Source organism: Brachybacterium sp. AOP24-D1-21 (assembly GCF_052378665.1).
Classification (GTDB): domain Bacteria; phylum Actinomycetota; class Actinomycetes; order Actinomycetales; family Dermabacteraceae; genus Brachybacterium.
Genome location: NZ_JBQSXX010000002.1, coordinates 115134 through 345819, shown reverse-complemented (window position 1 = coordinate 345819; position 230686 = coordinate 115134). Strand labels below are relative to the sequence as shown.

Genomic DNA, 230686 nt, shown 5'->3' with positions numbered 1-230686 from the left:
AACGGCAGCTCGAAGACCTGTTCGCCAGCACCGCTGATGGTGCGGGACTCCTGGCGCTGCAGGGTGCCGCGAGCGGTCGAGCGCATCACCACGAGATGGCCGGAGCCGGCGGTGCGGATGGTCAGCCGGATCGCCCGCACCGGGGTCCAGCGCCGCCAGTAGCTCGCGGGGAAGGCGTTGAAGTAGGTGCCGAAGGAGCGCATCGACAGTGACGGGATGCGCGCCGAGTGCCGTTCGCTGAGCTCGCTGATGTCCACCGCCGCCTGCGCGGTGCGGTGCGACCCCTGGCCCTCTGCCTCACCCTTCGCAGTCCGGTCCGAGCCGCCGCCGAGCCCGAAGGCTCCTCCGGTGGCCCCGGAGCGGGCATCAGACGCTTCGATGTACAGCGGCACGATGTCCGGGGATGCTTCGAAGGGCAGGATCATGCGCTGCAGCACTCGCTGCGGGGCGCCCTGGCCGGGCTGGTCGGTCTCACGGGGTGCCGCTGTGGCAGTGGTGGCGTTCATGGTGCTCCTCGTCGGCGTTCGGCGGATGCCCCGTGTCAAGCGGCGGGGCGCTCGGGTCACGCCCGCAGCAGGTCGGACAGCTTGTTGTCGGCCATGGACAGGGCCGAGCCGATGGCCATGTGCATGTCCAGGTACTGGTAGGTGCCCAGTCGGCCACCGAACAGGGTGCGCGGCTCGGCCTCGGAGAGCTCGCGGTATGCCAGCACCCGTTCGCGGTCGCTGCCGGAGTTGATCGGGTAGTACGGCTCGTCCCCGGACTCGGCGAAGCGCGAGTACTCGCGCTGGATCACAGTGCGATCCGTGGGGTAGTAGTCGCGCTCGGGGTGGAAGTGGCGCGGTTCGATGATGCGGGTGTACGGAGTCTCGGCGTCGGCGTAGTTCATCACCGAGGTGCCCTGGAAGTCACCGACATCGAGGTGCTCGGTCTCCAGGTCGATGGTGCGCCAGCCCAGCTCTCCGAGCTCGAAGTCGAAGTAGCGGTCCATGGGACCGGTGTAGACCACCGGGATGTTCCCACGCACGGCGTCCTTGTTCAGCGGCTGCGAAGTGTCGAAGAAGTCGGTGTCGAGCTTCACCTCGATGTTCGGGTGATCCGCCATCCGCTCGAGCCACGCGGTGTAGCCCTGCTTCGGCAGGCCCTCGTAGGTGTCGTTGAAGTAGCGGTTGTTGTACGTGTAGCGCACGGGCAGGCGCGAGATGATCGAGGCGGGCAGGTCCTTGGGATCGGTCTGCCACTGCTTGCCCGTGTAGTTCTTGATGAACGCCTCGTACAGCGGGCGCCCGATCAGAGAGATGCCCTTGTCGTTGAGGTTCTCGGGGTCCTTGCCCGCGAACTCCCCGGCCTGCTCGGCGATCAGCGCACGCGCCTCGGACGGCGTATATGCGGACTGGAAGAACTGGTTGACGGTGCCGAGGTTGATCGGCATCGGATACACCACGCCCTGGTGGGTCGTGTACACCTTGTGCTGGTAGCCGGTGAACTCTGTGAAGCGGTTCACGTAGTCCCACACCCGCTGGTTCGAGGTGTGGAAGAGGTGGGCACCGTACTTGTGCACCTCGATGCCGGTCTGCTCGTCGGCCTCGGAATAGGCGTTGCCGCCGACGTGGGGACGCCGGTCGATGATGGTCACCTTCGCGCCGTGCTCGGCGACCGCGCGCTCTGCGACGGTCAGGCCGAACAGGCCGGAGCCGACGATCAGGAGATCAGGAGTCGACACAGGAGGTCCTTTCGATGCGTGCGGAGAGGTCCGCTCGATGCGTGCGGAGGGGTCCGCCGGAGACCCGCTCACAGTATCGGAGCTGGACCGGTGGGAGGAGACCGGACCCCGGCGCGCCGGGGTGTGTGGCCTCCCTCATGGTGTGACCGACATCGAGGAGGGCGTCGCCTGGACGCCCTGCTCGACGAAGCGACGGTATCCGATACGACGGGCCCATCCCGGGGCGAAGCGATAGAGCCCCCGCAGGGTGAGGTTGCGGGCGAACTGTGCCGGTCCGATCACCCTGTCCATCAGCATCCGGCGCTGCAGCTGCAGATCGCTCGAGAACAGCTTCCAGCCCCCGCGCCGAGCAAACAGCTCCTCGTCGACGCGATAGTCGACCAGCACCTCGGGACGGTTCCCCATCCGAGCACCGCCGAGCATCATCCGCTCCCACAGCCAGTAGTCCTCGAGCAGAGGGAGGTCGCGGTAGCCGCCGACGGCAAGCGCCACGGAACGCCGCATCACCACCGTCGGATGATGGAAGGGGCTGTGGTGCGGCAGATAGCGGACGATCTCCTCGTGCTCGAGCGGCCTCGTGCGCAACGGGCCCTGGCCGGGGTCGACCCGGTCGCTGAATTCCCGCATCGCTCCGCCGAGCAGGTCGAGGCCCTGCTCCTGCATGCACGGGATCTGGAGAGCGAACCGCTCCGGCCGGCACAGGTCATCCGCATCAGCGCGCGCGACCAGCTCATAGGGGCTGGCCTCGAGCCCGTCCTGGAGCGCTGCGGCGACGCCACGGTGCACATCGTGCCGGAGCACCTGGGCGGGACCGAACTCCCCGGCGCCGACCCGCTGCACCAGTGCTTCGAGCGCTGCCGGCAGCGGTCCGTCCACGGTGAGGATCAGCAGTTCAGGGCGACGCTGCTGGGCGATGGTCGCCGAGGTGAGGGCGAGCTCGACGCGATCTGGGAGGTCACGCCCCCACAGCGGCATCAGCACCGCGAACGGGGAAGGGTGTCCCGTGGCGGGAGGGTGGTCCGGATGGCTCACCGACCGGCCGCCCTCTCGATCGCACGGATGTCCGCCGCAGCGTCACCATCGGCCTGGAGGACCGTCGTGGAGGGCCGCGGCCCCCGGCGCAGAGCGGAGAGCAGGCCACGCAGCCCCACGCCGAGCAGGTCGCCGCGGTGGCGCAGCAGGAGCCGGAGCCAGCCCAGGGCGGTGGCGCCTCCGTGGATGACCTTCTCGAGCGGCGTGAAGGAGCTGGTGCGCAGCAGGGCCCAGAGCCGATTGCGCACGTCATAGTAGAAACGAGAACCGGGGCCGGTCTGGGCATTGCTGAACCGAGCGGTGCGGTGCTCGACGACGGAGCCGGGGACCTGGAGCCCCCGGCCGTGTCGCAGCAGGCGCCCGGTGTGCTCGAAATCGTCGGACCAGATGAAGTAGTCCGCGTAGGGCAGACCGAGACGGCGCACGTCCTGACCGTTCAGCAGCGCCGAGACGTAGCTCGCGGTGCGGATCGGGCGCCCTCCGGCGCGGGCGGCATCGCGCTTCTCCTGCGCGCTCGCCCCCAGCCGGCTGCGCTGGGTGTTCATGGGGTGGTCGCGCCCGTCGGTCCAGACAGCCCGCGAGCTGAGCACGCTCAGCCGCACCGGGGATGCCTCGAGGGAGCGCAGCAGCTCGCGCAGCGCGCTCGGACGCGGAACCGTGTCGTCATCCATCACCCACACCCAGTCCGCGTCATGACGCACCAGGGCGCGGGCGATTCCTGCCGCGAAGCCTCCCGCCCCACCGACGTTGCGGCGCAGATGGACGACATCCGCGTTCAGGGGATGCTCGTCCGCGACGGTGCCGCTCGCATCGGTCGAGGCGTTGTCGATGATGATCACCGCATCGGGACGGCGGTCCTGGTCCGCGAGTGCATCAAGGCACTCCTGCAGCAGCGTCTCGCGGTTGTAGGTCACCACGACCGCGACCACACGCGCAGAGAGCGCGTCGGGGTGTGCGGTGCTCTGCCGAGGCGTCCGGTCGCCTGCGGGTGCGGAATGTGTCACTGCGCCTCCTGCTGCTGGTTCGTGCCGCCTCGGCGGCGCGTCACCAGTGTACGGAGCACCGGGCGGCCGTTCCCACCTCCTCGATGGCCGTGGTGTGAAGGTTCTCGGGAGGTTCCTGGGAACATCCCTGCGCGATCGTGCCGCTGCGGCGCGGGATGCACCGGTGCGGCTACCCTGACGAACGCCGCATGCACCGAGGGCCACCACCCGCCGGGTCCCGCATGCGCCCGATGCCCCGAATGCACGGCTCTGGCCGGAAGGAGACAGCTGTGAGCGATCAGCCACCGCCACGCTCCCCACGGCCCGGAGGGCCTCGACGTCCCAGGGGGCACCGCGCGAGAACCGGTGGCAGCGCCCGCCCGGTCCCGAGACAGGGACGCCGCCCGGCCTCCCCAGCCGCTGACAGCCCGACGCCCACCCGTCCGCTGCCCCGCACCGAAGCCGGCGAGCCGGGTCCCGGCTACAGCGTCCCCGCGGCGCGCGCCGGCGTTCCTCCGCAGGGGCCGCGGCGCGATGCCACCGGCGACGGTCGGCATGACCATGGACGACACGACGCGGAGGCACCCGGACCGGCCGCCACGCCGCCCGGCGGTACTCCGCTCCCCCGCACCTCCCGCAGCCGCCACGCTCCCCGACCGGTGCGCCTGGGGGCCACGCTGCTGGTCCTGGTGCTCGTGGTGGTGCTGGGCTGGGGCGCCGGGCTGCTGCTGTGGACGCAGAGCCGGATCGAGCATGTCGATGCGCTGTCCGAGGCGGCGAACACTCCGGGGACCACCTATCTCATCGCGGGCTCCGACAGCCGCGGTGGGGAGACCGTCGACTCCGACGGCACCGAAGGTGCCCGCACCGACACGATCATGCTCCTGCATAAGGCTCCGGGCGGGAACAGCTACCTGATCTCGTTGCCTCGAGACACCCTGGTCGACATCCCCGGCAAGGGCGGCTACAAGCTCAATGCGGCTTACGCCTTCGGCGGGGCTCCGCTGCTGGTCGAGACCGTCGAGCAGTTCACCGGGCTCACGGTGGACCACTACGTCGAGGTCGGCTTCGACGGCGTCGCGCAGGTGGTGGATGCGGTGGGTCACGTGAACCTGTGCATCGACCAGGACGTCGACGACAGGCGATCCGGCCTGGTCATGACCGAGGGCTGCCACGACGTCGGCGGTGAGCAGGCACTGGCCTTCGTGCGCGCCCGTTACTTCGATCCCACCGCGGACATCGGACGCCAGCAGCGTCAGCAGCAGTTCGTGGGAGCTCTGATGGATCGCGTCACCTCACCGTCGGTGCTGCTGAACCCGATCAAGCAGCTGCGGCTGGCCGGAGCCGGTTCGGGGGCGCTGACCACGAGCGAGGGCACCGGGATCATCGATGTGGGACGGATGGCCCTGACCGCCCGCAGCGCCATGAACTCGGGAGGGACGCTCAGCATCCCGATCGAGGACCCCGAGTACCAGACGAAGCATTCCGGGGTCGCGCTGCTCACCGATGAGGACGACGTCGCCGCCTTCTTCGCCTCGGTGGCGGACGGCTCCGCGGAACCTGCCCCCACGAAGTAGGCGGCACGGCAGCCCCTGCGCCCCTGCCCCGCTGGTGCGGCAACCGCAGTCGGTGCCGCTGGGGCAGACTCAGCGGAACAGCATGTCGATGACGATGTTCACCGAGTTCAGGACCGACTGGCCCTTCGAGCGGGAGTAGTCGGTGTAGAGGATGTGCACCGGGTGCTCGGCCACGGTGAACTTGTGGCGCCCGATCTCCTCGACGATCTCGGAGGCATGCGCCATCCGGTTCTGCTCGATGGCCATCTTCTCGCAGACCTCGCGTCCCAGCACCCGCAGCCCGTTGTGCGCATCAGTGAGCTTCACGCCGGTGGTGAAATTCGTGTACCAGATGGCGCCGCGCAGCACGACGCGCTTGAGCAGCCCGGGCTTGGTGCGGGAGTCCAGGAAGCGGGAGCCGAGCACGATGTCCACACCCTCGGCCTCGCGCTGGGCGATCATCGCGGCGGCGTCGTCGACCTGATGCTGACCGTCCGAGTCGAAGGTCACGATCTGCCGCATGTTCGGGTCACGCAGCGCGTAGTCGATGCCCGTCTTGAGTGCGGCGCCCTGCCCCATGTTGTACGGGTGGCGGACGACCACCGCACCGGCCTCTTCGGCGATCCTGCCGGAGTCGTCATGGCTGCCGTCATCCACGCACACCACGAGCGGGTAGCGGGTGCGCAGGTCACGCAGGACGTCCGCGACGACCTGGCCCTCGTTGAACAGGGGGACCACGAACCAGGTGCTGTCAGCACCGGGCGACTCTGAGGTGGCGGGCACCTCGGGTGCGGGATCGGACGTGCTCAAGTGCTCTCCTTCTGGGGTGCCGGACGGACGTGAGAACACCGACGATTCGGCGGCACGGGATGCAGGATCCCGAACGGCCGTTGAGGATACCCTGTCACGGTGGACTGCCCCTGGTGGTCATCGACGCGCACGTGGCATCCGAGAGGTGCCCCACGAGGAGGAATCGACATGAAGACAGCTGTTGTCGCTCTGGGCAAGATCGGGCTGCCGCTCGCGGTGCAGTTCGCCGATTCCGGCCACGAGGTGGTCGGGGTCGATGTGAACCCGCGCCAGGTCGAGCTGATCAATGCCGCGACCGAGCCGTTCCCGGGTGAGGCGCATCTGCAGGAGAAGCTCTCCGAGCTGGTTCCGGCCGGGAAGCTGAGGGCCACCACCGACTACGCCGAGGCGATCCCTGGCGCGGATGCGGTCGTGATCGTGGTGCCGCTGTTCGTGAACGACACCACCTGGGAGCCCGACTTCGCGTGGATGGATGCCGCGACGCGGTCCCTGGCCGAGCACCTCACCCCCGACACCCTCGTCTCCTACGAGACGACCCTGCCGGTCGGCACGCTGCGCACCCGCTTCGTGCCGATGATCGAGGAGATCTCCGGGCTGAAGGAGTCTGTGGACTTCTTCGCCGTGTTCTCCCCCGAGCGGGTCCTGACCGGGCGCGTGTTCGAGGACCTGCGCAAGTACCCCAAGCTGATCGGCGCGATCAGCGAGGCCGGCACGCAGCGGGCCCGCGAGTTCTACGAGTCCGCGCTCCAGTTCGATGAGCGCCCCGACCTGAACAAGCCCAACGGCGTGTGGGACCTCGGCTCCCCCGAGGCCAGCGAGCTGGCGAAGCTCGCCGAGACCACCTACCGGGATGTGAACATCGGGCTCGCCAACGAGTTCGCGCTGTTCGCGCAGGACAACGGCATCGATGTCTACAAGGTCATCGAGGCGTCGAACTCACAGCCCTACTCCCACATCCACCAGCCCGGCATCGCCGTGGGCGGGCACTGCATCCCGGTCTATCCGCGGCTGTACCTGTCGACCGATCCGCTGGCGGAGACGGTCCGCACCGCCCGCACGCTGAACGCATCGGTCCCGGCGAAGCTCGTGGAGCGGGCCGCGAACCTGCTCGGCTCGCTCACGGGGATGAAGGCCGTGGTGCTCGGCGCGTCGTACCGCACCGGGGTGAAGGAGACCGCGTTCTCCGGTGTGTTCCCCGTGGTCGAGGCGCTGCGTGAGCATGGCGCCGAGGTCGCGGTCCACGACACCTACTACGACGACACCGAGATCGAGGGCTTCGGCTGGGCGCCGTACCACCTCGGCGACGCCGCGGATCTGGTGATCGTCCAGACCAACCACGCCGAGTACAAGGACCTCACCGCAGCGGACGTGCCCGGGATCAAGCTGATCGTGGACGGCCGCAACATCACCACCGCCGAGAACTGGCAGGGCACCCCCCGCCTCGTCCTCGGCGACGGCTCCGCCTCCACCCACCAGCGGACCGACCAGGCCTGAGCCGATGGATGCCACCGACATGATCCTGGCCCTCGGCCCCGGCCTCGGGGTGGGCAGCCGGACCTTCATCATCCAGCTCCTCCTGGTGCTGGGCATCGTGGCGATCGTCGCCTGGCTGTTCATCAAGCGTGGCGCCAAGCAGCTCGCGGTGCGCCGCCTGCTGATCCTCGCCTTCGCCGCATTCGCCGTGGTGACAGTGCTGTTCCCGGGAGCGCTCAGCCGGGTCGCGAATATCGTCGGGGTGGGCCGCGGCGCTGACCTGCTCCTCTATGCGACGGTGCTGGTGCTGCTGGGCTTCCTCGCTCTGCAGGAGGCCCGCACCAAGGCCGCGGAGAAGCGCACCACGCACCTGGCGCGCCGGCTCGCGCTGGACGAGGCTGAGCAGCCCTGGCAGTACCGCGAGCGCGAGCTCCGCACCCCCCGCTCGGAATGAACGGAGAAGAGCGCACCTACCTGCCTTTTCTCGACGTCACCCGGATCCTCGCCGTCCTCGGCGTCGTGGTGATCCATGTCGTCGGCGGAGGGGTCGGGGCCGGTGAGGCGGGCCTCGGGATCGTCGCGCTCGACATGGCGTTCAAGTGCGCCGTGCCGATCTTCTTCATGATGTCCGGGGCGCTGAGCCTCGACCCTCGAGCACATCGCCACGGCCCCGCAGAGTTCCTGCGCCGCCGGATGACACGCGTCGTCCCGGCGCTGGTCGTCTGGTCGGCCTTCTACCTGGTGGTGATCCGCGGGCTGGTGTCGGGGAGCCCGGTCGGCTCCTTCGCGGAGCTGGTCGACCTGATCATCACGGGCGAGACGTACACGCACCTGTACTTCCTCTTCGCGATCGCAGGCCTGTACCTCATCACCCCGTTGCTGGCGTCGTTCCTCGCGGACGATGAGGGTCGGCGAAGCTGGATCGTGGGGCTGTTCGCAGCGAGCTGGACCGTCCTGGTGACGGTCGCCGGGCAGGCGGGAGGACGCGGGTCGATCTCGATGGTCCCGGTCGCCGCCGGCAGCCTCACGTTCTTCCTGCTGTACACCGGGTACTTCGTGCTCGGCCGCGCAGTCCTGGTAAAACCGATCCCCCGCTGGGCGGGGGCCCTCGGCCTGGTGACGGTCCCTGGCTTCATCGCCCTGATCACCTGGCTGTTCGTCGCCAGTCGAGGAGCTGCCCCGACGTGGGTCGCGGTCCTCGCCCCCGTCTACGGGTCGCTGCCCGTCGTCGCCTACTCCGTCGTGCTGATGGCGTCCGTCTCCAGCCTGTGCGCTGGCTGGCGGGTCTCCGAACGCACCGAGCGGAGGCTCCGCACCCTCGGGAACGCGACCTTCGGCATCTTCCTGGTGCACTTCGCGGTGCTCGTCGTGCTGCGCGAGGTGTTCCCGGTGCTCGATGTCTACGATGTCGGCCCGATGGCTCTCACCTGGACGCTCACCGTGCTGCTCTCGACCGTCATCGCGCTGATCGGTCAGCGGACTCCGCTGTTGAGGCGGATCTTCTGATCCTCCGCCCGGCAGATACGCTGGCTTCGTCCCACCACTGCCCAGTGGTGGGGCCTCCAGGTCCGCGCCCCGAGTCCTACTCCAGGAGGAAGCCCGTGCTCTCCATTCGTCGTGGCTTCTCGGTCACCGGGGTCCTCCCCCTTCGCGCATGATCGATCTGCTCTGGTTCTCCTGGGCGGCCGCCTTCGCCCTGGTTCTCGCCTACCTGCCGGGCGTCGTCCTCGCTCGCGCGCTCGGCATCGCGTGGCGCGCCGCCGCAGCCGTCGCACCAGCGGTGACCGCCTGCGTCTTCGGCAGCGGCGCGATCGTCGTCGCATTGATCGGGATGCCGTGGAATCTGGTGTCCGCGCTCCTGATGACGGTGCTCGCCGGCCTCGTGCTCTGGGGACTGCGGCTCGCCATCGAACGATGGCTGCGCTCTGCACGAGCCCGTCACGGCCAGGGGTCGGACCTGCACACCGCACCGGCGGGCACCTCCCGTCCGCTGCTGGTTCGAGGGCCTGTCTCTCTGCTGGTCCTGGCCGCTGCGACGGCTCTCGCCGTGGTCCCGATCCTGGCCTCCTTCGGCTCACCGGGGCAGCCGCTGCAGAGATGGGATGCGCTGTTCCATCTCAGCGCGCTGCAATGGATCCGGGAGACCGGCTACGGCTCGACCCTGAGGTTCGCCTCACTCTCGACGACCGACGGCTCAGGCGGGGTCTACCCCGCGGCGTTCCATGACATCGCGGCACTGGTGCCGCTCGCCCCGACGCCCATCGTCCTGAACGCCGCGACCCTGATGCTCGCCCTGGTGCCCTGGGTCTACGGCATCATGTTCCTGACCCGTATGCTGTGGCCACGACTGAGCTGGGGACCGCTGGCTGCGGGCACGGCCGCCGCGATCGCCCCCGCGGTGCCGCTGAGCGAATGGATCCATCTCGCGGCCATCCCCAACCTCGTCGCCTCCGCCTTCCTGCCGGGCGTGCTCGGGGTGACCGTCGCCGGGTTCCGCGCCCTGCGCTTCCGTCTCTCCGGGCACCACGGAGAGACGGTGCTCCCGCTCGTGGTCGCGGTCGTCCTGGGCGCTGTGGGACTGGGCCTGATGCATCCGAACGTCTTCATCGCGCTGTGCCTGCTGATCACTGCTGCGGCCCTGGCCGGAGCCGTCGAGCAGCGCCGTCGACGCCCGCGCCTCGCACGCTTCAGCGCTGTGGTGGTCCTGCTCGGGCTGCTCCCGGTCCTCGTGATCGCCGTGCTCCCCGCCTCCGGGGTCGCCGGCGACTTCGTCGGGGGGCTGGTGATCTCCCCCCTCCGCGCGGTGGGCGAGATGTCTTCCGGACTGCTGACGGTGTGGGCGATGGCGACCGGGCCGCTGCTGTGGCTGCTCGGTTACCTGGGGGTCTGGGCACATCTGCGGCGAGGCAGCGCGGTGCTGCCGGTGGTGCTGCTGGTGCCGCTGGTGCTGTACATGGACGCCGCGATCGACTCCTCGCTGCGCCTCTCGGCGCTCTGGTACAGCGGTCAGGACCGCATCTCGATGCTGTTCACCCTGGTGGTGTGCCTGCTGGTGGTCCCGGGGCTGGCCCACCTCGACCGTCAAGTGCGCAGGATCGAACGACCTGCCCAGCAGTTCCTGAGGATCCTGGGCCTGGCCGCCTGCGTGCTGCTGGCCGCCTCGACCATCGGGCCGCGCCTGGAGTACGCCGGGCGGAACCTGGATCTGGATATGACCGGGAGAGCCCGCTACTTCGACGCCGAGGAGTACGCGATGCTCCAGGAGGTCGGGGCCATGATGGACACCGACAAGGTGCTGCTGGCCAGTCCCTTCTCCGGCGGCGCTCACCTCTACGGGATGACAGGCCAGACCGTGCGTTTTCCCGCGGCGGGGATGCGCCCCAGTTCGACGGATGAGCAGCGGATGGACGATGTGCTCGCCGCTCCCGAGGATCCAGCCGCCTGTGCGCGGCTCGAAGACGCGAACATCGGCTACGTGTACGCAGATCAGCGACCGTACAACGTGGGCGGCAGGTTCACCCGCCTGGACCAGGCGAGCCCGGCGCTGGGGACGGTGATCGGCCGCACCGACCACTCGATCATGATCGAGATCGACTGCGCGGCCGACTAGTCGTCTAGAAGACCAGTCGTTCGGAAAACCAGTCGTTCGGAAGACCAGTCGTTCGGAAGGCCAGTCGTTCGGAAAACCAGTCGTTCGGAAGGCCAGTCGTTCGGAAGACCAGTCGGTCAGAAGAGCGGCGCGAGCGCCGTGACCGCGCGGTCCCCGCTCGCGTCGAGGCTTGCGTCCTGCTCGGTCCAGCGACGCAGCAGTGCGGGATCCGGGCGGTCCTCGCCCGAGAGCGCGGCCCGCATCGCCGCGGCGACCGACTCCGCGTCGTAGGGGGTCGACCAGCCCAGGCCGTTCTCCTCGACCAGGCGGTTGCCGTAGCCGTCACCGGACTGGATCACCGGGATCCCGCAGGCCGTGGCAGCGAACATCTTGGTGGCGACCGCGAAGTCGTAGCCCTGGCCCGGGGTGACCGAGCTCAGGGAGGCGACGGAGCCTCGGATATAGGCGGAGATCTCCTGGGCGGGCAGGCGACGACGGAACTCGACCCCGTCGAGCCCTCGGTCCCGGGCCCGCTGCTCGAGCTCGTCCCGGTGCGCACCCTCGGAGAAGAACAGCATCCGCAGGCCAGGATGATCAGCCCGCACTCGCTCGTACGCGTCCAGGAAGATCCCTGCGCCGTGCCACTCGGACACGGTCCCGGTGTACACGAAGTACGGACCGGGCTCCTCCGCGCTCGGCCCCTCCGGCGTGAAGTCGTCGATGTTGATGCCGTTGCCGACGACTGCCACCGAAGCCCGCGGCCCGATCAGCTCGATGATCCGATCGTGGACGCCCTGCGAGGTGGCCAGCAGCACGCTCGCGCGGCGCCAGACCAGCTTCTCCATGACGCGGACCGCCTTCCGCACGATCCACGGGACACCCTCGACGGTGCCGGTCGCATCCGCCCACACATCGGCGGCGTAGTACGCATAGGGCACCCGTCGCAGCGCGGCTGCGGCCATCACGGCCAGTCCCGTGGTGGGAGGCGGCTCGGAGACGACGCCGGCGAGGTCACGCTGGGCCAGCAGACGGAAGAACAGCGGGATATCGAAGCTCAGGTAGGAGACGTACCCCTTGACATGCCCCTGGCGGTCCCGCTTGACGGGCCAGCGGGAGACCTCGGAGACCCGGTCAGGGATCTGCTTGAGCCCTGGCGCGGTGGTGGTCATCACGCGCACGGTGTGCCCTGCGCGCTCCATCGCCCGCACCAGCGCCTCGTTGCGGGATGCCGCGGGAGTCGGTTCAGGGGCGAACAGCCGGGTGGCGACGACGAACGTGCCTCGCTTCCGACGGGAGTGCTTCGCCACGCAGTGACCCTCCATCTTCCTCATAGCTTCGGGACCGATTCACGGTAGCACCGACCAGATTGCTGTTCGGCACCAGTCTCAGGCGTGATCGCGCAAGGCATCGATACCGCGGAGGGCCGCGTTGCCGTCGCCGTAGTGGGCGGGACGGTCCGCGGTGGGGCGGGAGCGCATCACGGAGGCGGTGAGGTCGGCAGGATCGAGGATGAGGCGGTTCCAGTCGTTCTCGAGGGTCTCGACCCACTCGGTCTCGGTGCGGATCGTCGAACCGGGGGTGCCCAGCAGATACGCCTCCTTCTGCAGGCCCCCGGAATCGGTGACCACGGCGCGTGCATGCTGGACGGCGTTGATGAGGTCGGGATAGGCAACGGGCTCGCCGACGTGGACCGCACCGCCGGCCAGCTGGATCCCGGCGTCCTTAGCCTTGGCGACCAGACGGGGGTGGGCGAACAGCGCCAGCGGGATCTCGAGCGCCTGCAATGCCTTGATGATCGCGCGGAGCTTCTCGGGGTCGTCGGTGTTGTCGGCGCGGTGGATGGTCGCGACGGCGTACTCGCCGGTGGGGTCGATCCCCTCGGGCAGGGCGACCGGAGCGCCCTTGACGGAGGCGGCGACCCGCAGGCACACATCGGTCATCACGTCGCCGGTGACCAGGGTCCGCTCGGCGAGGCCCTCGGCGGCGAGGTGCTGACGGGCGACCTCGGTGGGGGCGAGGAGGAGGTCTGCGGCGTGGTCGGTGAGCACGCGGTTGTGCTCCTCGGGCATGCGGCGGTTGAAGGACCGCAGCCCGGCTTCGAGATGGGCGACCTTGATGTGCATCTTCACGGCGGAGAGGGTCCCGGCGAGGGTGGAGTTGGTGTCGCCGTAGACGAGGGTCCAGTCGGGCTGGTGCTCCTCGAGGACCTCGTCCATCCCGCTCAGCATCGCGCCGGTCTGGCGACCGTGGGAACCGGAACCGACGGCGAGGTTCACATCCGGCGCGGGGATCCGCAGGTCCGCGAAGAAGACATCGCTCATCGCGGCGTCGTAGTGCTGTCCGGTGTGGACGATGACGTGCTCGACGTCGTCCCGCTGCGCGGCGGCATCCGCGACCGCGGCGAGCTTGACGAACTGCGGGCGTGCGCCCACGACGGACAGGATCTTCATACGGGCCTTCTCCTCCAGCGATCAATCGCGACTCCCGCAGTGTACGGACTCCGATGGCTCCCCAGCGCGGAACCTGTGCGAATCCCCGCCGCCCTGCCTAGCCGCATGTTCCCTGGCATGTGCTCCTATACTGAACCCCGTGCCTCGACCGTCTCTCCTCGTGATCAGCCTCTCCCCCATCCACCGCGATGCGCGGGTGCTTCGCCAGCTCTCGGTGGTCGCCGAGTTCGGAAACGTGACCACTGTCGGTTACGGACCAAAGCCCGAGGGTGCCGACGAGCATCTGCAAGTGCCCGACGGACTGAGCACGCTCCCCCAGACTCCGCTCGGCATCGCGAAGCTCGGCTTACGTCGGCTACGCGCCGCGGAGCTCGACGCCCCCGCCTCGCGGTGGGTGCTGCAGGCACTGTCAGGCCGTCGCTTCGACGTGGTCGTCGCAAATGAGGCGCGCATTCTCGCGCTCGCGGACCGCGTGGCGGACGGCGCCCCTATCTGGGCGGACATGCACGAATGGGCACCCGAGGAGCGGACACACATCCTGTCCTGGCGGTTGCTGGTTGCCCCGCTCATGGACCACCTCTGCCGCACCTATCTGCCACGCTGTGCAGCCATCACCACGGTCGGCGACAGAATCGGTGAGCTCTACCTCTCGCGCTATGGCGTCGAAGCTCGCACGATGCGAAACTCCTCTCCCTACCGCGACCTTCCTGTAGGTGACGTCACAGACGATGTAGTGCGCTTGGTGCATTCGGGCGCTGCCGTCCAGGGCCGAAACCTCGAACTCACCATCGACGTCGTCAGTGCTCTGCCGGAGCGCTTCTCCCTGGACCTCTATCTGGTTCCGGCCAACGACGGAGGGAAGTACCTCCGCAGCCTCACCGAGCGTGCACCGGTGGATGGCCGCGTCCGATTCCTGGATCCGGTTCCTCCGATGGCGCTGCCCGACACGCTAAACTCCTACGATCTCGGGGTTTTCTGGCTCCCGCCCGTCCACACGAACGGTCGCCTCACGCTTCCCAATAAGTACTTCGACTACGTGCAGGCCCGGCTCGGCATCGCCGTGGGCCCGTCGCCGGAGATGGCTGATCTCACCGAGCGTCATGCACTGGGAGTGGTGGCCGACGACTTCCGTCCGGAAACCATCACCGCTTCGCTGCGCGACGTCACGTCGGAAGAGATCCGCACCTGGAAGCAGCATGCGGACCATGCCGCTCACGAACTCTCCTTCGAATCCGACGCGCAGGTAGCCCGCGACATCCTCGGTGCTCTCCTCACGGCCTGACCGCACACCCGGCACTATCGCGGGAACCGTCAGTTCCCAGAGCTCGCGGCTCAGCCGCCGTGCGGCGTCGAGTCGTCCGTCTACGTCGGCGCTTCTCCGTCTTCGTCGGTCGTGCCGGTTACGGTAGTACCGCGCCACCTCTCGGTCCACCAGTTCTCCCGAGAGTCGATCTCTCCACACGCATCGATTCGCCAGAGCGTCGCGTCTCCGACCGAGGCGACCTCGGTGAATCCTGCGGACGTGTCGACATCGTAAAGTCCGGGTAACGTGGAATCCCGCAGGTCCCCTTCGTAGCGCACCGGGTCATCCTCGTAGTAATACATGATCCCGTAGTGCCGCAGGACGTCGCAGACTTGAGGATCTGATTGGATGTCTGCGAAGTGCTGGGCGAGATAGACCCCGTCTTCGTCCAAAGAGCGGATGGAGACTTGGGTGAAGACCGAGTCCACATCGCTGAGGGCGGGCGCGTAGCCGATTCCGGTGAGCGAGTCACCGAGCACCACCGCTCCCTCGGGAACCAGCCCATCAAGGCTTTCCAGCAATTCCAGCTCTGCCTCCGAGCCGATGATCGCCCGTTCGCCAACCGACGGTGCTGCGGGAGAATATGCCGCCTGCCATGACAGGAACGCCCCCAGGCCCAGATGCGCGACGAGGAACACCGCGACAGCCGCACGCACGGGGAGTCTGCCTCCGAGTCGTTGCAACGGACGTAGCCGCCCGGGCCACGTGACGACGGCCTCATCGTCCCCGTTCTCAGCCTCCGGTCCCTCCCACAGCATCGACAGCGCCATCGGGAGGAGCAGCGCGAGGAAGACGACCTGGATCGCGAACAGGCGGTAGACGTCGGAATACCAGATCCCCGACAGATTTGAGAGGAACGGGATCGGGAAGTACACCCCGAGGACCAGAAGCGTCTGCATCCCCCAGGCCGCGAGCACCCACCGGGAGCGGCGTGTGCGGGTAGCTGCCGCAATCCCCAGCAGTGTGACACTCCCATAGAACAGTGCTAGAAGAGTGAGCACGAAGGGGTTCGGTGTCGTCGGCCAGAGCACCAAGGTACTGGTCAGTCGGGCGAGAAAGCCACTCCACTCCCCGATCACGGGCCGTGAGAGCGACGCCTGAACCTGGGGATGGGAGAGGACACCCACGAGCACGATCGTGACGATCGCGGTCGAGAGTAGCGCCACCACCACGACACGCCATCGCGGCCAAACCCGCCACAGCCTGCGCACCAGTCGGACGGTCAGCACGACAACCCCGGGGGCGCAGACCCACAGCGGGGTGAAGATAAAGGTGGAGTGGGAGAGCACCATCCCCGCCGTTCCAGCGAGCAGGACGAGGACGCTCCCCACGTAGCGCACCCAGTTCCGTGACAGGCCTCCCCGCGCCAGATCGAAGACCGCTGCGGCACCCATCGCCAACACACCGGGGAAGAGTGCGAGGGCGAGCGCATTGGGCCAGAAGCCCTTGCCCACAGCCATAAAGTCCGGGAAGGCCACGAAACCGGCAGCGACCAACGGGGTCAATACGATCATCAGGCGACGTCGCGGGAAGACCTCTGCGCCGAGGCTGGCCATCCCGATGAGAAAGATCACCGGGGTGACGAGATAGCTGAGGACATGGGCTACCTCGACGACCGCTCCGGGCGCGGCGACGAGCGATGCCAGTGCGTGCCATACAGCGGGATACGTAACGTCTAGGACACGCAGCCCGTGGTTCCAGTTCATTCCCCCGAACATCGAGGCATTCCCAGTGTTCATCACGGCGTTGATGCCGTTGTAGTGGAACATCGGATCGGTGAGCGAACTAGGGAAGTACGGGTCCACGAGCAACAGCACCGGAACCCAGTGGAAGAGCACCGCGATCGCGACTGCGGCTGCAACCACCAGTCGTCGACGCACCGTCCACGACGAACCCGGCACCACGCCACCGAGGGCACGGCCCTCCTGACCGGACCTATGCAGGACCATCCGGTACGCCACGACGAGGAGCGCGGAGGCACCGATCACGGCGAGGAAAGACCAGATACCCCAGGCAACGTGCAGGAGGTCAAGGACAATGCCTCCTACCCCAATCAACCCGCAAGTAATGGCTGGCGCGAACCCCAGCGAGAGGTTCCACCGAACATCGGCGAGCCGGAGGATGAGCATCCCGGGCAGGTAGAGGAGCGCAAGCAGTGCCACTAGGAGCGGGGCGGTGCTCATCCAAGCCTGAAGATGCTCCATGCACTGCCCTCCCATGGTCGGGGCACCGAAGGACGGTGACCTAGAATCGAGCTATATCCAGGAGTCAGACTATGCGGTGCGCCGTTCTTCCCCGCACAGGATCTCCCACACCGCATCTACTGTTGCTACCCCGTTACCCTGGGCGTGGCCACCGCCACCGCACACCAGGCCGCGAGATGGAGTGGAGGTCCCACGATGTCCGATCCCGACTATTCCAGCGTCCTGCATCTCAGCGATCCGGCATTTACCGCGACGCTCCTGAGCCGTGCCGCCGACGAGACCGGGCGACACTGGCGTGTCCTTGCCCTCGCGATCGCTCCGCCCGGCAGCGGTCCAGCAGCGATCGCGGCGAAGGCCCTCCGCGGCCTGCGCTGGGAATCCCAGCTGGCCGTCGCACGCGCCCAGTCGCAGCGGGTCCATGTGCACAGCGTCCTGGCCCAGCGCCATGCCGGGTGGGCCTTCGGACGCCGATTCGCTCTGCACCTTCACGGGACGGACATCCGCACCAACCAGTATCTAGACCAACATCGCGATCTAGTGCGTGAGACTGTCCGCCGCGCTCAGACGGTCTTCTACTCCACCCCCGATCTGCGGGAACACGTGTCGCCGCTCCGGGATGACGCCCGTCTGGTGCCTGTGCCGGTACCGGTCCCCCTCGAATTCACACAGGTGCGGCCGACAAAAATTTCCGAGATGATCGGTTCCCGTGACTACATCTTCTTCCCCTCAAGGTGGGAGGAGGTCAAAGGCGGTCAGCGGCAGATCGAGGTAGCACGGGCGTTGTCACGTGCTCTCTCGGATGCGTCCTCACCAGTGCTCGTAGGCCTAGATTGGGGACCTCTCGCTCAGGAAGCCTCGGCCGCTGGCGTGCGCCTGGTACCGAAGATGCCCCATAGAGAGTTCCGGGCTGCAGTTGCCGGGGCTCGGCTCTGCGTCGGCCAGTTCGCCGGCATCCTCAGCGCCTCAGAGCTCGACGCTCTGGCAGCGGATGTCCCACTGGTGGCTCCTCTGAACCCCGGATGGTACGACGGAAGCCACTCCTCGCTCGTGACTCCACCGGTGATGGGAGGCGTTGACCTGGGGATGACAGGAGGTCCTGCGGATGTCGTCGACCTCGTCATCGAGGAGCTCAACGATCCTGCGCTGCGACTCACGGCCTCCTGGGTGGAGGAGCATCATTCACCGCAGGCAGCTCTGTCCGAGGTGCTCTCCGGATATCGCGAGACCGGCTGGTGATCTCGGTCAGGGAATCCGTCCGCTGAGTCGCATAGCCGCTTGCTCAGCCCGTGCCCTCCAGGTCAGCGCATGTCGTGAGCGTCGAGCGGCCTCTGCGTAACCCCGCAGGCGCTCGGGATCCGCCTGGAGTTCGATCAGCTCCGCCCGCAGGGCGTCAGCGGAATAGTCGACGACGGGCCCCACCCCGAGCCGTTCGCCGAGCTCCCCGGCATAGGTACCACGGCTCAACAGCACGGGCTTGCCGTGACCCACGTACTCAAAGAACTTCACGGGCGCGGCAAAGGTACGGTACTCCCCTGGCTCGACGAAGAGTACGCATGCAGATGCGGCATCATAAAGCGGTTCCAGCTCAGCTCCCGAGCCGTGCACGACACGGATTCGCGAGCCGAGGTACGCCTCATAGCGAGAACGGTTCTTGGCCCAATCCGCCGGGGGAACGCACATGGTGAGAGTAGTTTCCTCAGTCTCCGCAACAGCCTCGAGACACGCATCGAGCCCGTACTCGGCTCCGAGTCCTCCGACGTACAGCAGGTGCAGGCCGTCCGGCGTCGAGGAGTCGACGACCGTGGCTCCCGGAGGCAGCGCGCTGCTCGACGTATCCGAGATCGGGACGATCGGCGCCATCCGCTCGGATGGGAGGAAGAGGTGCACGCGGGCCAGCCGGAGTACGGCGAGGTCAAGGCGATATAGAAGGTTCATCACCGCCGCGCGCGGGGTGCGGACGTTGCGCAAGGAAGTCGAGAAACGCCAGTACACATCACGGTAGAACTCTCCGGCGGGGACATTGCGCCGACGTGCCCAACACAGGATCCTGGCGTCCAGCAGCGGTGCGAGGCCATCATGGACGCTGGTGGCCAGGAGGTTCGGCTGTGTGGAGTTCTCCGAATACAGGAGCTCCAGTTGCTGCCCAGAGCGCAGGCGACGGCGCGCGGCACGGAAGGCGACAGCACGCTGGCGGGGGGCACCGACGACGGGATGTACGCGATAGCCGACCTCCCGGAACGCCTCGAGCATGCGCAGGGGCCGTAGTCGACTCGCGCCCCTGGGTCGAGGGTCGATAGGGAATGGAGCGTGGAAGAGCATCTGCGGGCGGGCTTCTGCCGCAGCAGCCCGACGGTATGCGTCGACCTGGTGCGCCACGAAAGACTCGCTCGAGAAGATCCCGAGCGCCATCTTCCGGATGGCGTCTCTGAAGTCGGGCTCCGCCGCCCGGGCCTCTTGCGCCATGGCCGTTATCGCAGCGCTCAGGGCTTCGGAGTCGTCGGTGGGGACGACGACACCGCTGGTTGGGTCCACCCATGCGCGTCCCGCCCAGGTCGCCGTCGCAATCACTGAGAGTCCTGCGGCCCGTGCCTCGCCGAGAACCGTCCCACCGGCCTCGACCGCGCTGGCGAGCACAAGACAGTCACTGCTCGCCATCAGATCCGGGAGCCGGTCGCGGTCTACCCGTCCAAGCACCTCCACGCAGTCTTCGACCCCGAGCCGTGCCGCATGACCTCGCAGCTCCTCGGCGCGTTCCGCCGTCCCCCCGGCGATGAGCAGCCGCGCCTCGACGTGCGCCACTGCGTGAGCGAACGCCTCGATCGTCTCTTCAGGACGTTTGTTCCGCACGAGATTCGAGACGTGCAGGAAGGTATATGGCCCGGTGGCATCTCGGCGGTTGGACGAAGACCTGAAAAAGCTCTCGGGAACCGGCAACGGGATCACCTCCGGTCGGGCGACGTCATAGTGCTCGGCGATTGCTTCGGCAAAAGGCTCGCTCACGGTCATGACCACGGCTGCATCAGCCAGGGCATGGAGGAGGTGCGCTTGGCGGGTGGGGGAACGAACAGCGCTCAGGCTCGAGGGCCGATGCTCGGTGACGACGACTCCGCGTCCCCAGCGCACCGCGAGGTCCTGGGCGATGAGCAGGCCGGGCATCACGGAGTGCGCGTGAAGGACGTCTGGCAGCTCGGGCACCGCGGAGCGGTACGCCGATTCTGCGAGACGGCCCATCAGCTGCTGCTCGAAGCGCTGAAGCGGTCGTGGCAACGCGGGCATCGTCACGCGGATCACCTTGAGCTCGCCGTCGTGCTCGATCGTGGCCGCCGGTCCGCGCCAGCGGGCGAGCGGGACCAGCCGCGGCACCAGGAGCGCTACCTCATGACCGGCTCCTGCCACCATCTCGGCCTGCTCGCGGAAGAAGGACCCGTTCAGCGGCTCCTCCGCGCTCGGATACCAGGACGGGACGACGAGGACTCTCATGCACGAACTCCAGGTTTGGCTCGGTCGGGTACGGACTTCGGCGGTTGCTTGCTCAGGCCGCAGGCTCCGTCGGCTCGGGGTCGGAGCCACCTTCGGACTCAGCCGCGCCCGCCGCCCGTCTGCGATCGTATCCACGCGCTGCCAGCAGCGACATCGCCAGCATAATCATCAGCATGCCGGCCATCAGCAGCCCCAGCCAGAAGACGGTGTCCAGCAGCTGGAGCGGGGAGAAGTAGAGGAGGGACAACGGCGCGGCGCAGAACACGATCGAGAAGGCGAGCATCCACTGCTGGTTGTCGGTGACCACGAAGACAGTCGAGATCGGGGAGGTCACCAGCTGCATCGCGAGCCACGGGGTGAGCGCCCGGGCGAAGTCCCCGGCCATGTCCCACTGCTGACCGAAGACAAGGATGAACATCCACGGCGCCACCAGGTAGATCAGTCCGAACGGGACGATGGAGATCAACAACGAGCGGATGATGGTGAAGCGCACCAGCGGGAACATCTCTCCTGGCCGCACGCGGGCCAACTTCTGGAAGAACACTTGGGAGATGGCGCTGTTGATGAGCCCGATGGGCACCTGGAGGATTCTCCATGCCAGGTTGAACTGGCCCACCGCGCCCAGCGCTACGGTGCCGATCAGCAGCGTGATCCCGTTGATTCGCACCGAATCCACCAGAGCGTTGGGCATGTTCAGCAGCGGCATCTTCTTGTAGCGCTTGACCAGGTCCAATCCGCTAGTGGTCCCTTCCGGAATCGGTCGGAAGAGATCCCTGGCCCGTAGCCGCAGATTGACGAAGGCGTAGGCCTGGCCGATCAGGGTGCCGAAGATCAGTCCGGGAAGAGTGCGCAGCCCGATCAAGCCGAATCCGAGCTGTCCGCCGGCGGCACCGATCGCCTGCTGCACACGGTTCAACGAGATCGTCCGATAGTCGGTCTTGCGGTTGAACCAGAACTGCATCATCGTGGCCTGCGCGACGAAGAAGACCGTGAACCCGCCCACCACCAGCCATGAGGCCAGCGCGGGGTCCCCATACTGGGCGATAATGAGATCCCTCAGGACCAGAGCTGCGAGAGTGAACAGGCTCGCGACGACCAGATTGCTGTACGTGGCGATGCGTGCGATCCGGCGGGCCTCGTCATCGTCCTCGGGGAGCATGATCGTCATATCCAGTCGGAGCGATGCGACGGTGGTGGCGATCGCTGTCAGCGAGCCGAAGATCGCGAACTGGCCGAAGGCCTCAGGCGTGAACAGGCGGGCGGTGATCACCGAGACGCCCATCACGACGATCTGCGCCACGGCAGTGCCCGTCAGGAGCACCAGCACATGGCGCAGTGTGGGGTACTTCGTGACCAGCTTCTGAACACGATCGCGGATCCCGGAGGACGACATCAACTCCGGACCACCTCACGATCGGTATGAGTACGATGAACTCGCGGGTCACGCGGACTCGCGTCCCGGCGCGCCGCCTACGAGGAGCCCATGCTGACCGTCGTCCCGCATCTTAGTACACAGTGGACCGCAGTCGATCGAGGGCAGTTCCTGCGCAGACTCCCTGGAGCCTCGACCCCTATAAGCCTCTCCCCTGACGCACTTCGGCGCAGCGGCGAACTGTTCGCTGCGGTGTTGATCACCAACGACGAGATCGTCCTCATGACAGATCATCTGCGCTCCTGGCCGATCTTCTGGGCAATCCGTGCCGATGAAGTGCATGTCGGTGATGACGCCTACACCGTCGCGGAGGCTGTCGGCGGCCGGGTTCTGGAGGCCGGTGCTGCGGCTGAGTTCCTTCACACCGGCTTCGTGCTCGGGGCCCGCTCGCTCCTGCAAGGCGTCTTCCAGGTCCCGTCCGGCACCTCCGTACGCATTGATCGTCGCACCGGCGCCGTGGACCAACAGCTTGAGCGTCGGCTAGGTCTGCGGGAGCCCGAGCACCAGGAGATTAGCACCTTCACCTCGGCATTCTCCACCGCTCTGGATACTGCAATGGCCCGCCTCTACAAGCGTGCTGACGGGCGCGTGATCGCACTTCCGCTGTCTGCCGGACTCGATTCCCGGTTGCTGGCGGCGCTGCTCGCCCGGGATGGCTACCCGAATGTGCTCACCTTCACCTACGGCCTCCCCAAGAATGCGGAGGCGCAGGCTTCCGCGAAGATCGCCGAGAGCCTGGGCCTCCCCTGGCGTCAGGTGTCGCACACCCCGGAGCAGTTGCGAAGCGCCTGGACCGACACCTCCACCGAGCCCTTCCTGCGGGAGGCGTCAGGCGGGGCGTCACTCCCCCACATCCAGGACTGGTACGCGATACGAGCGCTCACCGCGGACGGCACACTGCCGCCGGGGAGCATCGTGATCCCCGGCCACACCGTGGTCAGCTCCGCGAAGGATGAGCCGCTGCGCCATGGTCGCGTGTTGACCCCGGCAGCGATCGTCGACTCTCTCCGTCCTTGGCATTTCGCGCTCCGGTCCCGGTCACGGCGCGCTGTGAGGCTCCCCTCGGTGGTCCATGAGCTGCAGGCCTTCTTCACGGAGGTCAACCTGGACGGGGACCGTCGCGCCACGATGGATGCAGTGCGCTGGTTCTGGCAGCGCGAGCGGCAGGCGAAGTACATCTTGAACTCGGTGCGAGGCTACGAGCATGCGGGCCTCGAGTGGGCGTTGCCGATGCACGAGCTTTCTGTGTGGGAGGTGTACGAAGCGGCGCCCGATGCCGCTATCGCCTCGCGCGAGTGGTACCGGGCGATGACGGAGAAGATCTACGCGTCCGTCAGCGGTGAGCCTGCACCCACAGTCGCACCACGCTTCACGGAGCGTTCCCTCCCCCGACGCATTGCGGTCGCGGCTGCAAAGAGCACGGGACTGCCGCAGCTGCGCTCCCGCGTACGCACGGTGCGGGCGGTGGTCGATCATCCCTTGGGGTTCGACGCGCTGATCACCGGCGCGTCCCGGCGCGACGTCGCAGTGCGGACCGCAATGGGGATGACACCCGTGGGGGAATTCGCCGAGCAGTTCCTAGATGATGAGTGGGTGCCGGGCAGCTCCCTGTTCACCTCTCACGGAAGCTGACGGCGTTCGCCACCGCCGGAGCGGTGGCGAACGCCGTCAGAGCGTCGGGTGGATCAGTTGAGTGTGACCACTCGACCGTTCTCCGCGCTCTCGAGCACGGCTTCGACGGTGCGGACGGTGTGCAGGCCCTCGCGCATGGTGACGATGTTCGAGGGGTCCCCGTTGATCGCGTCGCGGAAGGCCCGGTGCTCGGTCGCGAGCGGCTCGTGACGCTGCAGCGCGTAGGTGATCGAGTCACCCTCGCTGACACCCCGGAACGACGCCATCGACTCCCACAGGTTCGTCGCCGCATCAGCATTCGCGTGGAAGGTGAGATCCGCGTTCAGGGTGTCGCCCACCAGAGCGCCCTTCTCCCCCGTGACCACCGTGACCCGCTCCTTGAACGGCGTCAGCCAGTTCACCAGATGATTGGTGATCGTGCCATCCTCCAACCGGCCCGCGACGGAGACCATGTCCTCGTCCTCCCGGCCGGAGCGACGGGTCGACGTCGCCGCGACCGAGGCATAGGGCGACTGCGCGACCCACGCCGTCAGATCCAGATCATGCGTGGCGAGGTCCTTCACGACCCCGACATCCGCGATCCGGGCCGGGAATCCGCCCTGCCGACGAGTGACGATCTGGTAGATCTCCCCCAGCTGGCCCTCGGCGATCCGGCGACGCATCTCCTGCAGCGCAGGGTTGTACCGCTCGATATACCCCACCGCCCCGACCAGGCCAGCCTTCTCGAACGCGGCGGTGATCTCCTCCGCCTCCCCGATGTCAAAGGCCAGCGGCTTCTCCACCAGGGTGTGCACCCCGGCCTCCGCCAGCGCGATCGCGACATCACGATGGAACTGCGTCGGCACCGCGACCACCGCATAGTCGATCCCCGCCGCGATCAGCGCCTCCACATCCGGGAGCACCTCCAGCCCAGGAGCCGCACCATGGGGATCGCCGTGGGCATCCGCCGCTGCAACCAGCTCCACGCCCTCCAGCGCGCGAAGGTTCCGCGCGTGATGGCGCCCCATCATCCCCAGCCCGATCAGCCCGGCTCGCAGCGTCTTCTTCCTGCCCAGCATGCTCATGCCCCCGCCTTCGCCACAGTGTTCACAGCCGCCACGATCCGCTCCCGATCCAGCTCCGAGATGCTCGGATGCACCGGCAACGACAGCACCTCCTCCGCCAACATCTCCGTCACCGGCAGATCGACCTCAGTCTTGAACGTCTCCAGGCGATGCACCGGGGTCGGGTAGTACACCCCGCAGCCCACCTTGTGCTCCTCCCGCAGAGCAGCCGCGAAGGCATCCCGCTCCGCCGCCGTCGCGCCCTCGATCCGGATCGTGTACTGGTGATACACATGCGTCGCACCCTCACGCACCACCGGCGTCACCACACCGGTCAGATTCGCATCGAAGAACCGTGCGTTCTCCTGCCGCGTCGCCGTCCACGCCGGGAGCTTGCCCAGCTGGACCCGCCCGATGGCCGCATGGATATCCGTCATCCGGTTGTTGAACCCGGCGACCTCGTTCGCGTACTGCTTCTCCATCCCCTGGTTGCGCAGCAGCCTCACCTGACGCGCGATCTCCGGCGTGGCGCAGGAGACCATCCCACCCTCCCCCGAGGTCATGTTCTTCGTGGGATACAGCGAGTACATCCCACCCTGCCCGAAGGTGCCCACCTGGGCACCCTGCCAGGTCGCGCCATGGGCCTGCGCCGCATCCTCGAACACCCACAGACCATGCTTCGCCGCGATCGCCAGGATCTGGTCCATCGGCGCGGGATGCCCATACAGGTGCACCGGCTGGATCCCGACCGTCCGCTCCGTGACCGCCGCCTCGATCGCCGCGGGATCCACCGTGAACGTCTCCGGATCCACATCCACGAACACCGGGACACCGCCCGACACAGCCACCGTGTTCGCCGTCGCCGCGAAGGTGAACGACGGCACGATCACCTCATCACCGGGCTTCAGGCCCAGCGCCAGCATCCCCAGATGCTGACCCGAGGTGCCCGAGTTCACCGCCACCACCTCACGGCCACCCGCCAGCGCGGCGGAGAACTCCTGCTCGAACGCCGCGACCTCCGGTCCCTGCGCCACCATGCCCGAGGCCAGCACGCGATCCACTGCGTCCCGCTCCTCCTGGCCGATGATCGGCTTCGCCGGCGGGATCATCGTGAGTTCGCTGTTCATGCGGGGAGTCCATCCTGTCCATCGGGGTCGGTGAGGGTGGCCGGGCGCGGCGCGTCGGCCAAGGGTGAGGAGGCGAGCAGCAGCCCGCCGGTGGAGTCATCGTGGATGTACCACTCGCCCGTGGTGGGGCATATCCAGGCATCGGTCCCGTCGGAGGAAGGGATCAGCTTCTCGCCGGAGCGGCCCACCCAGCCGAGGCGCCGGGCCGGAACGCCCGCCACCAGCGCGTGCGGGGGGACGTCCTTGACCACGGTGGCGCCCGCGGCGACCATCGCCCAGGCACCGATGGTCACCGGAGCCACGCAGACGGCGCGGGCTCCGATCGAGGCGCCGGTCTCGCAGGTCACGCCGACGGGCTCCCAGTCGGAGGCGGACTTCGGGGTGAGATCCGGGTTGACCGCTCGCGGGAAGTGGTCGTTGGTGAACACTGCGGCGGGGCCGACGAAGACGCCGTCGGCGAGCTTCGCGGGCTCGTACACCAGCGCATAGTTCTGGACCTTGCAGCCGTTGCCCATCTGCACCCCGGAGCCGATGTAGGCACCGCGGCCGATCACGCAGTCCGTCCCGAGCCGGGCGCCCTCGCGCACCTGGGCAAGATGCCAGACGGAGCTGCCGTCGCCGATGGTCGCGTCGTCCGAGATGTCGGCCCCCGGGGCGACCCGGTAGGCAGGGGTATCGCTCATGGAGCCGACGATACCGCGAGCACTGGCCGATGATCGGGAGGAACGCCCTGCGATGCAGCGTGATGGGAGAACGTGCACACGATCCTCACCGCGTTCTCACCTGGCGGGCTGAGTCACCGCGAGGCGCGCAGCTTCTCCCCCTTGGCGAGCGCGACCTCTCGCAGCTCCGCCTGGAAGGCGATCATCCGCTCCCGGAGGCGCTCCGCTTCCTGATCAGCGCCGGCGGCGAGGATCCGGGCCGCGAGCAGTCCGGCGTTGCGCGCTCCGCCGATGGAGACGGTCGCGACCGGCACCCCGGCGGGCATCTGCACGATCGACAGCAGGGAGTCCATGCCGTCGAGATGCTTCAGCGGCACTGGCACCCCGATCACGGGCAGGGGGGTGAGGGAGGCGAGCATGCCGGGCAGGTGGGCGGCGCCGCCTGCTCCGGCGATCACCACCCGCAGCCCGCGCTCGGCGGCGCTGCGGCCCCAGGTGACCATGTCCTCGGGCATCCGGTGGGCGGAGATCACCTCGACGGTGGCTCCGATCTCGAACTCGGCGAGCGCCTCCTCCGCGGCTTTCATCACCGGGTAGTCGGAGTCGGAGCCCATCACGATGCCGACCAGCGGGCGGAGGGTGTTCTCGGTCATCGGGTCTCTCCTGAGGTCTCGACAGTGAGGGGCGCGCCGGTGGCGGGCACTGCGGTGGCGGGCGCGCCTGTGGCAGGCGCTGCGGTGACGGGCGCGGGCCCGTCGATGATCAGTCGTTCGGCCCGGTGGGCGCGCTCGAGCAGCTCGTCCGCGTCCGTGCCGGTGAGGGTGACGTGCCCGATCTTGCGACCGGGTCGCACGGACTTGCCGTAGAGGTGGATCTTCAGCTCCGGATCGGCGGCGAGCGCGGCGTGTGCGCCGGGGGCGAGGTCCTCGGCAGCACCGGCGAGCAGGTTCACCATCACCGAGACCGGTGCGACCGGGGTGGTGGCGCCGAGGGGCAGATCGGCGACCGCTCGCAGGTGCTGCTCGAACTGGCCGGTGATGGCACCGTCCATGGACCAGTGGCCGGTGTTGTGGGGACGCATGGCGAGTTCGTTGACCAGCACCTGCCCGTCGGACGTCTCGAACAGCTCGACAGCGAGCATGCCGGTGACCTGGAGATCTTCCGCGATGGCGAGCGCGAGGGCCTGGATCCGCTGCTGGCCGGCCGCGTCGAGGCCGGGCGCGGGCGCGACCACCTCGTAGCAGACACCGTCCTTCTGCACCGACTGGACCACGGGGTAGGCCACGGCCTCTCCTCCGGGGCGCCGTGCGACCTGGGCGGAGAGCTCGCGGGTGAAGGGCACCAGCACCTCGGCGAGCAGCTCGCCGTGCTCGGCGAGCCAGTCCTGGGCCTGGTCGGCGCTCTCGATGATCCGCACGCCATGGGCGTCGTAGCCGCCGCGGGGGGTCTTGATCACGATCCGGCCATCGCTCTCGGCGAGCGCGTTCTCCAGGTCCGCCACGGAGCTGATCCGCCACCAGCGCGGGCAGGGGTGGCCCAGCGCGGTGAGACGCTCGCGCATCACCAGCTTGTCCTGGGCGTGGACGAGAGCCGCGGGGCCGGGCCGGACCGCGGCGAGCCCGGCACCCTCGATGCGTTCGAGGATCTGTGTGGGCACGTGCTCGTGGTCGAAGGTGATCACGTCGACCTCGGCGGCCAGGTCACTGACCGCCTGCTCGTCGTCATGCCGACCGATCCGGACCTCGGCGGCGACGGCCGCAGCGCTCTCCGCAGGGTCAGTGGCCAGCACCGGCGTGGTGAGGCCCAGCTCGATCGCGGGGCCGATCATCATCCGGGCCAGCTGCCCGGCGCCGATGAGGCCGACGCTGCGGGCACCCGTCGGGCTCTCGGGGGTGGCCGCGGCATCGGGGGCGGCTGCCGTAGTGGGAGCAGTGGTCTGCTCTGGGCGGGGCGGGGTGATCGGCACGGCGGCCAGTGTACGAGGTCAGCTGCGTGAGCGCGGGCGGCGCCGGACCACGGACCCCTGGGGGAGGGAATCGAGGTCGTCCCCACCGGAGCGCTGCCGCTGTGCGGCGCTGGGCGTCATGTCGGCGCGGACCCCGCGGGCGGCCTTCGCGAGCCGTCCGCCGCGATGCTCGCGAGGGGCTCTCGCGCCCCGGCCGCTGCGCTTCTCCTCGACGTCGTCCTCGCCGCCATCGTCACCGGGTGCGGAGATCAGGAACACGCCGAAGGTGGTGGGGCTCTCGGTGAGCAGCTCGAGGCGCCCGCCGTCGTCCTCGACCAGGGTGCGTGCGAGCGCGAGCCCCACGCCGGTGCCGCTCGAGCTCCGCCCGGAGACGGCGCGCTCGAAGATCCGGGCGCCGAGCTCGGGATCGATGCCACCACCCTCGTCGGAGACCTCGACCACGGTCGAGTGATCGTTGCGGCGCACCTTCACGGTGGTGCGCCCGGCGCCGTGGGCGAGTGCGTTCTCCACCAGGGTGGCGATCACCTGGGTGAGCGGACCGGTCGATCCCCAGACTGCGGCGCTGCGCGGGACCTGCACCCGCAGCTCCCGGTGGGCACGCCGGTACGCCGGGGACCACTCCTCGCTCTGCTGGGTGAGCACGTTGCGCAGCTCGACCACGCCGGGGGTGCGGCGTTGGGAGGAGCGCGGGGCGTTGATGAGGTCGTGCACCACCTCGGTGAGGCGGTCGATCTGCTCGAGGGAGATGCGGGCCTCCTCGCGCACCCACTCCTCGGAGCTGGTCGCGAGGATCTCGTCCAGGCGCATCGACAGCGCGGTCAGCGGGGTGCGCAGCTGATGGGAGGCGTCGGAGGCCAGCCGGCTCTCCGCCTCGAGGCGTTCGTTGAGCATCGCGCCGGAGCGGGCGAGCTCCTCGGCGACGTCGTCGATCTCGGCGATCCCGGAGGCGTGCCAGGGGCCGCGGGAGCGACCGGAGCCCATCTCTTCGGCGCGCTGGCTCAGCCGGGCCAGCGGCATCGAGATCCGTTGCGCCTGCCACAGCGCCACGGAGACGCCGATGGAGAGCGCTGCGAGTCCGGCGACGGTGATCAGCACCCAGGCGCTGGCGGTGTGCGCGCGCACGTCGGACTCCGGGATGTACACGGCGACCGACTGTCCGGAGGCGCCGTTGGTGGTGACCCTCTTCGACTTGCCCTCCGGGGGGTCACCGGCGGTGTAGGTGGTGCCGTCGTGGGTCACCGTGATCGCGATGTTGAGGTCCGTCTGCGCGTCGACATGGCGCTGGAGCAGCGCATCGTCGATCTCGAGGCCCTCCTGGAGCCGTGCCTCGGTGTCGATGCGCACGAGGTCGACGATCTGGTTAGCCTGGTTGGTGAGGCTCTGCCGTGCCAGCGTCAGCCACGAGTAACCCAGCGGGATGCCGAGCATGAGCACGGCCAGGAGCACGGTGATGATGGTGGCCTGCAGCACTCGCTGCCGCACCGGTCAGCTCTCCGCGCCGGTCTCGAAGCGGAAGCCCACTCCCCTCACCGTGGTGATCCGGCGGGGATCGGTGGCGTCGTCGCCGAGCTTGCGACGCAGCCAGGAGACGTGCATGTCCAGAGTCTTGGTGGAGCCCCACCATTCGGCGCCCCACACCTCGCGCATCAGATCGTCGCGGGTGACGACGCTGCCGGACTCCCGCACCAGCACGGTCAGCAGGTCGTACTCCTTGGCGGAGAGGCTCAGCTCCTCGCCGTCGGCGTAGGCGCGGCGGGCGGAGACATCGAGCATCACCCCGTTGACATCGAAGCTGTCACCGGAGTCCTCCATCGCCTGGGAGCGCCGCATGAGGGCCCGGATACGGGCCTGGAGCTCGCCGAGGCGGAAGGGTTTGGTGACGTAGTCGTCGGCGCCGGCGTCGAGGCCCACCACCGCGTCGACCTCGTCGGCGCGGGCGGTGAGGATCAGGATCGGAGACTCGAGCCCGCCCTTCCGCAGTCGACGGGCGACCTCGAGACCGTCGAGGTCCGGCAGCCCGAGATCGAGGATGACCAGGTCGATCGGCTCGGGTCCCGCCGCGATCGCGAGCGCGTCCATCCCCCGTGATGCGCGGGTCACGGTGTAGCCCTCCCGGTCCAGTGCGCGGGAGAGTGGTTCGGCGATGGCCGAGTCGTCCTCGACGAGTAGCAGTCGTGTCACGCGTTCCATCCTACGACGATGCCGGCAGGGGCCGCCCGACCCGGGGTGCGGGCCGGGCGCCTGGCCATCATCCCAGCTCCCCTCACAGCGCTGTCGCGAGCACGGCGGGCCCGGGTTCCCGCGCCGACCAGGGGCGGCGGCTCACAGGCCCATGTCCAAGGGCGTCGAGCGGTCGCGTCGCATCTCCTGGACGTGCACGTTGCCGATCCCGTGGAGCTCGACCTCTTCACCGTCGGAGAGCGCGAACCCGCCGGGCAGTGCCTGGCTCACCGCCGCGGCGGTGTCCGCATCGACCAGCACGGATCCCGGCCGCGCCACGGACTCCATGCGTGCGGCGAGGTTGACGGTGGGGCCGAACACGTCCCCGTATCGGGAGAACATCGATCCCCAGGCCAGTCCCACCCGCACCGGCGGAAGGTCGGGCGAGGCGGTGATGGTCTCGGCGAGGCTGACTGCGATCTGGGCGCCGTCCTCGGGCGTGTCGGCGAGGAACATGATCTCGTCGCCCACCGTCTTGACCACCCTGCCACCGCCTACAGAGATGAGGTCCCGGCTCACCGACTCGAAGCGGCCGACCATGTCGGCCAGCTCGGCACCGGGCAGATCCTGGGCGAGGCGGGTGAACTGGACCAGGTCCGCGAAGCCGATGGCTCGGTGGAGCGGGAACAGCTCATCGGTGTCGCGGTGCAGGACCTCGCTGCCGGCACGGGCCGCATAGGCGGCGAGCTGCCGCCGGAAGGTGAACATCACCTGAGATTCGAAGACTTCCAGCAGCTCCGGGATCGAGTCGAGCATCTGCTGACGGGCCTGGGCGTCGTCGAGGCCGTCGGCATACTTCGCCTCGTCCACGAGGGCCTCGGTGATCCACATCGCCAGTCGGCCCATGTGGAAGCCCAGTCCGCGGGAGATGCTCGCGAAGGCTCTCTCCGTGATCACCCCCTCCTCGACGATCGCGGCGAGATCACCGATCGCGTAGGCGTCCTCCTCGGTGAAGACGACGGTGTCCTCGTCCACCGGGGTGAAGCCCAGCGAGCGCCAGTACACGGAGGTGAGGCGTTCGGGGATGTCCTGCTGATCGGCGAGATCCCGGCGCGAGTACTTGCGCGGGCCCTGCAGCAGCACCTTCTCGAGGGCGCCGACGCTGCGGCGCACAGCGGCGAAGCGCTTGTTGAGGTCGAGGATCTCCCGATCATCCAGCGAGGCCTGTCCCGAGCCGGACTCCGAGAGGTCCGGCAGCTCCGCAGTCTCCACCGGGACGCTCTCCACGGGGATGTCCTCCAGAGGGATCTTCTCGACCGGCATGTTCTCGACAGGCATGTTCTCCACGGGGGCGCTCTCCACAGGCTGGTTCTCCACGGGCTGGTTCTCCACCGGGATGGCTCCTTGCGGCACCGACGAAGGCTCACGGGGAGCGGCGCTCCGCTCCTGTCCCGCGATGCGCTTCAGGTCTTCCATCCCTCCGGTCACGTGACGTGCTCCTCCTGCTCGATGTCCTTCAAGTTCTGACTGTGGTCACGGGGACTGCCCGGGCCTCAGATGCCTCACATCACCGACATCCACGGCCACCTGCCCGACGCCTTTGCGATCGACGACCAGCCTGCCGGAGCCGTCCACCTTCGTGGCGAGGCCGTGCCAGGAGCTCGATCGATCTCCCCCTGTGTCAAGATCCCCCAACGGATCGATGCGCACATGACGCCCCAATGTGAGGCACGTCATAGTGTAGCGGTCGTGGGTCCCTGAGCGGACGCCGTCTCCCCCTGTGGACTCGAGGCGAGCGAGCTCCTGAGCGAGCGCCGTCACCAGCGATCTCTCGAGCCGCTCCCGCAGCTCCTCATCATGCAGGCCATCCGGCAGGTCTTCCGGCAGGTCTTCCGGCAGGACAGTGCTGCCTGACACCCTCGTCGGGCGCAGACCGCCCGCTCCCCGCAGCCAGGCCGCGCCGGGCACGACGGTGCCGTCCTGCTGACGCACCGGCCCGCGCAGGTTCAGACCGATGCCGACCAGCACCGATTGCGCCCCGCGCCCTTCGACCAGGATCCCCCCGAGCTTCCGACCATCCGCCGTGTGCAGGTCATTGGGCCACTTGAGGCCGATCTCCTCAGTCGCCCGCAGGCCGAGCACCTCGCTGAGGGCGGAGACCGCGGCCAGCCCGGCTGCCAGTGGGAACCACCCGCGGGCGGCGGGTGCCAGGTCGCTGCGGTGGGCGTAGGTGAGGGACAGGCTGGACCCCTCGGGGCTCGCGAAGGCTCGGCCGAGACGCCCCCGGCCGGCCGTCTGCCGGCGGGCGGTGAGCGCGAAGGGCGGCGCCAGCCCCTCGGTCAGGCGGCGCGCCGCCTCGTCCTGGGTCGAGGTGACCGTGCCCTCCCGCAGGATGGCGGGCTGCGCCTCTGCGGGCGGCCGCGCGGCTGCGGGCGGCTGCGCGACTGCGGGCGTTTGCGCAGCGGGCGTTTGCGTAGCTGCGGCGGGCTCCGCGCCTGCAGGGGGCTGCGCGGCTGCGGGGGGCTGCGCGGCTGCCGGGGTCTGCGCTGCCGCCGGGTCTCGCGACCCGGAGCTGCCGGGCCCCGCTGCGCCGGCTGTGCTCGTCATACCGCTCCTCGTCGTGCCGCTCATCCTGCCCCCTGGTGTGCACCTCGCTGATCTCCGAGCCGCCGCGCACGCAGGTGCCGTCTGCAGGCGTGAGCGACCGCCGTCGGACCTCCGTAGCGTAGTATCCCGATGTCCATCCGCCGGATCACTACGCGGCCTTGCAGGCCGCAGCAGGAGGCTCCGTGACCGACGCTCCGCGGCCGCTCACCACCGCCCAGCGACTCGAGGACCTGCGCGAGCGTGACGCCGCTGCGGTCTCCGCCGCCGATGAGCTCGCGGTCCAGAAGCAGCATGCCCGGGGCAAGAAGACCGCCCGGGAACGGATCTCAGACCTGCTGGATGACGGCTCCTTCGTGGAGACTGACCGCTTCGTGCGCCATCAGGCCCGCAGCTTCGGGATCGATGCCAAGCGACCTGCCGGGGACGGCATCGTCACGGGCTACGGCACGATCGATGGCCGCCAGGTGTGCGTGTACTCACAGGACTTCACCGTCTTCGGTGGCTCCCTCGGCGAGGCCCATGGTCGCAAGATCCAGAAGATCCAGGACCTCGCGCTGAGCACCGGCGTGCCGATCATCGGCATCCTCGACGGCGGCGGCGCCCGCATCCAGGAGGGTGTGGCCTCGCTCGCGATGTTCGCCGGGATCTTCAAGCGCAACACCCGCGCCTCCGGAGTGATCCCTCAGATCTCGCTGATCATGGGCCCGGCCGCCGGCGGCGCCGTGTACTCCCCGGCGCTGACGGACATCATCGTGATGGTCGAGAAGACCTCCCACATGTTCATCACCGGCCCCGACGTGATCCGCACGGTCACCGGGGAGGACGTCGGCTTCGAGGAGCTCGGCGGCGCGCGCACCCACTCCTCCCGCTCGGGAGTCGCCCACTACATGGCGCCCGACGAGGCCGAGGCCATCGAGTACGTCAAGGACCTGCTCAGCTACCTCCCGGCCAACACACTGAGCCCCGCTCCCTCCTTCCCGGTGCGCTTCGAGCAGGACCACACCCCGGCGGACACCGCCCTGGACGCCCTGGTGCCGGATTCGCCGAACCAGCCGTACGACATGCTCACGGTGCTGCGGGCAGTGCTCGACGACGAGGAGTTCCTCGAGGTCCAGCCGCTGTTCGCTCGCAACATCCTGGTGGGCTTCGGCCGCGTCGAGGGACACAGCGTGGGCATCATCGCCAACCAGCCCTCGCACCTGGCAGGCACCCTGGACATCGACGCCTCCGAGAAGGCGGCGCGCTTCGTGCGGCTGTGCGATGCGAACAACATCCCGGTGCTGACCTTCGTGGACGTGCCCGGGTTCCTCCCCGGCACCGATCAGGAGTACGGCGGGATCATCCGCCGCGGCGCGAAGCTGCTGTACGCCTATGCCGAGGCGACGGTCCCGCTGATCACCGTGATCACCCGCAAGGCCTACGGCGGCGCGTACATCGTGATGGGTTCGAAGGAGCTCGGCGCGGACATCAACCTCGCCTGGCCCACCGCACAGATCGCTGTGATGGGCTCCCAGGGCGCGGTGAACATCCTCCACCGGGGCGATCTGCGCCAGGTGGCCGAGCAGGGCGGGGACGTCGAGTCCGAGCGTAAGCGCTTCGAGGCCGAGTACGACGAGCAGTTCGCCAACCCGTACACCGCCGCCGAGCGCGGCTGGATCGACGGCGTGATCCGTCCCGCCGACACCCGGCTGGAGGTGGCCCGGGCGCTGCGCGCGCTGCGCACCAAGCGGGACACCCTGCCCACCAAGAAGCACGGGAACATCCCGCTGTGACAGCCCCGCAGACCACGACGGACCCTGCCGGCAACCAGCAGGGAGGCCCCACCGGCACCAGCCCGGTGCGTCCCTCGGATGTCCGACTCGTGCAGGGATACCTACGCGACGACGAGCTCGCCGCGATCGCGGTGGTGATCTCCGCAATGAGCGTCACCAGCCGCCTGGAGGCTGAGGAGCGCACCCTCGCCGAAGGCCAGGGCGCGGGCGCCGGCGCGTGGGCCGACCCCGTGCACGGCCATCCCCGTGCCCACGGTCTGAGGGGTCTGCCCTCCCCCGCAGCCTGGCAGTTCTCGGATCGCTGAACCGGCTGAACCGGTCGCGCTCCGCACTAGACTGCGGCGCATGCCTGAGCCTGCTTCCGCCGCCCCCGTGCGCACTGCCTCCGCCCTGGACCGACTGGCCGACGAGTACGTCGAGCTGAGCGCCCGTCTGGACCCTTTCCTCGCCACCTCGCTCGGCATCTCCGGGTACGACACCGAGGTCACCGACTACTCCCCGGCCGCTGTCGATGAGCGCACGGAGGCCGCGCGGACCCTGTTATCGCGAGTCGCGGAGATCCCCGACCAGGACGCGGTGGACACCGTCACCCGCGCCGCACTCAACGAGCGGCTGGGCCTCGAGATCGAGCGCGCCGAGCAGCGGCTGGACATCTCGGCCGTCAACAACCTCGCCTCCCCGCTGCAGTCCCGCGATGTGCTCGATCAGATGCCCACCGAGACTGCCGCCGACTGGCATGACATCGCCCAGCGCATGCAGGCGATGCCGCACACGCTGAGCACCTGGGTCCAGTCGCTGCAGGAGGCCGCGAGCCACGGCGTCGTCTCCTCCCGCCGCCAGCTCCTGCTCGGAGCGGAGCAGGCGCGCGGCTACGCCGCCGAGGACGGCTTCTTCGCCGGCTTCGCCCGGGATGCCGTGGGCGACGACACCCAGCGCGCACGGGTCGCGGAGGCGGCGGGCACCGCCGCCCGCGGCTATCTCGACCTCGCGGACCAGCTGGAGGCGCTCGCCCCGCGCGCCCCCGAGCGCGACGCCGTCGGGCGAGACGCCTACGCCCTGGCCTCCCGTACCTTCCTGGGGACCGACATCGACATCGACGAGACCTACGCCTGGGGCATCGAGGAGCTGCGCTCCGTGGTCGCCGAACAGGAGGAGGTCGCCGAGCGCATCAACGCCCGTGCCGGCACCGGCGGAGGTCGCTCAGTGGCCGCGGCCAAAGCCGCTCTGAACGCCGACCCGAGCCGGATCCTCCACGGCACCGAGGAGCTGCGCAGCTGGATGCAGGACCTCAGCGACCGCGCGATCGAGGACCTCGCCGGTACCCACTTCGACATCCCTGAGCCCCTGCGCCGGCTCGAATGCAGAATCGCCCGCACCGGCTCCGGCGGCATCTACTACACCGGCCCCAGCGAGGACCTCACCCGCCCCGGCCGAATGTGGTGGGACGTCCCGACCGGAACCACCGAGTTCCACACCTGGCTGGAGACCACGACCGTCTACCACGAGGGGGTCCCAGGGCATCACCTGCAGGTCGGCACACAGACCCTCCAGGCGAGCACGCTGAACCGGTGGCGCGCCCTGATGTGCTGGGTCTCCGGCCACGGCGAGGGCTGGGCCCTCTATGCGGAGCGGCTGATGGACCAGCTCGGACATCTCTCCGACGACGGCGACCGACTGGGGATGCTCGATGCGCAGCGTCTGCGCGCAGGCCGGGTGGTGCTGGACATCGGCCTGCACTGCGGGCTGTCGATGCCGGACGGGCTCGCCGGCTCCGCGGGAGGTGCCTGGAGCTTCGAGAAGGCCTGGGACTTCATGAGCGCCCACTGGGGCGTGACCGAGGCCGAGCAGCGCTTCGAGCTCAACCGCTACCTGGGATGGCCCGGTCAGGCCCCCTCCTACAAGATCGGGCAACGGGTCTGGGAGCAGCTGCGGGCCGCGACGAGCGAGCCCGCCCGAGATTTCCACCGACGTGCCCTGCAGCTGGGCAGCCTGCCCCTGTCCGTCCTCGAGGAGGCCCTGCGATGACCCACTCCGATCCCCAGCCCGAGAACGACGTGCTCTCGCCGTCCGATCACGATCCGCTGCTGCTGCTCGCCTCCGCCTCGGCGGGACGGCGCGCCACCCTCCGCGCCGCCCGCATCGAGCACACTGCGATGCCGGTCGACCTCGATGAGGAGGCGATCCTCGCCGGCGTTCGCGAACGGGCTGCCGCATCCGGCGATCCGGAGGATCAGCTCACCGCGGAGGAGGAGGTGCTGCTGCTGGCTCGGGAGAAGGCCCTCGCGGCAACCGCCCGCAGCGAGGGCGGCTATGTGGTGCTGGGCTGCGACTCGATGCTCGAGCTGGACGGCGAGGTGATCGGCAAGCCGTTGACCGCGGAGCGCGCGCGGGAGCGCTGGCAGGCCATGCGCGGGCGCTCCGCGGTGCTCCACTCCGGGCATTGGATGGTCGACGACCGCGACGAGGAGGACGGCGGCACCGGCGCGACCTTCGGCGCGACGGCGAGCTGCCAGATCAGCTTCGCCGCGCTCAGCGACGAGGAGATCGACGCCTACATCGCCACCGGTGAGCCGCTCGGGGTGGCCGGCGGCTTCACCCTCGACGGTGTGGGAGGCCCCTTCATCGAGCGCGTCGACGGCGACCCGCACGCCGTCGTCGGCCTCTCCCTGCCGCTGCTGCGCAGGATGCTGGACGAGATCGGCCTGGGCGTGCACCAGCTGTGGGGCGAGATCCCCGTCGGCGGCCCTGCGGGCCCTGGCGCCGTCTGAACGCCCGCGGTACTAGACTCGGCCACTGCTGACTCCCGGAAGGAACCCTCCCCAATGCCCGCACGCTCCTCCAAGCCCCGCCCCCTGTCCACGGTGCTCATCGCCAACCGTGGAGAGATCGCGGTGCGGGTCGCACGGGCCTGCCGGGACGCCGGGCTCCGCTCCGTCGCCGTCTATGCCGATCCCGACCGTGACGCTCTGCACACGCAGATCGCTGACGAGGCCTACGCGCTGGGCGGCAGCACCGCCGCCAGCTCCTACCTGGTCGTCGACAAGATCCTGGACATCGCGAAGCGCTCCGGCGCCGACGCGGTCCATCCCGGCTACGGCTTCCTCTCCGAGCGCGCCGATTTCGCGCAGGCGGTGATCGACGCCGGGCTGACCTGGATCGGCCCGCCCCCCTCCGCCATCGAGAAGCTCGGCGACAAGGTCTCCGCCCGGCACATCGCGCAGAAGGCCGGGGCTCCGCTGGTCGCCGGTACCAAGGACCCGGTGCAGAACTCCGACGAAGTCGTCGACTTCGCCCGCGAGCACGGCCTGCCGATCGCGATCAAAGCAGCATTCGGCGGCGGCGGGCGCGGGCTGAAGGTGGCGCGCGAGGAGTCCGAGGTGCGCGAGCTGTTCGACTCGGCAGTGCGTGAGGCCGTCTCCGCCTTCGGCCGCGGGGAGTGCTTCGTCGAGCGCTTCCTGGACTCCCCCCGCCACGTCGAGACCCAGTGCCTGGCGGACATGCACGGCAACGTCCAGGTGGTCTCCACCCGTGACTGCTCGCTGCAGCGCCGCCACCAGAAGCTGGTCGAGGAAGCACCTGCGCCGTTCCTCAGCGACCAGCAGAATGCCCAGCTGATCTCCTCCTCGAAGGCGATCATGCGGGAGGCGGGCTATGTCGGTGCCGGCACCTGCGAGTTCCTGGTCGGCAAGGACGGCACCATCTCCTTCCTCGAGGTCAACACCCGGCTCCAGGTCGAGCATCCGGTGACCGAGGAGATCGCAGGCGTGGATCTGGTGCGCGAGCAGCTGCGCATCGCCGCGGGCGAGCGCATCAGCGACCAGGATCCTGTGGTGCGCGGGCACTCCTTCGAGTTCCGGATCAACGGCGAGGACCCGGGCCGCGGCTTCATGCCGGCTCCCGGCAGGATCCAGCGCTTCGACGCGCCCTCGGGCCCGGGCGTCCGGGTCGAGACGGGGGTCCGTACCGGGGACGAGGTCTCCGGTGCCTTCGACTCGATGCTGGCCAAGCTCATCGTCACCGGAGCCACCCGCCAGGAGGCGCTCGAGCGCTCCCGCCGCGCGCTCGCGGAGTTCACGATCGAAGGGATTCCGACGGTCCTCCCCTTCCACCGCAAGGTGGTCGAGGACCCGGCCTTCGCTCCCGAGGATCCCGAGCAGGCCTTCACCGTGCACACCACCTGGATCGAGTCCGCCTTCGACAACGATCTGCCGGCCGCACCGCTGCCCACTCAGCCTGAGGAGGCGGAGGATCGCGAGGCCGTGGTGGTCGAGGTCGACGGGCGCCGGGTCGAAATCAGCCTTCCCGCTTCGCTGCGTGCACCGCAGGCAGCGGTGCGCCAGCGTCGCAAGCGTCAGCACCGGGCTTCCGGTGACGGCACCGCTGCCAGCGGCAACAGCGTCTCCGCGCCGATGCAGGGGACGATCGTGAAGGTCGTCGCCGAGGAGGGGCAGACGGTCTCCGACGGCGATCTGCTCGTGGTGCTCGAGGCCATGAAGATGGAGCAGCCCATCTCCGCGCACCGCTCCGGCGTCGTCAAGGGTCTGAATGCGGAGATCGGCGCGACCGTCTCAGCCGGCGCCGTGCTCTGCCAGATCGACGACTGACACCCCCACCCCGCGCAGTCCACCGCTGCCCGCGAGTCATGAGCGCCCTGCTTCCGTCGGTGGAAGCAGGGCGCTCGTGACTCTGGGGCAGCTCAGCCTCCGGCTGACTCGGGGACAGATCAGCCCTCGGCGTCGAGCAACCGCTGCCGGGCCACCTCGGCCAGGGAGCCGGTGAGCGAGGGATAGACGGTGAACGTGCCGGCGACCTGTTCGGCGGTGAGCCGGTGGGCGACGGCGAGGGTGTAGGGCAGGATCAGCTCGCTGGCCCGCGGCGCGACGACGACCGCGCCGACCACGGTGTGGGAGCCGGGACGCACGATCAGCTTCACGAACCCCTCCGTGATCCCCTGCATCTTCGCCCGTGGGTTGGTGTCCAGACCCAGCACCAGCACTTCCCCGGCCGTCTCTCCGCTGAGCACCTCCTGCTCGCTGACCCCGACCACCGCGATCTCGGGGCTCGTGAAGATGGCCGAGGAGACCTGGGCCGCGATCAGCGGGGAGACCGCGTCTCCCAGGGCGTGATGCATCGCGATCCGGCCCTGCATCGCGGCGACGGAGGCGAGCGGGTACACGCCGGTGCAGTCCCCGGCGGCGTAGATCCCCCGCACCGAGGTGCGGGAGACGCGGTCGGTCTCGATGTGGCCGGAGTCCTTCACCCGCACCCCAGCCGTCCACAGTCCCAGGTCTGCGGTCCAGGGGATCCCTCCGAGGGCCATCAGCACATGGCTGCCAGAGATCTCCTCGCCGGAGGTGAGGGTGACGAGGACCCCGTCATCCGTGCGCCGCGCGGTGGCGGCTCGCGAGCGGGAACGAACGGTGACGCCGCGACGTGCGAAGGCTCCCTCCAGCACGTCGGCGGCGTCCGCGTCGCTGCCGGGCAGCACCTTCTCTCGGGAGGAGACCAGGGTGACCTTGGTGCCCAGCGCCCGATAGGCGCTGGCGAACTCGGCGCCGGTGACCCCTGAGCCGACCACGATCAGGTGCTCGGGCAGGCAGTCCAGCTCGTACAGCTGGGTCCAGTTCAGGATCCGTTCGCCGTCGCACGGGGCGCTGTCGAGCTCTCGTGGCCGGGCGCCGACGGCCAGCAGGATCACCTCGGCCTCGTGCTGCGCGATCCGCTTCCCGGCGGGGTCGAGGACCTCGATCCGGTCCGGGCCGTCCAGGCGGCCGCGCCCCTCGACGATCGTCACCCCGGCCTCCTGCAGGCTCGCGCGGATGTCGGCGGACTGGGCCGCGGCGAGATCGCGGACGCGCCGGTTGACGGCCGCGAGGTCGACGTTCAGGGTGTGGGCTGTGGGTGCGGCACCGGTGTCGGCATCGCGGATGCCCAGCTGCTGGGAGCCGGCGACCTGGTCGAGGACGTCGGCGGTAGCGATGAGCGTCTTGGACGGCACCACATCGGTGAGGACGGCGGCACCGCCGATGCCTCGCTCCTCCACCAGGAGGGTCTCGGCCCCGTGCCGGGCGGCGGTGAGGGCGGCCTCGTAGCCACCGGGGCCGCCGCCGATGATCACCACCCGGGGCCGCCCCCCGGTGTGGGGAAGACGTCGAGGGTCGGAAGGCAGGGCTGTGCTGGGGTCGCTCACCCCGCCATTGTGGCAAAGCCGGGGCCGGTCAGGGGCCGGTTCGAGCTCAACCGAGCATGAGAACACCGGAACACGGCAGTGCGCAACCGTGTCTCGCCTCCGGGACCGGCTGCGGTGCCCCGCGACCCGCTTCTCTGCGCTACCTTCTGTCCATGACTGCTTCTGCATCCGATCCGTATCTGCTCGCCCGCGACGCCGCCGCTGCCATCGCCGAGGCCAGCGGGGTCCCCGCCCACGATCTCGCGCTGGTACTGGGGTCCGGCTGGGCCGAGGCCGCCGATCTGCTCGGCGAGACCGTCTGGCAGGGCGACGCCACCACCATTCCCGGATTCCGGCCGCCCGCGGTCGCCGGTCACGTCGGCACGCTGCGTTCGGTGCGCGTCGAGGGCACCGGAGCCCGTGCGCTGGTGCTCGGAGCGCGCACGCACTTCTACGAGGGCGCAGGCGTGGACGCCGTGGTCCACGGCGTCCGCACCGCAGCCGCGACCGGCGCCCGCACCATGGTGCTGACCAACGGCTGCGGCGGCATCGATCCCTCCTGGACTCCCGGCACCCCGGTGCTGATCCGGGACCAGATCAACTTCACCGGGTCCACTCCCCTGGTGGGCGCGAACTTCGTGGATCTCACTGACCTCTACACGCCGGCGCTGCGCGAGATCGCCCGCGAGGTCGACGAGAGCCTCGCTGAGGGCGTGTACATGCAGTTCTCCGGCCCGAGCTACGAGACTCCGGCGGAGGTGCAGATGGCCAAGGCCATCGGCGCGAACCTGGTGGGCATGTCCACCGCGCTCGAGGCGATCGCCGTGCGCGAGGCAGGGATGGATCTGCTCGGGATCTCCCTGGTCACCAACCTCGCCGCCGGGATCAGCGGCGAGGCCCTGAGCCACCAGGAGGTGCTCGAGGCAGGCCGTGACGCCGGCCCGCGCATCTCGCAGCTGCTGGCAGAGACGGTGCGCCGCATCACCGGCGCTGCGGGCGAGACCGGCGCGACGAGCGGGTCCGGCGGCGCGGCATGAGCTTCGACGCCGACCTGCGCCTGCGGGTCAAGGCGTGGATCCAGGACGATCCTGATCCCGCGACACGCGCAGCGCTCTCGAGCCTGCTGGAGCAGGCGGGAGCCGGCAGCGAGATGGCGCAGGACGAGCTCGCCGACGCCTTCGCCGGGGATCTCCAGTTCGGCACCGCCGGGCTGCGAGGGCGGATGGCGCCGGGCCCGAACCGGATGAACCTCGCGGTGGTCTCCCGTGCCGCCCGCGGGCTCGCCGACCACCTGCTGGATGATCTCGAGCTTCCGCAGCCGCTGGTGGTGATCGGCTACGACGCCCGCCACAACTCCGAGAACTTCGCACGCCGTTCCGCCGCGATCATGGTCGCCGCCGGCTGCCGGGTGCAGCTGCTGGAGCGCTTCGGCCCCACCCCGCTGGTGGCCTTCGCGGTGCGGCATCTGGAGGCCGACGCCGGCATCGTGGTCACCGCCTCCCACAATCCCCCGGCGGACAACGGCTACAAGGTCTATCTCGGGGGTCGCGCCGCCGAGCCCGACGGCCGTGGCGTGCAGATCGTGCCGCCGTCGGATGCCCAGATCGCCGCGCGCATCGCGGCCGTCGGCCCCGTGCCCGGGATACCGGTCGCCGAGTCCGGCTGGGAGCTGCTGGGCGAGCAGCTGCGCGAGGACTATCTCGCGGCGATCTGCGCGCTCCCCTCGACCAGCGGGCCCCGCGAGGTGCGGATCGTGCACACGGCGATGCATGGCGTGGGCACGGAGATCGCGCTGGCGGCGCTGCATCGCACCGGGTTCACCGAGGTGCATCCGGTCGCGAAGCAGGCCGATCCCGATCCCGACTTCCCCACCGTCGCCTTCCCGAACCCCGAGGAGCCCGGCGCGATCGATCTCGCACTCGAGCTGGCCCGCACCCTCGAGGCCGATGTGGTGATCGCCAATGATCCCGATGCCGACCGCTGCGCCGCCGCGGTGCTCGATCCGCACCTGGAGGACTGGCGAATGCTCACTGGCGATGAGCTGGGGGTGCTGCTGGGCGACCACCTGGTGCGCCGGCACGGCTACGGCGGCGTGCTGGCGCGCTCGATCGTCTCGAGCCGTTGGCTGGGCAGGGTCGCCGAGGCGGCAGGCCTGGAGGCTGCGGCGACGCTGACCGGGTTCAAGTGGATCACCCGGGCGCCAGGGATCGCCTACGGCTATGAGGAGGCGATCGGCTACTGCGTGCTGCCGGAGGTGGTGCGTGACAAGGACGGGCTCTCGGCGGCGCTGATGGTCGCGGAGATGGCGGCGCTGGCGAAGGCCGAGGGCACCACACTGGTCGGTCGGCTCGACCAACTCGCTGCAGAGCATGGCCTGTATTCGACCGCGCAGCTGTCGATCCGGGTCGAGGACCTATCGCTGATCGGCGCGATGATGGAGCGGCTGCGGGCTGCTCCGCCCGCGGCGCTGCTGGGCTCACCGGTGCTCGAGAACCAGGACCTCTCCCAGGGGTCGCTGGAGTCCACCGGCCTGCCGCCGACGGAGGGCGTGCTGCTGCTCAGCGAGGACGACACCCGGGTGGTGGTGCGACCCTCCGGGACCGAGCCGAAGCTCAAGTGCTATCTCGAGCTGGTCACGAACGTCCCCGACGGGGCCACCGCTGCGGAGATCGGAGAGATCCGACGCCGGGCCGGGGAGCGGCTGGAGCAGCTGAAGGACGAGCTGCGCCTGGTGCTCGGCGCCGTCTGAGCAGACCCGGCAGACTCTCTCGGGCCGCAGCCCGGGCCGCCGCCGCGTTCATGGCGGGGCCCGGGCTCAAGGCTCCGGGACCGCCGCCGCGGGCGGGACCCGGGCTCAGAGCCCCTGGTCCCGCCCTCGGGCACGTGACCTACGGCGTGACCTGGCGGCGATGGCCAGACCTGGCGGCGAGGACGGCGACGAGGACTGCGATAAACAGCGCGACCGCGGTGATCACGCCGGCGTGCACCAGCAGCCACCCGACGGGGATGCCCATCACAGCGACGACCTCCGTGGTGGTGTAGGTGGGGATCACGTCCTCCGCCTCGGGATCGGCGGTGAAGGTGAAGTCGGTGGTGAAGGAGTCCGGTTCTCCGTGCACCTCGAACTCGGTCACCATGCGGTACTCCACCGCCCGCTCGTCGTTCTGGTCCACCTCGCCGAGGTCCTCCCCCACCAGTTCCCGCAGGGTCGCATCGGACCAGGTCCAGCCGTTGCTCGTGGGTGATCCGATCCACGGCAGGTTCACCTCCTGCTGCGATGCGGAGGAGTCGGCACGGCGCATGGCCATCTCCCCGAGCACGAAGAGGTGCACCGTCTGGGAGGTCTCCGCCGCTTGGGAGAAGCGCATCGGGTAGACCAGCTGCTCTGCCTCGAAGTCGAAGCGCAGCGGCTCCACATCGCCGCTGAGCACGGCGTCGGCCGCGTAGCGGACGGCGGTGAAGGTCCATCCGTCCGCAGCATAGGGGTGGATCAGGGCCGAGAGCTCCTCGGACAGGGCGTAGCCGTTGTCCGTGAGCCAGCTGCGCACCCCGTCGGCTTCCCCGCCGAGCACCGCCACCTCGTAGTTGCCGATCCGCTCCTGGGAGTGGACGGTGGGCTGCACCCCTTGGGTCATGCCTTCGCCTGGCGCACCCCCGCCCGCTCCCGCACCGAACGGGTTCCCGCCCCAGAAGTCGTACTCGATCACCTCACGGGGCGCGGTCGCGACCGCCATCTCCCGCAGGGTCCCGGACTGGGCGGCGCTGACCTCGGGCACCGACGGAGTGGGCATCAACAATGTCGAGCCGACGCGTTCGGCGTCGAGCGCGAGGCCCATCACGATCGTCTCCACGCCATCACGCAAGGAGAGCACCGCGGTCTCCTTCATGACGTTGGCGCCGTCGGGCCGGTCCGCCGGGTCGACGAAGCCGCCGCAGGCGCAGGCCGCGGCCGGGGACGCAGCCCCGAGGACCAGCTGCGCCAGGAGCAGGGCGCCCGCGAGCAGACCGCAGAACCAGCGGCGCGAGTTCCGGCCGGTCGCGAGCGCCGCGCTCATCCCTCAGTACCCCGATCCGGCGCCGCCCTCGAGGATCGCCCTCGAGGAGGACAGCCCCAGCCGGCTGGCGCCGGCGGCGACCATCGTCTCAGCGGCCTCACGGGTGCGGATCCCGCCGGAGGCCTTGACCCCCAGCCTCTCGCCGACGGTGCTGCGCATGAGCTGCACGGCGTGCTCGGTCGCGCCCCCGGCGGGATGGAAGCCGGTGGAGGTCTTCACGAAGTCGGCACCGGCGCTCTCGGCGGCCCCGCAGACGGCGACGATCTGCTCATCGGTGAGCGCGGCGGACTCGATGATCACCTTGAGCACCACCGGAGCCGGGGCGGCTTCGCGCACGGCACGGATCTCCTGCTCGACGGCAGCGAACTCGCCCGCCCGGGCGAGCCCGACGTTGATCACCATGTCGACCTCGTCGGCGCCCTTCGCCGCGGAGTCGGCGGCCTCAGCGGCCTTGACGGAAGGGGCGTGCTGCCCCGACGGGAAGCCGCACACGGTGGCGACCTTGACGGTGGTCTCGAGCGGGAGCATCGAGGGTGAGACGCAGATGGAGTAGGTGCCCAGCTCCTCCGCCTCGCGCAGCAGCGCGGCGACATCCTCCGTCGTGGCCTCGGGCTTGAGCAGAGTGTGGTCGATGAGACCGGCGAGGGTCTGGTTGTCGATGTTGGTCATGCGTTGATCTTGGCAGACCACCCCTGCCCGCCGCATCCGGGACGGCGACGATCCGGTCACGATGGGCCCCCGCCCGTTCTCCGCCGCCCTGGTCGGTCCCGGCTTCGCAAGGCGTCCCGACGCACCGGGATCTGGTCACGATGGGGCTCCGCCCGTGAGGTGCGCACGCGGCCCGGCCTCTAGACTGGCGCGCTGTGACTGCTCCTGGATCTCGTCCCCGCCCGCCCCGGCGCATCGTCCTGCTCGCCGGCCCCTCGGGCAGTGGGAAGGGCGAGCTCTCGCGCCGCTCCGGACTGCCGGTGCTCGCACTGGACGAGTTCTACCACGACCTCGACGAGCCTGGTCTGCCGCGCCGCTACGGCATCGTGGACTGGGACGATCCGGCGTCGTGGAACGGCGGGGCCGCGCTCGAGGCGCTCACCGCCCTCGCCCACGACGGCAGCACCGAGGTGCCCGTCTACTCGATCGCCGCGTCGCGTCGCCTGGACACCCGCCGGCTCGATGCCGGGGACGCCCCGCTGATCATCGCGGAGGGCATCTTCGCCGCGGAGCTCATCGGGCCGCTGTCCGCGGCGGGGCTGCTGGCCGACGCGCTGGTGCTCGAGCGTCCCACCCCGGTGGTGTTCGCGCTGCGCCTGGCACGGGATCTGAAGGAGCGGCGCAAGCCGCCGCACACACTGCTGCGGCGCGGCTGGTCGCTGGCTCGCGAGCAGAGCACCGACATCGCGCGCTGGAGAGCGGCGGGGATGCGCCCCGAGGGGCTCCACCGCGGCACCTGCTGGCTCCATCACCTCACCGCCTGCGCGGAGGCGGAGCAGCATCAGCATCCGAGCACCCCGCGCCACGATCTGCTGAGGATCACCGCGGTCTGCTTCCTGCGCGAGGGGGCGGAGGGCCCACAGGTGCTGGCGGTGCGCAAACGAGGCACCGGCTCGTACATGCAGGTCGGCGGCAAGCTCGAGGTCGGAGAGTCCGCACTCGAGGCGGCGGTGAGGGAGGTCGATGAGGAGCTGGGCGTGCAGCTCGCGACCACCGATCTGGCGCTGCTGGGCGATTTCGAGGCGGTCGCGGCCAATGAGCCGAACACGATGGTGCACGCCACCGTCTGGACCACCCGCGTGCCCCTCCCGGGGCCGCTCGCGGTGCGCGCCGAACTCGCCGACCACCGGTGGGTGGATGTCGAGGAGCCGGGGAGCGGGGCGCGCCTGGCCCCGCTGATGGTCCAGCACATCCTGCCCGCCCTGCGCGCTCTCTGACGCGCGCTTCGCGGCTCGGACATGCGCCGACGCCGGCGCTCTTGGGGAGCACCGGCGCCGGTCACGCCTCGCCGCGTCACCTCAGGCGATGCGGTCCTTCACGATCCTGCGCGCCGGAACCGACGTCCCGGGAGCGGCGAGCGTCCAGGACCCGGTGATCGACTCGACGGCGCGGGGCATCCGCTCGGCGGTGTCGGTGTGCAGGCGGGCGAGGACGTCCCCCGCCTTCACCTCGTCACCGATGTGCGCGGCGATCTCGACCCCGGCTGCGGCCTGCACGGCCTCGCCCGGGCGGGAACGGCCGGCGCCGAGCCGCCAGGCCGCAACACCCACGCCCATCGCATCGAGCCCGGTGACCACGCCGTCCTCGGTGGCCCGGAACTCCTCGACGTGCTTCGCGACCGGCAGCGGGGCGTCGACGTCACCGCCCTGGGCGGAGATCATCGCGCGCCAGGAGTCCATGGCGCGGCCGTCGGCGAGCGCGGCCTCGACATCCGGATCGCGCACCCCGGCGGCCTCGAGCATCTCGCGGGCCAGGGCGCAGGTCAGCTCGACCACGTCGGCGGGTCCGCCGCCGGCGAGCACCTCGAGCGACTCGCGCACCTCGAGGCCGTTGCCGGCGGTGCGGCCCAGCGGCGCGGACATGTCCGTCAGCAGGGCGACCGTGCGCACTCCCGCGTCGGTGCCGAGAGCGACCATGGTGCTGGCGAGCTCACGGGCGTCGGCCTCGTCCTTCATGAACGCGCCGGCGCCGGTCTTCACGTCCAGGGTGAGCGCGGCGGTGCCTTCGGCGATCTTCTTGGACATGATCGAGGAGGCGATCAGCGGGATCGCCTCGACGGTGCCGGTGATGTCGCGCAGGGCGTAGAGCTTCTTATCCGCCGGGGCGAGGCCGGAGCCGGCCGCGCAGATCACGGCGCCCACGCTCTCGAGCTGGCGCATCATCTGCTCGTTGCTGAGGTCCGCGCGCCAGCCCGGGATCGCCTCGAGCTTGTCGAGGGTGCCGCCGGTGTGGCCGAGGCCGCGGCCGGACAGCTGCGGCACTGCGACGCCGTAGGAGGCGACCAGGGGCGCCAGCGGCAGGGTGATCTTGTCCCCCACGCCGCCGGTGGAGTGCTTGTCGGTGGTGGGCTTCGAGAGCGCGGCGAAGTCCATCCGCTCGCCGCTGGCGATCATCGCGTGCGTCCAGCGGGCGATCTCGGCGCGCTCCATGCCGCGCAGGAAGATCGCCATCGCGAGCGCCGCCATCTGCTCCTCGGCGACCACACCGCGGGTGTAGGCGTCGACCACCCAGTCGATCTGGCCGTCGTCGAGGCGGCCCCCGTCTCGCTTGGTGTGGATCACGTCGACCACGTCGAAGGGCTCGACGACGGTCTGTGCAGGGCTCTTCACGGGGTTCTCAATCATGGGTGCTCCTCGGGTCGGGTCGGGGGCCGCGGCGCTGCGCCTGCAGCCGTGCTGGGGCGCCCGGCGGTGGGTCGGATCGGGTCAGGACAGGAGGTCGGCGGGGCCGAAGGCCTGGGGCAGCACGGCGTCCATCCCGCGCGGTCCCTCCGGGGTGAGGATCACGAGGTCGGGGGCGGCGTGTTCCGAGAGCAGCTGTCGGCAGCGGCCGCAGGGCATGACCACCTGGCGCTCCTCGCGGGTGAGCTGCTCGTCGCCGCCGACGCAGACGAAGCGGCGCAGCCGTCCGCCCCCGCCGGCGATCAGCTCGCTGATCATCCCGCATTCCGCGCACAGGGTGACGCCGTAGCCGGCGTTCTCGACGTTGCAGCCGCGCACCAGGCGGCCGTCCTCGGTGAGGCCGGCCGCTCCCACCCGGAAGTGGGAGTACGGGGTGTAGGCGCGCTCGGCGATCTCCCGGGCCACGGCGAGCAGCTCGTCGAACTCGGCGTCGTCCGCGCTGGCATGGTCGCGCTCGGGGATCCCGCGCTGGGCGGGTTCGCTGTTGCTCATGCTGCCGATGCTCTCACTGCTTGATGTACGGCTGGCCATCGGCCGCCGGCACCCGCACCCTGCCCACGACACCGGCCACGGCGAACAGCGCGACGATGTACGGGAGCATCAGCAGGAAGTCGCCCGGGATGGAGACTCCGCCCGCTCCGGCGGACATCGTCCCCAGGCGCAGCTGGAGCGAATCCGCGAAGGCGAATGTGAGCGCCGCGAGCAGCGCCCCGATGGGATGGTAGCGGCCCAGGATCATCGCGGCGAGCGCGATATAGCCCTTGCCGGCGGACATCTCCTCGCCGAACGCGACCCCGGTGCCGATGGTGAGGGTCGCCCCGCCGAGGCCCGCGACCGCGGAGCCCAGCAGCACGTTCTTCCAGCGGGTGAGGTTCACGGCGATGCCGACGGTGTCTGCAGCCTTCGGATGCTCGCCGACGGCGCGCACGCGCAGCCCCCAGCGGGTGCGGAAGAGTGCGACCGTGAGTCCTGCGACGATGATCCACATGAGGTAGACCAGGATGTTCTGCTCGAACAGCGCTCGACCGATCACCGGGAGGTCCGCCAGCAGTGGGATCCGCAGCGTGGGCAGCCGCATCGGGGCGTTGAACGTGCCGGGGTTGTCGCGCATCACGGTGCCGAAGAAGAACGAGGTGATCCCGATCGCGAGCACGTTCAGCACCACGCCGACGATGATCTGCTGGACGTGATAGCCGACCGCGAACAGGGCGAGCATCGCGCCCATGAGCAGGGCCACGATCGGTGCCGCGAGCAGCCCGATCCAGACGTTCCCGGTGAGCGAGCCGACCAGCGTTGCGCCGAAGGCGCCAAACAGCAGCTGCCCCTCGATCGCGATGTTGATGACTCCCGCGCGTTCGGAGAGCACTCCTGAGAGCGCACCGAACGCGAGTGGGACGGCGAGCACGATGGTGCCCTGCAGCAGGGTGGTCACATCGAGGGTGCGCTCCGAGATCACCCAGGTCATGAACGCGAGGATCCACGCCACGGCGAACACGGCGAGCAGACCGATCCGCGCCTTGGCCGAAGGCCGGGCACTGCGGGCCTGCAGCGCCCACAGCCCGGCGGAGGCGAGCAGCGCGATGACGGACAGCGCGACCGCAGCTCCCATCGAGGGCACGGTCACCTCATCCGGAACGATGCCGAGCGGGTTGAGGTCGCTCTCACGGGCGAGGACGTAGGCGGATTCGACGGCGGGGATCCCCCGGAGGCCGAAGAAGAACAGTGCGATCAGGCCCATCACCGTGGTGGTCGCGGGCAGATGCCACCAACTGGTGGGGCGGATGTCTTCGAAGGTCCGCTGAACGGCGGAATCATCGGTGATGACCACGGGTGCGGTGCTCATCGTTCCTCCTCCTGTGCGTCGGTGGCGTCCTCGGACTGTTCCTCCAGTGGGGACGACCCGCCTTCGGAGGATGTGCCGGTCCCCTTGGCCAGATCCCGGCCTGGTGGCCCTCCGCTGTCCCCGGGGGGCGGGGATGCCGTCTCGGCGGCGGTGGCGGGATGATCAGCTGTGCTGGCCCCGGAGCTGCGATCGGTCGATGTCTCGACCGTGCTGGACGCGAAGTCTGCGGCGTCGGAGGCTGCAGCGGCGGCACCGGACGCGACTGCGGCCATCTCCGCACCGGTCCGGGCCCGACGCGCGTTGCGAACTCGTGCACCGGCGCCGGGATGGTCGATGCGGCGCAGACCGATGAGCGTGCGCACGAGGGGCGGTGCGGCGATGAATAGCACCACCAGCACCTGGATCACCTGGACCAGGTCCAGCGGGACACCCTGATTGGATTCCATGAAGCGCCCTCCGGTGGACAGCGCGGCGAAGAGCAGGCCCGCCAGGACGATACCGACCGGGCCCGAGCGGCCCAGCAGCGCGACGGTGATCGCATCGAAGCCGATGTTGCCGGCGACGCCCTCGGTGAGCCGCTGCTCAGTGCCGAGCACGTGCACGGCCCCCGCAAGGCCCACCAGAGCGCCGGCGACCGCGAGCACCAGGAAGGCAGTGCGAGCCGGGGAGATGCCGGCGACCTGCGCCGCCCGTGGGTTCGAGCCGACGGCCCGGAAGTGGAATCCGATCGTGGAACGGCTCATCAGCCACCACAGCACCACGGCGGCACCGGCGGCGATGAACAGACCCGCGTGGAGGCGGAAGCCGGAGCCCAGCAGCTGCGGCAGCACCGCATTCTCACCGATCGAGGGGGACGTGGGCTGGGACTGGTTCGCGCCGGTGAACGCTGCCGTCTTCAGCGCGAAGAAGAGCAGATAGGTCGCAATCCAGTTCAGCATGATGGTGCTGATGACCTCGTTCGCGCCGAAACGGGCCTTGAGGAAACCTGCGATCCCGCCCCATACGCCGCCGGCGAGAGCGCCGACCACCAGGCACACCAGCAGGTGCACGCCGATGGGGAGTTGGAAGGAGAAGCCCACGTAGCCGGCGGCCATGGCGCCGACGATCAGCTGACCGGTGCCACCGATGTTGAACAGGCCGGCACGGAAGCTGACGGCCATGCCCGCCGAGGCGATGATCAGCGGGGTCGCGACGGTGAGAGTCTCCGTGAGCGGGCGCAGCCCGGCCGAGAGCGCAGGCACCAGCACATAGGTGCCCGAACCACCCGCCTCACGGACCCGCTCTGCGGCCTTGGTGTAGCCGGGAGCGTCGAAGATCGCTCCGCGGAACATCGCACCATAGGCGTGGGTGACGGACTGCCAGATCGCGCTCAGGGCGTCGCCGGGCCGGGCGAAGAAGTAGCCGAGGGTCTGCCGGACCTCCTGATCGGCGATGATGATCAGCACGGAGCCGATGAGGAAGGCGAAGACGAAGCTCATCACGACCACCAGCAGGTCGCCACGGGCGATCTTCTGCAGGGTTCTCGCCAGGGCGGTCTCGGCGGTCGGCTCCGGCGGCGGCGGGGTGTCGGTGCTGCCGGCTCCGATGCCGGGAGCAGAACCGGTCACGGCGGCGTCCACAGCGCTCATCGGTTCCTCCCCTTGCGCTCGTCCCTCGCAGTACGTCGATGAACGGCGCTCATCACGCGATGTCTCCTTCGTCGGCGAGCTGGGAATCAGTGGTGCGGGCGCCCGAGGCGACGGCCTCCCGGGCAGCCTCAGCGGTGTAGCCAGCCATCATCAGTCCGAGGACATCACGGTCCTCGTCCCCGGGGACGATCCCGAGGATGGCTCCGCGGTACATCACGGCGATGCGGTCCGCGAGCTGGGTGACCTCGTCGAGCTCGGTGGAGACGATCACCACCGGGGTCCCCTTGTCTCGTTCGTCGAGGATGCGACGGTGCAGGAACTCGATCGAGCCGACATCCACGCCGCGGGTCGGCTGGGATGCGATGAGCAGGGAGAGCTCACGATTCAGCGCCCTCGCCATGACCACCTTCTGCTGGTTGCCGCCGGACAGGGTGGAGACGGCGGAGACGGGAGACTCGGTGCGGATGTCGAACTCCGGAATCAGCCGTTGGGCGTTGTCCCTGATGGCACGCAGCTTCATCGCGAGGGCGCTGCCGAAGGGCGGGCGGTCGTGCTGGTCCAGCACGAGATTCTCGGCGACGGAGAAGTCGGGGACCAGCGCGTCGTGGGTGCGGTCCTCGGGCACGAAGCCGACGCCCGCGTCGAGCACCTGCTTGGTGCTGCGACCGACCAGTTCCCGGCCCTCGAGCTTCACGGAGCCGTACACGGTGTCCTGCAGCCCCAGCAGCGCCTCGGTGAGCTCGGTCTGGCCGTTGCCCTGCACGCCGGCGATCGCGAGCACCTCCCCGTGGCGCACCTCGAAGGAGACGCCGTCCAGGGTCCGGGTCCCCGCCGCGTCGGTGACCCGCAGATCGGTGACCTCGAGGGCGACCTCTCCCGGTGCGGCTTCGTTCTTTTCCTGTGCCAGGGAGACCTGGCGGCCCACCATCAGCGAGGCGAGCTCGGCCTGATCCGCGCTGGGGTCCGCCTGGCCGACCACCTTGCCGCGACGGATCACAGTGATGCGGTCGGAGACCGCCTTGACCTCACGGAGCTTGTGGGTGATGAAGACGATCGAGGTGCCCTCGTCGCGCAGCTGACGCATGATCGCCATCAGCTCGTCGGTCTCGTGCGGGGTGAGCACGGCGGTGGGCTCGTCCAGCACCAGCGCCTCGGCGCGGCGGCTGAGCGCCTTGATGATCTCGACCCGCTGCTGGGCGCCGACGGGGAGGTCCTCGACCAGCGCGTCGGGATCGAGATCGAAGCCGAAACGGGCGGAGATATCCCGTACCAGCTTCCTCGCGGCGGCGAGGTCGAGCAGACCGCCCTTGGTCGGCTCGTGGCCCAGCACCATGTTCTCGGCGACGGTGAAGACCGGCACCAGCATGAAGTGCTGGTGGACCATCCCGATGCCGGCGTCCATCGCGTCCCCGGGGTCGGAGAAGGAGACGGGCTTCCCGTCGATCACTATCTGGCCGCCGTCGGGCCGGTAGAGCCCGTAGAGCACGTTCATCAGGGTCGACTTGCCGGCCCCGTTCTCCCCCAGCAGGGAATGGATCTCCCCGGGTTCGACGACGAGGTCGATGGCGTCATTGGCCACGAAGGTCCCGAAGGTCTTCGTGATCCCGCGCAGTTCGAGCTTCACAGCACTCGCTTCCATCGGTGCCGACCGGTCCTCCGGCCGAGCGGGGTGGGACACGATACGCGGTCCCCGCCCTCATGGACGGGGACCGCGCAGCGTTCAGCGGATCAGGCCGCCGCGGGAGTGGCCTTGGACTCGACGACCACGTTGCCGTCGATGATCTCCTGCTTCAGGGAGTCCAGCTCGCCGCTGAGCTCATCGGAGACCGTGTCCTCGTGATCGTGGAACGGTGCCAGGCCCACGCCGCCGTTCTCGAGGGTGCCCACGTACGCAGTGGCGTCGAACTCGCCACCCGCAGCACCGGTGATGACGTCCTCAGCTGCGGTGGTCATCTCCTTCATGACAGAGGTGAGGATGACCGACTGGGCATCGGGGTCGGAGGAGTTGGTCTCGTACCCGTCGGCGTCGACCCAGATCACCATGCGGCCCTCGCTCTCCTTGGCAGCGGCGAGGGTGCCGGCGCCCACGGGGCCGGCCACGGGCATCACGATGTCCGCGCCTGCGTTGTAGAACTCGTCGGAGACGGCCTTGCCCTTGGACTGGTCGTCGAAGTCACCGGTGAAGGAGCCCTGCTGGGACTCCTTGTCCCAGCCGAGTGCCTGGACGTCGGTGCCGTGGGTCTCGTTGTAGTGCGCGACGCCGTCGACGAAGCCATCCATGAAGATGGTGACGGTGGGGATGTTGACGCCGCCGTAGGTCGCGACCTTGCCGGTCTCGCTGGTGCCTGCGGCGAGGTAACCGGCGAGGAACGCGGCCTCAGCGGTGTTGAACTCGATCGGCTTGACGTTCTCGAGCTCGATCGGCGCACCGTCCGCGTCCTGCGCGGTGGAGTCGACGATCGCGAAGTCGGTGTCGGGATTCGCCTGAGCGGCCTTGCCGGTGGCGGGCGCCAGCAGGAATCCGACCGTGATGATCAGGTCGCAGCCCTCGGTGACCATGTTGTTGATGTTCGGCTCGAAGTCAGAGACCGTGGTCGACTCCGCGGTGTTCGTCTCGATGCCGAGGCTCTTCTCGGCTGCGAGAAGGCCGTTGTAGCTGGACTCGTTGAAGGACTTGTCGTCCCAGCCGCCGGCGTCGGAGACCATGCAGGCCTTGTAGTCGCTCGAGGCGCCGCCGGCATCGCTGCCGCCGCCGCTCCCTGCGGTCTCCTCGGGGGCGGTGCCGCAGGCGGCGAGGGTCAGGGCGCCGGCGCCGACCAGGGCGAGGGCACGCGTGATGCTCTTCATGAAGGTTCCTTCGGTCTGATGAGGGGCCGGATCGCCCCCTGGGGTCCGTGGCGACAACGCTGTCGCCGTGCGATCTGGACCATATCCGCGCGGAGCACCCGTGTGAGGCCGCTTCGGTCCCAGTCCGTGAACCGTTATGAAATCGACGCGGATGTGACGTATACGCGAACACAGAGCGAACCCTCGAGGTCCGGCTCGGAATCAGGACAAGCCCAGCCCGGCCCAGCCCGGGCCGGGCCGGGCCAGGCCGGGCCAAGCCAGGAGGGAGGTCAAGCCAGGAGTGGGGCATGCCAGGCCCGGGGCCAGGCCAGAAAAGAGGTCAGGGCAGGAACGTGTCAGCCTCAGGAGGGGAGCAGGTCCCGCTGTACGCAGGCCGCCGCGAGCACCGAGGCACCGATACCGATCGCACGCTCGTCGATCATCAGGTCCCCCATGTGGAGGTCGAAGGTGCGGCCGCCCGGGGTGCGGGTGCCGAGCCGGGCCAGCGCGCCGGGCACCTTCTCGAGGTACCAGGCGAAGTCCTCGCCGCCCAGCGACTGCGCGGTCGGATCGAGGTTCTCACTGCCGAGCACGCCGCGCACCGCGGCGGCCAGCACCTCGACGCTGGAGGGACTGTTGGAGACCGGCGGCACGCCGCGATCATGCATGACCCTGGCGTCGACGCCCCAGGGACGCACGAGGTCCGCGAGCACGGATTCCAGCAGCTCCTCAGCCTGGTCCCAGGCGTCGTGGTCCAGGCAGCGCAGGGTCCCCTCGAGGGTGCCGCTGCTGGGGATCGCATTGAAGGCGGAGCCGGCGTGGATGCTGCCCCAGGTGAGGTTGACGCCGGACCGCGGATCCATGCGACGGGTGAGCGCGGCTGGCAGCTGGGTGGCGATGGAGCTGAGCGCGTAGACCAGGTCCTGGGTGAGGTGGGGCCGGGAAGTATGACCGCCGGCACCGCGCACCATGATCTTCACCGGATCGGTGGCGGAGGTGATCGGGCCGGACTTCAGCCCGATGTGGCCGACGTCGACGCCCGGGTCGCAGTGCAGGGCGAGGATCGAGTCCACGCCGTCCAGCACGTTCTGGCCGATCAGCTCGAGGGCGCCGCAGGGGTGCATCTCCTCGGCGGGCTGGAAGACGAGCCTGACCCCTCGCTGCAGGCCGCCGGCCTCTGCCACCCGCACCAGGGCGGTCGCAGCGCCGAGCACCGCGCTCATATGGACGTCGTGCCCGCAGGCGTGGGACACCCCGTCGACGGAGGAGCGGAAGGCGACGGTGCTCAGCTCCGGGATGCCGAGCGCATCCATGTCGGCGCGCAGGGCCATCAGGCCGAGCGAGGGATCGTTGCCCGGGATGTCGCAGAGCAGGCCGGTGTGCGCCATACGTCGCGGAGAGAGGCCGAGCACACTGAGCTGCTCGACGATGTAGTCCGTGGTCGCGTGCTCCTGATGGGAGAGCTCGGGGTGCCGGTGGAGGTGGCGCCGGACCTCGCGGAGGTCTGCGGACTTCTCGGCCACCGTCCGGGCGATCAGGCCCTCCGGTCCCAGCATCGACCGCTGCTGCGCGGTCCCCAGCAGCACCTGCTGCGACTGCTCCACCTGTGCACTCCCTGCGTCTGTTCGGGATGGCCATCGGCGAGGCTCACCGAGGTCCAGCGCCGTTCGCGGTGGCCGTTGCGGGCGGTCGACGTCAGCGCAGGTGGCCCAGCCCCCGCTCTTCGAGACGGGCGACGAGCGTGGTGAGGTCCTGCGCCTGTGCGTCGGCGAGCACCAGCAGCGCGTCCTCGGTGTCGACGATGCTGATGCCGTCCAGCCCGACCAGGGCGATGTGGCGATCCGTGGCACCGTACACCGTGGCCCGCGAGGAGACGGCATCGACCTCGGCGCTTCCCAGCACCCGGACATCCCTCGCGTCCAGAGGCCCGTTCCCGTCCTCCGTACGGAGGCCGGCGCCGCCGACTCCCCGGGAGCCGTCCGTGTCCCTGGCGCGCAGCTGCCGGGCGAGCGCCCCGAAGTCTCCGACGTCATCCCAGCCGAAGCTGGTGGGCACCACCACGACCTTCCCCTCCGCGGCGAGCGGCTCGGCCAGCGCATGGTCGATCGCGATCGAGGTGAGTCGGGGCCAGTTCCGTGCGAGCACCTCGTCGTACCGTTCGGTGCCGTGCGCAGCGGCGATCTCGCGGACCCCGCGCGCGAGCGGCGGGATCTGGGCAGCGAGCTCGTCGAGCAGCACGGAGGCGCGCACCACGAACATGCCGGCGTTCCAGAGGAAGCGCCCGGTTGCCAGGAACTGCTCGGCACGCTCGCGATCCGGCTTCTCCACGAAGCGTGCGACGGGCAGCGCGCCGCTCGTCGCGAGCTCAGGGTCTTCCTGACCGGCAGGTCCCGGCGTGGACTGCTCGATGTAGCCGAATCCGGTGGCCGGGTGGGTCGGACGGATCCCGAGGGTCACCAGGTATCCGAGTTCTGCCGCCTCCCGGGCGCTGGCCACGGCGCGGCCGAACGACTCCTGGTCGTCGATCAGATGATCAGCGGCGAAGGAGCCGATGACCGCCTCCGGCTGCTCCCGCTCGACGAGGGCTGCGGCCAGCGCGATGGCGGGCATCGAGTTGCGCGGTGAAGGCTCCGCCAGCACGACCGCCGGCATGCCGAGCTGGTCCAGCTGCTCGCGCACCGCCGCCTCGTGACCACTCCCGGTGACCACGATCGGCGGCTGGTCGGTGAGCGGCTCCAGCCGCGCCACGGTGCTCTGCAGGAGGGAGCGACCCTCTCCGGTGAGGTCCAGCAGGAACTTGGGGCGGGAGCGGCGTGAGAGCGGCCACAGTCGGGTGCCGGCACCACCGGCGGGGATCACGGGAACGAAAGGAGCCTGGGGCATCGTGCCAGCGTATCCGCCCGGCGATCCCAGACCAGGGCAGCCCCCACCACCATCACGGGACCCGCCGCACCGCACAGCAGCGGCCCTGCCTGGTGCTACGCTGGCAGGGCCCCTGTCGGGGGCGATGATGATGTCGCCGTGTCGTGAAATGGTCGCCTGCGCGGCGCCCAGGACGCGAAGGTCGCCCGAGCTCTGCCCGGGCGCGCCACGCGCCTCTCTCCATGGCATCTCGTCAACGTTCCCGGCTTCATCCCGACGCTTCTGGAGGATCTCCGTGGCTTCAGCCCAATCCGGGACGCTCTATCGCGGACGCGAGGGCATGTGGTCCTGGGTCGCCCACCGCATCTCAGGAATGCTCATCTTCCTGTTCCTGCTGGTGCACGTCCTGGACACCGCTCTCGTCCGTGTCTCCCCCGAGGCGTACAACGAGGTGATCGGGCACTACAAGACGGTGGTGTTCGGCCTCGGCGAGGTCGGCCTCGTCGGCGCGATCCTCTTCCACGCTCTCAACGGCCTGCGCATCATCCTGGTGGACTTCTGGTCCCAGGGGACCAAGCGCCAGCGCAGCCTGTTCTGGGGTGTGGTGATCGTCTGGGCCATCCTCATGGCCGGCTTCCTCCCCCGCCACCTCATGCACATGTTCGGAGCGTGACCATGAGTGCACAGACCGGAACCTCTATCCCGGATCCCACCACCCGCTATCGCCGCACCGGCCAGCGCGGGATCAACGCCGAGATGCTCTCGTGGATGTTCATGCGAGCCTCCGGCGTGTTGCTGGTGATCCTCGTCTTCGGCCACCTGTTCGTGAACCTCTGGCTCGGCCAGGGCGTCAAGGGCATCGACTTCGCCTTCGTCGGCGGCAAATGGGCCAACCCCTTCTGGCAGGTCTGGGACCTGCTGATGCTGTGGCTGGGCCTGATCCACGGCGGCAACGGCGTGCGCACGATCATCAACGACTACGCGCGCGGTGATCGTCTGCGGATGGTCCTGAAGGGCCTGCTGTACTTCGCCGTGATCGTGACGATCATCCTGGGCACCCTGGTGATCTTCACCTTCGAGCCCTGCCCGGTCGGCGCCGAGCCGAGCCTGCTGCCCTCCTTCTGCGAGGGCTGACGCCCCCGGGGCGGTCGATCCCATCGGCCGCCCCTCCACTCTTCCCGGTCGACCCGAAACGGAGCAGTCACCAGACATGCAGACCCATAATTACGACGTGGTGATCGTCGGCGCCGGCGGTGCCGGCATGCGCGCGGCCCTGGAGTCCTCGAAGAACTCCCGCACCGCGGTCGTCACCAAGCTCTACCCCACCCGCTCCCACACCGGCGCCGCCCAGGGCGGCATGTGCGCCGCCCTCGCCAACGTCGAGGACGACAACTGGGAATGGCACACCTACGACACCGTCAAGGGCGGTGACTACCTGGTCGACCAGGACGCCGCTGAGGTGATGGCCAAGGAGGCCATCGATGCGGTGCTCGATCTGGAGAAGATGGGCCTGCCGTTCAACCGCACGCCCGAGGGCAAGATCGACCAGCGACGCTTCGGCGGGCACACCCGCGACCACGGCGAGGCTCCGGTGCGCCGCTCCTGCTACGCCGCGGACCGCACCGGTCACATGATCCTGCAGACGCTCTACCAGAACTGCGTGAAGCAGGAGGTCGAGTTCTTCAACGAGTACTACGTGCTCGATGTGCTGATGACCGGTGATCCGCGCAGTGACGAGGGTGTGCGCGCCTCCGGCGTGGTCACCTACGAGCTCGCCACCGGCGAGCTTCACATCTTCCGCGCGAAGTCCGTCATCTTCGCCTCCGGTGGCTTCGGCAAGATCTTCAAGACCACCTCGAACGCTCACACCCTCACCGGTGATGGCCCCGCGATGGCCTTCCGTCGCGGTATTCCGCTGGAGGACATGGAGTTCTTCCAGTTCCATCCGACGGGCCTGGCCGGGCTGGGCATCCTGCTCTCCGAGGCGGCCCGCGGCGAGGGCGGCATCCTGCGCAACAGCGAGATGGAGCGCTTCATGGAGCGCTACGCCCCGACGCTCAAGGACCTAGCCCCCCGTGACGTGGTGGCACGAGCGATGGCGAACGAGGTGCGGCAGGGCCGCGGCGCCGGTCCGAAGAAGGACTACGTCTACCTCGACCTCACTCACCTCGAGCCCTCGCACATCGATGCGAAGCTCCCGGACATCACCGAGTTCGCGCGTACCTACCTCGGGGTCGAGCCGTACACGGATCCGATCCCGGTGTTCCCCACCGCGCACTACGGCATGGGTGGCATCCCCACGAACATCCGCGGTGAGGTGCTCCGCAACGCGACCGACGTGATCCCCGGCCTGTACGCCGCCGGGGAGACCGCCTGCGTCTCGGTCCACGGCGGCAACCGCCTGGGCACCAACTCGCTGCTGGACATCAACGTCTTCGGGCGCCGCGCCGGCATCGCCGCCGCGGAGCACGCCGCGGAGGTCGAGCTGGCAGAGATCCCGGAGGGCCTCGAGGCGCCGACCGTCGAGCTGCTCGAGCGGCTGCGCGACCGTCCGGCGACCGAGGACCGCATCGCCGACATCCGCAGCGCGCTGCAGGAGACGATGGACGCGAACGTCCAGGTGTTCCGCACCGACGAGACCTGCCGCCAGGCCCTCGCCGACATCAAGGCGCTCAAGAAGCGCTATGAGACCGTCGCCATCCAGGACAAGGGTCGCCGGTACAACCTCGACCTGATGGAAGCCGTGGAGCTCGGCTTCCTGCCGGACGTCAGCGACATCCTCGCGGCGATCCCGATGGGCACCCAGAAGATGCTCTTCTCCGCCACCCTGGATGGGCAGGTCGAGCAGATCGTCGATAACTTCCTGGTCGATCCCGTCAGCCACGAGACCACGCCGGTGACCGCCGCGGTGGCCACCATGGATCACCACGTGCTGGCCATCGCCCCGTCCGCCAAGCGTGAGGTCACCGCGCAGCTCGGCGCCCGTGAGGGACGCACGCTGATGTTCACGCGCACCCAGCTCGGTGCCGAGCGGGTGGCGCAGGAGCTGGTCGAGGTCGGCATCGGTGCCGCAGCCCTGCACGGCAACAAGCAGCAGGGGCTGCGCACCAACGTGCTGGCCGGTTTCCGCGAGGGGGCCTATCCGGTGCTGGTCGCGACCGACGTCGCAGCCCGCGGCCTCCACATCGACGACGTCACGATGGTGGTGCACGTCGACCCCTCCGATGACGTCAAGGAGTACGTGCACCGCTCCGGGCGCACCGCACGTGCCGGAGCGACCGGCAGTGTGGTCACGCTCGCCCTGCCGCACCAGATCGCGAAGACCCGGAACGTCCTCGCGGGAGCCAAGGTCGAACCGACCTGGGCCGACGACGTCGACTCCGCAGAGGTTCCTGCCCTCTCTGAGCTCGGTGGGAGGACGCCTGCCGGCGAGCCGGCGGAGGACCCGGCGACCGTGAAGTACAAGGGCGCGCCGCGCAAGCTCGACCTGGGGCGCAACCGCCACCGTGGGGCCGACGCCGGCAAGGCGGAGGAGCGGCGTGCGAACGAGGAGCGGCGCGCCTCCTGGGAGGATCCGGATGGCGAGGACGGTGCTCGTTCGGGCCAGGGCAATGCCCGCTCGGGGCAGCGCGGCGCACGCTCGGGCCAGAGCAGTACTCGTTCGGGCCAGGGCCAGGGCCAGGGCCAGGGCCGGGGCCAGGGTCAGAGCCAGGCCCGCCGCGGCGGAGGCCGGGGACGTGATGGCGACGCCCCGGAGGAACGGGGCCGTCAGAGCGGTGCCCGCTCCACCGGCGGTACTGGTGGCAGGGGTAAGGCGGGGGACCGCGGGCGCTCTGCCGGCACGGGCAGGGGAGAGGCCCGCGGACGCTCCACCGGCACCGGACGAGGCTCGGAAGGCACCGGCAAGGGCCAGGGGCGTGGACGCTCCGGCGCGCCGACTCGCGCCCCGCGTCGACGTGGAGGACGATGAACGACGGAACCATGGCTCGATGACGAGCAGGTGAAGCGCCGAGGAGGCACGCGATGAGCATCAGTACCTTCGACATGTTCAAGATCGGTATCGGGCCCTCGAGCTCGCACACCGTGGGGCCGATGCGGGCCGCAGGGACGTTCGCGCGCGAGGTGCTCGGTGATCCGGAGCTCGGCCCACGTGTCGCCGATGTCGAGGTCCATCTCTACGGCTCTCTCGCCGCCACCGCAGTGGGGCACGGCACCTTGGACGCGGTCGTGATGGGCCTCGAAGGCGCTGATCCGGAGACCGTGGATCCGGTGGCCGGTCGTGAACGGGTCGCCCAGATCGAGACCGAGGGCGGGCTGCTGCTGGACGGCACCCTCGCGATCGCCCTGCGGCCCTCCTCGATCGTGCTGCACCCGCTGACGTTCCTCCCCCAGCACTCCAACGGGATGACCTTCATCGCGCTGGATGCCGAGGGCCAGGAGCTCCTGCGCCGCCCGATGTTCTCCGTGGGTGGAGGATTCGTGGTCGACGAGGCGGACATGGACCGCTCGATCGCCGAGGTCGCGGCCGAGGACGAGGGACTCACCATCTTCACCACCGGCGACGAGCTGCTGCGGGTGTGCGAGGAGCGCGGGATCTCCGTCTCCGAGGCGATGCTGCTGAGGGAGCGCCAGTGGCGCAGCGACGGGGAGATCCGCGCCGGGCTGCTCACCATCTGGCGCGCCATGCACGACTGCATCGAGCGGGGCACCCGCACCGGAGGCATCCTGCCCGGCGGTCTCGAGGTCAAGCGTCGTGCCTCGTCCTGGTACGACTCGCTCTCGGCCGAAGACCCGGTACGGCTGCCGATGAACGCCTTCGAATGGGTCTCGCTCGCCGCACTCGCGGTGAACGAGGAGAATGCCGCCGGGGGACGTGTGGTCACCGCGCCCACCAACGGCGCGGCCGGCATCGTCCCGGCGGTGCTGTACTTCGCCACCACCTACATCGAAGGGGTGGACCCCGACGAGATCGCGGTGCGCTTCCTGCTCACCGCCGGGGCGATCGGTTCGCTGTACAAGGAGCATGCCTCGATCTCGGGCGCTGAGGTGGGCTGCCAGGGCGAGGTGGGCTCAGCCTGCTCGATGGCCGCGGCCGCCCTCTGTGAGGCGATGGGCGGCAAACCCGCCCAGGTGGAGAACGCCGCCGAGATCGCGATGGAGCACAATCTGGGCCTGACCTGCGATCCGATCGGGGGTCTGGTGCAGATCCCGTGCATCGAGCGCAACGCCATGGCTGCGGTCAAAGCGATCACTGCTGCCCGCTTCGCGCTGCGCGGCACGGGCGAGCACTTCGTCTCCCTGGACACGGTCATCGAGACCATGCGCCAGACGGGGAAGGACATGAACTCGCGCTATAAGGAGACCGCGATGGGCGGGCTCGCGGTCACCGCGGTCCCGGTCAGCGTTCCGGACTGCTGAGGCCTGAGCGGAGCGGTCCCGAACTCCTGAGCAGCACCTCACGTGGCACCGACGCCGCCCCCAGCCGGTCGCGCACCAGCGCCCGCAGCTCCTCCGCGCGGGGCGCCGTCCCCCTCTCAGCTCCTGCGACCTGCACCTCGACCACGGTCCTCACCCCGAAACGCTCATCCGGCACCACTCGCAGGCGCGCATCGAGCACCCCGCGCTGGGACCGCAGCAGGCGCAGCACGGCAGCGGGGTCATGCACCATCCCGCCTGAGGAGAGCGTGCCGTCTGCACGTCCGAGCACTCGGACGATGCCCTCCTCAGAGATCTCTCCACGATCGGTGATCAGCTCGCGCCCTGCAGTGAACGGGGTGCGGGCGTGCAGCAGGCCGTCAGCCTCGCGCAGCCGCACCCCGCGCAGCGGCCTGCCGTCGACCGTGAGCGAGCCGGTCTCCGTCGTCCCGTAGACGTCATGCACACGAGCCCGGAAATGCCGGGCCAGATCCGCGCGGAGCTCGGAGGATAGCTGATCGGAGCCGGAGACCACCCGGGGGATGCGCAGCGCCTGTCCCCGGCTGAGCGCCCGGTCCGCGGTCAGGAGATCCACCAGATGCACGGGGACGCCGGTGAGCAGGTCCGGTGCGCTCCGGTGCAGCAGTGCTACCCGCTCGGGGCCCGGCAGATGACTCAGATCCACGAGCGTGGCTCCCAGGGCGAGTGAGCCCAAGGAGACCAGCAGTCCGTGGCCGTGGACCCCCGGCGCCGCGCAGGCGATCCTCTGACCGGGCCGCATCCCGATCCGTCGGCCGAGATCGGCCAGGGTGGACAGCTGGGCCACGGTGAGCGGGCCGCGACGCTGGGTGCGGGGCAGCCCGGTGCTGCCGCTCGAACGCAGTTCGAGCATCCCGTTCCCGGACAGCGCGGTGACCAGCACCTGGCGCAGCGACGCAGCGGCGGGCAGTGCACCGAGTCCCGGCTGGGCCGCGGACCCGCGTGATCGGCGGTGCAGCTGCACCTGATCGAGCAGCTCACCGGCGGTCAGCGCACCCCGTTGGTCAAGGAGCACCACCGCGCGAGGGCGCAGGGAGAGTCGGGTGCGCAGGGCGCTCGAAGGACGCAGGAGCTTCATCGTGGACCGATCCTCCCACTGGTGGGCTCTTCACCTGTGGGCTCTTCACCCGTGAGCCCTCCGGGGCCGCCGGCTCCGACGCCCATGCGCCCTCGTGAGGCGAGACGCTGGATCAGGTCCCCGGCCCGGCCCGCAGCGGCGGCGGACAGAGTGGGCGCCGCCTGGGCGAGGACCGCGCCGGCGCGTGCCCAGGGCGGGGAGAGCAGGGTGCGGGGCGCATCGAGGGCGTGCAGGACCCGGCGGGCGGCGTCCGCGGGAGCGAGCGCGCCGCGGGGCGAGCTGCCGTAGGTCGGGGCGGCCATCGCCGTGGCGACCAGCGGCAGCTCCACGATCGCGATCCGCACCCCATGGCGCGCGGCCTGGGGTCGCACCGCTCGCAACCAAGTGTCCAGCGCCGCCTTCGAGGCCCCGTAGGCGGCCCAGCCGGGGGTGGGGATCCGGGTGGAGGCGCTGGTGACGGCGATGACGCGGCCAGTGCCGGTGGCGCACATCGGTTCCAGCATCGCCAGCATCAGGGCGGCCGGCCCCAGCAGATTCGTTCCGGTCAGCCGGACCAGGTCATGGGGCCTGCCGAAGCTCTCCTCGAGGGTGCGGCGGAGGGAGTGCCCGGCGATGGAGACCACCGCCTCCGGTGTGCCGTGTTCCGACAGGACCGTCTCGGCGAGCCCGGCGACTGCCTGCTGGTCGCGCAGGTCGCAGGGGAGCACCCGGGCGCCTCCTCCGGCGGCCCGCACCTCGGCGGCCAGGGCCTCCAGCCGGTCTCTGTCACGGGCGGTGAGCACCAGCTGTTCCCCTCGTGCGGCCAGTGCGAGGCAGACTTCACGGCCGATCCCGCCGGTCGCTCCGGTGATCAGGATCATCGTCGGCTGGCGGGGAGGCTCACCAGGAACCCCGCTGGTACGAACCGGGGTACAGCGCCGCATCGCGCACCCCCAGCTCATGAGCGGCACGTTGCGGCCAGCTCGGCTCACGCAGTGCGGCACGACCCACGGCGACGAAGTCCGCATCGCCCCGTTCGAGCACGGTCTGGGCGCCGGCGGGGTCCGTGATCAGGCCCACGGCTGCCACCGGCATCGACACTGCATCGCGCAGGGTGCGCGCGAAGCCCACCTGATACTCCGGTCCGACCGCGATGTCCGCGATCACGGCGCCGCCGGTGGAGACGTGCAGGGCGTCGACTCCCACGCCCTCGAGCTCGCGGGCGAGGTCGAGGGACTGCTCGATGTCCCAGCCGCCGTCGATCCAGTCGGTCGCACTGATGCGCACGATCAGAGGACGTTCGGCGGGCCACTGCTCGCGGACTGCGGAGGCGATCTCGAGCGCGAGCCGGCGCCGTCCCGGACCGTCGCCGCCGTACTCGTCGTCGCGGGTGTTCACGAGCGGGGAGAGGAACTCATGGACCAGATAGCCATGAGCGAAGTGGAGCTCGACAGCATCGAAGCCAGCCTGTTCCGCACGTCGGGCCGCAGCCACGAAGTCTGCGACCACCCGGGAGATGTCCTCACGGCTCAGCGCATCCGGGGCGTCGAGCCCGGGGAAGGGATCCGAGGTGGGGCCGACGGCGCGCCAGCCGGAGGCGAACTCCGGCACCGTGCCGCGTCGCCTGCGGAACCGAGGCAGTGCCGGCCAGGTGGAGGCCTTGCGGCCGGCGTGGGCGAGCTGGACCGCGATCTTCGCTTCCTGCCCCTGGCAGAAGCTGGTGATCCGTCGCCAGGCGGTGACCTGCTCGTCGTTCCACAGGCCCGTGTCCTGGGGGCTGATGCGGCCTTCCGGGCTGATCGCGGTCGCCTCGGTGATCAGCAGCCCGAAACCGCCGGTCGCGCGAGCTCCCAGGTGCACCAGGTGCCAGTCCGTGGGGATGCCGTCCTCCGCCTCGACCATGTACTGGCACATAGGTGCCAGCCAGATCCGGTTGCGCATCTCCAGGGAGCGCAGGCGGGCCGGGGCGAGGAGCGCCGGGGCTGTGGCGGCAGGATCGGGGACCATGGTCCCCTACGTTAGCCGCCTCTGCTGTGGCCCCGTGTCGCCGCCCATCGTGGTGCTCCTCATGACCTCCCACGTGACGGCGCCACAGCGGAGACTTTGCGCCTGCTCTTCAATCGAGTGATCTATGATGCTAGCATTCTTGCATGGTTGAGGATGAGCCGAACGTGCCCCGAACCCCCAAGGTGCAGTTCAACGTGTACCTGCCGAAGGATCTCGTGATCGAGGTCAAGCATCGGGCGATCGATGAATCGCTGAGCCTCAGCGCCTTCGTGGAACAGGCTCTGCGGATGCAACTCGCCGCCGGTGGCGACGATGCCTGAGCGCGAGCCGAGCATGGGTGCCCCGCCCGCGCCGTTCCCTGACAGACCGTTCCCTGAGGAGGAGACCGAGATGAGCCCCCAGACCGAGATGAGTCCCCAGTCCGCCGTGCCCGGCGCGGTGCCCGAGATGACCGTGCTCCCGCTGAGATTCAGCGCCGATGTGCCCGCGATGATCGACTTCCTGTGCACGCTAGGGATGACGCCCACGGTGACTGCGGGAGAGGACGGCTTCGGAGAGCTCGTCGCCGGGGCAGGCCGGGTCATGGTGCACGCGGCAGCTGGTGCCGCGACCGGTGCGCGCAGTGGGGACACCGATCTATGCCTCGCAGTGGAAGAGACCGACGTGGCGGCGCATGCCCTGCAGACGGCAGGGTACGAGGTGGACGTATGGGATGAGACCTATGGTCGGCAGGGGGTTGTCACCGGACCGGCGGGGGAGCAGGTGGCGCTCAACGAGGAACAGATCGACCTCTATGGGTACCGCGGCCACGACGCGAGCTCCCCGGATCCGCGGCTCACTGTCACCGCAGTGCTCTCCAGTGACGACTTCCACCGGGACGCGACCTGGGCGGCTCCGCTCGGGTTCAGCGCTGACGGGCCGGACGATGAATGGTTCCTCGCTCTGCGAGGCCCCGGGCGGGCGGGTGTGCTCGGGCTGCACAAGCCCGGTCCGCTGGATCGCAGGACTCGGTCGACAGGCACCGAGTTCGGTGATGTGCTGCAGGTGCGTCTTGGCTTCGAGACCACCGGAGACCTGGCCGAGCTCTCCCTTCGACTGACCACGGCAGGGCATCCCGCGGAGGTCGTCGAGAGCGGTGCCCTCCGCAGCGTTCACGTCACCGACCCTGATGGGCAGCACCTGGAGATCCATCAGCGTCCGCTGCGCTGAGCTGTCCTCGAGGCAGGGGGAGCGGCAGCATCCTGCTCGAGGAGTGTGACCGGTGCGCGTGACATGGGTCTCCTGCGATACGGTGTCCGCGTCCATCCGCCCCGGCGACCCGGGGCCCGTGTAGCAGGAGTGCTGATGTCCGACGACGCCACCACCGGGATCGAGAATCTCTCCCAGGAGACTCGCACCTTCTCCCCGCCCACCGAGTTCGTACAGAATGCGGTCGGCCGACCCTCCCTCTACAAGGAAGCGGAGCGCGACCACCTCGCCTTCTGGCGCTCGCGGGCCAGCCTGCTGAGCTGGGAGACCCCTTTCACCGAGACCCTCGACTGGTCCAACCCGCCGTTCGCCCGCTGGTTCGCCGACGGCACCCTGAACGTCGCCTACAACTGCGTGGACCGCCATGTCGAGTCCGGACACGGCTCCCAGGTCGCGCTGCTGGCGGAGTACGAGGACGGCTCCGATGCCTCCTTCACCTATGCGGACGTCAAGGACGAGATCTCGAAGATGGCCAACGTGCTGTCCGATCTCGGGGTGAAGACCGGCGACCGGGTCGCGATCTACCTGCCGATGATCCCGGAGGCGGTGTTCGCGATGCTCGCCTGTGCCCGCATCGGCGCCCCGCACTCCGTGGTGTTCGGCGGCTTCAGCGCCGATGCCCTGCGCTCCCGCATCGAGGATGCCGAGGCCCGGGTGGTCATCACCGCCGACGGCCAGAACCGTCGCGGCAAGCAGCTTCCGCTCAAGCCCGCTGTCGACGCTGCGCTCGCCGGGGGCGGCGCCAGCGTCGAGCACGTCCTGGTGGTGCGCCGCACCGGTGGCGAGGTCGAGTGGACCGAGGGACGCGACGTGTGGTGGCACGAGGCCCGCGAGACCGCCTCGGCCGAGCATGCACCGGTCGCGGTCGAGGCGGAGCACCCGCTGTTCATCCTCTACACCTCCGGCACCACCGGGAAGCCCAAGGGCATCATCCACACCACCGGTGGCTATCTCACCCAGGCCGCGTACACCCATCGCAACGTCTTCGACATCAAGCCGGCCTCGGACGTCTACTGGTGCACCGCGGACATCGGCTGGGTCACCGGCCACACCTACGTGGTCTACGGGCCGATGGCCAACCGCACCACGCAGGTCGTCTACGAGGGGACCCCGGACAGCCCGCACCAGGGTCGCTGGTGGGAGATCATCGAGAAGTACAAGGTCACCCAGTTCTACTCCTCGCCCACCGCGATCCGCACGGCGATGAAGTGGGGGGAGGACATCCCCGGCAAGTTCGATCTGTCCTCGCTGCGGCTGCTCGGAAGCGTCGGCGAGGCCATCAACCCCGAGGCATGGATGTGGTACCGCCGGGTCATCGGCGGCGACCGCTGCCCGATCGTGGACACCTGGTGGCAGACCGAGACCGGCGGCATCATGATCTCCCCGCTGCCGGGCGTGACCGCGACGAAGCCGGGCTCCGCGCAGCAGCCCCTTCCCGGGATCAGCGCCGATGTGCGCAATGACGCCGGAGAGTCCGTCGCGAACGGGGAGAGCGGCTATCTGGTGCTGGATCAGCCCTGGCCCGGCATGCTGCGAGGCATCTGGGGCGATCCCGAGCGGTTCAAGGAGACCTACTGGTCCCGCTTCGAGGGCCTCTACTTCGCCGGTGACGGTGCCAAGCGCGACGAGGACGGCGACATCTGGCTGTTGGGCCGGGTGGACGACGTCATGAACGTCTCAGGGCACCGCCTGTCCACCATGGAGATCGAGTCCGCCCTGGTCAGCCATGAATGGGTGGCCGAGGCCGCGGTGGTCGGGGCGACCGATGAGACCACCGGGCAGGTGCCCGTCGCCTTCGTGATCCTGCGCTCCGGCAACGACGAGGCCATCGCTGCGGTCGGCGGTGAGGATGCCGTGCCGGAGATGCTGCGCGCCCATGTGGGCAAGGAGATCGGCCCGATCGCGAAGCCGAAGAAGGTGCTGATCGTCTCGGAGCTGCCCAAGACCCGCTCCGGCAAGATCATGCGGCGCCTGCTGCGGGACGTCGCCGAGAACCGCCAGGTGGGTGACACGCAGACGCTCGCCGATGCCTCGGTGATGGACCTCATCCAGCAGGGTCTCAGCAGCAAGGGCTGAGCCTGCGGCCCGGCACCTGCCGGGCCCAGCACGGTGCAGGACGGGCTCCCGGTCATCGACCGGGGGCCCGTCCTCGTCACGCCTCGTGGCGACCTGGGTCACCGTTCGATGGTGATCTCGCCGACGCCTGCGGTCACGATGAGGGTGCCGTCCCCGGCGTCGGAGCCGGCCGTGAGGCCCGGATCCACGCTGACGCTTCCGAGATCCGAGTCGGCGTCGATATGCCAGCGGGTGGTGCCGGGGGCCGTGACCATCACGTCGCCCAGTTCAGCGGTGATGCTGATGCTGCCGCGGGAATCGGTGGGCAGCTGCAGGTCGACGTAGCCCACCGCTGCGGTGATCTGGGCGTCGGCAGGTGCCGGGGACTCCAGCTCGATGTCCACATCACCCACCTCGGAGGAGACCGTCAGCGCGTCGGTGACTCCGAGGGGCCCCAGCACGACATTGCCCACATCGGTGCGCACGTCCAAGGCGCTGAAATCGCCGTCGACCACGACGTCGCCCACGCCGGCGTCGATCGCGAGGGACAGCTCGAGGTCGGAGGGGACCAACAGCAGCAGATCCCGCGTGCGATCCGTCCACGGCCACCCGAGATGACTCTGCGGCTGCTGCACGGTCACCGTGGCGCCTGTCGGGTCGGTGTCGTGGATGAGTCGAGCCGGCGTGGTGTCCCGCGGTGAGGGGAGCCCCGTGGTGCCCGGCTCCACCAGGGCGAGAGTCACCTCGTCGACATCATCTGAGGGCAGCACCTGGATGGTGCCCATCAGGCTGGCCAGGTTCAGAGAGGCCGGAGTGCCGAGTCCAGTGGTCGTGGAGATCTCGGAGTAGCCGCGACCCGACGCCCAGTTCGCGACGGACGTGACGGCGAGGCCGCCCACCATCAGCAGCACGATGATGGCGCCCAGCAGCACGGTCAGCGCACGCCAGGGGCGGTCCCGGTCCGGGGAGGGGGTCAGTCGCTGCCCGGGGAGCAGGAGGCGCTCCATGGGCTGAGCCGACTGCGGCGGTGCGATGGAGGAGGACGTCGCGGCCGGGCTGGGCGGGGGAGCCGGGCTGGGCGGGAGTGGCGGACGGGTGGTGGTCATCAGCGTTCCTCGGATTCCAGAAAGCGCAGGACCGCCATCACACGGCGGTTCTCGCCGTCGACTGGAGGGAGGTCGAGCTTGCCCAGCAGCGAGGAGATGTGCTTCTCGACGCTCCCGGTGGAGACGAACAGGGTGTCGGCGATCGCCTGGTTCGAGCGGCCCTGGGCCATCAGCGAGAGCACCTCGCGCTCACGCGGGGTCATGCCCTCGAGGGTGCGGCGGCGCCGGGAGCGGATGAAGATCTGCTGCACCACCTCGGGGTCGAGCCAGGTCCCGCCGGCTCCGACGTCCGCGACCACTCCCAGGAAGTCGTCGACGTCCGCGACGCGGTCCTTGAGCACGTAGCCCAGGCCGAACGGGGAATCGGCGATCAGCTCGGACGCATAGCGCTCCTCGACGTACTGCGAGAGCACCAGCAGCGACACCTCCGGATCCTGGCTCCGGATCAGCACTGCGGCCCGGACTCCTTCATCGGTGAAGGTGGGTGGCATCCGCACATCGATCACTGCGAGGTCGGGACGATGCTGCGAGATGGCGCTGAGCAGCGCGCTGCCGTCGCCGACTGCGGCGACCACCTCATGCCCGGCCTCGGTGAGCAGGCGCTCGAGTCCTGCGCGCAGCAGCACGGCGTCGTCGGCGATCACGATCCTCATCGGAGGTCCTCCTGGGTGGTGGGGTGGGCGAGCTCTGGCACCGGGGCGGTGCGGCCTGCGAGCGGGATCACGGCGATCAGCGCCGTGCCTCCGCCGGTGGGGCTTGTGACTTCGAGCAGGCCCCCGGTGGCACGGACCCGGTCGGTGAGCCCGGCCAGGCCGGTGGACAGACCGTCTCGGCGCACCTGCGCACCGCCTCGGCCGTCGTCCTGGATCCGCACCCGCAGCGCGGACTCGTTCCGGTGGACGAAGACGTCCGCCGCCGTCGCCTCGGCATGCTTGGCGATGTTCGTCAGCGCCTCGGCGACCACGAAGTAGGCCACCGCCTCGAGCTCCCGATCCAGGGCCGGCATGCTCTCGGTGCCGAGGTCGACCTGCAGATCCACCGGCACCTGGGAACGAGCCGCGAGCGCGGACAGGGCGGCGTCCAGCCCGCGGTCGGTGAGCACGGCCGGGTGGATGCCTCGCGCGAGCTGACGCAGATCGGTCATCACGGCTTTGGCCTCCGCATGCGCCTCGCCGACCAGCTGCTCGGCACGATCGGGATCGGTGCGGACCGTGTTCTTCGCGATGCCGAGGGTCATGGCGAGGTTCACGAGGCGCGGCTGCACCCCGTCATGGAGATCACGCTCGATGCGCAGGCGCTCCTGCGCGGCGGCATCGACCGCCCCCTGCCGGCGTTCGGCCAGCTCGGCGACCTGCTCGCGCAGATCGTCCTCGGAGCCGGAGATCAGCCCCCGGGCGAGCCCTCGGTCGGCGAGGGCCCCGAGCACCAGCATCACCAGGGCCAGCACCAGGCCTGCGGTGCCGATGGCTCCGAGCGACCAGCGGGAGAGCTCGATCCCTCCCACCTCCACGGTGCCCTGGTCGAGAGCCGCCTCCCACCCAGTCCAGCCGAACCAGAGGAACACCGCGAACGCGGTGAAGAAGGCCCCGGCGACCAGGATCGCGAGGTGGTGATGCAGCACTCCCCGCCAGAACGCCCAGGTACCGAGCTCGAACCAGCGGTTGCTGAGCCAGCCGGAGATGCCGGTGCGGCGCGAGCGCCGACGCGGGGGAAGGATCACGGGGATGCCGTGGATGGCGACGGCGCGCCGACGTTCCACCCGTACAGCGAGCTGCATCACCAGCAGCCAGGGGATCAGCAGCAGCAGGCCGGTGCCGAGAGCGGGCAGGGAGGCGAGCCCGCCGAGCAGCAGGGTGAGGCTCGCCCAGAACCAGCTGTAGAACAGCAGCCCGCCCACGACCACGGAGGCGAGGGCGGAGGGGGCGAGCCGGGAGCGCGAGCGCCCTGCGCCCCGGGCAGAGGAGTCGTCCATGCCCTGACACTATGCGCGGCGAGGGGACCGGGCCCACGGTGCCCACCCGCCGTCTCACTGGGGGAAAACCCCCGGTCCGACGGGTTCGCGCGACTCCATCGCGCGGACTGATCCGGATCGGGTCGCAGAATGCGGTTCAATGGGTCCATGAGCAGTGACGCCACTTCCTCCGACGAGACCATCGACCCCGCTTCCGACACCGGGTCACCCGCCACCGATGACGGCTCCACCGGGCAGGTGATCGAGAACGTCGAGCGGACAGCCGCTGAGCTCGAGGCCGATGATCAGGGCCGCGGCACCCTTCACGATGTCGCGAACTCTCTGGGCATCTCCAGCGCGGTCGCACTGCGCGCGCTGCGCGAGTCCGACGAGATCAAGCCGCAGATGATCCGCCGGGTCCGGGAGGCGGCCGAACGGCTGAACTTCCCGCTCGCGGATCTCAGCGAGGAGACCGAGCACCGCGGCGTGGTCGCAGTGCTCGTGAACACCATGCGCAACACCTGGATCTCTGATCTGGTGCGGGCGATCCGCATCGAGCTGACCGCGACCGGACGCACCGCAGTGGTGGTTCCCACACGTCGCCGCATGCCCGAGTACCCGGTCGCCGCCGACACGGATGCGATCGAGAACCTGGTCCATCTCGGCGTCGACGGCTTCCTGATGATCTCCGACCTGGCTGACATGGACAGCGTGCTCGCGGCCACCGGCAGTCGGCCGTTCGTCGGGATCGGCTGCTCGCAGGAGTTCGTCGGCCGGTTCGACACCGTCCGCATCGACGACGAGGTCGGGCAGGGGCTGCTGGTGGACCATCTGGTCGGACTCGGTCACCGCGAGATCGCGCACGTCGGCGGAGTCGGTGCGGCCGTGGCCCGGGAGCGCGCGGATGCCTTCCGCAAGGCCATGGACCGTCACGGCCTGGGTGACGTCGCGCGGGTCGAGCCCGGTGACTTCACCGAACAGGTCGGCCAGACCGCCGGATCGATGCTGCTGCGCGGCAGCCGGGTCCCCACGGCTGTCACCTGTGCGAACGACGTCACCGCGGTCGGTGTGCTCGCCGCGGCACGTGACGCCGGCTTCGCGGTGCCCGAGGAGCTGGCGGTGGCCGGATATGGCAACACCTCCCTCGCAGCCTCCGGGGTGTCCCAGCTGACCAGCGTGGATCCCAACTCCGATCGACTCGGTGCGCTCGCCGCGCAGTTCCTGGTCGAGCGCGTCTCCGGCCATGAGGGCCCGGCCCGGGACGTGGCGGTCGCGCCGTCCATCGTGGTGCGTCGCACGACCTCCGCGGGCCCGCGGCCCGAGACCACGAAGCGCAAGCGGATCTCCGTGGACTGATCAACGGATCCCCATCCCGCGAACTTCGAACGACCTGCCCCCTGCGATAGGCTCAGATCATGATCAACACCACGAACGACCCGAGCACGCCGCCCACCCAGCGGTCCATCGGCGAGCTCGTCCAGTCCATCCGTGACGAGCTCCTCGGTGTCGTGCACCATGAGATCGACATCGCGAAGAAGGAGTTCACCGCTCTCGCGATCAAGCTGGGCATCATCGCCGCCTGCGCCGCGGTGATCCTGTTCCTCCTGCTCTCGGCCTGGGTGATGCTGCTGTTCGCCGCCGCCAACGGTCTGGAGGCGCTGGGCCTGCCGTTCTGGGCCGCGTTCCTGATCGTCGCGGGCGTCTTCATCGTGCTCGGCGTGGTCGTCGGAGCCGTCGCCTTCGTGGTCTACAAGAAGCTCAAGGCACCTGAGACCACCATCGAGACGGCCCAGGGCGCCGTGAGCGCCGTGCAGGGCAAGCGTCGTCAGAATGCGGTGTCCTATGACGACACCTTCGACGAGCTCTACGGCAAGCAGGTCAGCGCTCGCACGGACTGATCAGCGCTCGCACAGACTGAACCGCCGGGCTGGGCGCCCGACCTTCGCGCGAGCCGTGGGCCGTGGGCCGCTCCTGAGGGCAGTACCCTTGGGTGCGTGAGCCTCTACCTGCATGACACCGCCACCCGTACGACCGCACCCTTCATCCCGGTGCGCGCGGGGGCGGTGTCGTTGTACGTCTGCGGCCCGACGACCCAGGGAGCCCCGCACCTCGGCCATCTGCGCACATTCCTCGCCTTCGACGTGCTGGTGCGCTGGCTCGAGCGCAGCGGCCTCGCGGTGACCCATATCCGCAATGTCACCGACATCGACGACAAGATCCTCGTGAAGTCCGCCGAGGTGGGCGCCGAGTGGTGGGCATGGTCCCTGCGCTTCGAGCGCGAATTCCAGGACGTGCTCGATGAGATCGGCAATCGTCGGCCCACCTACGAGCCGCGTGCGACCGGCCATGTGCCCGAGATGATCGAGCTGATGCAGCTGCTCATCGAGCGTGGCCACGCCTATCCCGACGGTCACGGCTCGGTCTATTTCGATGTGGCCTCCCACCCCACCTACGGGTCGCTCACCCGCCAGTCCCTGGAGGACATGCAGGACGCCGGCGAGGCGATGGAGCCCGGCAAACGGGACCGTCGCGACTTCGCGCTGTGGAAGGCGGCGAAGGACACGGAGCCCGTCAGCGCCGCCTGGGACACCCCCTTCGGGCGAGGCCGTCCCGGATGGCACCTCGAGTGCTCGGCCATGAGCCGCAAGTATCTCGGGGAGACCTTCGACCTCCACGCCGGGGGCCTGGACCTGCGCTTCCCGCACCATGAGAACGAGCAGGCGCAGTCCCACGCCGCCGGCTTCGGCTTCGCCCGCCAGTGGATGCATGCCGGGGTGCTCACGGTGGACGGTCTGAAGATGGGCAAGAGCCTCGACAACTTCGTCACCGCCGCCCGGGCACTGGCCGAGCATCCGACGCCGGCCGTACGGCTCGCCCTGGTGAGCGGCCACTACCGCGCCACCGTCGAGTACAACGCGACGGCGATGCGGGAGGCGGAGACCGTCTGGGAGCGCTTCAGCGCCACGGCGCGTCGTGCCGCCCAGCTCCTCGGGGACCATCCGCTGGCGGCACCCGAGGCCGAGCTGCACGCGCTCGAGCTGCCCGCAGACTTCGTGGCCGCGATGGACGATGACCTCGCGGTCCCCGAGGCGCTCGCAGTGATCCACCGCGAGCAGTCCTCCCTGAACTCCCTGCTCGCCGCCGGCGCTGCAGAGGCAGAGATCGCCTCCGGTCTGGGCCAGCTGCGCGCCATGCTGGACGTGCTGGGCCTGGACCCCCTCTCCGACCGGTGGGGGAGCGGCACGGGCGCTGAAGGCGCCGAGCATGCGGCACTGGACTCGCTGATCACCGCCCAGCTCGCCGCCCGGGAAGCGGCTCGCGCGGAGAAGGACTGGGCTCGCGCAGATGCGCTGCGCGACGCCCTGATCGCTGCAGGCATTCGTATCGAGGACGGGCCCGAGGGTGCCCGTTGGACCCTCGACACCAAGAACTGAAGGACTGAGGAGACATCTGATGGCAGGGAACAGCACGCGACGCGGTGCGATGCGCAAGGGCAAGAAGGGCGCGACCGTCGGTTCAGGCGGTGTGCGCCGCCGTGCGCTCGAGGGCAAGGGGCCGACGCCCAAAGCGGAGGACCGCACGTACCACAAGGCCTACAAGGGCGGTGCTGCGGCATCCGGTGGAGCAGCCGGGCGCCGCGGTCCCGGCGCCAAGGGCGCCCGGAAGCTGCCGGGCAGTGACCAGGTCGCGGGCCGCAACGCCGTGCTCGAGGCGCTGCGTGAGGGCGTCCCCGCCACGCAGCTGACCGTCATGGTCCGGATGGACAGCGACGAGCGGGTGGGCGAGATCATGCGTCTGGCCACCGCCCGCAATCTGCCGATCGCGGAGGCTCAGCGCACCGACCTGGACCGGATGACTGACCACGCCGTGCATCAGGGTGTCGCCCTGACCATTCCGCCCTATGAGTACGCCGAGCTCGACGACCTGCTGAGCATCGCCGCTGACCGCTTCGAGCCGCCGCTGCTGGTCGCTCTTGACGGGATCACCGACCCCCGCAACCTCGGCGCGATCCTGCGTTCCGCCGATGCCTTCGGTGCGCATGGCGTGATCCTGCCCGAGCGGCGCAGCGTGTCGATGACCGCCAGCGTCTGGAAGGTCGCGGCCGGTGCCGCAGGCCGGGTCCGCGTCGCCCAGGTCACCAACCTCAACCGCGCCCTGACCTCGCTCAAGGAGGAGGGCGTCTTCGTGCTCGGCCTCGACGCGGACGGCGATGTGACCTCCCGCGAGCTCGAGCTCGGCACCCAGCCGACGGCACTGGTGGTCGGCGCGGAGGGCAAGGGCCTCTCACGTCTGACGCGAGAGCTCAGCGACCAGGTGGTGTCGATCCCGATGGGCGGTCGTGCGGAATCGCTGAACGCCTCGGTGGCGGCCGCGATCGCACTGTACGAGCTCTCCGGCGTGCGGGCGCGTCAGGGACTGGGCTGAGCTCTCCGGCGTGCGGGCGCTCAGGGACCGGGCTGAGCTTCGGCGTGCGGGTGCCTCAGGGACTGGGCTGCGCCGCGCGACGCTGCTGAGCTGGGACTGACCGCTCGGGGTCCGTCCGCACCCGTAGGGTCACGTACGGGAGGGTGAGCTGGATGATCGGGCCCAGCCCGATCGCATAGAGCACCGTTCCCGCCCCGAGCGGGCCTCCCAGCGCCCACCCGGTCGCCAGCACCAGGATCTCGAGCGCGATGCGCACCGGGCCGACAGGTCGACGCAGCACGCGCCCCAATCCCGTCATCAGCCCGTCACGCGGACCGGCGCCGAGCTGGGCGCCGATGTAGACGGCGCCGCTGATGCCGTTGAGGATCACGCCGGCGAGCATCATCGCCACGGCGATCGGCAGCGTGGGCGCTTCGGGGAGCACCATCATGCCCAGGTCGATGCTCACTCCGACCCAGATCGAGTTCGCCACGGTGCCGATCCCGATCCGTTCGCGCAGCGGGATCCACAGCAGCAGCACCACGAAGCTCACGGCGATGCTCACCGAACCGACACTCAACCCGATGCGGTCCGCGACCGCGGCGTGCAGCACGTCCCAGGGGGCACCGCCCAGCCCGGATTCGAGCAGCATCGCCAGCGAGACGCCGAATCCTGTCAGGCCCAGCATCATCTGGAGCAGGCGCAGCGGAAGCCGGTCGACCTTCAGCTGCTCGCGCAGGCTGAGGTTGTCCAGGCGCGCCGGTCCCCGGCTTCGTTCACGACGCATGGGGCGAAGTGCTCCTCTCCTCATTCGAAGATCGGCAATGCCGAGGTCTCGGTGGTCACCAGTGATCTCTCGTCCGGCCGATGGATCAGGACGTTGAGGATGTAGTGCCGCACGGTGTCGTCCAGGCTCACATCCTGCCCGCCCTGCTCGGAGAGGAACCACTTGTGCTCGAGGATCTCGTGGAAGAACTCAGGGGGCTCGAGCTTGGAGCGCATCGTCCTGGGGACCGCACGGACGACCGGCTCGTACTGGTCCTTCAGCCACTCGTGGGCCACGAACTCCTCGTCCTCGAGCTGCTGCTCGGTATCGGCGCGGAACTGGTCGAGGTCGTTGAGCAGCCGCCGGGCCTGGTTCTCCTGGGCATCGATCCCGGTGAGCCTCAGCAGACGGCGCGAGTGGTGCCCGGCGTCGACCACCTTGGGCATGATCGACAGCGTGGTGCCGTCGAGGTCGGTGGTGATCTCGAGCTCGCCCACATCGAAGCCGAGCGCGTTGAGCTTCTCGATCCGGGCCGAGACCCGCCAGCGCTCGTCGGCGGAGAACCGCTCCCGTGAGGTCAGGGTCTCCCACAGGTCCTCATAGCGGGAGACCAGGTCGTCGCCCACGGCGACGGGATCTGCGTCGGGGTCGAACATGTCCCCGGCCTGGAGGTCCATCAGCTCACCGATGATGTTGGTGCGGGCGAGGTCGAGGTCGTACTGGCGCTGGCCCACGGTGAGCCGTTCATGGAGCGCGCCGGTCTCGACATCGACGAGGTACGCGGCGAAGGCGCCGGCGTCTCGCCGGAAGAGGGTGTTGGACAGGGAGACGTCTCCCCAGTAGAAGCCCTCGAGATGGAGGTGGACGAGCAGGACGGCCAGTGCGTCGAGCAGGCGGTGCGCCGTGTCCGGGCGGGATACCTGGCTGAACACCGCGCGATATGGCAGGGAGAACTGGAGATGGCGCGTGATCAGCATCGCGTCCAGAGGCTCACCCGTGGCAGTGGTGCGACCGGAGATCACGGCGAAGGGCTCCACGCAGGGGATCCCGAGTCGTCCCAGGATCCTCAGCATGTCGTACTCGCGCTGGGCGAGGTTCTTGGAGATCTCCTTGAGGGCGAGGACTCGTCCCGAGACGCGTACGAAGCGCACGACGTGACGGGAGATGCCTCGCGGGAGGGCGGCGAGGATGTCCTCGGGCCATTGCTCCAGCGGTTCCTCCCACGGCAGGTCCAGCAGTGCAGGATCTGCACGGGACGCGGTGATCTCCAGAGGTGCCATTGCTCCATTCTCTCCCGAGCGGGGATGCTTCGACCACTCCCGGCATGATGTCACGTCGTCAGGACGCACCGCACACCGCGAGGACGTGCCAGAAACAACAGCGACGGGCGCCCGGCAGCAGCCGGGCGCCCGTCGCACGAGTCAGCTGGCGAGGTCAGTCGCCCAGGCGCAGACCGCTCTTCGCGTCGAAGAGGTGGATGTGGCCTTCGGTGGGACGGAAGTAGACCGTCTCACCCTTGCTCGGAGGGCGACGGGCGTCGACGCGCGCGATGAACGGCTTGGACGTCTCTTCGCTTCCTGCGCGACGGCCGTAGATGAAGGCGTCCGCGCCGAGCTCCTCGACGAGGTCGACCTCGACGGCGATGCCCTGGCCGTCGGGAGCGATCTCGAGGTCCTCGGGACGGATGCCGATGGTGACCGTGCTCTGATCGGTCTCCGAGAGGGTCGAGCGATCCACGGGGACCACGACGCCACCGAACTCGGCACCCTGATCGGTGAGGTTGGTGTCGAACAGGTTCATGGCGGGGGAGCCGATGAAGCCGGCGACGAACACGTTGTTCGGGTGGTCGTACATGCGGCGCGGGGTGTCGAGCTGCTGCAGAACGCCGAAGTTCAGCACTGCGACGCGGTCGCCCATGGTCATGGCCTCGGTCTGGTCGTGGGTGACGTAGACCGTGGTGACGCCGAGGCGGCGCTGCAGCGACGCGATCTGAGTACGGGTCGCCACACGCAGCTTCGCATCGAGGTTCGACAGGGGCTCATCCATGAGGAACACCTGCGGCGAACGGACGATCGCGCGGCCCATGGCCACACGCTGGCGCTGACCACCGGAGAGCGCCTTGGGCTTACGGTCGAGGTACTCGGTGAGGTCGAGGATCTCGGCGGCGTCCTCGACGCGCTTGCGGATCTCGGCCTTCGGGTTGCCGGCGATCTTCAGGGCGAAGCCCATGTTGTCGGCGACCGTCATGTGCGGGTACAGCGCGTAGTTCTGGAACACCATCGCGATGTCGCGGTCCTTCGGCGGGACGTCGGTGACGTCACGATCGCCGATCAGGATGCGGCCTGCGTCGATCTCCTCGAGGCCTGCGAGCATGCGCAGCGCGGTCGACTTGCCGGAGCCGGAGGGCCCGACCAGCACGAGGAATTCGCCATCCCCGACTTCGATGTTGAGGTTGTCGACCGCGGGACGTTCCTGTCCCGGGTAGACGCGCGAGGAATTATCGAACGTGACTGTTGCCATGGTGGTTCTCCTTCACCGGCAGGTACGTGCCGGACGGTCCGTTGTGAAGTGATACGTGGCCGAGTGGATGTCGCTCCCACGAGGGGTGCTTCATCGCACTGGCTCGATAAAGTGTAGCCCAGCTCTCATCTGGATGGGTGCACAGGGCGAGGCGTGTCTCACGTCTCGGGACTCTGTCGCCCGCGGGAGCCTCTCCGCCGCTCCGCCCCCGCTCCGCCCCCGCTCCTCCGCCGCTCCGCCGTCCGTGTCCGACGCCCGTGCGAGACTCTGCGCAATCCACGGACGGCCTCGTCGACTGGAGCGCGCCCAGTGCGCTCGGGCTGCGGGATACTGGCGATGTGGACATCACTGAGCTGACTCGGAAGATCCTGGACCGCCGTGCGAAGGAGGGCGACCCCCTGCGGATAGTGCAGGCAGGCCATCCCGCGCTGCGGAGGAAGGCCGTGACCGCTGTGGGGCGGATCGACGTCGGGCTCCTGCTCGAGCTCGCCGAGGCGATGACGATCACGATGCACAAGGCGCCGGGCGTGGGGCTGGCAGCTCCTCAGGTCGGCCTGCCGCTGCGGTTCTACGTGGTCGAGGACTCCTTCGCGGCGGAGGAGGGGGAGGACCCGGACGACGATCTGCTGGAGCGGCGCCCGCTCGCTCTGCGCGCCCTGCTGGATCCCGTCGTCGAGCTGCTCGGAGAGCAGCGGGTCTACGCCTTCGAGGGGTGCCTCTCGGTAGACGGCTGGCAGTCGATCGTGCCGCGCTCACGACGGGTGCGACTGCGTGCGACCGAGCTGCTGCCCGACGGCCGGCTGCAGGAGATCGACGAAGAGCACGTGGGGTGGACGGCCCGCATCTTCCAGCACGAGACCGACCACCTGGGCGGCACCCTGTGTCATGACGTCTCCGTGCCCCGCTCATTCATGGAGGCCGGATACACCGCGCACTACGCCGACCTCGGAGAGGCGGTGCGTCGGCTCGGGCTGACCGGCGAGATCGCCGAGCTCGGCGACGGCGAGGTCATGATCGGCTGAGCGGGCACAGTCCGAAGAGCCAGCAGTCCAAAGAGTCTTCAGACTGGCGCCCCACGAGGCGGTACCTTGACCCTGTTCATGACCCCACAGAACGGAGCTGACGGTGGCACAGAGCGACCCGAGCATCCCGCGCGATGACCAGAACGGCCCGGATGCGCTGCCCGCAGATGGCGAGCTCGCCGAGCAGATCGACGAGCGCTGGCTGGCACTGATCGATGCCGCGCTGAAGGTGCAGGCCCCGCTCGCGCACAGCTACGTGCACAAGCTTCGCCAGAAGCACCCCGAGGAGACCGATCGGCAGCTGCTCGAGCGCGTCACGAAGCGATTCACCACGCTGACCACCGCCGCCGGAGCGGGGATCGGCGGCGTCGCGGCGCTGCCCGGGCTCGGCACCGCGGCAGCGCTCGGCCTGACCGTCGGCGAGGGAGTCACCTTCGCCGAGGCCTGCGCCTTCCTCACCCTTGCCGCGGCGGAGATCCACGGCGTCGACATGACCGACAAGAGCACCCGCCGCCTGGTGCTGATGGGCGTGCTCGGCGGCGAGCGCGGCACCGAGATCATCGCCAAAGCGATGGGCAAGCAGGGGCTGCAGTGGCACTCCGTCCTCAACGGCGGAGGTGGCTTCGTGCCCGGCCTGATCAGCAAGCAGGTCTCGCGCTATGTGCGCCGCCGGGTGGTGGCGCGGACCGGCAAGCTGTGGCTGATGCGGCTGCTGCCCTTCGGCATCGGAGCCGTCATCGGGGGGCTCGGCGCCCGGGCGGTGTCGAAGTCGGTCGTCGAGGCGATGCTCGAGATCTTCTCCCAGGAGCTGACCCTCGAGGGTGAGCTCGCAGGAGAGCAGAGCGCGCTGGACGCCTGAGCACCGCGCCGTACCGCGCCGGGCACAGCTCAGTGCTCGTGCGCGGACGATGCGCACGAAGTGAATTTGGGCCCCGCGAAGGGGACGAGGACGAGAAACCAGAAGAGGGCCGACCCGCTCGGGTCGGCCCTCTTCTGGACGGTGGCGACGGGGGCGGCGTCGCCCCCGGACGCTCACATCTCCTGCGTGAAGGCGTTCGCGTGCTCAGTGCCGACGGCGCGACGGTAGGAACGACGGATCTCCGCCTCCGCAACGCTGCGGCCCTCCCAGTGCGCGCCCTCGACGCTCTTGCCCGGCTCGAGGTCCTTGTAGACCTCGAAGAAGTGCTGGATCTCCAGGCGGTGGAACTCGCTGACGTCGGTCAGCTCCTGGCGGCGCACCTGACGCTGGTCGCCGACCGGCACCGCGATGATCTTGTCGTCACCGCCGGCTTCGTCCCGCATGCGGAACATGCCGAGCGCGCGGCAGCGGATCAGGCAGCCGGGGAAGGTGGGCTCCTCGAGCAGCACCAGGCAGTCCAGCGGATCGCCGTCCTCGCCGAGGGTCCCCTCGATGAAGCCGTAGTCGTCCGGGTAACGCGTGGCGGTGAACAGCATCCGATCGAGCCTGATCCGACCGTTGTGGTGGTCCACCTCGTACTTGTTGCGATTCCCGCGAGGGATCTCGATGGTCACATCAAATTCCACGACAGCCGCTCCATTGCTCCGGCCCCGTGGGCCTCTGGTAATGACCCGGACACCATATCGTGGGGTCATGGCCCTGAGAGCAACGGAACGCATCTGGCGCACCACCGCGATCGTGATGTGCGCGGCGGTGCCCACGAGCTTCTACATGCTCGGGGACCTCACCGACGCCTTTCCCGGGGTGCTCACCGTCGCTACGGTCGACGAGGGCCCGGCCTCCGGACCGCGTGCCGTGGCGGAGGACTGGGAACGTCTCGGAGCCTCCGAACTGCTTCCCCCCATCGATCGCAGCGGTGACCCGGTGGACCCGGCTGACCTCGAAGGACGCATGGCTGCGGGAGCCCTGCTGCCCGTGGTCGACAGCGGATTGGCGTTCAGCGTGGTCGATGCCGGGACCGGTGAGGTGCTCGCAGAACGGGAGGCCGACGTCGCGCTCGTGCCCGCCTCGACGCTGAAGATGCTCACCGCCGCCGCGGTGCTGCGCCGATACAGCGGCGACGAGGTGCTCACCACCCGAGCCGCCGTGCAGGACGGCGTGGTGACCCTGATCGGCGGCGGTGACATGACTCTCAGCGAGGAGGAGCTGCGCGATCTCGCGATCCGGACTGCCGAGCTGGCCACGAGCCAGGGCACGACGCAGGTCTCGGTGGTCCTCGATGACACCTATCTCGTCGGCGGCGCCAATGAGGCCTGGGGGAACAACGGCCCCGCCGGCGGGTGGGTGACTCCCACCGCCAGCCTGGCGCTGGAGGGCGGCTGGCTCGACGGGCAGCAGTACGGCGCCAAATCCACCGACCCTGCCGGGGATGCGGCGCGCCGCTTCGCCGAACTGCTGGTCGAGGCGGGTCTCGAGGTCACCGGGACGCTCTCCGAGGGCGTGGCGCCCGAGGACGTGCCATCGGTCGAGATCCATTCCGAGCCGCTCGCGGAGATCGTGCGCCACACCCTGCTGATCTCCGACAACACCACCGCGGAGCTGCTCGCGCACCTGGTCGCGCTCTCCCGTGGCGAGGAGACCACGCCGGTGGGGGCGGCCGCCGCCGTCGAGGCCGAGATCCGAGATCTGGCTGCGGAGATCGGGGTGCCGGACACGGACCTCGCCGCGCTCGAGCTGCATGACGGCTCGGGACTCTCTCGCCAGAACCGGGTGCCGCCCGCCCTGTTCTCGGCGGTGCTGGCCGAGGTGGCCTCCGGAGAGGTGCCCAGGCTCGAGCAGATCCTCTTCGACGTCCCGATCGCGGGTCTTTCGGGCACGCTTGCCGACCGCTTCCACGCCGACGGCACTGAGGATGCGAGCGGCCTGGTGCGCGGCAAGACCGGCTATCTCGGCGGTGCCGCCACCCTCGCCGGAGTGGCCGTCCTGCCCGACGGTCGCACCGTCGGCTATTCGATCGTGGTGCACGGCTTCGACGGCGCGGACGCCGCCGCGGCCCGCGCCGCAGTGGACCAGGTCGCCGCCGAGATCGTGCAGGTCGACTGATGGCCGGCCCGCCCCCGGTGATCGCCCGCGCCCGCACCGCCGTGCGCGCCTCGCTGACCGCGCGCATCGAACAGCTCGCCGATGACACCGCCGTCGGCCATCTCGCCCCTCGACTGCTGGTCGGGCTCAGCGGGGGAGCCGATTCCCTCGCCCTGCTGGCGACGACCGTCTGGGTGGGCTCGCGGATGGGCCTGGAGACGGAGGCGGCGATCGTCGACCACGGTCTGCAGGAGGGGTCGGCGGAGGTCGCCGAGCGAGCCCTGATCCAGGCGCAGCAGCTCGGCGCCGAAGGGCAGGTGCTGCGCGTGCAGGTCGATGCCGACGCACCCGGCGGAATCGAGAATGCGGCACGAACCGCCCGCCACGACGCCCTGGAGTCTGCGCGGGAGGAGCGAGGAGCGCTCGCCCTGCTGATGGCGCACACGCTCGATGACCAGGCCGAGCAGGTGCTGATGGGGATCGCCCGAGGAGCGGGCCCTCGGGCGTTGGCAGGGATCCCGCGCACGCGGGGCGCTCTGCTGCGTCCCTTCCTGGGCACCGGACGCGACGAGCGCACGGCACTGCGGCGCAGCGACACCGAGGAGATCTGCCGCCTCCACGACCTCCAGTGGTGGGAGGACCCGATGAATGCGGACCCCACCCTGCTGCGCTCACGGGTACGGCATCAGGCACTCCCGCTGCTGCGGGAGATCCTCGGTGAACAACTCGACGAGAACCTGGCCCGCAGCGCCGACCTGGTGCGCCCTGATGTGGATCATCTCGACCGGGAGGCGCAGGCACTGCTGCCCTCGCTGCGACGCGACGGGGGAGAGCTGCGCGAGGACGGCGATCTGCTGCTCCTGGATGTGCACGCCCTGGCCGCCGCCCCGGCGCCCTTGCGCACCCGGGTCCTGCGCGACGCCACGCGTTCCGCTGACCGCGCAAAGCCGCAGGGCGGCAGCACCGGCGGATCCTCGAAGTCGCTGCTCCGACGCCAGGTGCTCGCGATCGATGCGCTGGTGGTCTCATGGCACGGTCAGGCAGCGGTGCCCGTTCCAGGTAGGATCGAGGTCGCTCGCCGCGACGGCCTGTTGGTGTGGCGCCGCCTCGATCCGTGATCCGCGGCGGACGCACCCCACCACGTTCCATGGAGGAGATCCGCGTGCCCCAGACGCACCCCCACCCCGATGTCGACCGCGTGCTGCTGGACGAGCAGCAGATCCGCGAACGCCTCGCCGAGCTCGGTCAGCAGATCGCCGAGGACTATGCGGATGAACCGCCGGTCCTCGTGGGCGTTCTGCGCGGCGCGGTGATGGTGATGGCGGATCTCGCCCGCCAGATCGACCTCAAGGTCGAGATGGACTGGATGGCCGTCTCCTCCTACGGCTCGGGCACCAAGTCCTCGGGCGTCGTGCGCATCCTCAAGGACCTCTCCGGCGACATCACCGGGCGCAACGTGCTCATCGTCGAGGACATCATCGATTCCGGGCTCACCCTGAAGTGGCTGCTGTCCAACCTGCGCTCACGGGGTCCCAAGAGCGTCGAGATCGCCGCACTGCTGCGCAAGCCCGAGGCGGCGCGGGTGGAGATCGACGTGAAGTACGTCGGTTTCGACATCCCCAACGAATTCGTCATCGGCTACGGGCTCGACTATGCCGAGAACTACCGCAACCTCCCCTACGTGGGCGTCCTCGCGCGCTCGATCTACGAGGACTGATCCCATGGCAGATTCCCCCAAGTCCAAGAGCTCCGGCGGCAAGAAGCGTCGCCCGTTCACCGGGCTGGCGCTGTGGATCATCGTCGCCCTGCTGCTGGGCATGGCGATGTTCTCCCTGTTCGGCCGCGACGGCTATCAGCAGATCGACACCCAGCAGGGACTCGAGCTGCTGGCCGGCGGCACTGTCGAGCAGGCGAAGATCATCGACGGCAACCAGCAGCGGGTCGACCTGGTCCTGACCGAGGACTTCGTGGACGGCGAGGAGAACAAGGGCACCGAGGTGCGCTTCTCCTACGTCGACGCGCGCGGTGAGGCCGTGGTGCAGGCCGTCGAGGACGCGGCTCCGGCCAAGGGGTACACGGACGAGATCGCCAGCAGCTCCTGGTGGTCCACCCTGCTGCTGTCCTTCCTCCCGCTGCTGATCTTCATCGGCCTGTTCTGGTTCCTGATCATGAACGCCCAGGGCGGCGGCAAGGCGATGCAGTTCGGGAAGTCCAAGGCCAAGCTGTTCAACAAGGAGGCCCCCAAGGTCACCTTCGCGGACGTGGCAGGCGCCGAGGAGGCCGTCGAGGAGCTCGACGAGATCAAGCAGTTCCTCGTCGACCCCGGGCGGTACCAGGCAGTCGGCGCGAAGATCCCCAAGGGCGTGCTGCTCTACGGCCCGCCCGGCACCGGCAAGACCCTGCTGGCCAAGGCCGTGGCAGGCGAGGCGAACGTGCCCTTCTACTCGATCTCCGGCTCGGACTTCGTGGAGATGTTCGTGGGCGTCGGCGCGAGCCGCGTGCGCGACCTGTTCAACACCGCCAAGGAGAACTCTCCGGCGATCATCTTCATCGACGAGATCGACGCCGTCGGCCGCCACCGCGGTGCTGGCATGGGCGGCGGTCACGACGAGCGCGAGCAGACGTTGAACCAGATGCTGGTGGAGATGGACGGGTTCGACGAGAACCAGAACGTCATCCTCATCGCCGCCACCAACCGCGTGGACATCCTGGATCCCGCGCTGCTGCGACCGGGACGGTTCGACCGCCAGATCGCTGTCGAGGCCCCCGATATGAAGGGCCGCCTGCAGATCCTCGGCGTGCATGCCAAGGGCAAGCCGCTCGCGCACGACGTCGACCTCGAGCACGTCGCCAAGCGCACCATCGGCATGTCCGGTGCCGATCTCGCGAACGTCCTGAACGAAGCGGCGCTGCTGACCGCACGCTCCGGCAACCAGATCATCGACAATCGCGCCCTGGATGAGGCGATCGACCGTGTCTCCATGGGGCCGCAGCGCTACTCGAAGGTGATGAGCGAGCGTGAACGTCAGATGACCGCGTACCACGAGGGCGGCCACGCCCTGGTCGCGGCGGCCATGAACAACTCCGCCCCCGTCACCAAGGTGACGATCCTGCCGCGCGGCCGCGCCGGCGGCTACACGATGGTGGTCCCCACCCAGGACCGCAACTACCAGTCCCGCAACGAGCTGCTGGATCGGCTGGCCTACGCGCTCGGCGGCTACGCGGTGGAGGAGAGCATCTTCCACGACGTCACCACCGGTCCCAGCTCGGATCTGCAGAACGCCACCAAGATCGCCCGCACCATGGTGATGCAGCTCGGGATGAGCGACGCCGTGGGCCAGGTCGCCCTGGCCGGCGAGCAGGACGAGGTGTTCGTGGGGATGCAGCAGGGGCAGGCCCCCCGCTTCAGCGCAGAGACCGCGAGCCTCGTGGATCAGGAGGTCCGGATGCTGCTGGACACCGCGCTGGACGAGGCCTGGGCCGTAATCGTGGAGAACCGTCACGTGCTGGACCGCCTGGTGGAGGAGCTGCTCGAGCGGGAGACCCTCAACGAGCACGAGCTCGCCGTGATCTTCCGCGATGTCAAGAAGCAGCCGCCGCGCGAGGTCTGGGTCTCCAGCGCCGAGCGTCCCGCGCTGGCCGCGCCGTCCGTCGGGGCGACGATCACCGCGACCGGTACCGAGGCGCACGACGCCGGGGAGCCACTGCAGCCGGGCGCCCCCGAGCTGCCGCACCCCGGTGGTGAGGGCCCGCAGATCCCGGGCGCCCCGCAGGGTGGTGCCCCCGGAGAGGGCGGCACCGGCTACGGCTACGGCAGCACTGACTACGGCAGCACCGAGGGGACGGAGCGCTGAGATGAGCGTGGACCAGCCCCGGATCGAGGCCGCTGTGCGGGAGATCCTCGCCGCGATCGGTGAGGATCCCGACCGTGACGGGCTGCTCGAGACCCCAGCCCGGGTGGCGCGGATGTACTCGGAGGTCTTCTCGGGCCTCACGCAGGATGCCCGTGAGCCCCTCTCGACCACGTTCGACATCGAGCACCAGGAGCTCGTGCTGGTGCGCGACATCGCCTTCTACTCGATGTGCGAGCACCACCTGCTGCCCTTCCATGGCGCAGCCCACGTCGGATACATCCCCGGCAGCGGCGCGGTCACCGGGCTCAGCAAGCTCGCCCGGCTGGTGAACGTCTACGCCCGCCGGCCCCAGGTTCAGGAGCGGCTCACCACCCAGATCGCCGACGCGCTGATGGACGAGCTCGGCGCCGACGGGGCGATCGTGGTGATCGAGGCCGAGCACATGTGCATGTCGATGCGAGGAGTGCGCGCGGCCGGCGCCCGCACCGTCACCAGCGCCGTGCGAGGAATGCTGCGCGACAGCCCCAGCACCCGTGGCGAGGCCATGGCCCTGATCAACAGGGCGTGAGCGAAGTGAGCAGCACGCCCCGCCGCCCCTCCGGTCTGCCTGAGCGGCTGGACATCGACGACACCCTGGTGATGGGCGTCCTGAACGTCACCCCGGACTCGTTCTCCGACGGCGGCGCGCACGACGATGCGCCCGCCGCGATCGCCCACGGCCTCCGACTGGTCGACCAGGGCGCCGCGATCGTGGATGTCGGCGGGGAGTCCACCCGTCCCGGCGCACCGCGCGTGGACGAGGACGAGGAGCTGCGCCGGGTGCTCCCGGTGGTCGCAGCTCTCGCGGAGAAGGATGTCGTGGTCAGCGTCGACACCATGAGGGCCTCCGTCGCGGCGGCGAGCGTGGAGGAGGGGGCGCTGATCGTCAACGACGTCTCCGCCGGACGTGCCGACGTGGACATGGGCCGCGAGGTGGCCCGGCTCCGCACCCGCCTGGGCACCCCGCCGGTCTTCATCGCGATGCACTGGCGCGGGCACAGCGACGTGATGAACGAGCTCGCCGTCTACCGCGATGTGGCGCGCGACAGCGCGGCCGAGCTCGCCGAGCGGCTCGCCGCCCTGCGCGAGGCGGGGGTGGAGGACAGCTTCCTGGTCGCCGACCCGGGCCTGGGCTTCTCCAAGACGGGAGAGCAGAACTGGGAGGTGCTGGCCGACTGGCCGACGCTGAGCTCCCACGGACTGCCGCTGCTCATCGGGGCGTCCCGGAAACGATTCCTCAGCGCGCTCGGAGTGGATCGCGACCTGGCGACCGCTGCCATCAGCGCCTACAGCGCGGAGCACGGCGCCTGGGCGGTACGCGTGCATGACGTCGAATCCTCGGTCGCCGCAGTGACAGTGGGCGACCGTCTGCGTCGGAGCATCCGACGATGACGGCGCAGCCCGTCCAGCCGGGCACCGGCCCGGGGCGACTGGACCGCATCGAGGTGGCTGGAATCAGAGCCTGGGCGCACCACGGGGTGCTCGAGGAGGAGAAGCGCCTGGGCCAGCAGTTCGAGGTCGATGTGACGCTCCATCTCGACACCGCGCCCGCGGGTGCCACCGACGCGCTCTCTCGCACCGTGAACTACGCCGAGGTCGCGGCAGCGGTGCACGAGGAGATGACCGGCGGCCCCTACGACCTGGTCGAGACGCTCGCAGAGCGGATCGCCACACGGATCCTGACGGACACCGGACATCCCCTGGTACGGCGTCTCGGAGTCCGAGTTCATAAGCCATCCGCCCCCGTCGGGCTGCCCGTCGGCGCCGTCACCGTGAGCATCGAGCGGGACGCCCCGCCGATCTCGGCCGTCCTGGCGCTGGGGACCAACCTGGGGGAGCGGGAGAAGCACCTGCAGGGCGCGCTCGCCCACCTGGCCGCGACGGACGGCATCGACGTGGCCTGGACCGGGCCGGTGCTGGAGACCGCGCCCGTCGGCGGGCCCGCGGAGCAGGGCAGCTTCCTGAACTCGGTGATCGGGGTGCGCACGGTGCTGGGCCCCTTCGCGCTGCTCGAGGCGGCGCACCGTGCGGAGCATGCCGCTCATCGGGAACGCCTGGTGCGCTGGGGCCCGCGCACTCTCGACGTGGACGTCATCACCTACGGCGACTGGGTGAGCGAGGACGCGCAGCTGACGGTCCCGCACCCACGCGCCCACGAGCGAGCCTTCGTCCTCGCTCCCTGGCACGCCGCCCGCCCGCAGGCGCAGCTGCCGGGGCACGGACCGGTTGACGCTCTGCTGGCCCGTGCTGCGGACCTGGGAGGACTGCGACCGGGGCCGGTCGTCGAGGGGTTCGGAATCTCGTGAAGCCGTTGAACGTGCCGGTCCTGGTGCTGATCCTCGTGATCGGTGCGGGTTTCGGGGCGCAGATGCTCGAGGCCTTCGCCTCCCGTGGCCATTCGCTGCCGATCGCAGGCTGGCTGACCACGCTGGTGCTGCTGGCGCTGGCGGCGGTGCTGCTGGTGCACGGCCTGCCGCTGCGTCGCTACATGCTCGAGAGCCAGCAGCGCAAGGAGCACCCCAGCTTCGCCCCTCGCCGCCACCAGATCGATCTGCCCACCGCCTATCGCACGGTGCTGCTGGCCCGTGCCTGCGCATACACCGGCACGGTGGTCGGGGGGATCTTCGCTGGTCAGGCGTTGTTCCTGCTCCTGACCGGGACTGGCGACCCGCTGCTGGGGGTCCTGCCCACTGCTGCCGCGGCGATCGCCGGGATCGTGCTCGGCGTGCTGGGCGTGATCGTCGAGCACTGGGGCCAGCTGCCGCCGGAGGACGGCGAGGGCTCAGCGGAAGGCGCAGGCGCTGGCAGCTGAGCCCTGCGTCTACGTGGACGCTCCGTCCGTGTCGACTTTCGACGGATCAACTTCCTCCCACGGTGGGCGCGGCGAGTGGCCGCGGGATGACACGATGGTGCCCATGACCTCAGCTCACGACCCCCACGAGCACCTCTACGCACCGGTCGCTGACGTTCCCGCGGCGTCCACCAGCACCTCTGCGGCGTCCGCTGACGCGCCCGCGGCGTCTGCCGGCACCTCTGCGGCGTCTGCCGGCGCCCCCACTGTGTCTGCGGGTGACCCCGCGGCGTCTGCCGGTGCCCCCGCAGGGTCCGGGCGCGTGCTGTCCGACGACCCTGCGGGTCTGCTCGGTGCCGAGGCTCTGCGCCCCGTCTCGCTGAAGCTCATCCCCGCTCGTTACATGGCGGGGAGCATCGGGTACGCCATCTGGCTGGTGCTGATCATCGCCGCGATCGTGGGCACGGTGCTGACGGGATGGTGGTGGATCGCGGCATGCGGCCTGCTGCCTCTGCTGATCATGGTCCAGAGCCTGCTGTTCACCCCGCGCAGGGTTCGGGCGATCGGGTACCTGGACGATGAGGAGGACCTGACGATCGCCAGCGGCATCATGTTCCGCTCCGTCCACACGATCCCGTACGGCCGCGTGCAGTCCGTGAAGATCGGTGAGGGACCGGTGGAGCGGCGCTACGGGCTCGCGACGCTCACGATCACCACGGCCGCGGGCGGAGGCACCGAAACGTTGCCGGGTCTGCCGAAGGCCGAGGCAGAGCGCCTGCGCTCCCTGCTCACCGACCGCGGCATCGATCTCATGGCGGCATTGTGAGCAGCTCAGCGACCAGCCCGTCCAGCCGGTCCAACCCGGACGATCCCACCAACCCGGGCGGTCCCACCAGCCCGGCCAGTCCTACCGGTCCGCCCGCTCCGGCCAGCCCGGCACCCGCAGACAGCGGACTGCTGAACGCGGCTGATCACCAGGCCGCGACCGAGCCGGATCCCTCGACCCCGCGTCACCGCACCCACCCGATCACCCCGCTGGTGACTGGCTGGAAGATCGTGGTCGGCGTGATCGCGGTGATCGCGGCGCAGAACATCGCCCAGCTGCTCGACGAGTTCACGATCCGTCGCGCTCTCATCGGGGTCGGCGTGCTGCTGGCCGCTGCGATCATCGCGATCGCGTTCTCGACCCTCAGCTGGTGGTTCACCACCTACGCGGTCGATGAGGACGGCGTCTCGCTGCACACCGGCATGATCAGCCGCTCCCGCGAGTACGCACCCCGGGCCCGGATCGAGTCAGTCTCCGTCGAACGCCCGCTGCTGGCCCGGCTGCTGGGACTGGCGAAGGTGCGCGTCGAGGTCGCCGGAGGCGGCGAGTCCTATCTCGACATCGAGTACGTGAAGTCCACCGCGGCGGAGGACCTCCGACGAGGGATCCTCGGCATCGCCGAGCGTTCCGCGCCGGAGACAGTGGGCGAACCTGCCACGGACGGCGCCGACCGATACGAGGGAACGGGAACTGCAGGTACTGCCGACCTGCACCCGCAGAACGAGAGCACCGACGGCGCCTCCGGACGGCTCGAGCAGCTCCTGGTCGACGGGGTCACCGACGGTGAGCTGATCGCGCAGGTGCCCACCGAACGGCTCATCCGCTCCCTGGCGCGGGACATCGGCTTCCTCATCGGCGTGGTGATGAGCCTCATCGGCGTGGCCGTCGCCGTCGCGCTCGCGATCTGGCAGGACGGGATCAACATCGCGATGTTCATCGCCCTGGCGCCCGCCGCGATCGCCGTCCCGAAGTACATCTTCGGCCGCATCGAATCCGGATGGGGATTCGTCTCCCGGTTCACCGACCGCGGGCTCCGGATGCGACGGGGCCTGGCCAACACGCGCACCGACAACATCGCCTCCGGTCGGATCCAGCGCATCGAGCTGCGCCGCCCGCTGCTCTGGCGCGGTCCCGGCTGGACCGCCGCCACCGCCACCGTCGCCGGCATCGATGACGACAGCGAGAACGGCGCCGAGAACGTGCTTCCCGTCGGCACTCATGAGGAGCTGCGTGCCACCCTCGGCCACCTCGCCGTGCCGCTCGGCACCGCGGATGACGAGGCCTACATCGAGCACCTGCTCACCGCCCCGGCACGCGAGATCGACGGGTTCCGCACGCAGGTACGGCCGTACTGGATCGCCCGTCGTACCGAGGTGACCGTGCTGCTGCCCGGTGCTCTCGTGAAACGTGGGGGACTGCTGACCAGGCACGTCGAGATCGTTCCCCGCGAGCGCATCCAACAGCTCTCCGTCGACGACGGCCCTCTGAACCGGAAGATCGGGGTCCTCGATCTGCAGGTGGGGATCGCCGGAGAGACGGTGACCGTGAGCAACCTGCCCCGCGCCGAGGTGCTCGGACTCCACAGCGTGCTCTCGCGCGATGCGGCCACGCTGCGCCGCTACCGGGACCGCCAGCACTGGCCGCAGCCCGCCCTGAGCTTCGCCGGACCTGCCGGGCAGCCGCCCCGTCCGGTGGAGCTCGAGGGGGAGCGATGATGCCGCCCCGCCTGGGCATCGGTGTGATCGGGGCCGGCCGGGTGGGTGCGGTCCTCGGCGCCGCGCTGCGGGCCGAGGGCCATGCGATCACCGGCGCCTACGCCGTCTCCGACGACTCCCGCGAGAGAGCTCGGCAGCTCCTGCCCGGAGTGCCGCTGCTGGATGTGCCGGCCCTGGTCGAACGCAGCGAGATGCTGATCCTGGCTGTGCCGGACGACCAACTGGCCCCTCTGGCCGCAGGCATCGCAGCGACCGGGATGGTGCCGGGCGGCCAGCTCGTGATGCACACCTCGGGCCGCTACGGCATCGAAGTGCTGGCGCCGCTCGCCCAGGCCGGCTGCGCGACCCTGGCCCTCCACCCGGCGATGACGTTCACCGGCACCCAGGCCGATCTCGCCCGGCTGATCGGCTGCCCGATGGGAATCACCGCCACGCCTGAGCTGCTGCCGATCGCGGCCGCGCTGGCGGTCGAGCTCGGCGGAGACGCGGTCGTGGTCGCGGAGGGGGATCGCCCCCTCTACCACGCAGCCCTGGCCCACGCCGCGAATCATCTGGTGGTGCTGGTGGACCAGTCCCGTGACGCACTGTCACGGCTGGGGATCGAGGATCCGGGAGCGTACCTGCGGCCGCTGCTCGAGGCAGCGCTCGACGAATCTCTGCGTCACGGGGACAAGGCGCTGACCGGACCCGTGATGCGCGGGGACGCGGGCACCGTCACCGCCCACCTCGGGGCACTGCGTGACCTGGACGCCACCGGGGCCCCGGGCGATCCCGGGGACACCTCCGCCACCTACCGTGCCCTCGCACTCGCGGCCCTGCGCCGTGCGAGACTCCCGGAGGGCACCCGGGCGCTGATCCGGGACCTGCTCGAGGACCATCCGCCGCTGAAGGACGATTCATGACCCTGGACTCTGGCTCCCGCGAGCCGCAGCATGGTGCGGACCAGCGCCGTGCCACCACGCTCATCAGCACCAAGGCAGAGCTGCGCGAGCACCGCGCAGCGATGACGGGGACCGTCGCGGCGGTCTTCACGATGGGTTCCCTGCACGCCGGGCACCTGGCGCTGGTCCAGCGCGCTCGGGGGCTCGCCGATCACGTGATCCTCACCGACTTCGTCAACCCCCTCCAGTTCGGCCCGGGCGAGGATTTCGAGGCGTACCCGCGCGACCTCGATGCGGACCTCGCCCTCGTCGACGGGCTGGTCGACGTGGTCTTCGCCCCCTCGGTCCAGGAGATGTACCCGGTGCTGCCACCCACCGTCTCCGTGACCGCAGGGCGGGCAGGCACGATCCTCGAAGGCGCTGCGCGCCCGGGACACTTCGACGGGGTGGTGACGGTGGTGGCCAAGCTGCTGCAGCTCACCGCTCCCGATCTGAGCGTGTTCGGGCGGAAGGACGCCCAACAGCTGGCCATCATCCAGCGGCTGGTCGCTGATCTGGACCTCCCGGTGCGGATCGAGCCGGTCGAGATCCAGCGCGAGCCGACGGGACTGGCCCGTTCCAGCCGCAACGCCTACCTCAGCCCGGAGGGCCGGGACCAGGCGCTCGCGCTCTCGCGCACGATCTCCGCTGCACTCGCGGCTGCGCCTTCGGTCGCGGGGATCAGGGCCGCTCTCGCGCAGGCCGTGGACCGGGCCGAGATCGAGTGGGACTATGCGCTCGCCCTCGACCCCGGCACCCTCGAGCAGGTCGGTCAGGACCATCGCGGTGAGGTCCTGGTGGTCCTCGCGGGGCGCGTCGAGGGCACCCGGTTGCTCGATGCAGCTGTGGCAGTGGCGACAGCCCCCTGATCCAGCGGGCATTCCCAGCGGCAGTGATGAGACAATCACCGTCATGAGCGAGAATTCCCCTGCCCTCGAGACGACGGACACCTCCGACCAGGTCGCGGTCCGCAAGTCCAAGCGGGAGCGCCTGCTGGCGCGCGGGGAGGAGGCCTACCCCGTCTCGGTGCCGGTGACCACCACCATCGCCGAGGTGCGCGCGCAGTACGGCCACCTCGCCGCCGGCGAGGAGACCCAGGACGTGGCGGGCGTCGCCGGGCGCGTCGTCTTCCAGCGCAACACCGGCAAGCTGGCCTTCATCACCCTCCAGGATGGTGCCGGAGAGCGCCTGCAGATCATGGCCTCGCAGGCCGTCATCGGCGAGCAGCGACTGGCGGATCTCAAAGCCGATGTCGACCTCGGCGATCATGTGTTCTTCCAGGGCCGGGTCGGCGCATCCCGGCGCGGCGAGCTGAGCATCTTCGCCGAGTCGTGGCAGATGGCGGCCAAGGCAGTGCGCCCGCTCCCGGTGCTCCACGCCGGACTGTCCGAGGAATCCCGGGTGCGGCACCGCTACGTCGACCTCATCGTGCGGCAGGAGGCCCGTGACACCGTGCGTCAGCGCGCCGAGGTCATGCACTCCCTGCGCACCTCCTTCCACGATCGCGACTACGTCGAGATCGAGACCCCGATGCTGCAGGTGATCCCCTCGGGCGCGGCGGCACGACCGTTCGTGACCCACATGAACGCCTTCGATCTCGACCTGTATCTGCGGATCGCTCCCGAGCTCTACCTCAAGCGCGCTGCGGTGGGTGGTCTCGAGCGGGTCTTCGAGATCAACCGCAATTTCCGTAACGAGGGTGCTGATTCCACGCATTCTCCGGAGTTCGCGATGCTCGAGGCCTATCAGGCGTACGGGGATTACGACACCATCGGCGACCTCACCCGGACACTTGTCCAAGAAGCTGCTGAGCGTGCGACCGGTTCGCAGACCGTGACCCTCATCGACGGGTCTGAATACGACTTCTCCGGGGAATGGGCGCAGATCACGGTCTACGGATCGCTCTCGGAATCCCTCGGCGTGGAGATCACTCCCGAGACCACCCCGGAGCGTCTGCGCGAGATCGCACGTTCCCTGGATCTGGACTTGGATCACCCGAAGTACGGCCACGGAAAGCTGGTCGAGGAGCTGTTCGAGCACCAGGTCGGAGATCACCTGTACGAGCCGACCTTCGTGCGGGACTTCCCGGTCGAGACCAGCCCCCTGGTGCGCGCGCACCGCTCGCAGCCGGGCGTGGTCGAGAAGTGGGATCTCTACGTGCGCGGATTCGAGCTGGGCACCGGCTATTCGGAGCTGGTGGATCCCGTCATCCAGCGCGAGCGCTTCGCTCAGCAGGCAGAGCTGGCGGCCCAGGGCGATGACGAGGCGATGCGCCTGGACGAGGACTTCCTCGAGGCGATGGAGTACGCGCTGCCGCCGACCGGCGGCATGGGCATGGGCGTGGATCGCCTGCTGATGGCCCTGACCGGCCTCGGGATCCGCGAGACCATCCTGTTCCCCCTTGTGAAGCCTGAGGCCTGAGATGGACTCGGGATTCTGGTTTGAGGCCGGGGCGCTGCTCCCATCGATAGGCGTGGGCCTGCTGTTCTGGTTCACGATTCGAGCGATTATGCGGGCAGATCGCAGTGAGCGTGAGATCGAACGTCAGGTCGAGCGAGAATATCGTGAGCGCCACGATAGGGATGAACCGAATCACTCCGCCTGATTGAAAATCTGAATGATATTGATATCTGCGTCGCCGAACTGGATACTTGGTGCTGACGGCGAACTCACCAGAGTTTGCGCAGAAGTATGAAGTCACAGCAACGAGGGAGAACCCCTATGGCACGGAAGACGTACGTGGAGCTCATCGACGATCTCACCGGCGATAAGGCCGATGAGACGGTGAGCTTCGCCCTGGATGGCGTCGCCTACGAGATCGACCTCTCCGAGGACAACGCGAAGAAGCTCCGCGAGGAGCTCAGCAGCTGGACGGAGAAGGCGCGCCGTGTTGGCGGCCGCCGCGCTCGTGGCACCTCCTCCGCGCGCAGCGGCTCGAACGATTCCGCGCGGATCCGCGAGTGGGCCCGTGAGGCCGGCTACGAGGTCCCGGACCGCGGCCGCATCTCCGGCACCATCCGCACGGCGTACGAAGAGGCGCACGGGGAGTGATCCCTGCTTCTCCGCGGGCGCGGTGAGCGACCGCAGAGCCCCTCAGCAGCATGAAGGCCCGCCACCCATCGGTGGCGGGCCTTCACGCTACGAGGCCTCAGGCCTCAGGCCTCAGGCCTCAGGACTCGAAGGCCGAGTCGATGTACTGGTCGACGTTCTCCTTGGTCACCACCGGGGCGAAGAGCTGGACCTGGCGGGGGACCTCGTTCTCGACGAGATCCGAGAGCGACTTGCCCTGGACGAGCAGCCGCGCCAGCGCGACACCGTTGGCTGCCTGGCTGGAGGGGTAGACCACGGTGGCCTCGACGACCGAGTCACCGTCCTGGATGTGACGCATCATGTTCGCCGAGCCGGCACCGCCGACCATGAAGAACTCGTCACGGCCGGCGTTCTCGATGGCGGCCAGCACCCCCACACCCTGGTCGTCGTCGTGGTTCCAGACGGCGTCGATCTCGGGCGCGGCCTGCAGCAGGTTGGCGGTCGCAGATTCCCCGCCCTGGACGGTGAAGTCCGCGTCGACGCGGTTGTCGACATCTTGGCCGCATTCGCCGAGCGCATCCTCGAATCCCTGGGTGCGCTCCGCGGTCAGGGGCAGGGAGGAGATGCCGGTGATCTCGGCGATCACAGCGTCGGGATCATCGCCCACCCGCTCGCAGATGTACTCGCCGGCGTTGTGGCCCATCCCGTAGTTGTCCCCCATCACGGTCACACGTGCGGCGTTGGGGTCGGAGAATTCACGGTCGACGTTGACGACGGGGATCCCGGCATCCATCGCCTGCAGTGCGACGCCGGTCAGCGCGGCGCCATCGAAGGGGACCACGACGATAGCGTCCACCTCGTCATTGTTGATGAAGGTCTCGATCTGGCTGATCTGCAGGTTGACGTCGTTCGTGCCCTCGGCGACCAACAGCTCGACGTCGTCGTACTCAGCGGCCAGCTCTTGCGTGAGGGTGCTCATCGCCGCCATCCAGCCGTGGTCGGCGGCCGGGGCGGAGAAGCCGATGGTGATGGTCTCTCCGGTCTCGTCATTGCTGCTGCCGGCATTTGATTCGTTGCCGCCGGCTCCGCCGCCGGTGCTCTCCGGGGTGTTGCCCGTGCACGAGGCGAGCAGTGCTGCTGAGGCGAGCACGGCGAAGACGGCTGTGGCACGGCGACGCAACGTCATTGATGCGGTCATGGGGGATTCTCCTTGGGGTGGTGGGGGAGTGGCGGGCAGGGAGAGGCCGAAAATGCGGCGGGTTGGGCGTCGGAGTGGGCGTTGAAGTGGGGATCGGGATCGGAGTGGGGATCAGGGGCCTGGGATGGCAGGCTCAGGTCGATCTGGCGCGGACGACGAATCGCTGCTGGAGGAGGACCGCGATCACGATGATCGCGCCCTGCACCAGCGCCTGCACCGAGGTGGAGAGGTTGTTCAGCACGAAGACGTTGGTCAGGGTCTGGAAGATGAGCACCCCGATCACCGTGCCGACGATCGTGCCGCGCCCACCGATGAGGAGGGTGCCGCCGACGACGACGGCCGCGATCGCATCGAGTTCGTACAGCGTCCCGTTGGTCGAGCTGCCGGCACCTGTGCGCCCGAGCATCATCACGGCTGCGAGGCCGGTGGTGAAGCCGCTGAGCGCGAAGACGTAGACGGTGTGCCGCCTGATGTTGATCCCCGCCAGACGCGCGGCCTCCGCATTGCCGCCGACAGCGACCGTCCGGCGGCCGAAGGTGGTCCGGTTCAGCACCACCCAGCCGACTGCCGCGACGATGAGGAACATCCACACGATGGTCGGCACACCGAGGAGGCTGCCGCCGAAGAAGTCGTCGAAGCCGTCGTTCGTGACCAGCTGGGTTCCACGACCGGAGATGATCTCGGCGAGGCCGCGGGCGGCGATCAGCATGGCGAAGGTGGCGATGAAGGAGACGACCTTGCCGTAGGAGACGACGATTCCGTTGACGATGCCTGCGGCAGTGCCGACCGCGACTGCGGTGAAGACCATCACGAGCCAGTGCACGTCCTCTGCCATGGCCTGGGTGGCGAGTGTGGTCGCCCAGACGCTCGCGAGGCCCAGCACCGAGCCGACAGACAGGTCGATGCCGCCGGCGGTGATGACGAAGGTCATGCCGATGCTCACCACGCCGATGACCGCCGCCCCCCGCACGATGGTGAGGACGTTGTCGACATCGAGGAACCGGTCGCCGCTGGTCAGGGCGCCCACGAGACAGATCAGCAGCAGCGCGACGACGAGTCCGAGGCTGCGGCCCAGTCCGGTGCCACCTCCGAGGCGGGCACGTACGCCCCGCCCTCCAGGATCTGGCGCAGGCCGCAGCGTGCGGGAGGTCGGGGGCAGGGAGCTGCTGTCCGGCGCTGCCCCTCCATCGCTGCGCGATGCCTGATCACTCATGTGCGGTTCCTTCCATGACGAGGTCGAGCACCCCGTGCTCATCGATCTGCGCGGCAGGGCCGTCGTGCACGACGGCACCGTCCGCGATGACGAGGACCTGATCTGCGAGGCCGAGGACCTCATCGATCTCGCTCGAGACCATGACGACGGCGGTGCCCTGTCGCGCCAGGCGCCGGATCAGTGCGTAGATCTCGGCGCGTGCGCCGACGTCGACCCCGCGGGTCGGCTCATCGAGCAGCAGCACCCTGCATCCGTGCACCAGCCAGCGGCCCAGCATCGCCTTCTGCTGATTGCCTCCGGAGAGGGTCCGGATCGAGCGATCCGGATCCTCCGGCGCGAGGTGCAGCGCAGAGATCTGATCCACGGCGGCCCGACGCTCAGCACTCTCGTCGAGGAAGCCGCCGCGTGCGAACCGGGCGAACGTGGAGAGGGTGATGTTGCGATAGATCGGTTCATCCAGCAGCAGGCCCTGGCTCTTGCGCTCCTCGGGGGCCAGTCCGATGCCACGGCGGACGGCGCGAGTGACAGAACCGGTGCGCATCGGTCGCCCAGCGACCCTGACGGTGCCCGCGGCTGCCGGTCGTGCGCCGTAGAGCGTCTCGAGGATCTCGGAGCGCCCGGCGCCGACCAGGCCGGCCAGGCCGAGGATCTGCCCGGAGCGGACCTCGAAGCTCACGTTCTCGAACACTCCCGCGAGCGCCAGCCCTTCGACCTCCAGCACCACGTCGCCGAACTCGTCGACGCCGGCGCCGCCGAAGTCGCTCTCGACCCGGCGGCCCGTCATCATCTCGATGAGATCCCCGGTCGGGGTGTCGGCGACGGCGAGCCCGGTGGCGACGGTCCTGCCGTCTTTGAGCACGGTGATCCGGTCGCCGATGCGCCTGATCTCCTCCAACCGGTGGGAGATGTAGATGACGGCGAGGCCCTCGGCAGTGAGCGACTCGACCACCTGGAAGAGGTTGTCCACCTCTTCCGGGTCGAGCACCGCAGAAGGCTCGTCCATGACGATCACCTTGGCGTCATGGGACAGGGCGCGCGCCATGGAGACGATCTGCTTGCCGGCTGCGGACAGGCTGCCCACGTCCTGGGACGGCCGGATCTCCGGGTGGCCGAGGCGGCGAAGGAGGTCGCGGGTGCGGGCGCGGGTCTCGGCATGCCGCAGGATTCCACCGTGGGACAGCTCATGGCCGAGGTAGATGTTCTCCGCGACCGTCAGGCCGTCGACGACATCGAGCTCCTGGTACATGGTGGCGATGCCGAGGTCGAGCGCCTTGGTGGGCGACGCGATCGTCACGGCCTCATCCTGCCAATGGATGTGCCCGGCATCGGGTTGGTGAGCGCCGGCGAGGACTTTGATGAGCGTGGACTTGCCCGCGCCGTTCTGGCCGAGCAGGCAGTGCACCTCGCCCGCACGGACGTCGAAGTCCACGCCGTCGAGCGCTTTCGCGCCGGGGAAGTGCTTGACCAGGTGGGTGACTCGCAGCAGTGCCGCCGGGGGGTCGTCTGTGACCATGCCCACTATGTTAGATGAACATACTTAACAGTCAACCAGAATTTCGACACCGACCGCACCGTAGCGGAACTGATGCTGTGGCGCTGATGCCGCGGAGCCACCCGCCGGTCTGCTCGGCTCGCGCCGTAGCCGCAGGGTGTGCTCCGCGGGTCCGCTCACCAGCCGCGCAGGGTCCAGGCTGCCGCGTGCTCCGCCCCGGGGCTCAGGCGCACCACGTCCGTGCCGCTGCGGAAGGCATCCGGGGGACAGGTCATCGGTTCCACAGCGAGTCCGAGCCGATTGTTCTCGGGCTCCGGTCGGTCTCCGGTGTGCACCTGCAACCACGGCAGCTCCGGACCTGCGGAGAGTTCGACACCGGTGCCGCCCGGGGCGCTGACGGTGATCGTGAGCCGTCCCTGCGGATCTCGGCCGAGGTCGGTGAAGGCATGGTCGATGAACAGCGAGCCGATCACCTTCGCACTGCGGAAGTCGAAATCCGACCCGGGCGCGATCGCTGCAGTGCCGGTGGGCAGGAGCCGATCCTCGGTGACGGTGAGCACGGTGCCGGCGTCGAACTCCAGGGACCACTCATCGAGCGGTTCCGGGCCGGCGACCAGGTACGGATGCGGGCAGACCCCATAGGGAGCGTCCAGCGCGCCGAGGTTGCGGGCGGTCACCGTCGTGCTCAGGCCCTCCTGAGGGTCCAGCGCGTAGTGCACCGTCAGCAGCAGATGGAAGGGATAGCCAGGAGAGGGGAACAGCTCCGTGATCATCACCAGCTCGTCGTCGGAGACGGTCGCCGGGGTGAACCTCTGGAAGGACACCAGCCCATGCAGAGCATTGCCCCGTTCGGGCTCGGTCAGCGGGGTCTGGATCTCCTGTCCGTCCCAGGTGTAGAGGCCGTCCCCGATCCGATTGGGCCAGGGGGCCACGATCGCGCCGCGGTAGAACTTCATCGGCCCGGTCTCGGGATTGCGGACCAGCAGATCTCGGCCGCTGAGGGTGAGCGACTCGAGGATGGCCCCCACTGCGGAGACCTCGGCGCGATATGCCCCGGCCGCGATGGTGAACAGCTCGCCACGGTCACGAAGGCCGTCGCCGACGGACAGCTCGAGGCCTTCGGTGGGGATGGAATCGTTCATCGGGTGTTCTCCTGGTCGGTCGCGGGCTGGGTCACGGGCTGGATCTCGGGCTCGCTTTCGGGCGTCGGGTCCGGTGCGGGCTCGATGAGCACGACGTCGAGGCGGCGCGGTCCATGCACGCCTTCGACCCGTTCCAGCTCGATGTCGCTGGTGGCGCTGGGTCCCGAGATCATGGTCCAGGCGGCACGGGGATCCTCGCCCATGCGTTGGATCGCCTTCGGGACGCCGAGCACCACCTGGTCGGCGTCCACCACGATCACGTGATGGTCCGGCACCAGCGAGATCGCGCGGCGGCCGCCCCGCTCGTCGCCTCGCAGCACGATGGTGCCGGTGAGCGCGATCGCGGTGTGGCAGCCGGTCAGCACGGCATCGATCGCATCCAGCTGGTGCGGGTCGGCGCTGCCGTCGTCGACGATCAGCTCCGCCTCCACCGCCGTCGTCCACGCATCGGGAAGACCGGAGGGGACGACCACGGTGCGGGCGGCCCCGAGGGCGGCGGCGACCGCTGCAGGCGCCTCGGACGGGGTGGTCCGGTGGACGACCGCGGTGTAGTCCTCCAGACGCTGGACCAGCACCCCGCGGACCTTCTCGGGTGCTGTGCGCAGCTCCTGCTTGTCGTCGGCCCGCTGATAGCTGCGCGGCACGTCGGCGGCCTCGGTGATCTCGTCGCGGCGCGGGGCGTCCAGTGCGGTCCGGAGTCGGGCGAGGATCTCGTCCTTCGCACTCATCCCCGGGGTGCGCTGCGGGCGGGCATCGGTCCACTCGGTCATGCCTGCTCCTCGCTGTCCGGCGCGGCGTCGGGACCGGCGGGTGGCGCCGTGGCGGCCTCGCCAGTGCCAGTGCCAGTGCCAGTGCCAGTGCCAGTGGCGCTCTCGGGGCCAACGGGGTCAGCGGCGCCGTCGGCCGCTGCGCGCTCCTTCTCGTGCTGGTCCCACCAGGAGCGGAAGGAAGTGCCGGGCTTGGGCAGGTCACGGTGATCGGTCCAGCCGGGTATCAGCGGGAGCACACCAGGGAGCTTGCCGATGTTCTTCCCACCCAGCACAGAGGTCAGGGGACCGGCGGAGCGCACCGCGAGGTCGTAGGCGCGGGGAGAGGACATGAGCTTGCCTGCTCCCTTCAGTGCCATGTCCCACGTGCCGTGGAAGTCTCCACGGGTCTCCCGGCGGCGGTCGACGTCCTTCGCCCGCAGGTGGACCAGGATCTCCGGGATGTTGATCTTCACCGGACACACGTCGTAGCAGGCGCCGCACAGGCTCGAGGCATAGGGGAGCGTCGAGTTGGGATCGTCGTCCCCGCTCATCCCTGTCATCTGGGGGGAGAGGATCGCCCCGATCGGGCCCGGATAGGTCGAGCCGTAGGCGTGGCCGCCGGCACGGACATAGACCGGGCACACGTTCAGGCAGGCCGAGCATCGGATGCAGTGCAGTGCGCTGCGGCCTTCGGGGTCCTCGAGGACCGCGGAGCGGCCGTTGTCCAGCAGCACCAGATGGAACTCCTCGGGCCCGTCCCCGTCATGGACCCCGGTGAACATCGTGGTGTACGGGTTCATGCGCTCCCCGGTGGAGGAGCGGGGCAGCAGCTGCAGGAAGACCTCGAGGTCCTCGAAGGTCGGCACGATCTTCTCGATCCCCACCACGGAGATGAGCGTCTTCGGGAGCGTGAGGCACATGCGGCCGTTCCCCTCGGATTCGACGACCACCAGGGTGCCGGTCTCCGCGATAGCGAAGTTCGCCCCGGATATCGCCACCGAGCCGGGCATGTCCAGGAACTTCTCCCGCAGGAAACGACGTGCCGCCTCAGCGAGCTCAGCCGGCTCATCGGTGATCGACTCATCGAGGTCCGGCATCGAGGCCAGGAAGATCTCCCGGATCTCCGCACGGTTGCGATGGATCGCAGGCACCAGGATGTGGCTGGGCGTGTCATCGGCCAGCTGAACGATCAGCTCGGCGAGATCGGATTCGATCGCCCTGATCCCGGCGTGGGCGAGCGCCTCGTTCAGTCCGATCTCCTGGGTCGCCATCGACTTGACCTTCAGCACCTCCCGCGCGCCGCGCTCGAGGGCCAGGGCGGTGACTATCTCTCCGGCCTCCTCGGCATCGCGGGCCCAGTGGACCACGCCGCCGGCTGCGGTCACGGAGGATTCGAGCTGCTCGAGAAGCTCGGGAAGATGATCTGTGACCTGCCACTTCAAGGCGCTGCCGGCGTTGCGGAGCTTCTGCCAGTCCCGCACCTCACGGACTGCTGACGCACGCTTGGACTGGATCGTCGAGGTGGCCCGGCGCAGGTTCTCTCGGAGCGTGGGATTCGCGAGCTCGTCCCGTGCGGCCTCCGGGAAGCCGCGCTCGCCCCGCAGGGTCGAGCTGGGGGAGGCGTGCTGAGGGCGGACCTGGGGGATCCCGAGGTGGACTGTGCTCGTAGAACTCATGCGGATCTCCCGAGGATGGTCTCCGAGGGGACGAAGGGGTCCTCCTTGGTCGAGGCGAGGATCTGCGCCAGGTGGATCGACTTCGGCGCGGCGCCGGTGCGGCGCAGCTTGCCACCGATGTTCATCAGGCACGAGGCATCGCCGGCGACCACGAAGTCCGCACCGCTGCGCACCACGTTGGCGGCCTTGTCGGTCACCATCGCATCGCTGGTCGCGTCGTTCTTCACGGAGAAGGTGCCGCCGAACCCGCAGCAGGTATCGGACTCGGGAAGGTTCTTCACCTCGATGCCGTCCACCGCCCGCAGCAGCTTGAGCGGACGCGCGCCCACCTTCAGGAACCGCATCGAGTGGCAGGTGGGGTGGTAGGTCACCGAGTGCGGGAAATATGCGCCGACGTCGGTCACCTTGAGCACGTCCACCAGCAGCTCGGAGAGCTCGTACGTCTTCGCCGAGACCGCCGCGGCACGTTCCTCCAGCTCGCTGTCGCCCTCATGCCGAGCGACCAGCTGATGCTGGTCGCGCACGCAGCCGACGCAGGAACCGGACGGCATCACGATCGCGTCGACCGTGTCCAGTGCAGGCTCGAAGGTGTCGACGAAGGACCGCACCACCGGGGCCGCCTCCGTGTAGTAGCCGGAGTTGGTGTGCATCTGGCCGCAGCAGGTCTGGCGCTTGTCGAACACCACCTGGTGCCCTAGCCGCTCCAACAGCGTGACCGTCGCCCGGGCGACGTCCGGCGCCATCACATCCACCAGGCAGGTGGTCATCAGCGAGATGCGCATCCGTGGTCCTTCTTCCTCAGTCGTGCGCTCGGGGACGAGGCCGCGCCCTGCAGGGGAGCGGCCGCGCCGGTGAGAGGTCAGGCGTGGCTCAGCCCCAGCGACTCGGCGGTGCGCGAGAGCGTGCGGTGCGCCTCGTCAGCATCCTCGGAGAGCGATCGGCCCCAGCTCGGGACCATCTGGGTGAGCGTGGGACGCCAGGCCTCGATGCGCTGCGGGAACATCTTCTCGAGCAGGCCCAGCATGATGCTGGTGGCCGTCGAAGCGCCGGGGGAGGCGCCGAGCATGCCGCCGATCGAGCCGTCGGCTGCGGTGATCAGCTGGGTGCCGAACTGCAGCACGCCGTGCTTGGCCCTGTCAGGGGCGATCACCTGGACGCGCTGGCCGGCGGTGATCTCCTCCCAGTCGCCCTCGTGCGCGGCGGGCATGTATTCGCGCAGGGCTTCGAAGCGCTGGTGGTGGGTGGCGGCGAGCTGCGAGCCGAGGTAGACCATGAGGTCGAGGTTCGGGGGAGCCACCGCCATCATCTGGGTGATGTTCGAGGGCTTCATCGACTCGAAGAGGTCGGTGTAGCTGCCGGTCTTGAGGAACTTCGGTGACCAGCCGGCGTAAGGGCCGAACATCAGGGCACGCTTTCCATCGACGAAGCGGGTGTCGAGGTGCGGGACGCTCATCGGCGGTGCACCCACCGCCGCCTTGCCGTAGACCTTCGCGTCGTGACGGGCGATGACCTCGGGATCGGTGCAGCGCAGCCACTGGCCGGAGATCGGGAAGCCGCCGAAGCCGCGGATCTCGTCGATCCCCGACTTCTGCAGCAGCGGCAGCGCGTAGCCGCCGGCGCCGACGAAGACGAACGGCGCGCGCACCACCCGGATCGAGTCGTCCTTGGTGGAGCGGACCATCACGCCCCAGTCCTCACCCATGCGGCGCAGATCGACTACCTCGGAACCGGTCGAGACCGTGGTGCCGGTGCGGGAGGCGAAGTCGAGCATCTGGCGGGTCAGGGCCCCGAAGTCGACATCGGTGCCGTCGGCGGAACGGGTGGCCGCGATGGTCTCGGTGACCGGTCGGCCCTCGGAGACCAGCGGTGCCCACTGGGCCAGCTGAGCGTGCTCGGTGGTGAACTCCATGCGGTCGAACAGCGGGTTCGCGGCGAGCGCCTCATGTCGACGGCGCAGGTAGTCCACGTTCTCCATGCCATGCACGAAGCTCATGTGGGGGACGGTGTGGATGAACTTGGCCGGATCACCGATGCGGTCGTTCTCCACCAGATGCGCCCAGAACTGCCTCGAGACCTGGAACTGCTCGTTGATGGAGATCGCCTTGGCAGGGCTGACGGAGCCGTCGACGTCCTGCGGCGTGTAGTTCAGCTCGCAGAGCGCGCTGTGGCCGGTGCCGGCGTTGTTCCAGGCGTCGCTCGACTCCGCACCCAGCTCGTGGAGCCGTTCGAGGACCACGATGTTCCAGCTCGGCTCGAGCTCGGTGAGCATCGCGGCGAGGGTCGCGCTGGCGATGCCTCCACCGATCAGCACCGCATCCGCACGGGTCACGTCCAGGTCAGCCATATCTCTCCGTTCGCTGTGCACGTCACGCGCCTCGAGGCCGGTCGGCACGTCGCGTCGTGCGGCTCCGGGCGGTCGTGGCATCCAGCGTATCCCGTGTCCGGGCCCCTCCGCCGCCTCATCCCCCCGGGCTGACGGTGGACATTCAGGTGCGCGCCGTCGGTCCCTTGTCCTTCCCCTGGCCGGTTCCGTCCCTGCGCCAACACCGACAACGACAGACAGAGGCGGCACCCCGGATCGGGGCGCCGCCTCTGGTCGGACGAGGGGTGAGGGTCAGACGGAACGGTCAGACGGGACGGTCAGACAGGACAGCGGAACGGTCAGACAGGACGGTCAGACGGTGGGCGGGGGATCCCGACGCTCCGAGACCGTGTGCCCCGGTGCGCTCTGGGTGTTGACCACGGTCTTGCGCGAGCGCAGTGAGAGCAGCAGGCCCACGACGAAGAGCACCGCCCCGGCGACCATCAGGATGGTGCCGAGCATCGTGGAGTCCACGCCCGGCAGGTCGAACTCGAGGGCGAAGCGGGAGATGGCTCCGAGCACGAACAGGATGATGCCGCCGACGATGGCGCCCATGGGATGCTCCTTCACGCAGAAAGTATGACGTGGGTCATCTTAGGGGCTGCCGCCGTCCGGGGACGCAGCTCGACCGACAGGTCGGCGGTGCATGTCGGCCGCTGGGAGTGGAGCGGGGAACGTGAGTGGAATCGTCCGGTGAGCGCTCACCGGCATCCAGGAATGACGACCGATCACGCCTGCGGCGAACAGCTATCACGCCAGCGGCGAACAGGCGATGCATCCTCCTCGGATCCGCGTAGTCTCGATCCATCACCACCACCGGACGGGGGAGGACCATGTTCGAACGCTTCACCGATCGCGCCCGCCGCGTCGTCGTCCTGGCGCAGGACGAGGCACGGCTGCTCAATCACAACTACATCGGCACCGAGCACATCCTGCTGGGCCTGATCCACGAGAACGAGGGCGTCGGGGCCAAGGCCCTCGAGGCTCTCGGCGTGACCCTCGATGCCGTGCGCGAGCAGGTCCGCGACATCATCGGCGAGGGCAATCAGACGCCCTCCGGCCACATCCCCTTCACGCCGCGTGCGAAGAAGGTCCTCGAGCTGAGCCTGCGCGAAGCGCTGCAGCTCGGGCACAACTACATCGGCACCGAGCACATCCTGCTCGGTCTGCTGCGCGAGGGCGAGGGGACGGCCGTCAAGGTCCTCTCCCGCCTCAAGGCAGAGCCGTCGGCCGTGCGCCAGGAAGTCATCGAGCGCCTCTCCGGCTACCAGGGCAAGGAGCCGGCCAATGCCGGCGGCCCCGCCGAGGGTCAGCCCGCCGGATCTCTGGTGCTGGATCAGTTCGGTCGCAACCTCACCCAGGCCGCCCGCGAGGGCAAGCTCGACCCGGTCATCGGCCGCGAGCACGAGGCCGAGCGGGTCATGCAGGTGCTCTCCCGCCGTACCAAGAACAACCCCGTGCTGATCGGTGAGCCCGGTGTCGGCAAGAGCGCCGTGGTCGAGGGGCTCGCGCAGTCCGTCGTCGCCGGCGATGTGCCCGAGACCCTCAAGGACAAGCAGATCTACACCCTGGATCTGGGCTCCCTGGTTGCCGGCTCCCGCTACCGCGGCGACTTCGAGGAACGCCTGAAGAAGGTGCTCAAGGAGATCCGCACCCGCGGTGACATCATCCTGTTCATCGACGAGATCCACACCCTCGTGGGTGCAGGTGCCGCCGAGGGCGCGATCGATGCGGCCAGCATCCTCAAGCCGATGCTGGCCCGTGGCGAGCTGCAGACCATCGGGGCGACCACCCTCGACGAGTACCGCAAGCACATCGAGAAGGATGCGGCGCTCGAGCGCCGCTTCCAGCCGATCCAGGTCGAGGAGCCGTCGGTGGCGCACACCGTGGAGATCCTCAAGGGTCTGCGCGATCGCTACGAGGCGCACCACAAGGTCACGATCACGGATGCCGCCCTGGTGGCCGCCGCGAACCTCGCCGACCGCTACGTCAACGACCGCTTCCTGCCGGACAAGGCGATCGACCTGATCGATGAGGCCGGGGCCCGCCTGCGCATCCGTCGGCTCACCGCGCCGCCCGAGCTCAAGGAGTTCGACGCGCGCATCGAGGAGACCCGCAAGAAGAAGGAGGAGGCGATCGACGGGCAGGACTTCGAGCTCGCCGCCTCCCTGCGGGACGAGGAGCAGAAGCTCAAGACGGAGCGCGAGGAGAAGGAGAAGGCCTGGCGTCACGGCGAGTCCGATGCCGTCACCACGGTCAGCGAAGAGGTCATCGCCGAGGTGCTGGCAGCTTCGACGGGCATCCCGATCGTGAAGCTGACGGAGGAGGAGTCCTCGCGTCTGCTCAACATGGAGGACGAGCTGCACAAGCGGGTCATCGGGCAGAACGAGGCCATCAAGGCCATCTCCCGTGCCATCCGTCGCACCCGTGCGGGGCTCAAGGACCCCAAGCGTCCGGGCGGCTCGTTCATCTTCGCCGGGCCCACGGGCGTCGGCAAGACCGAGCTGGCCAAGGCGCTGGCCGAGTTCCTCTTCGGCGACGAGGAGTCGCTGATCCAGCTCGACATGTCCGAGTTCGGCGAGAAGCACACCGCCTCGCGGCTGTTCGGCTCGCCTCCCGGCTATGTCGGGTACGACGAGGGCGGCCAGCTCACCGAGAAGGTGCGCCGCAAGCCCTTCTCCGTGGTGCTCTTCGACGAGGTGGAGAAGGCCCATGTGGACATCTTCAACTCGCTGCTGCAGATCCTCGAGGACGGTCGCCTCACCGACTCCCAGGGTCGGGTCGTGGACTTCAAGAACACGATCATCATCATGACCACCAACCTCGGCACCCGGGACATCGCCAAGGGCGTGTCCCTGGGCTTCACCGCGGGCGGCGACCTCTCCACCGACTACGAGCGGATGAAGTCGAAGGTCCACGAGGAGCTCAAGCAGCACTTCAAGCCCGAGTTCCTCAACCGTGTCGACGATGTCGTGGTCTTCCCGCAGCTCTCGATGGCGGAGATCGTCCAGATCGTCGATCTGGAGATCGCCAAGCTCCAGAAGCGCCTCCAGGACAAGGACATGTCGCTCAGCCTCAGCACGGGGGCCAAGAGCCTGCTGGCCGAGAAGGGGTACGACCCCGTGCTCGGTGCGCGACCGCTGCGTCGCACCATCCAGCGCGACATCGAGGACACGCTCTCCGAGCGGATCCTGTTCGGTCAGATCCAGGTCGGCGACGAGATCGTCGTCGACGCCGAGGGCGAGGGCCTGCTGGGCGAGCTCACCTTCACCCGCCGTGGCGAGAACGGCACCCTGGAACCGATCTCCGAGGTCGTCGACCTCGAGTCGATGACTCAGGCTCGCGCGGACGTCGTGACGCAGACCGAAGGCTCGGATGCACCGGGCACGGACAGCGCGGAAGCCAGCGCCTGATCTCGGCTGGTGCCGGCCCCACCCTCTCGGGGTGAGGCCGGCACCGGTGCTGCGCAGCGCTGACCTCGGCGGCGCACACGAACGGCCCGTGAGACCTGCTGCTCCGGAGCGGCTGACGGCCCGTGAGACCTGCTGCTCCGGAGCGGCTGACGGCCCGTGAGACCTGCTGCTCCGGAGCGGCTGACCGCGGATTCCCATGGAGAGGACCGATAGCTCACGTGATCGACTGGTTGCTGTCGCTGACTGGCCAGCTTGAATCCTGGATCCTGACCCTTGCTGATGCCTGGTGGGTCTATCTCGTGGTGTACGGATTCGCTGCGTTCGATGGCTTCTTCCCGTCGGTGCCCAGCGAATCGACGATCGTCACCCTCTCCTCCCTCTGGTCGAGCTCGGGCAGGCCCTCGATCCTCCTGATCGGTCTTGCCGCCTGGCTCGGAGCCTGGACTGGGGACAACGTCGGCTACCTGGTCGGCAACAAGATCGGCTACGAGCGCTTCAAGTTCCTGCGCGAGGGCAAGGGGCGCGCCGCCGTCGAGGCCGCCGACCGGGGCCTGCAGAAGCGGGCTCTGGTCTTCCTCATGACCGCTCGTTACATCCCCTTCGGCCGCACAGCGGTCAACCTCGTCGCCGGCGCGGTGCACTATCCCCACCGGAACTTCTGGCCCCGCTCCCTGCTGTCCACCTTCGTCTGGGCGGTCTACTCCTGTGCGATCGGTGCCCTCGCCGGTGCCTGGTTCGAGGACAACCACCTGCTGGGAATCACGGTCGCGCTGATCGCTGCCGTGGTGATGGCCCTGCTCGTCGAACGGCTGATCACAGCTGTGCACCGTGCGCTGGACCGGCGTGCGGAGCGACGCGCGGCAGAGGCAGACACGAACGCGGATACGGAGCGGGACGCCGCGCTCGAGGAGTCCACTGCCCCGCAGTCCGCAGCCACGCCCGATGCCCCTGAGCAGTCCGCCACCGAGCACTCCGCCGCAGTGAGCCTCTCAGCTGAACTGAGCACGGCAGAGCCCGACCCATCCCAGCAGCCCGACGTCCAGGCTCCCGCTGACTCAGATCCATTCCGCACGCAGTCCCGTCCCGGGCTGCCGGGCGGTGAACCGATCGCTGTCAGCGCCGAATCTCCGAGCGCGGCCCGAGGCGAGGAGAGCCCCGCATGAGCATCAGCATCCGCCCCGCCCTGCCCGCCGACGTGCGAGCGATCAACTCGCTGGTCGAGCCCATGACCCATACCGGGGTGCTGCTGGGCAAGGACCTCGTGTCCTACTACGAGTCGATCCAGGAATTCCTGGTCGCGACCGACGAACACGGCCGGGTGATCGGCTGCGGTGCCCTCCACGTGATGTGGGAGGACCTCGCCGAGGTGCGCACCCTGGCGGTCCACGACGAACAGCGGGGAACCGGCCTGGGCCACCGTTTGCTGGAGGCCCTGCTCGAGCGTGCCCTCCAGCTCGGATTGCAGCGGGTGTTCTGCCTGACCTTCGAGGTGGAATTCTTCGCCCGTCACGGTTTCGAGGTGATGAGCGAGAGCGTGGACCCCGAGCTCTACAACCAGCTGCTGCGCTCACTGGACGAGGGGATCGCGGAATTCCTCGATCTCGCTCGGGTCAAGCCCAACACCCTCGGGAACACGCGAATGATCAAGCTCCTGGACCGCGAGCGCTGAACAGCGCTCGGCACACCTGCTCAGCCTTGAGCGAGCGTGCGATCGTGCCCTTCTGGAAAGGTGCAGGATCAAAGGTGCAGGGTCAGGGCAGGCGCAGGCCGGTGCCCTGTGAGACGGCGAGGCCGTCGCTCAGCAGCGACTCGGCGCAGCGCTGCACCCGAGCCGTATCGTCCCGGTCCAGGTCGAGCAGCTCCTTCTCGGTCGCGGTGCCGTCTCGGCGCAGCAGCGCCATGATCATGCCCCGCATCTGCCGATCCGTACCCTCGAAGGCCTGGCGCCGTCGGGTGTCCGTCTCCGGGGCGGGGCGTCCCGCAGCCAGCCATGCACAGCCCTGGGCGGCCAGCGGGCATTCCTCGCAGCGCGGTGACCGTGCCGTGCAGACCAGCGCCCCCAGCTCCATCACCGCCTGGTTCCAGGCGACGGAGCGTTCCGGCTGGGAGGGCAGGCTGCGGGCGGCGAGGCTGCGCTCGGCCGCGCTGTAGGAGCGGTCCGGGAGCGCTCGACCTCGACGGGAGCGGGTCAGCACGCGCCGGATATTGGTGTCCACGACGACGGCCCGACGGTGATGCGCGAAGGCGGTGACCGCAGCGGCGGTGTACTCACCAACCCCGGGCAGCGAACGCAGCACCTCCTCGCCGATGGGCACCTCCCCACCGTGCTCACGCACTATCGCGCGGGCGCACTCCTGCAGCCGCAGTGCCCGCCGGGGATAGCCCAGCCGATCCCAGCGGCGCAGGACCTCAGCGGTCGGGGCGTCGGCGAGATCGGCGGGAGTCGGCCAGCAGCTCATCCATTCCCGCCATCGTGGCAGCACCCGGACCACCGGGGTCTGCTGGAGCATCACCTCGGAGACCAGGATGGCCCAGGCGGAGACCCCCTGATGGCGCCAGGGGAGGTCGCGCCCGGTGCGCGAGAACCAGGAGATGACGGCGTCGATTGAGTCTTCATCGATGGGGGAGGGCACCGGCTCCGGTGCGGGTGAGGCGGGTGAGGCGGGCGCGGCGGGGGAGGCATCGCAAACGGCGCGAGCCGGGACCCGATGGTCCCGACCCGCGCCGGTGGACGATGGTGCCGAAGCACCGCTCATGTGAGTCAGACCTGCGGGGTGGTGCCGCCGGGCTGGACGGGGCCACCACGCTGCGCCGTGAGCGCGTCACGGATCTCGGTGAGCAGGACGATGTCCTCGGACACCGCAGTCTCCTCCTCCTCGGGCAGGCCACGACGCTTGCGATCGAGCTTGCGTGCGCTGGAGATCGGCAGCACGAAGACGAAGTAGACGACGGCAGCGGTGATCAGGAAGGCGATGACCGCGGAGAGGACAGCACCGAGGTCCACCCGGGTGGCCTCATTCGCGTCGATGATCTTGAACGAGAGTCCGTTGACGTTGGTGCCGCCGAAGACGTTGATCACGGGCTGGATCAGATTGGCGACGAACGCACCGATCAGAGCGGTGAAGGCGCCGCCGATGACGACACCGACCGCCAGGTCGATGACGTTGCCCTGCATGACGAAGTTCTTGAAACCCTTCATGGGGTCATCCTTCTCGGGTCGGGGATGGGGAGGATCCGCGCTAGCGGTTCCGCACGGACTCTAGCCGATCACCGCGACCATGACGGTGCCCGCGCCGAGAGCGTGAGCCAGTTCTCCAGAACTGGCACGGTCCACGGCCACCAGGATCTGGGTCGAACCGGAGCCGGCACCTCCCAGCCCGACGGTGGAGGGAGTCGTCGGGGCGGCCTCGACCACCTGGGCGGTGATGGCACCGGGGGAGTCCAGAGCGGGATCCGCGGGAAGCAGCTCGACACGGGTCCCCGGACTCAGATGCGGGGCGAGCAGATCGGGGATGGGAACCACCATCAGCACCGCGCCCTCGGGGAGCGATGGCTGTCCCTCTCCGGAGAGGAAAACGTCCAGGAGCGGGGCGCCGGCAGGAACCGAATGGGTGGTGGCGCGACCGAGCACGTGCTCGGCTGCGGTCGGGGCCTCTGCGGGAAGCAGCTGTTCCGCCGTGCGCACCGTGCGCAGATGTTCCGGTCCCAACACCGTCCCGGCGGGCAGGTCCTCGTCCGCGACGATCACCTGAACACCCCGGGCCGAAGGTGGCAGGAGCGAGGGCAGCACCGCCGTGACCGCGACCGCGAGGGCCAGCAGTGCCAGCAGGCGTCGACGGCGGCGCAGTGCACGGCGCCAGTGGGGAAGATGACTGCGGAGTCGGGAGAGCATGCCTGGACGCTAGGTCGCCGACCGTAGCTGCGGGGCGCTGGAGGCCTCGCGGTGGATGACCTCCCGGTGGGGAGGAACGGTCGCGGAAGGGATGAGCTGTGCATCCCGACCCGGTGAGAGGGCCCGGGCAGGGCGCGAGATCAGGAGGCTGCGGCGGGGACCGGCTGGGCGCTGGTGGTCGATGCGGCGGCCGGGGCGGAGGCGGTGCTCGACTCGGTGGCAGTGGCAGGCGCGGAGGAGCTCGTGGACTCGCCGCCAGCGGAGCTCGCGGAGCCCGTGGAGGAGGTGGACGCGCCCGAGGTCTGGGAGTCGGTCGAGTAGAAGCCCGATCCCTTGAAGACGATGCCGACCGAGTCGAAGACCTTGCGCAGCGCATCCTCTGCGCACTCCGGACAGGTCACCAGGGAATCTTCACTGAAGCTCTGGTACTGCTCGAAACGATGCGCGCAGCTCTTGCAGGCATAGACGTACGTGGGCACGCGGGATCCTCCGGGATGATCGATGGGCACGGGTCCGCCGCAGGGCCGACCGCCGACCATCTTACGACTGCAGAGCCCTCAGGATCCCTCGGACGTGATCAGCGAGACCAGACCGTCGGCCGTGAGCACGCGCGGGATCGGCACATCATGCTCGCCGCGCACCAGGGCCCCCTCTTCGAGCAGCTCGCTCGGGTGGATCACCGCCACCACCTGTGCACTCGGCGGGATCGTGGTCAGCGCACGGTCGTAATAGCCCGCCCCGTGACCGATCCGGGTCGCCGAGCGGTCCACGGCCACGGCGGGGGCGAGCACGAGCATCACCTCGTGGAGAGCGCCGGTGCCCAGGCGCTCACCGCGCGGTTCCTTGCCGAAGCCGCGCCCGGGGGAGTCCTGGAAGTCGGAGTCGCCGTCCCACGCGATCCATTCGAGCTCGGTGCCGGCGTCGGCGGCGGGGAACACCAGGCGGGCCCCCGCCTGCGCGAGTCGGCGGGCCAGCGGCATCACATCGGCCTCTGAGGGAGTGGGGTGATAGGCGGCGACCAGCGGCAGCGCCGTCCCTGCAGCCCGCGCCGCGGTCACGGCCGCCTCGACGGCGGTGATCAGGGGTGAGGCGTGCCCGAGCAGCTGCTGAGCTTCGCTGGCCCGTCGGGCCGCACCGTGCTCCCCGCCATAGGCCGCAGCCCGATGGGCTCGCAGCTGCCTGCGCAGCTCCCGCTTCTTCGAGGCCAGCATCTCGGGATCCATGGGGACAGGCTCCCATATGGGGCATATGAGCTCCAGGAGCAGCTGAGGCTCCAGGGACAGCTGGGACTCCAGGGACGGCTGGGACTCCAGGGACAGCTGGACTCCAGGGATGGCGTGTCGGTGGGGAAGGGACAGTCGGTGGGGACGTGGCCGACTACGATGACGCGATGGTTCACGTGTGGCCGCTGGCCCTGCACGACGGGGAGCTGACCCTACGACCCCTGCGGCGGTGGGATCGCACCGACTTCGACCGGCTGCGAGAGCGCAATGCCGACTGGTTGCGTCCGTGGGACGCAAGCGATCCTGAGCGCCGCCGGGCCCCGATCAATTTCCGCACCCTCCGGCGCTGGAACGAGGAGCAGGCACGACTGGGGACCCACCTCCCGCTCGCGATCACGCGCCGGGGCGGCGCGGTCCTCGGCCAGATCACCGCCGGCCCGATCCAGTACGGCGCACTGCGCTCCGCGGTGCTCGGATACTGGATCGACCGCGAGGAGGCGGGGCGTGGTCTGGTGCCGCGGTCGGTGGCACTGGTCATCGATCACCTCTTCGCCGAGCTCGGACTGCATCGCATCGAGGTCACGGTGCGTCCTGAGAACGTCGCGAGCCTGCGCGTGGTCGAGAAGCTCCACCTGCGGCCGGAGGGGATGCGGCGCGCGGCGATCCATGTCGACGGCGCGTGGCGCGACCACCTCGTCTTCGCCCTCACCGCGGAGGAAGTGGTCACGGGTGATGACGGCCGCGGAGTGCTGAGACGACTTCAACGAGAGTTTCCTCCCGACACGCCCACGACGTGACCAGGGGAATCACAGTCGTGTCATTAGTGTGTGGGTGTGGAGTCGATCAATCTTGGAGCCGTCCTCTTCGGCATCCTGCTGCTGCTGTGGCTGGCCTATGCCCTGCCGCGCACAGCAAGCCGTCGTGAGGTGATGGGCCGTGCCCGCGCCGCGGACGAGGCCGAGATGACCTCCCAGGCGCGGGACCTCTCCGCGGCCGTCCACGCCCGCCGCATGCCTACCGAGGTGAACCCGCCCATGTCTCAGGACCGTCTGCTCCTGCGCCCCGCCGATCCCACGCGTCGTCCCCGATTCGATGCCGAGCCGGGTACCCGCATCGACCCTGTCCAGGAGCGTGCCCGCTCCCGCCGTCTGCTGCGCCTCGTGCTGGTCGGCATGCTTCTCGTCACGGCAGTGCTGATCGGCCTCGCCGTCGCCGAGACCGTCACCTGGTGGCTGCCGGTGATCGCGCTGACCGGCACCGCGATCTACCTGGTGGGGCTGCGCCGAAGCGAGCTCGAGCGGAGGTCTCGGCAGACTCTCGCCGCGACCCGCGCCCGCCAGGAGCGAGCTGAGCAGGAGACCGCCCGCCGCCGTGCGACTGCAGCGGACAGCTCGACCACCCCGGCGACGGTGGTCGACGCCGTCGAGCCCGTCGCTTCTTCTGCACCGGCCGAGAGCACTCCACTCGAGGATGCCGCCGAGCGCGCCCTCCAGCGGACCACCCGGCCGGGGGAGTGGACTCCCCGCTCTGTGCCCCGTCCCACCTACACGCTGCGGGGCGAGGTGGACGACCTCGCAACCCGCCATGCCGCCCATCGTCAGAGCATGCTGGCCACCTCGGTGCCGCTGGAGAGCGGACAGGTCGAGGAGCTCGAGGCGGTCGACGAGACCTTCGCACCAGCCCAGGACCTCCATCTCGACGAGATCCTCGCCCGCCGACGGGCCTGAGATGCTCGAAGGCCGCCGTCTCGAGGACCTCGACGAGCTGCTCGCTCGCACGGGCATCCACGAGCGGCCGGTCGCGGTGCTCGACCTCGACGCCTTCGACGCCAATGCCGCGGACCTCGCGCGCCGCGCCGCCGGCACCCCGCTGCGCGTCGCCTCGAAATCCCTGCGAGTGCGAGGCCTGCTCGAGCGGGTGCTCGCCCGGCCCGGGTACGCGGGCATCCTCGCCTTCACACTCCCTGAGGCGCTGTGGCTCGTGCACCACGGCGCCCGGGACGTCGTCATCGCTTACCCGACTGCCGAGCGCGGGGCGCTGCGACGCCTCGCGACCCGCCCGGAGGCCCTGGACGCCATCACGCTGATGGTCGACGAGTCCGCGCAGCTCGACCTGATCCTGGATGCCACCGCTGATCTCCACCCCCGTGCGGGAGGGCGGCGAATCCGGATCGCGCTCGAGCTCGACGTCTCCTATGCCCCTCTTCCCGGTCTTCCCGGGTTGCGGTTCGGAGCGCTGCGGTCACCCGTGCGGAGCGTCGATCAGGCCGTCGCTCTCGCCCGCGAGGTGCTGGCCCGGCCACGACTCGCCCTGGTGGGGCTGATGGCGTATGAGGGGCACGTCGCCGGGGTGACCGACGCGGCCGCGACCCCGTACGGTGCCGCGGTGCGGGCCATGAAGCGCCTCTCCCGCCCAGACGTCGCTGCCCGACGCGCAGAGGTGGTCGCCACGGTGAGCGATCTCGTCGAGCTCGAGTTCGTCAACGGCGGCGGCACCGGTTCGATCGAGTCCACCGCCGCGGAAGGAGCCGTCACGGAGATCGCCGCCGGTTCCGGGCTGGTCGGTCCGGGGCTGTTCGACCACTACCGGGACTTCACCCCGCATGCCGCGCTGCTGCTCGGCGTGAGCGTGGTGCGCAGGCCGGCCCCGGGGGTCGCGACCCTGCTCGGCGGCGGCTGGATCGCCAGCGGTGTGCCGGCGGAGGATCGCCTGCCCACCATCGCGCATCCACCCGGCCTCGCCTTCGCCCCGCAGGAGGCGGCGGGGGAGGTGCAGACTCCCGTCATCGGTCCCGCGGCCGACGCCCTCCGCGTCGGGGACACCGTCTGGCTGCGGCATGCGAAGGCGGGCGAACCTGCCGAGCACTTCGCGGCGTACGTCCTCGTGCAGGGCGAGGAGATCTCCGGTTTTCTCCCCACCTACCGCGGTGAGGGTGCAGTCTTCCTCTGAACCCTTCTCGCACCGGTGCCCTCCGGGCCGCGGGCGGACCATCCAGCGAGCCCCGGAGGAGCGGCCGATGAGGACGAGCAGCACGTCGATGCGCACCTGGAGCGGAGCTGTGCGCTGGACTCCGCAGCAGGAGCTGCGCCCCACCTCACAGGACGGGGTGGTCGAGGCGGTGCACGCCGCCCGCGCCCGCGGCTGCTCCCTGCGGGTGCTCGGCGGCGGGCACTCGTTCTCCGCGCTCGTCGCGACCGACGGGATCACCCTGAGCCTCGACGGCTACCAGGGTCTGGTCAGCGCGGACCCGGCCACCGGGCTGGTCACGCTGCGCGGCGGAACACGGCTGTGGGCGGTCGCCGAGCTGCTGGCCCCCTACGGGCTCGCGCTGTCGGTGATGGGGGACATCGACCGGCAGTCGATCGCCGGGGCGATCCAGACCGGCACTCATGGCACCGGAGCGACCTTCACGGGCTTCGCGGGGATGGTGCGCGCCCTGCGGCTGGTGCTGACGGACGGCTCGGTCGTGGACACCTCCCCGACCAGGGACCCCGAGCTCTTCGCGGCGGCACGGCTGGGGCTCGGCACGATCGGGGTGGTGCTCGAGGTCACCCTGCAGTGCGTGCCGGCCTACCGCCTCGAGCTCGTCGAGAGCACCCGGGCGCTCGACCCCGCCGTCGGATCCTTCCTCGCGGACTCCTTCAGGAACGACCACCACGAGATCTTCTGGTTCCCCCGCACCGACCGGGCGACCGTGCGCACCATGCATCGGCTGCCGGCCGATGCCCTGCGGGAGCGCCCCGCTCGGGCGGCTGAGCTCCTGCAGCAGGAGGTGCTCGGCAACGGCGCCTGGGAGCTGCTGTGCCGCGCAGCGGCTCTGGTGCCGCGGCTGAGCAGACCCGTCGCCGAGATCGCCTCACGCTCGTTCGCCGGCTCCCGGGTGGTCGACGACTCCGCCACCGTCTACGCGGCACCGCGGCGAGTGCGGTTCCACGAGTCCGAATGGGCCCTGCCCGCGGAGCGCTTCGAGGAGGCTTTCGTGGCGCTGCGCTCCCGTATCGAGTCAGAGCGCGTTCGCGTGACCTTCCCGCTCGAGATCCGCCGCGCCGCGGCCGATGATGTGTGGCTGTCCACCGCCTATCAGCGCGACACCGTCTATCTCGCCGCTCACCGCTATCACGCAGAGGAGGCGGGCCCGTACCTGCTGCTGGTGCAACGGACTCTCGCGAACTTCGGCGCCCGCCCCCACTGGGGCAAGCAGCACTGGCTCGGTGCCCGTGAGCTCGCCCGGCTCCATCCACGCTTCGACGATTTTCGGGCCGTGCGCGAGGCCGCGGACCCCGACGGTCTGCTGATGAGCCCGTACCTGCGCCACCTGCTGGGGTGAGCGGGGGAGTTCGGCGGGAGGACACAGCCGGAGAGTGGCCCAGGGGCCGGCTGTCCGCACCCCGTCCTCCCGCCCGGGACCGCGCGGTGCGGGCTAGCCTGGCCGCGATGAACACCAACGCGCCCCGTCCCCCGTCCGCCGCCGTCCCCTCGCCCTCGCACCTGCTGGACATCGCGACCGCCGCAGCCTTCGCGGCAGCCGAGTACATCCGCGGGTTGGACCGCGACGGCCTGGCCCGCGAGTACAAGACCTCCAGCCACGACATCGTCACCGAGCACGACCGGGCGAGCGAAGAGATCATCGTCTCCGAGCTGCGACGGCTGCTGCCCAGCGCCCGGATCGTCGGCGAGGAGGGCGGGGAGCGTCCCGCCGAGCAGCCTGCCGGAGACACCAGTGACGAGCCGGCGGTCAGCTTCTACGTGGACCCCATCGATGGCACCAGCAACTTCGCCGCTGGCCTGCCGCTGTTCTGCATCTCGATCGGTGTGACGATCGGTGACGAGCTGGTCGCCGGCGTGATCGACGCTCCGGTGCTCGGCCAGGTGTTCGCCGCGGCAGATGGTGACGCGACCCTGAACGGTCGAGTGCTGCGCCCACGCGCCACCCGCCCGGCGCCCGACGCCCTGGTGCTGGCAGGGTTCCCCGGTCAGCGCGTCGGCTCCCAGTTCCCCGACTATGCGGCACGCTCCCTCCGTTCCCTCGAGGACGAGGTCTCCGCGGTGCGGCATCTCGGCTCGGCGGCGCTCGAGCTCGCCTATGTCGCCGCCGGCTGGGCCGACGCGACGGCCCTGACCGCGATCAACTCCTGGGACGTGGCGGCCGGCTTCCACATCCTGCGCCGCGCCGGTGGCTCGCTGCGCACCTGGCCCGGCGACGACGACGTGGAGCGCCCCGACCACCTCCAGCCCGCCTATGTGGCCTGCACCGGGCAGGAGCGCCTCGCGGTGCTCGACACCGTGCAGGAGGAACTCCAGGAGCTGCGCGACGCGCAGCGGTGAGCTCGGCGCGGTGCGCGCCGGGTGAACGCTGCGAACGCCGCCTTGCCTCCTCTGCAACCTCCCCTGTGACCGCCGCTGTGACCTCCGCTGTGACCTCCCCTGTGACCTTCGTCAAGGCGCGGATCACGATGCGACAGCACCGCAGCCGCGATGCTAATCTATCGGGGTCGCCCAGCGACATGGGGCTATGGCGCAGTTGGTAGCGCGTCTCGTTCGCAATGAGAAGGTCGGGGGTTCGAATCCCCCTAGCTCCACCGCAGATCGATCGAAGAAGCGGCCTCTGACCTGGAAGTTCATCCAGGCAGAGGCCGCTTCTGCTATGTGTGCCGGCGGGCTCAGGGGACCGTGTACCCCGCAGCGCGGAACAGGTCGTACCACTCCGAACGCTCGAGAGGAACCTCGGAGCCGAGCGCCGCATCAGCCACCCGCTGCGGCGTGGTGGTGCCGAGGACGACCTGCATCCGAGCGGGATGGCGCGTGATCCAGGCGACGGCGATCGCGATCGCGGGGACGTCGTACTTCGCCGCGAGCCGATCGATGACCTCGTTCAGCTCCGGATAGTCCGGCGAGCCGAGGAACGGTCCGTTGAAGAACCCGGCCTGGAACGGCGACCACGCCTGGAGCGTGATGTCGTGGAGCCGGCAGTAGTCGATCAGGCCGTCGTCGCGGGTGATCGACTGATCGAGCGCCTGCATGTTGGCCGCCACGCCCTGGGCGATCAGCGGTGAGTGCGTGATGGAGAGCTGCACCTGATTGGCGACGATCGGCTGCCGCACGAACTTGCGCAGCAGATCGATCTGGCGGGGCGTGTGGTTGGAGACTCCGAAGGCACGGACCTTGCCCGCGGCCTCGAGCTCGTCGAAGGCCCGAGCGACCTCTTCGGGCTCCACCAGCGCGTCCGGCCGGTGCAGGAGGAGGATGTCGATGTAGTCGGTGCCCAGGGCCTTGAGCGATCCTTCGACGGACTCGATGATGTGCTCGTAGGAGAAGTCGAAGTAGGGCCCCGAGGGCACGATCCCGGCCTTCGTCTGGATCACCCAGTCGGCACGCTCGCTCGCGGAGAGCTGGAGAGCCTCGGCGAAGCGTCGCTCGCAGCCGTGGAGGTCGGAGCCGTAGACGTCGGCGTGATCGAGGAAGCTGATGCCGGATTCCCGAGCGGTACGGATCAGGGTCCGCACCTCGTCATCGGTCTTGTCCTGGATGCGCATCAGTCCCAGGGTCACATTGGGAACGGTGATGTCCGTGCCCGGCAGTGTGAAGGTCTTCATGGTCGAGATCGTGTCCCTTGGTCGTCGTGTGGGGTGGAGGTTGCTCGCGGAAGGCGGGGCGGTCAGTTGACCTCGAGCGGGTGGCCGCCCACGCGTCCGGAGCCGTCACGAGGATCGAGGGCGTCGATCCTGGAGACCTCGTCCGCGGTGAGCTCGAAGCCGAACACGTCGAGGTTCTGGGCCATGCGCTCGCGGTGCACGGACTTCGGGAAGACGATGATGCCGCGCTGCAGGTGCCAGCGGAGCACCACCTGAGCGGGAGACACCTCATGCGTTGCTGCGGCTGCGGCGACGGCCGGAGCTTCGAACAGAGGGTACTTGCCCTGCCCCAGCGGGCCCCACGACTCGATGTGCATGCCGTGCTCGGCACCCCAGGCCAGGATGTCGCTCTGCTGATGGGCCGGGTGCAGCTCGATCTGGTCGACAGCGGGGACGACTCCCGTGTCCTTGACGATGCGATCCAGATGCTCGGGAAGATGGTTCGAGACCCCGATGGAGCGGGAGAGACCCGCGTCGCGGATCTCGATGAGCTTCTCCCAGGCGTTGGAGTAGGTGTTCTTCTCGGGGGTCGGCCAGTGCGTGAGGTAGAGGTCGACGTAGTCGAGGCCCAGCTTCTCCAGACTCGTGCGGATCGCGTCGTGCGGGGCCTCGCCCGCCTGCTGGTCATTCCACAGCTTGGTGGTCACGAACAGCTCGTCGCGCGGGATGCCGCTGCGCGCGATCGCAGCGCCGACGCCCTCTTCATTGCCGTAGATCGCGGCGGTGTCGATATGCCGGTAGCCCAGCTCCAGGGCGGTGCTCACTGCTTCCTCGGCCTCAGCCGGCGCAACTTTGAAGACGCCGTAGCCGAGCTGGGGGATGCGGTGGCCGGAGTTCAGGGTGAGGGTGGGAACTGATGTCATGCAGGGCAGACTAGAAGCGCGTAATCTACACGTCCAACAGCTTGCATCGATGAGATTGAGAAGCAGGAGTGGTCAATGGAGCTTCGCCAGATGGAATATGTGGTCGCCCTCGCGGAGGAGCGGCACTTCACGCGCGCCGCGGACCTCGCGGGCATCTCCCAATCGGGACTGTCCTCGGCGATCCGCAGTCTGGAGACGGAGCTCGGCACGCCGCTCTTCGACCGCACCACCCGCCGGGTCGAGCCCACCCCCGCGGGCTATGCGCTGCTCCCGCACGCCCGGGCGATCCTCGATGAGGCGGCGCGGGCCCGCGACGCCGTGGTCAGGGTCAGCCGCACCGTCACCGGCTCGCTGAGGGTCGGTGCCGAGCAGTGCCTCGGCCTCGTCGACGTCGCCGCACTCCTGGAGCGCTTCCATCGCCGGTATCCCCTGGTGGAGACAGAGTTCGTCCAGTCCGGTTCCCATGAGCTGGTCGATGCCGTGCGCACCGGGCACCTCGACGTCGCCTTCGTCGCGACCACTCGGCATCTGGGGGCCGTACGGCATCTGCCGCTCGGCCATGAGCCGCTGGTGGTGCTCCTGCCGCCTGCTCATCCGCTGGCCTCGCACTCGGGGCTCAGCTGGGATCTGCTGGACGGGCAGGCGTTCGTGGACTTCGGTGCTTCCTGGGGTGTGCGCACGCTGAACGATGAGTTGCTGGCCGCGCATGGGATCTCCCGCCGGGTGCGCTGCAGCGTCAACGACGTCCACACCCTGCTCGACCTGGTCAGGCGCGGGCTCGGCATCGCCATCGTCCCGCAGCATGTCGCGGCGAAGCCGCAGGCCGAGGGGCTGGGTCAGGCGCCCTTGCCCGGTGCGACCTCCGTGGAGTGGACCGTCAGCGCGATCAGCCCGATGCACGAGAGGACGGACATTCCTGCGGGAATGCTGCTCGAGCTGCTCGGGGAGACCTGTCTCGGAACCGATGGCGCGGACCTCTGCGATCAGCCAGATTCCCTCGCCCGCGAGCTGGCGGACGAGGCGCGGGCCCCGCAGCCGATCGACGGATAGGGCGAGCGCAGCGTCAGCCGGAGGACCTCAGCCGGAGGGCTCAGCACGACGTCGACGCCGCGTGCTCGAGCACTCCTCCGCCCGGGCCCGCGCTCTGGAGTTACGGGGCTCCGGTCCTCACACCGGTCTGCGCCAGCTGTGCTTCGGCTCGAAGCCCAGGACGGTGCGGGCCCTGTCGATCGACAGCAGCGTCCCGTTGCCCGCGATGTCGCCGTGCACGGGGACATCAGGGAAGACCTCGGCGACGAGCTCGGTGTTGTCGCGCGACATCACGGTATCGGCGGCGGCGATGATGAAGCGGTCGAAGCCAGGGGCCCGGTGCTCGAGCGCGAGACGCACGGCCTCGGCGCCGTCACGGCCGTCGACGTAACCCCAGAGATTCCATTTGCGCAGCGTCGCATCGGCATCGAAGGACGGGAACTCGGCGTAGTCCGCCTCATCCATGACGTTCGAGAAGCGCAGTGCGATGATCTTCAGCTCCGGATGCCAGCGCGTCAGCTCGATCGCCATCTGCTCCTCGAGGTGCTTCGAGAGCGAGTAGGTCGATTCCGGGCGCGCCGCGTAGTCCTCGTCGACCGGGATGTACGGGGGTGGGGTGTCGAAGGGCAGTCCCAGCACCGTCTCGCTCGAGGCGGTCACGATGTTCGTGATGCCGGCCTTGATCGCGGCGTTGAACACGTTGTAGGTGCTGAGGAGGTTGTTCTGGAACGTCGCAGTGTTGGTCGCGAGCCCCGGCGCCGGAATCGCGCTGAGGTGCACGACGGCGTCGAACCCCTCAGGTGCCTGTTCATCGATGCCGGTGAGCGCGTCGAGCACCTGGCCGGCATCGCGCAGGTCGATGCGCACGAAACCGGAGCCCCGTTCCCCTGACTGGTCGAGATTCACGACCAGATGACCGTGGTCACGGAGGCTGCTGACCACCGTGCGTCCAAGCTTTCCCGAGCCTCCCGTCACTGCGATTCTCATGCGCTCATGATGCACCATCGGTATTGCCCCCATCGGCCGCATTCCGCACGCCTGACGTCTCTCAGGCCCCGGCTGTCGTGGGAATCGGGTGGAACCGGCCGCCCATGCCTCGGGTGAGCACCACGGCGCTGCCCGGGGCCACGCGGGCGGCCGTGTCCTCGAGATGCTCGATGACCACCGCAAGGGCATGGCGCGCGACAGCATCCTCCGTGCTGCGAACGCTCGCGTCGACCGCGAAGCGCAGTGCCACCCGCCCGACCCGTCGTCCGGCCACCAGAGGTGCTTCCACCTCCTTCTGCTCGACCACGTGCAGGGTGCCGAGGGCGAGCACGGCCTGCTCCATGACATCGCCGGGGGAGCAGCCGGGGTGGAGCGTCCCGATGGGCACATGCATGCGGTAGCTGGGCATGGGCGAAGGCTATCCGTGCTCACCCGTCCTGTTCACGGGACATGCTCACCCGCCCTGCTCACCCCCTGCTCACCCTCCTGCTCATCTGGTCGAGCGCGTGGCCCGGCCTCCCGGTGCCCGCACGGACGGCGCTACGCTGTCGTCCGGGAAGATCGTGCGGCGGGCAGGGCTGAGCGGGGAGCGGACGACCATGACGCAGAGCATCGTGCTGATCCATGCCATCCGTTCCTCACGGACGATGTGGAAGGGGCAGGTGCGACGGCTGCGCGAGCGGGGCTATGAGGTGATCGCCCCGGATCTTCCCGGGCATGGCCGTCGTCGTGACGAGGAGTTCAGCCTCGACGGTGCGCTGGCGACGATCGAGGATGCCGTCGGCGCGTGCGCGGAGCGTCCGCTGCTGGTCGGGCTGTCCCTCGGCGGCTACCTGACCCTGCACTGGGCCGGCACCCATCCGAGCCGATTGGCCGGGGTGGTCGCGGCGGACTGCACCATCGTGCCGGGACCCGCGACGGCCCGGCTCTACGGGCTGTGGATCTCGATGAAGGACTGGCTGCCCGGCGATTCCGACGCCCGGGTGGCCCGCGCCTTCGCCCGCCGTCACACCCGCAAGGCGGCCAAGCGCTATTACGGCGGTGGTCGCGCCCATGGGGTGGTCCGTGCCGTGGTGCGGCTCATCGGCGGTCTCGATCTGCTCGCAGATATCGCGGAGATCGACGTCCCGATCACGTTCATCAACGGCGAGCACGATCCGTTCCGACGCCACGAGGCACTGTTCATCGAGGCCGCCCGGGACGCGGAGCTGGTGATCCTCTCCGATGCCGGTCATATCGCGAACCTCTCCCGACCGAAGCGGTTCGCGAAGCTGCTGGACCGCTCCGCACGGGCGAGCGCGCTGGTGTGAGCATGACGGAATGAACACAGACCACGCCGCCGCGAAGGACGCCGCAGACGCCGCCGCGCTGGATGCCGCTGACGCCGCCTTGCTGGACGCCACCGACGGTGCGGCACAGCTGCCGGGCCCCTGGCCGGTCGTCCTGGTGCACGGCACCCGCACCTCGCATAGCCAGTGGGACCTCCAGCTGCCCTCCCTGCGCGCCGCGGGGCACCGGGTGGTCACCCCGGACCTGCCCGGCCACGGCACCCGCCGCGGTGAGCCGTTCACGCTCCCGGCCGCCGTGACAGCGATCGAGGATGCAGTCCTCCACAGCCACCAGTGCATCGGCGAACCGGTGCACCTGGTGGGCAGCTCCCTCGGCGGCATGCTCGCGATCCACGTCGCCGCGCGTCTCGCCGCAGTCCCGGGGGCACTCGGCTCGCTCACCGCCTGCGGGGCGGCCCTTCAACCTGGCCCGCGTGGAGCCCGCCTGTACGGGGCACTGATCCGGGGCACAGATCTCGTGCCGGGCATGCGCAGCGGCAGGAGCGGTGACCCTTTCACCTGGATCCTCGGGCAGGACGGAGCTCGGGCCTACCTGCGCGGCGGCCGAGCGGACGCCTCCGTGATCGCCCCCGCCTTCGCCGCGGTTGCTTCCTTGGACCTGCACGACGATCTGCGCCGGATCGATGCTCCGGTCACCTTCCTGCACGGCCGGAGCGACCACCTGCGCTCACATGAGCGGAGCCTCGTCGCAGCCGCCCCGCATGGCCGTCTGGAGCTGCTTCCCTACGGCGACCACATGGTGAACCTCAAGGCGCCCGGCCGCTTCACCGCCGATCTGCTGCGAGTGCTCGCCCGCGCCCAGCGGGAACAGACCCAGCGGGAGCAGAGCCAGCAGGACTAGACCCAGCGGGAGCAGCCCGAGCGGTAGAGCAGGCCGTAACAAGCCTGGCAGGAGCAGAGAGAACAGACCGAGGAGCCGTAGGCTGGGGGCATGCACTCCACCCCCCTGCGCGTCGGCTTCGTGCCCGGCGTCGAACCTGACCGTTTCCTGCGCCGATGGAAGTCCGGCCACCGGGACGCCTGGCTCGAGCTGGTCCCCGTCCCGCTCTCGCGCCAGCACGAGGCGCTCACGGCAGGAGAGGTCGACATGTGCTTCGTGCGTCTGCCGCTGGTGGCGGAGGAGCTGCACATGGTCTCGCTGTGGGAGGAGCGCGCCGCGATCATGGTGGGCACCGAGAATGTGCTCAGCCTGCTCGACGAGGTCGGCGAGGAGGACCTGGTGGACGAGACCGAGATCCCCTCCGCCCTCCCCGACGACGCGGCAGAACGGATCGCCGTCGTCGCCGCAGGAGTCGGCTACACCCGCGTCCCCCTCTCGCTCGCCCGGCTCCACCACCGCAAGGATGCCGTCGCCCGGCCGCTGCACGATGCTGAGCCCACCCGTATCGCCCTGGCCTGGCCGCGCGCAGCGGACGATCCGGTGCGCCAGGAATTCGTCGGCGTGGTCCGCGGCCGGACCTCACGTTCCAGCCGCTGACCAAGAACCAGCCCCGACCCAGCCCCGAACCAGCCTCGACCCAGCCCCATGAACGAGCCCACGAAGGAGCATCACCGATGACCGAGCAGCCCCGCATGAACGTCGAGAGCTTCAACCTCGACCACCGCACCGTCGCCGCGCCCTACCTCCGCATCGCGGATCGCAAGGAGCTGCCCGGTGGTGACGTGCTGACGAAGCTCGATGTGCGCTTCACCCAGCCCAATGTCGCCCACCTCGAGTCCGAGACTGTCCATTCGCTCGAGCACATGATGGCCGAGCACATGCGCAACCACTCCGGCGACGTCCTGGACGTCTCCCCGATGGGCTGCCGCACCGGCTTCTACGTGCTGCGGGTGGGCGACCACTCCACCGAGGGCTTCGCCCCCGTCCTCGAGGCCACGCTGCAGGATCTGCTGACCGCGACCGAGGTGCCCGCCGCCAATGAGGTCCAGTGCGGCTGGGGCGCCCACCACAACCTCGAGGGTGCGCAGGCCGCAGCCCGCGAGTTCCTCGACCGGCGGGCCGAGTGGGGTCAGGTCACCGCGAGCTGATGCCCTCGCGCACCGCCGCCAGCAGGCGCGCGGTGCGCTCGTCGGTCGCGATGTCGTCGATCGACACCGGGGTGCCATCGGCGTCCGCCAGCGGGATCCGCCAGTTCGGGTACTCCTCGTCGGTGCCGGGCTGGTTCTGGATGCGCCGCTCACCGACGCAGTCCACGAGCGAGACGCCCAGCAGCATCGACGGGGTCCGTGCCAGGTGGCGGTGCAGGGCCAGCACGGTCTGCTCGATATCCGCGCCCGGGGCGAGCAGCCCCTCGCCGCGCAGCACGTCGAGCACCTGCTCGCGACCGGTCGCGTCAGCCTCGAGCTCCTCGGCGAGATCCCGCTCGAGCAGTCCCAGCTCGTGGCGCAGCGCCACATGGTCGCCCGCCAGGTAGCCGGCCGTGGGCGGCAGATCGTGGGTGTTGACCGAGGCCATGCACAGGGTGCGGTAGTCCTCGGCGCGCAGCGGACGGCCCTCGCCGTCGTACTCGAACCACAGGATCGAGGTGCCCAGGATGCCGCGGTCCACGAGGTAGTCCCGCACCCACGGCTCGAAGGTGCCGAGGTCCTCCCCGACTACCAGGGTGTTCGAGCGCTGCGCCTCCAGGACGAGGATGCCGATCATCGCCTCATGGTCGTAGGAGACGTAGGCGCCGTCGGCCGCCCCATGACCCTCAGGGATCCACCACAGCCGGAACAGCCCGAGCACATGATCGATCCGCAGCGCCCCCGCATGGCGCATCAGGGTGCGCAGCATGTCCCGCCACGGCCGATAGGCGGCGTCGCGCAGCCGCTCGGGATGCCACGGCGGCTGATGCCAGTTCTGGCCCTGCTGGTTGTACTGATCGGCCGGCGCACCGACGCCGACACCGGCGGCGAGCACGTTGCGCAGCCGCCAGGAGTCCGCACCGATCTGCTCGACCCCGACGGCGAGATCGTGCATGATCCCGATCCGCATCCCGGCATCGCGCGCCGCGGTCTGGGCGGCGCTCATCTGCTCGTCCAGCAGCCACTGCGTCCAGACGTGGAAGTCGATCCGCCCGGACAGCTCGCGACGGGCCTGCTCGAGGGTGGCCTCATCGAGGTTCTGCAGGCAGGCCTCATCGGCCGTGCCGCGCACCGACTCCGCGATCGCGGACCACAGCGCGAAGTCCTCCAGCCCCTGCCCCTCACGGGCACGGTAGGCATCCAGCAGCGCTCGGCGCCCCGCGGTCAGCGGCACCGCGAACAGCTCCTCGAGCGCCTGCAGCTTCGCCGTGAGCACCTCGTCGCGTTCGAGGCGGTCCACGCGGTCGTTCCAGTCGGACACGCCCTCGCGCAGGAGACTCACTCGCTGCCGGGCGAAGTCGGACAGCTCCCGGTGCTCAGGGACGTCCTCGATGCGCAGGTACAGCGCACTGGTGAAGCGGCGGGTGACCGGCAGATAGGGGGACGGCTCGACAGGCGGGGTCGGGTAGGAGGCGTGCAGGGGATTGACCAGTAGGAAGTCTGCTCCGTGGCGGGCGCCGCTGATCGCGGCGAGATCGCGCATGTCGGCGAGGTCGCCGATGCCCCAGGAGCGCTCCGAGCGCACCGAGTACAGCTGGGCCTGGATCCCGAATGCGCGCCGGGCGGCGTACTCGGCGTGGACGGTCAGCCGGGCGGGCGTGACCACGAGGTCCGCTTCGACCGGGCCCTGCGAGGTCTCGGCGACCAGTCGATGCCAGCCCAGCGGCAGTCCGAGCGGCACGTAGAAGCGTGCGCGGCCCCGCAGCGTCCCGTCGAGCTCGAAGGGCGGGGTGTGGTCCTCAGCCTGGTGGAGGTCGCGGCGGCCGCCGTCCTCGAGCCGCAGGTGCAGGCTCACCGCTGTGCCGTGCTCGATATGGACGGGTACCGTGGTGGCGCGGTCCTCGCGCAGCACGGTCACCGGGGGGAGCGTGCGCTCCCAAGGGGCACGTTCACGCGCGCGCCGTACGGAGGCGATGTCCTCCTCGGTGCTCGCGGGCGCACCGAGCGCGCCGAGGATCGCGTGCAAGGTGTCGTCGGCGACATCTTTGAGGGTGCCGTCCCAGCCCCAGTACTGGGTGCTGACACCGAGGTCGCGGGCGAGATCACGCAGCGCTGAGGAATCTGGGGCCATGGGGCAATCGTAGCGGCCGGTGCTGCCGCGACGTACCGTGTCGGCTCAGGTCCAGGACGGCAGCCACATGCGGTACCGCCACTGCTCGACGTCGAGCACCTGGCCGGTCCATACCGGCCAGAAGAACGCGGAGACCAGGACGATCAGCACCAGCAGGGAGCCGACGAACAGACCGCCCGCCAGCCGTCGTTCCCTGTCCGCGCCGGCGGGACCGATCACCAGCGTCATCACATAGGCCAGGCACAGGATCAGCCAGGGCGAGAACGCCACGGCGTAGAAGGTGAAGATCGTGCGGTCGGTGTACATCAGCCACGGGAGGTAGCCGGCGGCGATTCCCGACAGCGCTGCCCAGCCCCGTCCATCCCGGAAGACCACCGCGATCACCAGCGTCACCAGGAGCGCCAGCGTCCCCAGCCACCAGATCAGCGGATTGCCGACCGAGAGGATGTGCGCGCCGCACTTGGCGACCTCGCATCCCTGCTCCCCATACTCGTAGGAGCGGTAGTAGAAGTTCGTGGGGCGCAGCTGCAGCAGCCAGCCCGCAGGGTGCGCCGCATAGGGATGCTCCGAATCCAGCCCGACGTGGAAGGAATAGGCCTGGCGGTGGTAGAGCCACAGCGACAACAGCGAGTCGAGCACCCCGTTGCCGGTGGCCATGTCCTGCTCCGCCGTGAGGTGGCGGTTGTAGCCGACCGCAGAGGCGAACCAGCCGGCGAACGACGCCACATAGGTGACCAGCGCGATGCCGACGATCGCGAGGAAGGCGGGCACGGCATCCCGGACCAGGCCGCCCAGCAGCCAGTCGCGCTGGGCGATGGTGCGGCGCGCCCACCAGTCCCACAGCACCGTCATGATCCCGAACACCGCGACGAAGTAGAGCCCGGACCACTTCACCGAGCAGGCCATCCCCAGCAGCAGGCCGGCCAGCAGGCGCCAGGGCCGGATCCCGCCTGAGACCCCGAGCGGAGGGGCGCTCTCGGCGCTGGCGTGCATCGCCGCCGAGGCCAGCGCGAGTCGCTCGCGGAAGCGATCACGGTCGATCAGCAGTGCACCGAACGCCGCGAGCACGAAGAACATCAAGAAGGGGTCCAGCAGGCTGGTGCGGGAGTGGACCAGGGACACCCCGTCGATCGCCAGCAGCAGGCCCGCGATCAGACCGGCGGTGGTCGAGCGGAACAGCCGTCGGCCGATCCGTGCCAGCAGCAGCACCGCGATCGAGCCCAGCACCGCCGAGGAGATCCTCCAGCCCCAGGGGTTGTCCGCGCCCAGCAGCAGCATCCCGCCGCCGATCAGCCACTTGCCCAGCGGAGGATGGACCACGTACGCGCCCTTGGGCTCGTAGGAGTCCACATCCCCGGCCTCGAAGGCGGCGTCCGGCTCCTCGGGCCAGGACATCTCCACACCCTCCTGGGTGATGGCGTAGCCGTCCTTGACGTAATAGGTCTCGTCGAAGATCAGCTCCTCGACAGACCCCAGGCCCCACAGGCGCAGCACCAGTGCCAGCCCGAACACAGCCATCGCCCCGGCCCATGCCATCCGGGACAGCGGCAGGTCGAAGGTCTTCAGCCGCCGACGGTAGGAGGCGAGCAGCGCGCCCGGCTCGTCCTCGACGGGGGCGCGGTGGGTGGCTTCCTCCTCCGTGTGCACCCGCACATGCTAGGACATCACCCGGCGGGAGCAGCGGGGCGCGCGGGGAGCGACAGCGGAGTGCCCGCGAGCCGCAGGCTGGTTAGCATGGCCAGATGCTCGAACCCGGAGTCCTCACCCTCGCCGCCACCCCTATCGGCAATCCGCTCGACGCCTCGGTGCGCCTGATGCGTGCGCTGGCCGAGGCGGACCTGATCGCCGCCGAGGACACCAGACGGCTCGCCCGCCTGGTGCGCGATCTCGAGGTGGAGACCAGCGGGCGGATCCTCTCGTACCACGAGCACAACGAGGCCGAACGGACGGGCGTGCTGCTCGAAGCGCTCGCGGCAGGGCAGCGGGTGCTGATCGTCACCGATGCCGGGATGCCGGTGGTCTCCGACCCGGGCTTCGAGGCAGTGCGGGCGGCGGCCGAGGCGGGCTTCCGGGTCACCGTGATCCCCGGCCCCTCGGCGGTGCTGACCGCGCTGGCCGCCTCCGGGATCGCCCCGGACCACTTCACCTTCGAGGGCTTCCCTCCGCGGCGCGAGGGCCGCAAGGCCTCAGCGCTGGAACCGCTCGCATCCGAACTGCGCACCATGGTCTTCTTCGAGTCGCCGCGCCGCACCGCCGCCACGCTCGCCGCGATGGCTGAGGCCTTCGGGGTGGACCGCCGCGGCGCTGTCGCCCGGGAGCTGACCAAGACCCATGAGGAGATCGTGCGCGGCACGCTGGCCGAGCTCGCTGCCTGGGCCGCCGACGGCGACGTGCTCGGAGAGGTGGTGCTCGTGGTGGCAGGGGCCGAGCCCGCCGCCGTCACTGCTGAGAGCCTCGTCGAGCAGGTGCTGGCCCGGGCTGCGGCAGGGGAGCGGCTCAAGGATGCCGCCAAGGAGCTCGCCCGGGCGCATCCCGGGGTCGGCGCGAGTGAGCTCTACGACCTCGCGCTGAAGCGGCGCAGCTGAGGCATCGCGGTTGACTCGCCGCGGTGAGGGACTGCGGCTGCAGCACCGCAGCCGCGACTCCGTGGCTGACGGGGCGCGGATCATCGCTGCCACCGAACAGAAGCGAACATGACGACGCCCCCGACAGCAGCTGCTGTCGGGGGCGTCGGCGGAGATCTCGGTGGAGCGGGCTGGGCCCGCGCCGGATCACTCCTTGATCGAGATCAGTCTGCGACTACTCGACTGATTTCCTACCGCTCGCAAGCTCGCAGTACGTCGATCAGTCCTCGATCTGGAGGAGGCCGCGCTGGTACGCCTTTGCGAGGCGACGCGGCACGGAAGCGGTGCGGCCACGAACCGTCACCTGCACGAGGTCGGCGTTGTTGGCCTTCCACTGCGAGCGGCGGGAGTGCGTGCGCGCACGGGACATCTTGAACTTGGGCACTGCCATGGGATGCTCCTTGACGGTCCGGAGGGTGAACTGGCGTTGACGCCCGTCCCGAGCAGCGACCCGAACCCGGTCCGTGAGGAATCGGGGCGCTCGGGTGCACGAAAGGACGCACAACGACGACTCATCTTGCCACATCGTGGCCTTCACCGCTCGCTCCGGGCCCGTGAGCTATCGCACCGGAGTGGTGGGATGCGTCGCACCTCACTCAGCGCGCCGGCTTGAGGTCCCTCTCTGGCCGAACCGGGCACAGTCTGGTCACGCTCGCGGCTCGGGGGCGCCCCGTTGGTCCTGGGTTCACCCCGATCCTCCTACCATGGTCGCATGCCGTCTGAGCACCAGAACCCGTCCGGCGCCGCGGTCCCGCCACCGGTGCGCGACCGTGAGGACATCGATCCTCGCGGGAAGAAGCGTGACCGCTCCTGGCCCGCGATCCCGGAGCCGCTGCCCTTCCCTGTGATCGACAACCACTGCCATCTCGACTTCGCCGACGGAGACGAGCAGCTCAGCGTGCTCGACCATGTCGCACGGGCCGCCGCCGTCGGCGTCGATGCGCAGATCACGATCGGTTCAGATCTCGAGGCGGTGCGCTGGACCGCGGCACTGCTCGCCTCGGAGACATGCCCGCCCACCCTGCGCGGCGGTATCGCCGTGCACCCCAACGAGGCGGCGCTCCATGCACGGGGCAAGGACCAAAAGGGCCGTGAACTGGTGGGGCTGGATGAGGCGATCGCCGAGGTGTCCGAACTGCTGCGCGGCCCCGGAATGGTGGTCGTGGGGGAGACGGGGCTGGACTGGTTCCGCACCTCACGGGACGACGACCAGGCCCGCACCGCCCAGATCGAGTCGTTCCGCGCCCACATCGCGCTCGCCAGGGAACTCGATCTGCCGCTGCAGATCCATGACCGGGACGCCCATCGCGACGTCCTCGAAGTCCTCGAGGCCGATGGCGCCCCCGAACGCACCGTCTTCCACTGCTTCTCCGGCGATGCCGAGTTCGCGCGCACCTGCGTGGATCGCGGCTGGTTCCTCTCCTTCGCCGGGACCGTGACCTTCAGCAGCGCCGGCTACCTGCGCACCGCGCTCGCGGAGGTGGGACTCGGTCAGGTGATGGTCGAGACCGACGCACCCTTCCTCACCCCGGTGCCCTACCGCGGGCGACCCAACTCCTCCTACCTGATCCCTCACACCATGGCCACCATCGCCGAGGTGACGGGCACCGACCTGGAGCAGGCATGCCGCGCGATCCGCACCACCACCCAGGATGTCTACCGATGGCCTCTGGAGGTGGCGGCATGAGCGGCGAGACGACGCCCAGCGCAGGGCTCCTGCTCACCGCGCGCGATATCCGTGACCTCGCCGAGGCCGCGGGCATCCGGCCCTCGAAGCAGCGCGGGCAGAACTTCGTGATGGACCCGAACACCGTGCGGACCATCGTCGGCCGTGCCCACGTGGAGCCGGGGCAGGCGGTGCTCGAGGTAGGACCCGGACTGGGGTCCCTGACGCTCGGCCTGCTCGAGACGGGGGCCGACGTGGTCGCCGTCGAGCTGGATCGCGGCCTGGCCGAGCTGCTCCCGCTCACGCTGCGTGCCCGTGGCGTCGAGGACGACCGCTTCCAGCTCCTCCACGACGACGCCCTTCAGGTGACCGAGCTGCCTGCGCTGCCCCGAGCGGGTGAGCCGACCGCGCTGGTCGCCAATCTTCCCTACAACGTCGCCACCCCCATCCTGCTCACGATGCTCGAGCGCTTCGACTCCCTCCGCTCGGCCCTCGTGATGGTGCAGTCCGAGGTGGTGGACCGTCTCATCGCCGGCCCGGGCTCGCGCACCTATGGCGGCCCCAGCGTGAAGCTCGCCTGGTACGGGCGGGCCGTGCATGCGGGGAAGATCTCCCGACAGATCTTCTGGCCGGTTCCCAACGTCGACTCGGCGCTCGTGGAGCTGGTGCGGCACGAGCAGCCGCTCGGCACCGCCGAGGAGCGGGAGTCGGTCTTCACGATCATCGATGCCGCCTTCGCCCAGCGCCGCAAGACACTGCGTGCCGCGCTCGCCGGCTGGGCTGGGACCGCACCGCGTTCCGAGCAGATCCTGCGCGCCGCCGGCATCGACCCCGGCGCCCGTGGCGAGACCTTGGAGATCGATCAGTTCCGGGCCATCGCCCGGGCGGAACAGGGGCTGGCACGGACCGAGGGTGAGGCCCTCTGATGCCGTCCGCACTGGACCGCGTGGTCGTCCGCGCCCCGGGGAAGATCAATCTGTCGCTCATGGTGGGCGGGGTTGACGGACGCGGTTATCACTCCCTGGCCACGGTGTTCCAGGCAGTCGACCTCTACGAGACGGTCACCGCGACCCGTGCGAGCACTCTCAGCCTGGAGCTCACCTCGGAAGTCCCCGGAGAGCTCCCTCTGGATGGCAGCAACCTCGCCCTGCGGGCGGCTCAGCTGCTGCGTGAGGAATGCGCTCTGGAGGTCGGCGCTGCGCTGCACATCCACAAGCAGGTGCCGATCGCCGGCGGCATGGGCGGCGGGTCGGCGGACGCCGCGGCGACGCTGGTCGCGCTCGACCGCCTGTGGGGGACCGGGCTCGGCAGCGAGAAGCTGCGCGAGCTCGGAGCGCAGCTGGGAGCCGACGTCCCCTTCGCGATGCTCGGCCACACGGCGCTGGGGCGCGGCAACGGCACCGACCTCACCACCGTGCTCACCCATGGCGAATGGACCTGGCTGCTCGCGGTCCCCGGCGGTCACCTCTCGACGCCGGAGGTGTTCCGGAAGTTCGACGAGATCTCGTTGACGAACGGGCGTGCACTGCCCGAGCAGCCGGATCTGGATGAGCGGCAGCTGCAGGCGCTCAGCGGCGCGAACCTCGAACTGCTGGCGGATACCCTGCACAACGATCTGCAGGCCGCAGCGTTCGCGCTGCATCCGCGCCTGGAGCCGGTGGTCGAGGCCGCCGAACGGCTGGGAGCGCCGGCCGCGCTGGTCAGCGGCTCAGGGCCGACGGTCGCCGTGCTGGTCGAGGACGAAGCGCAGGCCCGAGGAATCGCCGCGGGACTGATGCGCGATGGACTCGTCGAGAGCTGCCTGGTGGCGCGGGGTTCCGCGCCGGGGGCGAGCGTGCTCGAAGCGAGCTGAGCGTCGAGCGACGGAGTCTCGCGCTTATGCGTCGGGGCTCTTCACTCTGCCGGCAGCGAGATCGTCGTTTCGGGGCCTCGATCGAGCTGGGACTCCATGGGCTCTATGGGGCTCACGATCTTCCAACGCGCTGGCCATTTTCCAACGCGCTGACCACCTTCCAATGCGCTGACCACCTTCCGACGCGCTGGCCACCTTCCAATGCGCTGAGCATCGCCACCGGTAGCCGGAGACCTCGTTCTGTACGGGGCACTTCCAGGTGCCCATCGAGCGCGGACAAACTGGTCATCCGCGGCTACCTGCTGTTCCTCTCGGTGCGATCTGTGATTGCGAAGTTGATGGTAAAGGGATCGCTATTTCGGTGTCCGGACGCCGGTCGTGCGTGTCCCACGTGACTATATGGCTCCGTCTGTGAATAATGCAAGAGAAAGCAGCGATTGGAAATGTCTGTGTGGATGTGGTGTCTTGGCGCCCTCAGTTGTACAACATCTGGACCTGCTTCGATGAGGCCGCCTGGCCGCTTCGTATGCTGCCCGTGAATAGCAGGATAGTGCCGTTCCCGCACTTCGCAGTTGCCGCGACGGTTCCTCCACACTCCCAGTTATCCACAATTCAAGATTACTGATTGGTAGAGTTCCCTCGCGCCTTCCTTTCGTCGAATAGGTGTGCGAAAATGGCGCCATGACAGATCAGTCGCACAGTGATGATGCAGACTCCCAGGAGGCCGGGCGCGGCGTTTCTGGTGATGCGTCTCGCCATGCGGGTGCGGGCGAAGGATCGGGCTCGGGCTCGGAGGTGTCAGGGCCCCGGTCCGTCGCGGCACGCATTCGGCGGCGCAGCACACTCCCGATCTCCGCGAACGACGAAGAGCTGTGGATCGGTGACACCGACATCACCGCTGTGCGTTCCGTGCTTGCTGAGATCGGTGCGGACGGGTCGTTCGCGCTGGAGAAGCTGGCCGCGTCCGAGACCATCTCGCTGCTGGCGCGGGTCCAGGATCTGAACGGTGCGATCGCAGCGGTGCAGGCACGGGCGCTGGTCCACCTGGAGCACGTGGTCAAGGAAGATTCCCTGCGCCGCGAGGACACGCCGAAGCAGGCGGTGAAGATCGCACGCTCGGAGACATCGAAAGCCCTGAAGCAGTCGAAGTCCTGCGTCGGCCAGTCGATGTCCTCCTCTCGCCGGCTGGTCCTCTCCATGCCCGGCATGCTCACCGCGCTCGCGCAGGGCCGGATCCTTGCCACCTCTGCGCACAAGGTGGGTCGCACGATGGGGCCGGCAACCCCCGCTCAGCGCACCCAGGTCGATGAGATCCTCGCGGCCCACCTGCCCTACCTCGATGGCTGCGGCCCTGAAGAGTTGGCCGGTGAAGCAGCCAAGGTGCTGCACGGACTGGACCCTCGTGGCGCTGCGGACCGCCACCGCACAGCGAAGCGAGATCGCAGCATCACTGTGCGCCGGGGTGAGCACGGCATGTGCACTGTCACCGCGCACCTGCCGGCGCTCGACGGGGCCCGAATCCGCAAAGGGCTCTCGGTGGCTGCGGAGAAGGCTCGCGCCCACGGCGACCGGCGCGGCCATCAGCAGATCATGGCGGACCTCTTCGCCGATGCCCTGATCGGACGCGGAGAAGGGATCGACCCCTCCACGCTGGAGATCGCCGTCATCATCACGGACCGCTCCCTGCTCGCACCCGAGCACGCCGACGCCGCCACCATCGAGGGCTACGGCCCGGTGCCGTACGAACACATCCGCCAGGAGATGCTCGATGCGGCGACGTCAGATGTGGACGACCCCGATCTGACCATGGCCCTCCGTCGGCTCTACCTCGACCCAGAGGACGGGCAGCTCGTCGCCGTCGATTCCGTCTCCCGTGAGTTCCCGCCCGCCCTCGCCCGATTCCTTCGCCTGGGTCACCAGACCTGTCGCGCGCCCTACTGCGACGCGAACATCCGGCAGAACGATCACATCGTTCCCTGGTCGCAGGGAGGCCCCACCTCTCTTCTCAACGGCAACGGCGTGTGCGTCGGCGACAACCAGAAGGAAGAATCCGGCGAGAGAGCCCGGGTCATCACCGACGAGAACGGCGTCAGACGCACTGTCGAGTGGACAAGCCGATACGGACAGAAGGCCAGGCGACGGGGCATCAACTTCGACCCCCTCGGCACCGGGCTCAGACTCCTGGACGAGTCAGCACGACAGATGAGAGATGCGTCAGACCCCGAAAGCGGCGCGCCCGACGATGACACGGTCTCCGCAGTACATCCCGGCGCCGACGAAGAACGGCGCGACCCGATCGCGGGCGTTCCCCCGGGTGGTCCAGAGGATCCCAATGCTTCGTTCCATCGAGCCTTCGCACGAGTGGAGCGCAGGGCTCTCGATCTCACCGATCCGCATCCGAGATTTCGCAATGCCCGACGCAATCGGCACTGGCTCCTCCAGGGGCGCACCGACTACATCTTCACTCCGCACCTCGACATCATCGACAGCTGGTAGCTCGACAGCTGGCAACTCGACAGCCAGTAAATCGACGGCCTGTAAGGAGTCCCTGCACGAGGCCTCCAGGGATTCCGGACCGCCCTCACTCGAGCAGCTCGGACAGCTCCAGCCAGCGCTCCTCGAGCTCCTCGATCTCCGCCTCGACAGCGCGCAGCTCATCGGTGATCTTCTGCAGCCCGACATAGTCGGACTGGTCGTGCGCCGCGAGTGTGGAATGCAGCGACGTCGTCTGCTTGTCGAGCTTCTTCATCCTCCGCTCGATCGCACCGAGCTCCTTCTGCGCCGTATGAGCCTGCGCCCCCGACACATTCGATGCGGACTCGGACGCGCCGCCGCCAGCGCCAGCGGAGCCACCCGCTGACTTCGCTCCCGCAGATTTCGACCCCGCAGCCTTCGCTCCCGCAGAGCGTCCAGCCGCGCCCTTCGCCGACGAGGACCCACCAGATGCCGCATCCTCACGCAGGCCCTCTGCCCGCAGCGCGAGGTACTGCTCGACGCCGCCCGGCACATGCCTCACCGCACCGTCGAGCACCGCGTACTGGATATCGGTGACCCGCTCCAGCAGGTACCGGTCGTGGGAGACGACGATCAGCGGCCCGGGCCAGGTGTCCAGCAGATCCTCCATGGCAGCGAGCATGTCGGTGTCCATGTCGTTCGTCGGCTCGTCGAGCACGAGCACATTGGGCTCCTCAAGGAGGGTGAACAGCAGGTTCAGGCGTCGCTGCTGCCCACCGGAGAGTGCTCCCACCAGAACCTTCTGATGCGCCGTCGTGAAGCCGAGACGCTCCAGCAGCTGTCCGGGGGAGACCTCGTCCTTCCCTGCCCGGAAGGTGGTGCGGTACTTCGCCACCACATCGCTGACCCTGGAGTTCAGATGCTCCTCGAGCCCCTCGAGCCGCTGCGACACCTGGCAGACAGTCACCGTCTTGCCCCGCTTGACCCGGCCCGCCTGCGGCTCGAGGTCCCCGGTGATCAGTGCGAGCAGCGTGGACTTGCCGGCCCCGTTGGGGCCCAGCACGCCGATGCGATCCGCTGGCCCGATATGCAGGGTGACATCGCGCAGCACGGTGAGATCGTCATAACCGGCGTCGACATCGAGCACATCGATCACGTCGCGGCCCAGCCGCGAGGTCGCCAGCTGGGTCAGCTCGACGGTGTCCCGCACCGGCGGCTCCCCGGCGATCAGCTCATTGGCGGCATCGATGCGGAACTTCGGCTTCGCGGTCCGGGCAGGTGCACCCCGGCGCAGCCAGGCCAGCTCCTTGCGCATCAGGTTCTGCCGCTTCGACTCGATGGTCGCCGCCTGCCGGTCCCGCTCGACGCGCTGCAGCACATAGGCCGCGTAGCCGCCCTCGAAGGGCTCGACGATCCCGTCGTGCACCTCCCACATCCGGGTGCACACCGCGTCGAGGAACCAGCGGTCGTGCGTGATCACCACCAGCCCGCCATCCTTCGGGCTCCAGCGTCGGCGCAGATGCTCCGCGAGCCAGGAGATCCCCTCGACGTCGAGATGGTTGGTGGGCTCATCGAGCAGGAGCACGTCCCAGTCGCCCACGAGCAGCTCTGCCAGGTGGACGCGCCGCAGCTGGCCGCCGGAGAGATCGGTCAGCGGAGCATCCAGGTCGATGCCCCCGAGCAGTCCTTCGAGCACATCGCGGATCCGCGGATCCGAGGCCCACTCGTAGTCCGGTCGATCGCCGAGCACGCGCTCATGCACGCTGGTCTCGGCTGTCGCCTCGTCCTGCTGGCTCAGCACACCGACCCGGACCCCGCCGCGCACGGTGACCCGGCCCTCGTCGGGCTCCCTGAAACGCGCCAACAGCCGCAGCAGGGTGGACTTGCCATCACCATTGCGCCCCACCACCCCGATCCGGTCGCCCTCGTCGATCCCGACGGTGATGTCATCCAGCAGCACGCGGTCGGGCAGCGCGACGTGCAGGGATTGGGTGCCGAGCAGATGAGCCATGCGATGAAGTCCTCAAGAGTGGTGTCGGTGGGTCGTGGCGGAATGGCGGGGAGACGGGGCGGCGGGGCGAACGGCCAGACATCCTCAACGGTCGCGTGCTCGGGCGCTTCAGGCGACCCTGGACTGTCGAAGAATCGTGCAGCTCACAATTCCTGATGGCGGTGAACGGCTCTGGGAGCGGTCAGCGGCGCTGATTGCGGCCGAGGGCCTCGGGACCGGTCGACGACTCTGGTGGCGGCGGTGCTGGTGGCGGCGGTGCTGATGGAGGCGACGAGAGAGTCGACGGCCACCGCACGGGAAGCCCTCACATTGAGCGGGGCGTCTCCGACTCGAAGGTCAGCAGCAGAGAGCGCAGGGTGTCGGCGAGGCTGGAGCGTCCGTCGGGGGCGAGCGGCTCGAGCAGCTCCTGCTCCGCGTCCAGCAGCCGCTCCATCGCCGCATCGACCCGGGCGACGCCATCGGCTCGCAGCCTCACCTCGACCGCGCGGCCGTCGTGCGGGCTGCGGTTCTTGCTCACCAGATCCCGTGCGACCAGCTTGTCGATCCGGGTCGTCATGGTGCCGCTGGTCACCAGCGTCTCGTGCATGAGTGCGCCGGGGGAGAGGGCATCCTCGCCGCTGCGGCGCAGCGCGGAGAGCATGTCGAACTCCCATCCCTCGAGGCCCGCGTCCGTGAAGGCACTGCGGCGGGCGACCTCGAGATACCTCGAGAGTCGGGAGATGCGGGAGAACACCGCCAGCGGTGCGACGTCCAGATCGGCGCGTGCCCTCTGCCAGCCTTCGACGATGCGGTCGACCTCGTCGTGGCGGCATGCGTCGGCGTCCTCAGGCATAGGGGGCATGAGCCGAGTCTAGGTGCCGCTCAGCTGTGGGTGTCGCCGCGCAGAGCCGGGGTCTTCTGCAGGGCGCTGAGTCCGTACCAGGACAGATTGACCATGCGTGCCGCGACGATCTCCTTCTGGGGCTCGCGGGTCTCGAGCCACCACTGACCGGTGTACGCGACCATCCCCACCAGCATCTGCGCGTACAGGGCAGCGTCTCGAGGCGGATACGAATGGAGGGTGAGCTGGGCGGCGAGGATCTCCTCGACGCGTCCGGCCACATCTGTCAGCAGGGAGGAGAAGGTGCCGAGGGTGTGGCTGACGGGGGAGTCCCGCACGAGGATGCGGAAGCCGTCCTCGTTCTCGTCGATGTAGGCGAGGAACGCCAGCGCGGCACGCTCCATCAGCACCCGGGGGTGCTCCCGCTGATTCTGGAGGGAGCTCTCCAGGTCCCCCAGCAGCGTGGAGACCTCGCGGTCCACGACCACCGCGTACAGCCCTTCCTTGCCTCCGAAGTGCTCGTACACGATGGGCTTGGAGACCTTGGCACGGGCCGCGATCTCCTCGACCGTGGTCATGTCGAAGCCCTTCTCGGCGAACAGCTGCCGGCCCACCGCCACCAGCTGCTCGCGCCGCTCCTTGCCCGTCATCCGGGTCGATCGACCGCGGGCTGCCCCGTTCTCCGCCATGGTCGGAGTCTTCCACACCCCTCTCGGCACGCCGCGATACCGCACTCGGCACGGCGCGATACCGCATTCGGCACGTCACGACGTCGCGCTCGGCAGGTCGCCGAGCGGCGCAGGCGGTAGAGCGACCTGTGCCACCGATGGACTCGACGAGGTCCGGGAGGGGCGCCACGGACGATAGGATCAGGCCGCGTCCGTGGCGCTGGGTGCCCGTTCCGGATCCCTGAGGAGCCGGCTCGTCGCCAGGCCCTGCTGGACGCGATCCGCCATGGTGTAATCGGCAACACCTCAGATTTTGGTTCTGAAATTTCAGGTTCGAGTCCTGATGGCGGAACGCTCACCGCCCCTGCGGCGGTGCCGCAGACCTCACCCGTCGATCCCGAGGAGCCGCAGACGTGGGAATCGCTGAGACCACTGCCCCCGCCGCCGTGATAGTTCTGGCCGCCGGTGCCGGGACCCGAATGAAGTCCCGAAAGCCCAAGGTCCTTCACGAGATCGGGGGCAGATCTCTGCTGGTGCACGCCGTGACCGCCGCTGAGGGCACGAGCCCCGGCGAGCTGGTGGTCGTGCTCCGTCACGAGCGTGATCGCGTCGCCGAGCACCTCGCGGAGCACGCCTCCGAGGTGTCCGTCGCCGATCAGGACGAGATCCCCGGCACCGGGCGCGCCGTCCAGTGCGGCCTCGAGCAGGTCACCGCCGCGGAGGGCACCGTGCTGGTCACCTACGGCGACGTGCCGCTGCTCGATCCGGCGACCCTGCGCGACCTGGTCGCCGCGCATGAAGGCGCCGGGGCTGCGGCCACCGTGCTCAGCGCCCGCGTCCCCGACCCCACCGGTTACGGCCGCATCCTGCGCAGCGAGGACGGCACCGAGGTCCTCGGCATCGTCGAGCACAAGGACGCCGACGACGCGCAGCGCGCGATCGACGAGATCAACTCCGGGATCTACGCCTTCGATCTCGCCGTGCTGCGTGACGCGCTCGGACGCATCGGCACCGACAATGCGCAGGGCGAGATGTACCTCACCGACGTGCTCGCCATCGCGCAGGCGGACGGCCGCTCCGTGCGGGCCGTCGTCACCGAGGACGTGATGATGGTCGAGGGCGTCAACGACAAGGTCCAGCTCGCCCAGCTCGGCGCGGAGATGAACCGCCGCACGCTCGAGCGGCATATGCGCGCCGGCGTCACGATCGTGGATCCCGCCACCACCTGGATCGACTCCGATGTCTCCATCGGCCAGGACGCGATCATCCTGCCCGGAGTCCAGCTCCACGGTGCGAGCGACATCGGCGAGGAAGCCGTGATCGGACCGGACACCACGCTGCGTGACACCGAGGTGGGGCCGGGTGCCGAGGTGGTCCGCTCCCACGCGCTGCTGGCAGTGATCGGCGCGGGAGCGACGGTGGGTCCGTTCTCCTACCTGCGCGCTGGGACCGACCTCGGGGCGAAGGGCAAGATCGGCGGATTCGTCGAGACCAAGAACGCGAAGATCGGCGATGGCGCGAAGGTGCCCCACCTCAGCTACGTCGGCGACGCCGAGATCGGGGAGGGAACCAACATCGGCGCCGGCACGATCTTCGCCAACTACGACGGCGTGAACAAGCACCGCACCACGATCGGCAAGCACGTGCGCGTCGGCTCCCACAACGTGCTCGTGGCCCCCGTCGTCATCGGGGACGGAGCGGCCACCGGCGCCGGCACCACGGTTCGCAAGGACGTGCCCCCCGGGGCCCTGGGCGTGAACGCGGTCTCGCAGCGGAACATGGAAGGATGGACGCTGCGACGCCGCGCGGGGACCGCGGCCGAGGGCGCGGCACGCGCTGCCCTCGGCGCTGACGATGGGTCCGCTGCCGAGACGCCTGCAGGAACTGCCGCCGATGAGCACAAGGAGCACGAGCAGCGATGAGCGGAATCGTCACCCCCGGAGAGAAGCGACTGGTCCTCGCATCCGGACGGGCACACCCCGTCCTCGCGCAGGAGGTCGCCGCCGAGCTCGGCGTCGAGGTCTTGCCGATGGACGCCTGGGACTTCGCCAACGGGGAGATCTACGTGCGCTACGGCGAGTCCGTGCGCGGCACCGACGTCTTCGTGCTGCAGTCCCACCCCGCGCCGATCAACACCTGGGTGATGGAGCACCTGATCATGATCGATGCGCTCAAGCGCGCATCGGCCAAGCGGATCACCGCGATCGCACCGAGCTTCCCGTACGCACGCCAGGACAAGAAGCACCGCGGTCGTGAGCCGATCTCGGCGCGCCTGATGGCGGACATGTACGAGACCGCCGGCGTGGACCGCATGATCTCCGTGGACCTGCACGCCCCTCAGGTGCAGGGCTACTTCAACCGCCCGGTCGATCACCTGATGGCGCTGCCGATCCTCGCCGAGTACATCCAGGAGAAGTACGGCGAAGAAGACATCGCCGTGGTCTCGCCGGATGCTGGTCGGATCCGGGTGGCGGAGCAGTGGGCCAAGCGGCTCGGCGGTGTGAACCTCGCCTTCGTCCACAAGTCCCGCGACATCAACCGGCCCAACCAGGCTGTGGCCAAGCGCGTGATCGGTGACGTCGAGGGCAAGACCTGCATCCTGGTCGACGACATGATCGACACGGCGGGCACCATCGTCCAGGCGTCCGACGCCCTGCTGGCAGGCGGAGCGTCCTCCGTGGTCATCGCGACCACCCACGCGATCCTCTCCGATCCCGCCACCGAGCGGCTGAAGAACAGCTCCGTGCGGGAGATCGTCTGCACCAACACCCTGCCGGTGCCCCCCGAGAAGCAGTTCGACCGCCTCACCCAGCTGTCGATCGCACCGTTGCTGGCACGAGCGATCCGAGCCGTCTTCGACGAGGGCTCGGTCACCAGCCTCTTCGACGGCGAAGTCTGACCGCACCCGGCGCACCCGGCGCACCCGGCGAGCCCGGCGAGCCCGGCGCACCCGGGCACAAGAGAGCGACCCCGTCCCCCCCTGCAGGGAGACGGGGTCGTTCTCTATTTCGTCGGACGCGCACCGGGGCTGCGCTCGGTGGTCAGCGGCGGTCAGCTCAGATGAGGAAGCGATTGCCCTTCACGAGCCGGTTCCAGGACTTCCCGAAGCCCACGTGGTCGCCTGCGGCGAGGCCGGCCATAGCGATCACGATCACGGCCATCAGCAGGTGATCGTCGTAGAGCGGGTTCGTGGCGATGGGGAAGGCCGCCAGATACATCAGCGTGTACATCGCCGCGGCGGACACCGCCGCCACCCGGGTGCCGATGCCGAGCATCAGAGCCACGCCGATGCCGAGCAGACCGACCATGAACAGCACGTCCGTGAGCGGGTTGATCGAGAGGAAGAACTCCCAGACCTGTGCGAAGGGGTTTCCTCCGGCGATCGAGCCGCCGAGGAACCCGGTGGTGGGAGACCCGCCGTTCAGCCAGGAGTTCTCGGTGGGGGTGGCGAAGCCCAGCCCGAAGGTCTTGTCGAGGAACGCCCACAGGAAGGTGAATCCGACCATGAGGCGCGTGACGCCGAGCACCGTGTAGCCCCACCCGCTCTTCTCGGCGCCGGTGAGGGTGGAGTGAGTCGCGGCAGCAGTGGTGGCGGAGGGGACGGACGAGGCGGAGGGAACGGCGGTGGCAGTCACGGGAGAGCCTTTCGGTCGACGACACCGGGGGAACGGGTCGTGGTGGTGTGACAGGGACTAAGAGCACCGTATTCTCGAGATCGGCTCCGTCGCAGGGACCTTGGTCGCGAAGAAGATGCTGTGACCTGCAGGGACGTAGGTCCCTGGCGCTTCGGGCGGGGGAGTGCGCAGGGCGCCGCGGCGCCCGATGCGGCGCCCCTCACGTCCTCGGAGTGCGGCGCCTTCGCGCGTGCTATTGTCACCAGGTCACTTCGGCGAGGGAGCGGGCTGCGGCCCCTCCGTGATCGACGCGGTGCGGAGTACCGGGAGCCCGCTCCCTGTGCCTCGTGGCGTCGCTCATCGTCGAGCCAACGCATCTACGAGGAGCACCCCCATGGCTGAGAAGCTGAACGTCGAACTGCGCGAGGACTTCGGCAAGGGCGCCGCCCGCCGCCTGCGCACCCAGAGCCTGGTCCCCGCCGTCCTGTACGGCCACGGCGAGGCCCCCCTCCACCTCTCGCTGCCCGGTCACGCCACCGCCCTGGCCGCCCGTAACCCCAACGCGCTGCTCGAGCTCCAGCTCACGGATGGCACCACGCACCTCGCGCTGATCAAGGAGATCCAGCGCCACCCGCTCAAGCGCACCCTGAACCACCTCGACCTGATCACCGTCCGCAAGGGCGAGAAGGTCGAGGTCGAGATCCCGGTCATCCTCGTCGGCGAGCCCGTCGCGCCCGCCGCTGCATTCGTCGACCTGCAGACCCTCACCCTCCTGGTCGACGCGCTGAACGTCCCGCAGGAGGTCGAGGTCTCGGTCGAGGGCACCGAGGACGGCTACCAGCTGTTCGCCGGCGACGTCACCCTGCCCGGCGATGCCGAGCTGGTCACCGACGCCGAGATCCTGGTCGCCTCCGTGCAGCTCCCGCGCGTCGAAGAGGAGTCCGACGAGGAGTCCGAGGGCCAGGCCGCGGCCTCGGAAGAGTCCGCCGAGGAGAAGTGACCTCCCGGAGCGGAGACAGCGGGCTCAGTGCCGCTGTCGCCCCGCTCCGTTGCTCACACCCCATGGACCGGGGCGTCGCGCTGTGCGCGGCGCCCCGGTACTGTGTCCGGGGTTGTGCGCTCTGCGTCGCTTCGAGCCTGTCTCGAGTCGAGCCCGCCCCGCCTCGAGCCTTTCCGGTGCTGATCCCGTCGCAAGTCGGGACCGTCCCAGGTCGGGCGGAGATCGGCGGGCAGCATTGAGCGCCGATCCCGACGAGATATGCCGACAGCAGCGGACCGTACGACGCAGCAGCGAGCGGCAGCACGCAGCATCGAGCAGCAGCAAGGAGCAGCCCATGACCGCCAGCGAACGCCGGCCAGGCCCCTATCTGGTGGTGGGCCTCGGCAATCCGGGCCCGAAGTATGCCGCGACCCGGCACAACGTCGGCCAGATGGTCCTCGACCACATCGCGGACGCCGGCGGCGGTCGATTCACCGCGGCCCGTCGGGCCCAGGCGGTGGTCCTCGAGGGACGGCTCGGCCTCCCCGGCGCTGACGAGCGGGTCATCCTCGCCAAGACCACCTCCTACATGAATGTCTCCGGCGGGCCGGTCAAGGCGCTGGCCGCCTATTACGACATCGCGCCCGAGCAGGTGGTCGTGGTGCACGACGAGGTCGACATCCCCTTCGACGCGCTCCGCCTCAAGCGCGGCGGCGGGGAGGGCGGTCACAACGGCCTGCGCGACATCACCAAGGCCCTGGGCACCAAGGACTACCTGCGGGTGCGGGTCGGCGTCGGCAGGCCGCCCGGCAACCGCGACACCGCCGACCATGTGCTCGCCCCCTTCAGCTCCACCGAGCGAAAGACCCTCGAGCTGCTGATCACCGATGCGGCCGACGCGGTCGAGTCCGTGATCCTCGAGGGCCTCACCGCCGCCCAGCAGCGCTTCCACTCCCGAGAGGTCCGATGACCGCCCAGACCACCGCCCCCGTCCAGACCACCCAGCAGCCTCCGCTGCGACCGCTCCTGGACCAGCTCGCCGCCGGGCGCGACCTCACGGCAGTCCGCGAGCTGATCGCCGCGGGCACCGAGAGCGGCGAAGGCGGGAGCATCGTCGCCGCCACCGGGCTGTTCCCCTTCCTGGTCGCCGATCTCGCGCGGCAGGCGAGCGCCGAACAGCCCCTGGTCGTGGTCACCGCCACCACCCGGGCCACCGAAGACATGCGGGCGGCGCTGACGGCCCTGGTCGGCACCGAGCACCTGGCCGAGCTGCCAGCCTGGGAGACCCTGCCGCATGAGCGGCTCTCCCCCCGCGCGGATACGGTCGCCAAGCGACTGGCCACCCTGCGACGCATCGCGCACCCCGAGACCGAGATCCCGGTCCGCGTGCTGCTGATGCCGGTGCGCTCCCTGCTGCAGCCGATCGCCACCGGACTGGGCGATCTGCGGCCGGTGCGCGCCGCCGTGGGGGAGACCTACCCGCTCGAAGATCTGGAACGGGATCTCGTCGACGCCGCCTATGTGCGTGTGGACATGGTCGAGAAGCGCGGGGAGTTCGCCGTGCGCGGCGGCATCCTGGATGTCTTCCCGCCCACTGAACCGCATCCGGTCCGCGTGGACCTCTTCGGCGACGAGATCGACGACGTCCGCTACTTCTCCATCGCCGATCAGCGGTCCCTGGATCCCGCGCCGCGGGGGCTCGACGCCCCGCCCTGCCGCGAGATCCTGCTGACCCCTGCGGTGAGGGAGCGTGCCCGTGCCCGCGCCGAGGAGCTGCCTGGTGTGCGGGATCTGCTGCTGAGGATCGCGGACGGCATCGCCGCGGACGGCATGGAGTCCCTCAGCCCGGTGCTGGTGGGGGAGATGGAGCAGGTCGCCGACGTGCTCCCCGCCGGGGCTCGGTTCCTCATCCTGGATCCCGAGAAGGCGCGAGCCCGGGCCGACGAGCTGGTCGCCACCACGGATGAGTTCCTCGCCGCGGCCTGGTCCAGCGCCGCCGCCGGTGGCGGCCTGCCGATCGACGTAGGTGCGGCGAGCTTCGTGCCGCTGTCCGAGGCCAAGGGCCACGCCCGCGAGGGCGGGCGCCCCTGGTTCACCCTCGCCGCCTTCGGGCTCGATACGGACGTCGACGTCACCACCGCCTCCACCACCCACCCCGGCTACTCCGGCAAGCCAGGGGACGCCGCGAAGGACCTCGAGCGTCGACGCCTCGAGGGCTGGACGGTCATCTCCACCATGGTCGGCCCCGGCGGTGCCCGCCACGTCGCGGAGAACCTGCGCGGCGAGGGGCTTCCCGCAGTTTATTCCGCCGCGCTCGAGGCGCCTGTCGCCCCGGGCGAGGCCGTGGTCACCGTCGGCCCCTTCGTCGAAGGTCTCATCGACGAGGAGCTCCGGCTCGTGCTCACCTCCGAGCGCGACCTCACCGGCAAATCGGGAGCGCGGCGCGGCGAGGAGCGGAAGATGCCCTCGCGCCGCCGCAACGTCGTGGACCCGCTCCAGCTCCGTCCCGGGGACCACGTGGTCCATGCTCATCACGGGGTGGGCAGGTTCGTGGAGATGACCAGCCGCACCGTCGGCACCGGGGCCAAGCGCACCACTCGCGAGTACCTGGTCATCGAATATGCGCCCTCGAAGAAGGGCCAGCCCGGTGACCGGCTCTACGTCCCCAGCGACCAGCTCGACCAGGTCACCAAGTACGTCGGCGGCGAGGATCCCAGCGTCAACCGCATGGGTGGCGCGGACTGGGCCAAGACGAAGTCGAAGGCCCGACGGGCGATCCGCGAGATCGCCGACGAGCTGGTGCGGCTGTACTCGGCACGGCAGTCCGCGCCCGGCCACGATTTCGGACCGGACACGCCCTGGCAGCGGGAGCTCGAGGATTCCTTCGAGTTCGTCGAGACGCCCGATCAGCTCTCCACCATCGACGATGTGAAGCGCGATATGGAGAAGTCGGTGCCGATGGATCGACTGATCCTCGGCGACGTGGGCTACGGCAAGACGGAGATCGCGGTGCGTGCCGCGTTCAAGGCGGTGCAGGATGGCAAGCAGGTGGCGATCCTCGCGCCCACCACCCTGCTCGCCCAGCAGCATCTGGACACCTTCACCGAGCGCTACACCGGATTCCCCGTGACGGTGCGAGGTCTCTCCCGCTTCCAGAATCCCGCGGATTCCAAAGCCACGATCGAAGGCGTCGCCGACGGTACCGTCGACGTCGTCATCGGCACCCACCGTCTGCTCACCGGTAACGTGCGATTCAAGGACCTGGGTCTGCTGATCATCGACGAGGAGCAGCGCTTCGGCGTCGAGCACAAGGAGACCCTCAAGGCGATGCGCACGAACGTGGACGTGCTGTCCATGTCCGCCACGCCGATCCCGCGCACCCTTGAGATGGCCGTCACCGGCATCCGCGAGCTCTCGATCCTCGCCACCCCGCCCGAGGAGCGTCACCCGGTGCTGACCTACGTCGGCGCGCAGGAGGACAAGCAGGTCACCGCCGCGATCCGTCGTGAGCTGCTGCGCGAGGGGCAGGTGTTCTACATCCACAACCGGGTCGAGGACATCGATCGGGTCGCCGCCCACCTCCGGGAGCTGGTGCCCGATGCCCGGGTGCAGGTCGCCCACGGCAAGATGAACGAGCACCAGCTCGAACGCGTGATCGTCGACTTCTGGGAACGGGATTTCGATGTGCTGGTGTGCACCACCATCGTCGAGACCGGGCTGGACATCGCCAACGCCAACACCCTGATCGTCGAGCACGCCGACAAGTTCGGCCTCTCCCAGCTGCACCAGCTGCGCGGCCGGGTGGGGCGCTCGAGCGAGCGCGCCTACTCGTACTTCCTCTACAACGCGACCAAGCCGCTCACCGAGCTCGCGCACGATCGCCTGACCACTCTGGCCACGAACACCGATCTCGGTGCCGGCATGAAGGTGGCGATGAAGGACCTCGAGATCCGCGGCGCCGGCAACCTGCTGGGCGGGGAGCAGTCCGGCCACATCGCCGGGGTCGGCTTCGACCTGTACGTGCGGATGGTGGGGGAGGCCGTGGCCGCCTTCCGCGGCGAGGGCAAGGCGCCCGAGAAGGAGATCCGAGTGGAGCTCCCGCTGGACGCCCACATCCCGCACGACTACATCGGCTCCGAGCGGCTGCGTCTCGAGGCGTACTCGAAGCTCTCCGCGGTGCGTGAGATGGCGGAGATCGACCAGATCCGTGCCGAGCTCTCCGATCGCTATGGCGCGCTGCCAGCCTCCGTGGAGGTGCTGCTGGATGTCGCCCGGTTCCGGATCGATGCCCGCGCGGCCGGCGTCGACGAGGTCCAGGCACAGGGCAAGATGATCCGCTTCGCGCACCTCGAGGTGCTCGACTCCGCCGCGATGCGCATGAAGCGGCTCTATCCGGGCACCTTGCTCAAGCCCGCGACCCGGCAGGTGCTGGTGCCCAGACCGACGACCTCTCGTTTCGGTGGCACCGAGCTGCGGGACCATGAGCTGCTGGACTGGGCGCGCGAGATCCTGCGCACGCTGGTCCCGGCAGCGGCGGAGGAGATCACGTCCCGAGCCCCGGCGAAGTAGCCTCGCGCCTGTGAACCGACCTCAGCGGCCCTCCGTTCCCGAACAGCCCGCGCCCGAGTCTGAGCTCGAGCTTGAGCTTGAGCTCGAACTCGCGGCCGTGCCCGAGCCTGCGACCTCGACGCTCGAGCCTGCGACTTCGGCGCCCGAGCCCGCTGCCCCGGACCCCCGTGGCGGGGCGCTGCTGCGGGCGGTCGCAGTGATGGACGCGCTGCGAGCGCCCGACGGGGACGCCTGGACGCACCAGCAGACCCATGCCTCGCTGGCCCGATATCTCCTGGAGGAGACCCACGAAGTCCTCGAGGTGATCGACGACCCCGCCGCCCACGGCCCTGGGGCGCTCGCTGACGAGCTCGGCGACCTGCTGTTCCAGATCCTCTTCCACGCCCGGGTCGGGCAGGAGGGGGATCCCTCGTGGGATGTTGATGACGTGGCTCGTGCTTTCGTCGCGAAGATGGAGCGGCGCAACCCCCACGTGTTCGGAGCCATGCGTGAGCAGGCGCTCCGGGATCCCGAGGACGTCGACCAGATCATCGCCCAGTGGCACGCGGTGAAAGCCGCAGAGAACGCCGAGCGCGGGCACCGACGCAAGGGCTGGTTCGACGGCATCCCCGCGCAGCTGCCTGCTCTGCAGTCCGCCGCGAAGGTGGTGCACCGGGCCCGTTCCGAGGGCCGCCTCGAAGAGCTCCTGGCCGCCGCCGATCAGGCCGCGGCGGCAGAGGACGCCGGCAGCTGGGGAGCAGATCTCGCGCGAGCGCTGCTGGACCTGGTGGCAGTCGCCGAGTCCCGCGACGATGACCCGGAGACGGCGCTGCGCGCCCTGCTCACCAGGACCCGGACGCAGCTCGCCGCGGAGGAGGAATCGTCCCGGAGCGCAACCGAGGGCACTCGGGAGCGGGATGCGGGAGGCACGGCCTAGACTGTCTGATGGACGGTCAGCGCCGACCGGACGTGACGGAACATCACCCGACGGAAGGAACAGCCCATGGCAGCCCTGATCGATGCCCTGCACGCCCGCGAGATCCTCGACTCCCGAGGAAACCCCACCGTCGAGGTGGAGATCCTGCTCGATGACGGAACGTTCGCCCGCGCCGCGGTCCCCTCCGGCGCCTCCACCGGTGCTTTCGAGGCCGTCGAGCGTCGTGACGGCGACAAGTCCCGCTACCTGGGCAAGGGCGTCCTGGACGCCGTCGCCGCAGTGGTCGCCGATATCCAGCCGAAGATCCTGGGCATGGATGTCCAGGAGCAGCGTGCGATCGACGCCGCGATGCTCGAGCTCGACGGCACCAAGAACAAGGGCACCGTCGGCGCCAACGCCATCCTCGGCGTCTCGCTCGCCGTCGCTCGCGCTGCCGCGGACTCCGCCGGCATCCCGCTGTACCAGTACGTCGGCGGCCCGAACGCCCACATCCTGCCGGTGCCGATGATGAACATCCTCAACGGCGGCTCGCACGCGGACTCCAACGTCGACATCCAGGAGTTCATGATCGCGCCGATCGGCGCGGAGACCTTCTCCGAGGCGATGCGCGTCGGCGCCGAGGTGTACCACGCACTGAAGTCCGTCCTCAAGGAGCGCGGGCTGGCCACGGGCCTGGGCGACGAGGGCGGCTTCGCGCCGAACCTCGACTCCAACCGCGCCGCTCTCGACCTGATCGTCGAGGCCATCGGCAAGGCGGGCTTCGAGGTCGGCACCGAGGTCGCGCTCGCGCTCGACGTCGCCGCCTCCGAGTTCTACAAGGACGGCTCCTACACCTTCGAAGGCGCGCAGAAGACTGCCGCCGAGATGGTCGAGTACTACGCCGAGCTGGTCGACGCATACCCGCTGGTCTCCATCGAGGACCCGCTGGATGAGGACGACTGGGAGGGCTGGAAGGCCATGACCGATCGTCTCGGTGCCAAGACCCAGCTCGTCGGCGACGACCTCTTCGTCACCAACCCCGAGCGCCTCTCCCGCGGTATCACCGAGGGCTCCGCAAATGCGCTGCTGGTGAAGGTCAACCAGATCGGCTCGCTGTCCGAGACCCTCGACGCAGTGGACCTCGCGCACCGCGCTGGCTTCACCGCGATGATGTCCCACCGCTCCGGTGAGACCGAGGACACCACGATCGCCGATCTCGCTGTGGCCACCAACTGCGGCCAGATCAAGTCGGGCGCCCCCGCCCGTGGGGAGCGCGTGGCCAAGTACAACCAGCTGCTGCGCATCGAGGAGGAGCTGGGCGAGGCAGCGCGCTACGCTGGCGCCTCCGCGTTCCCGCGTTTCACCTCCTGAGCGACGTACTGCGAGGAACGAGCGGTAGGAGCTCAGGCATTCAGTACACCGCCTGAGCGAGCAATGAGACGTAGGGATTCAGGCAGGCAGCAAATGGCCTGAGTCCTCAGCTCGAGGTTGTAACCTCGAGCCATGACCAGCAGACGACCGGGCGCCCCGCGATCGACGAGGCGCCCGGTCGCTGCGTCCGGAGGCCGGCGACCCAGCGCGCGGACCTCCTCTCGTCCTGCTGCCACCACCTCGCGCACGGCGTCCAAGAAGGCCGTGCCGGCCCGTTCGCGCGGTCCGGTCGCGGCCTCGCGCCCGTCCACCGGCAACAGCGCGGCAAGCCCTCAGGAGGAGGGGCCGGGGATCACCATCACCCGGCGCACCCTCGCGCTGGTGGCCCTGGTGGTCGTCGCCCTGGCCGCACTCGTGCCCACGGTGAACTCCTACGTGGCCCAGCGCCAGCAGCTCTCCGAGCTGAGCGCACAGGTCTCACAGCAGGAGCAGCAGGTCGAGGATCTGCGCACCCAGGTCGCCCGTTGGGAGGACCCGGCCTACGTCGCCGCGCGCGCCCGTGAGCGCCTGCTGTTCGCGATGCCGGGGGAGACCCAGTACCGGCTCACCGACACCTCCGGCCAGGGCGTGCCGCTCACCGAGGCCGAGCAGGCCCAGGAGGCGGCGAAGGAGGGCGAATGGTTCTCCGTCCTCTGGGAGAGCGTGGAAGGCTCCAGCCGCCTGACCGCCGATGACATCCCCGATGAGACGGGGTCGACCGACGACGACGTCTCCGAGCAGGACCCCGCCGACGACACCACCGACCAGGATCCCGATCAGTGACAACACTTTCTCCTCTGCCCTACGAGACCCCGACCACCGCGGATGACCTCGAGGTCATGCGCGAGCAGCTCGGCCGGGACATGCGCGGGGTGGTCTCCATCGCCCGCCGCTGCAGCTGCGGCCGTCCCGCCGTGGTGCGCACCGCGCCTCGCCTCGAGGACGGGACGCCCTTCCCGACCTCCCTCTACCTGACCCTGCCCTGGCTGACCCTCGAGCTCTCCCGGCTCGAGGCCACCGGCCTGATGGCCGAGCTCACCGAGCAGCTGGCACAGGACGAGGCTCTCTCGAGCGCATATCGCGCCGCTCATGAGCGGTACCTCGCACGTCGCGAGGAGCTCGGCGACGCCGAGGAGGTCCACCACGTCAGCGCCGGCGGGATGCCGACCCGCGTCAAATGCTTCCACGCGCTCGCCGGGCAGGCCCTCGCAGAGGGCCCTGGCGTCAACCCGATCGCCGACCTCGTGCTGCCGCGCATCGACGGAGCCGGCGAGCTGCGCTGCCGCTGCGGAGATGCCCCGGCGGAACAGGCGGAGACGCGATGAGCGCCCCCGTCGCCGCGATCGACTGCGGCACGAACTCGATCCGGCTGCTGATCGCACGCCGGGACGAGGCATCCGGTGAGATGGTCGACCTCGAGCGGCAGCTGGAGATGGTGCGACTGGGGCTCGGCGTGGACCGCACCGGGCAGTTCGACCCCGTCGCCGTGGAGCGCACTCTCGAGGCCGCACGCCGCTATCGGATCCTCATCGATCGCCACGCCGTCACCCGTCAGGAGATCCGCTTCGTCGCCACCTCGGCGACCCGCGACGCCGCCAACCGAGACCTGTTCATCGACGGGATCCGCGAGATCCTCGGGGTGGAGCCCGAGGTCATCAGCGGGGAGGAAGAAGCGGCCCTCTCCTTCCGAGGCGCGGTCAGCACCGTGCAGGGCCTGCCTGACGGCCCACGGCTGGTGGTCGACATCGGCGGCGGGTCCACCGAGCTGGTGCTCGGCACACAGACCCCGACCCACCGCATCAGCATGGACATCGGCTCGGTCCGCATGACGGAGCGTCACCTGCACTCGGACCCGCCCACGGCGGCCGAGATCGCCGCCGCCACGGCGGACATCGACGCTCATCTCGACGCCGCCGAGGCCGAGGTGCCGCTGCAGCGAACCGCCGCTCTGGTCGGTGTCGCGGGGACAGTGACCACCGTCACTGCCGTGGCCGCCGGGATCCAGGACTATCGTCCCGACGTCACCCACGGTGCCAGCCTGCCGATCGATCAGGTCGAGTCGATCTGCCGGACCCTGCTCGGGGAGACCAGGCAGCAGCGCTCCCTCCGACCGGTCATCCACCCAGGTCGCATCGATGTGATCGGAGCCGGAGCCCTGATCTGGTCCCGGATCGTCAGCCGGGTGGCGGCGGCCGCAGCGATCACCGAGACCCGCACCAGCGAGCACGATATCCTCGATGGGATCGCCCTGGACCTGCTCGATGCGGTGCCGTGAGGCCTCTTCAGCGCCTGCGTGAGCCGTGGATGGCCAATTTCGTCTCATACTTTTTGTCTCGGACGCCATACGGTTCTAGGCTGGGGGCATGACCAACACTTTCGGCGGTAAGCCCCATGTCCTCATCCTTGGCGGTGGTTCCGTCGGTCTGACGACCGCGTCCGAGCTGCGCAAGACCCTCGGCGCGGAGGTCGCGATCACGGTCGTCGACCCTCGCCCGTACATGACCTACGCGCCTTTCCTCCCCGAGGTCGGCGCAGGCAGCATCCACCCGCGTGACGTCCTTGCGCCCCTGCGCAAGGTGCTCCCCGGTGCGAAGGTCGTCACCGGCGCAGTCTCCGCGATCCGCAGCGCCGAGAAGACCGTCGTCGTGGACATGGAAGAGGGCGAGAAGCTCGAGATCGCCTACGACTACCTGGTCGTCGGCCTCGGTGCCGTGCCGCGCCTGCTGCCCATCCCGGGCCTGGCAGAGAACGCGATCGGCTTCAAGCAGGTCGAAGAGGCTGCCGCCGTGCGCGACCGCATCCTCGGAAACCTCGCAGAAGCCGCCTCCACCAAGGACCCGGCAGTGCGCAAGCGCCTGCTCACCTTCACCTTCATCGGTGGTGGCTTCGCCGGTGGCGAGGCTGTCGCCGAGACCGAGGACATGGTCCGTGACGCACTGCGCTACTACCCCGACCTGCACGCCTCGGACATTCGCTTCGTGCTCGTCGACGGCGCGCCGTTCATCTTCCCCGAGCTCACCGAGGACCAGCGCGCCTACGTGCTGAACCAGCTGCGCGAGCGCGGCATCGAGGTCAAGCTCGAGACCTTCCTGAACTCCGCCGAGAACGGCGTGATCAAGACCAGCGACGGCGACGAGTTCGAGACCGACCTGCTGGTGTGGAACGCCGGCGTGAAGCCCGCCCCGGTACTCTCGGACCCCGACGTCTCCGACCTTCCCGTCGTCACCGAGCGTGGCCCGCTGATGGGCAAGCTCGAGGCGCTCGCGGATCTGCGCGTCAACGGCGTCGACGGCCCGATGGACGATGTCTTCGCCGCCGGCGACTGCGCCGCGGTGCCGGATCTCGCCTCGGGCGAGGGCAAGTTCTGCCCGCCCAACGCACAGCACGCGGTCCGTCAGGCCAAGCGCCTGGCCGACAACATCGCGCGCTCCGTGCAGGGACGTCCGCTCGTGGACTACTACCACAAGAACCTCGGCGTCATGGCGACCCTCGGCATGTACAAGGGCGTCGGCCGCCTGCAGCTGGGCGAGAAGGAGCTCGACATCCGCGGCCTGCCGGCCTGGGTGATGGCCCGCTCTTACCACGTGTACGCGATGCCGACCTTCGGCCGCAAGGCCTCCGTCGTCGCAGGCTGGGTTACCAACCTGATCTCCCGCCGCGACATCATCGGTATCCCGCAGACCGAGACCCCGCGCGCCGCGTTCGAGTACGCCGCGAACTCCGGCAAGAAGAAGTGAGCCGAGCGGGCCACTCGGACTGAGCCGGCCCGCCCGTCCAGCAGACACGACGACGCTGCCCCACACCAGGTGTGCGGCAGCGTCGTCGTGTCTGCTTCATCTCCGTCGCGACGGTCGGCCCCGCCGCGCACCGAGAGCGGGTCCGTCGGCCGCTATGCTCTGAAGCTTCTGAGAACGCGCAGGACAGACCAGCAGGAGCGCCCCGAGGCGCACCGGGACGGAAGGGCAGGACCGTATGGAGATCCACATCGTGGCCGACGCCGAAGCAGGCGCGCAGGTCGTCGCCGACACCTTCGCACGCACGCTCCAGGAGGCCAGCGCCTCCGGTGCCGTGCTGGGCCTGGCCACGGGGTCGTCCCCGGTTCCCGCCTACACCGAGCTGATCCGTCGACACCGGGAGGAGGGCCTGTCCTTCGCCGGCAGCCGCGCCTTCCTGCTCGACGAGTACGTGGGACTGCCCGCGGGGCACGAGCAGAGCTACCACCGCTTCATCCGCGAGAACTTCACCGATCACATCGATATCGACGATGCCGCCGTCGTCTCCCCGAACGGTGCAGCCGCCGACCCGATCGCCGAGGCCGTCTCCTACGATCACCAGATCGCTGAGGCGGGGGGAGTGGACCTGCAGATCCTGGGCATCGGCTCCAATGGGCACATCGCCTTCAACGAGCCCGGCAGCTCCCTGAACTCCCGCACCCGGGTGGTCGGATTGACCCGCTCCACCATCACGGACAACTCCCGGTACTTCGACAGGCCCGCCGACGTCCCGGTGCGGGCTCTCAGCCAGGGGCTGGGCACCATCCTCGAGGCGCGCCGGATCGTGCTCATCGCGACCGGGGCCGGCAAGGCCGCTGCCATCGCCCAGCTCGTCGAGGGCGCGATCAGCTCACGCTGGCCGGCGACCGTCCTGCAGCTCCACCCGGACGTCGTCGTGGTGGTCGACGAAGCCGCCGGGGCACAGCTGCAGCTGGCGGACGACTACCGCTACGCCCGTTCGCTGGAGGTCGAGAACCCCCTGGACGTGATGCAGGACTGACGCAGGCGGGCCGGGGGGAACGGCAGGGTCGAGGACGGATACGATTCGTCCCATGCAGCAGGCTGAACCCTCGTCCCCCTCCTCGACCACCGGCTCGACGGCCGTGGCTCCCCGGTCCGGACTGGACCGCTACTTCAAGATCTCAGAGCGTGGATCGACGCTCAGCAGGGAGATCCGTGGCGGCCTGGTGACCTTCTTCTCGATGTGCTACATCGTGGTGCTGAATCCGTTGATCATCGGCACCGTCCCCGATTCGACCGGCATGTACCTCGGAGGCGGCGCCGAGCCGAACCTCCCCGCGGTCGCCGCGGGCACCGCCCTCATCGCGGGTCTGCTGAGCATCTTCATGGGGGCATGGGCCAAGTTCCCGCTCGCCCTCGCAGCGGGACTGGGCCTGAACGCCTACCTGGCCTATTCCGTGGTGCCGCTGCCCGGGATGACCTGGGGCGGTGCCATGGGGATGGTGCTGCTCGAGGGCGTCGTGATCCTCGTGCTGGTGTTCACCGGCTTCCGCAAAGCGGTGTTCGACGCGGTCCCGCCCTTCCTCAAGACCGCCATCGCCGTGGGCATCGGCCTGTTCATCGCCTTCCTCGGTCTGTTCAACGCGAAGTTCGTGACCACCGCCGCAGGCACCCCGGTGCAGCTGGGCAACGACGGCTCGCTCACCGGCTGGCCCACCTTCGTGTTCGTCACCGGTCTGCTGCTGATGTTCGTGCTCTGGATCCGCAAGGTGCCCGGAGCGATCCTGATCGCGATCATCACCGCGACCGTGCTCTCGATGGTCATCGAGCGAGTGCTGCACCTCGGCGCCTTCGCCGCCCCCGACGGCTCCGGAGCCGGCAACCCCGGCGGCTGGGCGATGAACGTCCCGGCGATCTCCGAGTTCCCGGTCCAGATGCCAGACTTCGCGACCCTGTTCACGGTGGACCCCATCGGCGGGATCACCGCTGCCGGTGTCATCGGAGCGACCGTCATCGTCTTCTCCCTGCTGCTGGCCGACTTCTTCGACACCATGGGCACGATGGTCGGCGTCGCCTCCGGTGCAGGCCTCGTGGAGGAGGACGGGGACATCCCGCATTCCCAGCGGATCCTGGTCGTCGACTCCGCCGCCGCCATCGCCGGTGGCCTGGGCGGCGTGTCCTCGAACACCAGCTTCGTCGAGTCGACCTCCGGGGTGGCGGAGGGAGCCAGGACCGGCCTCGCCGCGATCGTGGTGGGCGTGCTGTTCCTGCTCTCGACCTTCCTCTCACCGCTGGTCGCGATGGTCCCCTACGAGGCGGCCACCCCAGCGCTGGTGATGGTCGGCTTCCTGATGATGACCCAGATCACCGACATCGACTTCTCTGATGTCGAGGTCGCGGTGCCCGCGTTCCTCACCATCATCCTGATGCCCTTCGCCTACTCCATCACCGTCGGCATGGGTGCAGGCTTCGTCATGTACGTGCTGATCCGGGTGGTGCGCGGCAAGGCCCGCGAGGTGCACTGGCTGATGTACCTCATCGCTGCGATGTTCGTCGTGTACTTCCTGCGCGGCGCGATCGAGGGCCTGCTGCTGTGAGCCCCGGCATCGGCGAGGCGGACGCGAGGGATCCTCAGCGTCCTCTCGCCGAGGGCGTGGAGGCGTCCGGGCGGGTGGACGCAGCTGAGGCGACCCAGGTCGCGGAGCTCGCTGCCGAGCTGCAGCGGGTGCTGCTGGTCTCCTCCAGGATCCTGCGCTCCCACACCGCCTCCGATGCCGTCTCCGCGCCGCAGTTCTCGGTGCTGGCCTACCTGCAGCGCGCCGGCGAATCCACCCCCGGCGCCCTCGCTGACTTCGAACATGTCAGCCCACCGGTGATGACCAGGATCCTGGGGCGACTGGAGGAGGCGGGACTCGTGGAGCGGGCCGCTCACCCCGGCGACGGCAGGCAGGTCCGGGTGACGTTGACCGAAGAGGGCCTGCAGGTGGTGCTCGCGGGGCGCGAGCAGCGCGATGCGTGGCTCCGCGCCCGGCTCGGCGAGGCCACCCCTGCGCAGCGGGATGGCCTGCGGGACGCCTCCACACTGCTGCGGCAGATCCTCATCCCGCCCCGACACTGACCGACGTCGGGGGAGAGAACCGGGCAGCCCGCCTCTGCGCTCGCCCTCCCGGTACGCCCGCCCCAACTCGACCGAACATGATGACGGCCGGACCACCCCACAGGGATGGCCCGGCCGTCGTGTTCTGCGGGGTGTGCGTCAGGCGTCGCGGCTCGCGTCCAGCACGTGATCGAGCACGGAGATCAGCGCCGCGGTGTCGTCCTCGCCGACGGCGGGGAAGGTCGCGATCCGCAGCTGGTTGCGTCCCAGCTTCCGGTACGGCTCGATGTCGACCACACCGTGTGCGCGCAGCACTGAGGTGATCGCCGTGGCATCGATCGCCTCGTCCACATCCAAGGTGGTCACGACCTGCGATCGCGCAGCAGCATCCGCGACGAAGGGCGTAATCTCGTCGCGTCGGGCGGCCCACTCATGGAGCATTCCGCTGGTGGCCCTGGTCCGGGCGTCCGCCCATGCCAGACCGCCCTGCGCCAGCATCCATTCGATCTGCTCCGCGAGCAGCACGAGGGTGGCGACCGCGGGAGTGTTCAACGTCTGGTTCTTGCGGGAGTTCTCGATCGCGCTCGTGAGCGAGAGGAACGACGGCGTCCACCGGTCGCTCGCTGCTCCGAGGCGCTGCGCACGCTCGATCGCGGCGGGGGACAGGACGCTGAGCCACAGGCCTCCGTCCGAGGCGAATGCCTTCTGCGGGGCGAAGTAGTACGCATCCGTCTGCGAGATGTCCACCGCGGCGGCGCCGGCCACCGACGTCGCATCGACCAGGACCAGCTGGTCCTGGCCCGCACCGGCCGGACGCTGCACCGGCGCCATCACACCGGTCGAGGTCTCGTTGTGCGGCCAGGCGTAGGCATCGACATCAGGGTTCGCAGCTGCCTGAGGCAGCGCCCCGGGTTCGGAGCGCAGAATCTCGGGATCTTCGAGGTGCGGGGCGCCCGCGGCCTCGGAGGCGAACTTCTGCGAGAACTCTCCGAGCACCAGATGCTGGGAGCGACGCTCGATCAGCTCGAACACGGCCACGTCCCAGAATGCGGTGGAGCCGCCGTTCCCGAGCACCACCTCATAGCCCTCCGGCAGAGCGAACAGCTCGGACAGTCCTGAGCGCACCCGCCCCACCACGTCCTTGACCGGAGCCTGGCGGTGAGAGGTGCCGAGCACCGAGCGCGAGACCGACTGCAGCGCCTCCATCTGCGCCGCACGGATCCGCGACGGGCCGGAGCCGAAGCGACCGTCGGCCGGAAGCAGCTCCTGAGGGATGGACAGGGAGCTGATGGCTGCGGAGCGTGCAGAGCTGGCATCGGTCATTCGGGTTCTCCTCCTGAGGGCGGGCCTGGGGCGCCGACGGTGCGGGGCGCCCGTCCCCATTCTTCCAGCGGATGCCGGATGGGCCGCAGTCGGTCCGCGAGCGACGACTTGCGTGGGAAGATCGGAGCATGAGCCGTGCCGATCTCGAGAAGCAGCCGTACGACGTCGCGACGATGTTCGACGGTATCGCCAAACGTTATGACCTGATGAACGACGTCGCCGCCATGGGGCAGGTGGGGATGTGGCGTGAGCTGATGGTCGAGGCGCTCGACATAGAGCAGGGCGATGTGGTCATGGACCTCGCCGCCGGCACCGGAACCTCGACCACCGCGATCGCCCGCGCGGGGGCCCGGGTAGTCGCAGCAGACTTCTCCCTCGGGATGATGGCCGAGGGCCGCCGCCGTGGTGCCCCGGTGCCCTTCGTGGGTGCCGACGCCCAGCACCTGCCCTTCGCGACCGACTCCTTCGACGCCGCCGTCATCTCCTTCGGGCTGCGCAACGTGCAGGAGCCGAGAACTGCGCTGTCAGAGATGGCCCGGGTTGTCAGGCCCGGCGGCCGGATCGTCGTCTGCGAGTTCTCGACTCCCACCTGGAAGCCGTTCCGCACCGTGTACGAGAAGTACCTGCTGCGTGCTCTGCCGGCGGTGGCGGGCAAGGTCGCGACCACGGTCGACGCCTACGAGTACCTCGCGGAGTCCATCCTCGAATGGCCGGACCAGGAGCTGCTGCGCCGATGGTTCATCGACGCCGGCCTCGAGCAGACCCAGTACCGGAACCTCAGCGGAGGCATCGTCGCTCTCCACCGAGGAGTAGTGCCCCACCCCTGAGTCCCGGGTACCGGCGTGCTCGAGGACCCGAGGAATGAGCCGGTGCGCGGAACCAGCGCGAAGAGAGCGCCGTGACCAGGCCTTTTGGCAATCGCAAGGCCGCCGGAAGGCGTGTGTGGTCGAGGCCACTTCGGAAATGGTCGTTCTGGCTTGACGGGGGTGCGCCAGGCCCGTAATGTTCTTCCTCGTGCCCCGGACAACGGGAACAAGGAACGGCCAGCGTGCCAGACCGAAATTCCCGCACTGACCTGGCACGGAAGGTCTTCCGAAAGAAGATTGCGGCGCGGATCACACCGCAGCGATTTGACTCGGAGAACTGGAAGTTGTAAGTTAGCGGAGTTGCCTCGGGATGGAGAGCCGAAAGGTTCGAAGCCCGGAGTGCGCGTGTTGCTTGATATCTCAATAGCGTGTCTGTTTGTTGATGCCATTATTTTGAATGGCAATTATAATACGGATGATACAGCAGTTATATGCTGGTTGTTTGTTTATGTTGTCAGGATACTGTTTTTCATGTTTTTTCATGGAGAGTTTGATCCTGGCTCAGGACGAACGCTGGCGGCGTGCTTAACACATGCAAGTCGAACGATGACGGTGGTGCTTGCACTGCCTGATTAGTGGCGAACGGGTGAGTAACACGTGAGTAACCTGCCCCTCACTTCGGGATAACCTCGGGAAATCGTGGCTAATACCGGATATGAACTTCTACCGCATGGTGGTTGTTGGAAAGATTTATCGGTGAGGGATGGACTCGCGGCCTATCAGTTTGTTGGTGAGGTAATGGCTCACCAAGACGATGACGGGTAGCCGGCCTGAGAGGGCGACCGGCCACACTGGGACTGAGACACGGCCCAGACTCCTACGGGAGGCAGCAGTGGGGAATATTGCACAATGGGCGAAAGCCTGATGCAGCGACGCCGCGTGAGGGATGACGGCCTTCGGGTTGTAAACCTCTTTCAGTAGGGAAGAAGCGAAAGTGACGGTACCTGCAGAAGAAGCGCCGGCTAACTACGTGCCAGCAGCCGCGGTAATACGTAGGGCGCAAGCGTTGTCCGGAATTATTGGGCGTAAAGAGCTCGTAGGTGGCTTGTCGCGTCTGCCGTGAAAACCCGAGGCTCAACCTCGGGCGTGCGGTGGGTACGGGCAGGCTAGAGTGTGGTAGGGGAGACTGGAACTCCTGGTGTAGCGGTGAAATGCGCAGATATCAGGAAGAACACCGATGGCGAAGGCAGGTCTCTGGGCCATTACTGACACTGAGGAGCGAAAGCATGGGTAGCGAACAGGATTAGATACCCTGGTAGTCCATGCCGTAAACGTTGGGCACTAGATGTGGGGGACATTCCACGTTTTCCGCGTCGTAGCTAACGCATTAAGTGCCCCGCCTGGGGAGTACGGCCGCAAGGCTAAAACTCAAAGGAATTGACGGGGGCCCGCACAAGCGGCGGAGCATGCTGATTAATTCGATGCAACGCGAAGAACCTTACCAAGGCTTGACATGCACCGGGCGACTGCAGAGATGTGGTTTTCTTCGGACTGGTGCACAGGTGGTGCATGGTTGTCGTCAGCTCGTGTCGTGAGATGTTGGGTTAAGTCCCGCAACGAGCGCAACCCTCGTTCTATGTTGCCAGCACGTCATGGTGGGGACTCATAGGAGACTGCCGGGGTCAACTCGGAGGAAGGTGGGGACGACGTCAAATCATCATGCCCCTTATGTCTTGGGCTTCAAGCATGCTACAATGGTCGGTACAATGGGTTGCGAAACTGTGAGGTGGAGCGAATCCCAAAAAGCCGGCCTCAGTTCGGATTGGGGTCTGCAACTCGACCCCATGAAGTCGGAGTCGCTAGTAATCGCAGATCAGCAACGCTGCGGTGAATACGTTCCCGGGCCTTGTACACACCGCCCGTCAAGTCACGAAAGTCGGTAACACCCGAAGCCAGTGGCCCATCCTCGTGAGGGAGCTGTCGAAGGTGGGATCGGTGATTGGGACTAAGTCGTAACAAGGTAGCCGTACCGGAAGGTGCGGCTGGATCACCTCCTTTCTAAGGAGCATCACCAATTATGGTGGCCATTTTCCTGCCCGAGTGTGGTGGGGGTGGTTGCTCAAGGGTGGAACATCAACGAATAGGCGCTTCATCAGCTGGCATGGCTTGTGAGTACCGCTCCTTTTGGGGGTGTGGAAAGCGGGTGTGCTGGGTGGTTTGAGGTGGAGACACGCTATTGGGTTGTGAGGCTGCACGCAGCCCCAACGGGACCGTCCTTCGGGAGGGTCTTTTTTGGGGTGTGTGGCTGGTCCTCCCTGATCTTGCCTGGCGCGAATGCGTGGGTGGGGTTGGTGTGGGGTTGTTTCTTGAGAACTGCATAGTGGACGCGAGCATCTTGTAAGCAATTTTAAAGATTTTGTGTCTTTGTGTGTTGCCGTAAGTTTTAAAGGGCACACGGTGGATGCCTTGGCAAGAGGAGCCGACGAAGGACGTGGGAGTCTGCGTTAAGCCTCGGGGAGTTGACAACCGAACTGTGATCCGAGGATGTCCGAATGGGGAAACCCACCACGAGTCATGTCGTGGTACCCACCGCTGAATGTATAGGCGGTGTGGAGGGAACGCGGGGAAGTGAAACATCTCAGTACCCGCAGGAAGAGAAAACAAAAGTGATTCCGTGAGTAGTGGCGAGCGAATTCGGATGAGGCTAAACCTGGTCTGTGTGATACCCGGCAGGGGTTGCAGGTTGGGGGTTGTGGGACGTATCAGGGCTGTCTGCCGGCAGCTCGGCGTGGACGTATAGCGATAGTCGAAGTCGTGTTGAGTGCGACGGCGTAGAGGGTGTGACCCCCGTAGACGAAATCGATGTACGGCGCGATGCTGTTCCCAAGTAACACCGGACCCGTGAAATCTGGTGTGAATCTGCCAGGACCACCTGGTAAGCCTAAATACTACCTCTTGACCGATAGCGGACAAGTACCGTGAGGGAAAGGTGAAAAGCACCCCGGGAGGGGAGTGAAATAGTACCTGAAACCGTGTGCTTACAATCCGTCGGAGCCTTTAGGGGTGACGGCGTGCCTTTTGAAGAATGAGCCTGCGAGTTAGTGGTCGGTGGCGAGGTTAACCCGTGTGGGGTAGCCGTAGCGAAAGCGAGTCTGAACGGGGCGTTCAGTCGCCGGCTCTAGACCCGAAGCGAAGTGATCTATCCATGGGCAGTGTGAAGCGCGGGTAAGACCGCGTGGAGGCGCGAACCCACTTCAGTTGAAAATGGAGGGGATGACCTGTGGATAGGGGTGAAAGGCCAATCAAACTTCGTGATAGCTGGTTCTCCCCGAAATGCATTTAGGTGCAGCGTTGCGTGTTCCGTACCGGAGGTAGAGCACTGGATAGGCGATGGGCCCCACCGGGTTACTGACCTTAGCCAAACTCCGAATGCCGGTACGCTAGAGCGCAGCAGTGAGACTGTGGGGGATAAGCTTCATAGTCGAGAGGGAAACAGCCCAGAACATCAGCTAAGGCCCCTAAGCGTGTGCTAAGTGGAAAAGGATGTGGAGTTGCTGAGACAACCAGGAGGTTGGCTTAGAAGCAGCCACCCTTGAAAGAGTGCGTAATAGCTCACTGGTCAAGTGATTCTGCGCCGACAATTTAGCGGGGCTCAAGCACACCGCCGAAGCTGTGTCATTCAGTCCTTGTGGCTGGATGGGTAGGGGAGCGTCGTGCAGCCAGCGAAGCCGCGGGGGAACCCAGTGGTGGAGGCTGTACGAGTGAGAATGCAGGCATGAGTAGCGAAAGACGGGTGAGAAACCCGTCCGCCGATTGATCAAGGGTTCCAGGGCCAGGTTTATCCGCCCTGGGTTAGTCGGGACCTAAGGCGAGGCCGACAGGCGTAGTCGATGGACATCGGGTTGATATTCCCGAACCGATCGTAGGAGGACCCATACCGAGGCAGTCGATGCTAACCACCCGAGTTTTCCCCATGCCCTTCGGGGTGTGGAGGTTGACGAGGCTGGGAACCAAGGTTGTAGTAGGTCAGCGCGAGGAATGACGCAGAGAGGTAGCTTCCGCGGACTTAATGGAATAGTCCGTCTAAGCGTGCAGCCCGACCCCGGGTAATGCTGGGGTCATCAAGGGTCAGACGTGATGGGGATCCCGTATGGGCGTAGGTGAGTGATCCTGTACTGCCAAGAAAAGTTCCGGCGTGACGAATACGGTCGCCCGTACCCTAAACCGACTCAGGTGATCAGGTAGAGAATACCGAGGCGTTCGAGAGAATCGTGGTTAAGGAACTCGGCAAAATGCCCCCGTAACTTCGGGAGAAGGGGGGCCCGAACCGTGAGAGCGGTGAGGGCCGCAGAGACCAGGGAGAAGCGACTGTTTACTAAAAACACAGGTCCGTGCGAAGTCGTAAGACGCTGTATACGGACTGACGCCTGCCCGGTGCTGGAAGGTTAAGAGGACCGGTTAGACACTTCGGTGTCGAAGCTGAGAATTTAAGCCCCAGTAAACGGCGGTGGTAACTATAACCATCCTAAGGTAGCGAAATTCCTTGTCGGGTAAGTTCCGACCTGCACGAATGGCGTAACGACTTCTCCACTGTCTCAACCGCGAACTCGGCGAAATTGCATTACGAGTAAAGATGCTCGTTACGCGCAGCAGGACGGAAAGACCCCGGGACCTTTACTATAGTTTGATATTGGTGTTCGGAACGGCTTGTGTAGGATAGGTGGGAGACTTGGAAGCATTCACGCCAGTGAGTGTGGAGTCATTGTTGAAATACCACTCTGGTCGTTTTGGATTCCTAACCTCGGTCCGTGATCCGGATCAGGGACAGTGTCTGATGGGTAGTTTAACTGGGGCGGTTGCCTCCTAAAGAGTAACGGAGGCGCTCAAAGGTTCCCTCAGCCTGGTTGGCAATCAGGTGTTGAGTGTAAGTGCACAAGGGAGCTTGACTGCGAGACAGACATGTCGGGCAGGTGCGAAAGCAGGAACTAGTGATCCGGCACCTCATTGTGGAATGGGTGTCGCTCAACGGATAAAAGGTACCCCGGGGATAACAGGCTGATCTTGCCCAAGAGCTCATATCGACGGCATGGTTTGGCACCTCGATGTCGGCTCGTCGCATCCTGGGGCTGGAGTTGGTCCCAAGGGTTGGGCTGTTCGCCCATTAAAGCGGTACGCGAGCTGGGTTTAGAACGTCGTGAGACAGTTCGGTCCCTATCCGCTGCGCGCGTTGGATATTTGAGAAGTCCTGTCCCTAGTACGAGAGGACCGGGATGGACTGACCTCTGGTGTGCCAGTTGTTCTGCCAAGGGCATGGCTGGTTGGCTACGTCGGGAAGGGATAACCGCTGAAAGCATCTAAGCGGGAAGCCTGCTTCGAGATGAGATATCCATACACCTTCGGGTGTGAGAGGCCCCCAGTAGATGACTGGGTTGATAGGCCAGATGTGGAAGCACAGCAATGTGTGGAGCTGACTGGTACTAATGGCTGATGACTTACTACAACATTTTTATTGTTTATGCGTGTTTGCGTCCACTGTGCGGTTCTCGAGGAACAACTCCTCAGGACACCTGGTCCCCTTGTATGGGGGTGGTGTTCTGGTGGTCTGGTTGTCTCATTGTGTTACGGCGGTCATAGCGTCGAGGAAACGCCCGGTTCCATTCCGAACCCGGAAGCTAAGCTCGATTGCGCCGATGGTACTGCACTCGGGAGGGTGTGGGAGAGTAGGTCGCCGCCGGACATCTTTGTGGGAGTGGGAGTGAGCTTGAGACCCTTTTAGGGTTTCGCTCCTCCCACTCCTTTTTTCGTGCCCGAAAACAGGGGCCGCACCAACCAGCAGCGGAATCCATGACAGCCAGCAGGGTTCGGTCGCGGTGGTCTGTCGCCGCTCATCCGCGCGCGGAGGTGAACTGACGGCTGCACACCAAGGATCCCGCGGACCGGGCCAGGTGGATCGTGACCCCATTCCAGGCCTCTGTGAACACCTGGCCGGAGTCCGACCATAGGCGGAGCAGGCTCCACGGAATCGTGAACGTGACCCGTGCTGATCCAGAGGCAGGGACGTGAGCCACGTGTGCACCGATCAGACGCAACAACGGCACAGCCCCACGAACGCCCGTATACGACGCGGAGTCCGTTGACGCATAGACCTGCACCACTTCATGAGCGGTCGTCGTCGCATTGCGCTCGAGCGTGATAGCCACCTGAATTTCGTCCCCGTTGACCTCCACTGAAGGGTGCGTCCACTGCGTGGGTGCGAGTGTCAGCCCGTGCCCGAAGGCAAATTGCGCTGGCTGGTCATAGAGGTATGTCGCTCCCGAGGTGATCATGTCGTACTCGAGGATGTCCGTCAGGGCGCTCTCGCGCACCCAGCTCTGTGCCAGGCGTCCGCTGAACTCGCGGTGTCCGAGCAGCAACGAGGCGAGGGCGGGACCCTGCCTGGCGCCGGCATGGCTGCTCCAGAGCACCGCTTCGGCCGCGTCCGCGTGCACGCCCAGATCGTAGGGGTAGGACGACACCAGCAAGAGCGCAGTGCGCGCTCGGGACCCCGGCTCTGGCAGCAGCTCGACGAGTCGCCGATCAGGGTCCGAGAGAGCCAGTGAGGTTCTGTCCTCGGTCTCTCTGCCGTTCACATGGGGTTCGTTGCCGACCACCGCGATCACGAGGTCCGCGCCGTCCACTGCTCTGCGCGCCTGCTCTTCTCGAGTGCTGATCGCATGCCAGGTGAGGGGTAGAGCGTCGGCAGGATCGCTCGTGCCCAGGATGAGCTTTCCCGTCTGCCGTTCGCTGCGTACCCAGCACCCGCTGGCCACGTGCTGCAGCCGAGTCTGTCCGTCCGGGCCCCGCAGAGCGCGGAACGTCTCCTGGACGCTCCAGCCACCGATTCGCTCACTGCTGGCGCGCACATATCCGTACCCATCCGGCGCGAGCCAGAGTCCTGTTCTCAGCTCCCGCAGGCTCAACACCCCGTGGCCGTGGTCGAGGACCTCAAGGTTGACGGCTCTTCGCGGTTCGTGGTGAATGATCCTGCTGGGGCGGGTATTCACGCTACGGTTCTCGCGGCGCTGGTCAGCAGGATACGCATCCGGTAGTTCTCGGCGTTGCGGAAGCCGCGGCCAGTGCGTTTGATGTTCTTGATGCCGGTATTCGCGGCCTCGACTCGAGCGGTGGTTGCGCCGGTGACGATGAGGACCTCGATGGCGTCCCACCAGGTCACGACGGTGTCGTAGAGCTTGGTCGCCTCGGGCATATTCGCGATCTGCACGAAGTAGCCCATCCGCATCCGTTCCTCCCAGGCCTGAGCCAGGGTGTCGGTCGCCAATAGGCGGCGGAGCTGCTCCTTGATGCCCCAGGCGGCGGAGAGCTCGTCGGTGGGGTCGTCGGTGCGGAACACCGTCTCCAACCGCTCCCAGGCCCGTGGAGTGAGGGTGTCAGCGCCGCGTAGCAACAGCATCCGGTGGGCCCAGGCCGGGTCGTCCTTGCGGCCGCGACGACCGCGATGGGTGCGGGCTAGGCGTTGACGGACGGTGGTGACCATGTCGTTTCCGAGCTTGACGAGGTGGAACTTGTCGACCGAGACCGCAGCGCGGGGCAGGTAGGTCCGCAGTGCTTTGCGGAACGCGGCCGAGGGATCGATGGCGACGATCTCGATCCGCTCCCGCCAGAGCTCGGAGCGCTGGGCGAGCCAGTCGCCGACGGCGGTGGAGTCCCGGCCGTCGACGATACCGAGGACCTGCCCGGTGGAGAGGTCGACCAGGGTCGTCATCCAGGGCTCGAACCGTCTCCAGGCACCGTCGTCGGTGCGGAACCAGCGCACCGACCGGTAGCGGTGCTCATCGATGCCCAGGCACGTCACTGACACGTCCTCGGCGGTGGGCAGGACCACGGCGGCAGCCGCCAGCGCGGCCTGGACCAGCCACCACGAGACGCCATGGGTCCGGGCGACTTCCGAGGCTGCCCGGCCAGAGGTGATCACCGCGGAGACGATCTGGTTTCGCAGCCGGGTCGTTGAGCGCGCGCGGTGCGGGACCTGGTCGGTGGCTTCCCAGAACGTGCGCCGGGCGCAGGCCGGCTCGAGGCAGAACCAGCGTCGCTTGGCCCACACCACCGCCATCGCCCCGGCCACGGGGACGTCCCGGACGTGCTGGGACCGGCGGGAGTGGACCTTGGTCGCGAGCACTCCGCACGACGGACATCCGGGCGGGACGGTCGAGGCGATCACCACTCGACGGCCTCCGTCGGGCAGGTCGATCGCGTCGATGACGTGGTAGTCGGGCAGGTTGAAGATCGTGCTCGCAGCATCTCGCTGTGAACCAGTATTCTCGTGCACAGGCTCGTGGTCCTCTGGAATGTGGATGTCTAGACAACACCCATCACAGCAGGACCACGGGCCGTTCTACGCCAGCGACGCGACGCTCTCCTTCACCACCAACCGCGAAGAGCCAGGTTGACGGGGTCGATCGACCCGGCCCTGGCATCGGGGAGCCGCGGGACGTCGCTCGGGCGTTCGCTGAGGCGGAGGCCATCAGCGCTCGTTCGAGTCAGGGGTGCTCCGTCCACCAGGAGCTGGATGACGTCCAGGCATGCTGCGGAGCGCACCGGCCCATCGTGCTCGGCCGCTAGTGCAACGTCGAGTGGCACCGGATCGACCAGGTCTCCGCTGTACCAGGGTCAAGTCCCCGGAAGTGGTGTAGCGATCCTTCGGCGATAGGGATCAGGCTGTCAGCGCGGGAAGTGCATCGGTGCTCACCTCGTTCACGGGATTGGTGGTGAGGGTGAGGCGGCAGCGGGCGAGGACGTCGAGGCCGAGGTAGCGGCGTCCTTCGGCCCATTCATCGGTCTGCTCGGCCAGGACCGCGCCGACGAGGCGGACGATCGCCTCGCGGGAGGGGAAGATGCCCACCGAGTCGGTGCGGCGGCGGATCTCGCGGTTCAGACGCTCGGTGGGGTTGTTCGACCAGATCTGGACCCACACATCCTTCGGAAACGCGGTGAACGCGAGGACGTCTGCGCGGGCGGCATCGAGGTGCTCGGCCACGGCCGGGAGCTTCTCACCGACGTAGTGAATATTCGTAGGCTTGGGGGCCACTGAATCGTTCCTTTGGGGGCCACCGATCGTGCCGGCGGGGGCCAGTGATCGTCTCTATGGGGGCCACTGGCTCCCGCCGTCATCGGGTCACTGGGTCATGGCGGCGTGTTCGCGCATGTTCCGGTTGCCGGTGTCGATCCAGATGGTGTTGTGGACGATGCGGTCCATGATCGCATCGGCGTGGACTCCTCCTCCGAGGCGTGGATGCCAGTCCTTCGAGGGTGTTTCATTAGCTGTGTAAGGGTCCGGTCTCTAACCGAGGTGTGACCTGCGGGCTCGCCTCTGAAAAGGACCGATGACATGACCGAGATTGCTGATGCCCAGAACCCTCTTGCGGGCGTGCTGAGCGCCGACCAGGTCGACGCCCTCGTCAACGCCGCCGAAGACCTCGGAGAGGGCCGCCACGGGGTCGAGGAGCTGCTGTCCCGGATGACCCAGGCCGTGCTGGAGCGGGCCCTGGAGACCGAGATGAGCGACCACCTCGGCTACGAGTCCGGCGACCCTGCCGGCGCCGGAACGGGCAACTCCCGTAACGGCAAGACCACCAAGTCCATCCATACCCTCCAGGGCCCAGTGCAGCTCACCGTCCCCAGGGACCGCAACGGCTCGTTCGAGCCCGTGATCGTGCCCAAGCGGACCCGCCGACTGGGCAGGGTCGAGGACATGGTCCTGTCGCTGTATGCCCGCGGGATGACCACCCGCGACATTGGCTCCCATCTCGAGGAGATCTACGGCTCGAAGGTCTCCGCCGCGACGATCTCCAGGGTCACGGACGTCGTCACCGACGAGGTCGCCCAGTGGCAGTCCCGGCCCCTGGAGTCGGTCTACCCGATCGTCTACATCGATGCGATCTGGCTCAAGATCCGCGACGGCGGAGTCGTGACCAACAAGGCCTGCCACGTCGCCGTAGGCGTCGATATGGAGGGCCGCAAGCAGGTCCTGGGCCTATGGCTGGGGGCCACCGAGGGCGCGAAGTTCTGGGCCAACGTCCTCACCGAGATTCGCAACCGTGGCACCAAGGACATCCTGATCCTGTGCTGCGATGGGCTGACCGGGCTGCCGGCCGCGGTTAACAGCATCTACCCCGAGACCGTGGTCCAGACCTGCGTGGTCCACCTGCTGCGCTCGGCGATGAAGTACGCCTCCTACACGGACCGCAAGACCATGGCCAAGGACATGCGCCCGATCTACACCGCGGCCACCGTGGCGGCCGCTGAGCTGGCCCTGGAGGCCTTTGCCGAGGCCTGGGGCAGCAAGGCGCCGGGGGCGGTGCTGGCGTGGCGGAACGCGTGGGAGGACTTCATCCCGTTCCTGGCGTTCACCCCCGAGATTCGGAAGGTCATCTACACGACCAACCAGATCGAGTCGATCAACTACCAGCTCCGGAAGATCACCAAGACGAGGGGCTCATTCCCGTCGGACGAGGCGGCGATGAAGCTGGTCTATCTGGGGATCCGGAACATCGAGACCCGCCGCGGTGGCCAGCTCGGAACCGGCACTCAGGGATGGCATCAAGCCCTCAATGCTTTCGCCGTTCAGTTCCCCAACCGACTTCCGCTCTGACCACCCGGCAGAGAGGCTGTTCGACCGGCCCCTTACACAGAAAACTTGACACCTCCAGTCCTTCTTCGCGTACTGGGTGCAGAACACTGTCGAGCCGGTGTCGTAGCGGAGTTCGAGCAGTTCCAGCAGCATCGAACGCATCCCCTCGTCAGGATGGTCCAGCAGCCACTCGTCGATCACCAGCAGCGAGAACGTCGAGTACTTCCGCAGGAACTTCGCCTGGCCCTGGGACTTGTCCTTGGCCAGAGCCCAGGCTTCCTCGAGGTCGGGCATCCGGATGTAGTGCGCACGGATCCGGTGCTGGCAGGCCTGCTTCGCCAGCGCGCATCCCAGATACGACTTCCCCGACCCGGTGAAGCCCTGGAAGACGACATTCTGCTGGCGCTGGATGAACGAGCACGTCGCCAACTGCGCGATCACGTTCCGGTCCAGCCCTCGCTCCTCGACCAGGTCCAGTCGGCGCAGATCAGCGCCAGGGTAACGCAGCCCCGCCCGGCGGATCAGGCCCTCGACCTTGCCCTGGTTGAACGTGGAGTGCGCCTCGTCCACGACCAGCTGGAGGCGGTCCTCGAACGACATCCCCAACACGTGCGTCTCGTCCTGGGCATCGATGGCGTCCAGGAGCGCAGTTGCGCCCATCTCTCGTAGCTTCCGCTTGGTCTCGATATCGATCGCGGTCATCGGGCACCTCCGCCGTAGTAGTCCGCGCCACGGACGAAGCCGCCCTGCTCCGCTGGTTCCTCGCGGGCTGGACGCAACCCGACGGTCTTGTCCTGCCCGGTCGCAAGGATCGGTTGCAGATGCGCGTAGCGGGGCGAGCGGATCCGGCTCGTCAACGCGAGCGCGCAGGCCGCCTCGACCCGGTCTGCGGAGAAGCGGCGAGAGAGCCGCAGCACCGCTAGTGCAGGGTCCAGGCCCTGTTCCTGGATCGGCACGGACTCGAAGATCCGCCGGGTCACGATCACCGTCGCTGGGCCGATCCGTTCCGCCCATGCCCGTACTCTTGCCGCGTCCCAGGCCTGGTAGCGGTCCCCGGCGGGCAGATCCGCGTCGTTGGTGCGGTACTCGTTCACCGACCCCTCGGGCAAAAGCAGATGACTGGAAAGCCGCTGGTGACCGTGGTAGATCTCCAGCGTGCGGGCCGTGATGCGCAGATCAACCGATGCGCCGAGGTGCGCGAACGGCACTGAGTAGAAGTTCCGCGCGAACGAGACGTGCCCGTTCCTGCCCACCCGCCGGCTATAGAGCCACCGCGAGATCTCGTAGGCCACCGCGGGCAGCGGGGTCAGCAACGGGCGCTCCTCCGCCTCGAACACGCTGATGCGGGAGCCAGGACGTTTCTGGAACGGCTCGGCGTTGTAGGCCTCCATCCTCTCGCTGATCGCCGTAGCCAGCGCGGCCAGGGTCGTGAACTGCTGGTCCCGCAGCCCGGCGATGACCCAGGTAGCGACGTGCGCGACGGTGTTCTCCACGCTGGCCTTGTCTTTCGGCTTCCGCACCCTGCCCGGCAGCACCGCTGCCGAGTAGTGACCGGCCATCTCGCGATACGCATCGTTGAGGACGATCTCCCCCTCGCGGGGATGCTTCACCACGCCGGTCTTGAGGTTGTCCGGCACGATCCTGGGGACCGACCCGCCGAACGCGTCGAACATCGCCACGTGCGCCCGCAGCCACGACTCCTGTCGCATATCCAGCGCCGGGAAGCAGAACGCGTAACGGGAGAACGGCAGGCAGCCCACGAACAAGAACACCTTCGAGACCTCGCCGGTGACCGCGTCGATCAGCTCCATCGTGGGGCCGGACCAGTCGACCTCCACACTCTGCCCGGCCTTATGCCCCACCCTCGAGGCAGCGCCGGTGACCAGCACGTGGCGTTGGTAGGTGCGGCAGAACCGGTCATACCCCATCGCCGGGTCCCCAGCCACCGCGGAGACGTCGAGGTACTCGCCATGCAGGAGCTTCAGCGTCACCCCAACCCTCGCCATCTCCCGATGGACCTGCTCCCAGTCCGGCTGAGCGAACACGCTCTCGCGCTCACCCCGGCCCGGGAACAACCGCGCATACACCTGCTCATCGTCGAGCTCGGCCACGTCGTCCCAACCGATCCCCACCCCGTCAGCGGCCTCGAATACCGCCCTGACCGACTTCCGGGACATGCCCTGCGAGGCAGCGATTGCTCGCCCCGACAGACCCTCGGCGCGCAGCTGGAGCACCAGCTTCGCTCTGATCTTCCGTACCATTTCCGATTGCTCCTTCCGCCGCGTGCCCTATACACACGGCGGAAGGAGCGTAAGCAAGGCGGTCCCCAACGACACCACAGCTGGCCCCCAACGACGCCATCGCTACGAAAACGAACTGGCCCCCGGACCCTCGATCAGCGGACCCCAGCGACGCGAATATTCAGTAGTCCAGCAGACGCTCGAACTGCGCATTCACGGCCTCGGCGTCGGGCTGGTCATAGACGCTGTGCAGCATCGCTTTCACGGCTGGCCACATGCCCTTGGGGCAGATGCTCATCAGATTCGCGGCGTAGTGGGTGCGGCAGCGCTGCCAGGACGCTCCGGGCAGGTGAGCGGCGATCGCCTCGACCAGCCCCGCGTGCGCGTCGGAGGTGACCAGGCGGACTCCGCCCAGGCCGCGGGCGACCAGGTCGGCGAAGAAGCTGTTCCAGGCCGCGCCGGTCTCGCTGGTCGCGACCCGGATGCCGAGGACTTCGCGGTGGCCGTCGCCGTTGACGCCGGTGGCGAGCAGGACGACGGCATTGATGACTCGTCCGCCCTCGCGGACCTTCATCGTCAGTGCGTCGGCGGAGACGAACGTGAACGGCCCGGCGGCGTCCAGGGGGCGGTGGCGGAACTGTTCGACGTGCTCGTCCAGATCGGCCGCCATGCGGCTGACCTGTGACTTCGAGAGGCTGTTGATGCCGAGGGTCTTGACGAGTTTGTCCATTCGGCGGGTGGAGACGCCGGCGAGGTAGCAGTCCGCGACCACGATGATCAGGGCGGATTCGGCGCGTTTGCGGCGCTCGAGCAGCCACTCGGGGAAGTAGGTGCCGGTGCGGAGCTTGGGGACGGCGACGTCGATCGTGCCGACGCGGGTGTCGAGGTCGCGGTGGCGGTAGCCGTTGCGCTGAGCGACCCGCTCGGGGCTGGGTCGGCCGTATTCCGCGCCGGCGACCGCGTCAGCGTCCGCGGACAGCAGCTCGTTGATGATCCTTTGCAGCATCGTGCGCATCAGATCCGGGGAGGCTTCGGCCAGGGCTTCACCGAGCAGGCCGTGAGGGTCGACAATATGAGGAGCGGTCATCGTGATGACTCCGTTCGAGGATTCTGTGGAAGGTTGACTCGAAGGATCACACGGTGGCCGCGTCCTCGTCAGAGACGATCACGGGGCCACCGCGCTACACCACTATGCGGGACTCAACTTGTACCAGTCCTGGAGCACTGTCCCGCCGAGGTAGCCGAGCACCGCGATGGTGCTGCCGGAACGCGCTGGCAGGGCCGCGTTGTCGTGCTTGAGCAGCACGGCAGCTCTCGCAGCGACCTGCTCGGACAGTGCAGTCGCCGCCTCGCGATCGAATGTGTAGGCGGGCCGGTCGGCGCTAGGGGAGTTGGGTGCAGTGCTCGCAGCGGACGGGGACATCGGAAGCTCACCGGTTCGGGCACGCAGAACCAGCTGGCGGACCACCGCCTGGTCGATGTGTCGCTCCTGGATCAGGCTCGCCTCGAGCGCGGCTCGTGCGGCTCGGATCGTCGGCCCCGAGTCCCGGTCATGGTCGGTGAAGGAGTCGACGCCGGCTCGCAGCATCGCGGCCACCGCCTCGGTGAGATCCGCGCAGGCGCCCTGGATCGAGAAGAGATTCGTGGGTGCGCCCGCATCGCTGACCACGAACAGCAGATCAGGATCGCCGACCAGGTGACGCAGGTGGTCGTTCACCAGCGGGGAGAGATGCGCGGGGACCCCGTTGGCGAAGTTGTAGGAGAGCATCACCGCACCCGCGGCGCCGCTGGCCAATGCCTCTTCGAAACCCGGCAGCTCATACTCGTGCAGCACCCGTGGCGAGAGCTCGGACGAGGTGGCGGCGCGGTCGACCTCATGGGAGTAGCCCAGGAAGTGCTTGAGCGTCGGCACCGTCGCCCACACCGGGCCCGCTCCACGCAAGCCCCGAGCGATCGCGCTGCCCAGGCGCGCATTGAGCAGCGGATCTTCGGACAAGCCCTCCTCATTGCGCCCCCACAGCGGGTGACGCAGCGGATTCACCACGGGCGCCCAGACGTTCAAGCTGGCCGGCTGCTCGTGCCCATGATGAACCCGCACCTCCCGCGCGATCTGTTCGCCCACGGCTTCGAGCAGGTCTGCGTCCCAAGTCGCCGCGAGCCCGACGGGCTGCGGATAGGTGACGGCTGGACCCCGCCAGGCGACGCCGTGCAGCGCCTCGGTGCCCGTGGAGAACGGGCCGATGCCCAGCCGTTCCACACCAGGGCTGTGCTGGTGCAGGAACGGCAGCTTCTCCTCGATGTCCATCGCACGGACCAGCGCGCGAGCGTGCTCCAGGCGCTCGACATCACTCGCATCGAGGATCGCGCGAGTCTCCAGCCAAGACGTGGATGGGACGGATGCCATGGGGTCCTCTTCGACGGCGGGGCACAGGAGGTTCCGTCGAGAGCTCCTGACAGAGGTCTTGCCACGAGCCTGGTCGACGGTTAAGGTTCGAGCCTATCGAAGCGCTTCGACACTTGGCTAGTCCGCGCTCGAGATTCATCACCCGGACTGCTTCGGCTACCGGGGGAGAACTGCGGTCGCTCATTCGGCAACCGCATACCGTCACAAGGAAGTGAGTGGATCATGAACCTCATCGACAACGCGGTCTCGCGTCGGCGGCTGCTCGGATACCTCGGTATCGGCGCCGGAGCCCTGGGCCTCGCCGCCTGTGGAGGATCCGGAGGCTCTGCCGCAGGCTCCGGCAGCGGGGGAGTGCTGACCGGTGCCGAGCTCACGGCCGAGGTCGAAGCCTCGCTCCCGAACAGCGCTCTGGAGTTCCTCGTCGAGCCGGACTTCCCGAGCGTGAACGGCTCCACTCCCGGCTACGTCACGATGCCCGACCCGCTGGTCAAGGGCGTCGACGCGGTGCCCGGTGCGGGCGGCGACTACACCGTGATGAGCCCGGCCTGGTGGACCTCGCCGCCGAACCTCGGCGACAACGCCTACTACGACGCAGTCAACGAGCAGCTCGGCGCGACCCTGGAGTTCCAGGTGGCCGATGGCAACACCTACGCGGACAAGGTGCAGACGGTGCTCGCCTCCCCGAAGAACGTGCCCGACTGGATGGTGATCCCTTCCTGGAACATCCCCCCGCGCTTCATCGAGGGTGTCGGCAACGTGTTCCAGGACCTCACCGAGCATCTGGCCGGCGATGCGATCCATGACTACCCGAACCTTGCGCGGCTGGATCCTGCGGCATGGGCATACTCGATGTTCAACGGCCGCATCTACGGCCTTCCCTACCCGTCCGAGCTGATCACGAACGCGGTGTTCTATCGCAAGGACCTGTTCGAGCAGTTGGGGGTCGAGCCGCCCACCGACGCCGACTCGTTCCTGTCGGTGCTGACCGAGATCATCGACGAGGGAGCCAATCGCTGGGGCTGCGAGAACCTCTGGAACACCGCACAGATGATGTACGCGATTCCCTCGACCTTTGCGGAGCGTGACGGGAAGCTGGTCCATCCCTTCGAGATGGAGGAGTACAAGGAAGCCATCGTCTGGCTGACCAAGGTGATCGAGTCCGGTGCGATGCACCCGGACGCCGTAGCCGGCAACGACGGACCCGCCAAGGACCGCTTCGAATCCGGTCAGACCCTCGTGATGAACGACGGCGTCGGCGGCTGGCACGAAGCCCTCACTCGGGTGCGTCCCACCAACCCGGACTTCGACCAGATGGCGATGGACCTGTTCGCACCCGATGGCGGGGCACCGACCCTGTACCGCGGCGCTCCGGTCAACATCTTCTCCTTCCTCAAGAAGAACGATGACGCCGAGCAGGTGCGCGAGCTGCTGCGCATCGCCGACTGGTGCGCCTCCCAGTTCGGGACCGAGGAGTTCGACCTGCTCACCTACGGAGTGGAGGGCACTCACTTCGAGCGCGATGAGCACGGCGTCCCTCAGATGAACGACCAGGGCCGGCGCGAGGTGACCTCCACCTACCAGTTCCTCGCCCAGCCCGGGATCGTCAACGCCAAGGTGCAGTTCCCGGAGTACGTCGAGGCCTCGACCCAGTGGATGGCCCGTCAGTCCGAGCACGTGGTCGATCCGCTGTTCTACGGAATCCAGATCCAGGAGCCCTCAGAGTTCGGCTCCCTCAGCCAGCCGTTTGACGATCTGGTCGTGGACATCAGCCGCGGGCGCAAGGACATCGGCGCACTCGATGAAGCGGTGGAGCACTGGCGCTCCTCCGGGGGCGACAAGCTGCGCGACTTCTACGCCGAGTTCATGTCCTGAACTGAGCTCATGTCCTGAACTGACTGCCCATCAGCTGTCGCGCTTCCAGAACCGAGGTGTCCATGTCCATAGATACTGCACGGCCGTTACGGTCCCGTCGACCCTCCCGCCGCCCCGCGGCAGGTGGGTCGACGGGGCCTGGCCGCCGCACCGTCAGCTTCACAAGCCGGCTGCGCCGTGATCGCTCGCTGATCCTCATGACCATGCCGATGGTCGTGCTGCTGCTGGTGTTCGCGTACATCCCGATCCTCGGGAACGTGATCGCGTTCCAGGACTACTCCCCGTTCATCGGGATCAGGAACAGCTCCTGGGTCGGAGCGCACCAGTTCGAGCGGGTGCTGCTGGATCCCCTGTTCTGGAACGCAGTCAAGAACACGCTGGTGATCACTGCTTTCCAGCTGGTGTTCTACTTCCCGATCCCGATCATCCTGGCGATCCTGCTGAACTCGATCCTCAATGAGAAGGTCCGCACGGTCATCCAATCGATCGTGTATCTGCCGCACTTCTTCTCCTGGGTGGTGGTGGTCTCGATCTTCCACCAGATCCTGGGCGGCGCCGGTCTGCTCAACCAGTTCACCCGCGAGTTCGGTCTCGGCACGGTGAACGTCATGACCGATCCCGATACGTTCCTGTTCCTCATCACGTCTCAGGTGGTGTGGAAGGACGCCGGCTGGGGCATCATCGTCTTCCTCGCCGCGCTGAACGCCATCGATCCGGCCCTGTATGAGTCCGCCGCGATGGACGGCGCAGGGAAATGGCGCCGCATCTGGCACATCACCCTCCCCGGTATGCGGGCGGTGATCGTGCTGCTGCTGATCCTCAACCTCGGCAATTCCCTGACGGTCGGCTTCGAGCAGCTGATCCTCCAACGGGACGCTGTCGGCGCCGGTCGCGCCGAGGTCCTGGACACCTTCGTCTACTACACGGGCGTGCAGAACGGCGACTGGAGCTACGCCGCTGCCGCCGGACTCCTGAAGGGAGTGGTCAGCATGATCCTGGTGCTGGGAGCCAACAAGATCGCGCATCTGTTCGGTGAGGCGGGGGTGTATCAGAAGGCATGAGCACCTCTATCGGGCCCGGGCCCAGCCCCGTCAGCGCGCCGGTTCGCCAGGGCGTGGCCACCGGCGTGCTCGCCGGCGCAGGCAGCCCGCCGCGCAAGCGCCGTCCCTCCTCGCGACCGGTCTGGGACGAGGACCCCTCGCTCCCGGCACAGGGCGCGAAGGGCATCGTGCTGGTGCTGATCTGTCTGGCGGTGCTGGTCCCGCTCTACACGATCATCCTTACCAGCCTCTCGCCGCAGGGCGCGATCACGCGGGCCGGCGGCCTGGTGCTGTTCCCCGACGGAATCACCCTGGACGCCTACCGCCAGGTGCTCTCGGGCGGCATCGTCACCCGCGCAGTGATCGTCAGCCTCGGGGTGACCGCGGTGGGCACGGCGCTGTCTCTGACGGTGTCGGTGCTGGCCGCCTACGGCCTGTCCCGGCCGGGGAGCCTCCTGCATACCCCGATCCTGTTCCTGATGCTGGGCACCATGTTCTTCGGCGCCGGCATGATCCCGATGTACCTGCTGGTCTCGGGGCTGGGACTGATCGACAGCTACTGGGCGCTGATCCTGCCCAGCGCCATCTCCGCCTTCAACATCGTGATCATGCGCGGCTTCTTCCAAGGCATCGACCAGGGCATCCTAGAGTCTGCACGGATCGATGGCGCTTCGGACTGGCGGATCCTGTTCCAGATGGTGCTCCCGATGTCGAAGGCGGTGGTGGCCGTGGTCGCCCTGTTCTATGCCGTCGGCTACTGGAACGCCTTCTTCAACGCGATCCTCTACATCAACGACTCTGCCATGCAGCCTCTGCAGGTGGTGCTGCGCAGCTTCGTGCTGCAGGGCGTCTCTGTTCCGGGCCAGGTCGATGTGGGCTCGGGCGAGGTGGCCACGCTCGCGGTGCAGATGGCGGTGATGGTGATCGCGCTGGTGCCGGTGGTGATCGTGTACCCGTTCATCCAGCGCCACTTCAAGACCGGCGTCATGATCGGCGCGGTCAAGGGCTGACCGACGTGCTGCGAGGGACGAGCGGTAGGAGGTCGGCGAGTGTGTGGAGGCTGACCGACGTGCTGCGAGGGACGAGCGGTAGGAGGTCGGCGAGTGTGTGGAGGCTGACCGACGTGCTGCGAGGGACGAGCGGTAGGAGGTCGGCGAGTGTGTGGAGGCTGACCGACGTGCTGCGAGGGACGAGCGGTCAGGCCTGCAGCCGATGGGTGGTGTCGCGCTCGATGAGTGATGGCGCTATCAGCTGGTCGCGGGGGTCCCCGCGCCCCTCGATGAGATCAGTCGCCGTGGTCACTGCGGCCCGTCCGGTCTCCGCGACAGGAATCTCGACAGCCGTGTACTCCACGGCACCGAGCAGGGTCGTCTCCCGGGGAGCGATGGCCACGACCTGCAGGTCGGCAGGCATCGAGATCCCTTCGGCCGCCAGTGCCCGGTGGATCGCAGGCAGCGCGCTCTCGTTATGGATGACCAGTGCATCAGGACGGTCGTTCGTGAGGATCGTGCGGATCATCTGCCCCGTGGAGTCGACCTCATGGTCGTGGACCAGGTGACGGGCTGGCAGCTCGAGGCGGGCACAGGTATCCCTGAAGCCTCGGGTGGCGCGGTCGGCGTAGGTGGCGTGACGGGTCTGGGTCGCCGCAGGCGATCCGATCATCACCAGTCGTCGAGCACCTCGGCGATGCAGTTCGGTCACGGCCAGCGTCGAAGCCTGTTCGAAGTCGAAGTCGACCCGGGGGATGCCGAGCGCCTGGCTCGGATAGCCCAGCAGCACGACGGGACGTGCGGCGTCGGCCAGGACCGGGATCCGCGGATCGTCTTCGACCACGTCCATCACCACCAGTGCGTCGACTTTGCCCTCTGCGAGCACTCGCACGGTCGCCTCATGGTCCTCTGCCGCGATCAGGAGGATCTCGCTGGAGGCTGCGTGGGCAGCCGTCATCAGCGAACGGACGAACATCATCACCACGTGCGCATCGACATCCGCAGCCAGCGGGACCGCGAGCCCGATCGTTCCGGCTCGCTGCGAGGCGAGGGCGCGAGCCCCCGCATGGGGGTGGTAGCTCAGGCGCGTGATCGCCGCATTGATCCGTTCCCTGGTCGCTGCGGAGATCGCCCTCTTGCCGCTCAGCGCGTAGGAGACGGTGCTCAGGGAGACGCCGGCCTCGCGCGCAATATCCGACATGGTGGCCATGGCGCCGCCTCTCTGCCAGGAGGAATGTGAATGACGATGAGAAGTGCGATGTCCCGATCTTGTGACGTATTGTCCCATCTTCGCGCCCAGCACGGCGTGCGCGGAGCGCTCTTCGGCGCAGATTACAACCCCGAGCAATGGCCTCGCGAGGTGCATGCCGAGGATCTGGATCTGATGGATCGCGCCCATGTCGACTTCGTGACTGTCGGGGTGTTCTCCTGGGCGCGGCTGGAGCCGGAGCCGGGACGCTTCGATGTGGCATGGCTCGACCAGGTGCTCGATGACCTCCATGCGCGAGGCATCGCCGTGGACCTTGCGATCCCGGTCGCGTCACCACCCCCGTGGCTCGGCGTGATGCACCCGGGCTCCCTCCCGGAGACCCGCTCGGGAAGCACTCTCTGGTGGGGTTCGCGCAATCAGTTCAACCCGTCCTCTCCCGCCTATCGTGAGGCAGCCAGACGGATCACGCGGATGCTGGTGCAGCGATATGCGGAGCATCCGGCGGTGGTGATGTGGCACGTCGGCAACGAGTACGGCCAGCTGTCCCATGACGACAGCACCGCCGGTGCCTTCCGTGCCTGGCTGCAGGCGCGTTATGGTGACATCGATGTGCTGAACCAGGCGTGGGGGACCACGGTGTGGTCGATGGGGCTGCGCGGGTTCGAGGACGTGATCCCACCCCGCGAGACGCCCTATCTCTTAAATCCTGCGCTCGAGCTCGACTTCGCCCGCTTCACCTCAGATCAGCTGCTGGACTGCTATCTCGATCTGGCGGGGATCATCCGTGAGGCGGCGCCCGACGCCTGCATCACCACCAACTTCATGGGCTTCTTCCCGCTGGTCGACTACGGGGCGTGGAGCGAGCATGTCGATGTGCTGGCGGATGACCACTACACAGACCCGGCGGATCCCGCCTCCCGCCTGACGGCCTCGCTGACCCACTCCTATCTGCGCACTCTGGGGCACGGGCGTCCGTGGGTGCTGATGGAGCAAGCGGCGGGAGCCGTGAACTGGCGCGCCCACAACGTGCCGAAGACCGCCGCTCAGAACCGTCTGGATACCTGGCGCGCTCACGCCCACGGCGCCGATGTCATCTCCTACTTCCAGTTCCGCCAGGCGGCGAGCGGACCCGAGACCTTCCACTCGGCCCTGGTCCCGCATGCAGGGGCGGACACCGCCCGATTCTGCGGAGTCGCCGAACTCGGGCGCGAGCTCGACGACAGCCCGCTGGCGGACATCGCCCCCGGCACCTCTCGGGTGTTCTTCGTCCACGACTGGGAGTCCTGGCGCGCCGCCGTGGGAGGAGGCCGGGCCACGTCGGCTCTCGACCCGATCGCGCAGAACGAGATGTATTACGAGCCGTTCTTCCGTGCCGGGGAACGGGTCGACATCGGCCCGTCGACCCTGTTCGCCCCCACAGAAGAATTCGGAGCAGCAGAAGGCGGTGCAGAACCGTCGGGAAGCAGCCTGCACAGTCGCTATGACCTCGTCGTGCTGCCCTCACAGTTCCTTGCCCGGGCCGAGCTGACCCCGGTACTGGAGCAGTTCGTGCGGGACGGAGGCCAGCTGCTCATTGGCCCGCACAGCGGGGTCGTGGACCAGGATGTCCGTGCTCATCTCGGCGGCTTCGGAGGCGGCCTGCTCGAGCTCGCAGGGGTGTTCCGCGAGGAGCCGTGGCCGCTCGCAGCGCCGATCGTCGTCTGCGACGACACGGGGGCGGAGGCCGAGGTGTCACGATTCGTCGAGGTTCTGCGCACGACGACGGCGCATCGCCTCTGGACCGTGGCGGAGGGTGCACTGCAGGGGCGACCGGTGGTCACCCACCGGGAGCTGGGGAAGGGGGCGATCTGGTACCTCGGCGGCCTGCTGGATCCTGAGACGCTCCATTCCGTGATCGGACGGGCCGCGGCTGCCGCGGGCCTGGAGCTGGCCAGCCTCCCTGAGCAGGTCGAAGTGATCCGTCGCGGGGAGGCCGTGGTCGTCCTGAACCATGGCAGTTCACCGGCACGGCTCAGCATCGCGGGTGCGGACCTGGAGGTGCCGGGGGAGGAGCTTGTGGTCTGGCGGCCGGCATGAGGATGCTGCGCGGCTGAGCCCGTCGGGGCCCGGTTCCTTCCTGTGAAGGGCGTGGTCGTGACCCTGGTGAAAGCAGTCACGGATAGGGCCGTTACCGGAGCGTCAATTGCAGGTGGTCGCATAGGCTCCCGGGAGAAAACGACATAAGGGCGAGACGAAGAGACGGACGGTCCAGGTGTCTGAGGACAGCAATAACAGGGGCGACCACGGCCAGGGCGACAAGAGTCGGTACGGCCAGCGGCGCGACGACAATTCCACGACACCGCACTCCCGCTCGTCGTCCGGCGACGGGCGCGGGCGGCCCAGGACTCAGGGGTCCTGGGAGAAGGACGGGCCGCGCAGCGCCCGTCAGGACCGCCCCCGCTCTGTCGGCGACGCGTCCGGGACCGCACGGAAGCGGCCCTACCGCCCCAATGACGAGACCGGCCGCACCAGCGGTGGACCGCGTCGTGATGACCGCGGCTCATCCTGGTCTCAGCGGCCGCGCCGCTCCGAGGATTCCGGGGGCTTCCGAGGAGGCCAGGACTCTCGCGGCAGTGACTCCCGCGGCAGTCGTGATGACAAGCCCTGGGAGAAGCGGGACCGCAAGGACTACCGACCGCGCGAAGAGCGCAGCGGCGGCCGTCCGGAGCACGCTCGCGGCGACGCCGGCTCGCGCCGTGAGGACAAGCCCTGGGAGAACCGTGGTGGCGTTCGCCCCGCCGGTTCCCGTCCGGACTCTCGCGGTGGCCGGGAGGACCGGCCCTGGGAGAACCGGGACCGCAAGGACTACCGCCCCCGCGAGGACCGCGGTGGTGCTCGCCCCGCCGGTTCCCGTCCGGACTCTCGTGGTGGCCGTGAGGATAAGCCCTGGGAGAACCGGGACCGCAAGGGCTTCCGCCCCCGTGAAGATCGAGATGCTCGTCCGCGCGAGGACCGTGGTGGTCGGCCGTCAGGTTCCCGTCCGGACTCTCGTGGTGGCCGTGAGGACCGGCCCTGGGAGAACCGCGACCGCAAGGACTACCGCCCCCGCGATGACCGTGGTGGCGCTCGCCCCGCCGGTTCCCGTCCGGACTCCCGTAGCGGTCGCGAGGACAAGCCGTGGGAGAAGCGGGATCGTCAGGACTTCCGTCCGCGTGAGGACCGCAGCGGTGGTCGCCCCGATCATGCACGCGGCGACGCCAGCGGACGCCGTGAGGACAAGCCGTGGGAGAAGCGGGACCGCAAGGACTTCCGCCCCCGTGAAGATCGGGATGCGCGACCGCGCGAGGACCGTCCGTGGCGCGAAGATCGCCCGCGTCGGGATGACCGCGACACCCGCGGTAGCCGGGGACGCAGTGATTACGGCGGTGCACGTGACCATGGCGGTGCACGCAGCCACGGTGGAGTGCGCGATCACGGTGGAGCACGCGATCACGGCAGGGACCGCCCTGAATATGCACCCCGAGACGACTCGCGCAACACCCGTCCGGGCCAGGAGGCTCGTGCTGACCGGCCGATCGAGCCCCGCATCCCGGAGAGCATCACGGGGCGGGAGCTGGGCAAGGACATCCAGGCAGAGCTGCGCGGGCTGAGCAAGGACACCGCAGAGCGGGTCTCCCGCCATATGGTCGCGGCCTACCTCCTGGAGGAGTCCGACAACGAGACCGCGCAGGCGCATGCCCGCTTCGCTGCGCGCCTCGGCGGTCGTGTCGGTGCGGTGCGAGAGGCTCACGGCATCATCGCCTATCGCGCCGGCGACTTCCGCACGGCGTCGCGCGAGCTGCGCACATCGCTGCGCATCACCGGGCGCACTGATGTGCTGCCGATGATCGCGGATTCGGAGCGTGGGCTGGGCAGGCCGGAGCGTGCCCTGGACATCGCCTCCTCGGAGGATGCCTCCGATCTCGGCGTCAATGCATCGATCGAGCTGATCATCGTGGTGGCCGGTGCCTACGCGGATACGGGGGACATCGAGACTGCTCTGCGCACGCTCGAGATCCCCGCGCTGCGGCACAAGGTCGAGGGACGCTGGCAGGTGCGCCTGTGGGTCGCCTACGCCGATCTCCTCGAGCGTGCGGGCCGTCCCGACGAGGCGAAGCGCTGGCTCACGCTGGCGGCGGATGCCGACTCCGAGGGAGTGACCGACGCCGCCGAGCGTCTGGGCCGCCCGGCTCCGCAGCCGGCGGAGGAGCCCACCTGGGCCGACGACGAGCAGATCTCGGTCCTCGACGCCTACGACCCTGATGCTGATGCTGATGCTGATGCTGATGCTGATGCTGATGCTGATGCTGATGACTTCGACGCCGAGGGCGAGAACGGCTTCGAGGGCGAGAACGACTCCGAGGAGGAGGACGAGCTGCCCGCGGGCGCCTCCGACGAGGTCGACGCAGAACTCTCTGACGCTGACGTGGAGGAGCCCGCTGACGTCGACGAGCCTGCTGATGCGGGGGAGCCTGCTGACGTGGAGGAGCCCGCTGTCGAGGGAGTGTCCTCCGACGCGGCCGAGCCCGCCACGGCCGATGAGCTGCCTGAGGCTTCTCTGCCCGCAGAGGAGAAGATCGAGGAGACGCGAGCATCGGAGGAGTCGGCATGATCCGTCGGCCTGATCCTTCGCTGCTGGATCTGTACGATGCGCTGCTGCTGGATCTCGATGGGACGCTGATGCACGGCGCCCAGCCGATCCCGCACGCCGCCGAGGCGGTGGAGATCGCGCGTGCCGCCGGTCGCACCGTCGTCTTCGCGACGAACAACGCCTCCCGCACTCCGCAGCAGGCCGCTGACCACCTCGCAGTGGTCGGTGTCGCTGCCCGGCCCGAGGAGTTCGTGACCTCACCTCAGGTGGCGTCGCGGCTGCTCGCAGACCGTCTCGAGGCAGGCTCGAAGGTGCTGATCGTCGGTGGTCCCAGCCTCGCCGCCCAGATCCGGGAAGTCGGCCTCGAGCCGGTGGACACCGACAGCGAGGATGTGGTCGCCGTGGTCCAGGGCTGGTCCCCGGATCTGGACTGGTCGTTGCTGGCAGAAGGTGCCTACGCGATCAGGCACGGTGCCTTCTGGATGGCCACCAACATCGACGCGACACTTCCCACCGAGCGCGGGCTGGCGCCCGGCAACGGTTCCATGGTGGCGGTGCTGCGGCACGCCACCGGGGCCGAGCCTGCGGTCGCCGGCAAGCCGGAGCCGGGCATGTTCGAGGTCGCCGCCCGGGATCAGGGCGCACGGCGCCCCTTGATCATCGGCGACCGGCTGGACACCGACATCGAAGGGGCGGTGCGTGCAGGGATGGACTCCCTGCTGGTGCTCACCGGAGTGGATGGGATCGAGTCTGCGCTGCGCGCAGAGCCGGTGCGCCGACCCACCTTCATCCTGCCCGACCTCGAGCAGCTCGCTGCTCCCTTCCCGCTGCCCGTCGTCGACGGTGAGACCGCCCGCTGCGGAGCAGTCCGCGCCCTCTGGCGCGAGGGAGACATCGAGCTGCACGGAGAGGTCGAGGATCCGCGGATCCTGCGGGCGGTGCTGGCGCTGCTGGCGAGCCACAGCGCCGAACAGGCCTGGCGCGGCGAGCTCCGCGACCAGCACGGTGCCGCAGTGCAGCCCACGGACCGGTGAGCGGCGACCGACTCGACGTCGCGCTGCTCACCGCCGGCCTCGCGCGGTCCCGCACCCATGCTCGGCGCATCATCGAGGAGGGGCGGGCCAGGCTCGACGGCCGCACGGTCACCCGTCCCGCCACGCCGGTCCCTGCCGGCGCCGAGCTCGCCGTCGTCGATGTGCCCGACGGGATCGAATACGCCTCCCGGGCCGCGCACAAGCTCGCCGGTGCCCTCGATGCGCTCGGCCTGGACCCGGCGGGCCTGAGCTGCCTGGATGCGGGGGCCTCCACCGGTGGGTTCACCGATGTGCTGCTGCGCCGCGGTGCGGCCTCGGTGATCGCGGTCGACATCGGCCGCGATCAGCTCGCAGACCATGTGCGTGAGGATTCTCGCGTCACCGTCCTCGACGGCACCAGTGTGCGCGATCTCCATCCCGCGCTGCTGGGAACGAGCGTCGACCTCCTGGTCGCGGACCTCTCCTTCATCTCCCTGCGCACAGTCCTGGCGGCCCTTGGATCAGTGGTCCGGCCCGACGGGCAGCTGCTGCTGATGGTGAAGCCGCAGTTCGAGGTGCCAAGAGCAGCCCTGCCGAAGTCCGGCGTCGTGAGCGACCAGGCGGAACGGGTGCGGGCGGTGCGCGAGGTCGCAGAATCGGCCGCCGGGTCCGGGCTCTCCGCAGCAGCTGTCGGGCCCAGCACGCTACCCGGACAGGACGGCAACCGTGAGTACTTCCTGCATCTGCGTCCGCACGGCACGGCGTTCACGCTGGATGCCGAGGCCTGTGACATGATCGAGTCTGCCGTGCGCGGGGACCGTCCGCGGCGACGCCACGACCAGCACCCCAGCCAGGAGGACTGACCCCGATGCGACGGTTCCTCCTCTACGTCCATACGGGCCGCCGAGCGGCGCTGCGCGCGACGCTCACGGTGCTCGAGGAGCTCCGGCTGCGTGGCGTGCGTGCGATCGTCGTCCAGCAGCAGGTCGACGAGATCCTCGCCCTGCCCGAGGACATGGCACCCCCGCGCCTGCTGACCTTCCTCACCAACGGCGCCGTCGATGTGCTCGAATCCGTCACGGCGGAGGATCTCGTCGAACTCGGCATCGTCCTCGGCGGCGACGGCACCATCCTGCGCGCCCTCGAGGCCGTGCGCGAGGCGGACATCCCCGTCCACGGAGTGAACCTCGGTCATGTCGGCTTCCTCGCCGAGAGCGAGGTCGAGGATCTCTCGATCACCGTCGCCCGCCTGCTCGACGGCGATTACGACATCGAGAAGCGTTCGACCCTCGACATCTCGGTGCTGGATTCGGATGACGCCCTCCTCGCCCATCACTGGGCGTTGAACGAGGCCTCCCTCGAGAAGGCCGACCGGCAGAAGATGATCAACGTCGCGATCGAGATCGACGGGCGCCCGGTCTCCTCCTTCGGGGCGGACGGCGTGCTGCTGTCCACCTCCACCGGCTCGACGGCCTACGCCTTCAGCGCCGGCGGACCGGTGATCTGGCCGGAGGTCGACGCGATGATGCTGATCCCGCTGGCAGCGCACGCCCTGTTCGCCAGGCCGCTGGTGCTGGGGCGTTCCTCCGAGGCGGCGATCGAGATGACCCTCGACAACCGCGAGGACGGCATCCTCACCCTGGATGGCCGACGCACCGAGGACATCACCGCAGGGATGCGCATCGAATCCCGGCTCTCCGAGCGGTACGTGCGGCTGGCGCGGCTGGCGCCGACGCCCTTCGCGGACCGGCTCGTCGAGAAGTTCCAGCTGCCGGTGGTGGGCTGGCGGGGTCGCAGCCCCGGCACCCGCTGAGGGCAGGAGGCACCACCATGCTGTCAACCCTGCGTATTCGTCAGATCGGTGTGATCGACGACGCCATGCTCGATTTCGGGCCCGGATTCACCGCGCTGACCGGTGAGACCGGGGCGGGCAAGACGATGATCGTCACCGGCCTGACCATGCTGCTCGGCGAGCGGCTCGACCGCGGTCGCACCCGCGGCTCCAGCACCGTCGACGGCACCCTCGCCCTGGCAGGCCACACCGAGCTCGCCGCCGCGCTCGACGAGCTGGGCGCTGAAGAGGAGGACGGCGAGGTGCTGGTGGTCCGACGGGTCACCCGCGATGGCCGCTCCCGCGCCCAGATCGGAGGGGTCCCGGTGCCGATCGGCACGCTCGCCCGTCTCGTGGGCACGGCGGTCACGGTGCACGGCCAGTCCGATCAGCAGCGTCTGCGCGACCCCGAGGCCCAGCGCGATGCGCTGGATCGCTTCGCCATCGCTGAGATCGGACCGCTGCTCACCCGCCACCGCGAGATCTGGCGCGAGCGTTCCACACTCACCGAGCGTCTGGCCGAGCTCGATGAGCTGCTGACTGAACGAGACCGGCGCGGCGCTGCGCTGCGTCAGGCCCTCGAGCGGCTCGAGCAGTCCGACCCGGTCGAGGGGGAGGACGAGGATCTGCGTGCCGAGATCGAGCGGCTCGCCAATGCCGAGGAGCTGCGCGGCGCCGCCGGGCAGGCAGCATTGGCCCTGGTCGGTGACGATGACGGCCCCGCCGCCGCACCGCTGCTGGCACTCGCGGCGGAGAGCCTGGGACGCGCTGCCCGCACCGATACGACTCTGGAACCGCTGGTCGAGCGGATGGACGCCGTGCGCCTCGAGCTCTCGGACGTCGCCGCGGAGATCTCCCGCTATGCAGACAGCATCGACGGCTCGCCCAGCAGGATCGAGGAGGCCAATGAACGTCTCCATGAGCTGACCCTGCTGGTCCGGGACCTCGGCGCGATGCTGCCGGGCCCGGACGGCCCGGCCGGGGACATCACCACGCTGCTGGCCACCTCCCGCACCGCCGCGATCGCTCTGGACCGCTATGAGGGTGCCGAGGAGGAGCGGGCCGAGACCGTCGGCCGGCTCGAGGGTCTTGAGGCGGACCTCTCCGAGACCGCTGCGGCGCTCACCGAGGCCCGCCGCATCGCCGCCTCTGCTCTGTCCTCCGCGGTGCAGGAGGAGCTGCGGCATCTCGAGATGCCCGACGCCGATATCCGAGTGGAGGTGTCCGTACAGAGCCATCGCTCCCACGGCTGCGACGCCGTCGCGATCCTCCTCGCCCCGCATCCCGGCGCCGACCATCTGCCCGTCGCCCAGGCCGCCTCCGGAGGTGAGCTCTCCCGGGTGATGCTCGCCCTCGAGGTGGCGCTGTCCTCCTCCCGGAACGATCGCAGCGCGGCACCGGTGTTCGTCTTCGACGAGATCGATGCGGGGATCGGCGGCCGTGCCGCCCTCGCCGTCGGGCAGCGGCTCGCCCGACTGGCACGTCATGCCCAGGTCATCGTGGTCACCCACCTTCCTCAGGTCGCTGCCCACGCCAGCACCCACCTGCAGATCGTGAAGTCCTCCACCGACGGCACCACCAGCTCCACGGTCGAGCATCTGGACAAGCCGGCACGGATCCGGGAGCTGGCACGGATGCTCGCCGGTGACGACGCCTCCGACCTGGCCCTCGCCCATGCCGAGGAGCTCCTGGACGAGGCACGTGCGGTCGCGACTTCTGATGAGACTCCGCCGGGAGCGCGACGATGAGCGCTGTGCGCTCGGTGACCGGAACCGCCCGGCTCGGCAAGCGCACCAAGGACCTCACCAAGCGGCTCCAGCCCGGTGACATCGCGATCATCGACCATGAGGACATCGACCGCGTCGCCGCTGAGGCCCTGGTCGAACGGGAGCCGGCCGCCGTGCTCAACGTCGCGGCGTCGACCTCCGGGCGCTACCCGAACGCCGGTCCCCGAATCCTGATCGATGCAGGCATCGTCCTGGTCGACAGCTTCGGCGAGTCCGTGTTCGAAGGGGTCCGTGACGGGGAGACGATCACCGTGACGGACGGCGAGGTGCAGCTCGAGGGGACTCCGATCGCCGCCGGCACCCGACAGGACGACGAGAGCGTCACCGCCTCCCTCGAGATCGCGCGCGAGGGCCTGTCCGAGCAGCTCGAACTGTTCGCCGAGAACACCATGGAATACATGCTGCGGGAGCGGGATCTGCTGCTGGACGGCATCGGCGCGCCCGAGGTGCGCACCCGCATGGACGGGCGACCGGTGCTGATCGTGGTGCGCGGCTACCACTACAAGGAGGACCTGGCGACCCTCAAGCCCTTCCTCCGCGAGAACCGACCGATCATCATCGGTGTCGACGGCGGTGCGGACGCTGTGATCGACGCCGGGTTCCATCCGGACATGATCATCGGGGACATGGACTCGGTCTCCGACCGTGCCCTGCGCAGCGGTTCCGAGCTCGTGGTCCATGCCTACCGTGATGGCCGCGCCCCGGGGATGGAGCGGCTGACGGAGCTGGGCCTGGACCGGGACGCGATCTCGTTCCCGGCCTCCGGCACCAGCGAGGACATCGCGATGCTGCTGGCCGACGAGAAGGGCGCTTCGGTGATCGTGGCCGTCGGCACTCACGGCACCCTGGAGGAGTTCCTGGACAAGGGACGCGCCGGGATGAGCTCGACCTTCCTGACCCGGCTGCGCATCGGGTCCAAGCTGGTGGACGCCAAAGGCGTCTCCCGCCTGTACCGTCAGAGGATCTCCACCTTCCAGCTGGTGCTGCTCGCACTGGCCGGGCTCGCCGCACTCGCGGTCGCGCTCTGGGCGACCCCCGGAGGGCAGGCGCTGGTCCAGATCTTCGGCGCCCGCCTGGATGGGATCCTGTCCTGGTTCACCTTGCTGTTCTCACCCCGGGCCACCGGGTCGTAGGAGGGTCTCGACCCCGTGATCGATTTTCGTTACCACCTCGTCTCCCTGATCTCCGTGTTCCTGGCACTGGCGGTCGGCATCGTGCTCGGCGCCGGCCCGCTGCGTGAGAACCTCGGCGACCAGCTCGCCGGCCAGGTCGAGCAGCTGCGCACCGAGCAGGAGCAGCTGCGCGGCGACACCGAGGAGCTCTCCGCGAAGCATGACCAGCTGGCGACCTTCATCACCGAGCTGGGTCCGGAGCTGGTCGCCGGCACCCTCGACGGGAAGCAGGTGGCTCTGTTGGCCGACGACAGCTCCACCCGCCCGGGCACCGAGCGCATCGTGACTCTGCTGGAGGACGCCGGGGTCGGGTCCACCGTCCAGATCAACCTGCTCCCCGCCCTCTGGGCCCCCGATGCGGAGCAGACCCGTGCGCAGGCGCTGGAGACGGTCCGCTCGATCGCCCCGGCGGTGCTGCCCGAGGACCCCGAGGGGGAGCTGACCGACAGTGCTCTGCTCTCGGCCATGATTCCCAGGCTGCTGCACTCAGATGCCGAAGGCGGGCTCACCCCCGAGCTGCGCACCCAGCTGTGGCAGGTGCTGATCGATCATGACCTGGTCTCGATCGATGGTGAGGCGCCCGTGGCGGTCGATGCTGTGATCTATGCCAGCGCCGCCCCCGAGGAGCTCGCCGATGCGAAGGAGGATGAGCAGGTCGCGACCGAACGTGCGCAGGGCCTGCTCGCCTCCCAGACCAACCTGCTCGGAGAGCTCGCCCGCACCGGTCTTCCCGCAGTGGTCTCCGCGGCCACCCCCGGGAACGATGCCTCCACCGGCGTCCTGCGCACAGTGCGCGGGGACGCCAGCTTCGATGCCCTCTCGACCACTGATCGGCTCCAGGAAGCTGACGGCCCGCTGCTGTCGGTGCTCGCCCTGATCGAGCAGTCGCGCGGTGGCAGCGGGGCGTACGGCACCACCGGTGACGCCGAGAACCGGCTGCCCGCGCTTCCGGAGACTCAGGGCCTCGAGGAGCAGGCTGCTGACCAGCAGGGCGATGGCGGAACTGCAGAGACTGGCACGCAGCCCTCCGATGGCGGGGGAGAGGGATGATCGGCGCGCTGCGTGAGGAGCTGCGACGCACGAACTTCGCCGGCCGTGAGGTGAGCCTGGCCGAGGGTGCACTGGTGATCGGCGGGGTGGTCGCGCTGTCCCTGCGCACCGGTCGCCCCGCAGATCCATGCGTCCTGGCCGGCATCGGCACTCTGGGCCTGGTCGATGACCTGCTCGAGCCTCGTCAGCGTCGCGCGGGACGACCCGTCTCCAAGGGTCTGCGGGGTCATCTCGGCGCGCTGCTGGAGGGCCACCTGACCACGGGCGCCGCCAAGGCGCTCGGGATCCCGCTGCTCTCCTTGGCGGGCGTCCTCTCCGCCCCCTCTCCCCGCGGAGCGGGAATGGTCCTGGCCGATGCCGCGCTGGTCTCCGGTTGCGCGAACCTCGCGAACCTCCTGGATCTGCGTCCCGGGCGGGCGCTGAAGGCCGTGCTGCCTCCGGCTGCTCTGCTGCTGCTCGTCCCGGCGGGCACCGACCGTGCTCGCACCGGCGAGCAGCTCGCGCTGGCCGCTGCGCTGCCCGGGCTGCTGGCGCTGCCGGCCGACCTCCGAGAGCGCGGGATGCTCGGAGACGCCGGTGCCAACGTGCTCGGCGCCGCCGTGGGAAGCGCTGCGACCAGGCTGCTGCCCGCCCCAGCCCGGATCTCTCTGCTGGCCGCGGTGGTGGCGCTGACGCTCGCCAGTGAGAAGGTCAGCTTCAGCGCCGTGATCGACTCCACCGCACCGCTCCGCCGGCTGGACCGGCTGGGGCGGCTGCCGGTCTCCGCTGAACGCTCGGCTGAGCGGCCGGCTGAGGGCACGTCTGAGGGCTCGGCTGCCGACCCGGACCCGGCGGCTGAGGAGGAACGATGAACTCGACCCCTGGGCGTCCCACGCCGTCCCGGCCCACCGCTGAGATGAGCAGTCGTCGAGGCGGGATCACCCGATCGGTGCTGCGCGGTGCGGGCGTGATCCTGCTGGTGACCGTCTTCGCACGGATCGCGGGCTTCGTCCGCTACCTGGTGTTCGGGGCGAGCGTCGGCGCGGGGGACGTGGGCACCGCCTACACCACGGCGAACATGCTCCCCAACGTCCTGTTCGAGGTCGTCGCCGGCGGCGTCCTCGCCGCAGTGGTGGTGCCCTTGATCGCGGGACTGGTCCCGGAGGGGGACCCGAAGGATCTCGTCGGCGCCGAGGAGAGCGTGGACCCGAGACAGGTCGGGGAGCTTCGCGCCGAAGGGCGGGGGCGCTCCGCCCGCGAAGGCGCCGCGCTCGTCGACCGCATCGTCTCGAGCCTGCTCACCTGGACGCTGCTGGGAACCGGGCTGATGGCCGCGCTGGTGATCGCCTTCGCTGCCCCGCTGGCCCAGCTGCTGCTGGCCGCTGAGACGCCGGGCACCGCCGGTGTACCGCTCGGAGCGACTCTGCTGCGGATCTTCGCACTGCAGCTGCCGCTGTACGGGCTGTCCGTGGTGCTCGCCGCCTATCTGCAGGCCCGCAAGCGGTTCCTCTGGCCCGCGATGATGCCGCTGCTGTCTTCGATCATCGTGATGATCTCCTACCGGGTCTACGCCCATCTGGTGCCTCCCGTGGCGACCACCACGACCATCGACCCCTCGGCCGTGTGGTGGCTCGGGTGGGGCACCACCGCAGGCGTCGCCATGATGGCGCTGCCCGTGGTGGTCGTCGCGCTCCGGACGGGCCTGCGGCTGCGCCCGACGCTGCGGATGCCGGCCGGCTTCGGGCGGCGTGCGCTGGCCCTGGGCGGTGCCGGACTCGGGGCCGTCGGGGCGCAGCAGCTGGTGCTCGCGCTGGTGATGGTGCTCGCGATGCGAGCTGGCGGGGTGGGGACCCTGCCGGTCTTCCAGTACGCCCAGGCCCTCTATCTCCTTCCCTACGCCATTCTCGTGGTGCCCCTGGTCACTTCGGTGTTTCCGCATCTGTCGGAGCTGCGTCTGGTGGGGGACCGTTCCGGCTTCGCCAAGGTCGCCGCCGCTTCCGTGCGCACCGTGATGGCGGTCTCCGTGATCGGTGCCGCGATGCTGCTGGCCGCTGGGCCCGCGCTCGAGCAGTTCTTCCGCCAGATCGACAGGGCCGGGGCCACCGGGGTCGGCTCCACCACCGCGGGGCTCTCGCTGGGCCTGGTGGGCTTCGCCGTCTCCATCCAGTGCACCCGCATCCTCGCCGCGGCCCTGCGGGCCCGGGATGCGCTGCTGGTCGGCTCGGTCGGCTGGATGATCGCCGGCGCGGTGATCCTGATCATCGTGCTGCCCAGTCCTGAGCGCTCCGCGGCAGAGGCCTCGACCGCCTTCGGGCTCTCCATGGCTGTGGGGATGGCGCTGGCCGGGCTGGTGGGACTGGCACGGATCGCGGACGTCCTCGAGCACGGGGGACACCTCATTGCGGTGCGACGCACCGCGCTGATGGTCCCGGTCGCGCTGCTGGGCGGTGGGATCCCCGGGCTGCTGCTGGGCAGGCAGCTCGTGACCACCGACATGGGGGAGGTGGGCGCTGTGCTGGTCGGAATCGCCTGCGGTCTGATCGCCGGTCTGATCGCGGCTGCGGCGATGGCCGCGGCGGATCCGGAGCTGACCCGGAGGGCGCTGCGCCGCCTGCGGGGCGGACGTTTCGGCGCGGCGAGGTCAGCATCGTGACGATCCTGCTGGTGCGACCCACGGCGAGCGGCGGTCTGGCGGCGCATGTCGATCAGGAGCTGGCTCTGCTGGAGGCAGCCGGACGTGACGTCCGCGAGGCGCCGGTGCGGATCCGAGAACGTCCTGATCTGCTCGAAGATCTGCGCACCGTGAGGACGCTGCGGCAGATCCTGAGCAGCGCCACGCTCGCGATCCCCGCGACGACCACGACGACCGCCCAACCAGCTCAGCGCGCCCAGCCGGCCCAGCCGGCCGAATCCGCCGAGTCCGCCGAGTCCACCGAGTCCGCCGGGTCCCCGCGGTTCGCGCCGTCAGCGGTGACTGTCCATGCCCACGGGCTGCGAGCCGGGGCCCTGGCCGCGGTGGCGATGTGGGGCTTGAGCCGTCATCACCTGGTGGTCACGCTGCATAACCGCACCGTCGGCTCGTTGCCCACCCGTGTCGTCGGCGCGCTTCTGCTACGCCTGCTCGCCCGTCGGGCGAACACGGTGCTCGCCGTCTCTCCCGACCTCGCCGAGACCGCACGGAAGGCGGGGGCCGGCGACGTGCACCACGCGATCATCCCCGCGCCATCGCCGACCGACGCCGCGACCGGGGCCACCGACGCAGTGCTGGTGCCCATGGGCACCGACGCAGTGCCGGTGCCAGCGACTGCCGCTGCCGTACCGAGCGAGGCCCGGGGCGGGAGCCACCTGGAGATCCTCGTGATCGCCCGCCTGGCACCGCAGAAGGGGCTGCACGACCTGCTCGACGCCGCCGCGCTGCTGCGGGACGGCGCACCGGTGCGGATCCGAGTCGCCGGAGATGGTCCGCTCGCGCAGGAGCTGGACGCGCGGATCCACGCCGAACGGCTCCCGGTCGAGCTGCTCGGGCGGCGTGATGATGTCCCCGCTCTGCTGGCGGCCTGCGACCTGCTGGTCTCCGCGGCGCATTGGGAGGGGCAGCCGGTCTCGCTCCAGGAAGCCTTGAGAGCAGGCCGGGCGATCGTGGCGACGGATGCCGGTGGTACCCGCTGGGTCACCGCAGACGCCGCCCATCTGGTCCCGGTCGGTGATCCCGCAGCACTCGCCGCTGCGATCACCACGATGCAGGATCCTGCGCTGCGCAGCACCGCGGAGGAGTCTGCCCGCCGCCGGGCGCTCGAGCTCCCCACGGCCGAGGATCTGCTCGTCCAGCTCGACGAGGTGCTCGCGCCTGGCCCTCGCCACTGGTAGATTGGGGGTCCGTGGTAGATAACAGCGCGAGCGCCCCCCAGACCGGCACCAGCCCCCTTCAACGACTTGGGGCGGCCGCAGCGGCCAAGCCCTTCAGGAACCACGGCACTACCAAGCACATCTTCGTCACCGGCGGCGTCGTCTCGAGCCTCGGCAAGGGGCTGACCGCCTCGTCTCTCGGGATGCTGCTGAGCAGTCGCGGACTGCGGGTGACGATGCAGAAGCTCGATCCGTACCTCAACGTGGATCCGGGCACCATGAACCCGTTCCAGCACGGAGAGGTGTTCGTCACCGAGGACGGCGCCGAGACCGATCTGGACATCGGGCACTACGAGCGGTTCCTCGATGAGAACCTCACCGCGAACTCCAACATCACCACCGGCCAGGTCTACTCCACCGTGATCGCGAAGGAGCGCCGAGGCGAGTACCTCGGCGACACGGTCCAGGTGATCCCGCACATCACCGATGCGATCAAGGCGTCGATGCGCTCCCAGGCCGGGGACGACATCGATGTGATCATCACCGAGATCGGCGGGACCGTCGGCGACATCGAGTCCCAGCCGTTCCTCGAGGCGGCACGTCAGGTGCGCCAGGACGTGGGCCGGGACAATGTGTTCTTCGTGCACGTCTCCCTGGTGCCTTTCATCGGTCCGTCCAAGGAGCTGAAGACCAAGCCCACCCAGCACTCCGTGGCGGCACTGCGCTCGATCGGCATCCAACCCGATGCGATCGTGCTGCGCAGCGACCGTGAGCTGCCCGCCTCGGTGAAGGCGAAGATCTCCTCGATGTGCGATGTGGACCTCGACGCAGTGGTCACCTGCGCGGATGCCTCCTCGATCTATGAGATCCCGCGGGTGCTGCACGGGGAGGGATTGGACGCCTACGCCATCCGTCGCCTCGACCTGCTCAGCCATGACGTCGACTGGGCGCAGTGGGAGGAGCTGCTGCAGCGGGTCCATCACCCCGACTACGAGGTCAGCGTCGCCCTGGTCGGCAAGTACGTCGACCTGCCGGACGCCTATCTCTCGGTCACCGAGGCGCTGCGAGCCGGGGGCTTCCACCACCGCGCGAAAGTGAACCTGCGCTGGATCGAGTCCGATCTCTGCACCAGCCCCGAGGGGGCGGCGGAACAGCTCAAGGGGGTCGACGCGATCGTGGTGCCCGGCGGGTTCGGGGTGCGAGGGGTCGACGGGAAGATCGGTGCCCTCCGCCACGCGCGCACCCGTGGCATCCCTGCGCTGGGGCTGTGCTTGGGAATGCAGTCGATGGTCATCGAGTACGCCCGCAGCGAGCTCGCTCTGGCAGATGCCCACTCCACCGAGTTCGATCCGGACACCGCCCATTCGGTGATCGCCACCATGGCCGAACAGGCCGCCATCGTCTCCGGTCAGGGTGACCTGGGCGGGACGATGCGCCTGGGCTCCTATGAGCACACGCTGGTGGAGGGTTCACTCGCAGCCCGGACCTATGGCACCACCACGGTCTCCGAGCGTCACCGTCACCGCTACGAGGTCGGCAACGCGTACCGCGAATCGCTCGAGCAGGCAGGGCTGCGGATCTCGGGGACCTCGCAGCTCGAGGATGGCCACAGCCTGGTCGAGTTCGTCGAGCTCGACCCGGAGGTTCACCCCTTCTACATCGGCACTCAGGCGCACCCCGAGCTCAAGTCCCGCCCCACCCGCGCCCATCCACTGTTCGCGGGGCTGATCGGCGCAGCGGTTGAGCTGCAGAAGGCGACCCGGCTGCTGGAGGTCCCCTCGGAACCTGCCGATGCCGCACAGGACCTCGACGGCACGACGCCGAAGGACGACACGATGACGAAGGAGCGAGCAGATGACTGACCAGAACCGCGGCTCCGCGGAGAGCAGCACCGCCGAGAGCCGCACCGCCGAGAGCCGCACCGCTGAGAGCCGCACCGCTGAGAACCGCACCGCTGAGCACCGCACCGCTGAGAACCGCGCCGAGAGCGGCACCGAGGCGCCTCTGCGGGATCTGCCCGACCGCCGCCCGGTCGCCGCTCATCGCCTTCTGCATGAAGGCATGGTGTGGGATCTGGTGCGGGACACCGTGGACTTCGCTGAGGGAGTGCGCTTCGACCGCGAGTACGTCTGGCACACCGGAGCGGTGGCGGTGCTCGCCGTCGACGATCAGGACCGGGTGCTGATGATCCGGCAGTACCGCCATCCAGTGGGCCACAGCCTCTGGGAGATCCCGGCTGGCCTGCTCGATCTCGACGGCGAGGCACCGCACATCGCCGCGGCGCGGGAGCTCGCCGAGGAGACCGGATATGAGCCCGGGCAGATGCAGACCCTGGTGGATCTGCGTCCCAGCCCGGGAGGCAACGACGAGGTGATCCGCGTGTACCTCGCCTCCGGCGTGCGAGTGAGCTCCGCGGAGTTCGAACGCACCCATGAGGAGGCGGAGCTGATCTCCCGCTGGGTGCCGCTGTCCGAGGCGGTGACCGCGGTGCTCGAGGGCCGCATCACGAACGGGACCACGGTCTCCGCTCTGCTGGCGCTGCAGGTGCTGCGCAGCGCTGGATCCGAGCGCGCGACGCAGCTGCGAGCTGCCGACGCGCCGTTCATGGAGCGTCCAGGGAGGGACTGAACCGGCGCGGTCTGAACCGGCATGATTCGAACTGGTGCGGTCTCAGTCCAGCTTGCTGTCAGTCCTGCTCGGTGAGTGACCGGTGGATCACCGGAGCGGCCTGCTCGACCTGCCACGGCCGGGCGCCGAGTGCGGTCAGCTGCTCGGCGATCTCGGTCTCCTCCGGGGCCTGCTCGTGCTCCCACACCCAGTGGCGCAGCAGCGCGGGCTGGAGCAGGTTCTCCGGCGGCATCTCGAGATCCTCCGCCCGTTCACCGACGGCGGTGCGCACCAGCTGGTAGCGCTCGGCGACCTCGGGGTACTTCTTGGACCACAGCTTGTGCGGCGGGGGATAGGAGCGTTCGCTGCGCTCGGGCAGATGAGCCGGAGGCAGTTCGATCCCGGTGCGTGCGGCCTGCCACCAGGTGTCCTTGCGGCGGAGCTTAGCGGGCAGCGCACGGTCGAAGGCCTCCCGGCCTCGGGGTGCCTCCTTCGCGGCGGCGACGATGTCCCGATCCTTGATCACCCGGTGTGGGGAGAGGTCCTCGGCGCTCGCGATCTGATCGCGACGGTTCCACATCTCGCGGGCCGCCGCGAGCTGTCGGGTGCTGCGCAGGCCCCCCAGGCCGTGCAGCCCCCGCCAGCTGGAGGACCGGGTGGGTCCGTGCTCGCGGGTGCGCTCGTGCTCGAACTCCTGGCGCGCCCAGTCCTCCTTGCCCGCCGCGCGCAGCCGCTCGACCAGGACCTCACGGACCTCCACGAGCACCTCCACATCGAGGGCCGCGTAGCTGAGCCATCCCTCGGGCAGCGGGCGCCGCGACCAATCAGCGGCGGAGTGCTCCTTGGCCAGATGCAGTCCCAGGGTGTCCTCGACGACTGCGCCGAGACCCACCCGCTCCATCCCCAGCAGCCGCGCGGCCAGCTCGGTGTCGAAGAGCGCTGCCGGGTGCAGGCCGAGCTCGGCGAGGCTCGGAAGGTCCTGGCCCGCCGCATGCAGCACCCATTCCCGACCCGCCAGCAGCTTGATCAGGGTGCCCGGCATCGGGAATGCCAGGGGATCGATGAGCGCGGTGCCGGCCGCTTCGGTGCGCAGCTGGACCAGATAGGCCCGAGAGCTGTAGCGGTAGCTCGAGGCACGCTCGGCATCGACCGAGACCGGCTCCTCGGGAGCGGTGGCGGCGGCCTCGCACCAGGCCAGCAGCGGCTGGATCCGATCGATGACGGGCATGAGACCGTCGCGGGGCGCCTTGAGGTTTTTGAGCTGGGGCGAGTCCGTCACCGGGCGTCTCCCGCTTCCTCGGGGCGCGGTGCCCTCGCGCGATGGGTGGGGGCGATCGGGGCGATGCGCGGCGGTGCCGGGGGCAGACCGCCGGCCGCAGCAAGCATCGCGGTCCAGGCAGCGAAATGGGGCACCAGATCGATGGCCGGCAGTTCTCCCTGCCCGGCGTCCTGTTGTGCACTGGGGCTGTCCGAGGGTACGAGCGGCTCGGGCGTCCAGGACACCCGCATCTCGACGTCCACCGTGGACGCGCGCGAGGCGAGCGCCCCGTAGGACTGGGAGACCACCCGGGTGGCGGTGCAGCCCAGCTCCCGGGCCTCGGCCTCATGGAGCTCGAGGGACTCGGTGACCCAGGACCAGGCCACGTCGCCGAGCATCGACTCGATCGCGAACTCGGGTTCGAGCTGCGCCTGGACCAGCGCGACCATCCGGTATGTGCCGTCCCAGGACTCCTGCCCCTCCGGATCGTGCAGGATCACCAGGCGACCGGAGGCGAGCTCATCGTCATGCACGAGGATCTCGCCGGTGCAGGCCCACGTCGACGGTGCCATCCGCGACGGGGCGGGGATGGTGCGCCAGCTGAACTCTGCGGGCTGAGGAGCGTTGGTCATGGCGTCGATGGCGGCACGGAAGGTGTCATCGCTGGAGCGGATTCGATGGACGGACACGCAGGGAGGCTATCCGCGGCGTGACCTCGAGTCCGGCAGGCGCGCCGAGCTCTCCCCGCTCTGCGGGATCAGCTCGTCGTGCTGCGCGATCAGGCGGGGTCGGCGGCGCTCGCGCTCGCGTCGTCGCTATGGACCAGACTGATCGAGTTGATGCAGTACCGCTGGTCCGTCGGCGTCGCGAAGCCCTCTCCCTCGAAGACGTGACCCAGGTGGGAACCGCAGCCGGCGCAGCGCACTTCGATGCGCCGCATCCCCAGGGAGACATCCTCGAGCAGCTCCACGGCGTCGGAGTCCGTGGGGGCGTAGAAAGCTGGCCAGCCGCAGTGGGCGTCGAACTGGGTGGTGGCGGTGAACAGCTCAGCGCCGCACCCCTTGCAGGCATAGGTGCCCGCTGAGCGGACCTCCTCGTAGTCACCGGTGCCGGGGCGTTCGGTGCCGCCCTGTCGGAGGACCTGGTACTCACCAGGGGAGAGGCGCTCGCGCCACTCCAGATCGCTGACGGTGATCGGGTACGGACGGGTGCCGATGGGTTCGGTGGACATCTGAGAGCCTCCGATTCTGCGACGCCCGAGGGTGTCGCTCATACGAGCTGGCGATCGCTCGTGAGGGGATGGTGAACGAGGCGTTCACAGTCTCGATCCTAGCCCCCCGATAGGATGCGCGGTATGACGCGCGACCTCTACCGGACCCGCCGGACCACCGGCTCGCTGGGCCGTTTCCTGCCCCGCCCGCATCGTCCTGACCAGGCACGCTGGCCCGAGGTGGCCGTCTACGGCGCCGTCGGAGCGGCCTCGATGTTCGCGCTCAGCGGAGGCCTGCTCACCGTGGGGGCACGGGTCATGGCCAGACTGCCGCTGGTGCCGCGCGAGACCCTGCGCGGCCGCCGGGACGTGGCGATCCGCGCGGTCCACCCGGATCGAGTTCATCTGGACGACACCAAGGTCACCCGTCGCGGTGGGGTGCTCGCACTCCGCCAGGGCGGTGGCGCCGTCCACGTCCGGCTGGGGCCGGTCGACGGGCGGCCGACGCCCACCACCGTCTCGCGGCCCCGATGGGGCGATGACACGGCGGAGCCGCTCGAGGTGGACCGCGCCGCGAGCAACGGCTTCTACTGGGCCGGGACCCCGCAGACCGCTCACGGCCTGCCCACCGAGGAGGTCCAGATCGACTCGCCGGTGGGGCACATGCCCGCCTGGCAGGTGCGGCCCGATGCTGACCACGGCTCCGCCAGCGGCAATGAGGACACCTGGGCGATCCTCATCCACGGGCACGGCTCCGCGCGCGGTGAGGCGCTGCGCGTGATCCCGTTGCTGCACAGGCTGGGCCTGACAAGCCTGGCGATCACCTATCGCAATGACGTCGGCGCACCTCCCTCCGCTGACCGCATGCACCATCTCGGAGCCGCTGAGTGGGAGGACACCGAGTCCGCGATCGACTACGCGGTGGCGCAGGGGGCACGTCGGATCGTGCTGGTGGGATGGTCGATGGGCGGTGGGATCGCGCTGCGCACCTCCGTCCGCTCTGCGCATCGGGACCGCATCATCGCGCTGGTGCTGGACTCCCCGGCCGTGGACTGGCAGGACATCTTGTTCCATCACGCGACCTCCCTCAAAGCTCCCACTCCGATGCGACAGCTCGCCCTGTGGATGATGACCTCGCAGATCGGTGCCCGGATGGTGCGCCTGCATGAGCCGCTCGCGCTGCATGAGATGACGCCTCCGTACTACGCCGAGCGCCTCATCCATCCCACCCTGCTGTTCCATGCCCTGGATGACGAGACGGTCCCGCCCGAGCCCAGCAGGCAGCTTGCTGCGCTGCGGCCCGACCTCATCGAATTCGTCCCCTTCGAGGGCGCCTCTCACACCCGGGAGTGGAACCGCGACCCGGCCCGCTATGAACGGCTGCTCGCGGACTACCTGGTGCGCGAGCTGGGACTCGAGGAGTCCGTGGGCAGGGTCGAGGTGCCGGTGCGAGACCCCGCCTCTCCTGCTCTCGAGGGATCGATCGGCCTCCGACTCTGAACCGTCGCTGGCGGTCGTGAGGCCTGCGCCAGCACTGCCGCACCGGGGCCAGGCGGCGATGTGCGCCGCCGGGTGGCGGTCGGGGCGGTCAGGGAGGTCAGCGGCGGTCAGCGGCGGTCGGTGGCGACGAGTGGGGCTGCGCGGCGATGTGGTCTCGCTCATCCACCAGCGGCACCCGAGGCGGAGAACCGGCGAGCGCGGGATCCCGCCGCCTACACTGACCGGCGTGACCGATGCACTGAGCGACCGCCGGCCCGCACCCTCCCTCGAGCGCCTGCTCGCAGATCTGGTGCCGCCGCCGCGCTTCGCCCAGGCGCGGTTGGATAACTACGTCCCGGACCCCGCGTATCCCTCCCAGGAGGAGGCCAAGCAGCGCATCACCGCCTTCGCCGCTGCGCTCGGGCAGCCGCGCGGCGGCTTCCTGGCCCGCCTGCGCCGGAAGCCGGAGCCCGCGCTCGGCATCTACCTCGACGGCGGCTTCGGGGTCGGCAAGACCCACCTGCTCACCAGCTTGTTCCATGCGGTCGACGGCGCGCGCGTCTACGGCACCTTCGTGGAGTACACCGATCTGGTGGGGGCGCTCGGGTTCCAGAAGGCGGTCGACCTGCTGGGCGAGTCGCAGCTGGTGTGCATCGACGAGTTCGAGCTCGACGATCCCGGCGACACCCTGCTGATGACCCGTCTGATCCGCGAGCTCTCCGACCGGGGCGTCGCGATCGTCGCCACCTCGAACACCCTGCCCGATGCGCTCGGCGAGGGACGTTTCGCCGCCCAGGACTTCCTGCGGGAGATCCAGGCCATGGCTCAGCGGTTCCAGGTGCTGCGGATCGACGGCGAGGACTACCGGCGGCGTGACGGCGTCAGCGAGATCTGCACCCTTCCCGAGGCGGAGGTGGCTGAGCACGCCGGGTCCACCCCGGGGGCGACACTCGACAGCTTCGACCCGCTGCTGAAGCACCTGAGCACCGTGCACCCCTCCCGCTATGGCGCCCTGATCGATGAGGTCTCCTCAGTCCACCTCGTCGGCATGCATGGGCTCACCCGTCATCACGACGCCCTGCGCTTCGTGGTCCTGGTGGACCGGCTCTACGACAGGGAGGTGCCCACCCTCGTAGCCCTCGCACCGGGCAACAACGGCGAGCGCGAAGAGGAGCGAGAAGGGGAGCGCGACGGCGACGATGCGCCCCCCGTGCTCGGTGACCTCTTCTCCGAGGAGCTGCTGCGCAGCGGCTACCGCAAGAAGTACCTGCGATCCCTCTCGCGGCTCGCCTCACTCGCGAACGACGGTGCGGGGCTGCTGCGCACGGGCGGGGTCGACGCAGTCTCTTGACCCGCTCAGGCGGCGCCGACGGAGTTTCTTGACCCGCTCAGGCAGTGCCGACGCCGTCTCCTGGCCCCCCTAGACAGCCGGTAGGGGACGCAGCACCGCTGCTCCGGGGCCGGGCATCGAGAGCGTGCCGTCCGGTGCTCGATCGATCCCGCCGAAGGAGGCGAGCACCTCGGCCGCGCGGAGACCTCCAGCCAGCGGACCCGGTCCTCGATGGGCCAGTACGGCTAGATCCCCGCGCTGCAGCAGCACGGTCTCCTCGGCGAGCACCTTGACCCTGGTGCGTCGGAGGTCCGGATCATGGAAGTCCGCCTGCTCCCGGCGCAGGGCGATCAACGTGCGATACCACTGCAGCATCTGGGCATGGCTGCCCTGCTCCCGCTCGCTCCAAAGTAGCATCGAGGACTCGAAGGTCGTTCGCGACTGCGGATCGGGGACCTGCTCGGCCCAGCCCATGGCGGCGAACTCCGCGACCCGCCCGGCGCTCACCAGCGGGCCCAGCTCGTCGTCATGGTCGGTGAAGAAGGCGAACGGCGTCGAGGCCGCCCACTCCTCGCCCTGGAACAGCATCGGGGTACCCGGGCCCAGCAGGATCAGGGCGATCGCCGCGGCCTGCTGCGCGAGGTCGATGCCATGGTGGATGCGGTCTCCGCTCGCGCGATTGCCCACCTGGTCGTGATTCTGCAGGAAGGTCACGAAGGAGTGCGCGTCGTAGTCGGCGGACGCCGGATCCACGGCAGCTCCCCACACCGTGTCGCGGAACGTGGAGAAAGTGCCCGCATGCAGGAAGACCCGCTGCAGCACGGCGGCGAGCGCCTCGGCGCTCCCGAAGTCTCCGTAATAGCCTGCCCGCTCGCCCGTGATCCAGGCGTGGACGCCATGGTGGACATCGTCGGCCCATTGCATGTCCATGCCGAGGCCGCCGGCGCGGGTGGGGGAGACCGTGGCCGGGTCGTTGCGGTCAGATTCTGCGATCAGGGTCAGCTCGCGGCCGGTCTCGTCCTCCCAGGTGGAGACCGCCTCGGCGAGCTCGGCCAGGAAGTGCTGCGGGGAATCGTCCTGCAGCTCGTGGACGGCGTCCAGGCGCAGCCCGTCCAGGCCCACGTCCACCAGCCACTGACGGACGCTGCCCAGCAGGAAGTCGCGCACCTGGCGGGAGCCCGGCTGATCGAGGTTGACCGCCTCGCCCCACGGGGTCTCGTGCTGGTCGGTGAAGTAGGGCCCGAACATGCCCAGGTAGTTCCCGGAGGGGCCCAGATGGTTGTGCACCACATCGAGCAGCACGGCGAGCCCGCGGGAATGCGCGGCCTCGACGAAGCGGGCCAGCCCGGCGTGCCCGCCATAGGCGGCATGGACCGCGTACAGGCCCACCCCGTCATAGCCCCAGCCGCGATCTCCGGGGAAGGTCGCCACCGGCAGCAGCTCGATCGCGTCGACCCCCAGCTCGACCAGTGCGTCGAGCCGCTCGATGGCGGAGTCGAAGTTGCCTCCGCGCCCGTCGGGCCCGGGGGCGAAGGTGCCGACGTGGAGCTCGTAGAGCACCCGCCCGCGCAGGCTCCTGCCCCGCCATGGGGTCGCGGTGCGCAGGGACCGAGGATCGAGGACCTCGCTCTCGCCGTGCACGCCGTCCGGCTGCGACAGGGACCTCGGATCGGGCAGCCATAGCTCGCCCTGATCGAGCCGGTAGGCATAGCGGGCTCCCGGCACGGCGGGCACGTCGGGCAGGCGGAACCAGCCCTCTGCGCTCGCGCTCATCGGGTGCACGACGCCGTCGATCCGCACCTCCACGGTGCGGACGGCCGGGGCCCACAGCTCGAAGCGGTCATAGCGGCGGGGGCCGGGAGGGCTCGCAGCACCGGTGGTCATCGGGACTCCTCCATCCCCGCGCTGCGCACCAGCAGCGCGACGGGCCAGGCGTCGAGCAGCTCGCCGAGGCTCACCTGACCGCCGTCGAACTCGGCGCCGCTGAGCGCATCCCGCCAGCGTCCGGAAGGCAGCGCGATCCAGCCGTCTCCCCAGCCTCCACGCTGGGCGAGCCCAAGGGCGAGGCGAGTGACGACCGTGACGACCTCAACGTCTCCCTCCGCGGCCGCCCGACCGAAGGCGACCGCATGTCCCGTGGTGGTGGGCAGCGGATGGTAGCTCGCGTCCCGTCCCTGGAAGAGCTCAGGGCGCGCTCTGCGCAGCACCAGCGCACGGTGGGTGAGCCAGAGCTTCTCGTCGGCGATCCCATCGGGTCCGGCACCCTCGATCATCCGGGCCAGCCGCTCCTCATGGAGCGCATGGTCCACGGGGCGCCGGTTATCCGGATCCACGAGGGAGAGATCGATCGATTCATTGCCCTGATACACATCCGGCACCCCGGGCATCGTCAGCTGCACCAGCTTCTGCCCGAGGATCGCGCTGCGCTGCGCGGCGGCAGTGCGGCGAGTCCAGTCGGTGAGGATCCGCTGCACGTCGGAGGACTCCAGCGCCGCGCGTCCCAGCGCCAGCACCTGCTGCTCGTAGTCCGCATCCTGCTCGGTCCAGGTGGTGAAGCTCTTCGCCTCCCGCATGGCCTTGAGCAGATATCCCTCGAGCCGCTCCGCGCTCAGCGCCGCGGCCGACGATCCGGGAAGCTCCCAGCATCCGGCGAGGGTCTGCCAGAGGAGCAGCTCGATCGCCCCGTCGACCCGGTCCCCGCGGTCCTCGGCGGTCGCACGGTCGAGATCCTGCACCACCAGCGCCCATTCCAGCGGCTGCTCGGTGAGCACCGCGAGCCGCGCCCGGACGTCCTCGCTGCGCTTGGTGTCATGCGTGGACAGAGTGGTCATCGCATCGGGGCGGGTGCGGACCATCGACTGCGCATGATCGTGCAGCTGGTCCGGTTCGACACCGATCCGGTCCGGGTCCGCGCCGACCTCGTTGACAGGCAGGAAGCGGGTGTAGCGGTAGAAGGCGGTGTCCTCGAGCCCCTTGGCGTGGACCGGGCCGCAGGTCTGTGCAAAGCGCACCACCACCTCGTCCCGCTCCGCGCTGCCCGTACGGCCCGCGCTGCCCACCTCGTCCCCGCAGACCAGCGCGAGCACCGTCTCCAGGGTGGTCACCACATCCTCGTCCTCACCGAGACGCTGGCGCGCGCGGGCCGCCGCCTGCTCGAGGACCGCCCGCTCGGAGCCGGAGGCCGGCTCGCCGGGGACGATGTAAGCGCGGTAGCGGTCCATCGACCCCAGCAGCGCGACGATCACCTTCTGCAGGTTCCGACGGGTCGTGTCGCGCAGGCGGATGTCCTCCTGGCAGATGCGGTGGATCAGGGTGGTCAGCCGTTCAACCTCCGCCCACAGGCTGGTGGAGACGATCAGGTCCGTCGACTCCTCGGCGACCTCCTCGAAGGGGCGCAGGTCCCCGGTGCGTCGCTGCCACAGATGCGTCAGACCGATCGCCCCGTGCGGGTCATGGAAGAGCCCTCCCACTCGCCAGAGGGCGTCGTAGCCGGTGGTCCCCGCACAGGGGAAATCACCGGGCAGCTGCTCCTCGCCCTCGAGGATCTTCTCCACCACGGTCCAGGCGCCACCGGTGGAGCTTTCGAGGTCCCGCAGGTAGCCGCGGGGATCGGACAGGCCGTCGGGATGATCGATGCGGTAGCCGTCGATGACCCCTTCGCCCTGCAGACGCAGCAGCGTCGCATGGGTCGCCTCGAACACGTGCGGCAGCTCCACCTGGAGCCCGGCGAGGGTGTCCACGTCGAAGAAGCGGCGGTAGTTCAGCTCCTCATCGGAGACCTTCCAATACGCCAGGCGGTACCACTGCCGTTCGAGCAGATCCGCCAGGCCCAGGTGCTCGGTGCCGGCGGCGACCGGGAGCACATGGTCGAAGTAGCGCACCACGGTCTCGACCGCGGTGGTGCCGTCGGCCTGAGGGATCTCCTCCGGGCCCACACTGATCTCCCCATCGGCCAGGACCGCACCGATGGTCCTGCCGAGGACGGGCACCAGGATGGACAGCTCAGACGAGGGGTCAAGATCGAACCAGTCGGCGAAGGGGGAGCGGGGCCCGTCCCGCAGCACCGACCACAGCGCACGGTTGTGCCAGATCGGGGTGGGGATCGCCATGTGGTTGGGCACCACGTCGACGATCAGTCCCATCCCGTGGGCGTGCGCGGCGTCGGCAAGTCGGCGCAGCGCCCCCTCTCCGCCGATCTCCTCGCCGATCCGGGAATGGTCGACCACGTCATAGCCATGGGTGGACCCGGGAGCCGCCTGCAGCACGGGGGAGCAGAACAGGTGCCCCACGCCGAGCCGGGCGAGATACGGGACCACGGCTACGGCATCGTCGGCGGTGAAGCCCTCGTGCAGCTGCAGACGGTACGTGGAGGTCGGCACGGGCCGGATGGCGCGCAGGGCACCGGTGGTGGTCGCGGTTTCAGCCCCCCTCGCGGCGGGACGGTGGCTGGAATCGGTGCTCACGGGTCGATGCTCTCCTTCATCACGGCCCGGGCCAAGGTCGCTGCCCCGGGGCAGGGGGGGAATCGGTCTCAGGCGCGGATGGGGCGGATCTCTCCCTGCTCCCCGCGGACCTCCCGCGGGGCGGCGGCATCCTCACCCTGCTCCGTCAGCGGCGGACGCAGCAGGACGAGCAGAGAATGGCTGGGCCGACTGATCGTCTGCCCGGCGTCGAGCACGTCCCCGACGTCGATCGTGCCGCCGGTGCCCAGCTCGACCTTCCACTGCGCGCCGTGTTCGGCCGAGGGAAGGGTGAAGTCGACAGGATTTCCGGAGGCATTGAACATCACCAGCGCCGAATCGTCGATGATGCGCTCGCCGCGCAGATTCGGCTCGGGGATCGCGGAGCCGTTGAGGAACATGGTCAGGCACTTGTTGTGGGGATCCTGCCAGTCCGCATCGGTCATCAGCGTTCCGTCGGTGCCGATCCAGACCACGTCCGCGAGCGGGGAGTCAGCGTCGTCGCGCACCACTCCCTTCAAGAAGCGGCGGCGCCGGAAGATCGGATGCTCCTTCCGCAGCGTGATCATCTGCTGGGTGAACCAGAGCATCTCCATCTCGAACTGGTTCAGCTCCCAGTCCATCCACGACAGCTCGTTGTCCTGGCAGTAGGTGTTGTTGTTGCCGTTCTGGGTGCGGCCCATCTCGTCGCCGTGCAGGATCATCGGCACGCCCTGGCTCAGCAGCAGCGTGGCCATCAGGTTCTTGGTGCGGCGCAGGCGCAGTTCCCGTACCTCCGGGTCCTCGCTCGGGCCCTCGACTCCGGAGTTCCAGGAGCGGTTGTGGCTCTCGCCGTCCTTCCCGTCCTCTCCGTTGGCCTCGTTGTGCCGGTCGTTGTAGGAGACCAGGTCCCGCATGGTGAAGCCGTCGTGGGCGGTCACGAAGTTGATCGAGGCGATCGGGGTGCGCCCGGTGTGCTGGTAGAGGTCTGAGCTGCCGGCCAGGCGTGAGGTGAAGTCACCGATCGTGTCCGGCTCTGAGCGGTGGAAGTCCCGCACCGTGTCGCGGTACTTGCCGTTCCACTCCGACCACAGGGGCGGGAACCCGCCCACCTGATAGCCACCCTCACCGAGGTCCCAGGGCTCGGCGATGAGCTTCACCTGGGAGATCACCGGATCCTGCTGGATGATGTCGAAGAAGGCCGAGAGGCGGTCCACCTCGTGCAGCTCACGGGCCAGGGTCGAGGCGAGATCGAAGCGGAAACCGTCCACATGCATCTCGGTGACCCAGTAGCGCAGCGAGTCCATGATCAGCTGGAGCACGTGCGGGGTGCGCATGAGCAGGGAGTTCCCGGTGCCGGTGGTGTCGTAGTAGTGGGCCTTGTCCTCGTCGACCAGGCGGTAGTAGGCGGCGTTGTCGATGCCGCGGAAGCACAGGGTCGGGCCCATCTGGTTGCCCTCGGCGGTGTGGTTGTAGACCACGTCGAGGATCACCTCGATGTCCGCCTCGTGCAGGTTCTTGACCATCTGCTTGAACTCCTGGACCTGCTGGCCCAGCTGTCCGGCGTGCGCGTACTCGTTGTGCGGGGCGAAGAAGCCGATGGTGTTGTAGCCCCAGTAGTTGCGCATGCCCTTCTCGACCAGGTGGCCGTCCTGCACGAACTGATGGACCGGCATCAGCTCCACCGCGGTGACGCCCAGCTCTTTGAGGTGATCGATGATCGCCGGGTGCCCCATCGCGACATAGCTGCCCCGGATGTCCTCATCGATGTCGGGATGGAGCATCGTCAAGCCCTTGATGTGAGCCTCGTAGATGACGGTGTCGTGGTACTCATGGGCCGGTGGATGGTCGTTGCCCCAGTCGAAGAAGGGGGAGACGACCACCGAGTGCATGGTGTGCGCGGCGGAGTCCTCGGTGTTGCGAGCTTCGTGGTCCTCGAAGTCGTAGCTGTAGAGCGAGGGATGGTTGCTCGCCATCCCGGCGATCGCCTTCGCATAGGGATCCAGCAGGAGCTTCGAGGGGTCGCAGCGATGCCCTGCGGCGGGATCGTAAGGGCCGTGCACCCGGAAGCCGTAGCGCTGGCCGGGCTGGACCGACGGCAGGTAGACGTGCCATACGTAGGCGTCGACCTCGGTGATCTCGACCCGGCGCTCGGCACCGTCGTCGCCGATCAGGCATAGCTCGACGCGCTCCGCCACCTCTGAGAAGAGGGCGAAGTTGGTGCCCGACCCATCGAAGGTGGCACCCAGGGGGTAGGACTGTCCGGGCCAGATCTGCATGACCTCAGAGTAGACGGCTTATTCCTGGATGCGTCCCGGACCCGGGGCACTCACTCAGGACATCACATCGCCGGCCCGATGTGATGCGCGAGCACCTCGGTTCCGAGATGCTCGCGCTGCTCGGTTCCAGCGTTCGCAGCAGGCGCAGTGTTCGCGGGGCCGCTCAGCTCGCCGATGGCGGCCCCGAGTACGGGAAGCGTCCCGGGCGAGGCACGACGAAGGCCCCCTCGACGTTCCGAGGGGGCCTTCCGTGGTGGGCGATACTGGGATCGAACCAGTGACCTCTTCCGTGTCAGGGAAGCGCGCTACCGCTGCGCCAATCGCCCAATGCATCCGAGGATGCGGGGGTGGGATGGAGCGGACGACCGGATTCGAACCGGCGACCCTCACCTTGGCAAGGTGATGCTCTACCAACTGAGCTACGTCCGCACATCGGCAGTGCCGACGAAGGAAGACAATATTCGGCTCCGGTCCGCTTCGCAAATGCAGGGACCGCACAGTGTCCGAGGTCACCGCCATTTCCCTCCGAGCTCGTGCCTCCCACCTCGGCGAGGACGCCTCGGCGAGGAGGCGGGCCATGCCTGCGTTGAGCCCGGGTGGGATCCCGCCTGCCGACTCCCGTTCGGCGTCACCCGTTCAGCGTCACCCGTTCAGCGTCACCCGTTCGGCGTCGCCCGTTCAGTCGGTCCGGAATGGGCAGGCCCGGAGCGGCGCTTCGACGCCCGCCCCCTCGTATGTGTCGAGCCCTGCGCGTGCTGAGCACTCTATGCTGTAGGCGTGCAGGGGCTGGGGAGGGGCGTGAGTGCAGTGGGCCCTGGATCGGGCCGCACTTAAGTGTGGGCGCGAAGGGGTGTGGAGGGATTCGCGGTGGCAGCTGCAGTCGCGGCGGAGGCTGTGGCGAGCGGCTGTGGGGCCATCGAAAAGCACGTCAGGACGTAGGTCACACCCGGATCGGTGCGGGGCACTGCGGAAACCATGTAAGATTCTTCTGGTCCACTCGAGAGGGTGGCCAGCACCTTCGGGCGATTGGCGCAGGGGTAGCGCGCTTCCTTCACACGGAAGAGGTCACTGGTTCGATCCCAGTATCGCCCACGGCAGGATTTTCGGATCCATGTCATGCGGACGTAGCTCAGTTGGTAGAGCATCACCTTGCCAAGGTGAGGGTCGCCGGTTCGAATCCGGTCGTCCGCTCTGGGAGCGGCGCATTCGACGATCGTCGGAAGCGCCTTTTCCTTTGGTGTGGCACATCCCGGTGGGTTGGCCGAGTGGTTAGGCAACGGCCTGCAAAGCCGTGTACACGGGTTCGAATCCCGTACCCACCTCCGTCGGCGTCTGTACGATGCCGTCCTGGGCGATTGGCGCAGCGGTAGCGCGCTTCCCTGACACGGAAGAGGTCACTGGTTCGATCCCAGTATCGCCCACCAGCACAGAAGGGCCCCGGTCTGCGGACCGGGGCCCTTGCTGCGTCCCGGGGCTCCGGTGACTTCCAAGAGGCACGGTGACCGGGGCGGAACGCAACACACGAGGGCTCCTGCCGATCGGCAGGGGCCCTCGTCAATGGGACGGACGCCGGCTCGGCGGCGCCAGGAGGGTCAGCTCTTGGGCTCCGGCGACTCGTCGGTCCCCTGGGGGTGCTCGTCCTCCACCGCTGGCGACGCGGTGTCCGTTCCCCGCGAGCGCTCGCGGGCCTCCTTCTCCGCTTCGAGCTTCTTGGCATCCGCGGGCGTCACCTCGACGATCGTCTCGACGGTGCGCAGCTCGAAGGGCTCGCCGTCATGACGATCGATGGCGGTGTCCACGGAGTCTTCGAGGATGTGCCGGGCCAGCCGGTTGCGGATCATCAGCGGATCCCGGGAGAGGTCCTTCCAGATCGCCACGCACAGCAGGAGCATGGCGATCACGAAGGGCAGGGAGGCCACGATCGTGATGTTCTTCAGACCGTTCAGTGCAGCAGCCGGGTCGTTACCGCCGGCCAGCAGCATGATCGCGGCGACGGCGCCGGTGGCCACGCCCCAGAAGATGACGACCTTCCGGGTCGGCTCCTCGGCGCCCCGCTCGCTGAGACCGCCCATGACGATCGAGGCCGAGTCGGCACCGGTGACGAAGAAGATGGCGATCAGCAGCACCGTCAGGACCATCAGCGCGACGAGGACTGCGCCGGGCAGGGGGAGCGCCCGGAGGGTGTCGAACAGGATGAGGTCGAAGTCGATGTCCGGTGCGCCGTCGACGATCTGCGAGAGCATCTTCGTGGTGTCTCCGGCACGCTCGGCGCGTTCCTGGATGCCGATCGCGCCCCCGCCGAAGACGGAGAACCACAGCAGCGAGACCACCGAGGGGACCAGCAAGACGCCCACGATGAACTGGCGGATCGTGCGGCCGCGGGAGATGCGACCGATGAACAGGCCCACGAAGGGGCACCAGGAGACCCACCAGGCCCAGTAGAAGATCGTCCAGGTGCTCATCCATGAGGCCATGGATTCATCGCCCGCTGCGGCGGTGCGCGAAGCCATCTGGGGCAGGTCGCCGATGAAACCGCCGACGGCGTTGGGCACCACGTTGAGGATGAAGAGCGTCGGACCGCCGATGAAGACGACCACGGCGAGCACCACCGCGAGCACCATGTTGATGTTCGAGAGGTACTGGATGCCGCGCTCCACGCCGGAGACGGCTGAGGCCACGAAGCAGGCGGTGAGGGCGGCGATGATGATCACCAGGACGGGTGACTTCACCTCTTCCAGCAGGCCGACGGACTCGATCCCGCCACCGATCTGCAGGGCACCGAGACCCAGGGAGCAGGCCGAACCGAACAGTGTGGCCAGGATCGCAAGGATATTGATGATGCGGCCGCCGATGCTCTCGGAGACGCGCTCTCCGAAGATCGAGGCGAACATCGAGGAGAACAGCTGCGGCCGACCCAGGCGGTAGGTGCCGTAGGCCATGCCCAGTCCCACGATCGCGTACATCGCCCACGGGTAGAGGGTCCAGTGGAACAGGGTGGTGCCCATGGCCGTGGTCATCGCCGCGGCGGTCTGACCATCCACGGTGCCAGGCGGCGGAGACATGTAGAAGAAGAGGGGCTCGCCCACGCCATAGAAGACGAGGCCGATCCCCATACCGGTCGCGAACATCATCGAGATCCAGGACGCGGTACGGAACTGCGGCTCCTCGCCGTCCCGCCCCAGTGGGATGCGGCCGAAGCGGGAGATGGCGACGACGATGACGAAGACGGTGAACACCGTCGCCGCGATCACGTACAGCCATCCGAAGTTCTCCATCACGCCGTTCAGGGCGTTGGTGGCGACGGTGCCGAGGCCGGTCGGTGAGATCAGCCCCCGCACCACGAAGGCGATGGCGAGGACCCCGGCGACGCCGAAGACCACCTTGTCGAGTCCTGCGCTATGGCGCTTTCGTCGCCGTGGCTTGGCGCTGCGGAGGTCCTCGAGGAGCTCCTTGGTCGTCTGTGTGTTCTGGCTCATGGTGACGTCGCCTCGTCGTGCCGTCTCGTTGGTGAGCGCGCGGAGGGACGCACTCCTTCCTGGGGAGGGATGTCGTGCAGCGCCAGTTCAGCGATCTGACAATCTGAAGATCGGCCGTCCCGTCTACGGACAGGTGCATCGCCGTCACGGTGTGCATACCGTCACGGCCACGACGTGACGGAGGTGACGCGCGCCCCAGGGGTCGAGGCGTTCTGCCTGCGCCGGATACCATCGGCGGCGGAGCCGGCATCGTCGGCCGGCTCGACCCGAACACAAGGAGCAACTCCGTGGCCCAGATCGCCATCACCCTCGACGGTTCACCCCAGCACATCGACGAGGGGACCACGGGCACCGCGCTCTTCGCGGACACCACCTCGATCATCGCCCTTCGCATCGACGGCGAGCTGCGGGACCTGGACACCGCCCTTTCCGCCGGGCAGGTCGTCGACGGTGTCGACATCTCCAGCCCTGACGGACTGTCGATCCTCCGTCATAGCACCGCCCATGTGCTCGCCCAGGCAGTGCAGAAGACGAATCCTGAGGCCAAGCTCGGCATCGGGCCGCCGATCACCGACGGCTTCTACTACGACTTCGATGTCGTCGAGCCCTTCACCCCGGAGTCCCTCAAGACGCTCGAGAAGGAGATGAACCGGATCATCAAGTCCGGCCAGCGCTTCGTGCGCCGCGAGATCTCCGACGACGACGCCCGGGCCGAGGCGGTCTCCGAGCCGTACAAGCTCGAGCTGATCGGACTGAAGTCCCAGGCCGGTGACGCCGCCGAAGGGGCCAGCGTCGAGGTCGGCGAGGGTGGGCTGACCATGTATGACAACGTGGACAAGAAGGGCCAGACCGTCTGGACGGATCTGTGCCGCGGCCCGCACCTGCCCAGCACCAAGCTGATCGGCAACGGCTTCGCACTCACCCGCTCCGCCGCCGCCTACTGGCGCGGCAGCGAGAAGAACCCGATGCTGCAGCGCGTCTACGGCACCGCCTGGCCGTCCAAGGACGAGCTGCGTGCCCACCAGGAGCGCATCGCCGAAGCTGAGCGCCGCGATCATCGCCGCCTCGGCAACGAGCTGGACCTCTTCTCCTTCCCCGACGAGATCGGCTCCGGGCTGCCGGTGTTCCATCCCAAGGGCGCGATGATCAAGATGGAGATGGAGGACTACTCCCGCCGTCGGCACGTCGAGGCCGGGTATTCCTTCGTCTCCACCCCGCACATCACCAAGAAGAACCTCTTCGAGACCTCCAAGCACCTCGAGTGGTACGCCGACGGCATGTACCCCCCGATGCACGTGGATGAGGAGGTCGATGCTGACGGCAACATCACCAAGCAGGGCCAGGACTACTACCTCAAGCCCATGAACTGCCCGATGCACAACCTCATCTACAGCTCGCGCGGTCGCTCCTACCGTGAGCTGCCGATGCGGCTGTTCGAGTTCGGCAGCGTCTACCGCTACGAGAAGTCCGGTGTGGTGCACGGGCTGACCCGCGCCCGCGGATTCACCCAGGACGACGCGCACATCTACACGACCCGTGAGCAGATGAAGGAGGAGATCGCAGCGACCCTGGACTTCGTCCTGGGCCTGCTCAAGGACTACGGCCTGGATGACTTCTACCTCGAGCTGTCCACCCGCGATCCCGAGAAGTCCGTCGGAGACGAGAGCACCTGGGAGGAGGCGACCCGCACCCTCGAGGAGGTCGCCACCGCCTCCGGCCTGGACCTGGTCCCAGATCCGGGCGGCGCCGCCTTCTACGGCCCGAAGATCTCCGTGCAGGCGAAGGACGCGATCGGTCGGACCTGGCAGCTCTCCACCATCCAGCTGGACTTCTTCGAGCCCGAGCTGTTCGAGCTCGAGTACACCGCCTCCGACGGCTCCCGCCAGCGCCCGGTGATGATCCACCGCGCCCTGTTCGGCTCGATCGAACGCTTCTTCGGCGTGCTGCTGGAGCATTACGCCGGCGCGTTCCCGGTGTGGCTGGCCCCCGTGCAGGTCGTCGGCATCCCGGTGGCGGCGGAATACGTGCCCTATCTCGACGAGGTGGCCACGAAGCTCCGCGCCCACGGCATCCGCGTCGAGGTCGACTCCTCGGACGACCGCATGCAGAAGAAGATCCGCACCCACACCAAGGAGAAGGTGCCCTATCTGCTCATCGCCGGCGGCGAGGACCAGGAGAAGGGCGCGGTCTCCTTCCGCATGCGTGACGGCAGCCAGGACAACGGCATCGATGTCGATACCGCAGTCCAGCGGATCGTCGAGGCTGTGACGACGAAGGCCCAGGTGTGAGCTCGGATCCCGAGCCCGTCGTCGAGGACGCCCGCGATTTCGCGGGCGTCCCCGACGACACCCAGAGGCTGTGGACCCCGCACCGGATGGCCTACATCGGCGGGGAGAACAAGCCGCAGGATCCCCACGACGATCAGCAGTGCCCCTTCTGCGCGGCACCGCAGCGCTCCGACGAGGAGTCGCTGATCGTCCACCGGGGGGAGACCGCCTACGTGATCCTGAACCTCTACCCGTACAACGCCGGCCACCTGCTGGTGTGCCCTTTCCGGCATGTCTCGGACTACACCGACCTGGATGAGGCCGAGGTGCTCGAGGTCGCCGAGCTCACCCGGACGGCGATGCGCGTGATCCGCGAGGTGTCGCGGCCGGCGGGGTTCAACCTCGGCATGAACCAGGGCGAGGTGGCGGGGGCCGGGATCGCCGCGCACCTCCACCAGCATGTGGTCCCGCGCTGGCCCGGGGATGCGAACTTCCTGCCGATCGTCGGCCGCACGAAGGCGGTCCCGATCCTGCTCGGGCACACCCGTCAGCTCTACGCCGACGCCTGGCCCTGAGCTACCATGACCGAGGCCGTGCCGACGCTGAACCGTGAGGCCCCCGGACAGCGAACTCATCGGCCGCACCGACCGGGGGAGAGGCGGGACCGACCGTGACGAGCGTGACCGGCGCACCGCCCCACCCTGCTCCGCCCTCTCGATCGGGTGACCCCTACGGCTATGACGTCGAGCGGGTGGATCCCCGAGCTCCCGGGCAGATCGGGGAGGGGAAGGCGCAGCGCGCGAAGCGGCGACGTCCCTGGGTGCGCTGGGTGCTGTTCGCACTGTCCTTCCTCGGGCTCGCGGTCTCGGCGCTGGCGCTGTACTTCTTCGTCATCCTCCCGCTGGGCTTCGGCACCTCTCTGGTCGCCTTCACGGCCGCCCTGGTTCCGGTCGCACTGGTCCTCGGCGCGGTGTGGTGGATCGATCGCTACACCCCGCAGCCCCGGATGTCGCTCGTCTACGCCTTCGCCTGGGGTGCGATCGGCTCGGTGCTGCTCACCCTCTGGTTCGGCGGCTACTTCACGGCGTGGATCACCCCGACGGAGACGAACCAGCTGATCGATTCGTTCCTGGGCGCCGTCATCCAGGCTCCGGTGATCGAAGAGGCCATGAAGAGTGCCGGGTTGATCGGCCTGCTGATCTGGGGGCGTCGCTATATCGCCGGCCCGATCGACGGTGTGGTCTACGCGGCGCTGATCGCCGGAGGCTTCGCCTTCACCGAGAACATCCTCTACTTCGGCAGCTCGTTCCACCAGGCACAGGCCGCCGGTGAGGTCGCCGTCTTCTGGCAGACCTTCTTCCTGCGCGGAGTGCTCTCCCCGTTCGCCCATGTCTCCTTCACCGCCCTGTGCGGACTGGGCCTGGGGATCGCCGCCGAACGACGATCGCTGATGCTCTACTTCGGCCTCGGCGCGGGTGGCCTGTCACTGGGCATGGTGCTGCATGCGCTGTGGAACGGCTCGACCTTCTTCATCCCGGTCGACCCCGCGGCACCCCTGGCGGGCTTCCTGCGCTACTACGTCACGGTGCAGGTGCCGATCTTCGTGCTGCTGGTCGCGATCGTGCTCTTCCTCCGACTGCGGGAGAAGCGCATCCTGCGCCGCCAGCTCGCGGAATACGGGAGGGCCGGCTGGTTCTCGCCCGACGAGGTGGAGCTGCTGGTCTCGATGCGTCGCCGCCGACGGGCCGAGCGCTGGGCGGCCCGCCACGGCGCCGTGTCCCGGATGGCGATGCGAGATCTGATCCGGACCTCGATCGCGCTGGGGATCGAAAGGCACAGCGTGCTGTTCGGCACGCCGAGCGCGAAGACACGTGCACGTGAGCGCGAGCTGCTCGAGACGGTCACCGCCGACCGTCGCCTGATCGGCTCGCTGACTGCGCCCGTCGTGCGAGGCTGAACGGGTTTCGCCCGCCAGCAGCCCGCGCCTCGTGGCCATGTCTCCTGGAACATTCCTGCACTGGCCTAGAATGGGACGGCAATTCGCCGCCGTTCGGCGGCAGAGCCGGGAGGAGAAAGATGTCGGGGCATTCCAAGTGGGCGACCACCAAGCACAAGAAGGCCATCATCGATGCCAGACGAGGCAAGCTGTTTGCCAAGCTGGTCAAGAACATCGAAGTTGCCGCACGCATGGGTGGTCCTGACCCTGTCGGCAACCCCACCCTCTTCGACGCCATCCAGAAGGCGAAGAAGACCTCCGTGCCCAACGACAACATCGACCGCGCCGTCAAGCGTGGCGGCGGGCTCGATGGCGGAGGCGTCGACTACGAGACGCTGATGTACGAGGGCTATGCCCCCGGCGGTGTCGCAGTCCTGGTCGAGTGCCTCACCGACAACAAGAATCGTGCCGTCTCCGAGGTCCGCCTGGCCTTCAACCGCAACGGCGGCAACATGGCGGAGTCCGGCTCGGTGTCGTACCTGTTCGAGCGCAAGGGCGTGGTCGCCGTCTCCAAGGCAGAGCACAGTGAGGACGAGCTCCTCGAGGTGGTCCTCGATGCCGGCGCCGAGGAGATCAACGACGAGGGCGAGACCTTCGAGATCCTCTCCGAGGCCACCGACGTGGTGGCCGTTCGCACCGCGCTGCAGGAGGCGGGCATCGACTACGACAGCGCCGAGGCGCAGTTCGTGCCCACCATGCGCACCCCGGTGGATCTCGAGGGTGCGCAGAAGGCTCTGCGCCTGATCGAGGCCCTCGAGGACAGCGACGACGTGCAGAACGTCTTCTCGAACCTCGACATCCCGGACGACGTCGCGGCCCAGCTCGCGGACGCCGAGTGATCCCCGTGGACGGCGCGGCCCCCGGCAGCGAGGGCGCGCCGTCCGCCCGGGGGTGCAGGCGATGACGACGCTGCGCGTGCTCGGGGTCGATCCTGGGCTGACCCGCTGCGGGATCGGGGTCGTCGATGCCCTCGGTGGCCGGCGTGCGAAGCTCGTCCATGCCGGGGTGATCGTCTCCACGCCGGCCTCCCCGCTCGACCAGCGCCTGCTGACGATCGCACGGGGGCTGCGCGCCGTGCTCGAGGAGTTCGCGCCCGACACCGTCGCCGTCGAACGAGTCTTCAGCCAGAACAACATCTCCACCGTGATGGGCACGGCGCAGGTCTCGGGAATCGCCCTGCTGGAGGCCGCCGAGCGCGGCATCCCGGTCGCGCTGCACACCCCCTCGGAGGTGAAAGCGGCGGTGACCGGCAGCGGCCGAGCCGACAAGAAGCAGATCCAGACCATGCTGATCAAGCTGCTGGGCCTCGACGCCGCACCCCAGCCGGCTGACGCCTCCGACGCGGTGGCGATCGCGCTGACCCAGCTGTGGCGCGGCCCCGGCCCGGTGGCGCTGGACTCCGGCGGGGGAGCGCGCACCAGCGCACAGGCGGTGTGGGCCCGCGCCGAGCGGGAGGCGCGACGCGCCCGGGAACGCTCTTCCTCCCGACACTGATCGAACAGGTGTTCTAGGATTGGCGCGTGATCGCATCCCTGACCGGGCGAGTCGCCCGCATCGACCTCGACTCCCTCGTGCTGGAGGTGGCCGGGATCGGGTATCTCGTCCGCACCACGCCTGAAGCCCTCAGCGCCACCCGCCACGGCGCCGAGCTCACCCTCCACACCGAACTGGTGGTGCGAGAGGATTCGATGACCCTCTACGGGTTCCCGCACGCGGAGGAGGCCGAGACCTTCCGGATCGTGCAGTCGGTCTCCGGGATCGGCCCCCGCACCGCGCTCGCGGTGCTGGCGGTGCTCGAGCCCGAGGAGCTGCGGCGTGCCGTCGCGGAGCAGGATGCCAAGACGCTCACCCGGACTCCCGGCATCGGCCCCAAGGTCGCCAGTCGCATGCTGCTCGAGCTCGGTGGCAAGCTGCCCGCGCCCAGCACCGTCACCTCCGGTCCCTCCGCGGCCCAGAGCACACCCCAGGGCGCGGACGCCGATGTCGTCGACGCACTGGTGGGCCTCGGCTGGGCAGAGAAGGCGGCGATCGGCGCGGTCGACTCCGCCCGAGCGGCGGGCGGGGAGGAGCTGGGCTCCGCGGAGCTCCTCCGTCAGGCCCTGCGAGGCCTCGGGGGACATCGATGATCGAGGACGACACCCCGTCGGTGACCAGTGCCGAGGCGGTGCCCCCCGAGCGCGCTGCGGAGGCCGCGCTGCGGCCGCGACGGCTCGATGAGTTCGTGGGCCAGAAGGTCGTGCGCGACCAGCTCTCGCTGGTCCTCGATGCCGCCGCCGCTCGAGGCAGGTCCCCGGAGCATGTGCTGCTCTCGGGCCCGCCAGGCCTGGGCAAGACCACACTGGCGATGATCATCGCGGCTGAGCTGTCCGCCCCGCTGCGAATCACCTCTGGTCCGACGGTGCAGCATGCCGGCGACCTGGCCGCCATCCTCTCCTCGCTCGATGAGGGGGAGGTCCTGTTCATCGATGAGATCCACCGCCTCGCACGCCCCGCCGAGGAGATGCTCTATATCGCGATGGAGGACTTCCGGGTCGACGTGATCGTCGGCAAGGGGGTCGGAGCGACGTCGATCCCCTTGGACCTGCCCCCGTTCACGGTGGTCGGGGCCACCACCCGGGCTGGCCTGCTGCCGGCGCCGCTGCGCGACCGCTTCGGCTTCATGGGCCATCTCGATTTTTACGGCGCCGACGAGCTGCAGGAAGTCGTGCGGCGCTCGGCGCTGCGCCTCGAGGTCGACCTCGAGGACGCGGCAGGGATCGAGATCGCCTCCCGCTCACGGGGCACCCCGCGCATCGCCAACCGGCTGCTCCGCCGAGTGCGGGACTGGGCCCAGGTCCGTGGCACCGGGCGTCTGGACCTCGGCGCCGCGAAGGAGGCCCTTCGCGTCTATGAGGTGGACGAACGGGGGCTGGACCGCCTGGATCGCGCGGTGCTGTCCGCCCTGTGCGGGCGGTTCGCGGGCGGGCCGGTCGGCCTGTCCACCCTCGCGGTCGCCGTGGGAGAGGAGATCGAGACGGTCGAGACCATGGTGGAGCCCTACCTGGTGCGAGAAGGCTTCCTGCTGCGCACGCCCCGCGGCCGTGCCGCAGCCCCGGCTGCATGGACCCATCTGGGCTTGGAACCGCCAGAGGGCCCCGGGGGCATCGCGCCCATGCTCGGTCGCTTCTGAGAGTCGATGATCCTCCGCTCACCCCTGGGAGTCGAGTGACGCCTCGGCGGGTACAGTGGGGCGGTCAATCGTCCGCGGCAGGTCCCGATCTATGCATGAGCATCGTGAAGGGTCGTCCGCCGAAAGGAACCTCGTGGAATCCCTCCTTCCTCTCCTGCTCATCTTCGCCGTCATGATGCTGCCCCTGCTGTTCATGTCGAACCGCCAGAAGAAGATGCAGCAGAAGCAGGCGGACCTGGTCAAGCAGCTCGGCGTCGGCGATGAGGTGCGCACCCATTCCGGCTTCTACGGCCTGATCATCGACTCCTACGACGACGTCGTGATCCTCGAGTCCGAGAACGGCGCCCAGACGAAGTGGGCCCGCCAGGCCGTCTCCCAGCGAGTCGACCCCGTCGAAGAGTTCGCCGCCGATCTCGAGGACTCCTCGGAGGAGCAGAGCACCGACGTCGAGGATGATCGTGCGATCCCCGGCGTGACCGTCGCCGATGAGGATCTCCGCAGCGACGACCCGCGTCGCGACGACCGCTGAGCCGCCTCACAGTCGCTCCTGGACGGGTCGTTCGCGGCCTGTTCGCCTGATAACCGCCCGTCCGCCGTCCTGAGGAACTTCGCACCATGCCCGCACGTCGCATAGCCCTCGCGGCCCTTGCGGTGCTGATCCTGCTGCTCGGCGGCGGGATCGGTGCCGGGGTCTGGAAGGGCGACTGGCAGCCAGCCCCCAAACTCGCCCTCGACCTCGAGGGCGGTACCCAGATCATCCTGCAGGCGCAGTCGCGTGATGGCTCGGCCATCGACGCGACAGCCATGGAGCAGGCTCGCCAGATCATGAGCCAGCGGGTCAACGCCATGGGCGTTGCGGAGACTGAGATCACCGTGCAGGGCGGCACCAACATCGTCATCGATGTCCCGGGCCAGCTGGACCAGGCGACCTCGGAGGCCGTCCGACAGACGGCCTCGATGTCGTTCCGGCCGGTGCTCGGTGTCGTGGCGCCGGAGGGTTCCGGCGAGCCGATGCCCTCCGACGGCGGCGGCGAGGCGTCCGATGCCGGTGGTCAGGACCCGGGGGAGAGCTCAAGCGCGCCCGCGGACCCCTCCCAGCACCTGTTCGATGGCCTCATCAGCGAGGACTCCTCGCTCGCGCCTCCGGCTGCTCCCGCCGCAGGCGACCTGCCCTACCCGGCCTGGAGCCTGGACTGGCTGACACCGGAGGTCCAGACCGAGCTGATGAGCGCCGACTGCGTCGACCCTGCCGCGCAGCAGGAGCGAGCCGCTGCGGCCGCGCCTGACGAACCCGTGGTGGCATGCGCTCCGGACGGCACCGCGAAGTACCTGCTCGGCCCCGAGGTCGTCGCCGGTTCGGCGATCGAGAGCTCGGGCGTGGCCTCGGATGTCACGCCCACCGGCCAGGCCACCGGCTACTACGTCGTGAACATGAGCTTCAACGACAGCACCGCGGCGTCGTTCTCCGAGATGACCAAGGCCCTCTACGGCGGGCAGGGCGCGACCGCGGCCTTCGGCATCGTGCTGGACGGGCTGGTCATCTCCGCCCCTGAGGTCCAGGAGCCGTCTCCCGGTGGGGAGGCGTCCATCTCCGGCAACTTCTCGCAGGAAGAGGCCAGCCAGCTCTCCGACCAGCTGCGATTCGGTGCGCTCCCGCTCGAGTTCGAGGTCGCGTCCGAGCAGCAGATCTCCGCCACCCTCGGCGCCGATCAGCTGCAGATGGGACTGATCGCCGGTCTCATCGGCCTGGCGCTGGTGGTCCTGTACGCCTTCACCCAGTACCGCCTCCTGTCGATCGTCACCACCTCGAGCCTGCTGATCATGGGCCTGCTGACGTACGCCACGCTCACCGTCCTGTCCAACATCCCGGATATCGGCTACCGCCTTTCACTGGCTGGTGTGGTGGGGCTGATCGTCGCGATCGCCTTCACCGCGGACTCCTTCATCGTCTACTTCGAACGAGTTCGTGACGAGATCCGCGAGGGCCGCGGGATCGTCGCAGCGGTGGACCACGGCTGGGATCGCGCCAAGCGTACGATCCTCGCCTCCGACACCGTGAACCTGATCGCTGCCGTGGTGCTCTACGTGCTGTCCACCGGCGGGGTGCGGGGCTTCGCGTTCGTCCTGGGGCTGACCACCGTGCTCGACCTGCTGGTCGTCTTCCTGTTCACCCATCCCGTGCTGCAGGCGCTGGTGCGCACCCGGTTCTTCGGCAAGGGCCATCCCTGGAGCGGGCTGGATCCGGCGCGTCTGGACCGTGATGTACCTGCCTATGCCGGACGTGGCCGGGTACGGCTGACCGGGGAGCGAGCAGGCCGTGGCAGCGCTGCGGAGGAGGTGCGGGAGCCGATCGCTGTGCGCCGTGCCCGCCTGGAGAAGGAGGCCGCGGAGCAGGCTGCTCTCGCGGGAGGCGGGGAGAGTGACCCTGACGACCCCGGGCAGACGAGCCCCGACCCCGAGGACCGGTCCGTGACCGGCGAGGACGACACCGAGGAGCAGAGCCGATGAGCGCGACCTTCGCCCGTTTCGGCAACGACCTGCACGCAGGGCGTCGGATCATCCCGCTGGTGAGCCGCCGGAAGACCTGGTACCTGATCAGCGCGATCAGCATCGTGCTGCTCGCTGCGCTGGCAGGCCTGCGCGGACCGAACCTCGGCATCGAGTTCACCGGCGGCTCCGAGTTCCAGATCGCAGGAGTCTCGGACACCGAGCAGAGCTCCGCCCGCGATGTGGTGCGCGATCACCTGCCGGACCGCGAGCCGAAGATCACCGTGCTCGGGCAGGACACCGTGCGGGTGCAGACCGAGCAGCTCGATTCGACGGAGACTGCCGCCCTCGCGCAGGATCTCGCCGCCGCCTACGAGGTCTCGCCGGAGGCGATCTCCACCTCCTACATCGGTCCGGTGTGGAGCGGGGACGTCACCCAGAAGATGCTCCGGGGGGTCATCGTGTTCCTGGTGCTGGTCGCGGGAATGATGGCTGTGTACTTCCGCAACCTCAAGGCCTCTCTGGCAGCGATGGCTGCGCTGGTCCACGACATGCTGGTCACAGCGGGCGTGTACCTGGTGGTGGGCTTCGAGATCACCCCGGGCACCGTGATCGGCTTCCTCACCGTGATGGGCTATTCCCTCTACGACACGATCGTCGTCTTCGACAAAGTCCGTGAGAACACCGACGGCCTCACCCGCCAGCGGCGGACCACCTTCGCCGACCAGGTGCAACTGGCTGCGAACCAGACCCTGGTGCGCTCGATCAACACCTCCGTGGTGGCTCTGCTGCCGATCGGCTCGATCCTCGCGATCGGCGCGTTCCTGCTCGGCGCCGGCACGCTCAAGGACATCTCGCTGGCACTGTTCATCGGCATCATCGTGGGCACCTACTCCTCCATCTTCCTGGCACCGGGATTCCTGGTGGAGCTGCGCAGCCGTGAGCCCGAGATCGCTGCGCACACCGATCAGGTGCTGCGCGAGCGCCGGGGCGAGAGCGTGGCGGCACCCGCGGTGCGACACCCCACCACGTCCGTCACGGAGACGGTCGGAGCGGATGTCGAGGATCCCGGCACGATCGAGGGTCCCGGCACGGACGACGAGTCCGCCGAGGAGCGCGAAGAGCCCGAGACCGACGGTCAGCCGGCGATCGCTCGTGAGCGTCATCAGCCGCGCCGCTCGAACCGAAGCCAGCGCAGCACCCCGAAGGGAGGCCGCAGGTGAGCGGTTCCGTGCCCAGCGCAGCGCAGATCGAGACGCTGCTGCACACCCACATCGCCGAGTACCCGGACTTCCCGACGCCCGGAGTGCTGTTCCGCGACATCACCCCGCTGCTGCGAGATGCGGACGCGCTGCGTGCCGTGATCCGCTACTGGACGACCCTGATCCCCGAGGGCGTCGAGTACGTCATCGGGACCGAGGCTCGCGGGTTCGTGCTGGGTGCGCCGCTGGCCTATGAGATCGGAGCCGGCTTCATCCCGGCGCGCAAGGCGGGGAAGCTCCCGGGCGATCCGGTCGGGCTGACCTACGACCTCGAGTACGGGAGCGCCGAGATCCAGCTGCCCGAGAGCTCGCTGCCCGTCGGAGCCCGCACCCTCGTCGTCGACGATCTGCTGGCCACCGGTGGCACCGCGGCGGCGACCATCGAGCTTGCCCGACGGTTCGACGTCGAGATCCTCGGAGCCTCGTTCCTCATCGAGCTCGACGGCCTGGGCGGCCGTGACCAGCTGCCGGGCGTGCCGCTGTCCACCGTGTGGACCCTCAAGAACTGAACCTGCCAGGCCTCCCGCTCCACAGCGGAATCCACGGCGGGCTTCACGGCGGTGCAGCGGTGGGCGGACACCGTCCGCGCATCGGTGACCCGCGCGTAGACTGATGAATCTCAGCCAGGAGGTGTGCATGTCGCAGCAGCCCGCATCCCAGCCGGCCAAGGCAGACGCTGCCGGGTCGGGCGACCAGGGCAACCAGCCGGTGGCGCAGCCCGCCCCCTCGCCTCGACCCTCTTCGCCGGTCCCTCGGCGCACCCGCTCCCGGCTGTCGTTCTTCGCGCCCCGCGCCGGCACCGGCGTGGATCCGCTGCTGGCGCCGCTGCTCGAGACGATGACCGCGGTGAGCCCGAAGGAGAACCTGGACGTCATCCGGCGGGCTTACACCGTCGCCGAGCGTGCGCACAGGGGACAGACCCGCAAGAGCGGCGACCCCTACATCACGCATCCGGTCTCGGTCGCGACGATCCTGGGGGAGCTCGGGTCTCCTGCCGAGGTGGTCGCGGCGGCGTTGCTCCATGACACCGTCGAGGACACCGACTATTCGCTGGAGCGGCTGCGCGCCGAATTCGGTGAGGTCATCGCCGTGATGGTCGATGGGGTCACCAAGCTCGACAAGGTCACCTACGGGGAGGCCGCGCAGGCCGAGACGGTGCGGAAGATGATCGTGGCGATGAGCCGCGACGTGCGGGTGCTGCTGATCAAGCTCGCCGACCGCCTCCACAACGCCCGGACCTGGAAGTATGTCCCCGCCGCCTCTGCCGAGCGGAAGGCGAAGGAGACCCTGGAGATCTATGCTCCGCTCGCGCACCGCCTGGGCCTGAACACCATGAAGTGGGAGCTCGAGGACCGCTCCTTCCAGGTGCTCTACCCCAAGGTGTACGAGGAGATCGTCTCCCTGGTCACCCAGCACGCGCCCGCCCGCGAGCAGTACCTCTCGACCGTCTCCTCGCAGATCAACGAGGACCTGCGCAAGGCGAAGATCAAGGCCGAAGTCACGGGGCGACCCAAGCACTACTACTCGATCTACCAGAAGATGATCGTCCGCGGTCGCGACTTCTCGGACATCTACGACCTGGTCGGGGTGCGCGTCCTGGTGGATTCGGTGAGGGATTGCTACGGGGTGCTGGGCACGCTGCACGCTCGCTGGTCCCCTGTGCAGGGCCGGTTCAAGGACTACATCGCACTGCCGAAGTTCAACCTGTACCAGTCGCTGCACACCACGGTGATCGGCCCCACCGGCAAACCGGTGGAGATCCAGATCCGCACCCGGGAGATGCACCGCCGTGCCGAGTACGGGGTGGCCGCGCACTGGAAGTACAAGGCGATGGCCGCCCAGCAGGGCGGGGCGGACGCAACGCCCATCGCCAACGACGCGGCCTGGCTGCGCCAGCTCATGGACTGGCAGAAGGAGACCACCGACTCCGGGGAGTTCCTGGACTCGCTCCGTTTCGAGATCAACACCCAGGAGGTGTACGTCTTCACCCCCAAGGGGGACGTGCTGGCCCTCCCACAGGGGGCGACGCCCGTCGACTTCGCCTACTCCGTGCACACGGAGGTGGGGCATCGGACGATCGGGGCGCGGGTCAACGGCCGCCTGGTGTCCCTCGAGTCGTCGTTGTCCACGGGCGACGTGGTCGAGGTGTTCACCTCGAAGTCGGACGACGCAGGCCCGAGCCGCGACTGGCTCGGCTTCGTGCAGTCGCCCCGTGCCCGCAGCAAGATCCGTCACTGGTTCTCGAAGGAGCGCCGAGAGGAGGCGCTCGAGAAGGGCAAGGAGGAGCTGGCCAAGGCGCTGCGCCGGCAGGATCTGCCGATGCGGCGTCTCCTGAC

The 230686-nt window shown here is 68.8% G+C and carries 185 protein-coding genes, 8 tRNA genes, 3 rRNA genes and 6 pseudogenes (2 of these 202 only partly in view); 117 read left to right on the top strand and 85 right to left on the bottom strand.

Annotated features, from left to right (window positions below; translation table 11 throughout):
- The 4 genes from ACT3UF_RS16235 to ACT3UF_RS16220 form a co-directional block, all read right to left on the bottom strand.
- Positions 1–506, bottom strand: the beginning of a protein-coding gene (locus ACT3UF_RS16235; RefSeq protein ID WP_444502303.1) for a glycosyltransferase. The gene continues 1600 nt to the left of window position 1, outside the view; the window shows 506 of its 2106 coding nt (coding positions 1–506); the start codon lies at positions 504–506; its stop codon lies beyond the left edge, outside the window.
- Between the two features lie 56 nt (positions 507–562).
- The gene (gene glf / locus ACT3UF_RS16230; RefSeq protein WP_441443300.1) at positions 563–1723 is read right to left on the bottom strand and encodes a UDP-galactopyranose mutase; all 1161 of its coding nucleotides are present in this window, start codon (positions 1721–1723) and stop codon (positions 563–565) included.
- A 135-nt stretch (positions 1724–1858) separates the two neighbouring features.
- Positions 1859–2755: a glycosyltransferase gene (locus ACT3UF_RS16225; RefSeq protein WP_444502302.1), complete on the bottom strand. Its 897-nt coding sequence runs from the start codon at positions 2753–2755 to the stop codon at positions 1859–1861.
- Complete coding sequence (locus ACT3UF_RS16220) at positions 2752–3759, bottom strand: glycosyltransferase (protein WP_441443302.1); 1008 nt, start codon at positions 3757–3759, stop codon at positions 2752–2754. Before ACT3UF_RS16220 ends, ACT3UF_RS16225 begins: the two co-directional genes overlap by 4 nt.
- A 638-nt stretch (positions 3760–4397) precedes the next feature.
- Between ACT3UF_RS16220 and ACT3UF_RS16215 the strand changes: the two genes are divergently transcribed.
- Positions 4398–5315 carry an LCP family protein gene (locus ACT3UF_RS16215; RefSeq protein WP_444502301.1) on the top strand — a complete coding sequence of 306 codons (918 nt, stop codon included), beginning with the start codon at positions 4398–4400 and terminating at the stop codon, positions 5313–5315.
- A gap of 69 nt (positions 5316–5384) precedes the next feature.
- Here the strand turns inward: ACT3UF_RS16215 and ACT3UF_RS16210 are convergent, their stop codons facing one another.
- Positions 5385–6104, bottom strand: a complete 720-nt coding sequence (locus ACT3UF_RS16210) for a glycosyltransferase family 2 protein (protein WP_444502300.1) — start codon at positions 6102–6104, stop codon at positions 5385–5387.
- Between the two features lie 168 nt (positions 6105–6272).
- Here ACT3UF_RS16210 and ACT3UF_RS16205 point away from each other — a divergent pair, with 168 nt between their 5' ends.
- The 4 genes from ACT3UF_RS16205 to ACT3UF_RS16190 all read left to right on the top strand — a co-directional run bounded on the left by ACT3UF_RS16205 (position 6273) and on the right by ACT3UF_RS16190 (position 11187).
- On the top strand, positions 6273–7598 hold the full coding sequence (locus ACT3UF_RS16205) for a nucleotide sugar dehydrogenase (protein ID WP_441443305.1): 1326 nt from the start codon (positions 6273–6275) through the stop codon (positions 7596–7598).
- Between the two features lie 4 nt (positions 7599–7602).
- Positions 7603–8031 carry a DUF2304 domain-containing protein gene (locus tag ACT3UF_RS16200; protein ID WP_441443306.1) on the top strand — a complete coding sequence of 143 codons (429 nt, stop codon included), beginning with the start codon at positions 7603–7605 and terminating at the stop codon, positions 8029–8031.
- Positions 8028–9083 (top strand): acyltransferase, encoded by a 1056-nt coding sequence (locus ACT3UF_RS16195; protein WP_441443307.1) that lies wholly within the window; start codon positions 8028–8030, stop codon positions 9081–9083. Before ACT3UF_RS16200 ends, ACT3UF_RS16195 begins: the two co-directional genes overlap by 4 nt.
- 148 nt (positions 9084–9231) lie before the next feature.
- A complete protein-coding gene (locus ACT3UF_RS16190; RefSeq protein WP_441443308.1) occupies positions 9232–11187 on the top strand; it encodes a DUF6541 family protein in 1956 nt (651 codons plus the stop codon).
- 116 nt (positions 11188–11303) lie between these two features.
- Here the strand turns inward: ACT3UF_RS16190 and ACT3UF_RS16185 are convergent, their stop codons facing one another.
- Both ACT3UF_RS16185 and wecB read right to left on the bottom strand, forming a co-directional pair.
- Entirely contained in the window at positions 11304–12473 is a 1170-nt protein-coding gene (locus ACT3UF_RS16185; protein ID WP_444502299.1) for a glycosyltransferase family 4 protein, read from the bottom strand.
- A gap of 78 nt (positions 12474–12551) precedes the next feature.
- Complete coding sequence (gene wecB / locus ACT3UF_RS16180) at positions 12552–13616, bottom strand: non-hydrolyzing UDP-N-acetylglucosamine 2-epimerase (RefSeq protein ID WP_444502298.1); 1065 nt, start codon at positions 13614–13616, stop codon at positions 12552–12554.
- Positions 13617–13830: 214 nt separating this feature from the next.
- Between wecB and ACT3UF_RS16175 the strand changes: the two genes are divergently transcribed.
- The gene (locus ACT3UF_RS16175) at positions 13831–14898 is read left to right on the top strand and encodes a hypothetical protein (protein ID WP_444608433.1); all 1068 of its coding nucleotides are present in this window, start codon (positions 13831–13833) and stop codon (positions 14896–14898) included.
- 80 nt (positions 14899–14978) lie between these two features.
- Here ACT3UF_RS16175 and ACT3UF_RS16170 read toward each other — a convergent pair whose 3' ends face one another.
- Positions 14979–17102, bottom strand: a complete 2124-nt coding sequence (locus ACT3UF_RS16170) for a DUF6541 family protein (RefSeq protein WP_444502296.1) — start codon at positions 17100–17102, stop codon at positions 14979–14981.
- A gap of 216 nt (positions 17103–17318) precedes the next feature.
- Between ACT3UF_RS16170 and ACT3UF_RS16165 the strand changes: the two genes are divergently transcribed.
- Positions 17319–18359 (top strand): hypothetical protein, encoded by a 1041-nt coding sequence (locus tag ACT3UF_RS16165; protein WP_444502295.1) that lies wholly within the window; start codon positions 17319–17321, stop codon positions 18357–18359.
- A gap of 6 nt (positions 18360–18365) precedes the next feature.
- On the opposite strand, the gene ACT3UF_RS16160 is transcribed toward ACT3UF_RS16165, so the two are convergent.
- Together ACT3UF_RS16160 and ACT3UF_RS16155 are read right to left on the bottom strand one after the other, a co-directional pair.
- Positions 18366–20603 (bottom strand): glycosyltransferase, encoded by a 2238-nt coding sequence (locus ACT3UF_RS16160; protein ID WP_444502294.1) that lies wholly within the window; start codon positions 20601–20603, stop codon positions 18366–18368.
- 52 nt (positions 20604–20655) lie between these two features.
- Complete coding sequence (locus ACT3UF_RS16155) at positions 20656–21996, bottom strand: lipopolysaccharide biosynthesis protein (protein ID WP_444502293.1); 1341 nt, start codon at positions 21994–21996, stop codon at positions 20656–20658.
- A gap of 234 nt (positions 21997–22230) precedes the next feature.
- Between ACT3UF_RS16155 and ACT3UF_RS16150 the strand changes: the two genes are divergently transcribed.
- Entirely contained in the window at positions 22231–23667 is a 1437-nt protein-coding gene (locus ACT3UF_RS16150; RefSeq protein ID WP_444608432.1) for an asparagine synthase-related protein, read from the top strand.
- A 53-nt stretch (positions 23668–23720) separates the two neighbouring features.
- On the opposite strand, the gene ACT3UF_RS16145 is transcribed toward ACT3UF_RS16150, so the two are convergent.
- The 9 genes from ACT3UF_RS16145 to ACT3UF_RS16105 all read right to left on the bottom strand — a co-directional run bounded on the left by ACT3UF_RS16145 (position 23721) and on the right by ACT3UF_RS16105 (position 33232).
- Positions 23721–24731: a Gfo/Idh/MocA family protein gene (locus ACT3UF_RS16145; protein ID WP_444502291.1), complete on the bottom strand. Its 1011-nt coding sequence runs from the start codon at positions 24729–24731 to the stop codon at positions 23721–23723.
- The gene (locus tag ACT3UF_RS16140; protein WP_441443317.1) at positions 24728–25837 is read right to left on the bottom strand and encodes a DegT/DnrJ/EryC1/StrS family aminotransferase; all 1110 of its coding nucleotides are present in this window, start codon (positions 25835–25837) and stop codon (positions 24728–24730) included. Before ACT3UF_RS16140 ends, ACT3UF_RS16145 begins: the two co-directional genes overlap by 4 nt.
- Positions 25834–26520, bottom strand: a complete 687-nt coding sequence (locus ACT3UF_RS16135) for an acyltransferase (protein ID WP_441443318.1) — start codon at positions 26518–26520, stop codon at positions 25834–25836. Before ACT3UF_RS16135 ends, ACT3UF_RS16140 begins: the two co-directional genes overlap by 4 nt.
- 113 nt (positions 26521–26633) lie before the next feature.
- Entirely contained in the window at positions 26634–27152 is a 519-nt protein-coding gene (purE, locus tag ACT3UF_RS16130; RefSeq protein WP_441443319.1) for a 5-(carboxyamino)imidazole ribonucleotide mutase, read from the bottom strand.
- Complete coding sequence (locus ACT3UF_RS16125) at positions 27149–28465, bottom strand: 5-(carboxyamino)imidazole ribonucleotide synthase (protein ID WP_442332136.1); 1317 nt, start codon at positions 28463–28465, stop codon at positions 27149–27151. Before ACT3UF_RS16125 ends, purE begins: the two co-directional genes overlap by 4 nt.
- Before the next feature lie 18 nt (positions 28466–28483).
- Positions 28484–29947, bottom strand: a complete 1464-nt coding sequence (locus tag ACT3UF_RS16120) for an ATP-binding protein (protein WP_444502290.1) — start codon at positions 29945–29947, stop codon at positions 28484–28486.
- A gap of 3 nt (positions 29948–29950) precedes the next feature.
- Positions 29951–30646 carry a response regulator transcription factor gene (locus ACT3UF_RS16115; RefSeq protein WP_441443322.1) on the bottom strand — a complete coding sequence of 232 codons (696 nt, stop codon included), beginning with the start codon at positions 30644–30646 and terminating at the stop codon, positions 29951–29953.
- A gap of 141 nt (positions 30647–30787) precedes the next feature.
- Positions 30788–32017 (bottom strand): adenylate/guanylate cyclase domain-containing protein, encoded by a 1230-nt coding sequence (locus tag ACT3UF_RS16110; RefSeq protein ID WP_442332137.1) that lies wholly within the window; start codon positions 32015–32017, stop codon positions 30788–30790.
- 141 nt (positions 32018–32158) lie between these two features.
- Entirely contained in the window at positions 32159–33232 is a 1074-nt protein-coding gene (locus tag ACT3UF_RS16105; protein ID WP_444598966.1) for a biotin--[acetyl-CoA-carboxylase] ligase, read from the bottom strand.
- Positions 33233–33414: 182 nt separating this feature from the next.
- Between ACT3UF_RS16105 and ACT3UF_RS16100 the strand changes: the two genes are divergently transcribed.
- Genes ACT3UF_RS16100 through ACT3UF_RS16080 form a run of 5 tightly spaced genes read left to right on the top strand, consistent with a single transcriptional unit; the run spans position 33415 to position 39608 of the window.
- Positions 33415–35004 carry an acyl-CoA carboxylase subunit beta gene (locus ACT3UF_RS16100; RefSeq protein WP_441443325.1) on the top strand — a complete coding sequence of 530 codons (1590 nt, stop codon included), beginning with the start codon at positions 33415–33417 and terminating at the stop codon, positions 35002–35004.
- Positions 35001–35309, top strand: coding sequence for a hypothetical protein (locus ACT3UF_RS16095; RefSeq protein ID WP_442332139.1), 309 nt, complete (start codon positions 35001–35003; stop codon positions 35307–35309). The genes ACT3UF_RS16100 and ACT3UF_RS16095 overlap by 4 nt, the downstream gene beginning before the upstream one ends.
- A 40-nt stretch (positions 35310–35349) precedes the next feature.
- Complete coding sequence (locus ACT3UF_RS16090; RefSeq protein WP_444608431.1) at positions 35350–37029, top strand: DUF885 domain-containing protein; 1680 nt, start codon at positions 35350–35352, stop codon at positions 37027–37029.
- Entirely contained in the window at positions 37026–37772 is a 747-nt protein-coding gene (locus ACT3UF_RS16085) for a Maf family protein (RefSeq protein ID WP_444502285.1), read from the top strand. Before ACT3UF_RS16090 ends, ACT3UF_RS16085 begins: the two co-directional genes overlap by 4 nt.
- Positions 37773–37826: 54 nt before the next feature.
- A complete protein-coding gene (locus tag ACT3UF_RS16080) occupies positions 37827–39608 on the top strand; it encodes an acetyl/propionyl/methylcrotonyl-CoA carboxylase subunit alpha (RefSeq protein ID WP_441443329.1) in 1782 nt (593 codons plus the stop codon).
- 119 nt (positions 39609–39727) lie between these two features.
- Here the strand turns inward: ACT3UF_RS16080 and ACT3UF_RS16075 are convergent, their stop codons facing one another.
- Positions 39728–41194 carry an NAD(P)H-quinone dehydrogenase gene (locus ACT3UF_RS16075; RefSeq protein ID WP_441443330.1) on the bottom strand — a complete coding sequence of 489 codons (1467 nt, stop codon included), beginning with the start codon at positions 41192–41194 and terminating at the stop codon, positions 39728–39730.
- A gap of 152 nt (positions 41195–41346) precedes the next feature.
- Between ACT3UF_RS16075 and ACT3UF_RS16070 the strand changes: the two genes are divergently transcribed.
- Positions 41347–42210: a purine-nucleoside phosphorylase gene (locus ACT3UF_RS16070; RefSeq protein ID WP_441443331.1), complete on the top strand. Its 864-nt coding sequence runs from the start codon at positions 41347–41349 to the stop codon at positions 42208–42210.
- A complete protein-coding gene (locus ACT3UF_RS16065) occupies positions 42207–43922 on the top strand; it encodes a phospho-sugar mutase (protein WP_441443332.1) in 1716 nt (571 codons plus the stop codon). Before ACT3UF_RS16070 ends, ACT3UF_RS16065 begins: the two co-directional genes overlap by 4 nt.
- A gap of 139 nt (positions 43923–44061) precedes the next feature.
- Here the strand turns inward: ACT3UF_RS16065 and ACT3UF_RS16060 are convergent, their stop codons facing one another.
- Both ACT3UF_RS16060 and deoC read right to left on the bottom strand, forming a co-directional pair.
- The gene (locus tag ACT3UF_RS16060; RefSeq protein WP_441443333.1) at positions 44062–45228 is read right to left on the bottom strand and encodes a DUF2330 domain-containing protein; all 1167 of its coding nucleotides are present in this window, start codon (positions 45226–45228) and stop codon (positions 44062–44064) included.
- 3 nt (positions 45229–45231) lie between these two features.
- Positions 45232–45897, bottom strand: a complete 666-nt coding sequence (deoC, locus tag ACT3UF_RS16055; RefSeq protein WP_441443334.1) for a deoxyribose-phosphate aldolase — start codon at positions 45895–45897, stop codon at positions 45232–45234.
- A gap of 194 nt (positions 45898–46091) precedes the next feature.
- On the opposite strand from deoC, the gene ACT3UF_RS16050 reads away from it, so the two are divergent.
- Positions 46092–47153 carry an NUDIX domain-containing protein gene (locus ACT3UF_RS16050; protein ID WP_444608430.1) on the top strand — a complete coding sequence of 354 codons (1062 nt, stop codon included), beginning with the start codon at positions 46092–46094 and terminating at the stop codon, positions 47151–47153.
- 81 nt (positions 47154–47234) lie between these two features.
- Here ACT3UF_RS16050 and ACT3UF_RS16045 read toward each other — a convergent pair whose 3' ends face one another.
- The 8 genes from ACT3UF_RS16045 to ACT3UF_RS16010 form a co-directional block, all read right to left on the bottom strand.
- Positions 47235–48560: a thymidine phosphorylase gene (locus tag ACT3UF_RS16045; RefSeq protein WP_442332144.1), complete on the bottom strand. Its 1326-nt coding sequence runs from the start codon at positions 48558–48560 to the stop codon at positions 47235–47237.
- 81 nt (positions 48561–48641) lie between these two features.
- Positions 48642–49109, bottom strand: a complete 468-nt coding sequence (locus ACT3UF_RS16040) for a cytidine deaminase (protein WP_444502283.1) — start codon at positions 49107–49109, stop codon at positions 48642–48644.
- Between the two features lie 13 nt (positions 49110–49122).
- On the bottom strand, positions 49123–50460 hold the full coding sequence (locus ACT3UF_RS16035; protein WP_441443338.1) for an ABC transporter permease: 1338 nt from the start codon (positions 50458–50460) through the stop codon (positions 49123–49125).
- A complete protein-coding gene (locus tag ACT3UF_RS16030) occupies positions 50457–52088 on the bottom strand; it encodes an ABC transporter permease (protein ID WP_442332210.1) in 1632 nt (543 codons plus the stop codon). The genes ACT3UF_RS16035 and ACT3UF_RS16030 overlap by 4 nt, the downstream gene beginning before the upstream one ends.
- A 52-nt stretch (positions 52089–52140) precedes the next feature.
- A complete protein-coding gene (locus ACT3UF_RS16025) occupies positions 52141–53712 on the bottom strand; it encodes an ABC transporter ATP-binding protein (RefSeq protein ID WP_444608468.1) in 1572 nt (523 codons plus the stop codon).
- 104 nt (positions 53713–53816) lie between these two features.
- The gene (locus ACT3UF_RS16020; RefSeq protein ID WP_441443340.1) at positions 53817–54935 is read right to left on the bottom strand and encodes a BMP family lipoprotein; all 1119 of its coding nucleotides are present in this window, start codon (positions 54933–54935) and stop codon (positions 53817–53819) included.
- 341 nt (positions 54936–55276) lie between these two features.
- Entirely contained in the window at positions 55277–56518 is a 1242-nt protein-coding gene (locus ACT3UF_RS16015) for a M20 family metallopeptidase (protein WP_444608429.1), read from the bottom strand.
- Positions 56519–56609: 91 nt separating this feature from the next.
- A complete protein-coding gene (locus ACT3UF_RS16010) occupies positions 56610–57797 on the bottom strand; it encodes a mannose-1-phosphate guanylyltransferase (RefSeq protein WP_441443342.1) in 1188 nt (395 codons plus the stop codon).
- Between the two features lie 274 nt (positions 57798–58071).
- Here ACT3UF_RS16010 and sdhC point away from each other — a divergent pair, with 274 nt between their 5' ends.
- From sdhC to ACT3UF_RS15985, 5 genes and pseudogenes are all read left to right on the top strand, one after another.
- Complete coding sequence (gene sdhC / locus ACT3UF_RS16005; RefSeq protein WP_441443343.1) at positions 58072–58449, top strand: succinate dehydrogenase, cytochrome b556 subunit; 378 nt, start codon at positions 58072–58074, stop codon at positions 58447–58449.
- Positions 58450–58451: 2 nt separating this feature from the next.
- Positions 58452–58910: a succinate dehydrogenase, hydrophobic membrane anchor protein gene (gene sdhD, locus ACT3UF_RS16000; protein WP_442332212.1), complete on the top strand. Its 459-nt coding sequence runs from the start codon at positions 58452–58454 to the stop codon at positions 58908–58910.
- Between the two features lie 76 nt (positions 58911–58986).
- Positions 58987–60558, top strand: a pseudogene (gene sdhA / locus ACT3UF_RS15995) (succinate dehydrogenase flavoprotein subunit); the annotation flags it as partial.
- 12 nt (positions 60559–60570) lie between these two features.
- Entirely contained in the window at positions 60571–61746 is a 1176-nt protein-coding gene (locus ACT3UF_RS15990; protein WP_444608467.1) for a helicase-related protein, read from the top strand.
- 53 nt (positions 61747–61799) lie between these two features.
- Positions 61800–63194: an L-serine ammonia-lyase gene (locus ACT3UF_RS15985; protein WP_441444381.1), complete on the top strand. Its 1395-nt coding sequence runs from the start codon at positions 61800–61802 to the stop codon at positions 63192–63194.
- On the opposite strand, the gene ACT3UF_RS15980 is transcribed toward ACT3UF_RS15985, so the two are convergent.
- The 3 genes from ACT3UF_RS15980 to ACT3UF_RS15970 are packed head-to-tail and all read right to left on the bottom strand — an operon-like array spanning position 63175 to position 66294.
- Complete coding sequence (locus tag ACT3UF_RS15980; RefSeq protein ID WP_441444382.1) at positions 63175–64308, bottom strand: AMP-binding protein; 1134 nt, start codon at positions 64306–64308, stop codon at positions 63175–63177. The genes ACT3UF_RS15985 and ACT3UF_RS15980 overlap by 20 nt on opposite strands.
- Positions 64305–65168 (bottom strand): SDR family NAD(P)-dependent oxidoreductase, encoded by an 864-nt coding sequence (locus tag ACT3UF_RS15975; RefSeq protein WP_441444383.1) that lies wholly within the window; start codon positions 65166–65168, stop codon positions 64305–64307. The genes ACT3UF_RS15980 and ACT3UF_RS15975 overlap by 4 nt, the downstream gene beginning before the upstream one ends.
- Positions 65169–65187: 19 nt before the next feature.
- A complete protein-coding gene (locus ACT3UF_RS15970; protein ID WP_441444384.1) occupies positions 65188–66294 on the bottom strand; it encodes an NADH:flavin oxidoreductase/NADH oxidase in 1107 nt (368 codons plus the stop codon).
- 143 nt (positions 66295–66437) lie between these two features.
- Here ACT3UF_RS15970 and ACT3UF_RS15965 point away from each other — a divergent pair, with 143 nt between their 5' ends.
- The 3 genes from ACT3UF_RS15965 (at position 66438) to acs (ending at position 69618) form a co-directional block, all read left to right on the top strand.
- Complete coding sequence (locus ACT3UF_RS15965; protein WP_441444385.1) at positions 66438–66614, top strand: CopG family transcriptional regulator; 177 nt, start codon at positions 66438–66440, stop codon at positions 66612–66614.
- A 70-nt stretch (positions 66615–66684) separates the two neighbouring features.
- Positions 66685–67503, top strand: coding sequence for a hypothetical protein (locus ACT3UF_RS15960; protein WP_441444386.1), 819 nt, complete (start codon positions 66685–66687; stop codon positions 67501–67503).
- 135 nt (positions 67504–67638) lie between these two features.
- The gene (gene acs, locus ACT3UF_RS15955) at positions 67639–69618 is read left to right on the top strand and encodes an acetate--CoA ligase (protein ID WP_441444387.1); all 1980 of its coding nucleotides are present in this window, start codon (positions 67639–67641) and stop codon (positions 69616–69618) included.
- A 98-nt stretch (positions 69619–69716) separates the two neighbouring features.
- On the opposite strand, the gene ACT3UF_RS15950 is transcribed toward acs, so the two are convergent.
- Genes ACT3UF_RS15950 through ACT3UF_RS15940 form a run of 3 tightly spaced genes read right to left on the bottom strand, consistent with a single transcriptional unit; the run spans position 69717 to position 72675 of the window.
- Positions 69717–70703, bottom strand: coding sequence for a hypothetical protein (locus ACT3UF_RS15950; RefSeq protein ID WP_441444388.1), 987 nt, complete (start codon positions 70701–70703; stop codon positions 69717–69719).
- Positions 70703–71356 carry a response regulator gene (locus tag ACT3UF_RS15945; RefSeq protein ID WP_441444389.1) on the bottom strand — a complete coding sequence of 218 codons (654 nt, stop codon included), beginning with the start codon at positions 71354–71356 and terminating at the stop codon, positions 70703–70705. Before ACT3UF_RS15945 ends, ACT3UF_RS15950 begins: the two co-directional genes overlap by 1 nt.
- Positions 71353–72675: a sensor histidine kinase gene (locus tag ACT3UF_RS15940; protein WP_442331740.1), complete on the bottom strand. Its 1323-nt coding sequence runs from the start codon at positions 72673–72675 to the stop codon at positions 71353–71355. The genes ACT3UF_RS15945 and ACT3UF_RS15940 overlap by 4 nt, the downstream gene beginning before the upstream one ends.
- Positions 72676–72822: 147 nt before the next feature.
- On the opposite strand from ACT3UF_RS15940, the gene ACT3UF_RS15935 reads away from it, so the two are divergent.
- The 4 genes from ACT3UF_RS15935 to rlmB all read left to right on the top strand — a co-directional run bounded on the left by ACT3UF_RS15935 (position 72823) and on the right by rlmB (position 77079).
- Entirely contained in the window at positions 72823–74010 is a 1188-nt protein-coding gene (locus ACT3UF_RS15935; protein WP_441444391.1) for a LacI family DNA-binding transcriptional regulator, read from the top strand.
- Positions 74011–74069: 59 nt separating this feature from the next.
- The gene (locus ACT3UF_RS15930) at positions 74070–74552 is read left to right on the top strand and encodes a phage holin family protein (protein ID WP_441444392.1); all 483 of its coding nucleotides are present in this window, start codon (positions 74070–74072) and stop codon (positions 74550–74552) included.
- Positions 74553–74648: 96 nt separating this feature from the next.
- Positions 74649–76088 (top strand): cysteine--tRNA ligase, encoded by a 1440-nt coding sequence (cysS, locus tag ACT3UF_RS15925; protein WP_441444393.1) that lies wholly within the window; start codon positions 74649–74651, stop codon positions 76086–76088.
- Between the two features lie 19 nt (positions 76089–76107).
- Entirely contained in the window at positions 76108–77079 is a 972-nt protein-coding gene (gene rlmB, locus ACT3UF_RS15920) for a 23S rRNA (guanosine(2251)-2'-O)-methyltransferase RlmB (protein ID WP_441444394.1), read from the top strand.
- A gap of 55 nt (positions 77080–77134) precedes the next feature.
- Here rlmB and yczE read toward each other — a convergent pair whose 3' ends face one another.
- The 3 genes from yczE to ACT3UF_RS15905 form a co-directional block, all read right to left on the bottom strand.
- On the bottom strand, positions 77135–77845 hold the full coding sequence (yczE, locus tag ACT3UF_RS15915; protein ID WP_441444395.1) for a membrane protein YczE: 711 nt from the start codon (positions 77843–77845) through the stop codon (positions 77135–77137).
- A gap of 20 nt (positions 77846–77865) precedes the next feature.
- The gene (locus ACT3UF_RS15910) at positions 77866–79104 is read right to left on the bottom strand and encodes a DUF4032 domain-containing protein (RefSeq protein WP_441444396.1); all 1239 of its coding nucleotides are present in this window, start codon (positions 79102–79104) and stop codon (positions 77866–77868) included.
- A 154-nt stretch (positions 79105–79258) separates the two neighbouring features.
- On the bottom strand, positions 79259–80344 hold the full coding sequence (locus ACT3UF_RS15905) for an ABC transporter ATP-binding protein (protein ID WP_444608428.1): 1086 nt from the start codon (positions 80342–80344) through the stop codon (positions 79259–79261).
- Between the two features lie 338 nt (positions 80345–80682).
- On the opposite strand from ACT3UF_RS15905, the gene ACT3UF_RS15900 reads away from it, so the two are divergent.
- Complete coding sequence (locus ACT3UF_RS15900) at positions 80683–81366, top strand: peptide deformylase (protein WP_441445480.1); 684 nt, start codon at positions 80683–80685, stop codon at positions 81364–81366.
- Between the two features lie 103 nt (positions 81367–81469).
- Complete coding sequence (locus ACT3UF_RS15895) at positions 81470–82225, top strand: hypothetical protein (RefSeq protein ID WP_441445479.1); 756 nt, start codon at positions 81470–81472, stop codon at positions 82223–82225.
- A gap of 173 nt (positions 82226–82398) precedes the next feature.
- On the opposite strand, the gene ACT3UF_RS15890 is transcribed toward ACT3UF_RS15895, so the two are convergent.
- Positions 82399–82911: an inorganic diphosphatase gene (locus ACT3UF_RS15890; RefSeq protein ID WP_442332112.1), complete on the bottom strand. Its 513-nt coding sequence runs from the start codon at positions 82909–82911 to the stop codon at positions 82399–82401.
- A 67-nt stretch (positions 82912–82978) separates the two neighbouring features.
- On the opposite strand from ACT3UF_RS15890, the gene ACT3UF_RS15885 reads away from it, so the two are divergent.
- The 14 genes from ACT3UF_RS15885 to ACT3UF_RS15820 all read left to right on the top strand — a co-directional run bounded on the left by ACT3UF_RS15885 (position 82979) and on the right by ACT3UF_RS15820 (position 97563).
- Positions 82979–84388, top strand: coding sequence for a D-alanyl-D-alanine carboxypeptidase/D-alanyl-D-alanine-endopeptidase (locus tag ACT3UF_RS15885; RefSeq protein ID WP_441445477.1), 1410 nt, complete (start codon positions 82979–82981; stop codon positions 84386–84388).
- A complete protein-coding gene (gene tilS, locus ACT3UF_RS15880) occupies positions 84388–85485 on the top strand; it encodes a tRNA lysidine(34) synthetase TilS (protein WP_441445476.1) in 1098 nt (365 codons plus the stop codon). Before ACT3UF_RS15885 ends, tilS begins: the two co-directional genes overlap by 1 nt.
- A 44-nt stretch (positions 85486–85529) precedes the next feature.
- Positions 85530–86084: a hypoxanthine phosphoribosyltransferase gene (hpt, locus tag ACT3UF_RS15875; protein WP_441445475.1), complete on the top strand. Its 555-nt coding sequence runs from the start codon at positions 85530–85532 to the stop codon at positions 86082–86084.
- A 4-nt stretch (positions 86085–86088) separates the two neighbouring features.
- A complete protein-coding gene (gene ftsH, locus ACT3UF_RS15870) occupies positions 86089–88221 on the top strand; it encodes an ATP-dependent zinc metalloprotease FtsH (RefSeq protein WP_441445474.1) in 2133 nt (710 codons plus the stop codon).
- A gap of 1 nt (position 88222) precedes the next feature.
- A complete protein-coding gene (gene folE / locus ACT3UF_RS15865) occupies positions 88223–88789 on the top strand; it encodes a GTP cyclohydrolase I FolE (RefSeq protein WP_441445473.1) in 567 nt (188 codons plus the stop codon).
- Between the two features lie 71 nt (positions 88790–88860).
- Positions 88861–89652, top strand: coding sequence for a dihydropteroate synthase (gene folP / locus ACT3UF_RS15860; RefSeq protein WP_441445482.1), 792 nt, complete (start codon positions 88861–88863; stop codon positions 89650–89652).
- Entirely contained in the window at positions 89649–90566 is a 918-nt protein-coding gene (gene folK, locus ACT3UF_RS15855; protein WP_442332113.1) for a 2-amino-4-hydroxy-6-hydroxymethyldihydropteridine diphosphokinase, read from the top strand. The genes folP and folK overlap by 4 nt, the downstream gene beginning before the upstream one ends.
- A complete protein-coding gene (locus ACT3UF_RS15850; RefSeq protein WP_441445471.1) occupies positions 90563–91072 on the top strand; it encodes a DUF3180 domain-containing protein in 510 nt (169 codons plus the stop codon). Before folK ends, ACT3UF_RS15850 begins: the two co-directional genes overlap by 4 nt.
- 103 nt (positions 91073–91175) lie before the next feature.
- On the top strand, positions 91176–91877 hold the full coding sequence (locus ACT3UF_RS15845; protein ID WP_444502576.1) for a PH domain-containing protein: 702 nt from the start codon (positions 91176–91178) through the stop codon (positions 91875–91877).
- A complete protein-coding gene (locus ACT3UF_RS15840; protein WP_441445469.1) occupies positions 91874–93592 on the top strand; it encodes a PH domain-containing protein in 1719 nt (572 codons plus the stop codon). Before ACT3UF_RS15845 ends, ACT3UF_RS15840 begins: the two co-directional genes overlap by 4 nt.
- Positions 93589–94494, top strand: a complete 906-nt coding sequence (locus ACT3UF_RS15835; protein ID WP_441445468.1) for a Rossmann-like and DUF2520 domain-containing protein — start codon at positions 93589–93591, stop codon at positions 94492–94494. Before ACT3UF_RS15840 ends, ACT3UF_RS15835 begins: the two co-directional genes overlap by 4 nt.
- Positions 94491–95381 (top strand): pantoate--beta-alanine ligase, encoded by an 891-nt coding sequence (gene panC / locus ACT3UF_RS15830; protein ID WP_442332115.1) that lies wholly within the window; start codon positions 94491–94493, stop codon positions 95379–95381. The genes ACT3UF_RS15835 and panC overlap by 4 nt, the downstream gene beginning before the upstream one ends.
- 43 nt (positions 95382–95424) lie before the next feature.
- The gene (lysS, locus tag ACT3UF_RS15825; protein ID WP_441445466.1) at positions 95425–96933 is read left to right on the top strand and encodes a lysine--tRNA ligase; all 1509 of its coding nucleotides are present in this window, start codon (positions 95425–95427) and stop codon (positions 96931–96933) included.
- Between the two features lie 300 nt (positions 96934–97233).
- Complete coding sequence (locus tag ACT3UF_RS15820) at positions 97234–97563, top strand: histone-like nucleoid-structuring protein Lsr2 (protein ID WP_441445465.1); 330 nt, start codon at positions 97234–97236, stop codon at positions 97561–97563.
- 118 nt (positions 97564–97681) lie between these two features.
- On the opposite strand, the gene ACT3UF_RS15815 is transcribed toward ACT3UF_RS15820, so the two are convergent.
- From ACT3UF_RS15815 to ACT3UF_RS15775, 9 genes are all read right to left on the bottom strand, one after another.
- Entirely contained in the window at positions 97682–98740 is a 1059-nt protein-coding gene (locus ACT3UF_RS15815; RefSeq protein WP_442332116.1) for a substrate-binding domain-containing protein, read from the bottom strand.
- 133 nt (positions 98741–98873) lie between these two features.
- Complete coding sequence (locus tag ACT3UF_RS15810; RefSeq protein WP_441445463.1) at positions 98874–99953, bottom strand: ABC transporter permease; 1080 nt, start codon at positions 99951–99953, stop codon at positions 98874–98876.
- Positions 99946–101466: a sugar ABC transporter ATP-binding protein gene (locus ACT3UF_RS15805; protein ID WP_444608427.1), complete on the bottom strand. Its 1521-nt coding sequence runs from the start codon at positions 101464–101466 to the stop codon at positions 99946–99948. Before ACT3UF_RS15805 ends, ACT3UF_RS15810 begins: the two co-directional genes overlap by 8 nt.
- A gap of 155 nt (positions 101467–101621) precedes the next feature.
- The gene (locus ACT3UF_RS15800) at positions 101622–102587 is read right to left on the bottom strand and encodes an aldose 1-epimerase family protein (RefSeq protein WP_444502573.1); all 966 of its coding nucleotides are present in this window, start codon (positions 102585–102587) and stop codon (positions 101622–101624) included.
- The gene (locus tag ACT3UF_RS15795; RefSeq protein WP_442332119.1) at positions 102584–103357 is read right to left on the bottom strand and encodes a LutC/YkgG family protein; all 774 of its coding nucleotides are present in this window, start codon (positions 103355–103357) and stop codon (positions 102584–102586) included. The genes ACT3UF_RS15800 and ACT3UF_RS15795 overlap by 4 nt, the downstream gene beginning before the upstream one ends.
- A complete protein-coding gene (locus ACT3UF_RS15790; protein WP_442332120.1) occupies positions 103354–105012 on the bottom strand; it encodes a lactate utilization protein B in 1659 nt (552 codons plus the stop codon). Before ACT3UF_RS15790 ends, ACT3UF_RS15795 begins: the two co-directional genes overlap by 4 nt.
- Positions 105009–105794, bottom strand: a complete 786-nt coding sequence (locus ACT3UF_RS15785; RefSeq protein ID WP_441445459.1) for a (Fe-S)-binding protein — start codon at positions 105792–105794, stop codon at positions 105009–105011. Before ACT3UF_RS15785 ends, ACT3UF_RS15790 begins: the two co-directional genes overlap by 4 nt.
- Before the next feature lie 77 nt (positions 105795–105871).
- Positions 105872–107356 carry a malate:quinone oxidoreductase gene (locus ACT3UF_RS15780; protein ID WP_442332121.1) on the bottom strand — a complete coding sequence of 495 codons (1485 nt, stop codon included), beginning with the start codon at positions 107354–107356 and terminating at the stop codon, positions 105872–105874.
- Positions 107357–107686: 330 nt separating this feature from the next.
- Positions 107687–107929, bottom strand: coding sequence for a DUF6458 family protein (locus ACT3UF_RS15775; RefSeq protein ID WP_441445457.1), 243 nt, complete (start codon positions 107927–107929; stop codon positions 107687–107689).
- 278 nt (positions 107930–108207) lie between these two features.
- Between ACT3UF_RS15775 and ACT3UF_RS15770 the strand changes: the two genes are divergently transcribed.
- From ACT3UF_RS15770 to ACT3UF_RS15760, 3 genes are all read left to right on the top strand, one after another.
- Positions 108208–110787 (top strand): ATP-dependent Clp protease ATP-binding subunit, encoded by a 2580-nt coding sequence (locus ACT3UF_RS15770; RefSeq protein WP_441445456.1) that lies wholly within the window; start codon positions 108208–108210, stop codon positions 110785–110787.
- A 218-nt stretch (positions 110788–111005) separates the two neighbouring features.
- On the top strand, positions 111006–111950 hold the full coding sequence (locus ACT3UF_RS15765) for a VTT domain-containing protein (protein ID WP_441445455.1): 945 nt from the start codon (positions 111006–111008) through the stop codon (positions 111948–111950).
- Positions 111947–112456 (top strand): amino-acid N-acetyltransferase, encoded by a 510-nt coding sequence (locus ACT3UF_RS15760; RefSeq protein WP_441445454.1) that lies wholly within the window; start codon positions 111947–111949, stop codon positions 112454–112456. Before ACT3UF_RS15765 ends, ACT3UF_RS15760 begins: the two co-directional genes overlap by 4 nt.
- A gap of 82 nt (positions 112457–112538) precedes the next feature.
- Here ACT3UF_RS15760 and ACT3UF_RS15755 read toward each other — a convergent pair whose 3' ends face one another.
- From ACT3UF_RS15755 to ACT3UF_RS15735, 5 genes are all read right to left on the bottom strand, one after another.
- Positions 112539–113420, bottom strand: a complete 882-nt coding sequence (locus ACT3UF_RS15755) for an A/G-specific adenine glycosylase (RefSeq protein ID WP_441445453.1) — start codon at positions 113418–113420, stop codon at positions 112539–112541.
- A gap of 128 nt (positions 113421–113548) precedes the next feature.
- Positions 113549–113986: a large conductance mechanosensitive channel protein MscL gene (mscL, locus tag ACT3UF_RS15750; RefSeq protein ID WP_441445452.1), complete on the bottom strand. Its 438-nt coding sequence runs from the start codon at positions 113984–113986 to the stop codon at positions 113549–113551.
- A gap of 60 nt (positions 113987–114046) precedes the next feature.
- Positions 114047–114679: an SAF domain-containing protein gene (locus tag ACT3UF_RS15745; RefSeq protein WP_441445451.1), complete on the bottom strand. Its 633-nt coding sequence runs from the start codon at positions 114677–114679 to the stop codon at positions 114047–114049.
- 140 nt (positions 114680–114819) lie between these two features.
- Positions 114820–115158, bottom strand: a complete 339-nt coding sequence (locus tag ACT3UF_RS15740; RefSeq protein WP_441445450.1) for an FmdB family zinc ribbon protein — start codon at positions 115156–115158, stop codon at positions 114820–114822.
- A gap of 78 nt (positions 115159–115236) precedes the next feature.
- Positions 115237–115902: a 5-formyltetrahydrofolate cyclo-ligase gene (locus ACT3UF_RS15735; RefSeq protein WP_441445449.1), complete on the bottom strand. Its 666-nt coding sequence runs from the start codon at positions 115900–115902 to the stop codon at positions 115237–115239.
- 167 nt (positions 115903–116069) lie between these two features.
- Here ACT3UF_RS15735 and ACT3UF_RS15730 point away from each other — a divergent pair, with 167 nt between their 5' ends.
- From ACT3UF_RS15730 to ACT3UF_RS15705, 6 genes are all read left to right on the top strand, one after another.
- A complete protein-coding gene (locus ACT3UF_RS15730) occupies positions 116070–116699 on the top strand; it encodes a GNAT family N-acetyltransferase (RefSeq protein ID WP_441445448.1) in 630 nt (209 codons plus the stop codon).
- A 36-nt stretch (positions 116700–116735) separates the two neighbouring features.
- Positions 116736–117629, top strand: coding sequence for a hypothetical protein (locus tag ACT3UF_RS15725; protein WP_441445447.1), 894 nt, complete (start codon positions 116736–116738; stop codon positions 117627–117629).
- 1 nt (position 117630) lies between these two features.
- Positions 117631–118851 (top strand): alanine racemase, encoded by a 1221-nt coding sequence (locus tag ACT3UF_RS15720; RefSeq protein ID WP_444502603.1) that lies wholly within the window; start codon positions 117631–117633, stop codon positions 118849–118851.
- 67 nt (positions 118852–118918) lie between these two features.
- Positions 118919–120229 (top strand): D-arabinono-1,4-lactone oxidase, encoded by a 1311-nt coding sequence (locus tag ACT3UF_RS15715; protein WP_441445445.1) that lies wholly within the window; start codon positions 118919–118921, stop codon positions 120227–120229.
- Between the two features lie 107 nt (positions 120230–120336).
- Complete coding sequence (locus tag ACT3UF_RS15710; protein WP_444601145.1) at positions 120337–121227, top strand: inositol monophosphatase family protein; 891 nt, start codon at positions 120337–120339, stop codon at positions 121225–121227.
- Positions 121228–121408: 181 nt separating this feature from the next.
- A tRNA-Ala gene (locus ACT3UF_RS15705) sits at positions 121409–121481 on the top strand.
- An 81-nt stretch (positions 121482–121562) separates the two neighbouring features.
- Here the strand turns inward: ACT3UF_RS15705 and ACT3UF_RS15700 are convergent.
- Together ACT3UF_RS15700 and ACT3UF_RS15695 are read right to left on the bottom strand one after the other, a co-directional pair.
- Positions 121563–122495 carry an aldo/keto reductase gene (locus ACT3UF_RS15700; protein WP_441445522.1) on the bottom strand — a complete coding sequence of 311 codons (933 nt, stop codon included), beginning with the start codon at positions 122493–122495 and terminating at the stop codon, positions 121563–121565.
- A 62-nt stretch (positions 122496–122557) separates the two neighbouring features.
- The gene (locus ACT3UF_RS15695) at positions 122558–123397 is read right to left on the bottom strand and encodes an aldo/keto reductase (protein ID WP_441445523.1); all 840 of its coding nucleotides are present in this window, start codon (positions 123395–123397) and stop codon (positions 122558–122560) included.
- Positions 123398–123472: 75 nt separating this feature from the next.
- Here ACT3UF_RS15695 and ACT3UF_RS15690 point away from each other — a divergent pair, with 75 nt between their 5' ends.
- Positions 123473–124447 carry a LysR family transcriptional regulator gene (locus ACT3UF_RS15690; RefSeq protein WP_444601146.1) on the top strand — a complete coding sequence of 325 codons (975 nt, stop codon included), beginning with the start codon at positions 123473–123475 and terminating at the stop codon, positions 124445–124447.
- Between the two features lie 117 nt (positions 124448–124564).
- Here the strand turns inward: ACT3UF_RS15690 and ACT3UF_RS15685 are convergent, their stop codons facing one another.
- Both ACT3UF_RS15685 and ACT3UF_RS15680 read right to left on the bottom strand, forming a co-directional pair.
- Positions 124565–125413, bottom strand: a complete 849-nt coding sequence (locus ACT3UF_RS15685) for an NAD-dependent epimerase/dehydratase family protein (protein WP_442331925.1) — start codon at positions 125411–125413, stop codon at positions 124565–124567.
- A gap of 61 nt (positions 125414–125474) precedes the next feature.
- Positions 125475–125822: a hypothetical protein gene (locus ACT3UF_RS15680; protein ID WP_441445526.1), complete on the bottom strand. Its 348-nt coding sequence runs from the start codon at positions 125820–125822 to the stop codon at positions 125475–125477.
- Positions 125823–126012: 190 nt separating this feature from the next.
- Here ACT3UF_RS15680 and ACT3UF_RS15675 point away from each other — a divergent pair, with 190 nt between their 5' ends.
- The 4 genes from ACT3UF_RS15675 (at position 126013) to ACT3UF_RS15660 (ending at position 128790) form a co-directional block, all read left to right on the top strand.
- A complete protein-coding gene (locus ACT3UF_RS15675) occupies positions 126013–126723 on the top strand; it encodes an alpha/beta fold hydrolase (RefSeq protein ID WP_444606164.1) in 711 nt (236 codons plus the stop codon).
- 10 nt (positions 126724–126733) lie between these two features.
- Positions 126734–127603 carry an alpha/beta fold hydrolase gene (locus tag ACT3UF_RS15670; RefSeq protein ID WP_444606163.1) on the top strand — a complete coding sequence of 290 codons (870 nt, stop codon included), beginning with the start codon at positions 126734–126736 and terminating at the stop codon, positions 127601–127603.
- Positions 127604–127693: 90 nt separating this feature from the next.
- Positions 127694–128239 (top strand): LysR substrate-binding domain-containing protein, encoded by a 546-nt coding sequence (locus ACT3UF_RS15665; RefSeq protein ID WP_441445529.1) that lies wholly within the window; start codon positions 127694–127696, stop codon positions 128237–128239.
- A 77-nt stretch (positions 128240–128316) separates the two neighbouring features.
- The gene (locus ACT3UF_RS15660; RefSeq protein WP_442331929.1) at positions 128317–128790 is read left to right on the top strand and encodes an S-ribosylhomocysteine lyase; all 474 of its coding nucleotides are present in this window, start codon (positions 128317–128319) and stop codon (positions 128788–128790) included.
- Here the strand turns inward: ACT3UF_RS15660 and malQ are convergent.
- Both malQ and ACT3UF_RS15650 read right to left on the bottom strand, forming a co-directional pair.
- Positions 128777–130900: a 4-alpha-glucanotransferase gene (gene malQ / locus ACT3UF_RS15655; RefSeq protein WP_442331930.1), complete on the bottom strand. Its 2124-nt coding sequence runs from the start codon at positions 130898–130900 to the stop codon at positions 128777–128779. The two genes, ACT3UF_RS15660 and malQ, sit on opposite strands and share 14 nt — an antisense overlap.
- Positions 130901–130945: 45 nt before the next feature.
- A complete protein-coding gene (locus ACT3UF_RS15650) occupies positions 130946–132553 on the bottom strand; it encodes a dolichyl-phosphate-mannose--protein mannosyltransferase (protein WP_444502601.1) in 1608 nt (535 codons plus the stop codon).
- An 89-nt stretch (positions 132554–132642) separates the two neighbouring features.
- Between ACT3UF_RS15650 and rsmI the strand changes: the two genes are divergently transcribed.
- On the top strand, positions 132643–133485 hold the full coding sequence (gene rsmI, locus ACT3UF_RS15645; RefSeq protein ID WP_441445533.1) for a 16S rRNA (cytidine(1402)-2'-O)-methyltransferase: 843 nt from the start codon (positions 132643–132645) through the stop codon (positions 133483–133485).
- 259 nt (positions 133486–133744) lie between these two features.
- On the opposite strand, the gene rpmF is transcribed toward rsmI, so the two are convergent.
- A complete protein-coding gene (rpmF, locus tag ACT3UF_RS15640) occupies positions 133745–133915 on the bottom strand; it encodes a 50S ribosomal protein L32 (RefSeq protein ID WP_096799564.1) in 171 nt (56 codons plus the stop codon).
- 321 nt (positions 133916–134236) lie between these two features.
- On the opposite strand from rpmF, the gene ACT3UF_RS15635 reads away from it, so the two are divergent.
- The 4 genes from ACT3UF_RS15635 (at position 134237) to ACT3UF_RS15620 (ending at position 139538) form a co-directional block, all read left to right on the top strand.
- Positions 134237–135211 (top strand): TatD family hydrolase, encoded by a 975-nt coding sequence (locus ACT3UF_RS15635; protein WP_441445534.1) that lies wholly within the window; start codon positions 134237–134239, stop codon positions 135209–135211.
- Positions 135208–136116, top strand: a complete 909-nt coding sequence (rsmA, locus tag ACT3UF_RS15630; protein WP_441445535.1) for a 16S rRNA (adenine(1518)-N(6)/adenine(1519)-N(6))-dimethyltransferase RsmA — start codon at positions 135208–135210, stop codon at positions 136114–136116. Before ACT3UF_RS15635 ends, rsmA begins: the two co-directional genes overlap by 4 nt.
- Complete coding sequence (locus tag ACT3UF_RS15625) at positions 136116–137042, top strand: 4-(cytidine 5'-diphospho)-2-C-methyl-D-erythritol kinase (protein WP_441445536.1); 927 nt, start codon at positions 136116–136118, stop codon at positions 137040–137042. The genes rsmA and ACT3UF_RS15625 overlap by 1 nt, the downstream gene beginning before the upstream one ends.
- A 681-nt stretch (positions 137043–137723) precedes the next feature.
- The gene (locus tag ACT3UF_RS15620) at positions 137724–139538 is read left to right on the top strand and encodes a DUF222 domain-containing protein (protein WP_444592461.1); all 1815 of its coding nucleotides are present in this window, start codon (positions 137724–137726) and stop codon (positions 139536–139538) included.
- Positions 139539–139623: 85 nt separating this feature from the next.
- Here ACT3UF_RS15620 and ACT3UF_RS15615 read toward each other — a convergent pair whose 3' ends face one another.
- The 3 genes from ACT3UF_RS15615 to ACT3UF_RS15605 all read right to left on the bottom strand — a co-directional run bounded on the left by ACT3UF_RS15615 (position 139624) and on the right by ACT3UF_RS15605 (position 143016).
- A complete protein-coding gene (locus ACT3UF_RS15615) occupies positions 139624–141507 on the bottom strand; it encodes an ABC-F family ATP-binding cassette domain-containing protein (RefSeq protein WP_441445538.1) in 1884 nt (627 codons plus the stop codon).
- Positions 141508–141811: 304 nt separating this feature from the next.
- Positions 141812–142348: a MarR family winged helix-turn-helix transcriptional regulator gene (locus ACT3UF_RS15610; RefSeq protein WP_441445539.1), complete on the bottom strand. Its 537-nt coding sequence runs from the start codon at positions 142346–142348 to the stop codon at positions 141812–141814.
- A 20-nt stretch (positions 142349–142368) separates the two neighbouring features.
- Positions 142369–143016 (bottom strand): TetR/AcrR family transcriptional regulator, encoded by a 648-nt coding sequence (locus ACT3UF_RS15605; RefSeq protein WP_441445540.1) that lies wholly within the window; start codon positions 143014–143016, stop codon positions 142369–142371.
- 259 nt (positions 143017–143275) lie between these two features.
- On the opposite strand from ACT3UF_RS15605, the gene ACT3UF_RS15600 reads away from it, so the two are divergent.
- The 3 genes from ACT3UF_RS15600 (at position 143276) to ACT3UF_RS15590 (ending at position 145894) form a co-directional block, all read left to right on the top strand.
- A tRNA-Gln gene (locus ACT3UF_RS15600) sits at positions 143276–143347 on the top strand.
- A 61-nt stretch (positions 143348–143408) separates the two neighbouring features.
- Positions 143409–144917 (top strand): bifunctional UDP-N-acetylglucosamine diphosphorylase/glucosamine-1-phosphate N-acetyltransferase GlmU, encoded by a 1509-nt coding sequence (gene glmU / locus ACT3UF_RS15595; protein ID WP_441445541.1) that lies wholly within the window; start codon positions 143409–143411, stop codon positions 144915–144917.
- Positions 144914–145894, top strand: a complete 981-nt coding sequence (locus ACT3UF_RS15590) for a ribose-phosphate diphosphokinase (protein ID WP_441445542.1) — start codon at positions 144914–144916, stop codon at positions 145892–145894. The genes glmU and ACT3UF_RS15590 overlap by 4 nt, the downstream gene beginning before the upstream one ends.
- 157 nt (positions 145895–146051) lie before the next feature.
- On the opposite strand, the gene ACT3UF_RS15585 is transcribed toward ACT3UF_RS15590, so the two are convergent.
- Positions 146052–146630 carry a hypothetical protein gene (locus ACT3UF_RS15585; RefSeq protein ID WP_441445543.1) on the bottom strand — a complete coding sequence of 193 codons (579 nt, stop codon included), beginning with the start codon at positions 146628–146630 and terminating at the stop codon, positions 146052–146054.
- A gap of 373 nt (positions 146631–147003) precedes the next feature.
- Here ACT3UF_RS15585 and ACT3UF_RS15580 point away from each other — a divergent pair, with 373 nt between their 5' ends.
- From ACT3UF_RS15580 to ACT3UF_RS15525, 12 genes are all read left to right on the top strand, one after another.
- Complete coding sequence (locus tag ACT3UF_RS15580) at positions 147004–147609, top strand: 50S ribosomal protein L25/general stress protein Ctc (protein ID WP_441445544.1); 606 nt, start codon at positions 147004–147006, stop codon at positions 147607–147609.
- A 334-nt stretch (positions 147610–147943) separates the two neighbouring features.
- Positions 147944–148558: an aminoacyl-tRNA hydrolase gene (pth, locus tag ACT3UF_RS15575; protein WP_441445545.1), complete on the top strand. Its 615-nt coding sequence runs from the start codon at positions 147944–147946 to the stop codon at positions 148556–148558.
- A complete protein-coding gene (mfd, locus tag ACT3UF_RS15570; protein ID WP_441445546.1) occupies positions 148555–152157 on the top strand; it encodes a transcription-repair coupling factor in 3603 nt (1200 codons plus the stop codon). The genes pth and mfd overlap by 4 nt, the downstream gene beginning before the upstream one ends.
- A 10-nt stretch (positions 152158–152167) precedes the next feature.
- Positions 152168–153073: a MazG nucleotide pyrophosphohydrolase domain-containing protein gene (locus ACT3UF_RS15565; protein ID WP_441445547.1), complete on the top strand. Its 906-nt coding sequence runs from the start codon at positions 152168–152170 to the stop codon at positions 153071–153073.
- A 66-nt stretch (positions 153074–153139) separates the two neighbouring features.
- Positions 153140–154423 (top strand): phosphopyruvate hydratase, encoded by a 1284-nt coding sequence (gene eno / locus ACT3UF_RS15560; RefSeq protein ID WP_441445548.1) that lies wholly within the window; start codon positions 153140–153142, stop codon positions 154421–154423.
- 132 nt (positions 154424–154555) lie between these two features.
- The gene (locus tag ACT3UF_RS15555; protein WP_441445549.1) at positions 154556–155245 is read left to right on the top strand and encodes a septum formation initiator family protein; all 690 of its coding nucleotides are present in this window, start codon (positions 154556–154558) and stop codon (positions 155243–155245) included.
- The gene (locus ACT3UF_RS15550; protein WP_441445550.1) at positions 155242–155787 is read left to right on the top strand and encodes a DUF501 domain-containing protein; all 546 of its coding nucleotides are present in this window, start codon (positions 155242–155244) and stop codon (positions 155785–155787) included. Before ACT3UF_RS15555 ends, ACT3UF_RS15550 begins: the two co-directional genes overlap by 4 nt.
- The gene (locus ACT3UF_RS15545; protein WP_441445551.1) at positions 155784–156737 is read left to right on the top strand and encodes a Ppx/GppA phosphatase family protein; all 954 of its coding nucleotides are present in this window, start codon (positions 155784–155786) and stop codon (positions 156735–156737) included. Before ACT3UF_RS15550 ends, ACT3UF_RS15545 begins: the two co-directional genes overlap by 4 nt.
- Before the next feature lie 88 nt (positions 156738–156825).
- Positions 156826–158199, top strand: a complete 1374-nt coding sequence (locus tag ACT3UF_RS15540; protein WP_441445552.1) for an NAD(P)/FAD-dependent oxidoreductase — start codon at positions 156826–156828, stop codon at positions 158197–158199.
- A gap of 235 nt (positions 158200–158434) precedes the next feature.
- Entirely contained in the window at positions 158435–159235 is an 801-nt protein-coding gene (nagB, locus tag ACT3UF_RS15535) for a glucosamine-6-phosphate deaminase (protein WP_441445553.1), read from the top strand.
- A gap of 52 nt (positions 159236–159287) precedes the next feature.
- Complete coding sequence (locus tag ACT3UF_RS15530) at positions 159288–160793, top strand: NCS2 family permease (RefSeq protein WP_441445554.1); 1506 nt, start codon at positions 159288–159290, stop codon at positions 160791–160793.
- Positions 160790–161314, top strand: a complete 525-nt coding sequence (locus ACT3UF_RS15525; protein WP_441445555.1) for a MarR family winged helix-turn-helix transcriptional regulator — start codon at positions 160790–160792, stop codon at positions 161312–161314. Before ACT3UF_RS15530 ends, ACT3UF_RS15525 begins: the two co-directional genes overlap by 4 nt.
- A gap of 138 nt (positions 161315–161452) precedes the next feature.
- Here ACT3UF_RS15525 and serC read toward each other — a convergent pair whose 3' ends face one another.
- Entirely contained in the window at positions 161453–162616 is a 1164-nt protein-coding gene (gene serC, locus ACT3UF_RS15520; RefSeq protein ID WP_441445556.1) for a phosphoserine transaminase, read from the bottom strand.
- Between the two features lie 128 nt (positions 162617–162744).
- Here serC and ACT3UF_RS15515 point away from each other — a divergent pair, with 128 nt between their 5' ends.
- From ACT3UF_RS15515 to rrf, 4 genes are all read left to right on the top strand, one after another.
- Complete coding sequence (locus ACT3UF_RS15515) at positions 162745–163443, top strand: demethylmenaquinone methyltransferase (protein ID WP_441445557.1); 699 nt, start codon at positions 162745–162747, stop codon at positions 163441–163443.
- A 517-nt stretch (positions 163444–163960) separates the two neighbouring features.
- Positions 163961–165480: ribosomal RNA gene (locus ACT3UF_RS15510) — 16S ribosomal RNA — on the top strand.
- 376 nt (positions 165481–165856) lie between these two features.
- A 23S ribosomal RNA gene (locus ACT3UF_RS15505) occupies positions 165857–168922 on the top strand.
- A gap of 120 nt (positions 168923–169042) precedes the next feature.
- Positions 169043–169159 (top strand): 5S ribosomal RNA (gene rrf, locus ACT3UF_RS15500).
- The 16S, 23S and 5S rRNA genes sit together here, the layout of an rRNA operon.
- 148 nt (positions 169160–169307) lie before the next feature.
- Here rrf and ACT3UF_RS15495 read toward each other — a convergent pair.
- From ACT3UF_RS15495 to ACT3UF_RS15480, 4 genes and pseudogenes are all read right to left on the bottom strand, one after another.
- Positions 169308–170465 (bottom strand): glycoside hydrolase family 3 C-terminal domain-containing protein, encoded by a 1158-nt coding sequence (locus ACT3UF_RS15495; RefSeq protein ID WP_444608426.1) that lies wholly within the window; start codon positions 170463–170465, stop codon positions 169308–169310.
- Positions 170462–171748: an ISL3 family transposase gene (locus ACT3UF_RS15490; protein ID WP_444608143.1), complete on the bottom strand. Its 1287-nt coding sequence runs from the start codon at positions 171746–171748 to the stop codon at positions 170462–170464. Before ACT3UF_RS15490 ends, ACT3UF_RS15495 begins: the two co-directional genes overlap by 4 nt.
- Before the next feature lie 384 nt (positions 171749–172132).
- Positions 172133–172486: pseudogene (locus ACT3UF_RS15485) on the bottom strand (transposase); the annotation flags it as partial.
- 108 nt (positions 172487–172594) lie between these two features.
- Positions 172595–172723, bottom strand: a pseudogene (locus tag ACT3UF_RS15480) (ATP-binding protein); the annotation flags it as partial.
- 84 nt (positions 172724–172807) lie between these two features.
- On the opposite strand from ACT3UF_RS15480, the gene ACT3UF_RS15475 reads away from it, so the two are divergent.
- Positions 172808–174070 carry an IS256 family transposase gene (locus ACT3UF_RS15475; protein ID WP_193119625.1) on the top strand — a complete coding sequence of 421 codons (1263 nt, stop codon included), beginning with the start codon at positions 172808–172810 and terminating at the stop codon, positions 174068–174070.
- Positions 174071–174124: 54 nt separating this feature from the next.
- Here ACT3UF_RS15475 and ACT3UF_RS15470 read toward each other — a convergent pair.
- From ACT3UF_RS15470 to ACT3UF_RS15455, 4 genes and pseudogenes are all read right to left on the bottom strand, one after another.
- A pseudogene (locus ACT3UF_RS15470) lies at positions 174125–174751 on the bottom strand (ATP-binding protein); the annotation flags it as partial.
- Entirely contained in the window at positions 174748–176310 is a 1563-nt protein-coding gene (gene istA / locus ACT3UF_RS15465) for an IS21 family transposase (RefSeq protein ID WP_444592675.1), read from the bottom strand. The pseudogene ACT3UF_RS15470 and the gene istA, both read right to left, overlap by 4 nt.
- 163 nt (positions 176311–176473) lie before the next feature.
- Positions 176474–177376, bottom strand: a pseudogene (locus tag ACT3UF_RS15460) (IS256 family transposase); the annotation flags it as partial.
- A 102-nt stretch (positions 177377–177478) separates the two neighbouring features.
- Positions 177479–178693, bottom strand: coding sequence for a glycoside hydrolase family 3 protein (locus tag ACT3UF_RS15455; RefSeq protein WP_444599561.1), 1215 nt, complete (start codon positions 178691–178693; stop codon positions 177479–177481).
- Between the two features lie 222 nt (positions 178694–178915).
- Between ACT3UF_RS15455 and ACT3UF_RS15450 the strand changes: the two genes are divergently transcribed.
- The 3 genes from ACT3UF_RS15450 (at position 178916) to ACT3UF_RS15440 (ending at position 182615) form a co-directional block, all read left to right on the top strand.
- The gene (locus ACT3UF_RS15450; protein ID WP_441445643.1) at positions 178916–180565 is read left to right on the top strand and encodes an extracellular solute-binding protein; all 1650 of its coding nucleotides are present in this window, start codon (positions 178916–178918) and stop codon (positions 180563–180565) included.
- Positions 180566–180627: 62 nt separating this feature from the next.
- Positions 180628–181626, top strand: coding sequence for an ABC transporter permease (locus ACT3UF_RS15445; protein WP_441445642.1), 999 nt, complete (start codon positions 180628–180630; stop codon positions 181624–181626).
- Positions 181623–182615, top strand: coding sequence for a carbohydrate ABC transporter permease (locus tag ACT3UF_RS15440; RefSeq protein WP_441445641.1), 993 nt, complete (start codon positions 181623–181625; stop codon positions 182613–182615). Before ACT3UF_RS15445 ends, ACT3UF_RS15440 begins: the two co-directional genes overlap by 4 nt.
- 187 nt (positions 182616–182802) lie before the next feature.
- Here the strand turns inward: ACT3UF_RS15440 and ACT3UF_RS15435 are convergent, their stop codons facing one another.
- On the bottom strand, positions 182803–183804 hold the full coding sequence (locus ACT3UF_RS15435; RefSeq protein WP_444608425.1) for a LacI family DNA-binding transcriptional regulator: 1002 nt from the start codon (positions 183802–183804) through the stop codon (positions 182803–182805).
- A 48-nt stretch (positions 183805–183852) separates the two neighbouring features.
- On the opposite strand from ACT3UF_RS15435, the gene ACT3UF_RS15430 reads away from it, so the two are divergent.
- From ACT3UF_RS15430 to ACT3UF_RS15375, 12 genes are all read left to right on the top strand, one after another.
- Positions 183853–185880 (top strand): beta-galactosidase, encoded by a 2028-nt coding sequence (locus tag ACT3UF_RS15430; protein ID WP_441445639.1) that lies wholly within the window; start codon positions 183853–183855, stop codon positions 185878–185880.
- Between the two features lie 175 nt (positions 185881–186055).
- Complete coding sequence (locus tag ACT3UF_RS15425) at positions 186056–188434, top strand: hypothetical protein (protein ID WP_444592398.1); 2379 nt, start codon at positions 186056–186058, stop codon at positions 188432–188434.
- Positions 188431–189447, top strand: a complete 1017-nt coding sequence (locus ACT3UF_RS15420) for an HAD-IIA family hydrolase (protein WP_441445636.1) — start codon at positions 188431–188433, stop codon at positions 189445–189447. Before ACT3UF_RS15425 ends, ACT3UF_RS15420 begins: the two co-directional genes overlap by 4 nt.
- Positions 189444–190289 carry a TlyA family RNA methyltransferase gene (locus ACT3UF_RS15415; RefSeq protein ID WP_444608424.1) on the top strand — a complete coding sequence of 282 codons (846 nt, stop codon included), beginning with the start codon at positions 189444–189446 and terminating at the stop codon, positions 190287–190289. Before ACT3UF_RS15420 ends, ACT3UF_RS15415 begins: the two co-directional genes overlap by 4 nt.
- A gap of 5 nt (positions 190290–190294) precedes the next feature.
- The gene (locus ACT3UF_RS15410) at positions 190295–191239 is read left to right on the top strand and encodes an NAD kinase (RefSeq protein ID WP_441445634.1); all 945 of its coding nucleotides are present in this window, start codon (positions 190295–190297) and stop codon (positions 191237–191239) included.
- A 17-nt stretch (positions 191240–191256) separates the two neighbouring features.
- Complete coding sequence (gene recN / locus ACT3UF_RS15405) at positions 191257–193005, top strand: DNA repair protein RecN (RefSeq protein WP_441445633.1); 1749 nt, start codon at positions 191257–191259, stop codon at positions 193003–193005.
- Complete coding sequence (gene steA, locus ACT3UF_RS15400) at positions 193002–194177, top strand: putative cytokinetic ring protein SteA (protein ID WP_441445632.1); 1176 nt, start codon at positions 193002–193004, stop codon at positions 194175–194177. Before recN ends, steA begins: the two co-directional genes overlap by 4 nt.
- A gap of 15 nt (positions 194178–194192) precedes the next feature.
- Entirely contained in the window at positions 194193–195266 is a 1074-nt protein-coding gene (locus tag ACT3UF_RS15395; RefSeq protein WP_441445631.1) for a copper transporter, read from the top strand.
- Positions 195263–196117, top strand: coding sequence for a hypothetical protein (locus ACT3UF_RS15390; RefSeq protein ID WP_441445630.1), 855 nt, complete (start codon positions 195263–195265; stop codon positions 196115–196117). The genes ACT3UF_RS15395 and ACT3UF_RS15390 overlap by 4 nt, the downstream gene beginning before the upstream one ends.
- Positions 196114–197898 carry a murein biosynthesis integral membrane protein MurJ gene (murJ, locus tag ACT3UF_RS15385; protein WP_441445629.1) on the top strand — a complete coding sequence of 595 codons (1785 nt, stop codon included), beginning with the start codon at positions 196114–196116 and terminating at the stop codon, positions 197896–197898. Before ACT3UF_RS15390 ends, murJ begins: the two co-directional genes overlap by 4 nt.
- Positions 197895–199112 carry a glycosyltransferase gene (locus ACT3UF_RS15380; RefSeq protein ID WP_441445628.1) on the top strand — a complete coding sequence of 406 codons (1218 nt, stop codon included), beginning with the start codon at positions 197895–197897 and terminating at the stop codon, positions 199110–199112. Before murJ ends, ACT3UF_RS15380 begins: the two co-directional genes overlap by 4 nt.
- 11 nt (positions 199113–199123) lie before the next feature.
- A complete protein-coding gene (locus tag ACT3UF_RS15375; RefSeq protein WP_441445627.1) occupies positions 199124–200953 on the top strand; it encodes a CTP synthase in 1830 nt (609 codons plus the stop codon).
- A 64-nt stretch (positions 200954–201017) separates the two neighbouring features.
- Here ACT3UF_RS15375 and ACT3UF_RS15370 read toward each other — a convergent pair.
- Positions 201018–201134: pseudogene (locus ACT3UF_RS15370) on the bottom strand (hypothetical protein); the annotation flags it as partial.
- On the opposite strand from ACT3UF_RS15370, the gene ACT3UF_RS15365 reads away from it, so the two are divergent.
- Positions 201096–201719 carry an NUDIX domain-containing protein gene (locus tag ACT3UF_RS15365; RefSeq protein ID WP_441445646.1) on the top strand — a complete coding sequence of 208 codons (624 nt, stop codon included), beginning with the start codon at positions 201096–201098 and terminating at the stop codon, positions 201717–201719. The pseudogene ACT3UF_RS15370 and the gene ACT3UF_RS15365 overlap by 39 nt on opposite strands.
- A 58-nt stretch (positions 201720–201777) precedes the next feature.
- Here the strand turns inward: ACT3UF_RS15365 and ACT3UF_RS15360 are convergent, their stop codons facing one another.
- The 3 genes from ACT3UF_RS15360 to msrB form a co-directional block, all read right to left on the bottom strand.
- Positions 201778–202926, bottom strand: a complete 1149-nt coding sequence (locus ACT3UF_RS15360; protein WP_441445645.1) for an HRDC domain-containing protein — start codon at positions 202924–202926, stop codon at positions 201778–201780.
- A gap of 47 nt (positions 202927–202973) precedes the next feature.
- A complete protein-coding gene (locus tag ACT3UF_RS15355) occupies positions 202974–203645 on the bottom strand; it encodes a DUF3000 family protein (protein WP_441445626.1) in 672 nt (223 codons plus the stop codon).
- Positions 203646–203734: 89 nt separating this feature from the next.
- Positions 203735–204187, bottom strand: coding sequence for a peptide-methionine (R)-S-oxide reductase MsrB (msrB, locus tag ACT3UF_RS15350; RefSeq protein WP_441445625.1), 453 nt, complete (start codon positions 204185–204187; stop codon positions 203735–203737).
- A gap of 123 nt (positions 204188–204310) precedes the next feature.
- On the opposite strand from msrB, the gene ACT3UF_RS15345 reads away from it, so the two are divergent.
- Both ACT3UF_RS15345 and zapE read left to right on the top strand, forming a co-directional pair.
- Positions 204311–205666, top strand: a complete 1356-nt coding sequence (locus ACT3UF_RS15345; protein ID WP_441445624.1) for an alpha/beta hydrolase family protein — start codon at positions 204311–204313, stop codon at positions 205664–205666.
- 226 nt (positions 205667–205892) lie between these two features.
- Positions 205893–206996 carry a cell division protein ZapE gene (zapE, locus tag ACT3UF_RS15340; RefSeq protein WP_441445623.1) on the top strand — a complete coding sequence of 368 codons (1104 nt, stop codon included), beginning with the start codon at positions 205893–205895 and terminating at the stop codon, positions 206994–206996.
- A 69-nt stretch (positions 206997–207065) separates the two neighbouring features.
- On the opposite strand, the gene treZ is transcribed toward zapE, so the two are convergent.
- From treZ to ACT3UF_RS15315, 5 genes are all read right to left on the bottom strand, one after another.
- Complete coding sequence (gene treZ, locus ACT3UF_RS15335; protein ID WP_441445622.1) at positions 207066–208859, bottom strand: malto-oligosyltrehalose trehalohydrolase; 1794 nt, start codon at positions 208857–208859, stop codon at positions 207066–207068.
- The gene (treY, locus tag ACT3UF_RS15330) at positions 208856–211438 is read right to left on the bottom strand and encodes a malto-oligosyltrehalose synthase (RefSeq protein WP_441445621.1); all 2583 of its coding nucleotides are present in this window, start codon (positions 211436–211438) and stop codon (positions 208856–208858) included. Before treY ends, treZ begins: the two co-directional genes overlap by 4 nt.
- Before the next feature lie 68 nt (positions 211439–211506).
- Complete coding sequence (glgX, locus tag ACT3UF_RS15325; protein ID WP_441445620.1) at positions 211507–213693, bottom strand: glycogen debranching protein GlgX; 2187 nt, start codon at positions 213691–213693, stop codon at positions 211507–211509.
- A gap of 251 nt (positions 213694–213944) precedes the next feature.
- Positions 213945–214019 (bottom strand) — tRNA-Val (locus tag ACT3UF_RS15320).
- A 27-nt stretch (positions 214020–214046) separates the two neighbouring features.
- Positions 214047–214122 (bottom strand) — tRNA-Gly (locus ACT3UF_RS15315).
- Between the two features lie 591 nt (positions 214123–214713).
- Between ACT3UF_RS15315 and ACT3UF_RS15310 the strand changes: the two genes are divergently transcribed.
- From ACT3UF_RS15310 to ACT3UF_RS15295, 4 genes are all read left to right on the top strand, one after another.
- Positions 214714–214785, top strand: a tRNA-Val gene (locus ACT3UF_RS15310).
- Between the two features lie 26 nt (positions 214786–214811).
- Positions 214812–214884, top strand: a tRNA-Gly gene (locus ACT3UF_RS15305).
- A gap of 60 nt (positions 214885–214944) precedes the next feature.
- A tRNA-Cys gene (locus ACT3UF_RS15300) sits at positions 214945–215015 on the top strand.
- A gap of 27 nt (positions 215016–215042) precedes the next feature.
- A tRNA-Val gene (locus ACT3UF_RS15295) sits at positions 215043–215117 on the top strand.
- 168 nt (positions 215118–215285) lie between these two features.
- Here ACT3UF_RS15295 and ACT3UF_RS15290 read toward each other — a convergent pair.
- Positions 215286–217169 (bottom strand): BCCT family transporter, encoded by a 1884-nt coding sequence (locus ACT3UF_RS15290; RefSeq protein WP_441445647.1) that lies wholly within the window; start codon positions 217167–217169, stop codon positions 215286–215288.
- Positions 217170–217456: 287 nt separating this feature from the next.
- Here ACT3UF_RS15290 and thrS point away from each other — a divergent pair, with 287 nt between their 5' ends.
- From thrS to ACT3UF_RS15230, 12 genes are all read left to right on the top strand, one after another.
- A complete protein-coding gene (gene thrS, locus ACT3UF_RS15285) occupies positions 217457–219457 on the top strand; it encodes a threonine--tRNA ligase (RefSeq protein WP_441445648.1) in 2001 nt (666 codons plus the stop codon).
- The gene (locus tag ACT3UF_RS15280) at positions 219454–220011 is read left to right on the top strand and encodes an HIT family protein (protein WP_444502509.1); all 558 of its coding nucleotides are present in this window, start codon (positions 219454–219456) and stop codon (positions 220009–220011) included. Before thrS ends, ACT3UF_RS15280 begins: the two co-directional genes overlap by 4 nt.
- 104 nt (positions 220012–220115) lie before the next feature.
- Positions 220116–221393, top strand: a complete 1278-nt coding sequence (locus tag ACT3UF_RS15275) for a PrsW family intramembrane metalloprotease (RefSeq protein ID WP_441445650.1) — start codon at positions 220116–220118, stop codon at positions 221391–221393.
- Positions 221394–221512: 119 nt separating this feature from the next.
- Entirely contained in the window at positions 221513–222271 is a 759-nt protein-coding gene (locus ACT3UF_RS15270) for a YebC/PmpR family DNA-binding transcriptional regulator (protein WP_442332258.1), read from the top strand.
- A gap of 61 nt (positions 222272–222332) precedes the next feature.
- Positions 222333–222926, top strand: a complete 594-nt coding sequence (ruvC, locus tag ACT3UF_RS15265) for a crossover junction endodeoxyribonuclease RuvC (protein ID WP_441445652.1) — start codon at positions 222333–222335, stop codon at positions 222924–222926.
- A gap of 26 nt (positions 222927–222952) precedes the next feature.
- Entirely contained in the window at positions 222953–223558 is a 606-nt protein-coding gene (gene ruvA, locus ACT3UF_RS15260; protein ID WP_441445653.1) for a Holliday junction branch migration protein RuvA, read from the top strand.
- Complete coding sequence (gene ruvB / locus ACT3UF_RS15255; RefSeq protein ID WP_441445654.1) at positions 223555–224601, top strand: Holliday junction branch migration DNA helicase RuvB; 1047 nt, start codon at positions 223555–223557, stop codon at positions 224599–224601. The genes ruvA and ruvB overlap by 4 nt, the downstream gene beginning before the upstream one ends.
- 133 nt (positions 224602–224734) lie before the next feature.
- Complete coding sequence (gene yajC / locus ACT3UF_RS15250) at positions 224735–225130, top strand: preprotein translocase subunit YajC (RefSeq protein WP_441445655.1); 396 nt, start codon at positions 224735–224737, stop codon at positions 225128–225130.
- 86 nt (positions 225131–225216) lie between these two features.
- Positions 225217–227109: a protein translocase subunit SecD gene (gene secD, locus ACT3UF_RS15245; RefSeq protein ID WP_441445656.1), complete on the top strand. Its 1893-nt coding sequence runs from the start codon at positions 225217–225219 to the stop codon at positions 227107–227109.
- On the top strand, positions 227106–228311 hold the full coding sequence (secF, locus tag ACT3UF_RS15240; protein WP_441445657.1) for a protein translocase subunit SecF: 1206 nt from the start codon (positions 227106–227108) through the stop codon (positions 228309–228311). Before secD ends, secF begins: the two co-directional genes overlap by 4 nt.
- On the top strand, positions 228308–228859 hold the full coding sequence (locus ACT3UF_RS15235) for an adenine phosphoribosyltransferase (RefSeq protein WP_441445658.1): 552 nt from the start codon (positions 228308–228310) through the stop codon (positions 228857–228859). The genes secF and ACT3UF_RS15235 overlap by 4 nt, the downstream gene beginning before the upstream one ends.
- A 127-nt stretch (positions 228860–228986) precedes the next feature.
- Positions 228987–230686, top strand: the 5' portion of a protein-coding gene (locus ACT3UF_RS15230; protein ID WP_441445659.1) for a RelA/SpoT family protein. Its footprint extends 715 nt past the window's final position; 1700 of the gene's 2415 nt are visible here — the first part of the coding sequence; it begins with the start codon at positions 228987–228989; its stop codon lies beyond the right edge, outside the window.

Excerpts from the sequence above, each read along its gene's own strand:
- ACT3UF_RS15790 (WP_442332120.1), bottom strand. The coding sequence starts at position 105,012 with ATGAGTTCTACGAGCACAGTCCACCTCGGGATCCCCCAGGTCCGCCCT.
- istA (WP_444592675.1), bottom strand. The coding sequence starts at position 176,310 with ATGGTACGGAAGATCAGAGCGAAGCTGGTGCTCCAGCTGCGCGCCGAG.
- ACT3UF_RS15555 (WP_441445549.1), top strand. The coding sequence starts at position 154,556 with ATGACCAGCAGACGACCGGGCGCCCCGCGATCGACGAGGCGCCCGGTC.
- ACT3UF_RS15445 (WP_441445642.1), top strand. The coding sequence starts at position 180,628 with ATGTCCATAGATACTGCACGGCCGTTACGGTCCCGTCGACCCTCCCGC.
- ACT3UF_RS15820 (WP_441445465.1), top strand. The coding sequence starts at position 97,234 with ATGGCACGGAAGACGTACGTGGAGCTCATCGACGATCTCACCGGCGAT.
- lysS (WP_441445466.1), top strand. The coding sequence starts at position 95,425 with ATGAGCGAGAATTCCCCTGCCCTCGAGACGACGGACACCTCCGACCAG.
- ACT3UF_RS16090 (WP_444608431.1), top strand. The coding sequence starts at position 35,350 with ATGCCTGAGCCTGCTTCCGCCGCCCCCGTGCGCACTGCCTCCGCCCTG.
- ACT3UF_RS15610 (WP_441445539.1), bottom strand. The coding sequence starts at position 142,348 with ATGCCCCCTATGCCTGAGGACGCCGACGCATGCCGCCACGACGAGGTC.
- pth (WP_441445545.1), top strand. The coding sequence starts at position 147,944 with ATGACCGCCAGCGAACGCCGGCCAGGCCCCTATCTGGTGGTGGGCCTC.
- ACT3UF_RS15970 (WP_441444384.1), bottom strand. The coding sequence starts at position 66,294 with ATGGTCCCCGATCCTGCCGCCACAGCCCCGGCGCTCCTCGCCCCGGCC.
- ACT3UF_RS15290 (WP_441445647.1), bottom strand. The coding sequence starts at position 217,169 with ATGAGCCAGAACACACAGACGACCAAGGAGCTCCTCGAGGACCTCCGC.
- ACT3UF_RS15810 (WP_441445463.1), bottom strand. The coding sequence starts at position 99,953 with ATGAGTGATCAGGCATCGCGCAGCGATGGAGGGGCAGCGCCGGACAGC.
- ACT3UF_RS15660 (WP_442331929.1), top strand. The coding sequence starts at position 128,317 with ATGACCGAGCAGCCCCGCATGAACGTCGAGAGCTTCAACCTCGACCAC.
- ACT3UF_RS15665 (WP_441445529.1), top strand. The coding sequence starts at position 127,694 with ATGCACTCCACCCCCCTGCGCGTCGGCTTCGTGCCCGGCGTCGAACCT.
- ACT3UF_RS15530 (WP_441445554.1), top strand. The coding sequence starts at position 159,288 with ATGCAGCAGGCTGAACCCTCGTCCCCCTCCTCGACCACCGGCTCGACG.
- ACT3UF_RS16190 (WP_441443308.1), top strand. The coding sequence starts at position 9,232 with ATGATCGATCTGCTCTGGTTCTCCTGGGCGGCCGCCTTCGCCCTGGTT.
- ACT3UF_RS16170 (WP_444502296.1), bottom strand. The coding sequence starts at position 17,102 with ATGAGCACCGCCCCGCTCCTAGTGGCACTGCTTGCGCTCCTCTACCTG.
- murJ (WP_441445629.1), top strand. The coding sequence starts at position 196,114 with ATGAACTCGACCCCTGGGCGTCCCACGCCGTCCCGGCCCACCGCTGAG.
- eno (WP_441445548.1), top strand. The coding sequence starts at position 153,140 with ATGGCAGCCCTGATCGATGCCCTGCACGCCCGCGAGATCCTCGACTCC.
- ACT3UF_RS16085 (WP_444502285.1), top strand. The coding sequence starts at position 37,026 with ATGACCCACTCCGATCCCCAGCCCGAGAACGACGTGCTCTCGCCGTCC.
- msrB (WP_441445625.1), bottom strand. The coding sequence starts at position 204,187 with ATGTCCACCGAACCCATCGGCACCCGTCCGTACCCGATCACCGTCAGC.
- ruvB (WP_441445654.1), top strand. The coding sequence starts at position 223,555 with ATGATCGAGGACGACACCCCGTCGGTGACCAGTGCCGAGGCGGTGCCC.
- ACT3UF_RS15675 (WP_444606164.1), top strand. The coding sequence starts at position 126,013 with ATGACGCAGAGCATCGTGCTGATCCATGCCATCCGTTCCTCACGGACG.
- ACT3UF_RS16200 (WP_441443306.1), top strand. The coding sequence starts at position 7,603 with ATGGATGCCACCGACATGATCCTGGCCCTCGGCCCCGGCCTCGGGGTG.
- ACT3UF_RS15450 (WP_441445643.1), top strand. The coding sequence starts at position 178,916 with ATGAACCTCATCGACAACGCGGTCTCGCGTCGGCGGCTGCTCGGATAC.
- yczE (WP_441444395.1), bottom strand. The coding sequence starts at position 77,845 with ATGCGTCGTGAACGAAGCCGGGGACCGGCGCGCCTGGACAACCTCAGC.
- ACT3UF_RS15965 (WP_441444385.1), top strand. The coding sequence starts at position 66,438 with ATGGTTGAGGATGAGCCGAACGTGCCCCGAACCCCCAAGGTGCAGTTC.
- ACT3UF_RS15945 (WP_441444389.1), bottom strand. The coding sequence starts at position 71,356 with ATGAGGATCGTGATCGCCGACGACGCCGTGCTGCTGCGCGCAGGACTC.
- ACT3UF_RS15345 (WP_441445624.1), top strand. The coding sequence starts at position 204,311 with ATGACGCGCGACCTCTACCGGACCCGCCGGACCACCGGCTCGCTGGGC.
- ACT3UF_RS15515 (WP_441445557.1), top strand. The coding sequence starts at position 162,745 with ATGAGCCGTGCCGATCTCGAGAAGCAGCCGTACGACGTCGCGACGATG.
- ACT3UF_RS15715 (WP_441445445.1), top strand. The coding sequence starts at position 118,919 with ATGAGGACGAGCAGCACGTCGATGCGCACCTGGAGCGGAGCTGTGCGC.
- ACT3UF_RS16070 (WP_441443331.1), top strand. The coding sequence starts at position 41,347 with ATGACTGCTTCTGCATCCGATCCGTATCTGCTCGCCCGCGACGCCGCC.
- malQ (WP_442331930.1), bottom strand. The coding sequence starts at position 130,900 with ATGGCCCCAGATTCCTCAGCGCTGCGTGATCTCGCCCGCGACCTCGGT.
- nagB (WP_441445553.1), top strand. The coding sequence starts at position 158,435 with ATGGAGATCCACATCGTGGCCGACGCCGAAGCAGGCGCGCAGGTCGTC.
- ACT3UF_RS15960 (WP_441444386.1), top strand. The coding sequence starts at position 66,685 with ATGAGCCCCCAGACCGAGATGAGTCCCCAGTCCGCCGTGCCCGGCGCG.
- ACT3UF_RS16160 (WP_444502294.1), bottom strand. The coding sequence starts at position 20,603 with ATGAGAGTCCTCGTCGTCCCGTCCTGGTATCCGAGCGCGGAGGAGCCG.
- folK (WP_442332113.1), top strand. The coding sequence starts at position 89,649 with ATGACGGCGCAGCCCGTCCAGCCGGGCACCGGCCCGGGGCGACTGGAC.
- ACT3UF_RS15845 (WP_444502576.1), top strand. The coding sequence starts at position 91,176 with ATGACCTCAGCTCACGACCCCCACGAGCACCTCTACGCACCGGTCGCT.
- ACT3UF_RS16145 (WP_444502291.1), bottom strand. The coding sequence starts at position 24,731 with ATGAGCATGCTGGGCAGGAAGAAGACGCTGCGAGCCGGGCTGATCGGG.
- ACT3UF_RS15980 (WP_441444382.1), bottom strand. The coding sequence starts at position 64,308 with ATGAAGCTCCTGCGTCCTTCGAGCGCCCTGCGCACCCGACTCTCCCTG.
- ACT3UF_RS15720 (WP_444502603.1), top strand. The coding sequence starts at position 117,631 with ATGCTCGAAGGCCGCCGTCTCGAGGACCTCGACGAGCTGCTCGCTCGC.
- ACT3UF_RS16035 (WP_441443338.1), bottom strand. The coding sequence starts at position 50,460 with ATGAGCACCGCACCCGTGGTCATCACCGATGATTCCGCCGTTCAGCGG.
- ACT3UF_RS16155 (WP_444502293.1), bottom strand. The coding sequence starts at position 21,996 with ATGTCGTCCTCCGGGATCCGCGATCGTGTTCAGAAGCTGGTCACGAAG.
- ACT3UF_RS15935 (WP_441444391.1), top strand. The coding sequence starts at position 72,823 with ATGAGCAGTGACGCCACTTCCTCCGACGAGACCATCGACCCCGCTTCC.
- ACT3UF_RS15710 (WP_444601145.1), top strand. The coding sequence starts at position 120,337 with ATGAACACCAACGCGCCCCGTCCCCCGTCCGCCGCCGTCCCCTCGCCC.
- ACT3UF_RS16030 (WP_442332210.1), bottom strand. The coding sequence starts at position 52,088 with ATGAGCGCTGTGGACGCCGCCGTGACCGGTTCTGCTCCCGGCATCGGA.
- purE (WP_441443319.1), bottom strand. The coding sequence starts at position 27,152 with ATGACCGAGAACACCCTCCGCCCGCTGGTCGGCATCGTGATGGGCTCC.
- ACT3UF_RS15695 (WP_441445523.1), bottom strand. The coding sequence starts at position 123,397 with ATGACATCAGTTCCCACCCTCACCCTGAACTCCGGCCACCGCATCCCC.
- ACT3UF_RS15625 (WP_441445536.1), top strand. The coding sequence starts at position 136,116 with ATGCCGTCCGCACTGGACCGCGTGGTCGTCCGCGCCCCGGGGAAGATC.
- ACT3UF_RS15590 (WP_441445542.1), top strand. The coding sequence starts at position 144,914 with ATGAGCGGAATCGTCACCCCCGGAGAGAAGCGACTGGTCCTCGCATCC.
- ACT3UF_RS15940 (WP_442331740.1), bottom strand. The coding sequence starts at position 72,675 with ATGGACGACTCCTCTGCCCGGGGCGCAGGGCGCTCGCGCTCCCGGCTC.
- mfd (WP_441445546.1), top strand. The coding sequence starts at position 148,555 with ATGACCGCCCAGACCACCGCCCCCGTCCAGACCACCCAGCAGCCTCCG.
- ACT3UF_RS15455 (WP_444599561.1), bottom strand. The coding sequence starts at position 178,693 with ATGGCATCCGTCCCATCCACGTCTTGGCTGGAGACTCGCGCGATCCTC.
- ACT3UF_RS16135 (WP_441443318.1), bottom strand. The coding sequence starts at position 26,520 with ATGAGCGATACCCCTGCCTACCGGGTCGCCCCGGGGGCCGACATCTCG.
- ACT3UF_RS15975 (WP_441444383.1), bottom strand. The coding sequence starts at position 65,168 with ATGATCCTGATCACCGGAGCGACCGGCGGGATCGGCCGTGAAGTCTGC.
- ACT3UF_RS15670 (WP_444606163.1), top strand. The coding sequence starts at position 126,734 with ATGAACACAGACCACGCCGCCGCGAAGGACGCCGCAGACGCCGCCGCG.
- ACT3UF_RS15780 (WP_442332121.1), bottom strand. The coding sequence starts at position 107,356 with ATGGCTGACCTGGACGTGACCCGTGCGGATGCGGTGCTGATCGGTGGA.
- ACT3UF_RS16010 (WP_441443342.1), bottom strand. The coding sequence starts at position 57,797 with ATGCCCCAGGCTCCTTTCGTTCCCGTGATCCCCGCCGGTGGTGCCGGC.
- ACT3UF_RS15435 (WP_444608425.1), bottom strand. The coding sequence starts at position 183,804 with ATGGCCACCATGTCGGATATTGCGCGCGAGGCCGGCGTCTCCCTGAGC.
- panC (WP_442332115.1), top strand. The coding sequence starts at position 94,491 with ATGACCCTGGACTCTGGCTCCCGCGAGCCGCAGCATGGTGCGGACCAG.
- ACT3UF_RS16065 (WP_441443332.1), top strand. The coding sequence starts at position 42,207 with ATGAGCTTCGACGCCGACCTGCGCCTGCGGGTCAAGGCGTGGATCCAG.
- treZ (WP_441445622.1), bottom strand. The coding sequence starts at position 208,859 with ATGACCACCGGTGCTGCGAGCCCTCCCGGCCCCCGCCGCTATGACCGC.
- ACT3UF_RS15735 (WP_441445449.1), bottom strand. The coding sequence starts at position 115,902 with ATGGATCCCGAGATGCTGGCCTCGAAGAAGCGGGAGCTGCGCAGGCAG.
- steA (WP_441445632.1), top strand. The coding sequence starts at position 193,002 with ATGAGCGCTGTGCGCTCGGTGACCGGAACCGCCCGGCTCGGCAAGCGC.
- ACT3UF_RS15775 (WP_441445457.1), bottom strand. The coding sequence starts at position 107,929 with ATGGGCGCCATCGTCGGCGGCATCATCCTGTTCGTGCTCGGAGCCATC.
- ACT3UF_RS15905 (WP_444608428.1), bottom strand. The coding sequence starts at position 80,344 with ATGGCAACAGTCACGTTCGATAATTCCTCGCGCGTCTACCCGGGACAG.
- rpmF (WP_096799564.1), bottom strand. The coding sequence starts at position 133,915 with ATGGCAGTGCCCAAGTTCAAGATGTCCCGTGCGCGCACGCACTCCCGC.
- ACT3UF_RS16045 (WP_442332144.1), bottom strand. The coding sequence starts at position 48,560 with ATGATTGAGAACCCCGTGAAGAGCCCTGCACAGACCGTCGTCGAGCCC.
- wecB (WP_444502298.1), bottom strand. The coding sequence starts at position 13,616 with ATGAAGATCCTGTCCGTCGTGGGCGCACGCCCGCAGTTCGTCAAGCTC.
- ACT3UF_RS15620 (WP_444592461.1), top strand. The coding sequence starts at position 137,724 with ATGACAGATCAGTCGCACAGTGATGATGCAGACTCCCAGGAGGCCGGG.
- rlmB (WP_441444394.1), top strand. The coding sequence starts at position 76,108 with ATGGCAGGGAACAGCACGCGACGCGGTGCGATGCGCAAGGGCAAGAAG.
- ACT3UF_RS15760 (WP_441445454.1), top strand. The coding sequence starts at position 111,947 with ATGAGCATCAGCATCCGCCCCGCCCTGCCCGCCGACGTGCGAGCGATC.
- serC (WP_441445556.1), bottom strand. The coding sequence starts at position 162,616 with ATGACCGATGCCAGCTCTGCACGCTCCGCAGCCATCAGCTCCCTGTCC.
- ACT3UF_RS15770 (WP_441445456.1), top strand. The coding sequence starts at position 108,208 with ATGTTCGAACGCTTCACCGATCGCGCCCGCCGCGTCGTCGTCCTGGCG.
- ACT3UF_RS16205 (WP_441443305.1), top strand. The coding sequence starts at position 6,273 with ATGAAGACAGCTGTTGTCGCTCTGGGCAAGATCGGGCTGCCGCTCGCG.
- ACT3UF_RS15540 (WP_441445552.1), top strand. The coding sequence starts at position 156,826 with ATGACCAACACTTTCGGCGGTAAGCCCCATGTCCTCATCCTTGGCGGT.
- ACT3UF_RS15360 (WP_441445645.1), bottom strand. The coding sequence starts at position 202,926 with ATGCCCGTCATCGATCGGATCCAGCCGCTGCTGGCCTGGTGCGAGGCC.
- tilS (WP_441445476.1), top strand. The coding sequence starts at position 84,388 with ATGGCCGGCCCGCCCCCGGTGATCGCCCGCGCCCGCACCGCCGTGCGC.
- recN (WP_441445633.1), top strand. The coding sequence starts at position 191,257 with ATGCTGTCAACCCTGCGTATTCGTCAGATCGGTGTGATCGACGACGCC.
- deoC (WP_441443334.1), bottom strand. The coding sequence starts at position 45,897 with ATGACCAACATCGACAACCAGACCCTCGCCGGTCTCATCGACCACACT.
- ACT3UF_RS15410 (WP_441445634.1), top strand. The coding sequence starts at position 190,295 with ATGCGACGGTTCCTCCTCTACGTCCATACGGGCCGCCGAGCGGCGCTG.
- ACT3UF_RS15420 (WP_441445636.1), top strand. The coding sequence starts at position 188,431 with ATGATCCGTCGGCCTGATCCTTCGCTGCTGGATCTGTACGATGCGCTG.
- ACT3UF_RS15930 (WP_441444392.1), top strand. The coding sequence starts at position 74,070 with ATGATCAACACCACGAACGACCCGAGCACGCCGCCCACCCAGCGGTCC.
- ACT3UF_RS15730 (WP_441445448.1), top strand. The coding sequence starts at position 116,070 with ATGGTTCACGTGTGGCCGCTGGCCCTGCACGACGGGGAGCTGACCCTA.
- ACT3UF_RS15990 (WP_444608467.1), top strand. The coding sequence starts at position 60,571 with ATGGGCACCCAGAAGATGCTCTTCTCCGCCACCCTGGATGGGCAGGTC.
- rsmI (WP_441445533.1), top strand. The coding sequence starts at position 132,643 with ATGCTCGAACCCGGAGTCCTCACCCTCGCCGCCACCCCTATCGGCAAT.
- ACT3UF_RS15680 (WP_441445526.1), bottom strand. The coding sequence starts at position 125,822 with ATGCCCAGCTACCGCATGCATGTGCCCATCGGGACGCTCCACCCCGGC.
- ACT3UF_RS16140 (WP_441443317.1), bottom strand. The coding sequence starts at position 25,837 with ATGAACAGCGAACTCACGATGATCCCGCCGGCGAAGCCGATCATCGGC.
- ACT3UF_RS15785 (WP_441445459.1), bottom strand. The coding sequence starts at position 105,794 with ATGCGCATCTCGCTGATGACCACCTGCCTGGTGGATGTGATGGCGCCG.
- ACT3UF_RS16165 (WP_444502295.1), top strand. The coding sequence starts at position 17,319 with ATGTCCGATCCCGACTATTCCAGCGTCCTGCATCTCAGCGATCCGGCA.
- ACT3UF_RS15615 (WP_441445538.1), bottom strand. The coding sequence starts at position 141,507 with ATGGCTCATCTGCTCGGCACCCAATCCCTGCACGTCGCGCTGCCCGAC.
- mscL (WP_441445452.1), bottom strand. The coding sequence starts at position 113,986 with ATGAAGGGTTTCAAGAACTTCGTCATGCAGGGCAACGTCATCGACCTG.
- ACT3UF_RS16060 (WP_441443333.1), bottom strand. The coding sequence starts at position 45,228 with ATGAGCGCGGCGCTCGCGACCGGCCGGAACTCGCGCCGCTGGTTCTGC.
- folE (WP_441445473.1), top strand. The coding sequence starts at position 88,223 with ATGAGCGTGGACCAGCCCCGGATCGAGGCCGCTGTGCGGGAGATCCTC.
- ACT3UF_RS15745 (WP_441445451.1), bottom strand. The coding sequence starts at position 114,679 with ATGCTCTCCCGACTCCGCAGTCATCTTCCCCACTGGCGCCGTGCACTG.
- ACT3UF_RS15475 (WP_193119625.1), top strand. The coding sequence starts at position 172,808 with ATGACCGAGATTGCTGATGCCCAGAACCCTCTTGCGGGCGTGCTGAGC.
- ACT3UF_RS15815 (WP_442332116.1), bottom strand. The coding sequence starts at position 98,740 with ATGACCGCATCAATGACGTTGCGTCGCCGTGCCACAGCCGTCTTCGCC.
- rsmA (WP_441445535.1), top strand. The coding sequence starts at position 135,208 with ATGAGCGGCGAGACGACGCCCAGCGCAGGGCTCCTGCTCACCGCGCGC.
- ruvC (WP_441445652.1), top strand. The coding sequence starts at position 222,333 with ATGACGACGCTGCGCGTGCTCGGGGTCGATCCTGGGCTGACCCGCTGC.
- ACT3UF_RS15950 (WP_441444388.1), bottom strand. The coding sequence starts at position 70,703 with ATGACCACCACCCGTCCGCCACTCCCGCCCAGCCCGGCTCCCCCGCCC.
- ACT3UF_RS16195 (WP_441443307.1), top strand. The coding sequence starts at position 8,028 with ATGAACGGAGAAGAGCGCACCTACCTGCCTTTTCTCGACGTCACCCGG.
- ftsH (WP_441445474.1), top strand. The coding sequence starts at position 86,089 with ATGGCAGATTCCCCCAAGTCCAAGAGCTCCGGCGGCAAGAAGCGTCGC.
- ACT3UF_RS16020 (WP_441443340.1), bottom strand. The coding sequence starts at position 54,935 with ATGAAGAGCATCACGCGTGCCCTCGCCCTGGTCGGCGCCGGCGCCCTG.
- ACT3UF_RS15270 (WP_442332258.1), top strand. The coding sequence starts at position 221,513 with ATGTCGGGGCATTCCAAGTGGGCGACCACCAAGCACAAGAAGGCCATC.
- ACT3UF_RS15885 (WP_441445477.1), top strand. The coding sequence starts at position 82,979 with ATGGCCCTGAGAGCAACGGAACGCATCTGGCGCACCACCGCGATCGTG.
- sdhD (WP_442332212.1), top strand. The coding sequence starts at position 58,452 with ATGAGTGCACAGACCGGAACCTCTATCCCGGATCCCACCACCCGCTAT.
- folP (WP_441445482.1), top strand. The coding sequence starts at position 88,861 with ATGGGCGTCCTGAACGTCACCCCGGACTCGTTCTCCGACGGCGGCGCG.
- ACT3UF_RS15440 (WP_441445641.1), top strand. The coding sequence starts at position 181,623 with ATGAGCACCTCTATCGGGCCCGGGCCCAGCCCCGTCAGCGCGCCGGTT.
- ACT3UF_RS15430 (WP_441445639.1), top strand. The coding sequence starts at position 183,853 with ATGTCCCGATCTTGTGACGTATTGTCCCATCTTCGCGCCCAGCACGGC.
- ACT3UF_RS15700 (WP_441445522.1), bottom strand. The coding sequence starts at position 122,495 with ATGAAGACCTTCACACTGCCGGGCACGGACATCACCGTTCCCAATGTG.
- ACT3UF_RS15800 (WP_444502573.1), bottom strand. The coding sequence starts at position 102,587 with ATGAACGATTCCATCCCCACCGAAGGCCTCGAGCTGTCCGTCGGCGAC.
- ACT3UF_RS15685 (WP_442331925.1), bottom strand. The coding sequence starts at position 125,413 with ATGAGAATCGCAGTGACGGGAGGCTCGGGAAAGCTTGGACGCACGGTG.
- ACT3UF_RS15835 (WP_441445468.1), top strand. The coding sequence starts at position 93,589 with ATGATGCCGCCCCGCCTGGGCATCGGTGTGATCGGGGCCGGCCGGGTG.
- ACT3UF_RS15635 (WP_441445534.1), top strand. The coding sequence starts at position 134,237 with ATGCCGTCTGAGCACCAGAACCCGTCCGGCGCCGCGGTCCCGCCACCG.
- secF (WP_441445657.1), top strand. The coding sequence starts at position 227,106 with ATGAGCGCGACCTTCGCCCGTTTCGGCAACGACCTGCACGCAGGGCGT.
- secD (WP_441445656.1), top strand. The coding sequence starts at position 225,217 with ATGCCCGCACGTCGCATAGCCCTCGCGGCCCTTGCGGTGCTGATCCTG.
- ACT3UF_RS15545 (WP_441445551.1), top strand. The coding sequence starts at position 155,784 with ATGAGCGCCCCCGTCGCCGCGATCGACTGCGGCACGAACTCGATCCGG.
- ACT3UF_RS15805 (WP_444608427.1), bottom strand. The coding sequence starts at position 101,466 with ATGGTCACAGACGACCCCCCGGCGGCACTGCTGCGAGTCACCCACCTG.
- ACT3UF_RS15985 (WP_441444381.1), top strand. The coding sequence starts at position 61,800 with ATGAGCATCAGTACCTTCGACATGTTCAAGATCGGTATCGGGCCCTCG.
- glgX (WP_441445620.1), bottom strand. The coding sequence starts at position 213,693 with ATGCAGATCTGGCCCGGACAGTCCTACCCCCTGGGTGCCACCTTCGAT.
- ACT3UF_RS16105 (WP_444598966.1), bottom strand. The coding sequence starts at position 33,232 with ATGACGAGCACAGCCGGCGCAGCGGGGCCCGGCAGCTCCGGGTCGCGA.
- acs (WP_441444387.1), top strand. The coding sequence starts at position 67,639 with ATGTCCGACGACGCCACCACCGGGATCGAGAATCTCTCCCAGGAGACT.
- ACT3UF_RS15690 (WP_444601146.1), top strand. The coding sequence starts at position 123,473 with ATGGAGCTTCGCCAGATGGAATATGTGGTCGCCCTCGCGGAGGAGCGG.
- ACT3UF_RS15580 (WP_441445544.1), top strand. The coding sequence starts at position 147,004 with ATGGCTGAGAAGCTGAACGTCGAACTGCGCGAGGACTTCGGCAAGGGC.
- ACT3UF_RS15910 (WP_441444396.1), bottom strand. The coding sequence starts at position 79,104 with ATGGCACCTCTGGAGATCACCGCGTCCCGTGCAGATCCTGCACTGCTG.
- ACT3UF_RS16080 (WP_441443329.1), top strand. The coding sequence starts at position 37,827 with ATGCCCGCACGCTCCTCCAAGCCCCGCCCCCTGTCCACGGTGCTCATC.
- ACT3UF_RS16040 (WP_444502283.1), bottom strand. The coding sequence starts at position 49,109 with ATGAGCAACAGCGAACCCGCCCAGCGCGGGATCCCCGAGCGCGACCAT.
- ACT3UF_RS15390 (WP_441445630.1), top strand. The coding sequence starts at position 195,263 with ATGATCGGCGCGCTGCGTGAGGAGCTGCGACGCACGAACTTCGCCGGC.
- ACT3UF_RS15605 (WP_441445540.1), bottom strand. The coding sequence starts at position 143,016 with ATGGCGGAGAACGGGGCAGCCCGCGGTCGATCGACCCGGATGACGGGC.
- ACT3UF_RS15795 (WP_442332119.1), bottom strand. The coding sequence starts at position 103,357 with ATGACCGAGTGGACCGATGCCCGCCCGCAGCGCACCCCGGGGATGAGT.